This is a genomic window from Cryobacterium sp. TMB3-10, from assembly GCF_004402305.1.
In the GTDB taxonomy this organism is placed as follows: domain Bacteria; phylum Actinomycetota; class Actinomycetes; order Actinomycetales; family Microbacteriaceae; genus Cryobacterium; species Cryobacterium zongtaii.
Genome location: NZ_SOGH01000028.1, coordinates 1 through 178,670, shown reverse-complemented (window position 1 = coordinate 178,670; position 178,670 = coordinate 1). Strand labels below are relative to the sequence as shown.

160 protein-coding genes, 3 tRNA genes, 1 pseudogene and 1 riboswitch are annotated in these 178,670 nt (G+C 68.4%); of the genes and pseudogenes, 84 read left to right on the top strand and 80 right to left on the bottom strand.

From position 1 onward, the window contains the following. Window positions 1-852 (bottom strand): hypothetical protein (locus E3T22_RS15335; protein ID WP_198417807.1); only part of this gene is annotated, 852 nt, incomplete at its 3' end. Next, on the bottom strand, window positions 849-1,145 hold the full coding sequence (locus tag E3T22_RS15330; protein ID WP_134408820.1) for a hypothetical protein: 297 nt from the start codon (window positions 1,143-1,145) through the stop codon (window positions 849-851). The genes E3T22_RS15335 and E3T22_RS15330, both read right to left, overlap by 4 nt. A gap of 135 nt (window positions 1,146-1,280) precedes the next feature. On the opposite strand from E3T22_RS15330, the gene E3T22_RS15325 reads away from it, so the two are divergent. Together E3T22_RS15325 and purB are read left to right on the top strand one after the other, a co-directional pair. After that, window positions 1,281-1,808: a low molecular weight protein-tyrosine-phosphatase gene (locus tag E3T22_RS15325; RefSeq protein WP_088457753.1), complete on the top strand. Its 528-nt coding sequence runs from the start codon at window positions 1,281-1,283 to the stop codon at window positions 1,806-1,808. After that, window positions 1,805-3,187, top strand: coding sequence for an adenylosuccinate lyase (gene purB / locus E3T22_RS15320; protein ID WP_088457754.1), 1,383 nt, complete (start codon window positions 1,805-1,807; stop codon window positions 3,185-3,187). The genes E3T22_RS15325 and purB overlap by 4 nt, the downstream gene beginning before the upstream one ends. Here purB and E3T22_RS15315 read toward each other — a convergent pair. The 3 genes from E3T22_RS15315 to E3T22_RS15305 form a co-directional block, all read right to left on the bottom strand. Then, a complete protein-coding gene (locus E3T22_RS15315) occupies window positions 3,175-5,958 on the bottom strand; it encodes an HAD-IC family P-type ATPase (RefSeq protein ID WP_134479635.1) in 2,784 nt (927 codons plus the stop codon). The two genes, purB and E3T22_RS15315, sit on opposite strands and share 13 nt — an antisense overlap. 80 nt (window positions 5,959-6,038) lie before the next feature. Beyond that, window positions 6,039-6,308 (bottom strand): hypothetical protein, encoded by a 270-nt coding sequence (locus E3T22_RS15310; RefSeq protein WP_088457756.1) that lies wholly within the window; start codon window positions 6,306-6,308, stop codon window positions 6,039-6,041. Then, the gene (locus tag E3T22_RS15305) at window positions 6,305-6,904 is read right to left on the bottom strand and encodes a DUF308 domain-containing protein (protein WP_134479633.1); all 600 of its coding nucleotides are present in this window, start codon (window positions 6,902-6,904) and stop codon (window positions 6,305-6,307) included. Before E3T22_RS15305 ends, E3T22_RS15310 begins: the two co-directional genes overlap by 4 nt. A gap of 125 nt (window positions 6,905-7,029) precedes the next feature. Here E3T22_RS15305 and E3T22_RS15300 point away from each other — a divergent pair, with 125 nt between their 5' ends. Continuing rightward, a complete protein-coding gene (locus tag E3T22_RS15300; protein ID WP_198415076.1) occupies window positions 7,030-7,815 on the top strand; it encodes a HEAT repeat domain-containing protein in 786 nt (261 codons plus the stop codon). A gap of 66 nt (window positions 7,816-7,881) precedes the next feature. Here the strand turns inward: E3T22_RS15300 and E3T22_RS15295 are convergent, their stop codons facing one another. Genes E3T22_RS15295 through E3T22_RS15285 form a run of 3 tightly spaced genes read right to left on the bottom strand, consistent with a single transcriptional unit; the run spans window position 7,882 to window position 10,705 of the window. Beyond that, complete coding sequence (locus tag E3T22_RS15295; RefSeq protein ID WP_088457758.1) at window positions 7,882-9,255, bottom strand: NAD(P)(+) transhydrogenase (Re/Si-specific) subunit beta; 1,374 nt, start codon at window positions 9,253-9,255, stop codon at window positions 7,882-7,884. Then, window positions 9,252-9,560: an NAD(P) transhydrogenase subunit alpha gene (locus E3T22_RS15290; RefSeq protein WP_103460053.1), complete on the bottom strand. Its 309-nt coding sequence runs from the start codon at window positions 9,558-9,560 to the stop codon at window positions 9,252-9,254. Before E3T22_RS15290 ends, E3T22_RS15295 begins: the two co-directional genes overlap by 4 nt. Continuing rightward, complete coding sequence (locus E3T22_RS15285) at window positions 9,560-10,705, bottom strand: NAD(P) transhydrogenase subunit alpha (protein ID WP_134479631.1); 1,146 nt, start codon at window positions 10,703-10,705, stop codon at window positions 9,560-9,562. Before E3T22_RS15285 ends, E3T22_RS15290 begins: the two co-directional genes overlap by 1 nt. Window positions 10,706-10,981: 276 nt before the next feature. On the opposite strand from E3T22_RS15285, the gene E3T22_RS15280 reads away from it, so the two are divergent. Beyond that, the gene (locus tag E3T22_RS15280; protein ID WP_134479629.1) at window positions 10,982-13,039 is read left to right on the top strand and encodes a BCCT family transporter; all 2,058 of its coding nucleotides are present in this window, start codon (window positions 10,982-10,984) and stop codon (window positions 13,037-13,039) included. A gap of 206 nt (window positions 13,040-13,245) precedes the next feature. Then, window positions 13,246-15,804, top strand: coding sequence for an ATP-dependent helicase HrpB (gene hrpB, locus E3T22_RS15275; protein ID WP_134479627.1), 2,559 nt, complete (start codon window positions 13,246-13,248; stop codon window positions 15,802-15,804). A 31-nt stretch (window positions 15,805-15,835) separates the two neighbouring features. Here the strand turns inward: hrpB and dnaB are convergent, their stop codons facing one another. The 7 genes and pseudogenes from dnaB to E3T22_RS15240 form a co-directional block, all read right to left on the bottom strand. Beyond that, window positions 15,836-17,242, bottom strand: coding sequence for a replicative DNA helicase (dnaB, locus tag E3T22_RS15270; protein ID WP_088457763.1), 1,407 nt, complete (start codon window positions 17,240-17,242; stop codon window positions 15,836-15,838). 445 nt (window positions 17,243-17,687) lie between these two features. Beyond that, on the bottom strand, window positions 17,688-18,137 hold the full coding sequence (rplI, locus tag E3T22_RS15265) for a 50S ribosomal protein L9 (protein ID WP_088457764.1): 450 nt from the start codon (window positions 18,135-18,137) through the stop codon (window positions 17,688-17,690). Between the two features lie 11 nt (window positions 18,138-18,148). Then, the gene (gene rpsR, locus E3T22_RS15260) at window positions 18,149-18,412 is read right to left on the bottom strand and encodes a 30S ribosomal protein S18 (protein ID WP_035835236.1); all 264 of its coding nucleotides are present in this window, start codon (window positions 18,410-18,412) and stop codon (window positions 18,149-18,151) included. 54 nt (window positions 18,413-18,466) lie between these two features. After that, a complete protein-coding gene (locus E3T22_RS15255) occupies window positions 18,467-18,976 on the bottom strand; it encodes a single-stranded DNA-binding protein (protein ID WP_088457765.1) in 510 nt (169 codons plus the stop codon). 141 nt (window positions 18,977-19,117) lie between these two features. Beyond that, a pseudogene (gene rpsF / locus E3T22_RS15250) lies at window positions 19,118-19,486 on the bottom strand (30S ribosomal protein S6); the annotation flags it as partial. A 267-nt stretch (window positions 19,487-19,753) separates the two neighbouring features. Beyond that, complete coding sequence (locus tag E3T22_RS15245; protein WP_134479625.1) at window positions 19,754-20,728, bottom strand: hypothetical protein; 975 nt, start codon at window positions 20,726-20,728, stop codon at window positions 19,754-19,756. 186 nt (window positions 20,729-20,914) lie between these two features. Beyond that, window positions 20,915-22,345: a CCA tRNA nucleotidyltransferase gene (locus E3T22_RS15240; protein WP_088457767.1), complete on the bottom strand. Its 1,431-nt coding sequence runs from the start codon at window positions 22,343-22,345 to the stop codon at window positions 20,915-20,917. 90 nt (window positions 22,346-22,435) lie between these two features. Between E3T22_RS15240 and E3T22_RS15235 the strand changes: the two genes are divergently transcribed. From E3T22_RS15235 to E3T22_RS15210, 6 genes are all read left to right on the top strand, one after another. Then, on the top strand, window positions 22,436-24,733 hold the full coding sequence (locus E3T22_RS15235; protein ID WP_134479623.1) for a DUF6049 family protein: 2,298 nt from the start codon (window positions 22,436-22,438) through the stop codon (window positions 24,731-24,733). Continuing rightward, window positions 24,726-26,345, top strand: coding sequence for a murein biosynthesis integral membrane protein MurJ (murJ, locus tag E3T22_RS15230; protein ID WP_241983701.1), 1,620 nt, complete (start codon window positions 24,726-24,728; stop codon window positions 26,343-26,345). The genes E3T22_RS15235 and murJ overlap by 8 nt, the downstream gene beginning before the upstream one ends. 164 nt (window positions 26,346-26,509) lie before the next feature. Further along, window positions 26,510-27,484: a thioredoxin-disulfide reductase gene (gene trxB, locus E3T22_RS15225; protein WP_103429920.1), complete on the top strand. Its 975-nt coding sequence runs from the start codon at window positions 26,510-26,512 to the stop codon at window positions 27,482-27,484. A gap of 10 nt (window positions 27,485-27,494) precedes the next feature. Beyond that, on the top strand, window positions 27,495-27,818 hold the full coding sequence (gene trxA / locus E3T22_RS15220; RefSeq protein ID WP_088457771.1) for a thioredoxin: 324 nt from the start codon (window positions 27,495-27,497) through the stop codon (window positions 27,816-27,818). 133 nt (window positions 27,819-27,951) lie between these two features. Further along, window positions 27,952-29,271 (top strand): PLP-dependent aminotransferase family protein, encoded by a 1,320-nt coding sequence (locus E3T22_RS15215; RefSeq protein ID WP_088457772.1) that lies wholly within the window; start codon window positions 27,952-27,954, stop codon window positions 29,269-29,271. A gap of 41 nt (window positions 29,272-29,312) precedes the next feature. After that, a complete protein-coding gene (locus tag E3T22_RS15210; protein WP_134479621.1) occupies window positions 29,313-30,272 on the top strand; it encodes a D-alanine--D-alanine ligase in 960 nt (319 codons plus the stop codon). 2,017 nt (window positions 30,273-32,289) lie between these two features. On the opposite strand, the gene E3T22_RS15205 is transcribed toward E3T22_RS15210, so the two are convergent. From E3T22_RS15205 to rpmH, 8 genes are all read right to left on the bottom strand, one after another. Continuing rightward, window positions 32,290-33,330, bottom strand: coding sequence for a ParB/RepB/Spo0J family partition protein (locus E3T22_RS15205; protein WP_088457774.1), 1,041 nt, complete (start codon window positions 33,328-33,330; stop codon window positions 32,290-32,292). Beyond that, on the bottom strand, window positions 33,330-34,268 hold the full coding sequence (locus E3T22_RS15200) for a ParA family protein (protein ID WP_088457775.1): 939 nt from the start codon (window positions 34,266-34,268) through the stop codon (window positions 33,330-33,332). The genes E3T22_RS15205 and E3T22_RS15200 overlap by 1 nt, the downstream gene beginning before the upstream one ends. 87 nt (window positions 34,269-34,355) lie before the next feature. Beyond that, entirely contained in the window at window positions 34,356-34,985 is a 630-nt protein-coding gene (rsmG, locus tag E3T22_RS15195) for a 16S rRNA (guanine(527)-N(7))-methyltransferase RsmG (protein WP_088457776.1), read from the bottom strand. A gap of 11 nt (window positions 34,986-34,996) precedes the next feature. Then, complete coding sequence (locus E3T22_RS15190) at window positions 34,997-35,521, bottom strand: R3H domain-containing nucleic acid-binding protein (protein ID WP_088457777.1); 525 nt, start codon at window positions 35,519-35,521, stop codon at window positions 34,997-34,999. 5 nt (window positions 35,522-35,526) lie between these two features. Then, window positions 35,527-36,501, bottom strand: coding sequence for a membrane protein insertase YidC (gene yidC, locus E3T22_RS15185; RefSeq protein WP_088457778.1), 975 nt, complete (start codon window positions 36,499-36,501; stop codon window positions 35,527-35,529). Continuing rightward, the gene (gene yidD / locus E3T22_RS15180) at window positions 36,489-36,821 is read right to left on the bottom strand and encodes a membrane protein insertion efficiency factor YidD (protein WP_088457779.1); all 333 of its coding nucleotides are present in this window, start codon (window positions 36,819-36,821) and stop codon (window positions 36,489-36,491) included. Before yidD ends, yidC begins: the two co-directional genes overlap by 13 nt. Beyond that, window positions 36,818-37,159, bottom strand: a complete 342-nt coding sequence (gene rnpA / locus E3T22_RS15175; protein ID WP_088457780.1) for a ribonuclease P protein component — start codon at window positions 37,157-37,159, stop codon at window positions 36,818-36,820. Before rnpA ends, yidD begins: the two co-directional genes overlap by 4 nt. A gap of 8 nt (window positions 37,160-37,167) precedes the next feature. Then, on the bottom strand, window positions 37,168-37,305 hold the full coding sequence (rpmH, locus tag E3T22_RS15170) for a 50S ribosomal protein L34 (RefSeq protein WP_010204566.1): 138 nt from the start codon (window positions 37,303-37,305) through the stop codon (window positions 37,168-37,170). Between the two features lie 393 nt (window positions 37,306-37,698). On the opposite strand from rpmH, the gene dnaA reads away from it, so the two are divergent. The 10 genes from dnaA to E3T22_RS15120 all read left to right on the top strand — a co-directional run bounded on the left by dnaA (window position 37,699) and on the right by E3T22_RS15120 (window position 48,640). After that, complete coding sequence (dnaA, locus tag E3T22_RS15165; RefSeq protein ID WP_088454781.1) at window positions 37,699-39,120, top strand: chromosomal replication initiator protein DnaA; 1,422 nt, start codon at window positions 37,699-37,701, stop codon at window positions 39,118-39,120. A 365-nt stretch (window positions 39,121-39,485) separates the two neighbouring features. Beyond that, window positions 39,486-40,634: a DNA polymerase III subunit beta gene (gene dnaN, locus E3T22_RS15160; RefSeq protein ID WP_088454782.1), complete on the top strand. Its 1,149-nt coding sequence runs from the start codon at window positions 39,486-39,488 to the stop codon at window positions 40,632-40,634. A 43-nt stretch (window positions 40,635-40,677) separates the two neighbouring features. Beyond that, window positions 40,678-41,565: a phosphogluconate dehydrogenase (NAD(+)-dependent, decarboxylating) gene (gnd, locus tag E3T22_RS15155; RefSeq protein ID WP_088454783.1), complete on the top strand. Its 888-nt coding sequence runs from the start codon at window positions 40,678-40,680 to the stop codon at window positions 41,563-41,565. A 6-nt stretch (window positions 41,566-41,571) separates the two neighbouring features. Beyond that, complete coding sequence (gene recF, locus E3T22_RS15150; protein ID WP_088454784.1) at window positions 41,572-42,765, top strand: DNA replication/repair protein RecF; 1,194 nt, start codon at window positions 41,572-41,574, stop codon at window positions 42,763-42,765. Continuing rightward, window positions 42,758-43,246: a DUF721 domain-containing protein gene (locus E3T22_RS15145; RefSeq protein WP_088454785.1), complete on the top strand. Its 489-nt coding sequence runs from the start codon at window positions 42,758-42,760 to the stop codon at window positions 43,244-43,246. The genes recF and E3T22_RS15145 overlap by 8 nt, the downstream gene beginning before the upstream one ends. Before the next feature lie 121 nt (window positions 43,247-43,367). Then, a complete protein-coding gene (gene gyrB / locus E3T22_RS15140) occupies window positions 43,368-45,347 on the top strand; it encodes a DNA topoisomerase (ATP-hydrolyzing) subunit B (protein ID WP_088454786.1) in 1,980 nt (659 codons plus the stop codon). 82 nt (window positions 45,348-45,429) lie between these two features. After that, window positions 45,430-47,922 (top strand): DNA gyrase subunit A, encoded by a 2,493-nt coding sequence (gyrA, locus tag E3T22_RS15135; RefSeq protein ID WP_241983703.1) that lies wholly within the window; start codon window positions 45,430-45,432, stop codon window positions 47,920-47,922. Further along, window positions 47,915-48,322: a DUF3566 domain-containing protein gene (locus tag E3T22_RS15130; protein WP_088454787.1), complete on the top strand. Its 408-nt coding sequence runs from the start codon at window positions 47,915-47,917 to the stop codon at window positions 48,320-48,322. Before gyrA ends, E3T22_RS15130 begins: the two co-directional genes overlap by 8 nt. Before the next feature lie 84 nt (window positions 48,323-48,406). Beyond that, window positions 48,407-48,480: transfer RNA gene (locus tag E3T22_RS15125), tRNA-Ile, on the top strand. Between the two features lie 87 nt (window positions 48,481-48,567). Beyond that, window positions 48,568-48,640 (top strand) — tRNA-Ala (locus E3T22_RS15120). Window positions 48,641-48,886: 246 nt separating this feature from the next. Here the strand turns inward: E3T22_RS15120 and E3T22_RS15115 are convergent. Beyond that, window positions 48,887-49,423: a hypothetical protein gene (locus tag E3T22_RS15115; protein ID WP_088454788.1), complete on the bottom strand. Its 537-nt coding sequence runs from the start codon at window positions 49,421-49,423 to the stop codon at window positions 48,887-48,889. Between the two features lie 123 nt (window positions 49,424-49,546). Between E3T22_RS15115 and E3T22_RS15110 the strand changes: the two genes are divergently transcribed. Together E3T22_RS15110 and E3T22_RS15105 are read left to right on the top strand one after the other, a co-directional pair. After that, on the top strand, window positions 49,547-50,086 hold the full coding sequence (locus E3T22_RS15110) for a peptidylprolyl isomerase (protein ID WP_088454789.1): 540 nt from the start codon (window positions 49,547-49,549) through the stop codon (window positions 50,084-50,086). 14 nt (window positions 50,087-50,100) lie between these two features. Next, window positions 50,101-50,946, top strand: coding sequence for a rhomboid family intramembrane serine protease (locus E3T22_RS15105; RefSeq protein ID WP_088454790.1), 846 nt, complete (start codon window positions 50,101-50,103; stop codon window positions 50,944-50,946). A 150-nt stretch (window positions 50,947-51,096) separates the two neighbouring features. Here the strand turns inward: E3T22_RS15105 and E3T22_RS15100 are convergent, their stop codons facing one another. Continuing rightward, window positions 51,097-51,339, bottom strand: coding sequence for a cell division protein CrgA (locus E3T22_RS15100; RefSeq protein ID WP_088454791.1), 243 nt, complete (start codon window positions 51,337-51,339; stop codon window positions 51,097-51,099). A gap of 85 nt (window positions 51,340-51,424) precedes the next feature. Here E3T22_RS15100 and E3T22_RS15095 point away from each other — a divergent pair, with 85 nt between their 5' ends. From E3T22_RS15095 to E3T22_RS15090, 3 genes are read left to right on the top strand one after another with little or no spacing between them, the layout of a single operon-like run. Then, on the top strand, window positions 51,425-52,225 hold the full coding sequence (locus E3T22_RS15095) for a class E sortase (protein WP_241983699.1): 801 nt from the start codon (window positions 51,425-51,427) through the stop codon (window positions 52,223-52,225). A gap of 46 nt (window positions 52,226-52,271) precedes the next feature. Beyond that, window positions 52,272-52,433, top strand: a complete 162-nt coding sequence (locus tag E3T22_RS19095; RefSeq protein WP_165787924.1) for a hypothetical protein — start codon at window positions 52,272-52,274, stop codon at window positions 52,431-52,433. Continuing rightward, window positions 52,430-53,068: an aminodeoxychorismate/anthranilate synthase component II gene (locus E3T22_RS15090; RefSeq protein ID WP_088454792.1), complete on the top strand. Its 639-nt coding sequence runs from the start codon at window positions 52,430-52,432 to the stop codon at window positions 53,066-53,068. Before E3T22_RS19095 ends, E3T22_RS15090 begins: the two co-directional genes overlap by 4 nt. A 104-nt stretch (window positions 53,069-53,172) precedes the next feature. Here the strand turns inward: E3T22_RS15090 and pknB are convergent, their stop codons facing one another. The 7 genes from pknB to E3T22_RS15055 all read right to left on the bottom strand — a co-directional run bounded on the left by pknB (window position 53,173) and on the right by E3T22_RS15055 (window position 62,093). Further along, the gene (gene pknB / locus E3T22_RS15085) at window positions 53,173-54,870 is read right to left on the bottom strand and encodes a Stk1 family PASTA domain-containing Ser/Thr kinase (protein ID WP_121678457.1); all 1,698 of its coding nucleotides are present in this window, start codon (window positions 54,868-54,870) and stop codon (window positions 53,173-53,175) included. A gap of 81 nt (window positions 54,871-54,951) precedes the next feature. Beyond that, on the bottom strand, window positions 54,952-56,691 hold the full coding sequence (locus tag E3T22_RS15080) for a protein kinase (RefSeq protein WP_088454794.1): 1,740 nt from the start codon (window positions 56,689-56,691) through the stop codon (window positions 54,952-54,954). Further along, entirely contained in the window at window positions 56,688-58,139 is a 1,452-nt protein-coding gene (locus E3T22_RS15075) for a penicillin-binding protein 2 (RefSeq protein ID WP_134479620.1), read from the bottom strand. The genes E3T22_RS15080 and E3T22_RS15075 overlap by 4 nt, the downstream gene beginning before the upstream one ends. Continuing rightward, a complete protein-coding gene (locus tag E3T22_RS15070; RefSeq protein ID WP_088454796.1) occupies window positions 58,140-59,540 on the bottom strand; it encodes an FtsW/RodA/SpoVE family cell cycle protein in 1,401 nt (466 codons plus the stop codon). Next, window positions 59,524-60,753, bottom strand: coding sequence for a PP2C family serine/threonine-protein phosphatase (locus tag E3T22_RS15065; protein WP_088454797.1), 1,230 nt, complete (start codon window positions 60,751-60,753; stop codon window positions 59,524-59,526). The genes E3T22_RS15070 and E3T22_RS15065 overlap by 17 nt, the downstream gene beginning before the upstream one ends. Window positions 60,754-60,756: 3 nt before the next feature. Next, window positions 60,757-61,350 (bottom strand): FHA domain-containing protein, encoded by a 594-nt coding sequence (locus E3T22_RS15060; protein WP_088454798.1) that lies wholly within the window; start codon window positions 61,348-61,350, stop codon window positions 60,757-60,759. Then, window positions 61,347-62,093, bottom strand: a complete 747-nt coding sequence (locus tag E3T22_RS15055; RefSeq protein ID WP_134479619.1) for a DUF3662 and FHA domain-containing protein — start codon at window positions 62,091-62,093, stop codon at window positions 61,347-61,349. Before E3T22_RS15055 ends, E3T22_RS15060 begins: the two co-directional genes overlap by 4 nt. 216 nt (window positions 62,094-62,309) lie before the next feature. Here E3T22_RS15055 and E3T22_RS15050 point away from each other — a divergent pair. Together E3T22_RS15050 and E3T22_RS15045 are read left to right on the top strand one after the other, a co-directional pair. Continuing rightward, window positions 62,310-62,393: transfer RNA gene (locus E3T22_RS15050), tRNA-Leu, on the top strand. 268 nt (window positions 62,394-62,661) lie between these two features. After that, window positions 62,662-63,597, top strand: a complete 936-nt coding sequence (locus tag E3T22_RS15045; RefSeq protein WP_134479618.1) for an aldo/keto reductase family oxidoreductase — start codon at window positions 62,662-62,664, stop codon at window positions 63,595-63,597. A 6-nt stretch (window positions 63,598-63,603) separates the two neighbouring features. On the opposite strand, the gene E3T22_RS15040 is transcribed toward E3T22_RS15045, so the two are convergent. After that, window positions 63,604-65,091 (bottom strand): PQQ-binding-like beta-propeller repeat protein, encoded by a 1,488-nt coding sequence (locus E3T22_RS15040; RefSeq protein WP_134479617.1) that lies wholly within the window; start codon window positions 65,089-65,091, stop codon window positions 63,604-63,606. Between the two features lie 71 nt (window positions 65,092-65,162). Next, window positions 65,163-66,575 carry a hypothetical protein gene (locus tag E3T22_RS15035; protein WP_134479616.1) on the bottom strand — a complete coding sequence of 471 codons (1,413 nt, stop codon included), beginning with the start codon at window positions 66,573-66,575 and terminating at the stop codon, window positions 65,163-65,165. A gap of 161 nt (window positions 66,576-66,736) precedes the next feature. Between E3T22_RS15035 and E3T22_RS15030 the strand changes: the two genes are divergently transcribed. From E3T22_RS15030 to E3T22_RS19090, 3 genes are read left to right on the top strand one after another with little or no spacing between them, the layout of a single operon-like run. Continuing rightward, window positions 66,737-67,189 (top strand): S-ribosylhomocysteine lyase, encoded by a 453-nt coding sequence (locus E3T22_RS15030; protein WP_088457783.1) that lies wholly within the window; start codon window positions 66,737-66,739, stop codon window positions 67,187-67,189. Next, the gene (gene mtnN, locus E3T22_RS15025; protein WP_134479615.1) at window positions 67,186-67,944 is read left to right on the top strand and encodes a 5'-methylthioadenosine/S-adenosylhomocysteine nucleosidase; all 759 of its coding nucleotides are present in this window, start codon (window positions 67,186-67,188) and stop codon (window positions 67,942-67,944) included. The genes E3T22_RS15030 and mtnN overlap by 4 nt, the downstream gene beginning before the upstream one ends. A 40-nt stretch (window positions 67,945-67,984) precedes the next feature. Next, window positions 67,985-68,146 carry a hypothetical protein gene (locus tag E3T22_RS19090; RefSeq protein ID WP_166789303.1) on the top strand — a complete coding sequence of 54 codons (162 nt, stop codon included), beginning with the start codon at window positions 67,985-67,987 and terminating at the stop codon, window positions 68,144-68,146. 10 nt (window positions 68,147-68,156) lie between these two features. On the opposite strand, the gene E3T22_RS15020 is transcribed toward E3T22_RS19090, so the two are convergent. The 3 genes from E3T22_RS15020 to E3T22_RS15010 form a co-directional block, all read right to left on the bottom strand. Next, window positions 68,157-68,711: a DUF4287 domain-containing protein gene (locus tag E3T22_RS15020; RefSeq protein ID WP_088454804.1), complete on the bottom strand. Its 555-nt coding sequence runs from the start codon at window positions 68,709-68,711 to the stop codon at window positions 68,157-68,159. Window positions 68,712-68,800: 89 nt separating this feature from the next. Beyond that, on the bottom strand, window positions 68,801-71,317 hold the full coding sequence (locus tag E3T22_RS15015; protein WP_088454805.1) for a glycoside hydrolase family 65 protein: 2,517 nt from the start codon (window positions 71,315-71,317) through the stop codon (window positions 68,801-68,803). Beyond that, window positions 71,314-72,042: an HAD family phosphatase gene (locus E3T22_RS15010; RefSeq protein WP_088454806.1), complete on the bottom strand. Its 729-nt coding sequence runs from the start codon at window positions 72,040-72,042 to the stop codon at window positions 71,314-71,316. Before E3T22_RS15010 ends, E3T22_RS15015 begins: the two co-directional genes overlap by 4 nt. A 193-nt stretch (window positions 72,043-72,235) precedes the next feature. Between E3T22_RS15010 and E3T22_RS19510 the strand changes: the two genes are divergently transcribed. Both E3T22_RS19510 and fmdA read left to right on the top strand, forming a co-directional pair. Further along, window positions 72,236-72,742 (top strand): zinc ribbon domain-containing protein, encoded by a 507-nt coding sequence (locus tag E3T22_RS19510; RefSeq protein WP_255416758.1) that lies wholly within the window; start codon window positions 72,236-72,238, stop codon window positions 72,740-72,742. A 37-nt stretch (window positions 72,743-72,779) separates the two neighbouring features. After that, complete coding sequence (fmdA, locus tag E3T22_RS15000; protein ID WP_088454808.1) at window positions 72,780-74,036, top strand: formamidase; 1,257 nt, start codon at window positions 72,780-72,782, stop codon at window positions 74,034-74,036. A gap of 22 nt (window positions 74,037-74,058) precedes the next feature. On the opposite strand, the gene E3T22_RS14995 is transcribed toward fmdA, so the two are convergent. Beyond that, window positions 74,059-75,549 carry an MDR family MFS transporter gene (locus E3T22_RS14995; RefSeq protein ID WP_088454809.1) on the bottom strand — a complete coding sequence of 497 codons (1,491 nt, stop codon included), beginning with the start codon at window positions 75,547-75,549 and terminating at the stop codon, window positions 74,059-74,061. A gap of 161 nt (window positions 75,550-75,710) precedes the next feature. On the opposite strand from E3T22_RS14995, the gene pnuC reads away from it, so the two are divergent. The 17 genes from pnuC (at window position 75,711) to E3T22_RS14910 (ending at window position 95,684) form a co-directional block, all read left to right on the top strand. Then, window positions 75,711-76,358, top strand: coding sequence for a nicotinamide riboside transporter PnuC (gene pnuC / locus E3T22_RS14990; RefSeq protein WP_088454810.1), 648 nt, complete (start codon window positions 75,711-75,713; stop codon window positions 76,356-76,358). A 4-nt stretch (window positions 76,359-76,362) separates the two neighbouring features. Continuing rightward, window positions 76,363-77,466 carry an AAA family ATPase gene (locus E3T22_RS14985; RefSeq protein ID WP_240632314.1) on the top strand — a complete coding sequence of 368 codons (1,104 nt, stop codon included), beginning with the start codon at window positions 76,363-76,365 and terminating at the stop codon, window positions 77,464-77,466. Window positions 77,467-77,476: 10 nt separating this feature from the next. Next, window positions 77,477-79,054, top strand: a complete 1,578-nt coding sequence (locus E3T22_RS14980; protein ID WP_241983698.1) for a MoxR family ATPase — start codon at window positions 77,477-77,479, stop codon at window positions 79,052-79,054. Further along, complete coding sequence (locus E3T22_RS14975; RefSeq protein ID WP_134408797.1) at window positions 79,051-79,791, top strand: hypothetical protein; 741 nt, start codon at window positions 79,051-79,053, stop codon at window positions 79,789-79,791. The genes E3T22_RS14980 and E3T22_RS14975 overlap by 4 nt, the downstream gene beginning before the upstream one ends. After that, on the top strand, window positions 79,788-81,773 hold the full coding sequence (locus tag E3T22_RS14970; protein ID WP_174776209.1) for a VWA domain-containing protein: 1,986 nt from the start codon (window positions 79,788-79,790) through the stop codon (window positions 81,771-81,773). The genes E3T22_RS14975 and E3T22_RS14970 overlap by 4 nt, the downstream gene beginning before the upstream one ends. Next, window positions 81,766-82,596, top strand: a complete 831-nt coding sequence (locus E3T22_RS14965) for a phosphohydrolase (protein ID WP_088454812.1) — start codon at window positions 81,766-81,768, stop codon at window positions 82,594-82,596. Before E3T22_RS14970 ends, E3T22_RS14965 begins: the two co-directional genes overlap by 8 nt. Further along, window positions 82,589-83,974, top strand: a complete 1,386-nt coding sequence (locus tag E3T22_RS14960; RefSeq protein WP_241983697.1) for an AMP-binding protein — start codon at window positions 82,589-82,591, stop codon at window positions 83,972-83,974. The genes E3T22_RS14965 and E3T22_RS14960 overlap by 8 nt, the downstream gene beginning before the upstream one ends. Before the next feature lie 95 nt (window positions 83,975-84,069). Then, on the top strand, window positions 84,070-84,588 hold the full coding sequence (locus E3T22_RS14955; protein ID WP_088457787.1) for a DinB family protein: 519 nt from the start codon (window positions 84,070-84,072) through the stop codon (window positions 84,586-84,588). A 52-nt stretch (window positions 84,589-84,640) separates the two neighbouring features. After that, window positions 84,641-85,528, top strand: coding sequence for a PRD domain-containing protein (locus tag E3T22_RS14950; protein WP_134408795.1), 888 nt, complete (start codon window positions 84,641-84,643; stop codon window positions 85,526-85,528). A 200-nt stretch (window positions 85,529-85,728) separates the two neighbouring features. Next, entirely contained in the window at window positions 85,729-87,582 is a 1,854-nt protein-coding gene (locus E3T22_RS14945) for a beta-glucoside-specific PTS transporter subunit IIABC (RefSeq protein WP_134479614.1), read from the top strand. Window positions 87,583-87,681: 99 nt separating this feature from the next. Continuing rightward, complete coding sequence (locus E3T22_RS14940; protein WP_134479613.1) at window positions 87,682-89,103, top strand: glycoside hydrolase family 1 protein; 1,422 nt, start codon at window positions 87,682-87,684, stop codon at window positions 89,101-89,103. Between the two features lie 80 nt (window positions 89,104-89,183). Continuing rightward, window positions 89,184-90,041, top strand: a complete 858-nt coding sequence (locus E3T22_RS14935; RefSeq protein WP_134479612.1) for a Cof-type HAD-IIB family hydrolase — start codon at window positions 89,184-89,186, stop codon at window positions 90,039-90,041. Window positions 90,042-90,079: 38 nt separating this feature from the next. Continuing rightward, on the top strand, window positions 90,080-90,937 hold the full coding sequence (locus tag E3T22_RS14930) for an aminoglycoside phosphotransferase family protein (protein ID WP_134408792.1): 858 nt from the start codon (window positions 90,080-90,082) through the stop codon (window positions 90,935-90,937). A gap of 54 nt (window positions 90,938-90,991) precedes the next feature. After that, window positions 90,992-92,044, top strand: coding sequence for a sigma-E factor regulatory protein RseB domain-containing protein (locus E3T22_RS14925; protein ID WP_174776208.1), 1,053 nt, complete (start codon window positions 90,992-90,994; stop codon window positions 92,042-92,044). Beyond that, window positions 92,041-93,066, top strand: a complete 1,026-nt coding sequence (locus E3T22_RS14920; protein WP_088454818.1) for an ABC transporter ATP-binding protein — start codon at window positions 92,041-92,043, stop codon at window positions 93,064-93,066. The genes E3T22_RS14925 and E3T22_RS14920 overlap by 4 nt, the downstream gene beginning before the upstream one ends. 109 nt (window positions 93,067-93,175) lie before the next feature. Then, complete coding sequence (locus E3T22_RS14915) at window positions 93,176-93,979, top strand: ABC transporter permease (RefSeq protein WP_241983702.1); 804 nt, start codon at window positions 93,176-93,178, stop codon at window positions 93,977-93,979. A 274-nt stretch (window positions 93,980-94,253) separates the two neighbouring features. Beyond that, a complete protein-coding gene (locus E3T22_RS14910) occupies window positions 94,254-95,684 on the top strand; it encodes a Mur ligase family protein (RefSeq protein ID WP_240632317.1) in 1,431 nt (476 codons plus the stop codon). Window positions 95,685-95,721: 37 nt separating this feature from the next. Here the strand turns inward: E3T22_RS14910 and hutI are convergent, their stop codons facing one another. The 5 genes from hutI to hutH form a co-directional block, all read right to left on the bottom strand. Further along, the gene (gene hutI, locus E3T22_RS14905) at window positions 95,722-96,930 is read right to left on the bottom strand and encodes an imidazolonepropionase (RefSeq protein WP_134479611.1); all 1,209 of its coding nucleotides are present in this window, start codon (window positions 96,928-96,930) and stop codon (window positions 95,722-95,724) included. A gap of 183 nt (window positions 96,931-97,113) precedes the next feature. Further along, the gene (locus E3T22_RS14900) at window positions 97,114-98,577 is read right to left on the bottom strand and encodes a formimidoylglutamate deiminase (RefSeq protein ID WP_241983696.1); all 1,464 of its coding nucleotides are present in this window, start codon (window positions 98,575-98,577) and stop codon (window positions 97,114-97,116) included. Then, a complete protein-coding gene (locus E3T22_RS14895) occupies window positions 98,574-99,782 on the bottom strand; it encodes an allantoate amidohydrolase (protein WP_134479610.1) in 1,209 nt (402 codons plus the stop codon). Before E3T22_RS14895 ends, E3T22_RS14900 begins: the two co-directional genes overlap by 4 nt. Continuing rightward, window positions 99,775-101,526 (bottom strand): urocanate hydratase, encoded by a 1,752-nt coding sequence (gene hutU, locus E3T22_RS14890; RefSeq protein ID WP_088454820.1) that lies wholly within the window; start codon window positions 101,524-101,526, stop codon window positions 99,775-99,777. Before hutU ends, E3T22_RS14895 begins: the two co-directional genes overlap by 8 nt. A 41-nt stretch (window positions 101,527-101,567) precedes the next feature. After that, a complete protein-coding gene (hutH, locus tag E3T22_RS14885) occupies window positions 101,568-103,148 on the bottom strand; it encodes a histidine ammonia-lyase (RefSeq protein WP_134479609.1) in 1,581 nt (526 codons plus the stop codon). 154 nt (window positions 103,149-103,302) lie between these two features. Between hutH and E3T22_RS14880 the strand changes: the two genes are divergently transcribed. Continuing rightward, a complete protein-coding gene (locus tag E3T22_RS14880; protein WP_088454822.1) occupies window positions 103,303-103,818 on the top strand; it encodes a DUF664 domain-containing protein in 516 nt (171 codons plus the stop codon). A gap of 145 nt (window positions 103,819-103,963) precedes the next feature. After that, window positions 103,964-104,593: a hypothetical protein gene (locus E3T22_RS14875; protein WP_088454823.1), complete on the top strand. Its 630-nt coding sequence runs from the start codon at window positions 103,964-103,966 to the stop codon at window positions 104,591-104,593. 84 nt (window positions 104,594-104,677) lie between these two features. Here the strand turns inward: E3T22_RS14875 and E3T22_RS14870 are convergent, their stop codons facing one another. Together E3T22_RS14870 and E3T22_RS14865 are read right to left on the bottom strand one after the other, a co-directional pair. After that, complete coding sequence (locus tag E3T22_RS14870; protein ID WP_088454825.1) at window positions 104,678-105,247, bottom strand: gluconokinase; 570 nt, start codon at window positions 105,245-105,247, stop codon at window positions 104,678-104,680. A 2-nt stretch (window positions 105,248-105,249) separates the two neighbouring features. After that, a complete protein-coding gene (locus E3T22_RS14865; protein ID WP_088454826.1) occupies window positions 105,250-106,644 on the bottom strand; it encodes a GntP family permease in 1,395 nt (464 codons plus the stop codon). A 254-nt stretch (window positions 106,645-106,898) separates the two neighbouring features. Here E3T22_RS14865 and E3T22_RS14860 point away from each other — a divergent pair, with 254 nt between their 5' ends. Continuing rightward, window positions 106,899-107,639, top strand: a complete 741-nt coding sequence (locus tag E3T22_RS14860; protein WP_134479608.1) for a FadR/GntR family transcriptional regulator — start codon at window positions 106,899-106,901, stop codon at window positions 107,637-107,639. Window positions 107,640-107,651: 12 nt separating this feature from the next. On the opposite strand, the gene E3T22_RS14855 is transcribed toward E3T22_RS14860, so the two are convergent. The 4 genes from E3T22_RS14855 to E3T22_RS14840 form a co-directional block, all read right to left on the bottom strand. Continuing rightward, a complete protein-coding gene (locus tag E3T22_RS14855) occupies window positions 107,652-108,938 on the bottom strand; it encodes an ATP-binding protein (RefSeq protein WP_134479607.1) in 1,287 nt (428 codons plus the stop codon). Between the two features lie 119 nt (window positions 108,939-109,057). Further along, a complete protein-coding gene (locus tag E3T22_RS14850) occupies window positions 109,058-110,116 on the bottom strand; it encodes a hypothetical protein (RefSeq protein ID WP_134479606.1) in 1,059 nt (352 codons plus the stop codon). Continuing rightward, a complete protein-coding gene (locus tag E3T22_RS14845; protein ID WP_134479605.1) occupies window positions 110,117-111,346 on the bottom strand; it encodes an aminotransferase class V-fold PLP-dependent enzyme in 1,230 nt (409 codons plus the stop codon). 85 nt (window positions 111,347-111,431) lie between these two features. Beyond that, entirely contained in the window at window positions 111,432-114,044 is a 2,613-nt protein-coding gene (locus tag E3T22_RS14840; protein WP_134479604.1) for an excinuclease ABC subunit UvrA, read from the bottom strand. A gap of 87 nt (window positions 114,045-114,131) precedes the next feature. Between E3T22_RS14840 and panD the strand changes: the two genes are divergently transcribed. Further along, entirely contained in the window at window positions 114,132-114,545 is a 414-nt protein-coding gene (gene panD / locus E3T22_RS14835) for an aspartate 1-decarboxylase (RefSeq protein ID WP_088454831.1), read from the top strand. Between the two features lie 129 nt (window positions 114,546-114,674). Next, window positions 114,675-116,327 (top strand): HNH endonuclease signature motif containing protein, encoded by a 1,653-nt coding sequence (locus tag E3T22_RS14830; protein ID WP_134479603.1) that lies wholly within the window; start codon window positions 114,675-114,677, stop codon window positions 116,325-116,327. A gap of 73 nt (window positions 116,328-116,400) precedes the next feature. On the opposite strand, the gene E3T22_RS14825 is transcribed toward E3T22_RS14830, so the two are convergent. Both E3T22_RS14825 and E3T22_RS14820 read right to left on the bottom strand, forming a co-directional pair. Next, window positions 116,401-116,724: a multidrug efflux SMR transporter gene (locus E3T22_RS14825; RefSeq protein WP_088454832.1), complete on the bottom strand. Its 324-nt coding sequence runs from the start codon at window positions 116,722-116,724 to the stop codon at window positions 116,401-116,403. A gap of 9 nt (window positions 116,725-116,733) precedes the next feature. Beyond that, window positions 116,734-116,795, bottom strand: a riboswitch (guanidine-III (ykkC-III) riboswitch). A 53-nt stretch (window positions 116,796-116,848) separates the two neighbouring features. Further along, window positions 116,849-117,820, bottom strand: a complete 972-nt coding sequence (locus tag E3T22_RS14820; RefSeq protein ID WP_103479232.1) for an FKBP-type peptidyl-prolyl cis-trans isomerase — start codon at window positions 117,818-117,820, stop codon at window positions 116,849-116,851. Between the two features lie 311 nt (window positions 117,821-118,131). On the opposite strand from E3T22_RS14820, the gene E3T22_RS19085 reads away from it, so the two are divergent. The 3 genes from E3T22_RS19085 (at window position 118,132) to E3T22_RS14810 (ending at window position 120,509) form a co-directional block, all read left to right on the top strand. Beyond that, a complete protein-coding gene (locus E3T22_RS19085; RefSeq protein WP_158253860.1) occupies window positions 118,132-118,275 on the top strand; it encodes a hypothetical protein in 144 nt (47 codons plus the stop codon). 81 nt (window positions 118,276-118,356) lie between these two features. Next, entirely contained in the window at window positions 118,357-118,794 is a 438-nt protein-coding gene (locus E3T22_RS14815; RefSeq protein ID WP_088454834.1) for a metalloregulator ArsR/SmtB family transcription factor, read from the top strand. Beyond that, window positions 118,791-120,509 carry a SulP family inorganic anion transporter gene (locus E3T22_RS14810; protein WP_240632319.1) on the top strand — a complete coding sequence of 573 codons (1,719 nt, stop codon included), beginning with the start codon at window positions 118,791-118,793 and terminating at the stop codon, window positions 120,507-120,509. Before E3T22_RS14815 ends, E3T22_RS14810 begins: the two co-directional genes overlap by 4 nt. Here E3T22_RS14810 and E3T22_RS14805 read toward each other — a convergent pair. The 6 genes from E3T22_RS14805 to E3T22_RS14780 form a co-directional block, all read right to left on the bottom strand. Further along, entirely contained in the window at window positions 120,506-121,789 is a 1,284-nt protein-coding gene (locus E3T22_RS14805) for a LuxR C-terminal-related transcriptional regulator (protein WP_240632320.1), read from the bottom strand. The genes E3T22_RS14810 and E3T22_RS14805 overlap by 4 nt on opposite strands. Window positions 121,790-122,038: 249 nt before the next feature. After that, a complete protein-coding gene (locus E3T22_RS14800) occupies window positions 122,039-122,707 on the bottom strand; it encodes an HAD hydrolase-like protein (RefSeq protein ID WP_241983695.1) in 669 nt (222 codons plus the stop codon). Between the two features lie 179 nt (window positions 122,708-122,886). Next, entirely contained in the window at window positions 122,887-123,636 is a 750-nt protein-coding gene (locus E3T22_RS14795) for a nucleoside/nucleotide kinase family protein (protein WP_241980157.1), read from the bottom strand. Window positions 123,637-123,642: 6 nt separating this feature from the next. Beyond that, window positions 123,643-124,338, bottom strand: coding sequence for an endonuclease NucS (gene nucS, locus E3T22_RS14790; protein ID WP_103429862.1), 696 nt, complete (start codon window positions 124,336-124,338; stop codon window positions 123,643-123,645). Window positions 124,339-124,347: 9 nt separating this feature from the next. Next, window positions 124,348-125,583, bottom strand: coding sequence for an MFS transporter (locus E3T22_RS14785; protein ID WP_134479601.1), 1,236 nt, complete (start codon window positions 125,581-125,583; stop codon window positions 124,348-124,350). A gap of 88 nt (window positions 125,584-125,671) precedes the next feature. Beyond that, a complete protein-coding gene (locus E3T22_RS14780) occupies window positions 125,672-127,000 on the bottom strand; it encodes an MATE family efflux transporter (RefSeq protein WP_255416813.1) in 1,329 nt (442 codons plus the stop codon). A 69-nt stretch (window positions 127,001-127,069) separates the two neighbouring features. On the opposite strand from E3T22_RS14780, the gene E3T22_RS14775 reads away from it, so the two are divergent. Then, window positions 127,070-128,062 (top strand): ABC transporter ATP-binding protein, encoded by a 993-nt coding sequence (locus E3T22_RS14775; RefSeq protein ID WP_134479600.1) that lies wholly within the window; start codon window positions 127,070-127,072, stop codon window positions 128,060-128,062. Then, a complete protein-coding gene (locus E3T22_RS14770) occupies window positions 128,059-129,732 on the top strand; it encodes an ABC transporter permease (RefSeq protein WP_134479599.1) in 1,674 nt (557 codons plus the stop codon). Before E3T22_RS14775 ends, E3T22_RS14770 begins: the two co-directional genes overlap by 4 nt. 19 nt (window positions 129,733-129,751) lie before the next feature. On the opposite strand, the gene E3T22_RS14765 is transcribed toward E3T22_RS14770, so the two are convergent. From E3T22_RS14765 to E3T22_RS14755, 3 genes are all read right to left on the bottom strand, one after another. Then, window positions 129,752-130,036, bottom strand: a complete 285-nt coding sequence (locus E3T22_RS14765; protein ID WP_088454843.1) for a hypothetical protein — start codon at window positions 130,034-130,036, stop codon at window positions 129,752-129,754. Beyond that, the gene (locus E3T22_RS14760; RefSeq protein WP_088454844.1) at window positions 130,036-131,472 is read right to left on the bottom strand and encodes a glycosyltransferase; all 1,437 of its coding nucleotides are present in this window, start codon (window positions 131,470-131,472) and stop codon (window positions 130,036-130,038) included. Before E3T22_RS14760 ends, E3T22_RS14765 begins: the two co-directional genes overlap by 1 nt. Window positions 131,473-131,534: 62 nt before the next feature. Beyond that, window positions 131,535-132,464 (bottom strand): NADP-dependent oxidoreductase, encoded by a 930-nt coding sequence (locus E3T22_RS14755; RefSeq protein ID WP_088454845.1) that lies wholly within the window; start codon window positions 132,462-132,464, stop codon window positions 131,535-131,537. A 140-nt stretch (window positions 132,465-132,604) separates the two neighbouring features. Between E3T22_RS14755 and E3T22_RS14750 the strand changes: the two genes are divergently transcribed. Together E3T22_RS14750 and E3T22_RS14745 are read left to right on the top strand one after the other, a co-directional pair. After that, complete coding sequence (locus tag E3T22_RS14750) at window positions 132,605-134,569, top strand: M13 family metallopeptidase (protein ID WP_088454846.1); 1,965 nt, start codon at window positions 132,605-132,607, stop codon at window positions 134,567-134,569. Between the two features lie 82 nt (window positions 134,570-134,651). Further along, window positions 134,652-135,560: a serine hydrolase gene (locus E3T22_RS14745; RefSeq protein WP_088454847.1), complete on the top strand. Its 909-nt coding sequence runs from the start codon at window positions 134,652-134,654 to the stop codon at window positions 135,558-135,560. A 56-nt stretch (window positions 135,561-135,616) separates the two neighbouring features. Here E3T22_RS14745 and E3T22_RS14740 read toward each other — a convergent pair whose 3' ends face one another. The 8 genes from E3T22_RS14740 to E3T22_RS14705 form a co-directional block, all read right to left on the bottom strand. Further along, window positions 135,617-136,219: a YdeI family protein gene (locus E3T22_RS14740; protein ID WP_088454848.1), complete on the bottom strand. Its 603-nt coding sequence runs from the start codon at window positions 136,217-136,219 to the stop codon at window positions 135,617-135,619. 56 nt (window positions 136,220-136,275) lie between these two features. Then, window positions 136,276-136,857: a DUF5655 domain-containing protein gene (locus E3T22_RS14735; RefSeq protein ID WP_088454849.1), complete on the bottom strand. Its 582-nt coding sequence runs from the start codon at window positions 136,855-136,857 to the stop codon at window positions 136,276-136,278. Window positions 136,858-136,932: 75 nt separating this feature from the next. Beyond that, a complete protein-coding gene (gdhA, locus tag E3T22_RS14730) occupies window positions 136,933-138,282 on the bottom strand; it encodes an NADP-specific glutamate dehydrogenase (protein ID WP_088454850.1) in 1,350 nt (449 codons plus the stop codon). A gap of 127 nt (window positions 138,283-138,409) precedes the next feature. Further along, complete coding sequence (locus tag E3T22_RS14725; protein WP_241983694.1) at window positions 138,410-138,841, bottom strand: NUDIX domain-containing protein; 432 nt, start codon at window positions 138,839-138,841, stop codon at window positions 138,410-138,412. After that, on the bottom strand, window positions 138,838-139,692 hold the full coding sequence (locus tag E3T22_RS14720) for a shikimate 5-dehydrogenase (protein WP_088454851.1): 855 nt from the start codon (window positions 139,690-139,692) through the stop codon (window positions 138,838-138,840). The genes E3T22_RS14725 and E3T22_RS14720 overlap by 4 nt, the downstream gene beginning before the upstream one ends. A gap of 72 nt (window positions 139,693-139,764) precedes the next feature. Then, window positions 139,765-139,974, bottom strand: a complete 210-nt coding sequence (locus tag E3T22_RS14715) for a YbdD/YjiX family protein (protein WP_088454852.1) — start codon at window positions 139,972-139,974, stop codon at window positions 139,765-139,767. 16 nt (window positions 139,975-139,990) lie between these two features. After that, window positions 139,991-142,273: a carbon starvation CstA family protein gene (locus E3T22_RS14710; protein WP_134479598.1), complete on the bottom strand. Its 2,283-nt coding sequence runs from the start codon at window positions 142,271-142,273 to the stop codon at window positions 139,991-139,993. 144 nt (window positions 142,274-142,417) lie between these two features. Beyond that, the gene (locus E3T22_RS14705; RefSeq protein ID WP_088454854.1) at window positions 142,418-143,263 is read right to left on the bottom strand and encodes a polysaccharide deacetylase family protein; all 846 of its coding nucleotides are present in this window, start codon (window positions 143,261-143,263) and stop codon (window positions 142,418-142,420) included. A 207-nt stretch (window positions 143,264-143,470) separates the two neighbouring features. Here E3T22_RS14705 and E3T22_RS14700 point away from each other — a divergent pair, with 207 nt between their 5' ends. Then, window positions 143,471-144,856 (top strand): glycine--tRNA ligase, encoded by a 1,386-nt coding sequence (locus tag E3T22_RS14700; RefSeq protein ID WP_088454855.1) that lies wholly within the window; start codon window positions 143,471-143,473, stop codon window positions 144,854-144,856. Between the two features lie 138 nt (window positions 144,857-144,994). On the opposite strand, the gene E3T22_RS14695 is transcribed toward E3T22_RS14700, so the two are convergent. After that, entirely contained in the window at window positions 144,995-146,392 is a 1,398-nt protein-coding gene (locus E3T22_RS14695) for a glutamyl-tRNA reductase (RefSeq protein ID WP_134479597.1), read from the bottom strand. A gap of 73 nt (window positions 146,393-146,465) precedes the next feature. Here E3T22_RS14695 and hemE point away from each other — a divergent pair, with 73 nt between their 5' ends. The 14 genes from hemE (at window position 146,466) to E3T22_RS19200 (ending at window position 160,773) form a co-directional block, all read left to right on the top strand. Beyond that, the gene (gene hemE / locus E3T22_RS14690) at window positions 146,466-147,611 is read left to right on the top strand and encodes a uroporphyrinogen decarboxylase (protein WP_134479596.1); all 1,146 of its coding nucleotides are present in this window, start codon (window positions 146,466-146,468) and stop codon (window positions 147,609-147,611) included. Window positions 147,612-147,665: 54 nt separating this feature from the next. Next, window positions 147,666-149,162 (top strand): protoporphyrinogen oxidase, encoded by a 1,497-nt coding sequence (gene hemG / locus E3T22_RS14685; RefSeq protein ID WP_088454858.1) that lies wholly within the window; start codon window positions 147,666-147,668, stop codon window positions 149,160-149,162. A gap of 89 nt (window positions 149,163-149,251) precedes the next feature. Then, on the top strand, window positions 149,252-149,650 hold the full coding sequence (locus tag E3T22_RS14680; RefSeq protein WP_088454859.1) for a hypothetical protein: 399 nt from the start codon (window positions 149,252-149,254) through the stop codon (window positions 149,648-149,650). 32 nt (window positions 149,651-149,682) lie between these two features. After that, window positions 149,683-150,099, top strand: coding sequence for a phage holin family protein (locus E3T22_RS14675; protein WP_165787928.1), 417 nt, complete (start codon window positions 149,683-149,685; stop codon window positions 150,097-150,099). After that, window positions 150,089-150,376, top strand: a complete 288-nt coding sequence (locus E3T22_RS14670; RefSeq protein WP_088454861.1) for a DUF3618 domain-containing protein — start codon at window positions 150,089-150,091, stop codon at window positions 150,374-150,376. Before E3T22_RS14675 ends, E3T22_RS14670 begins: the two co-directional genes overlap by 11 nt. A gap of 93 nt (window positions 150,377-150,469) precedes the next feature. Further along, the gene (hemQ, locus tag E3T22_RS14665; RefSeq protein WP_088454862.1) at window positions 150,470-151,201 is read left to right on the top strand and encodes a hydrogen peroxide-dependent heme synthase; all 732 of its coding nucleotides are present in this window, start codon (window positions 150,470-150,472) and stop codon (window positions 151,199-151,201) included. Next, window positions 151,201-152,295: a ferrochelatase gene (locus E3T22_RS14660; protein WP_088454863.1), complete on the top strand. Its 1,095-nt coding sequence runs from the start codon at window positions 151,201-151,203 to the stop codon at window positions 152,293-152,295. The genes hemQ and E3T22_RS14660 overlap by 1 nt, the downstream gene beginning before the upstream one ends. Beyond that, window positions 152,292-153,245 carry a hydroxymethylbilane synthase gene (gene hemC, locus E3T22_RS14655; protein WP_134479595.1) on the top strand — a complete coding sequence of 318 codons (954 nt, stop codon included), beginning with the start codon at window positions 152,292-152,294 and terminating at the stop codon, window positions 153,243-153,245. The genes E3T22_RS14660 and hemC overlap by 4 nt, the downstream gene beginning before the upstream one ends. A gap of 5 nt (window positions 153,246-153,250) precedes the next feature. Next, window positions 153,251-154,027, top strand: coding sequence for a uroporphyrinogen-III synthase (locus E3T22_RS14650; RefSeq protein WP_240632325.1), 777 nt, complete (start codon window positions 153,251-153,253; stop codon window positions 154,025-154,027). A 52-nt stretch (window positions 154,028-154,079) separates the two neighbouring features. After that, entirely contained in the window at window positions 154,080-154,724 is a 645-nt protein-coding gene (locus E3T22_RS14645; protein ID WP_088454866.1) for a TetR/AcrR family transcriptional regulator, read from the top strand. A 98-nt stretch (window positions 154,725-154,822) separates the two neighbouring features. Further along, a complete protein-coding gene (locus E3T22_RS14640) occupies window positions 154,823-157,351 on the top strand; it encodes an MMPL family transporter (protein WP_088454867.1) in 2,529 nt (842 codons plus the stop codon). Between the two features lie 154 nt (window positions 157,352-157,505). Continuing rightward, on the top strand, window positions 157,506-158,489 hold the full coding sequence (gene hemB / locus E3T22_RS14635; protein WP_370028290.1) for a porphobilinogen synthase: 984 nt from the start codon (window positions 157,506-157,508) through the stop codon (window positions 158,487-158,489). Continuing rightward, window positions 158,486-159,817: a glutamate-1-semialdehyde 2,1-aminomutase gene (hemL, locus tag E3T22_RS14630; protein WP_088454869.1), complete on the top strand. Its 1,332-nt coding sequence runs from the start codon at window positions 158,486-158,488 to the stop codon at window positions 159,815-159,817. Before hemB ends, hemL begins: the two co-directional genes overlap by 4 nt. Before the next feature lie 176 nt (window positions 159,818-159,993). Further along, window positions 159,994-160,773 (top strand): hypothetical protein, encoded by a 780-nt coding sequence (locus tag E3T22_RS19200; RefSeq protein WP_174776207.1) that lies wholly within the window; start codon window positions 159,994-159,996, stop codon window positions 160,771-160,773. A 20-nt stretch (window positions 160,774-160,793) separates the two neighbouring features. On the opposite strand, the gene E3T22_RS14620 is transcribed toward E3T22_RS19200, so the two are convergent. The 7 genes from E3T22_RS14620 to E3T22_RS14590 form a co-directional block, all read right to left on the bottom strand. Next, complete coding sequence (locus E3T22_RS14620) at window positions 160,794-161,375, bottom strand: helix-turn-helix domain-containing protein (protein ID WP_088454870.1); 582 nt, start codon at window positions 161,373-161,375, stop codon at window positions 160,794-160,796. Between the two features lie 87 nt (window positions 161,376-161,462). Continuing rightward, window positions 161,463-162,029: a dienelactone hydrolase family protein gene (locus tag E3T22_RS14615; RefSeq protein WP_103479250.1), complete on the bottom strand. Its 567-nt coding sequence runs from the start codon at window positions 162,027-162,029 to the stop codon at window positions 161,463-161,465. A 37-nt stretch (window positions 162,030-162,066) separates the two neighbouring features. After that, the gene (locus tag E3T22_RS14610; RefSeq protein ID WP_088454872.1) at window positions 162,067-162,447 is read right to left on the bottom strand and encodes a DUF1304 domain-containing protein; all 381 of its coding nucleotides are present in this window, start codon (window positions 162,445-162,447) and stop codon (window positions 162,067-162,069) included. Between the two features lie 49 nt (window positions 162,448-162,496). Further along, on the bottom strand, window positions 162,497-163,510 hold the full coding sequence (locus E3T22_RS14605) for an MDR family oxidoreductase (RefSeq protein WP_134479594.1): 1,014 nt from the start codon (window positions 163,508-163,510) through the stop codon (window positions 162,497-162,499). A 69-nt stretch (window positions 163,511-163,579) separates the two neighbouring features. Beyond that, window positions 163,580-164,419: an ABC transporter permease gene (locus tag E3T22_RS14600; RefSeq protein WP_240632326.1), complete on the bottom strand. Its 840-nt coding sequence runs from the start codon at window positions 164,417-164,419 to the stop codon at window positions 163,580-163,582. Next, the gene (locus E3T22_RS14595) at window positions 164,416-165,318 is read right to left on the bottom strand and encodes an ATP-binding cassette domain-containing protein (protein WP_103460127.1); all 903 of its coding nucleotides are present in this window, start codon (window positions 165,316-165,318) and stop codon (window positions 164,416-164,418) included. Before E3T22_RS14595 ends, E3T22_RS14600 begins: the two co-directional genes overlap by 4 nt. A gap of 99 nt (window positions 165,319-165,417) precedes the next feature. After that, a complete protein-coding gene (locus E3T22_RS14590; RefSeq protein ID WP_088454875.1) occupies window positions 165,418-166,644 on the bottom strand; it encodes a cysteine desulfurase-like protein in 1,227 nt (408 codons plus the stop codon). Window positions 166,645-166,837: 193 nt separating this feature from the next. Here E3T22_RS14590 and E3T22_RS14585 point away from each other — a divergent pair, with 193 nt between their 5' ends. After that, window positions 166,838-167,137, top strand: a complete 300-nt coding sequence (locus E3T22_RS14585) for a hypothetical protein (RefSeq protein ID WP_134479593.1) — start codon at window positions 166,838-166,840, stop codon at window positions 167,135-167,137. Here the strand turns inward: E3T22_RS14585 and E3T22_RS14580 are convergent. Further along, window positions 167,112-168,323, bottom strand: coding sequence for an MFS transporter (locus tag E3T22_RS14580; protein ID WP_088454877.1), 1,212 nt, complete (start codon window positions 168,321-168,323; stop codon window positions 167,112-167,114). The two genes, E3T22_RS14585 and E3T22_RS14580, sit on opposite strands and share 26 nt — an antisense overlap. A gap of 164 nt (window positions 168,324-168,487) precedes the next feature. After that, window positions 168,488-169,387 (bottom strand): rhodanese-related sulfurtransferase, encoded by a 900-nt coding sequence (locus E3T22_RS14575; protein ID WP_134408191.1) that lies wholly within the window; start codon window positions 169,385-169,387, stop codon window positions 168,488-168,490. Window positions 169,388-169,473: 86 nt separating this feature from the next. Between E3T22_RS14575 and E3T22_RS14570 the strand changes: the two genes are divergently transcribed. The 6 genes from E3T22_RS14570 (at window position 169,474) to E3T22_RS14540 (ending at window position 176,064) form a co-directional block, all read left to right on the top strand. Beyond that, window positions 169,474-170,010, top strand: coding sequence for a YbhB/YbcL family Raf kinase inhibitor-like protein (locus E3T22_RS14570; protein ID WP_088454879.1), 537 nt, complete (start codon window positions 169,474-169,476; stop codon window positions 170,008-170,010). A 1,196-nt stretch (window positions 170,011-171,206) separates the two neighbouring features. Beyond that, window positions 171,207-172,067, top strand: coding sequence for an HNH endonuclease signature motif containing protein (locus E3T22_RS14560; protein ID WP_134493538.1), 861 nt, complete (start codon window positions 171,207-171,209; stop codon window positions 172,065-172,067). Window positions 172,068-172,237: 170 nt separating this feature from the next. Continuing rightward, window positions 172,238-173,332, top strand: coding sequence for an alpha/beta hydrolase (locus E3T22_RS14555; RefSeq protein ID WP_241980006.1), 1,095 nt, complete (start codon window positions 172,238-172,240; stop codon window positions 173,330-173,332). 90 nt (window positions 173,333-173,422) lie between these two features. Then, a complete protein-coding gene (locus E3T22_RS14550; RefSeq protein WP_134479591.1) occupies window positions 173,423-174,169 on the top strand; it encodes a nucleoside phosphorylase in 747 nt (248 codons plus the stop codon). Then, window positions 174,169-175,476, top strand: a complete 1,308-nt coding sequence (locus E3T22_RS14545) for an amidohydrolase family protein (RefSeq protein WP_134479590.1) — start codon at window positions 174,169-174,171, stop codon at window positions 175,474-175,476. The genes E3T22_RS14550 and E3T22_RS14545 overlap by 1 nt, the downstream gene beginning before the upstream one ends. Window positions 175,477-175,485: 9 nt before the next feature. Further along, entirely contained in the window at window positions 175,486-176,064 is a 579-nt protein-coding gene (locus E3T22_RS14540) for a thioesterase family protein (protein ID WP_240632328.1), read from the top strand. A 3-nt stretch (window positions 176,065-176,067) separates the two neighbouring features. Here E3T22_RS14540 and E3T22_RS14535 read toward each other — a convergent pair whose 3' ends face one another. Further along, window positions 176,068-176,628, bottom strand: coding sequence for an SRPBCC domain-containing protein (locus E3T22_RS14535; RefSeq protein WP_088454885.1), 561 nt, complete (start codon window positions 176,626-176,628; stop codon window positions 176,068-176,070). Window positions 176,629-176,703: 75 nt separating this feature from the next. Beyond that, on the bottom strand, window positions 176,704-178,263 hold the full coding sequence (locus E3T22_RS14530) for an NAD(P)/FAD-dependent oxidoreductase (protein WP_134479589.1): 1,560 nt from the start codon (window positions 178,261-178,263) through the stop codon (window positions 176,704-176,706). Window positions 178,264-178,670 lie beyond the last annotated feature (407 nt).

Here is a 178,670-nt window from a genome sequence, read left to right as displayed (position 1 = left end):
CGCGTGCCCGGCGGCGGGGCCCCGCAGGGGCAGGGCCAGCGGGCCGGCCCCGACACCGCCGGCCGGGCCTGGTCGTTCGGCCCCGGCCCCGCCCGCCGGGGTGGCCGAGGATCCCACCTGTGCCACCCGCACGGGCGACTCGCGCAACATCCCCGCCGCCCGCGCCGCGACGAGTAGCCCGATTGCCGAAAACGGTGCCCCGAGCAGGCCGGCACCCGCATCACCAAGTGCCGCGGCCACCGGGTACGGCACGCCCAGCCGGCCCAGCACCGCATCATCGGCCGAGCCCACGAGCACCCGGACCACTGCGACCGTCCCCGGGTCGGTGAGCCGCCGCGGATTCTCCCGCAGCCAGTCGGTGAGCGACGGCGGCAGCACCGACGGTGTGCGTCCCAGCGCCGCAGTGGACAGCAGCGAGCCGGCGGCCAGGTAGGCCAGCGGCGACGCCAAGGACAGCACCAGCACCGGCGCCAGCACCCCCAGGGTGTGCGCCATCCAGGCGCCCGTACCCTGCAGCACCAGGTCAAGACCGGACTCCAGGCGACCGTACTCCTCGGCGGCCTGCTCAAGGGCCTCGGCCAGCTCGTGGCTCCGTGCGGCAATCGCGTCTATCGCCACGGACGCGCCGAACACGCAGGCGCCGAGGTCGTCCGGTTGCCAGCTCGGCGCCGAACCGACACCCAACGCCCGCACCCGGCCGATTTGCCACTGCCACTGCTCCGCCTCCTGCTGCACCAGGCGCAGCGCCGCCATCTCGGCGAACACGGTGTCGGTGGCGACCTGGATGCTGCCGCCGCCGGACACCGTCAGGGTCCCGTCGTGTCCCCCGGGCGCAGCGCCCGAGCCGGTCACAGCGCTGCCTTCAGCCGGTCGATGGCCTCATCCACGGCCCACAGCGCATCGTCCAGGGCTCGCCAGACCCCGGCCAGGTCAAGGCCCAGCTCACCCAGGCGGGTGCCGTACGCCCGTTGGGCCGGCGACCGCCAGGCCCCGCCGGACGCCTGGCCCGCCAGCCGACGCCCCGATTCCTCCACACCGTCCCGCACCCCTCTCAACAGCCGCCGTTGCTCGCGCAGCCGCGCGAGGGTCTCGGCATCCGGCCCCGTGCCTGCATCCGGCAGGATGCTGCCACCCAGTGATTCCACCGCGCCTCCTCGGTCCAGACTGTGCGGCCCGCCCTGGGCCGGCCCGGTCGTGGCCGCGTGGTCCGCGCTCAATCCGGGGAAAATTTGCCCAGGACCGCGGATGTGGAGGAGGGGAATGTGGAACACAATGGACACATGAATTTCGCGGCGCTCAGTCCAGATGAGTCGACGCCATTCCGGATCATTTTCGTCTGCACCGGCAATATCTGCCGGTCGCCCATGGCCGAGGTGATGCTGCGCGACCTCGTCACGCGCTCCGGACTGGGTCGGCTCATCACGACGAGCTCCGCGGGCACCGGCGACTGGCACGTCGGCGAGCAGGCCGACACCCGCACGATCTCGGCGTTGGCCAAGCGCGGCTACGACGGCAGTCACCACCGGGCCCGCCAATTCGACGCGGGCTGGTTCGACGACCTCGACCTCGTCGTGGTGCTCGACAGGTCGCAGGAACGCATCCTGCGCAATTGGGCGCCGACCGAACGGGACCGCAACAAGGTGCGCCTGCTGCTCAGCTTCGACCGGGATCAGGCCACTCTGCGGGACGTGCCCGACCCCTACTATTCCGACGATGCGCTGTTTGACTCCGTATTAGGCATGATTGAGAGAGCCAATTTTGCGCTCTTCGCGCAGCTCGCACCCGCAATCAGACAGGGAGTCCGATGAGTCCTCTACCCCCGCAGGTCCTCAGTCCACTCGACGGCCGGTATCAAGCCGCCGTCACCGAACTGGGCGAGTACCTGTCTGAGGCCGGACTGAACCGGGCCAGGGTCAAGGTCGAGGTGGAGTGGTTGATCACCCTCACCGACCGCAGCCTGTTCGGATCCACGCCGCTCACCGTCGACCAGAAGTCAGGCCTCCGCGCCCTCGTCACCGACTTCGGTCAGGCCGAGATCGACGAACTGGCCGCCCTCGAGGCCGTCACCCGGCACGACGTCAAGGCCGTGGAGTACCTCGTGCGCCGCCGCCTGGTGCCGCTGGGCCTCGAATCGATCAGCGAACTGACCCACTTCGCCGCCACCAGTGAGGACATCAACAACCTCGCCTACGCCCTCACGGTCTCCGACGCCGTGCGTGAGGTCTGGCTGCCCAAGTTCCGCGCCCTGATCGGCGCCCTCCGCGCCCTGGCCGGCGACTACCGTGCCGACGCCATGCTGGCCCGCACCCACGGCCAGCCCGCCACGCCCACCACCATGGGCAAGGAGCTGGCGGTCTTCGTGTACAGGCTCGAGCGGATCCAGAAGCAGATCGAGGCCAACGAGTACCTCGGCAAGTTCAGCGGCGCCACCGGCACCTTCGCCGCGCACGTCGCCGCGGATCCCGCCGTGGACTGGCCGTCGGTGTCCCGCGAGTTCGTCGAGGGCCTGGGCCTGGGCTGGAACCCGCTGACCACCCAGATCGAGTCGCACGACTGGCAGGCCGAGCTGTACGGCAAGGTGTCGCACGCCAACCGGGTGCTGCACAACCTCGCCACGGATGTCTGGACCTACATCTCGATCGGCTACTTCCGTCAGGTGCCGCAGGCCGGCGCCACCGGATCGTCGACCATGCCGCACAAGATCAACCCGATCCGGTTCGAGAACGCCGAGGCCAACCTCGAACTCTCCAGCGCCCTGCTGGATTCGCTGGCCGCCACCCTGGTCACCTCCAGGCTGCAGCGCGACCTGACCGATTCCACCACCCAGCGCAACATCGGCGTCGGTTTCGGGCACTCGTTGCTCGCACTGGACAACCTGGTGCGGGGCTTGGGCGAGATCGACCTGGACCGCGAGCTGCTCGCCCACGACCTGGACACCAACTGGGAGATCCTCGGCGAGGCCATCCAGACGGTCATCCGCGCCGAGGTCAGCTCCGGGCGCTCCACCATCGCCGACCCGTATGCGCTGCTCAAGGAACTCACCCGCGGCAAGCGGATCAACCGCGCCGACCTGGTCGCGTTCGTGCAGGAACTCGAGATCGGCGACGCCGCCAAGGCCCGCCTGCTCGAGCTGACGCCGGCCGGCTACGTGGGCCTGGCTGACCCGCTGGTGGATTACCTGGGCTGACCGTCCGACGGCCGGGCATCCCGGGGTGCTGCGCCCCGGGATCCCGCCGCACTGTCCGCGCGGCGGCGCGCCCCGCGCCGGCCGATCAGCTTGTTGACTTCGACGAGCAGGAAGATCACCAGGGCAAGGCCCAGCGTGTACACCCACTCGCGTAGGCCGATTGGTGTGGAGCTGAACCATACGTTCATCACCGGCGTGTAGATGAAGACCAGCTGCAGCACGAGCATCGTGCCTACCGAGATCCACACCGACCGATTCCCGCGCAGCACGGCCGGGGTGAGGCTCGACGCGCGCAGGAACCGGCAGTTGAACAGGAACACGAGCTGGCTGAGCACCAGCATCGTCACGGCGGTGGTCTGCGCTACCGCGCGCGGCGACCCGATCGACAGCTCGTAGAAGAACACCCCGATGGTCGCGGCCGTGATCAGCACCGAGACCCAGAGCAGCCTGCCCAGGTATTCGGAGTCGAGCACCGCGCCGCCGGCCGGCCGGGGCCGGCGCAGCATGATGCCGGGTTCGGCGGGTTCGGTGGCCAGGGCGAGCGACAGGGTGACGGCGGTGATCAGGTTCACCCAGAGGATCTGGGTGGGCTGCAGTGGCAGCGCAAAACCGAACAGCACCGCCAGCAGCACCACCAGCGACTGGGCCGCGGTGGTGGGCAGGATGAAGATGATCGATTTCTGCAGGTTGTCCCTGATCCGCCGGCCCTCTTCGACGGCCTTCTGGATGGTGGCGAAGTTGTCGTCGGCCAGCACGATGTCGGCGGCCTCCTTGGTGGCTTCCGTGCCCTTGATGCCCATCGCCACGCCCACATCCGCCCGGCGCAGTGCCGGGGCGTCGTTGACGCCGTCACCGGTCATCGCGACGACCTCACCGTACGATTGCAGCGCCTTCACGATGCGCAACTTGTGCTCAGGGCTGGTGCGGGCGAACACGTCGACGTCGCGCACCACCCGTGCCAGCCGGTCCTGGGAGAGTCTCTGCAGCTCGCCACCGGTGAGCACCCGGGGTTCACCGGTCACGATGCCCATTTCCCTGGCGATCGCGACGGCCGTGCCGTGGTGGTCGCCGGTGATCATCTTCACCCGGATGCCGGCGGCGTGCATGATCCCGATCGCCGCGATGGCCTCCGGCCGGGGCGGATCCACGATGCCGACCACGCCGAGGAACAGCAGGCCGTCCGCGACATCGCCCAGGTGCAGGGCGCTCAGGTCGGCCGGGGCGTCGCCGACTGCCGCGCCGAGGACTCGCAGCCCGGTGGAGCTGAGCTCGTCGACCTGCTGCTCCCAGAAGGCCTCGTCGAGGGGTTCCGGCAGCCCCGCGGCATCCAGCTGCCTGCTGCACCGCTCGAGCAGCCGGGCCGGTGCGCCCTTGACCAGGATGCGTGCGGGCTCGTCGTCCCACCGGTTGAGGGTGGCCATGAACTTGTTGGCCGACTCGAACGGGATCACGGCCAGCCGATCGAAGCCCGCCGGGTCGAAACCGGCCTTGTGCCCGAGGGTGCAGAGCGCCCCCTCGGTCGGTTCGCCGACCACCCGCCAGACGCCGTCGTCGGCGCTGACCCTGGCGTCGTTGCAGACGGCCATGACCTCCACCAGCCGGGCCAGGTCGTCCTGGTCGGCCACGGTCACGGGCCGGCCGTCCCTGAGGACCGCGCCGTCGGGCTCGTAGCCGATCCCCAGTACCTCGTACCGGGCCGCACCGGTGATCACGGTGCGTACCGTCATCTCGTTACGGGTGAGGGTGCCGGTCTTGTCGGTGCACACCGTGGTCACCGACCCGAGGGTCTCCACGGCGGTGAGCTTCCGCACGATGGCGTTGTGGGTGGCCATCTGCCGCACGCCGAGGGCCAGCGTGATGGTGACGAGTGCCGGCAGCCCCTCCGGCACCGCCGCCACCGCGAAGCCGATGGTGGCGGCGAAGAGGTCGGCAAAACCGCGGTCGTGCACCAGCCGGCCGATCACGAGCATCAGCCCGGACACGGCGAGGATGCCCAGCGAGATACGGGTGCTGAAGACATCCAGTTGCCGGGTCAACGGGGTGGCCAGGGCCTCGGTGTCGGTGACCAGGGTCTGGATGCGGCCGATCTCGGTGTCCGATCCGGTGCCGGTCACCACGCCCCGGCCGCTGCCCGCCGCCACGATGGTGCCGGAGAAGAGCATGCAGTGCCGGTCCCCGACACCGGCATCCGCCGCGACGGCGGCGACGTCCTTGCCGGCCGGCACGGATTCGCCGGTCAGCGCGGACTCCTCGACCCTGAGATTGGTGCCCTCGATCAGACGCAGGTCGGCGGGCACCTTGTCGCCGGACTTCACCCGCACGATGTCGCCGGGCACGAGGGTCGCGGCGTCGGTGTTCACCCAGTGTCCGCCGCGGCGGGCCTTCGCGTTCAGCGACAGCATCCGGCGGATCCCGTCGAGCGCCTTCTCCGCCCGGCCCTCCTGCAGGAACCCGATCACCGCGTTGATCACGGCCACCGCCAGGATCACCGACGCGTCCACCCAGTCGCCGAACACCATCGTGAGCACTGCGGAGCCGAGCAGCACGTAGATGAGCACGTCGTTGAAGTGGCCGAGGAAGCGAAGCGCCGGGTTCTTCTTCGCGACGACGGGCAGGGCGTTGGGGCCGAACCGGACCAGCCGTGCGGCGGCCTCGGCCTCGTCGAGACCGTGCCGGCTGGTGTGCAGGTCGGCGCACACGGCCTCGACGGTGCGGGCATAGGGCCGGTCTGGACTCGCCGGGGCGGGGCCGGCCAAGCCGTCTGTGGTCATGGCTGCCCCGTCAGGGGAGGAAACGCCGGGAAGCGGACCACAATGGGCCCATTAAAGCACCCTGCGGGCGGCGGAGGAGGCTAGTGACCCGGGGTCTCGCCGGTCTTGTTCTGCTCGTCGAGGTCGCTTTTCTCGGCCGCGTCGGGCTTCATGCCCAGCGCGAGCATCGCGATGACGACCAGGGCCACGATGAAGGTGATGCCCAAAGCGATCGACGACAGCGCCCAGTTGCGGGTGGCCAGCAGGATGGTGAGCCCGACGAAGAGCCCCATTCCGGCGGAGATGGCGACCAGCTCGACGGGCTTGAGGATCTCGGACCGGCTGGGCTTGTGTGGGCTGTTCTGGGTCACGGGGTGTCCGAATCTGTGGAGGAGGAGGCCCGGTCGCGCGGCGCATCCGCGTGCGCAGAAGAAAGGGAGACGCCGGCGATGACCAGGAAGACGCCGATGATCACCAGGTAGGCGCCGAGCAGCCCGACCGCGACGACGGCGTGCGGCGGCAGCAACAGGAACACCAGCGCGAGCACCGCGGTGAGAGAACCGACGACCAGCCAGTCGCGGGCGACCTGGCCACGTCCGCGGACGCGGATGCCCGTGTACAGCTCGAGAGCGCCGGTGACCGCAGCCCACACCGAGACGATGTAGAGGAAGAAGCCCAGCCCGCCGGCGAACATCGCCAGCGCGAGCACGCCGGCGAGCACACCGACCGCGCCCTGAACAGCGAAAATGCTGCGGTCGCGGGGGTCGGTGACGGTCTTCCAGCTGAGCAGCCCGGTGATCAGGCCGCTGACCAGCGCGAACGCGCCGAACACGACGAGCCCGAAACCGGCGGAGTGGTCGGCGTTGAACGTGATCACGGCCGCCGGCACGAAGGCCACGATGGCGCGCGTTATGGGCACGGTCCAGTACCGGGTACCGATGACGGCTGCTGCCGGGGCATGCGCCACGCGGGCACCTCTTTCGTCGCAGGGAGTCCTGCCAGTCTACGCGGCGCATTCGGCCGGGTTCGGTGCCCGGGCGTAGCGGGCGCCGGCATCCGCGACTACCGTCGGGCGGGACAGGGGGTCCAACGGTGGTCACTTCGAACGTACCGGCCGGCAGCGTGCGGGTCAGCCCCGGGCAAGACGCGGCCGCGTTGGCGGGCCTGCTGGCCCGGGCGCCGGCCGAGGTGCCCGGTTTCCTCACCGGTCGCTCCGGCCTGCCGGGCCCGCGGGCCAACCTCCCGCTCGCCGATGCGTTCGCCGGTACGGCGCCGGCCGAACTGATCTGGAGCCTGGTCGATTCGGCCGACGAGTATCTGGCATTCTGCGGCACCGAGGGGCTCGGACGGCTCGCGCTCTCCCCCGACGAGCGGCCCGCTGCCCTCACGGCACTTCGTCGCGCCGCCGCCGACGAGCGTTGGCGGGTACGGGAGGGCGCCGCGCGGGCGCTGCAGCTGATCGGGGACGCCGACCCGGCCCTGATGCACGCCGTCGTGGAGGACTGGTCGGAGTCCATGGACGCCTGGCTGGCGCGCGCCGCCGTGGCCGCGATCTGTGAGCCACGGCTGTTGGCCGATGACGACGCCCAGGCGCTGGCAGTGCGGGTCTGCGACCGGGCCACGGCCCTGCTGCTTCGCGGCGAACCGAACCCGAACGACCCTGTGCGCGCCCGCGAGGCGCACCGGGTGCTGCGCCAGGCCCTGGGCTACGGCTGGAGCGTGGCGATCGCCGCGAGCCCGGCGGCGGGCCTCACCGCTTTCCGCGCGCTGACCGCCAGCGACGACCCGGATGCCCGCTGGATCGTGCGGTCGAACCACGCCAAGGCGCGGCTGCGGTCGGTGCTCGCCGATCGCAACCTTTGGGGAACCCTCGGCTGAGCCGCGCTCTGTACTCCGAGGCGCTGAGTCGCCCCGCCTTGCAGTGTCGAAGGGGCGCAGCCCGGGTCAGAGGGCGTTGACGGCGCCGAGCACCTTGGTGAGCGAGTCCTTGGCGTCACCGAACAGCAGCGTGGTCTTCGGGTCGAAGAGCAGCTCGTTCTCGATGCCGGCGAAGCCCGGGCGCATCGACCGCTTGAGGAAGACGATCTGGCGGCCCTCTTCGACCTCGAGGATCGGCATCCCGTAGATCGGCGCGCCCGGCGAGGTCTTCGCGGCCGGGTTGACGACGTCGTTCGCGCCGACCACGAGCACCACATCGGTGTTCTTGAACTCGGGGTTGACCTCGGCCATCTCCTTGAGCGACTCGTAGGGCACGTTGGCCTCGGCGAGCAGCACGTTCATGTGTCCGGGCATCCGCCCGGCGACGGGATGGATCGCGAAGGCCACGTCGACGCCGCGCGCCTCGAGGGTCGTGGCGAGCTCGGCGATGGTGTGCTGACCCTGGGCCACGGCCAGGCCGTAGCCGGGCACGATCACCACACGCTGCGCGTAAGCGAGCATCACGGCGACGTCCTCGGGGTTCGAGGAGCGCACCGGGCGGTCGCTCTGCGTTGTGGAGCCGGCGGTCGAGCCGCCGCGGAAAGCGCCGAACATGATGCCGCTGACGCCACGCCCCATGGCGGAGGCCATGGCTCGGGTGAGGATGGTACCGCTGGCACCGACCAGGGTGCCGGCGACCACGAGCAGCACGTTGTCCAACACCACACCGGATGCCGCGACCGCGAGTCCGGTGAAGGCGTTGAGCAGCGAGATGACGATGGGCACATCGGCGCCGCCGACGGGCAACACGAGCAGCAGGCCGACGACCAGGCCGAGTACCAGGAGCAGCAGCGCCCAGCCGGTGGACCCCGTTGCCACGACGAGCCCGCCGATGACGAGGGCTGCCACGACCGCGAGGGTCATGACCCACTTCATGCCGGGGAACACCACCGGGCGGGTGGTGATCAGTTCCTGCAGCTTGGCCACGGTGATCGCGGAACCGGCGAACGAGACCGCGCCGACGAGCATGGTGAAGACCACCGCCACGAGCACCCAGGGGCCTTCACTGTGCCCGAGTTCGAGCATCGCGACCAGCGCAGCGGCGCCGCCGCCGACGCCGTTGAACAGTGCCACCAGTTGGGGCATCTGAGTCATCTGCACCCGACGGGAGATGGGTGCCGCGATCGCGGATCCCACCGCGATCGCCAGCAGGATCAGCGGGATGTTGTCGAGCTTGGCCGACAGGAACACCGTGATCACGGCGAGGGTGGCGCCGGCGGCGCCGATCAGATTGCCGCGGCGGGCGGTGCGGGGCGAGCTCAGGCCCTTGAGGGCGAGGATGAAGCAGACGGCCGCGGCCAGGTAGAGCAGTGCGGTCCACTCGGCGGACAGGAGGCTCATTTGGTGGTGTCCTTCGGGGTGGCGGCGGGCTTCCGGCCGCGGAACATGCCCAGCATCCGGTCGGTGACGACGAAACCGCCGACGAGGTTGGCGGTGGCGAGGGCGACGGCGAGTAGGGCCACGAATATCAGCCACGGGTCGTCCAGCTGGCCGGCGACGATGATCGCGCCGATCAGGATGATGCCGTGGATGGCGTTGGCGCCGCTCATCAGGGGGGTGTGCAGGGTGCTGGACACCTTGGAGACCACCTCGAAGCCGACGAAGACGGTCAACACGATGACCGTGAGCAGAGTGATCGGATCCATCAGTTCTTTCCTTCCAGCGCGGCAGCTGTCGGTGCGTGCCGCACCTCGCCGCCGGTGGTGAGACAGGCTCCGGCGATGACCTCGTCGGTGAAGTCGGGTACGACCTGGCCGTCATGAATCATCAGCGCGAGCAGGTTGGCGACGTTCTTGGCGTACAGCCGCGATGCGTCGGAGGCCATCGCGGAGGCGGCGTCCTGCATGCCGACGAGGGTGACGAAGCCGTCACCGGCCGCGGTGGGCACCAGCTGGTCGACGCCGGGGAGTACGCCCTCGACGTTGCCGCCGGTTTCGGCGGCGAGGTCGATGACCACGGAACCGGCGGGCATGGCCGCGACCATCTCCCGGGTCACCAACAGCGGGGCCGGCCGGCCGGGGATCGCGGCGGTGGTGATGAGCACATCCGCCTTGGCCACGTGTGGGGCCAGCAGTTCGCGCTGGCGCACGGCGCGGTCCTCGGCCAGTTCGCTGGCGTAACCGCCGGTGCCTTCGACGGCGGCCAGGTCGAGGGTGATGAAGGTGCCGCCCATCGAGGTGACCTCGTCGGCCGACGCCGGCCGCACGTCATAGGCGGAGACCCTGGCGCCGAGGCGCTTGGCGGTGCCGATGGCCTGCAGTCCGGCGACTCCGGCGCCGAGCACGAGCGCCCGGGCCGGCGGGATGGTGCCGGCCGCGGTCATGTAGAGCGGGAAGAACCGGGGGAACCGGATGGTGGCTTCGAGCACGGCCCGGTAGCCGGCGACCAGGGCCTGCGAGGTGAGCGCGTCCATCGACTGGGCCCGGGAGATACGTGGCACCAGTTCGAGCGCGAACGATGTGACCTGTGCGGCGGCCAGGGCTGCCACCGTGGGCAGTTCGGACGCCGGCGACGCCAGACCCACCGTGATGATTCCGGCCGGTAGCGTGGCGGCCAGCTGGGGACTCAGCGGACGCACGTGGCAGAGCACATCGAACGCGGTGGCGTCGAAGTCCGCGACCAGCTGCGCGCCGGCCTTCTCATAGGCGGCGTCGGAGTAGCCCGATGCCAGTCCGGCGCCGGCTTCGACGGTGACGTCGACACCCAGCGCGGTGAGTTGGGTCACCGTTTCCGGTGTTGCTGCGACGCGTTTTTCGCCCTCTCGGCGTTCACGCCCTATGCCAACCTTCACGAGTAACCACTCCTTTGACGCATCTGCCACCTGACGAGCGAAACGGGGTCGTTCGCGCGTCCCAGGGCGATCTCACTCCGTAGCGTACCGTCGGGTTTTGCCGGCCCGGGGCGTTTTTCAGGGCCGAAAGACCCTGCCCGGGTGGCCAAGAGCACCCTCGACCTCGTAGGCTGAAGGATTGCCCGGGCCGCCGTAGTGGCGCCCACCCCGTACGAATTGCCTGATCTTCCCGCACTGCCGCCGGCATCCACACCCGAGCAGCGCCCGGCTAAACGGATGCCCCAACCCGATTGGTTGTCCGTTATCAGCTCCACTGAACCCGCCGACGTGGCGGGCGCTCCCAGCGCCGCCCCGTCCCCGTCAGCCCCGCCAACAGCAGCCGCCTCGACCAGCCGGCCCCGACGTTTCGGGGTGCACGTGCCGGCCCCGCGGATCTTCTATCCGGCGTTGGGCATCATCGTGGCCGTCGTCCTGGTCAGCATCTTCTTCCCGGTGCGCACCGGCGCCGTCCTCGCGCAATTGCAGACCCTGGTGGTGGCCGGCCTCGGGCCGTACTACCTCGTGCTGGTGGCCTTCTTCGTGATCTTCGCACTGTGGATGGGGCTGAGCCGGTTCGGTGACATCAAGCTCGGCCAGGACGACGACAAGCCGGAATTCGGGCTGATGTCCTGGTTCTCGATGCTCTTCGCCGCGGGCATGGGCATCGGCCTGGTGTTCTGGGGCGCCGCCGAGCCGCTCACCTACTTCCTGGAGCCCAAGCCGGGCGTGCACGGCAGCCGCCCGGAACTTGCGGCCGCAGCCATGTCCCAGACTTTCCTGCACTGGGGCTTCCACGCCTGGGCGGTGTACGCCGTGGTCGGCCTGTCCCTCGCCTATGCCATTCACCGCAAGGGGCGGCCGGTCTCGATCCGTTGGGCCCTGGAACCGCTGCTCGGCGACAAGGTGAAGGGTCGCCTCGGCGATGCCATCGACGTCACCGCGATCGTGGGCACCCTGTTCGGTGTGGCCACGTCGCTCGGGCTCGGTGTCAAGCAGATCGCCGCGGGGCTGCGCCACCTGGGCGTCGTCGATTCCGTGAGCAACACCCTGCTGGTGGTCCTGATCGTGATCATCACCCTCATCGCCATCGCCAGCGTCGTCAGCGGCGTCGGCAAGGGCATCAAGTGGCTGTCGAACATCAACCTCGGCGCGGCCGCGCTCTTCCTGGTCGCCGTCCTGCTGCTCGGCCCCACGATGTACCTGCTGCGGGTCTTCGTGGAGTCCCTCGGCGGCTACTTGCAGAACATCGTCGGACTCACCTTCGACGCCAGCGCCTTCACCGGCCAGGCGGGTCTGGACTGGCAAGGCAGCTGGACGGTCTTCTACTGGGGCTGGTGGATTTCCTGGGCGCCGTTCGTCGGTGTCTTCATCGCCCGGATCTCCCGTGGCCGCACCGTGCGCGAGTTCGTCGCCGGCGTTCTCCTGGTGCCGACCCTTGTCACGTTCCTCTGGTTCGCCGTGATGGGTGGCAGCGTTATCAAGCAGGTGTGGGAGGACCCCGCGGCCCTGGTCGACCCCGAGGTGGGGATCGTGCCGGAGAACGTGCTCTTCGACTTCCTCGCCGCGCTTCCGTTCGGGCCCGTGCTGGCGGTGTTGGCTGTCGCGATCGTCGCGATCTTCTTCATCACCTCGGCCGATTCCGGCTCCCTCGTGATCGATATGCTCGCCTCCGGTGGCGAGACCGATCCGCCCAAGTGGAGCCGTATCCTGTGGGCCAGCCTGGTCGGCGTCGTCGCGATCGCTCTCCTGCTCGCCGGTGGCCTGTCCGCGCTGCAGACCGGCGCCATCCTCACCGCCATCCCGGTGAGTGTGGTGATGATCGGCATGTGTATCGCCACCTATCGGGCCTTCAGGGCCGAACACCAGGTGCTCGTGCAGGTCGAACGCCGGGTCCGCCGGGAGGAGATGGCGCGCCGGATCAGCCAGAGCGTCACCAACCATCTGGAGAACAACTTCGACGACCACTTCGGCGACCAGATGGACGGCCGCATCAGCGCCGCGATCACGGATGCCGCCGGCAACGTCTCCATCCAGACGCGAGAACGACGTGCCTTCTGGCCACGCCGACCGCGCGGCCAGACCCCCCTGGTCGACCGCCCCGACCTGGGCGAACTCACCCCGGAGGAGATCGGAGAGATGCAGGACCTGGGCGATCTGATGCCTCAGGACCCGCAGCCCACTGCGGACACGTCGTCGGCGCACCCGTCGGCGGCAGACCACGCCGAACCCGACGCCGTGACGCCGGATACCGCTCTCGCGCCGGACGCCGACCCGGAGGACCCGCGCACGTCGTGAGCGGTCTGGCGAACCGGGCCGGCCGGGCCTGACGCGCCGCACACCGAAAGGGCCTGACAGGCGAGGCCATCCCCGCTGTCAGGCCTTTATCGGCGCTTGCCGAAGCGGGCCAGTGGCTCGCTGAGGCAAGTCACGTGGGCCCAGAGCCGAGGCTCGGTACCTACGACACGTGAGCACACACCCCCCAAACGCGACAGACTGAGGACGTGACCCGTCTCTCGTTCGATCCGTCCAGGCTCGGTCGCGGGCTCGCATTCGCCTCGGCGATCGATGATCTGAGTGCTGCGCTTGATCGGAGCCGCACCGTGGTCGTCAGCGCGCCGCCGGGCACGGGAAAGACCACACTCGTGCCGCCCATCCTCGCCGATCGGGTTCCGGGTCGTGTGATCGTCACTCAGCCACGCCGGGTCGCTGCCCGCGCCGCCGCCCGACGACTCGCGCAGTTGGACGGATCCTCTCTCGGCTCTCGCGTCGGATACACCGTCCGTGGCGAACGCCAGGTGAGTCCATCCACCCTGATCGAGTTCGTTACCGCCGGCGTGCTCCTGCGCCGACTGCTCGATGACCCTGGTCTCGACGGGATCGATGCGGTCATCATCGACGAAGTGCACGAACGGGCTTTGGAGACGGACCTGCTGATCGGGCTACTCGGCGAGGTCCGCGAGCTGCGCGACGACCTCGTCCTCATCGCGATGTCCGCGACCCTCGACGCCGAGAGGTTCGCGTCAATTCTCGGTACGGATGCGGGCCCGGCCCCGATCGTGACCCAGAGCGCACCGGCCCATCCGCTCGAGGTGCGCTGGGCGCCCTCTCCCACACCTCGACTGGATGAGCGGGGGGTCACCTGGGCTTTCCTCGACCACGTCGCGAGCACCGCGGTTGCCGCACACCGCACCCTCGTGCGCACCGATCCGGCCGCCGATGCTCTCGTCTTCGCGCCGGGTGCGCGTGAGGTCTCCGAGATCGCCGGACGCATCCGTGGTCTCGCCGCGGAGCTCGACGTGCGGGAACTGCACGGCCAGATCCCCGCCGCAGAGCAGGATACGGTGGTCAGTGGGCGGAGCCCCGATGCTGCGGCACGGATCATCGTCACGACGTCACTGGCCGAATCCTCTCTGACCGTGCCCGGCGTACGCCTGGTCGTCGACACCTGCCTGTCTCGTTCTCCGCAGCGGGATGCTGCACGCGGCATGAGCGGTCTCGTCACCGGCCCGACGCCCAAGGCCTCCGCCATCCAGCGCTCGGGGCGCGCCACCCGGCAGGGGCCTGGCGTCGTGGTCCGCTGCGTCGACGAGCGCACCTTCGCCACGGCGCCGTCGCACGCCGCCCCTGAGATCCAGGCGGCAGATCTCACCGATGCAGCCCTGCTCCTCGCCTGCTGGGGCGCCCCAAGTGGCGTGGGCCTGCGGCTGGTCGATCCGCTCCCGTCTGGCAGCCTGGACGAGGCCCTCACCGCGCTGCGTGGGCTCGGCGCGATCGATGCCGATGGCCGCGCCACCGACGAGGGCCGAGCGCTCGCCCGCGTCCCGACAGCTCCGCGCCTCGCCCGCGCACTGCGCGCCGGGAGTGACCTGGTCGGCGGGCGCACAGCGGCCGAGGTCATCGCGCTGCTCACAGGTGACCTCCGCGTTCACGACGGAGACGCCCAGGCCACTCTCAACGCGCTGCGCACTGGACGAAGCCCGGATGCCCGCCGATGGGAGCAGGATGTCCGCCGTCTCGAGCGCTTCGCCGGGGCGATTGACACGGCGCGAGGAGGCGCTGATCAGACCGGACTGATCATCGCGCTCGCCTTTCCCGAGTGGATCGCCCGCCGCGTCGATCAATCGCCCAACGGTGCAACCTTTCTTCTCGCCTCCGGCACCCGTGCCGGGATCACCGGTCAGCTCGCGAGTGCCGACTGGTTGGCGGTGGCGGACGTCACTCGGGCAGAGGGACGAGCGGCCGCAGGAACCGGAGCACTCATCCGCTCTGCCGCCGTCATCTCCGAGAACCAGGCGGAGCAGGTGGCGCCCCATCTCTGCACAGACCGGGTCGAAGCACGGTTCGTGGACGGGCGCGTCGTGGCCCGCCGCGAACGTCGGATCGGTGCGATCATTCGCTCGTCCGTGCCGGTGCGCGTACCGGCGGACGATGGCGGACGGGATGCCGTCCGCCGTGCCGTCACAGCGCACGGCCTCGGAGTGTTCATCTGGTCAGACGCCGCGGACGCTCTGCGGCGGCGCCTCGCGCTGCTGTATCGCGAGCTCGGATCGCCCTGGCCGGATGTCTCAGACACCGTTCTGCTCGCTACGCTCGATGCCTGGCTCGGCCCCGAGCTCTCAGACCTGGCCGCCGGCACTCCGGCCGCGCGCATCGACCTTGCCCCTGCACTCCGCCGTACCCTGCCCTGGCCCGCGGCGGTCGACCTTGACGCTCTGGTTCCGGAGCACTTCCGGGTTCCCAGCGGTTCGCATGTCCGTCTCAGCTACCCACCCGCCGATGATTCGTCGGCTCGTCCCGTTGTGGCTGTGAAACTCCAGGAGTGCTTCGGATGGGCAGAGACCCCACGAATCGTCGGAGGACGAGTGCCGGTGTTGTTCCACTTGCTTTCCCCCGCCGGGCATCCCCTTGCCGTGACCGACGACCTCGCATCCTTCTGGGCAGGCCCGTACTCGCAGGTGCGAGCGGAGATGCGCGGACGCTACCCGAAGCACCCTTGGCCGGAGGACCCCTGGTCCGCCGTACCCACCCGCCACACCACGCGCCGCGCTGCCCTGGGCTAGGGCCGCGACACACCCTGCGGTCAGCTGAGCGCTATGCGCCGGGCACCATGTCTGCGAAGCGGGAGTAGTGGCCGTGGAAGGCCACGGTGACGGTGCGGGTGGGGCCGTTACGGTGCTTGGCCACGATCAGGTCGGCCTCGCCCGCGCGCGGGTTGTCCTTCTCGTACGCGCTCTCGCGGTGCAGCAGGATCACCATGTCGGCATCCTGCTCGAGCGAACCGGACTCGCGGAGGTCGGAGATCGCGGGCATCTTGTCGGCTCGCTGCTCCGGGCCACGGTTCAGCTGGGACAGGGCGATGACCGGGACCTGCAACTCCTTAGCCAGCAGCTTGAGCGCCCGGGAGAACTCGCTGACCTCTTGCTGGCGGGATTCGACCTTCTTGCCCGACGTCATCAGCTGCAGGTAGTCGATCACGACGAGCTTGAGGCCCACACGCTGCTTCAGTCGTCGGCACTTGGCCCGGATCTCGACCAGGGTCATGTTGGGGCTGTCGTCGATGTAGAGCGGCGCATCATTGATGCGGCCGCGGGTGGCGGCGATGGTGGTCCAGTCGCGCGCTTCGACGTTGCCCTTACGCATGCTCTGCAGGGGCACGGAGGCCTCGGCGGCGAGCAGACGCATGGCGATCTCACTGCGGCCCATTTCGAGCGAGAAGAAGATGCTCGGCATGTCGTGGTGGATCGAGGCGGCCCGCGCGAAGTCCAGCGCGAGGGTGGACTTACCCAGGGCCGGTCGGGCGGCGACGATGATGAGCTGGCCGCCGTGGAAGCCGTTGGTGAGCTCGTCGAGGTCGGCGAAGCCGGTGGGGACACCGGTGAATTGGCCGTCCTTGAGCTTGGCGGCCTCGATGTCCTCGATGGCGGCCGTGACGGCGTCGGTGAGGGGGACATAGTCTTCGACCTCGGTGCTGCCGGTGATCGAGTAGATCTCGGCCTGCGCGGTGTTCACCAGGTCGAGGACCTCGCCCTCCCCCGCGTAACCCATCTGCGCGATCCGGGTTCCGGCGTCGACGAGCTTACGGAGCATGGACCGTTCGGCCACGATGGTGGCATAGAAGCCGGCGTTGGCGGCTGTGGGCACCAGGCTGGTGAGGGTGTGCAGGTAGTCGGCGCCGCCGGCGCGGGAGATCTCGCCGAGCTTGGTCAGCTCGTCGGTGACGGTGATGACGTCGGTGGGTTCACCCTGCGCGTAGAGCGAGAGGATCGCGTCGAAGATGATCTCGTGCTTGGGAACGTAGAAATCGGCCGCGCGGACGGTCTCGACGACATCGGCGACGGCATCCTTGCTCAACATCATGCCGCCCAGGGCGCTCTGCTCGGCCAGCAGGTCGTGTGGCGGCGTGCGTTCGGCGTGGCGCGGTTCGGAGCTGCCACGGTACTCGGAGCCGCGTTGATCTGAGCCGCGTTGATCGGCGTAACCCAGGTGAGCTATCGACACGCCGAGCCTCCTCGTGTTGGTGTGGTTCTGGTGTATCAGGAGCCGCTGACAGCGATCATCCGGTAGGCAGGCGCACAAGAGCGAATACCTGCTTGCCCACCATAGAGAGACTCGTCTGCCCAGCCAAACCACCCTGTGGATAACTCTGTGAGTAATCTGCGCGAAACGCCGCACGACTTGTGCACAACCTGTGCACTCGGCTGTGGACAACTCACGGATATTTAACTTGAAGTTGCGTTTGATCAGGTATTAAAACTATTCACATGTGTGTGGAAAAACTAGTTTCAATGCTCGATTGAATGTTGATGAAATAGGTGGACACCTGTGCACAAAGCGGTGTAAAACACGGGACAAATGTGCCAAGAACGGGGGCTACGCGCTTGGGCGTTAAATAGGAGTAGCGGCGACTTCTTTCGAAACCGCCGCTACTCCTGATGAAACGAGACTACTTTGCGGCTACCACCTGAAGGGTGATGGTCGCGCTGACCTCGTCGCGCAGACGAACTGTCGCGGTGTGCTCACCGGTCAGCTTGATCGGGCTGAGCTCGATCTTGCGCTTGTCGATGGCACCGAGGCCGGCCGCGGCAACCGCGTCGGCTACGTCGGTGGTCTTGACGGAGCCGAACAGGCGTCCGCCGGCGCCGGCCTTGACGACCAGCTTGACCTTGGTGTTCTCAAGGGTTGCCTTGAGAGCCTGGGCCTCTTCGAGGGTGGCGTGCTCGCGGGCTACGCGGGCGGCCTTGATCTGCTCGATCTGCTTTTCGCCACCGCGGGTCCACGCAACAGCGAAGCCCTGGGGGAGAAGGTAGTTACGAGCGAACCCGTTCTTGACATCAACGATGTCACCGGGGGTACCGAGGCCGGAGACCTCGTGCGTCAGAATCAATTTCGACATGTGAGGGCTCCTTACCGGCCTGAGCCGGCGTAGGGCAGCAAGGCCATTTCGCGGGCGTTCTTGACGGCACGCGCGATCAGGCGCTGCTCCTGGACGGAGACGCCGGTGATGCGGCGGGCGCGGATCTTTCCACGCTCTGAGATGAACTTCCGAAGAGTGGGGACATCTTTGTAATCGATGACACCAACCCGGATCGACTTCGCGGGAGCGGCGTTCTTGCCACCCTTAGCACCGCGGAGCGGCTTGCGGCGGTCGCCGCTCGACTTTCCAGCCATGATTTCCTAACTTTCTAAAACGTGTGAGTGCAGCCGTCAACCGTGAGGTTCGGCTTAGAAGGGGGTCTCGTCGCTGAAGTTGCCCGGGGTGTTCCAGACGTCGCCGCCGCCAGTGTTGGCTGCGGGGGCGCTGGGTGCCCAGGGCTCGTCGTTACCCTGCTGCTGCGCGACGGGCGCGCCGCCGCGGGGAGCAGAGGATGACTGCGCGCGCGTGAGGGAGGCGGTGGCGTAGCGCAGCGAAGGACCAATTTCGTCGATCTCGAGCTCCATGCTCGTGCGCTTTTCACCTTCCTTGGTCTCATACGAACGCTGCTTGAGACGCCCGGAAGCGATGACACGGGAACCCTTGGTCAATGAACCGGCCACGTGCTCGGCGAATTCACGCCAAACGCTCGCGCGCAGGAACAGTGCCTCGCCATCTTTCCACTCACTCGTTGCGCGATCGAAATTGCGCGGAGTGGAAGCGATGGTGAAGTTGGCTACCGCCAGCCCGTTCTGCGTGTAACGCAGTTCCGGATCGCTGGTGAGGTTGCCCACCACGGTGATTACGGTCTCGCCGGCCATGGGCTACTTGTCGCTTGCCTTGTCGGCGTCTGCCTCGGCAGGAGCGTCCACGGCGACCGGAGCTGCCGGGGCAGCTGCAGGCTTTGCGGATGCGGCGACCTTGGCAGCGGGAGCTGCGGCAGGAGCGTCGGCCTTGACCGGAGCAGCAGCAGCCTTCGGGTTAGCTGCCTTGCGGGCGGCCTTCTCGGCGGCAAGCTTGCTTGCGACGGCAACCTGGGCGATGCCCTCTTCTGCGCGAAGCACCTTGGTGCGCATGACGGCTTCCGACAGCTTCAGCTGACGGTCGAGCTCGGCAGTTGCTGAGGCGTTTGCGGTGAAGTCGACGACGGCATAGATGCCCTCGGCCTTCTTGTTGATCTCGTATGCGAGACGGCGGCGACCCCAAACGTCAACCTTGTCAATGGTTCCACCATCGTTGCGAACAACGTTGAGGAACTTGTCAAGGCTGGGAGCTACGGTGCGCTCATCGATCTCGGGATCGAGGATTACCATCAATTCGTACTGATGCATGACTAACCCACCTCCTTCGGACTAAACGGCTGCAGTATTTCTGCAACAGGAGGGTTGTGCATGTGTTGAACGTGGAGGCCGGGAATCCGGCACACAGACAACCTGCCAAGACTACTGGAACCGCGGCGATTGCGCCACCATCCCCTCCGATGCCCTCCGCATCGGAAATCTTCCGCGAGTTGCCCACCTGCGGACGAGCTGCCCCCGCGCTCCGGGGCAACTGGTCCGCGGCAGAGCAACTCGCGGCGCGCACACCTGCGGTGGCGCTCATTGGGTGGGGCGCAGACCGGCGTTGAGGAGCAGTGCGCGGAGGCGCTCAGGTCGGAGGGCATCCGCCCAGAGCCAGCGGACCATCGCCCGGCCAGGAGCACGCAACCGGTCCTCCCGGCGCTTTTCGGCCCAGACGACCTCGTCGATTGTGCGCCCGCCCATGAAGTCGCCCCTGGTGTACTTGACCTCCCCGTCGAATTCGCCGAGCAGAGGCATCCGTTTCAGTTGAAACCGGCGCTTCCAGCGGAAGTCGACCCGGTCTTCACCGAAGGGGTGCGGGTAGACCACCTGCAGCTCCGGCATCGGCATGCCGGCGAGGAAGATGCCCGTGCGGCTCAGGGACTCCCCTGGCGAGCCCGACTTCGCGTCTGCGAAGCCGACGGACCGGCGGGCACGTCGGGTGCCCCGCGCACTTCCGAGCCGCAGCACCCGGGCCATCACCTCGTCGCGCGTGATGGCCGGGATCACCGCACCGCCGGGGAGGAGGAACTGTTCCTGCAGTCCGGCATCCAGGCTGATCACCGCGGAGCGGAAGGGTTGGCTCCGGGCCAGGTCGACCAGGGTTCGGAGTCTCGTCGTCACCAGTAGACCGTCGATCTCGGTGACGTCCTCGTCCGGCAGCGGGTCGTGATGCCAGGCGATCCAGTTCTTCGACGTCCGCGTCTGTCCGCTTCCGCCCTGCAGGTGAACCTCGGTAGGCCATTGCCCGAGCACCGGCAACCCCCAGACCCGGGCCGCCGACAGGTGACTCACCACCGGGCGCGACTGCCTGGACAGCACCGCGGCCTGGATGCGCATCAGATAGCGGGCATCCGCGTCGGCGCTGGTCCAGATGGTCCGCGACACGTAGATGCCACGCCGCAAGCGCTCGGTGCCGCCGTATTCGTGCTCGCGGCGATGGGCGCGCGCGTCGTGGCCGGGCTGATCGCGGGTGAGCCGCAGCTGAGACAGCGCGGAAGCGTTGGGGTCCATGCCGAGAAGCGTCTCCCGGTGGCCTCGCCGGGCGGTGACCGGTACGCGAGCGGTGCAGAACTCGGCCGAGCTCGGCCTGTGGAGGACGGGCGCTCCCGCGCGAGTTGCCCTACTGCGGACGAGTTGCCCCGGTGTGCCGGGGCAACTCGTCCGCACGTGGGCAACTCGCCGAGGGGGGCGGGCGGGTCAGGCGCTGCGGGCCGCCCACCAGGACTGCAGACGGCGGGTGGCTTCCTCGGTGCCGAGAGGCCCGTCGTCCAGGCGCTGCTCCAGGAGATAGCGGTAGGCCTCGCCCACCTCACGGCCCGGCGTCAGGCCCAGGATCGCCATGATCTCTTCACCGTCGAGGTCGGGCCGAACCGAGTCCATCTCCTCCTGGGCCGCGAGCTCACGGATGCGCTGTTCGAGGTCGTCGTAGGCGAAGCCCAGCCGGTCGGCCTTGCGCCGGTTGCGGGTGGTGACGTCGGCTCGGGTGAGGATGTGCAGCCGCTCGAGCTGGTCGCCGGCGTCGCGCACGTACCGGCGCACGGCGGAGTCGGTCCAGGCCCCTTCGGTGTAACCGAAGAACCGCAGGTGCAGTTCCACGAGTTTGCCCACCGCAGCGATGGTGTCGTTGTCGAAGCGCAGCGCACGCAACCGCTTCTTGGCCAGCTTCGCACCGACCACGTCGTGGTGGTAAAAACTCACCACACCGCCGGACTCGAGCCGCCGGGTGGCCGGCTTGCCGATGTCGTGCATGAGCGCCGCCAACCGCACCACGAGGTCGGGTTCGGGAAGGTTCTTACGGGTTCGCTCGTAACCGATGGCCTGGTCGAGCACCGTCAGGGTGTGCTGGTAGACGTCTTTGTGATGATGGTGCTCGTCGACCTCCAGGCGCAGGTCCGGGATCTCCGGCAGCACGATCGCGGCCAGGCCGGATTCCACGAGCAGCTCGATGCCGGCACGCGGGTTCGCCGAGCGCAGCAGCTTGCCGAGCTCATCGCCGACCCGTTCGGCGGAGATGATGTTGATGCTCCCGGCCATGGCGGACATGGCGATCGCGGTGTCGATCTCGAGGGTGAAGCCCAGCTGAGCGGTGAAGCGGGCGGCCCGCATCATCCGCAGCGGGTCGTCGCCAAACGAGATCTCGGGTGCGGTGGGCGTCCGCAGTACCCCGTTGAGCAGGTCGTCGATCCCATTAGACGGGTCGACGAGAGTGAGCTGCGGCAGCCGCAGAGCGAGCGCGTTCACGGTGAAGTCCCGCCGCAGCAGGTCATCATCGAGGCTGCTGCCGAAGACCACGTCGGGGCGGCGGGTCTGACCGTCGTAGCTGTCGGCCCGATAGGTGGTGATCTCGACCTTCTCGCCCGCGATCTGGGCGCCGATGGTGCCGAACGCACGACCGATGTCCCAGTGCGCCTCGGCGATCGGCTTGACGATCGTCAAGATCTGGTCGGGAGTGGCGTTGGTGGTGAAGTCGAGGTCATTGGTGACTCGGTTCAGGAACGCGTCGCGGACGGGACCGCCGACCAGGGCCAGTTCAAAACCGGCCGCGGCGAATGCGTTCGCCAAACGGGACACCGTGGGGGACGCAGCCAGGTCGCCCAGTCTTGCGAGGGCTGCCGTGACGCTCTGCATGCCCCAATGGTAGTTGCTCGCCCGTCCCACCCGCGCGCCACCCAGCCGGCGCGGAGGGTTCTCACCCGGCTACGCCGTAGAATCCCGTACATGCTGGCCGATCCGAATCACGCGCGTCGGCCTGCGCTCCCCGGAATCCGGCGTCGCATCGTGGCCGCGCTGCTGTGCGCCCCCCTGCTGCTCTGCCCGGCGCTGGCCACCGCGACTCCGGCAACCGCCGCGACGGGCACGTTCGTGGGGTCGGTGGAAACGGCGACCAACGACGACACCGTCGCCCTGCACGTCACACCGGCCACCTCCTCGATCCTGCGCCTCAACGAGGACCTCAAGCTCTCCGTCACCATCACCAACGATTCCGCCACCGCCATCCCCACCGGAAACATCGATGTCTTCCTGGCGGAGCGGGCGCTGACCAGTTCAACGGACCTGGACGACTGGCTCGCCTCGGACGAGGACGACGACACCGGCAGCGACCTGATGACCAGCGTCCCGCTCACCGTCCCCGTGCAGCCCAACAGCACGGTCACGGTCGCGGTCTCGGTGCCCAACGCCGCGCTCGGCCTGTTCGAGTGGAGTCCCTGGGGACCGCGGGGCATCGCGGCCTCCCTCACCACTGATGAATCGGTGCGGGCGTCCGGTCGGTCCACCTTCGTCTGGTACCCGGATGCCTCCGTGCAGCAGCCCCCCGTCGTCACCCCGGTCAGCCTCGCCGTAGCGATGCCGATCACCACCCCCGCGAACAGCTCCGGCCTCATCAGCGCCGAGGATCTCGCCGCGTACACCTCCAGCTCCGGTATCCTCACCCGCCAGCTCGACGGGCTTCTCAACCGCCCCGTCGCGATCGCCGTCGACCCGATGATCATCGCCTCGATCCGGGTGCTCGGAACGAGCGCGCCTGAGTCCGCGATCACCTGGCTGAACCGCCTCGATCTGGCGGAAAACGATATATTCCCGCTCGGGTATGCAGACTCGGATCCTTCCCTGGCCGTTCAGGCCGGGTCAAGCAGCCCGCTCTCACCGACCTCGCTGACTTTCGCCACCGACCCGGCCCTGTTCGTTCCCATCGAACCCACTGCCGCGCCAGAGCCCGAGGGGAGCGCCGTCGATCCCGGCGCACCGACCTCGTCCGACGCGCCCGCGGTCCCGGACCAGCCCACCGGTGAAAACCCTGTGCCGACCCTCGACCAGCTGCTCGCCTGGGACTACACCTCCACGTCCATCGCCTGGCCCGCCGACGACGCCGTCGCTCAGGCAGACCTGTCCGCCTTCGCGACCGCGGAACTCACCACGACGCTCCTCTCATCGGGCAACGTGACCCTGGACGACCCTGAAGTCACCACCAGCACAACTGTCGACCTGGGCTCCAACGAACTCGGCCTGGTTGCCGACGCCGGGATCTCGGAGGCGATGCGCTCGGCCGTCATGGCCACGACCGATGACGACTGGCGCGGGTACATGGCCGAGTTGTCCTCCCAAATCGCCGTCGTGGCCGCCGCGAATCCCGACCAGGCGCACACGCTCCTCGCTACCCTCGATCGCGGCTGGCCGCCGACCGCGGCGCGGCTGGCGCAGACCATCGACGCACTGTCGGCCCTGCCCTGGTACTCCGCAACAACGCTGACGGCGGCAGCAGCAGCTCCGGTCTCCACCGACGTCACCTTCCGGCCGCAGGCCGAGCCCAGCAGCAGCGTCGACCTCGCGAGCCGACTGATCGCCCGGGAAGCCGAGATCGTCTCTTTCTCCACAGCCCTCGCCGATCCGGCCGCCGTCACGGCACCGAACCGGCTCGCCGTGCTCGCCCTGCTGGCGACGTCCTGGCGGGCCGACCCGGACGACTGGCGCACCGCCGTTGACGACAATCTGGCGACGTCCAGCGAGGTGTTGCGGTCGGTCACGGTGAGCACCAAGGGACCGATCAATGTCGTCGGAAGCAAGGTCGACATCCCCGTCACGCTGAACAACGCCCTCGGCCAGGCCGTCACGGTGCGGGTACAGGTCGTCCCCTCCAACGGCCGCCTGGTGGTGGGCAACGATGTCGAGGCCGTGATCGACGCGAGTTCGGCCAAGACAGTGTCTATCCCCGTGACCGCAGCGGTCGGAAACGGCGCGGTCAGCCTGCGAGTGACGCTCTTCACCCCGTCCGGGGCGCAACTGGGTCAGCCCTCGTTGATCTCGGTCAATGTGCGCGCGGACTGGGAAGGCATCGGATCCCGCATCTTTGCCGCTCTGGTCGTGCTGTTCTTCGGCTTCGGCGTGTGGCGCAACATCGTGCACCGGCGACGCGACCGTTCACAGGGCGCCGAAGCTGACGCCGACCCGCTCGACAGCGACCCCGCCGTCACTCCCCCAGCTGTTGCCGACGATGTCCCCCCGGCTCCCCGTGGTTAGCCAGGGCGGCGTCGGCCGCGCCAGTGCGATCCTGGCCTCGGGAACTCTCGTCTCGCGTCTGCTCGGTTTTCTCAAGGTCATCGTCTTCGCCCACATCATCGGGCAGATCGGCAACGTCCCCGACGCCTTCACGGTCGCCAACCAGCTGCCGAACACCGTGTACACGATCGTGGCCGGCGGCGTCCTCACCGCGGTGCTGGTTCCCCAAATCGTGCGCGCGAGCCTGCACGACGATGGCGGGACCGCATACATCAACAAGCTCGTCACCCTGGCCTTGAGCATCCTGGCCATCACGACCCTGGCCGCCACGCTGCTCGCACCCCTGATCACCCGGTTCATCGGCCTGGGCTTCTCCCCCGAGCAACTGTCGTTGGCGATCGGATTCGCGTACTGGTGCCTGCCGCAGATCTTCTTCTACGGCTTGTACACGGTCCTGGGCGAGGTCCTCAACGCCCGCAAGTCCTTCGGCCCGTTCACCTGGGTGCCCGTGATCAACAACGTGATCTCCATCGGCGGTCTGCTGCTGTTCGGTCTCCTATTCGGTATCGACACGGATGGCCAACGGCCGCCGGCCGACTTCACCCCGGGGATGACCGCCCTGCTGGCCGGCAGCGCGACGCTCGGTGTCGTGTTGCAGGCCGTGGTGCTCTACTACTTCTGGCGCCGCATCGGATTGCGCTACCGCCCCGACTTCGCCTTCAGGGGTGTCGGCCTCGGCGCGGCCGGCAAGATGGCCAGCTGGACCTTCGGCATGCTGCTGCTGACCACGATCGCCGGCATCGTCGAAACGCAGGTCGTGACCCTAGCATCGGGAGAAGGCGCTTCCTCCACCGTCATGAGCACGGCGTGGCTGATCTTCATGCTGCCGCACTCGATCATCACGGTTTCCGTGGCCACCGCGTATTTCACCCGGATGAGCGAGCACGCCGCCCGCCATGACACCGAGAAGCTGCGCACGGATGCCTCCTCGGCCATCCGCGGGACCACCCTGCTGATCGTGCTCGCCAGTGCGGTCATCATGGTCTGCGCCTACCCGTTCGCCACGGTCTTCGGCGAAGCCGGGTTCGAACAGGTGCAAGCCATCGGCAACGTCATCATCGCCTTCCTCCTGGGCCTGGTGGCCTTCTGCGTGCTCTTCGTCGTGCAGCGCACCTTCTACGCCCTCGGCGACACGCGGACCCCGTTCTTCTTCACCCTGTTCCAGGTGGTCCTGGTCATCACTGGTGTGCTGGGCTGCGCCCTGCTTCCGCCGCAATGGATCGCGTTCGGCATCGCCCTCGTGGTGACGGTATCCGGGATCCTCCAGGCGATCCTGGCCGCGTGGCTGCTGCGCAAGCGGCTCGGCGGTATCGACGGGCGGCGGATCCTGCGCAGCCTGGTGAAGTACGTCGCCGCCGTCATCGTCCCGGTCGCCGCGGGAATCGGCATCCTGGTCGTGCTGGGCGGCACCACGGCGGGCGGTTTCGCCGTGTCGGGAATCGGACCGGCGATTCTCTCCATGATCCTGATCGGTTCGGTCATGGCCGTGCTGTACTTCGGCCTGTTGCTTCTCATGCGCAGCCCCGAACTACACGGCTTCCTGGCCCCGTTGAAGGCCCGCCTCGGGCGTTAGTCCGCCCGTGCTGCGGGTAATGGCCGGGTGACCGGTTGCTGAACAGCAGCTGTGCAGCGGGGCCCCGAGCCGGACGGGGCGGAATAGCTTCCGATTAGGATGTGTTGTACCCGAATGTGAGGCGCCGAAAGGCGTCTCTTCCACTGATTTCAAGGAGTCTACGCGTGCGTCAGATCATCATCATCGGTTCGGGTCCTGCCGGATTCACCGCCGCCATCTACGCTGCGCGTGCGAACATGAAGCCGCTGCTGATCGCCAGTTCGGTCGAGGCCGGCGGTGAACTGATGAACACCACCGACGTTGAGAACTTCCCGGGCTTCGCCGACGGCATCCAGGGCCCGGAGCTGATGGCGAAGATGCAGGAGCAGGCCGAGAAGTTCGGCACCGAGGTCGTCTACGACGACGTGACCAAGCTCGAATTCGGCGACACGGTCAAGTCGGTCACCCTCGGCAACGGCGAGAAGCACGAGGCCCTGTCGGTGATTTTCGCCACCGGGTCCGCCTACCGCAAGCTCGGCATCCACGACGAAGAGCGTCTGAGCGGCCGGGGCGTGTCCTGGTGTGCCACCTGCGATGGTTTCTTCTTCAAGGAGAAGGTCATCGCCGTCGTCGGCGGCGGCGACTCCGCCATGGAGGAGGCCACCTTCCTCACCCGCTTCGCGAAAAAGGTCTACATCATTCACCGCAAGGACACCCTCCGGGCGTCCAAGATCATGCAGGAGCGCGCTCTGTCGCACCCGAAGATCGAGTTCGTCTGGAACTCCGAGGTCGTCGGCATCGATGGTGAAGAGGCCGTTGAGGGTCTGCGTCTTCGTGACACCGTCACAGGCACCGAGAGCACCCTCGAGGTGGGCGGTTTGTTCGTCGCCATCGGCAACGACCCGCGCACCCACCTCGTGCACGATCTGCTCGACCTCACCAGTGAGGGCACCATCGCCGTCGCCGGACGCTCCTCCAAGACCAGCCAGGCCGGCGTCTTCGCCGCAGGAGACGTCATCGACCCCACCTACCGCCAGGCCGTCACCGCGGCCGCCAGCGGCACTGTGGCGGCCCTGGACGCCGAACACTACCTGGCCACCCTCCCCGAGGACTTGCTGGCTGCGGCCGGCGACCCCGAATTTGCAAGCGTCACCAACTAAGGAGCACTACATGTCAGCACGCGCCGTCACCGACGCCACCTTCGACCAGGAAGTCATCAACAACGAGAAGACCGTCCTGGTGGACTTCTGGGCCGAGTGGTGTGGCCCGTGTCGCGCCGTCAGCCCGATCCTCGACCAGATCGCCGCGGAGCACTCCGACAAGATCGACATCGTCAAGCTGAACGTGGACGACCACCCGGCCCTCGCCGCAAAGTACATGATCACCTCCATCCCCGCGATGAAGGTCTTCCAGAAGGGTGAGGTCGTCAAGACCGTCATCGGCGCCAAGCCGAAGCCCGCCCTCGAAGCCGACCTGGCCGCCTACCTCAAGTAGCCGCCGGCAGGTTCTTCCGCGAACCCGACACCCGCCCGGCAGCCGCCGGGCGGGTGTTTTTGTAAATTCAGGCGGATGCGGCCGCTGAGCGACGCACCCCATACGATTAAGGCCACACCAGAACGGATATGACGTGACAGCGATAGGCACCTCCCAGGCCGGCAACAACCTCGACCCGTGGTACCACCACTACGCCGAGCGAGCCGCCGCCCTGCGCGCCTCCGAGGTTCGCGCCCTGTTCGCCGTCGCCTCACGCCCCGAGGTCGTCTCCCTTGCCGGTGGCATGCCCTACGTCGCCGCCCTGCCCCAGGACCTCGTGATCAACGCGATGGACAGCGTCATGCGCAAACAGGGCCCCGTTGCGCTGCAATATGGCTCTGGCCAGGGAGTTCCCTTGTTCCGTGAGCAGATCCTCGAGGTCATGGCGCTGGAAGGCATCCGCGCCCACGCCGATGACGTCGTCGTCACCACGGGGTCGCAACACGCTCTCGAACTGGTCAGCAAGCTCTTCCTGGACCCCGGCGACGTTGTCATCGCCGAGGGGCCGAGCTATGTCACGGCCATGGTCATCTTCAAGTCGTACCAGGCCGATGTCGACCACGTACCCATGGACGAGCACGGCATGATCCCCGAGGCCCTCCGCGAACACATCGCACGCCTGAAGGCCGCCGGTCGCAAGATCAAGTTCCTTTACACGATTCCCAGTTTCCACAACCCGGCCGGGGTGACCCTCAGCTGGGCCCGCCGTCTGGAGATCCTGGAGATCGCGAAGGCCAACCAGATTCTGGTCCTCGAGGACAACCCGTATGGGCTGTTGTATTTCGACCAGAAGGCACCGGATGCCATGCGTTCCATCGAACGGGACGGTGTGGTGTACCTGGGGACCTTCTCCAAGACCCTCGCCCCCGGCTTCCGGGTGGGTTGGGCCCTGGCCCCGCACGCCATCCGCGAGAAGCTCGTGCTGGCCAACGAGGCGGCGGTACTCTCCCCCAGCTCGTTCAGCCAACTGGTGATCTCCGAGTACCTGTCCACCGCGGATTGGAAGGGTCAGATCAACACCTTCCGCGGCGTCTACCGCGAACGCAAGAACGCCATGCTTTCCGCGTTGACGGAATACCTTCCCGAGCTCACCTGGACCAACCCCAACGGCGGGTTCTACGTGTGGCTCAACCTGCCGGACACCCTGGACTCCAAGGCAATGCTGCCTCGCGCGGTCAAGGAGCTCGTGGCGTACACCCCCGGCACGGCGTTCTTCGCGGATGGTCAGGGTCGCCAGAACATCCGGCTTTCCTTCTGCTATCCCACGCCGGACCACATCCGCCTGGGTATCCGTCGCCTCGCCACCGTCATCCGTGACGAACTAGAGCTGCTCGACACCTTCGCCGGAACAGGCTCGCTGTTTCCCGCCCACGACGGTCGCCGCTTCGGCGCCCCGCCGCCCGACATCAACTAACCCCGCGTTTCTCCGGCTCGAGCTAAGGAAAACCCCAGATCATGAGCGAATCAGAGTTTCTTGACATTGTGGTGCTCGCGGGTGGAATCTCGCACGAGCGCGACGTCTCCATGCGCAGTGGCCGCCGGGTGGCAGACGAGCTGACCGGGCTCGGTCACACCGTGACCGTGCTCGACCCGCAGGCGGGACTCCTCACCGAGCTAGCCACCCGCAAGCCTGACGTGATCTGGCCCGTTCTGCACGGCGCGACCGGAGAAGACGGTGCCCTGCTCTCACTGCTCGAGACCACCGGGATCCCGCACGTCGGCCCGCGTGGCACCGCGGCGGGACTGGCCTGGTCCAAGCCCACCGCCAAGGAACTTGTACGTCGCGCCGGATACGCCACCCCGACCTGGATCGCCCTCTCACGTGAGACCTTCCGCGACCTCGGTGCAGCCAGTGTGCTTGAGCACCTCGTGACCGCCCTAGGCACACCCCTGGTCGTCAAACCCGCCCAGGGTGGCTCTGCCCAGGGTGTGACCATTGTCGACACAGCAGCGGGTCTCCCCCGCGCCATGGTCGATGCCTACACCTACGACGAGACGGCCCTCGTTGAGACGAAGATCGAAGGCACCGAGCTTGCCGTCACGGTCATCAACACCGGTGCCGGGCCCGTCGCACTCCCCGCCGTTGAAATCGCGCCCGTAAGTGGCGTCTTCAGCTTCGAAGCTCGGTACAACGCCGGCGAAACGCTCTTCTTCACGCCGGCCCGCATCGCGCCGGATGTGGCCCAGCGGGTGGCCGAGACCGCCGTGGCGATTCATAGCCTGCTCGGGTTGGCCCAGCTTTCCCGCATCGACCTGATGGTCGACGCCGAGGGGGTCGCGTGGTTCCTCGAGGCGAACGTCCTGCCCGGACTCACCGAAACCTCACTCGCCCCGCAGTCCATTGAAGCCTCCGGAGAGTCACTCGGAACTGTCTATGCGGCCCTCGCTCGAGCGGCCTCCACCAGCCTGCAGTAGCCACGCGTTGCCGTCATGTTTCACGTGAAACACCCCCCTCCGAGGGTGGGTGTTTCACGTAAAACATTGTCATCGACGGCTCCCAGTGGCCGCTCGTCACCATTTCGCCGGTCCGGCCAGAAAGCGAGACGCGCCCTTCGGTGGTCGAGCTGGTCGAGACCCTGCTGGAGGCACCGTGGCTGCCACCCGCTCCTGGCGACAGATCTGAACTTCGTCCCCAGGTCATTTGATTTGGCGGCTCCGAGCGCCACCGCGCGTCCACTCCACCGCGCGTCCACTCCCCCGCGCATCAATGCCGCCGAAGTAGCTCGGGAGCGCCACAAATCGCCCTCGACTGGCCCAAAACCGGCCCAAATTGCGCTGTAGAGGCCGTTGTATGCGCTCACGTGCAGCCTATTGACACCGGAATCCCGCTTTCGACAACCAGAATCAACCGTGGGTGCGCATTCCAGACCCTGACGCGCAGGCCGCAACCGCCTCGCCGGTCGAGCCTACTGAGACCCTAGGCGAGAAATGTTTCACGTGAAACACCGGGCCGGAGACGCGGCAGCTTCCGACGGCGCATCCGCCCCGACCACCGAATTCGCCTTCATTTTCGCTGAAACAGCCCTCTCAAGTCCCCCATTTGCGGCCGCTCCCCTCGCGGGATCGTTCCTACTCATGAGTGCCAAAAACTTAACGTCGACAAGTTCAATCAACCAGACATGGAGCCCACTGGGCCTATCCAGAAGCGGGAGCGGAATCTCGACGGGCTGAAGCAAGCGAGTCAGGGCCCGTTACGTCGCCCGCGTCAATCCCCGACACCCTCACTGAGCGGTCGGGACGATCCGAACGCCAGGGCTTGCGCTCCGCACGTACGTCGGCCGAGCTTGACGACACGGCCAGAAGTCTCGAGCCGCGGGCACGGCCAGACCCACCCGACGTGCTCCGGCCAGAACACGCAGGTTGCATGCCATTTCGGGGGTCGTGCCTATCGAGTCCCGACACGGCCAGTGTTTCACGTGAAACAACGCTCGGAGCAGGTCCAGCCGGCGCAATTCCGGGCCGTTTGACGTAAACCCGACACGTGAGCCATCGAACGGCCACTCCGCCGCTTTCGGAGGGCCAAAGACAGCCCGGCGACGCCACGATCGTCTTACGAGCGTCCGGAATCGGGCCAGGGGTCGGTCACGGTCAGCGCTGAGCAGAGCGCGTCATGCTAGTCGGCCCAGTGAATCTGATGTCAGAAATCTCAAGCGGTTAGGTGAGACCTGAAGAGTCGCTTCCTCGAACGGGGCACCGTGATTTCGGAACGCCCCAGTCAACCCGACTCGAAGGAGCAGTCATGGCCTGAGCGTCGCACCCTCGTGGTTGGTCAAGCCCGTCGCTACCACGCGCGGCAGCTGTTTCACGTGAAACATCACACTCGACGGGATGCCCGTCGTGAGCCAGGGTTCGTCAACCACCGGCCACCCGATTTCTCGCCGCAAAGGGGCTACAGTAGGCAATTTTCCCGCCAGATTGGCGCGAATTGACGGCCCTGAGAGCCATCGTAAGGCTGCTGCTCCGCTCGTCAGCGTCGCAAATGCCGGCTCGTCGCGCCACAGTCGCCCTCTCAACGCCCCAAATGAGCTCAAAATCGCGTAAACCGATGACTGCCGGCCGCGCGGTTCGGGCTCAGGAGCATCGAGGATCCGACTTCGACAGGCTCAATCCCGGGGACCCCCGTTGGATCGGACTCGTCGACAGGCCCAGGCCTGATTTCGACAAGCGCAATCAGCGAGGCCCGGCTGTGGGTGAGCGTGCGAGACCCTCGGGTTCGAACATCGACCACGTCAGTCACCGAGGCCCGGAAGGGTGGCCAGGAGCCGAGCTGTCAGGACGCGGAAATCTGATGTCCACATGCTCAGCGAGGACCGCCGCGGGCGAGCGCGCCCAAAATCAGCATGGGAACCCCGCTCAGCTCAATCAGCGAGACCCGCCGTTTGGCAGGCCCGCCTAGTCCCACACCGAATGTTTCACGTGAAACAAAGCGCCGCTAGTTGGCTCCGAAGCCGGGTTCCCCGAGTACGCCGAGAATGCGGTTCAGGTCGCCGATCGTAGCGAAATCAACTGTGATCTGGCCTTTTCGTGCGCCCAGGTTGATTTTCACGCGGGTATCGAGGCGGTCTCCGAGGTGTTCGGCGATCTCGTTGAGATGTCCCTGTCGCTTTCCGGGTGCGGGTTTCACGACAACGGGTTTGGGTCCGGCAGCGGCGGCGGCCTCAGCCGCCCGCACCGACAGGTCCTCGTTGACGATCTTGTCTGCGAGGCGCAACATGCCCTCGGTGTCCCCCACTGACAGCACTGCTCGCGCATGACCAGCCGACAGTACGCCGGCCGCAACACGAAGCTGCACGGCCTCCGGCAGCTTCAACAGGCGCAGGGTGTTGGTGATCTGCGGGCGCGACCTACCGATGCGGCTGGCCAGCTCTTCCTGGGTGATGTCGAAGTCCGACAGCAGCTGCTGGTAAGCGGACGCTTCTTCGAGCGGGTTCAGCTGCGCGCGGTGCAGGTTCTCCAGCAGCGCGTCGCGGAGCATGTCGATGTCAGCGGTATCCCGCACGATCGCCGGGATGCTGTCGAGGCCGACTTCCTTGGTGGCGCGCAGGCGCCGCTCCCCCATGACGAGTTCGTACTTGCCCGGCTGTTCCAGGAGCGGACGCACGACGATGGGCTGCAGCACTCCGACTTCGCGAATGCTGTGCACGAGTTCGGCCAGGTCGTCCTCGTCGAAAACGCTGCGCGGCTGCACGGCATTGGGCACGATGTCGGCCGGATTCAAATGCGCAAGGCGCGCCCCGGGAACCGGAAGAAGCTCAACAGTGGTCTCGTCGGCCGCCTCGATCGTCGCCGTCGAAGCCGAACCTGCGGAAGACGTCGGCGCAGAGCCGGGCACCGGGGAGGCGCCGGCGGTGCCCTCGGCGTGCGGGACCTCGTTGTACGGGAAGAAGACGTCGACGGGCCGTGCCTGTGACGGGTTGTCCTGCACGGGAATGAGCGAACCGATACCGCGGCCGAGCCCTGTACGTTTCGCCATTACTGCGCATCTCCTGTTCGTGGAACGCCCCGACGGGCGATTTCTGCGGCTGCTTCGAGGTAGGAGAGCGATCCTGCCGAGTTGAGATCGTAGCTGATGACGCTCTGACCGTAGCTGGGCGCCTCAGAAACCCGCACCGAGCGCGGAATCAGCGTGTCCAGCACCTGTTTCGGGAAGTGATCGCGCACATCTTGCGCCACCTGGTTCGCGAGGTTCGTGCGGCTGTCGTACATGGTGAGCAGGATCGTCGAGACGATGAGTTGCGGGTTCAGGTGCTTCTCGATCAGCTCGATGTTCTTCAACAGCTGACTCAGTCCCTCCAGCGCGTAGTACTCGCACTGAATCGGGATGAGAACCTCCCGAGCGGCGACGAACGCATTGATCGTGAGGAGCCCGAGAGACGGCGGGCAGTCGATGAAGACGTAGTCGTAGGGGTCCGCCATCTCCTTGATGTGCAGGTCCAGGGCGCGACGCAGTCGCTGTTCCCGGGCAACGAGCGAAACGAGTTCGATCTCTGCGCCGGCCAGGTGGATGGTCGCCGGTACACAGTACAGCGCCCCGAACTCCGGGCTCTTCTGCACAACGTCCACCATCGGCAGGTCATTGATGATCACGTCGTAAACACTCGAGGTCTCGGCGCGGTGCTCCACACCGAGCGCGGTGGAGGCGTTGCCCTGCGGGTCCAGGTCAATCACGAGAACACGCGCACCCTGGCGGGCCAACGCGGCGGCCAGGTTGACGGCGGTGGTGGTCTTGCCCACCCCACCCTTCTGATTGGAGATGGTGATCACCCGGGTGCTCTCGGGCTTGGGTAGCCTCTCGGCGGCGATCACCTGACGGCGGCGGGTCAGATCCGAGATCTCCCGCGCCAGGGGGGTGCTGTTGTCGACGCCGGAACCGGGAGTGCCGGTCTGCTGGTCTTCGCCGGGATGTTTCACGTGAAACCTTTGCGTTCGACGGTTGATGAGCCACCCGAAAGGGTGCCCCGGAGTTCTCCGCCCATGTTGCGCGGATGTTGCCGGGGACTAGTCCACTGTAGCCTTAATGACCCGCGTGACGTCCTCCAGCACACCCTCGCCGAGGGTGAGGACCTCCACATCGCGCAGGCGGAACTTTTTGATCGGCTTGGCGGCGTTGGCGATCTCCCCCGCGGCACCCGCGCCCTTCATCAGCACGAGTTCACCGCCGGAACGCAACAGTGGGGCCGTGAGGGGAATCAGGGTCTTGAACGCGCTCACGGCGCGGGCGGTGACCTGATCCAGGGGCGTATCCAGACGGATGTCTTCGGCGCGGGCCCGCTGCACCCGTGCGTTGGTGAGGCCGAGTGCGGCGATCTGGCCGGTCAACCACGCCACTCGGCGTTCCATCGGCTCGATGAGCACGAACGAGACATCGGGCCGCGCGATCGCCAGCACCAGACCCGGCAGCCCGGCGCCCGATCCCACGTCGCCGACCAGGCCGGGCTTCAGGAGTGGTGCTACCACGACGCAATTCAGGATGTGCCGGCTCCACAACCGGGGAAGTTCGAGCGGACCGATCAGGCCGAGCTCCTCCCCCTGCTCGGCGAGGTGCCTGGTGAACTCTCGGGCGACCTCGATGCGGTCACCGAAGAGTCCAGCTGCAACGGCGGGCTCGGCCTCGAGGGTCTCAGTCATACTCGGTGTGGCTACGCTGCCGTGATGACGGTGTGACGGTCGCGACCTTCGCCCAGGGACTCGGAGACGTATCCGCGCTCCGAAACGATGTCGTGCACGAGCTTGCGCTCGTAGGACGACATCGGGGGGAGGGAAGCCTCCGTTGCGCCGCCTTCGATGCGCTCGATGGCGTGGCCGACGAGGTCGGTCAGCTCGGCCTCGCGGGCCTCGCGGGATCCGCCGATGTCGAGGATCAGCCTGGAGAACGACCCGGTCTTGTTCTGCACGGCCAGTCGGGTGAGCTCCTGCAGGGCGTTCACGGTGTCGGGCTTGGACAGCAGGCGCAGGTTCTGCGGGTCAACCGAATTCACCGACAGGTAGGCCCGTCCGTTCCGGGCATCGATGTCGATGTCACCGTCGAGGTCGCAGATATCCAGGAACTCTTCAATGTAGTCCGCTGCGATGTCGCCTTCCTGCTCCAGCTGGCCGATGGTGGGCGCGGCGTCGGACGCGGCATCCGCGTTGATCACGTCGGTGTTCTCAGTCACGATGTCCATCCCTCTTACTTCTTGGGGCCGGTCTGCTTCTTGGCACGGTTCTTGCCAACGGGCTGCTGGCGCTGGGCCGGCTTCTTGGGCTCGTCGACAATGATGACGTCTCCGTCGGTTGCGATGAGTTTGCCCTTGCGGGCGAGCCGCTCTTCGCGGGCCTTGGCGGCCTCACTGCCCGGTGTGGGCATGTTGCGAATGACGAGGAACTGCTGGGCCATGGTCCAGATGTTCGAGGTGAGCCAGTAGAACATCACGCCGAGCGGGAAGGCCACACCGGAGAAGGCGAAGACCAGGGGCAGCAGGTACAGCATGATCTTCTGCTGCTTGAACATCGGGCTGGCCTTGGTCTCCGGCGACATGTTCTTGGAGACGATCTGCAGCTGGGTGATGAACTGCGACGCGGTCATCAGGACGACCATGGTGGCCGCGATGATCATGACGGAGAGGTTGAAGTCCGCTCCGGAGGTCCACAGCGTCCACTGCTGGGCGAACGTGTCGTGCAGCGGGGCAACGCCGAACAGGTTGGCATTGCCGAAGCTGGTCGCCAGGGCCTGGTTGAGGGGGCCGACGCCGGCATTGGAGCGCTGAGCGTCGTTGAGCACCGAGAACAGGGCAAAGAAGATCGGCATCTGCAGGAGCAGGGGCAGGCACGAGGCGAGCGGGTTGGTCCCGGTGCGCTTGTACAGCTCCATGGTCTCGCGGGACATGGCCTCTCGGGAGAACTGGTCCTTCTTGCCCTTGTACTTGTCCTGGATCTTTTTCAGCTGCGGCGCGACCTCGAGCATCTTGCGCTGGCTCTTGATCTGCTTCACGAAGATGGGGATCAGCGCAGCTCGCACCACGAGGACCAGGCCAACGATGGACAGCACCCAGGTGATGCCGTCGTTGTAGCCCATGCCGAGGTTGGAGAACAACCAGTGGAAGGCGACGAGCAGAAGCTCAACGGCCCACTTCAGCGGCCAGAGGATAGTACCTATGAGGTCCATACGTGCGGGTCAGCCCTTTCCGTGGCTAAAGGAACTACAAATCCAAACGACGTCACGGTGTAGCGACGGTGTCGTTTCAGGGGAACATCATCGATTCCGCCCTCAGCCCAAGGATGACAACGCAAGACCCGACGTGCGGCGAAAAAAGAGCCGACGATCAGGCCATATTCTTGGACGGCGCCGAGGGCGTACGCCGAACACGAGGGGTAGTACCGGCAAACATCGCCGTACAACGGTGAGATTACTGCGCGATAGACCCGCAGGAGCGCTACCCCGAGATTTCGGGGCAGCAATACCAACGTGAGGATCACCCTGTTCATCTCGCGCGCTGCCCCTTGACCAGTGCAGTCGACAGCTCGGCCACAAGATCGGGCCAGCTGGCGTGTACAGATGTCGGCAGTGCGCGAAAAACGATCTCCGTCCCGGCGGGAACGCCAGGAAGGAGATCGAAGCTTGCCGCTTTCAAACGACGACGCACGCGGTTTCGAACCACCGCGCCGCCCACGTTCTTGGCGACGATGAACCCGAACCGCACCGGGGTGGGTTCTGGGTTGCGGCGGAGGTACGCCACAGTGTGCGGGCCGACGACCCGCACACCTCGTCGAACGACAGCCTTATAGTCGCTCCCGCTCGTGATGCGATTGGCGTGAGCGAGCACGGGAGGTCTTACGCGGAGAGTTCGGTGCGACCCTTGCGACGACGAGCACCGAGGATGGCGCGTCCGGCGCGGGTGCGCATACGAAGACGGAAACCGTGCACCTTCGCGCGACGACGGTTGTTCGGCTGGAACGTTCTCTTGCTCATTGTTCAATCTCCACGTATTGGATCTCCGCAGGCCAAAACGAGCGGCCGGGAAAGAGTGAGGTAGCCCACGGGCTGGGGTCAACTGATTAAAACTACGGCTTCGCTCGCCCGTGGTCAAACTGACGACGCCCAAACGTTCGATTCTGCCCATTGAATTCCCATTTCCGGTACAGACACGCTGGCAATCTTCAAGCTAATTTGGCCTGACCGCCGGTCATTGACTACCGTGAGGACAAGTTATCCACAGGTTGTGGGTAAACCCTGAGAATCCAGTTGTTATTTGCCCACAGGCGGTGGATAACGTTGTGGATGAATCGTCCGATGGGCATTCTGTGTCCACCCGCGAAGGCTCTCTCAGGGCGGCAAACGTACAGATGAAGATTGTGGGAAACCATGCCAGACGGGGAACAGCCCATCAGCGAGACATGGCGGTCAGTTCTGACCATTCTGGAGTCGGACGACACGGTCACTCCGATGCTGTACGGCTTCCTGAACCTGGTCGAGCCCAAAGGCATCGCGGCCGGCACCTTCTACCTGGAAGTCCCGAACGAGTTCACCGCGAGCATGCTCAACGTGCGCATGCGGGTTCCCCTTCTCACGGCCATGGGCCAGCTCAGCGAATCGGTCGCTGTCACCACGTTCTACGTCGTGGTCAATCCCGAGCTCGAGCAGGAGTCCCTGCGCCCGGTTCAGGAACCCATCGAACGCCAGCCTGACATCGAGACGCCGGCCACGCCGCAGTCGGTTTTCGAAAGCACTCCCCCTGAGCGCCCCCACGACACCCGGCTGAACTCCAAGTACAGTTTCGACAACTTCGTCATCGGACAGTCCAACCGGTTCGCACATGCCGCGGCCGTCGCCGTGGCCGAGGCTCCGGCCAAGGCGTACAACCCGCTCTTCATCTACGGTTCCTCCGGCCTGGGCAAGACCCACCTGCTGCACGCCATCGGCCACTACGCGATGAGTCTGTATCCGGGCATCCGTGTGCGCTACGTCAGTAGCGAGGAATTCACCAACGACTTCATCAACTCGATTGCCAACAACCGCGGCTCCGCCTTCCAGAACCGGTACCGCAACATCGACATCCTGATGATCGACGACATCCAGTTCCTGCAGGGCAAGGCGGAGACCCAGGAAGCGTTCTTCCACACCTTCAACACCCTGCACGATCACAACAAACAGGTCGTCATCACCAGCGACCTGCCGCCGAAGGCCCTCACCGGGTTTGAAGACCGCATGCGGTCGCGCTTCGAGTGGGGCCTGATCACGGATGTCCAGGCTCCTGACCTGGAGACCCGCATCGCGATCCTCCGCAAGAAGGCGCAGAGCGAGAAGCTGCAGGTTCCGCACGACATTCTCGAGTTCATGGCGTCGAAGGTGTCGTCGAACATCCGTGAACTCGAGGGCACCCTGATCCGGGTCACCGCGTTCGCGAGCCTGAACCGCACCCCGGTGGACATGAACCTCGTGCAGACGGTGTTGAAGGACGTGATCACCCTCGACGAGGACAACGTGATCGCTCCGGTGGACATCATCACGAACACCGCGGACTACTTCAAGCTCACCGTCGACGACCTGTACGGTTCGTCACGTTCGCAGGCTGTGGCCACCGCACGACAGATCGCAATGTACCTGTGCCGGGAACTGACGAATCTCTCGCTCCCCAAGATCGGCCAGCTGTTCGGCAACCGCGACCACACGACGGTGATGTACGCGAACAAGAAGATCAGCGAGCTCATGAAGGAACGCCGATCCATCTACAACCAGGTGACGGAACTGACAAACCGCATCAAGCAGGATCACCGTTACAAGTAAGAGAAAATTTTTTTGTGTTTCGTACCTGTGGATAACCCTGTGGAAACTGCCCGGACAACTTGGCACAATCTGTAGAAACGCACGGCTCGCTTGTGAAAACTCTGAATTACAGAAACAAGTTCGTGTCATTCATTGGGCTTACCGCTCACAGGGCGTCCACAAGTTACAAGTTTGTAGTTCCCAGTCGCTGAGCGCTATCCACCGAGTTATCCACAGTTTCCACAGCGGTTAAGAAGATTAACGATTAACTTCATTAGCTCCAGGTCCAACAACCTTTACTCGCCGAGGCTCACAAGAAATGGGCAGCGGATAAACCCGACTAGCATTGAGGCCGTATCCAGGTCTCCACCGACAGGAGTGACTTCGTGAGATTTCAGGCCAATCGGGATGTCTTCAGCGAAGCCGTATCTTTCGCTGTCAAGCTCCTTCCCCAACGCACCACCCTGCCCATTTTGAGCGGCGTCTTAATCGAAGCGACAGAGACCGGCCTGATCCTGTCCTCGTTCGACTACGAAGTGTCGGCCCAGACCGAGATCGCCGCCGATGTCGAAGAGACCGGCAAGGTGCTCGTCTCCGGACGCCTTCTGGCCGAGATCGCCAGCCGGATGCCGAACGCTCCGGTGCGGTTTTCCACCAACGAGTCCCGGATCACCGTGAGCTGCGGTACCGCGAACTTCACCCTCCTGTCTATGCCGGTAGAGGAATATCCAAGTATTCCCCAGGTCAGCGCCCAATCCGGCCTGGTACCCGCCGAGGAATTCGCCGCGGCAGTCTCGCAGGTCGCTGTCGCCGCATCCCGCGATGACGTCACCCCGGTGATCACCGGCGTACAGCTGCAGATCACCGAGAACAGCATCAGCCTCGTCGCCACCGACCGTTACCGTGTCGCCGTTCGCGAGATCGACTGGGACCCGGGAGCCAACCAGGCCCAGGAACCGATCACGGCCCTGGTGCCGGCACGGACCCTGCAGGAGGTCGGTAAGACCTTCGGCCACAGCGGCACGATCTCGGTGGCCATCACCAACACCGACGACCGCGAACTGATCGCCTTCACCGCGGATAAGAAAACCGTCACGTCGCTGCTGATCAAGGGCAACTACCCGCCGGTGCGTCGCCTGTTCCCGGACAACGTCGACAACTACGCCGTGATGAACACCGCCGAACTGATCGAGGCCACCCGCCGCGTGCAGCTGGTGCTGGAGCGGGAGGCGGCCCTGCGGTTCAGCTTCACGTCCGACGGTCTCACCCTCGAGGCCATCGGCTCGGAGCAGGCCCAGGCCTCTGAGACCATCGACGCGATCCTCGCCGGCGGCGACACCGTCGTCTCTCTCAAACCGCAGTTCCTGCTGGACGGCCTCGGCGCCGTGCACTCCGAGTTCGTGCGCATCTCTTTCACCAAGACCGAGAACCCCAACAAGCCGGGACCCGTGCTCATCACGAGCCAGACGTCGCGCGAGCAGCCGGGCGCCGACAGCTACCGGTACCTGCTGCAGCCGAATCTGCTCCTGCGCTAAGCCGCCGGCCTCACCAGCACGACACGAACCACGAAGGACTGCCATGCACATCGGAATCGTCGGCCTGGGCAAAATGGGCGCCAACATGCGCGACCGCCTGCGCGCCGCCGGTCTGACCGTCACCGGCTACGACCGCAATCCCGAGGTTTCCGACGTCGCCGGCACCGCCGAGCTGGTCGAGGCGATCCCGTCTCCCCGGCTGGTCTGGGTCATGGTTCCGGCCGGAGCCATCACCACCGCGGTGATCGCGGACCTGGCCACGAAGCTCTCCCCCGGCGACCTGGTCATCGACGGCGGCAACTCCAGGTTCACCGACGACTTCACCCATGAAGCGCTGCTCGCCGAAAACGGGATCCACTACGTCGACGCCGGTGTTTCCGGTGGGGTCTGGGGTCTCACCAACGGATTCGGCCTCATGGTCGGCGGTTCCGCCGCCGATGTGGAAACGGCCATGCCGGTCTTCGACGCGCTGCGTCCGGAGGGCCCGCGCGAGGAAGGCTTCGTGCACGCCGGCAAGGTCGGCGCCGGTCACTACGCCAAAATGGTGCACAACGGCATCGAATACGCGCTGATGCAGGCCTATGCCGAGGGCTACGAACTGCTGGAGAAGCGCGACGACCTCATCCAGGATGTGCCCGGCATTTTCACGGCCTGGCAGCGCGGCACCGTCGTGCGGTCCTGGCTGCTCGAACTCCTGGTGCGTGCCCTCAAGGACGACCCGCAGCTGGGCGACATCGAAGGCTACGTCGAAGACTCCGGCGAGGGACGCTGGACCATCGAAGAAGCCATCAACAATGCCGTTCCGGTGCCCGCGATCAGCGCGTCGATCTTCGCCCGGTTCGCCTCCCGCCAGGATGATTCCCCGGCCATGAAGGCGGTGGCCGCGCTGCGCAACCAGTTCGGTGGGCATGCCATAAAGAAGGCAGACTGATCCCGAGTGCGGGTCACACACCTCTCCCTCACTGACTTCCGCAACTATGCGCAAGCCGAAGTCCCGTTCGGCCCCGGACCCAACCTGATCGTCGGCCGAAACGGCCAGGGCAAGACAAATCTGGTCGAGGCGCTCGGATTCCTCAGCACCCTGAGTTCGCACCGGGTGTCCCAGACCGGGGCGATGGTGCGCTCCGGCGCAGAGTCCGCGATCATCCGCGCACGCCTTGAGTACAACGGCCGGGACATCCTCGCTGAGGTGCAGATCAACCGGTCCGGACTCAACCGGGCCCAGATCAACCGGTCGGTCATCAAGACCCGGGAACTTCCCCGCTATTTCTCCAGCGTGCTGTTCGCACCGGAAGACCTTGCCCTGGTGCGCGGCGACCCGTCCGGTCGTCGACGATTCCTCGACCAGTTGCTGGTGTTGCGGAGCCCCAGGCTCTCCGGGGTGCTTGCCGACTATGACCGGGTGCTGAAACAACGCAATACCCTGCTCAAGTCCGCCAGGGCCTCCGGTTTGAAGACCACCCAGCTGGGCACCCTCGATATCTGGGACGAACGGCTGGTGGCACTGGGCTCCGAAATCATCGATGCCCGCGCGGATCTGGTGGCTGAGCTGATGCCGCCGCTGCAAAAGGCGTACAAATCGGTTGCCGGCGCGGATCACGGGCCGAACCTGGTCGCGTCGCTGAGCATTCTCGGTGCCGATGAGGAAGCCGACGAGACCGCCTCCCCCGCCGCAGCTTCGCCGAGTGCGAGCTCCGGTTCCGCGACGGCCGACACCTTCCGCACCGCGCTGGCCGGTCTGCGGCGCAAGGAACTGGACCGCGGAATGACCCTGGCCGGACCGCACCGTGACGATCTGGTCTTCGAACTCAACAATCTGCCGGCCAAGGGCTATGCCAGCCACGGCGAATCCTGGTCCTTCGCGCTTGCACTCAAACTCGCGTCGGCGGAGCTGCTCCGACGAGATTCCTCCAGTGGTGACCCGGTGCTGATCCTCGACGATGTGTTCGCCGAGCTCGACCAATCTCGCCGCCGGCGCCTCGCCGAAGCCGTCACCGGCTACGAACAGGTTCTGATCACGGCCGCCGTCTTCCAAGACGTCCCTGCGGTGCTCGCTGCCCACGCCATCCACATCCACGCCGGCGCCGTGGTCGCTGCGCCCGAGGCCGAGAGCGGGACGGTCCGTGGCTGAACACAGTGAAGCCGCCAAGGTATACCTCCGGTTCAAGGATGTCTTCGGCGACCCGAACGCCAAGCGAACCCGCGCCAGGCGCAAGGCCAGCCCTCAAATCGGGTCCAGCGTGCCGTTCGGCGCCGGCCGGGACCCGCGGGGACTGGGCGAAACCATTAATTCGCTCACCGCGCAGCTGGGCTGGAATTCACCGATGGCCCAGTCGGACCTGCTCGGGTCCTGGATCGAACTCGCCGGTGAGGAAACCGCGAAACACTCCACCCCGGCCGGTATCGACGAGGGCATCCTGACCGTGCACTGCGAGTCGACGGCGTGGGCAACCCAGCTGCGCATGATGCGGGTGGAAATCATGACTCAGATCATGCAGAAGTTCCCGGATGCCGGCATCGCCGCAATTCGTTTTCAAGGACCCAACGCCCCCTCCTGGAAAAAGGGTCCCAGATCAATCCCAGGGCGTGGTCCACGCGATACCTATGGCTAGGTAGCCAAAACAGGTCACCCTTACGAATAAAACGCGTCAAACGGCGGTTTTGGCCGTTGGGGCTTGGGGTGTTTGGTAGGCTGAGGGGTCGCCTGTGCGACGGTCAGGAGCCCAATTTCACATGACAATTGAACCGAAAACTGAGCCGGAGCAGCACGCTTACGGCGCAGAAGACATCCAGGTTCTCGAAGGCCTCGAAGCTGTTCGCAAACGACCCGGAATGTACATCGGTTCAACCGGTCCACGCGGTCTGCACCACCTGGTCTACGAGATCGTCGACAACTCCGTCGACGAGGCCCTGGCCGGCTATTGCGACACCATTGACATCCGTATTCTTCCCGATGGCGCCGTGCGCGTGCAGGACAACGGTCGAGGTATCCCTGTCGATATCCACAAGGCGGAAGGCAAGTCCACCGTCGAGGTCGTCCTGACCGTGCTGCACGCCGGTGGAAAGTTCGGGGGCGGCGGTTACGCGGTCTCCGGAGGACTCCACGGCGTCGGCAGCTCGGTGGTCAACGCGCTCTCCAGCCGCCTCGAGGTCGAGGTGCGCCGGCAGGGCCATGTGTGGCGCCAGAGCTTCCACAACGGTGTGCCCAACGAGTCACTGCACCAGGACGAGGTCTCCGACGAGACCGGGACCACGATCACCTTCTGGCCGAGCTCGGAGACCTTCGAGACGACGGTCTTCGACTACGAAACCCTGCGCGCGCGCTTCCAGCAGATGGCGTTCCTCAACAAGGGTCTACGCCTCACGCTCACCGACGAGCGTGCGGACAGCCTGGACGCCGAGGACAAGCCGCTCAGCAACAGCTTCATGTACGAGCAGGGCCTGATGGACTACGTGGCCTACCTCAACCGGGCCAAGAAGGCCGAACTGGTCAACGAGGAGATCATCTCCTTCGAGTTCGAGGACACCGAGAAGAAGATCGCCCTAGAAGTGGCTATGCAGTGGACCACCGCGTACACCGAGAGCGTGCACACCTACGCGAACACCATCAACACCCACGAGGGCGGTACCCACGAAGAGGGCTTCCGTGCGGCGCTGACCACCCTGGTGAACAAGTACGCGCGGGAAAAAGGCATCCTGAAGGAAAAGGACGACAACCTCTCCGGCGACGACGTGCGCGAAGGCCTCACCGCCGTCGTCTCGATCAAGCTCGCCGAACCGCAGTTCGAGGGCCAGACCAAGACCAAGCTGGGCAACACCGAGGCCAAGGCATTCGTGCAGCGGGTCGTCGGCGACCAGCTTTCCGACTGGTTCAACCGCAACCCGGTTCAGGCCCGCGAGATCATCCGCAAGTCGCTGCAGGCCGCGACCGCCCGGATGGCCGCTCGCAAGGCCCGCGAGACCGCCCGACGCAAGGGCCTGCTCGAGGGTGGCGGCATGCCGGGCAAGCTCAAGGACTGCCAGAGCAAGGACCCCGCCGCCTCAGAGATCTTCATCGTGGAGGGCGACTCGGCCGGCGGCTCCGCCGTGCAGGGCCGCAACCCGGAGACCCAGGCGATCCTGCCCCTGCGCGGCAAGATCCTCAACGTGGAGAAGGCGCGCCTGGACCGTGCCCTCGGCAACGCCGAAGTGCAGGCGATGATCACGGCGTTCGGCGCCGGCATCGGTGAAGACTTCAACCAGGACAAGGTGCGCTACCACAAGATCGTGCTGATGGCCGATGCCGATGTCGACGGCCAGCACATCACCACCCTGCTGCTCACCCTGCTCTTCAGGTACATGCGTCCGCTGATCGACCTCGGCTACGTGTACCTCGCGCAGCCGCCGCTGTACCGACTCAAGTGGTCCAACTCCGCCCACGAGTACGTGTACTCGGATGCGGAGCGGGACGCCCTGCTCGCCGACGGCGCGGCCGCCGGCAAGCGGATCCCCAAGGACAACGGCATCCAGCGCTACAAGGGCCTGGGTGAGATGGACTACAAGGAGCTGTGGGAAACCACGATGGCTCCCGAGTCCCGCACCCTGCTCCAGGTGACCCTGGACGACGCGGCAGCCGCCGACGAGATTTTCTCCACCCTGATGGGCGAAGACGTCGAATCCCGACGCAACTTCATCCAGAAGAACGCGAAGGACGTGCGTTTCCTTGACATCTGACGACACCACAGGCACCACGCCGGAAGCCCCCGACGCGGCCAGCGTCGCGGCAGCTGCCGCGCACCTCACCCAGCACGGCAAGATCGACCAGGTCGACCTGCAGCTGGAAATGCAGCGTTCCTACCTCGACTACGCCATGAGCGTCATCGTCGGGCGCGCGTTGCCGGACGTGCGTGACGGCATGAAGCCCGTGCACCGCCGCGTGATCTACGCCATGTACGACGGCGGATACCGCCCCGACAAGGCGTTCTCCAAGTGCGCCCGCGTGGTCGGCGACGTGATGGGCCAGTTCCACCCGCACGGTGACTCCTCGATCTACGACGCACTCGTGCGCCTGGTGCAGCCGTGGAGCCTGCGGTACCCGCTGGCCCTCGGCCAGGGCAACTTCGGCTCCCCCGGCAACGACGGCGCCGCCGCCCCGCGGTACACCGAAACCAAGATGGCTCCGCTGGCCCTCGAAATGGTCCGCGACATCGACGAAGACACCGTCGACTTCCAGGACAACTACGACGGCCGGACCCTCGAGCCCACGGTGCTGCCCGCCCGCTTCCCCAACCTGCTGGTGAACGGCTCCGTCGGCATCGCCGTCGGTATGGCCACCAACATCCCGCCGCACAACCTGCGCGAGGTCGCCGCCGGCGCCCTGTGGTATCTCGAGAATCCCGACGCCAGCCGCGAAGAGCTGCTCGAAGCGCTGATCCAGCGCATCAAGGGCCCTGACTTCCCCACCGGCGCGCAGATCCTGGGCATCAAGGGCATCCAGGACGCCTACCGCACCGGACGTGGCTCGATCACGATGCGCGCCGTGGTGAGCATCGAGGAACTGCAGGGTCGCACCTGCCTGGTGATCACCGAACTGCCGTACCAGGTGAACCCGGACAACCTGGCGATCAAGATTGCCGACCTGGTCAAGGACGCCAAGATCACCGGCATCGCCGACATCCGCGACGAGACCAGCGGCCGTACCGGTCAGCGCCTCGTTATCGTGCTCAAGCGCGACGCTGTGGCCAAGGTCGTGCTGAACAACCTCTACAAGCACACCCCGCTGCAGGAGAACTTCGGCGCGAACATGCTCGCGATCGTCGACGGCATCCCGCGCACCCTGGCCCTGGACGGCTTCATCACCGCCTGGGTGTCGCACCAGATCGACGTCATCGTGCGCCGTACCCAGTTCCGGTTGAACAAGGCTGAGGCGGATGCCCACATCCTGCGCGGCTACCTCAAGGCGCTCGACGCGCTCGACGAGGTCATCGCCCTGATCCGCCGCTCCCCCACCGTTGACGACGCCCGTGAGGGTCTGATGGACCTGTTGACGGTCGACAGGCTCCAGGCCGACGCCATCCTGACGATGCAGCTGCGCCGCCTTGCCGCTCTCGAGCGACAGAAGATCATCGACCAGGCCGCCGAACTCGAACTGCAGATTGTCGAATTCAAGTCGATCCTGGCGAGCCCCGAGCGTCAGCGCACCATCGTGAGCACCGAGCTCGGTGAGATCACCGATAAGTTCGGTGACGACCGCCGCACCGAGATCATGTTCGGCTTCGACGGCGACATGTCGGTCGAGGACCTCATCCCCGAAGAGGAGATGGTGGTCACCGTCACCCGCGGCGGCTACATCAAGCGCACCCGCAGCGACAACTACCGCAACCAGCACCGCGGCGGCAAGGGCGTCAAGGGCGCCCAGCTGCGCGCCGACGACGTGGTCGAGCACTTCTTCGTCACCACGACCCACCACTGGCTGTTGTTCTTCACGAACACCGGCCGGGTCTACCGGGCCAAGGCCTATGAAGCTCAGGAATCCGGTCGGGACGCCAAGGGCCAGCACGTGGCCAACCTACTCGCGCTGCAGCCGGGCGAGGAGATCGCCCAGATCCTGGATATCCGGGACTACGGCGTGGCCCAGTACCTCACCCTGGCCACCCGTGACGGCCTGATCAAGAAGACCGCGCTCAGCGAGTACGACACCAACCGCACCGGCGGCATCATCGCGATCAAGCTGCGCGAGGGCGACGAACTCGTCTCCGCGCTGCTCGTCGACGAGGATTCCGATCTGTTGCTGGTGTCGAAAAAGGGCATGTCCATCCGGTTCACCGCCTCCGACGAGGCGCTGCGCCCGATGGGCCGCAGCACCTCCGGCGTGATCGGTATGCACTTCCGTGGCCAGGACACCCTGTTGGACGCGTCCGTGGTCTCCGACGACGGGTTTGTGTTCGTCGTCACGGAGGGCGGCTACGCCAAGCGCACCGCCGCCGACCAGTACCGCCTGCAAAACCGCGGCGGACTGGGCATCAAGGTGGCCAAGTTGAACGATGACCGCGGCGATCTGGTCGGTTCTCTCATCGTCGACGAGGAGGACGAGGTTCTTGTGGTCCTTGCCAGTGGCAAGGTGGTACGCTCTGACGTCGCCGAAGTGCCGGCCAAAGGCCGGGATACCATGGGCGTCGTTTTTGCAAAGTTCGCGACCGAAGATCGAATCATCGCCATCGCGAAGAACACCGAACGCAATCTGGTCGCCCTCGAAATCGAGGCGGCCACCGAGATTGATTCGGGGAAAGTAGAATCAGCAGATGAGTAGTGTTGCCGAGAAACTGGCCAAAAAGTCGAGTCGGGGTGCAATGTCGTCCAAGCAGGTACGTCTGAAGCTCGTGTACATCGACTTCTGGTCGGCCGTCAAGCTGTCCTTCCTGATCGCCGTGTGCCTGGCCGTGGTGACCATCGTCGCCACGTTCCTCACCTTCACGGTCCTCAATGGAACCGGCATCTTCACCCAGATCGACGCCCTGTACACGGATATCGCCGGGAGCGCGTCCGAGCTCACGACGATCCTGTCGATCGGCAACGTGATGGGCTTCGCCGTGGTCGTCGCCGTCATCAACACCGTCGTCGTCACCGCGCTGGGCGCAATCTTCGCCGTACTGTACAACCTGAGCGTCAAGGTCACCGGAGGCCTGCTCGTCGGATTCACCAACAACTGACGGATGTGTGCCCAATCGATGGTCGCTTGCGGCCTCGATTGGGACTTTTCGCCAGTTTCCGTTAGTCTGAAACCTGCCCAATGGGGGGATATAGCTCAGTTGGTTAGAGCGCTTCGCTGATAACGAAGAGGTCCCAGGTTCAAATCCCGGTATCCCCACGCAGTACCTCAACACCGTGTCCGTAAACACCGTGTACTTCATAGCCTTACATCTCCGCCAGATTCTCACCCGTGAAGATCCGGTTCGGGGCCATAGCTCAATTGGTAGAGCGCCTGCTTTGCAAGCAGGAGGTCCGGGGTTCGATTCCCCGTGGCTCCACAGAAGAAAACCCCCAGTCGGCACTGCCGGCCGGGGGTTTTTTTGATTGTCCCCTCTTCGAGCCCCGCCAGTGGGCTTCAGTGGGCCTCTGTACACCGCAGGATGCGCTCGGGCTACCCGCATCCATGCCGGCATGCGCGTCCGCTCACACCAGCACCCAGCGCCGTTGAAGGTATGGTCGGGCGAAGGAGCACAAAAGAGGGCCCCCGTCGTATGACGGGGGCCCTCTTCGGTAAAGTGCCGGAGCTAGATGTCCGAGGACTTCTCGATCGGCGAGTCAAGCAGCGACTCGTCTTCGGAGACCCACAACTCATCGTCGGCACGGAAGGTCTGCCAAATGGCGTAGGCGACCCCGGCGGCGGCAGCGATGCCGACTCCGATGGCGATGTACGTGCCCGCGCCCAGACCCTGCTTCTCAATCACGACGGGCTTCTGGAAGCGAACCCGGTTGAGAGCGGCGATGCGCGCGTCCTTGGCGATATCCCCCACTGACATGACAGTGCCCAGTGCGGTTCCGATCCCCGGCAGAACCTTGTCAGTGACCTGGTGGCGAACTCCACCGGCAAAATCTTGGGTAGCGTGCACGCCGGGGAGCAGGTAGTGCTCATATCCCTGGCGAACGCGGGGTACAACTTCTTCACGAGTGAGCACACCAGCCTGACGGCCGGCTTCACGTGCAATCTCGTTGGCGCGGTCGAGAACTTCCTGCTGATTACTCCACAGTTCGTCCGCGCTCTTGCGCAGACGAGTGAGTTCCTTTCGGCGCTTGCGTGACAGGCTCATCTGGACCCTCCATCGTTTCTTGTGGTGAACACTGCCCATCTTGCCACTGAATACCCTGTGAGCGCTCTGAATGCCTGACCGGCATACGGATTCGGATAAAGCTGCTGTGCAAGAATTGTCCCTATGTCTAAGCACACTGCCGTCGCCACGCTCAATACCACCCTCGGACCCATCAAGGTCAACCTCTTCGGGAACCACGCTCCGAAGACCGTCAAGAACTTCGTCGGCCTCGCCACCGGCGAAATCGAGTGGAAGCACCCGGCCACGGGAAAGACCTCCAACGACCCGCTGTACAACGGCACCGTCTTCCACCGCATCATCAAGGACTTCATGATCCAGGCCGGCGACCCGCTGGGCCAGGGCACCGGCGGACCCGGCTTCCAGTTCGACGACGAGATCAACCCCGAACTCGACTTCACCCAGCCGTACGTCCTCGCCATGGCCAACGCCGGCATCCAGGGCGGCCGCGGCACCAACGGTTCGCAGTTCTTCATCACCGTCGTGCCCACCACCTGGTTGCAGGGCAAGCACAGCATCTTCGGCGCCGTCGAGGACGAGGCGTCCCGTGCGATCGTCGAGCAGCTTGCTGCCGTGCCGACCGATGGCCGCGACCGTCCGCTCACCGACGTCGTCATCGAGAGCATCACCGTCGAGCAGGTCTAGGACCACCCCCGCTCATGAGCCTGCCCGGAACCGCCGCCAACTTCTGTTACCGGCATCCGGGCAGGCAGAGTTTTATCCTCTGTCAGCGCTGTGGACGCACCATCTGCCCCGAGTGCCAGACCCAGGCCGCCGTCGGTGTCATCTGCCCCGAGTGCATGCGCGAGCAACGCCAGAGCGCGCCCCGCACCAAATCGGCCGCCCGCACCCGGCTCGGCCGCATGACCGCTGCCGGCGAGCCGGTGGTCACCTATTCGATCATCGCCCTGACTGTCGTGGTTTTCCTGCTGCAGCTCGTTCCCGGGCTCGATGTCACCAACCGGCTGCTCTACGCCGGCCTGTACTCCTACCCGGTCGCCTTCGAACCGTGGCGAATGCTGACCAGCATTGTTGTGCACTCCACGGGGTTCTTCTTCCACGTGCTCCTGAACATGTACACCCTGTGGATCTTCGGCCAGATCCTCGAGCGGATGCTCGGACGCGGCCGATTCCTCACGCTCTACCTGCTCAGCGGCCTGGCCGGTTCACTGGGCGTGCTGTTCCTGGCCGACCCGCGCGTGGCCGTGGTGGGCGCCTCCGGGGCGATCTTCGGCCTGATGGGCGCGTTCCTGGTCATCCAGCGAAAGCTCGGCGGCAACGCCACCCAACTGTTGATCCTGGTGGGGATCAACCTGGTGATCGGCTTCCTGCCCGGGCTCAACGTCGCCTGGCAGGCCCACGTGGGTGGTCTCATCGGCGGTGCCGTCATCGGCCTGATCTACGTGCAGACCCGCCAGCGCAGTAAGCGGACCCTGCAGTTGGCCCTGATCGGCGGTTTCGCTGCCCTGCTTGTCGCCTTGAGCCTGACCAAGCTGTTCGTCTAGGCGGCCCGGCGACTGAGTTTCCCCAGGGTTATCCACACCCCGGGAGAAAGTTATCCACAGGAGTTTCCACATTGGGGATAATTACACTGCTGTAATTGACTACCCGAACGGGTGGTTAATTCACGCGGAACGGGTGGTGAACAACCGGGCTCAGCGCCAGCGGGTGGTCATCAGGAAGCCGATGAAGGCGATCCCGAAACCGACGAGGATGTTCCACGATCCGAACGCTGCGACGGGTAGGGCGCCCTGGCTCACGTAGAAGACGATGATCCAGGCCAGCCCGATGAGCATGAAACCGAACATCACGGGCTTGAACCAGACGGCGTTCGGGGCTTCCTCGCCCGCGCGGGCCTCGGGGCGGGCGGGCTTGGTTCGGGGATTTGTGCGTGCCATGCCTGCGATTCTAGCGTCACTGCCTGCGCGGGCCTGCCGGAACTGTCGGCAGATCACCATGTGCGCCCCGATTAGAATCGACTGCATGACCGAGTCGGCCAAGACCGAAGTTGCGGCCCTGCGCGGGCGGAGAGCCCTTCGCGGGCCGAAGGCGCGGGTGCGCCCCCGGGTGAGCGTGTTCGGCGTCCTCGGTGAACTGCTGATCACGGGCGGCGTGCTCGTGCTGCTCTTCCTGGGTTGGCAGCTCTGGTGGAACGACGCCGTGATGGCTGCCTCCCAGTCGCGTGCGGCGGAGTCGATCAGCCAGGGCTGGGTCGAAGACGTCAAGCCAGACCCGGCACCGGCTCCGGCTGCCGAGACGGGATTCGGCAATCCCGTGGTTGCGACGGCCCCCGGTGATCAGACGGCCTTCGCCGTGCTGTACGTGCCGCGCTTCGGCGACACCTACAAGCGCACCATCGCCGAGGGCATCGGCACCAATGTACTGAACAGCCCCGACCTCGGCATCGGCCACTACCCGGGCACCCAAATGCCCGGGGAGGTGGGTAACTTCGCGATCGCCTCCCACCGCAGCGCCAATGGCGGCGGGATGCACCTGATCAACGAGCTGCAGCTGGGCGATGCGATCTACGTGCAGACCGCCGACGGCTACTACACCTACAGGTTCCGCGACATGGAGTACGTGCCGCCGAGCGCCGTCGAGGCCATCGCACCGGTCCCGCACAACCCTGACGGCACACCGGTGGATCGGCTGATCGCCCTCACCACCTGCAACCCGCTGTTGTCCACCGCTGAACGGATCATCGCTTACGGTGTGTTCGAGTCCTGGCAGCCAACCTCGGCAGGGCCGCCGGCCGAGCTGGCGGCTCTGCTCCCGGCCGCTTAGCGGCCCCTCCCTCCACCCGCGACACAGAAGACCGAAGGAACATCCGATGTACGCAGCAATCTGGCGCCTGATGCCCGGACCGGTCTGGGTGCGCATCCTGCTCGTTCTGGTGCTCCTGGCCGCGGTGCTCTATTCCCTCGCCACCTGGGTATTTCCCTGGGTCGACACGATGGTCAACAACCAGGAAGTGACGGTGGGCGTCCCATGACCCGCATCCTTGTAATCGACAACTACGACAGCTTCGTCTACACCCTCAACGGATACCTGCGGGAGCTGGGCGCCGAGACCGAGGTCGTGCGTAACGACGCCTTCCCGGCCGCGGATGTGGCCGCCCGCCTCGCCGAGTTCGACGGGGTGCTCGTCTCCCCCGGCCCCGGCAAGCCGTCCGACGCCGGGGTATCGATCGCGGCGGTGGAAGCGGCCCTCGCGACCAATCAGCCGTTGTTCGGGGTGTGCCTGGGCCACCAGGCCATCGCCGAGGCCTTCGGTGCGACAGTCACCAACGCCGAAGAGCTCATGCACGGCAAGACCTCGCAGATCACTCACGACGGCAGCGAGTTCTACGACGGGGTGCCCCAGCCCTTCACGGCCACCCGGTACCACTCCCTGGCCGTGGTGGACGGAACCGTCCCCAGCGATCTGGTAGTGACCTCGCGCACCCAGGGCGGAGTGATCATGGGACTGCGGCACGTCTCGGCGCCGATCCTCGGGGTGCAGTTCCATCCGGAGTCGGTGCTGACGGAGGGGGGCTACCTGATGGTGGCCAACTGGCTGGCGCTGGCCGGCCTGCCCGATGCGCGCGAGACGGCCAAGCACCTCACCCCGATGCTCAAGCTCAACTGACTGCTCCGCGGCCTCAGGTGGTCCGGACAGGATCGAGGGCGTGCCCAGTGCACGTCGAGCCTGTCGAGACCCGGTGAGACGGCCTGCGCGGCGTTGGCGGCTGGTTAGCCGGCGCAGTAGATCAGGACGACCTCAGACTTCTGCGGCACATCGCCGGGTGGCAGCGACTGCTTGGTGACCGGTGAGCCGTCGGCGCTGTCACAGGTGTAGTCGGGCTCGAGCTCCAACTCCAGTTGCGTGTTGTCGGATTGCAGGAGCGCGGTGGCCGCGGTGAGGGCCTGGCCGACGACGTTGGGCATGGTCACCAGGCCGCTGGACACCGTGAAGTCCACCGTGGAGCCGACCGGCGTCTTCTCTTCCGGAGCCGGGATGGTCTTCAGCACGATGCCCTCCGGAACGTCCGGAGAGTTCTCGGTGGTCACCGAGCCAGACACGAAGCCGCGTTCGGTGAGGAACGGTTCGGCCGCAGCGAACGGCTGCGTGGTGGTATCCGGCATATCGACAAGCTCAGCGCCAGACGACACGTAGACCTTGACGACGGTGGCCGGCGGTGCGATGGTGCCGGACGGCGGATCGGTGCGGATGACCTCGTCCTTGGCCACGGTGGGACTGCTCTCTTCGGCCTTCGTGGCGGCGAGATCCAATTCCAGCAACGCATCCTGAGCGTCGTCGTAGCTGAAGCCGGTGAGGACCGGAACCCGGCGTGACGTGTCGGGCAGGTTGTTGCTGGGGGTGAGACTCAGCGCCCAGAACATCACGGCGATGACGATGACGATGACACTGACGATGCCGGCCCAGATCCAGATCACCGGGGGGCGACGCTGGGTACGGTCCATGGTCTGGTCTTCGGCAAGCTGTTTGAGGGCGAGCTCCGAACTCGATTCCACCTCTGGAGGCGCGCCGAACAGGCCGCCGGCGACATCGTCCGCCGGGCGTTTCACGGGAATGTGGCCGGCGCCGGCCGTTTCGACGTCGTTGCGGAACTCGACGGCGCTCTGGTAACGGCCGAAGCGGTCCTTGGCCAGGGCGTGTACCACTACGGTATCCAGCGCGGGGGACACCTTGGGGTTGATGGAGCTGGGCTTGACCGGGGCTTCGCTGACATGCTGGTACGCCACGGCGACGGGGGTGTCGCCCCGGAACGGTGGGCGGCCCGTAAGCATTTCGAAGAGCACCACACCGCTGGAGTACAGGTCGGTGCGGGCATCCACCGACTCGCCCTTGGCCTGCTCGGGGGAGAAGTACGAGGCGGTGCCGAGGATGGCGGTGGTCTGGGCGACCGTCGTGGCGGAGTCGGAGATGGCCCGGGCGATACCGAAGTCCATCACCTTGACCTGGCCGGCCTTGGTGATCATGATGTTGCCGGGCTTGATGTCCCGGTGCACCACACCGGCACGGTGCGAGTACTCCAGGGCGGTCAGGACCCCGTCGATGATGCGCACGGCCTCGACGGAGTCGATCGGACCCTCACGGATGATGTCCTTGAGCAGACGCCCGTCGACGAACTCCATGATGATGAACGGGATCTGCGATTCGTTGCCGTTGTCCTCGGTGATGGTTTCTTCGCCGGCGTCGAAGACCCGAACGATCGTCGGGTGCGCCATTCGCGCGGCGGCCTGGGCTTCTTGGCGGAACCGGGTGCGGAAGGCGGGGTCCGCGGCGAGGGAGGACTTGAGGAGCTTGATGGCCACCGTGCGGCCGAGCCTGGAGTCGGTGCCGATGTGCACGTCGGACATGCCTCCGCGGCCGATCGACGCCCCCACGCGGTATCGACCAGCAAGCAGACGGCCCTCATCACTCAATGCAAAACTCCCTGCTCGCGGACAATGTTGATCATTTTAGTCAAGATCCGGTGGGCACCGGCGGGCGCCCACCGGGTGCACCTACCCTGCAGGCGTGGTGGGGGTCGGGACGGGCACAACCGGCGCCGTCACGGTGACCGTGCTGGCGCCCGAGTAGTCGGAGGCCGTCTCGCCGCAGAAGTACCGGAACTTCACGGTGAAGTTTCCGGTGCCCGCCGTGACGGTGGTCGTGGTCGTGTCCGGCCCGGTGCGAGCGGGGGAAGAGACCCCGTTGCCCTCGGCGAGCAGCTCGTAACCGGAGAGCTCCTGGCCGGCCGGGCAGGACTGCCCCGGCCAGGTGACCGTGACGGTACCGGCGGGAGCGACGGTGGACGGCGTGGCCGACGGCGTGCCTGAGGGCGCGTCGGGGAGCGCGGGAATGAAGTCGGAATAGACCCGCACCTCGATCGGCGTGCCCTCGGCGACCCGACCCGTGGGGTTGATCCCGTAGACCCTGTCGACCTGGTCGGCGTCGGGCGCGGCCTTGTCCGCCACCACGTTGGCGCTGAGACCGAGCTCGCTGAGCCGGTCCCGTGCCTCAGAGCTGGTCATACCGAGGAACTCGTTCTGGTCGAGTTCCACCATGTTTGTGGACGGCGTTGGTGTCGGCGTGGGCGTGGTCTTCGGCGGAGTCGGCGTCTGGGAGGTTACCGTGGGTTCCGGTTCCGGCGTGGCGGCGGGCTGCATGAACAGCGTGACCAGGGTACCGACGAGAACCAGACCGAGGATGGAGATGAGCGCCACCAGCGGCCAGGTCCAGGGACTGCGCTTCTTCTTTTTCTTGGGATCCGCTGCGGCTGCCGCGGCGGCCGCCTCAGCGCGGGTGCCCGGCTGTGTCACACCGGACGCTGACGGCATCAACTGGGTGGTCTGGTCGTTGCCGGCACCGGGCATCAGCATGGTGGCCGCTGTGGGCGTGAGGCCCGTCATGACGGCCGGTACGGATGCGGCAGCGGCCGCGACGTCACCGCGGCGGAGCGCGATGGCGGCACGAGCCAGGTGCGCCGCCGAGGCGGGGCGCTCGGCTGGGTTCTTGGCCAGGCAGGAGATCACCAGGTTACGGACCGGCTCCGAGACCGTTTCGGGCAGGGGCGGTGGTTGCTCGTTGATCTGAGCCATCGCGATCGCCACCTGGGACTCGCCCGTGAACGGGCGCCGGCCGGCGAGGCTTTCGTAGGCGACGATGCCCAGGGAGTAGATATCGGTGGTCGGCGAGGCCGAGCGTCCGCTCGCCTGTTCGGGCGAGAGGTACTGCACCGTTCCCATGACCTGGCCGGTCGCGGTGAGGGGAACCTGGTCGGCGATACGTGCGATGCCGAAGTCGGTGATCTTGACGCGGCCCTCTGGGGTGATCAGCAGGTTGCCCGGCTTGATATCGCGGTGCACGAGCCCGGCCGCGTGCGCGGCATGCAGGGCGGCGGCGGTCTGCGCGACGATGTCGAGGACCTTGTCGGCGGGCAGCGTGTGCTCGCGTTCGAGGATCGTGGAGAGCGCCTCACCGGGCACCAGCTCCATGACGAGGAAGGCGCTGCCGTCTTCTTCGCCGTAGTCGAAGACGTTGGCGATGCCCTCGTGGTTCACCAGGGCGGCGTGCCGGGCCTCAGCGCGGAAGCGCTCGAGGAATCCAGGGTCGCCAAGGTACTCGTCCTTGAGGATCTTGATGGCGACTGTGCGCCCGATCACCAGGTCGACGGACTGCCAAACCTCGCCCATACCGCCGATGGCGATGCGGGATTGCAGCTCGTATCGTCCCCCGAAGGTGAGCCCTGCTGTGGGTCTCATTTATTCAGCACCGCCTCTAGTACCTGTTTCGCTATCGGTGCGGCAAGCAAGTTGCCGTACCCCGTCTGACCGAGTCCCCCGCCATCTTCGATGAGAACGGTGATCGCGTATTGCGGGTCTGCCGCGGGGGCGAATCCGGTGAACCACAGTGTGTATGGGTCATCGGCGCCGTTCTCCGCAGTCCCCGTTTTTCCCGCCACGTCGACTCCGTCTATTCTTGCATTGCTCGCGGCCCCGTCCTGGACCCCGTTGACCATCATCTGGGTCATGGTCGCCGCGGTTTCGGCGCTGAGCACCCGGTCGGCGGCGACGGGTTCGAAGGTCTGCAACGGGCTGAGGTCCGGTGCCAGGATTTCATCGACCAGGTTGGGCTGCATTTCGATACCTCCATTGGCGATCGTCGCTGAGACCAGCGCCATCTGCAGTGGTGTGGCGCGCACGCTGGTCTGGCCGAAAGCCGACAGGGCAGTCTGCGCGTCGTCGGGGTCTTCGGGATACTCACTGGCGGTGACCGACAGGGGGATGGTGAATTCGGAGTTGAAACCGAACTTCTCTGCCATGGCGCGGATGGCGTCATCGCCGAGCGCCAGGCCGAGCTCGGCCATGGGGATGTTGCAGGACAGTTTGAGCGCCGTGGCGATGGTGACGGTGTCGCCCGAACCGCAGGTGCCGCCGCCGGAGTTGATCACGACGGAGCTGGAATTGGGCAGCGTCCAGGTCGCCGGGTTCGGGAACGTGCTCTCCGGGGTGTACTGACCCGATTCCAGGGCCGCGGCCACCACCACGAGCTTGAACACCGAACCGGGCGGGTTGAGCGAATTGATGGCCCGGTTGATCAGCGGGTTGCCCGGAGCGTTGACGAGGGCGTCGTAGGTGTCGTTGACCGCGGCACTGTCGTGCACGGCGAGGGTGTTGGGGTCGTAGCTCGGCTTGGACACCATCGCGAGCACCCGGCCGGTTTTGGGCTCGGTGACGACGACGGAGCCGGTGTTGTCGCCCAGCGCATCCCAGGCGGCCTGCTGCGCGACCGGGTCGATGCTGGTCTCGACCGAGGCGCCCGTGGGGTCCTGGCCGGTGACCAGGCTGGAGACCTGGTCGAAGAACTGCGCATTCGAGGTGCCGCTGAGCTCGCCGTTGAGGGCCTGCTCCAGCCCGGTGGGCGCACCGTTGACCGGGATGAAGCCGGTGATCGGGGCGTAGAGCAAGCCGTTGCTGTAGGTGCGCTGGAACTTGTAGTTGTCATCGACCGGCATCGACTGGGCGATCGGCTCGCCGCCGGCGAGGATCGCGCCGCGCTCGACGGAGTAGCTGTCGAGAAGGGTGCGGGTGTTCCGGTCATCCGCCGCGAGGTTATCGGCCTGGAAGACCTGCACGACGGAGGTTGATCCGAGCAGGGCGGCGAACATGAGCATCACGACGATGCTCACGCGCTTGAGTTCACGATTCATCTAGACCACCAGCCGAGGTTGGTTGCGCACAGTGTCGGACAATCGCAGCAGCAGGGCCACGATGATCCAGTTGGCGACGAGGGAGGAGCCACCGGCGGCCAGGAACGGGGTGGTGAGGCCGGTGAGCGGGATGACACGGGTGACACCGCCGATGACGATGAAGCACTGCAGGGCGATGACGAAGGAGAGTCCGACGCCGAGAAGCTTGCCGAAGTCGTCTTGACCGGCGAAGCCGATACGGAAGCCGCGGGCGACCAGGAGCAGGTACAGGGCCAGGATCGCGAAGACGCCGGCCAGGCCGAGTTCTTCGCCGAGGCTGGCGATGATGTAGTCGCTCTGGGGGACCGGGGTGAGTTCCGGACGGCCCTGGCCGAGGCCGGTGCCGATCAACCCGCCCTTGGCGAGGCCGAAGAGACCCTGAACGAGCTGGTAACTGCCGCCGGCTGCGTCGTAGACGGCCGGGTTGAGCGCATCCAGCCAGTTGGTGAACCGGCCGTTGACGTACTCGAGGGTCTGGCTGGCGATGAGGGCCCCACCGAGGAACAGGCCCATGCCCAGCAGCACCCAGCTGAGCCGGCCGGTGGCGAGGTAAAGCATCACCAGGAACAGTCCGAAGTACAACAGGGCTGTGCCCAGGTCGCGCTGGAAGATGATGACCGACATGGACAGGGCCCAGACGACCAGGATCGGGCCGAGGTCGCGCAGACGCGGGAAACGCATTCCCAGGAACTTTTTGCCGACCATGGAGAGGCTGTCGCGGTTGCGCACGAGGTAGCCGGCGAAGAACACGGCCAGGGCGATCTTGGCGATCTCGCCGGGCTGGAAGGTGGCGAACGAGCCGAAGCCGATCCAGACCCTGGCACCGCTGACCTCGCGGCCGAGACCGGGAACCAGCGGCAGCAGCAACAACAGAACGCCGACAAAGCCGGCGACGTAGGTGTACCTGAACAGCACGCGGTGGTTGCGGATGATGAGGAGCACGGCGATGGCGAGGGCGATGGCCAACCCGCTCCACACGGTCTGCCGCACGGCGGCGCTGGCCCAGCCGGCCTCCTCGTTGGCGATATCGATGCGGTAGATCATCGCGATGCCGATGCCGTTGAGCAGGGTGGCGATGGGCAGGATGAACGGGTCGGCTTCCCGCGCGACAAAACGCAGCACGATGTGCATCGCGAACACCAGGCCGGACAAGCTCGCGCCCAGGAGCACCAGGGTGGTGTCGATCTGGCCGAGTGCGCCCAGCTGCACGAGCACGACGGCGCCCAGGTTGATGCCGCAGGCGAGGATCAGCAGAAACAGCTCGAGATTGCGCAGCTTCTGAGGCAGGTGCAACCGGCGGATTTTGCCGGTCTGCGGGGCCGCCTCGCGGGCATCCGAGGTCGTTTTACTCTGCCGGGGCATTGCTCAACCGTTCCACGATGAGTTTGGCGTCTTCCAGGGATGACGCGTTGATGGTGCGCTCCACCAGCTGGCGGTCGTAGACGCGCAGCTGGTTCAGCTCCAGGTTGGTGTCTTCGTAGACGCTGGAGAGTTTAAGCGGGCCCAGATCCTGCTGGATGCCCTGGTAGATCGCGACGGTGCTGCCTTCGACGCCGACGAAGTACCGGCTCTGCGTCCACTGGTAACCCAGCAACGCGGCACCGACGATGGTCACGATCAGCAGCACGATGGCAGCCAGCCAGGTGACCTTGCGGCGTGTGGCGCGTCGCGCGTCTTCCTCGATGAGTTCGGACAGGTAGTCCTGGGAGTCGGGTTCGAAGTGGGTTTCCCGCACGGGGTGCAGTCGCAGCGAAGGGATGCGGGGTGCGCGGGTGCGCACCGGCTCCTCACCGAACGCCAGCGGCGCCGCGGCGGAGCCGACCACGATCGGCTCACCCAGTCGTTCTCCGCCGGAACCGATGTCGACGACGACGATGGTGACGTTGTCTGGCGCGCCGCCGTCCAGGCTCTCCTTGACCAGGCGGTCGGCAACGGCCTGCGCATCGAGCGAGGATCGGAGGGCGTTGCCGATGCCCGTGTTCGACACCACGCCGCTCAGCCCGTCGGAACAGATCAGCCAGCGGTCGCCCGCCCGGGTGGCCAGGATCGAGGTGTCGATCTCCGGAGAGGACTCGACGTCGCCGAGCACCCGCATCAGCACCGACCGGCGCGGATGCACCATGGCTTCGGCCTCGGTGATGCGACCGCTGTCGACGAGGCGCTGCACGAAGGTGTGGTCGGTGGTGATCTGCGACAGCTCACCGTCCCGGAACAGATAGATCCGGGAATCACCGATGTGCGCGATGGCGACCTGGTCATCGAGCACCACGAGGGCGCTGACGGTGGTGCCCATGCCGGTGAGTTCGGCGTGCTCGAAAACAGTCTCGGCCAACTGCGAGTTCGCGGCGATCAGCGCAGCCTGGAGCGCGAACTCGGCGTCCTGAGCCGACAGGTAGGCCGTGTCGGCCTCCATGATGCGCTTGGTGGCGATGGCCGACGCCACGTCACCACCGGCGTGTCCGCCCATGCCGTCGGCCACGACGAACAGGGTGTGTCCCGCGTACCCGGAGTCCTGGTTGTTGGACCGAATCTTGCCAACGTTGGACGCGGCTGCGCTGTGACTAACCGATGCCATGCACTACCGCCGAAGCTCGAAGCTCGTCGCGCCGATTTTCACGGTGGCGTTCAGCGGCACCGACGTTGGCACGGCAACACGTTTGCCGTCGAGGAAGGTGCCGTTGGTGGAATCCAGGTCCTGCACCATCCAGTCGTCATGCCACAGCATCAGCCGTGCGTGGTGGGTGGAGGTGTAGTCGTCCCGGATGACCAGGCTCGAATCGCTGGACCGGCCGATGGTGACCGGCTCGGTGCCGAGCGGGAACTCGGTGCCGGCCTTGGGTCCGGAGGTGATGACCAGGCGGGTGGCGGTCTGCGCGGTGGCCTTCTCTGGCCCGGCTTGCGGAAGCGGAGCGGCCTGCTGGCGGGAGAACTGCTCGGTGGGAGCGGAGGCCGAGGCCGCCGGGGGCTGCGCGAACGCTCCGGCGGGTACCGGCGCGGGTGGCGGGGTGGCGAAGGGTACGGGTGCCGCTGCGGGCGCATCCGTGGACATCTTGCGCACTCGCTGGCCGAACAGGTCGCTGCGGAGGGCGTAGACGATGCCGAAGATGAACAGCCAGAGCACCAGCAGGAACGCCAGGCGCAGGACAAGAAGGGTCAGTTCACTGGGATTCATGTGTTCGGCCCCCAGAAACCGCCCATATCGTGCCGTTGGGTGGACTCGTCGACCCGGCGGGCCTCGGTTCTGTCGGTGCCGGCCTGGGCGACGACCCTGAAGACGATGCTGGTGCGCCCGATGGTGATGACCGAGTCGGGCTCGAGGATGGCCTGTTTGACGGGGGAGCCGTTCAGCTGGGAGCCGTTGGTGGAGCCGAGGTCGCGTACCTGGGCGCGGGCGCCGTCCCAGATGATCTCGACGTGGCGGCGGGAGGTGCCGGTGTCGTCGATGGTGATGTCGGCGTCCGAGCCGCGGCCGATCACCGTGCGGGACTTGACGAGCTGATGACGGTGCCCGTTGATGTCAACGACCGGGGTCCAGGCCACGCTGCCGTTGACGGAGGTGGAATCGATCTGCACCATGCCCTCGCTGAGGCCGGGGTCGTTGGCGAACGTGATCGAGACGACGCCGGTGAACTGATAACCCTGCGAGGACGCGTGCTGCTGCACGAGCTGGACGAGTTCGTCGATGAGGGCGGGGCCCAGATCTCTCATGCGGCCGAAGTCGGCCTGGGCCAGGCGCACGGTGAAGCGATTGGGCGCCAGGATACGATCCCGCGACACGACCGCGGCTTTGGTGTCGAGCTCACGACGCAGCGCTGAGGTGATCTCCAGCGGCTGCACGCCCGACTTGAAGGTCTTGGCGAAAGCGCCGTTTACGGCGCGCTCAAGACCTTTCTCAAAGTTATCCAGTATGCCCACAGGTCTCCCGATCCGGTCCGTTTGGCTATGAGCATGTTACTTGCCTCACGTGTTAACTCGCCCAATGGGCGGGTCAGGGCACGGGAAGTCATCCTACGGGGGTAGTGCGGTCAGACCACTAACGGGGGGCATTCCGCGGGTCTGGGGCAGGCTGAGTCGGGGCGGAAGCCCTCGAATGGCGTTCAGGCCCTGCGGAATGCTAGGATTTCAAAGTTCGCGCGAGTGGCGGAATTGGCAGACGCGCTGGCTTCAGGTGCCAGTGTTCGAAAGGACGTGGGGGTTCAAGTCCCCCCTCGCGCACAGTGAAAAAGTGCACGATGGATGAATAATCTGCGCGAACAGGAAAGGCCCCCGGGAAACCGGGGGCCTTTCGTCATTCTCGGTGGTGCATACGGAACTGCACTCGCTGTCACGCTCTCACCGGATTCACCAGTTCTGGTTCTCAATGGCATCGGTGAGTGTTGTTGTACTTCTGCACCGCGCGTCCCTACGGTGGAATTACACCGCAGCGGCGCGAGAGGCTCGAACGTGCAGCACCCGCCGCCGGTGCATCACCGAGAGGACCACCGTGAAGCGTTTCACCATGCCCGGAACCGAGATCGTCGCCCCGAACGTTGTGCTGGGCCTGATGCGGATCGCGGAGAAGACCGACGACGAGGTGCGCGAACTGGTGCGCACCGCCCGTGACGCCGGCATCGACTTCCTCGACCACGCCGATGTGTACGGCACCGACCTGCACGGGTGCGAGCGCCGGTTCGCCGAGGCGATGCAGCTCACCCCGTCGCAGCGTGACGAGCTGACCATCCAGACCAAGACCGGGATCGTGGGGGATGGGCCGTACTTCGACTTCTCTTATGAACACATCATGGATTCGGTGGACGGTTCCCTGGCCGCGCTCAAAACGGACCACATCGACATCCTGCTGCTGCACCGCCCCGACGCGCTTGTCGAACCCGAAGAGGTCGCCAGGGCCTTCGACGAGCTGGACGCCGCCGGCAAGGTGCGCGCCTTCGGTGTCTCCAACCACACCCCGCGCCAGATCGACCTGCTCAAGAAGTACGTACGACAGCCGCTCGTTGCCAATCAGCTGCAGCTCTCGATCACCCACGCTCCGATCGTCGCGCAGGGCGTGGCGGCGAACATGGCCGGAGAGCAGCAGTCGCTCACCCTCGACGGCGGCGGAATCCTGGACTACTGCCGGCTGAACGACATCACGGTTCAGGCCTGGTCGCCGTTCCAGGCCGGCTTCTTCACCGGGGTCTTCCTCGGCTCAGCGGAGTACCCCGAGCTGAACGCGGTCATCGACCGTCTCGCCGCTGCCTACGACGTTCCCGCGATCGCCATCGCCACGGCCTGGATCACCCGCCACCCCGCACAGATGCAGGTGGTGCTCGGCACCACCAGCCCTGAGCGGGTGGCCGCGGCCGCGCTCGGCTCGGAGATCTCGCTCACCCGCTCAGAGTGGTACGAGCTGTTCCGCGCCGCGGGCTACCGGGTGCCGTAACCCTGGCTAGTCCTCGACGGTGAAGCCGAGGAGGGCGCCGGGGGAGGCGACGATCAGTCGCCCGGCTCCGGCGTCGACCCCGACCATCCGCACCGACCCGATCGAGAACGTGTCACTGAGCTCTCCGGTCGCTTCGCAGGCTTGGTGGTCGTCGCCGCCACCGAACGACGTGCTCTCGCCGGTTCCGGGGTACATCGCGATCAGCGGCTCGCGCTGGATGGAGCAGGCGTAGACGGCCTCCTCCGAGGCGTCGGAGTGCTCCCCGGTGATGAGGTTCACGATCGTCGGTTCGCCGTCGATGAGCCTGACGCTGTCGGCAGAGAATGAGGCGAAGGTCGATTCCTTCTCGTCGCCGGTGCCGTTGTAGTCGTCGCCGCCCAGCGGGAGGGTCCAGTCGATCTCCCCTGTTGCCACGTCGACCCCGACGAGATCGACGTCGAAGTCGGTGCGGGTGACGTCGAAGCCCGACCCGTCTGCTTTCTTGACGACCGATGTTGTACCGGAGTTGATGACGCAGAAGGTGCGCTTGCCGTCGGCCCGCGCCTCTTCACGCACGTAATAGTCACAGAACTCGGCTCCGTCGAGGCTCCAGACGCTCTCACCGGACTCTGGATCCAGCGCCACGACGCGCTGCTGCGTTGCGTCGTCGGTGTATTCGGTGGCGTCCGCACGGGACGCGTCGAACAGGCCCCCGGCGCCGATCAACAGGCCGGTGGTTTTCTCTTTGGTCCAGAACCAACCGCCGTCGGACGAGGTGCCCTCACCGAAGACATCCTGATAGGGGCGCTCCCAGAGAAACTCGCCGTCGGCGCTGCTGCCGAGCATCTCGGTGCCTTCCGGGGGTCGGCTATTGGTGGAATAGACGCGGTTGCCGATCAGGCGGGCCGAGTCCGGCAGCACGACGTCGGTATCCGGGGTGATCTCGCCTCCGGCGGTGGTGAAGCGGTAACTCAGGCTGCCGGCGTCGTAGTCGGTCTGCTTCCAGCCCGTGAAACAGATATCGGTGCCGTCGGCGCAGGATGACGGTCGGCTGGTCGCCCAGACCCGGTTGTCGGTCAGCGGGACAGGCGTTCCCGTGCCGAGGTCCGCCAGCACCAGGTCCTGCCAGTCTTTGTCGTCGCCCGGGCGAAGGTAGGCGGCGTAGTGCTGGTCGCCGTCGCTGATGATGGTGGCCGACGCCTGCACGCCGACCGTTGCCGCCCCGGTCACTGCGCTGTCGGCCCAGAGCTGTTCACCGGTCGTGGCGTCCCAGGCCACGACCTGCAGGGAACCTGAGGACGCCTTCGCGTAGGCGAGAACCACGCCGTCTGCCGCGGCGGGATCGCCGACCAGGGACGCGTCGACGGACCAGTCCGGCGTGGCCACCTCGTCGAGCTCCCGAGCCGCGATATCGGCGGCGCTTTCCGGGATCAAGCTGGTCCCCGGTGTGCAGCCGGTGAGAGCCACCAGCAGCACCAGAGCCGCGATCGGCAGCGTGGACGTGGCTCTGAACATGGTTTCCCCCGAATCCCCCCTGGCGCGCTCGCCAAGACTGCAAGTATGGCGCATCCGCCCCGCTCGGGTGACTATCGAGAACGAACGCAGGGCGCGGTGGCGTTGATCGAGATGCCCGCGGCGGTGCCGCGGATCGACAGGGTCTCCAGGCTGCCGTCCGGCACGGAGTAGAAGTCTGTTCCCATGGCACGGTCGGATCGGCTGAAGCCGCTGATCTCCCAGGCCGTTGTGATCGCGTCGAAGGCCTCGTCGGCGCTGTCGGCGATCTCGAAGATCGGGATCACGACAGAGCCCGTCACCTGCTCGTCGGAGCCGCCGGTGCACGTCGTGGTGGTGACAGAGGCCGGCCCGCGGATGCCCGCTTCGTCGCCGGCGGCAGCCAGCAGCGCCGTCACCAGGGCGAGGTCGCCGGCAATCCGGGTGGTGGCATCCGCCGGATCGACGACGGCCGGGGGAGTGGCGCCGGGCAGCCCGGCCAACCTGTCGTCGGGCTCGGCCGAGCCGAGCGGGAGCCCCAGATAGCCCGTCAAGGTCTCTGGTGAGTCGGTGGCGGTGGCTGGTGCCAGGGATACGTCGAAAGATGCCAGAGGCAGGCCGTCGACCTGGGTCTGGGAGTCGTCGAGCTCGGTCAGCAGGCCGGCCACGTCCTCGACGTCTCCGAGAGCCGCGACCCGCACCCTCAGGTTCGGACGCCACGCTGCGGAGTCCTTGCGGTTGTCGACACCGTCGAAGTACACGGAAGTGACCGCCAAGTCTGTGCTGAGCTCGGCGAGAAACCGTACCAGGCCGGTTCCGGGCGAAGTGGGGTCGATTGTCAGGGAGGAGCCCTCGCTCGAGCCGTCCGCCGGCGAGGTGAGAGTGATCGCCGGCAGGGCTCCGCTGCCGAAACCGGGCAGTGCCCGGACTGTTGTTGTCAGGTCGGCCCAGACCGAGGCGGACTCGACCTCGATGCCGACAGGCTCACCGTGCTGGAACACCGACACCGACAGGGTTCCAGGCAGGTCGCGCAGGGCGACGGCCGCGTCGGCCATCTGCTCAGGATCGAGGCTGGTGATGACGCCGATGCCGGGCGGCGAGAAGCTCAGCGACACGTCGGCGCCGCCCTTCTCGCCAGGGATCCGCACGACGGAACTCATCGAGACCGTGCCGTTCTGGGCAGCCGAGTCGACCGACACCGCCAGAGCCGGCACGTCCACGTTCGAGTCGTCGGCCTGCACCGTGAAGTGGGCGTCCCACAGGTCCGGTGCGGTGGGCGACTTGTCGGACTGGGCGAAGCCGTCGCTGACCCGGATGTCCGCGGTCACACTGGCCACCCCGGGGGTGGCCCGGATCTCGGTCAGGGCCTCGTCGACCACCGTAGTGACCTCTGTCGGTGGCCCGTCGGCGGGCCCTGCCCAGGCCGCGCACCCCGTCAGCGTAAGCGCCAGCGCCAGCGCCCCGACCCCCGCGCCGGCCGTCATCCGTAAGAACCCCCGTGCTGTCATCGAGCCAGTATCCCGCACCGACCTGGACGGTGTGCCACGCGGAGCCAGGCGCCCGGCTGAACACTCACGGCCGACTCAAGGCCTGCCTGTTACTGTCGGTTGGTCACCTCGAACCGAGCTGACACCACAGTCGTCAGGGAGATCCCGTGAATCAGCCGCGCATGAACGTCGAGTCGTTCAACCTCGACCACCGCACCGTCGTCGCGCCGTACGTGCGCCTGGCCGACACCAAGGTGCTGCCGCTGGGCGATGTCATCGTGAAATATGACGTGCGCTTCACTCAGCCCAACGTCGCCCACCTGGAGATGCCGGCGGTGCACTCGATCGAGCACCTCTTCGCCGAGCACTCCCGCAACCACTCGGACCGGGTCATCGACTTCTCGCCGATGGGCTGCCAGACCGGTTTTTACCTGATCCTGCAGGGACGACCGGAGTTCACCGAGGTGCTCGAGCTGATCGAGGCCACCATGACCGACATCCTCGGCGCCTCCGAGGTGCCGGCGGCCAACGAGGTGCAGTGCGGCTGGGGCGCGAACCACTCGCTGAGCGCCGCCCAGGAGGCCGTGACGGTGTTCTTGGCCGGCCGCGACGGCTGGGCCAACGTCACCGCATGAGCAGCGTAGACACCCTCGGCGCGAGCACCCTCATCCCTGACAGCCCCGACGCGATCGTCCTGGTCGCCATGGCGGAGGAGGCCGCGCCGTTCCTGGCGGCGGCCACCGTCGCCGCCGAACCGGTCACCGTGGGCAAGGCCCTGCAGTACCGGCTGACGCTGGCCGGGCGCGATGTGCTGCTCGTGCAGGGCGGTATCGGGCTGGTCAATGCGGCCGGTGCGACGACATCCGCGATTCTCGCCGCCCGGGCGGGTGACCCTGTGGCCGCGCCGCTGGTGATCAGCGCCGGCTCGGCCGGCGGCGTGGGCGTAGAGGTGCGGGTCGGTGAGGTCGTGATCGGCAGCGACTGCCTGAACAGCGACGCGGATGCGCGCCCCTTCGGCTACGCCCTCGGCCAGGTGCCCGGCATGCCCGCCCGGTATGCCGGCGCGGCCGCTGCCCTCGACGCCGCCGAAACGCCCACCCGGATGCCCGACGGGTCGGCCCTGGTCGTGCAGCGCGGGCTGATGGTCTCCAACGACAAGTTCGTGGGCGCCGAGCTCGCCGAGACACTGCGCGAGCTGTTCCCGGGGGTGCTCTGCACCGACATGGAAACCGTGGGAATCGCGCAGACCTGCTTCGCCCACGGGGTGCCCTTTGTGGCCATCCGCGGCATCTCGGATCTGTGCGGACCCGTGGGCGATCACCTCACCCACGTTGACGATGCGGCCGAACGTTCGGCCGTGGTGGTGCTGGAAACCCTCCGCCGGCTCTAGAGCTCGTCCATCGCGGGCGGGGGAGACCGGACCGATCACGGTGCTGCTGGTCGTGCCGGCGTTGCGCGCATCCGCCGAGGAGGTGATGGCCAACCCCGCCGGTACCGCCAGGGTGGCCGGTTACCCGCGTATCGCCGCCGTATCCGGCATCGTCACCCTGTTGCTGGTCGGCGTGACCGTGCTGATGGTCTGGAAGCCGTAACCGGGGCGGGTCAGGCAGCCTCGTAGGCGCGCCGCAGCCAATCGAGCACCTCGGCGGTGAGATCGTCGGGCTCGGCCAGGCGCAGCCGGTGGGTGACCATGCTGTTCCAGCTGCCGGATGCCTCCAGCGCGTCGGCGCCATCGACGCCGGGCAGCTTGAGGCCCAGGTCGAGCCGGCCGGCGGTGACCTGCACGATGGCGAACTTCTTCGTCCCCTTGAGCAGACTGATGTAGCTGTTCGTGGGAGCGAGGTTCACCTCGCCGCTCTCACGGGCGTGGCTGACCAGGGCGTCGTAGGTACCCCGCCAGTGCGCCTTGCCGCCGCCGAACTGGGCGTTGATCTTCTCGTCGACCGGCAGGCGCTGCCCGGAAACCTGCCCCAGGGCCGAGACGAGGGCCATCGCATGGCCGGTGCCGAGGCCATAGTCGTCCTTCAGCCAGGCCACGATGCGGGCGGTCTTCACGTCGGGCCCGAGCAGGCCCTTGGCGGCCGCGGCGGCACGGAAGTCGTCCGGGTCGAGGCCGGTTTTGGCCTTGATGGTGTCGAAATACGCCTGGATCGTCATGGAGGTCCTCGCTGCGAGCCGGATCAGTGACGTTAACGTAGCAGGGCCGCGCATCCGGGTGGATGCGCGGCCCTGCAATGGTGCGAACGCTAGTCGAGCGTGGGCATCTGCTCGGTGATGTGCGCGATCGTGGGGATCGACGAGGTGATCACGGTGCCGTCGGCGCGACGGGTGTCCTCGATGAGCGCCGCCGTGGGAGCGCCGGGGTCGCGGGCGCCCTGGTGCGACAACGGAACGGTCTCCGGCTGGCCGGCAGTCACGATGACCTGCAGGCCGCGCACGGTGAGCCGCGCCTCGGTGCCCTCCTCGATGCTGAGGTGCACGCTGGTCTGCGTGACGGCCACGCGCAGGCGAGAGCCCTTCAGCGTGACCCTGAAGATCAGCTCATCCCAGTCCTCCGGCAGGCGCGGGTCGAGCGTGATGCGCCCGCTGTGGTCGCGCAGGCCACCGAACCCGTAGACCAGCGCGCTCCACACGCCACCGGCGGAGGCGACGTGCACGCCGTCCTGAGCGTTGTGGTGCAGGTCGGCGAGGTCCACGAACAGCCCGGAGGTGAAGTAGTTCAGCGCGAGCTCGTGGTAGCCCACCTCGGCGGCGATGATCGACTGCACGACATCCGACAGCGTGGAGTCGCCCGTGGTCAGCGGGTCGTAGTAGTCGAAGTCGGCACGTTTCTCTTCCGGCGTGAACTGGTCGCCCTGCAACAAGAGCGCCAGCACCACGTCGGCCTGCTTGAGCACCTGGAAACGGTAGATCACCAGCGGGTGGTAATGCAGCAGCAGCGGCCGGTTCTCCGGCGGCGTCGCGGTGAGGTCCCAGCGTTCCTTCTCGAGGAACTGGGCATCCTGCGGGTGGATGCCGAGGTTGCGGTCGAAGGGGATGTGCATCGCCTCGGCGGCGAAGGACCACTCCATCACCTCGGCCTCATCGAGCTTCAACCGTGCGGACATGGAGTCGAACGAGGCCCGGTCGACCGAGTACAGCCGGCGCACGCTCTTCACCGCGGCACGCAGGTTGGAGCGGGCCATGATGTTCGTGTACAGGTTGTCGTTGACGACGGTGGTGTACTCGTCCGGGCCGGTGACGCCGTGGATGTGGAAGACGTCGTTGCCGTTGCCGCGCCAGAAGCCCAGGTCGGCCCACATCCTGGCGGTCTCCACCAGGATGTCGATGGCTTCGCGGGCGAGGAAGTCCTCGTCGCCGGTGGCCGCGACGTACTGGCTGAGCGCATAGGAGATGTCGGCGTCGATGTGGTACTGCGCCGTGCCGGCCGCGTAATACGCGCTGGATTCGAGCCCGTTGATGGTGCGCCACGGGAACAGGGCGCCGAGCTGGTTCAGCTCGGTGGCGCGGGCGCGGGCGTGGTCGAGCATGCCGTGCCTGAAGCGCAGGGCGTTCCTGGCCGCGTTCGGCGACGTGTAGGTGAGGAACGGCAGCACGTAGACCTCGGTGTCCCAGAAGTAGTGCCCGCCGTAACCGGACCCGGACACCCCCTTGGCCGAGACGCCCTGGCCGTCGGCGCGCATGGACGCCTGGGCGAGCTGGAAGAAGTTCCACCGGGTGGCCTGCTGCAGGGCCGGCTGGCCGGGCAGCTCGACATCCGTGCGGGCCCAGAATGCGTCGAGCCAGTCGCGCTGCTCCTGGATGATCGCGGCGACCCCGGCTTCCTTGGCACGGTCGAGGGTGCGGTCGCACCGGTCGGCGAGCTCGTGCGTGGGCACCCCGGCCGAGGTGTGGTAGCTGAGCAGTTTGGTGATGCGGATGGGGTTGCCCATCTTGGCCTTCACCTTGTACACGTGCTTGGCCAGGTCGTCGCCCAGCTGCGACGACTCGTCGAAGTCGTTGATCGTGTCGATCGAGTGGTCGGACGCCGTGGCGATGGTCATGCCGGAGTTGGTGCACCGGAAGCCCAGGATGTAGCGGCCGTTGTTGGCCCGCTTCAACCGCGGCTGCAGCACCCGGTCGGTGAACGTCTCGGCGCGGCGGGGATCCCAGTCGTTCGCCGAACCGGACTTGGGCCGGTCGTACTCGCCGATGCCGTCCTGCCGGTTGAGGGTCTGGCTGGAGATGACGACCGACGCGTCGGCATCGAGCATGGTGACCTCGTACTCGATCACAGCGAGGTGGCGTTCGGTGAACGACACCAGGCGGCGCGAGCGGATCAGCACCTGCTTGCCCGACGGGGTGCGCCAGACCAGCGACCGCGACAGGATGCCGTCGGCGAAGTCGAGCCGGCGCTCGTAGCTGAGCAGCTCGGCGAGGGTGAGAACCAGGGGCTCGTCATCGACGTAGATGCGGATGATCTTCGCATCCGGTGCGTTGACGATGGTCTGGCCGACCCTGGCGAAACCGAAGGCCTCTTCGGCGTGCCGGATGGGCCAGGTCTCGTGGAACCCGTTGATGAAGGTGCCGTGCACGTGGCCGTCGCGGCCCTCGTCGACGTTGCCGCGGAGCCCCAGGTAACCGTTGCCGACGGCGAACAGGGTCTCGGTGCGGCCCATGTCCTCGCCGGAGAAGTCGGTCTCCACCAGCGCCCACTCATCGAGCGGGAACCGGCTGCGGTCCAGTGGGTCGGAGAGGTTCTGGATGGTCGCGTCAAGAGTCATGCGCGCACTCCACTCGGGGTCAGGACGGTGCTGCCGATCAGCGGCAGGAGTTCGTCGAGGTCGGTGACGACGGTGTCGGCCCCTGCCTCGAAGAGCACGTGGGCGCCGACGCCGCGGTCGACACCGAGCACCAGGCCGAAGTCGCCGGCGCGGCCGGACTGGATGCCGGACTCGGCGTCTTCGACGACGACACACTGGGCGGCGGTGAGGCCGAGCAGCTCGGCGGCGAACGCATAGGTATCGGGGGCGGGCTTGCCGGCGAGCTTCTCGGCGCGGGCGCGCACACCGTCGACGACGATCTCGAACCTGTTACGCAGGCCCGCGGCGGTGAGCACCATCTCACCGTTGAGGGAGCTGGTGACCACGGCGACCTGGATGCCGGCCGCGACGACCGCGTCGAGGAACCGGAGCGAACCGGGGTACGGGCTCACGCCGTCCTCGGCGAGGGTCTCGTTGAATGCCTTGTTCTTGCGGTTGCCGAGACCGCAGACGGTCTCGAGCTCCGGCGCATCCGTGGGCTCGCCGTCGGGCAGGGACAGGCCGCGGGAGGCCAGCAGTGACCGCACGCCGTCGTACCGGGGCTTGCCGTCGATGAAGCCGAAATAGTCGGCGTCGGTGTACGGCTTGACGCCCTTCGACTCGAGGAACGGGGTGAACAGTCGCGACCAAGCGCTCATGTGCACCTCGGCGGTGGGGGTGAGCACACCGTCAAGGTCGAAGAGCACGCCGCGCGCGCCAAGTACCCGGTCTCGGGTCTCAGCTGGCGTAAGGGGGGAGTGGGGGGAAGTCAATATGGAGCCCTGCTTGGTAGATGCGTGAAGAAATGGCTAAACCGGGTAGTCGAGCTTGTCACTTGCACTGTGGATCACGAAATTCTTGGGGGGGTGTCGTCGCGGGTCAGGGAGACGGAGCGCGTGCATGTCGATCCTAGGTCTCGGACCTGTCCAACGTGGTGCCGATGTGTTAACGTTCTGTTGCAAATCTCCCCTCGCCGACCGAATCAGCCGGTCCCGTGCCGTTGTTGACTTCGGGTGTCACCCCGAATATGTTCACACGACGGTCCAGAACCAGGTCAGGGAAGCGCACCAGCGATGCTGCGACACCGGGAGAAGACGACGATGCAGGGGACAACCCGTGCCGATATATGAGTTCAGGTGCGACGTCTGCGCCCGTTTCGAGCAGATGCACCCGATGGGTTCGGCCCCGGAGACCGTCGACTGTCCCACCTGCCGCGCGCCCGCGCGCCGGCTGATGAGTGCCCCCCACCTGTCTGCGGCGGGGTCCGCCGCGTTCGGCCTGATCGATTCGTCTGCGCGCAGTGCCTTCGAACCGGAGGTGGTCGAGTCCGCGCTCCCGGGACGACGGTCGGGCGCCGGTGCGCAATTCACCGCCAATCCGCTCCACAGGAAATTGCCGCGCCCGTAGTTCGCCTACGCGCGGCACCGAAAAAGAGGGGTTCCACATGCCAGAGCAACTGTTCCCGTTGGATTCGAGCAGGAAATTCGAAGACCAGGAGAAGGTGGGGCACAACCGGTGGCATCCGGAGGTCCCGCCGGTCGCAACCGTCAAGCCCGGCAGCTCCTTCAGGGTCGACTGCCGGGAGTGGTTTGACGGCGCGATCGTCAATGACGACTCGGCCGAAGACATCCTCAACGCTCCGCTGCTCACCGTGCACAAGCTCAGCGGACCGTTCGCGGTGGAGGGGGCGAAGCCGGGCGACCTCCTGATCGTGGACATCCTGGACGTTGGCCCCATCCCGCAGGAGGACTCCGGCCCCCTCGCCGGTCAGGGCTGGGGATACACCGGCATCTTTTCCCGGAACAACGGCGGTGGCTTCCTCACCGAGCAGTTCCCGGATGCCTACAAGGCCATCTGGGACTTCACCGGGCAGGTGGCCTCGTCGCGGCACATCCCGGGAGTCTCGTTCAGCGGACTGATCCATCCCGGCCTGATGGGCACGGCCCCCTCAGCGAAGCTGCTCGCCACCTGGAACAAGCGCGAGGGTGCCCTCATCGCCACGGACCCGCACCGGGTGCCGCCGCTGGCGTTGCCGCCGGAGGCGGAACATGCGGTGCTGGGCAGCCTGCCCGCGGCCGAGTTCGCGCGGGTGGCCGGTGAAGCGGCCCGCACGGCGCCGCCGAGGGAGAACGGCGGGAACCAGGACATCAAGAACCTGTCGAAGGGGAGCCGGATCTTCTACCCGGTGTTCGTCGACGGCGCGAACCTGTCCCTGGGCGACCTGCACTTCTCCCAGGGGGACGGCGAGATCACCTTCTGCGGTGCGATCGAGATGGGCGGCTTCATCGACCTGCGCGTCGATATCATCCGCGGCGGCATGGAGACCTACGGCGTGGGGGAGAACGCGATCTTCCTGCCGGGCACCGTCGACCCGCGGTTCAGCCAGTGGCTGGCCTTCTCCGGCACCTCGGTGACCCTGGACGGGGAGCAGAAGTACCTGGACTCGCACCTGTCGTACCAGCGGGCCTGCCTGCACGCCATCGACTACCTGACGAAGTTCGGCTACAGCCCGGAGCAGGCCTACCTGCTGCTCGGGGCCGCACCCATCGAAGGCCGCCTGTCGGGTGTGGTGGACATCCCCAACTCGTGTTCGACGGTGTATATCCCCACGGCCATCTTCGACTTCGACGTGCGGCCGTCGGCGGCCGGGCCGTTCCAGATCGAGCGGGGGATCGGAGCGCCCCGGGCTGCCAACCGGTGACCCGGGCTCGGCGCGCTTTTGGTCAGTGCGCCGTCATCGGCGCGTCGAGCGTGTCGGTGACCGACGGGGCCGGCCTGCGGATGAAGAACGCCAGCGGGATTGCGAAGAGCGAGATGATCGCCCCGTAGAGGAAGGCGCTCTGAATGCCCGCCGCGGTTGCGGCGACCTCGCCGGCGCCGTTGGCGAGCTGGGTTGCCGCGGTGGAGGACATCACCGTGACGAACAGGGCGGTGCCCGCGGCGCCGGCCAGCTGCTGGGCGGTGCCGACGACGGCGCTGCCGTGCGAGTACAGCGACGGCTTGAGGGAGGCGAGCGCCGACGTGAACAGCGGGGTGAACAGGAACGCCAGGCCGAAGCTCAGCGCCACGTGGGCCACCAGCACGTACCAGAACGGTGTCGTCGCGGTGAGCATGGTCAGGAACCAGAACGCGCCGCTGACGATGATCGACCCGGGCACGAGCAGCACGGTGGGGCCGAACCTGTCGTAGAACCGGCCGACGAACGGGGCGAGCAGGCCCATCGTGAGACCGCCGGGCAGCAGTAGCAGGCCGGTGGTCAGCGCATCCAGGCCCAGCACGGTCTGCATGTAGATCGGCAGCAGGATCAGGGTGCCGAACAGGGCCATCATGCTCACGGCGAGCATCACGATGGCGAAGCTGAACGTGCGCGAGACGAAGGTGCGCAGGTCGAGCAGGGCCCGGTCGGTGCGCTGCAGCGTGAGCTGGCGCCAGACGAACAGGGCGATCGCCAGCACGCCGATGGCCAGCGGCACCAGGCCGGCGGCGGCGTTGCCTGTGGCAGATTCGCCGAGGTTGCTCAGCCCGTAAACCAGGCCGCCGAAGCCGAAAGCCGAGAGGATCACCGAGACGACGTCGAGAGGCACCGCGGTGGGAGTGGTCACGTTCTTGATGCGTGCGGCGCCGAGGGCCAGGGAGCCGAGGGCGATCGGCAGCACGAGGATGAACATCCAGCGCCAGTCGAGCACGCTCAGGATGAGGCCGGAGATGGTGGGGCCGATCGCCGGGGCGACCGAGATCACGATGGAGATGTTGCCCATGGTCTTGCCGCGGGCGGCCGGTGCCACCAGGGTCATCACGGTGGTCATCAGCAGCGGCATCATGATGGCGGTGCCCATGGCCTGCACCACCCGGCCTACGATGAGCACCTCGAAGCCCGGTGCGATGGCAGCGATGAGGGTGCCCGTGCTGAACAGGGTCATCGCGGCGAGGAAGACCGGGCGAGTGTTGAACCGCTGCAGCAGGAAACCGGTGATCGGGATCACCACGGCCATGGTGAGCATGAACGCGGTCGTCAGCCACTGGGCGGCGCCGGCCGTGATGTTCAGGTCCTTCATCAGGTGCGGCAGCGCCACACCCATGATGGTCTCGTTGAGGATGACGACGAACGCGGACACCAGCAGCAGCGAGATGACGAGCTTGGTGCCGGCGGCATCCGGGGCATTGCCGGTCGGCGCGGCGGGCGCGGGGGCAGTGGTGACGGCGGAGTCGGTCATCGGGGTCCTAACGGAACGGGCTCAGGTGCGACCCCGGTATGAGGTACCCATGGTTCAACCAGAATGCGCCGGTTATGTTCCCGAATCGGACAATTGCGTCCGGCGCACCGGCACCATTTGTCCGCACGGGCAACAGTTGCCGGTCTTTTAGACTGGGGAGCATGGGGGAATGGCTGATCGACAACTGGACCGAAGTTTTGGGATTCGGAACGGGGGCCGCGTGCGTGTGGTTGGCCGCGCGCCGCAACATCTGGACCTTCCCGCTCGGCATCGCGAACAACCTGGTCTTCATCGTGCTGTTCTTCGGCGCCGCGCTCTACGCCGACCTCGGCCTGCAGATCGTCTACCTGGTGCTCGGGGTGATGGGCTGGCTCGGCTGGTCCCGGCACCGGGCCGCCGACGACCGCGCGCTGATCGGCCGGATGCCCAGGCAAGCCATCCTGCCGCTGGTCGCCGCCGCGCTGGCCGGCACCGCGATCATCGCCTACGCCCTGCACTCCTACACCGACTCCACCACCGAGATCGCGGATGCCGCCACCACCTCGGTGAGCCTGGTCGCGCAGTACATGCTCAACCGGCGCTGGCTGGAGAACTGGTTCGTCTGGATCGCCGTCGACGTGGCCTATGTGGGCCTGTTCCTCTATAAGGGGCTGAACATCACCGCCGCGCTCTACCTGCTCTTCATCGGCCTGTGCGTCTGGGGCCTTCGCGGCTGGATGCGGGCCCGCACAGATCAGACGGCGAGCGACTCCGGGGCGGCCGGCGCCTCGCCCCACCAACCGGTGCCAGCCGGCACGACGGGTGCCTGAGCCGGTGCCTGACCCGCTGCCGGCGGCTGACCCGGTGCCGGTGGCGGCGACCCGATTCGGGCACGGCCTGGTGCTCGGCAAGTTCTATCCTCTGCACGCCGGGCACTCGGCCCTGATCCGCGCGGCCCTCAGCCGCTGTGACAGGGTCACCGTGCAACTGTTCGGGGCCAGCGTGGAATCCATCCCGCTGAGCGTGCGTGAGGAATGGCTGCGCGAAGAGCACCCCACCGCGCACGTCGTGAGCGCCATCGACGACGCTCCGGTGGACTTCGACTCCGCCGACGCCTGGGACGAGCACATGGTGTTGATCCGGGCGCTGCTGGACTCCCCGGTCGACGCCGTGTTCTCCAGTGACCCCTACGGCGCCGAACTCGCCGCCCGCCTGGGCGCCGCGTGGGTGCAGGTCGACCCCGGCCGGCGGCACACCCCGGTCTCCGGCACCGCGATCCGAGCGGATGTGCCGGGTCACTGGTGGGCGCTGGCCCCCGCCGTGCGCGCCTGGCTGACCCCGCGCGTGGTGGTGCTCGGTGCCGAATCCACCGGCTCCACCACCCTCGCCGAAGCCCTCGCCGACCACTACGACACCGCGTGGGTGCCGGAATACGGCCGCGAGCACAGCGAAACCCGGGTGGGCGGCCTGGACACCCCGTGGCGTAGTGACGAGTTCGACGTCATCGTGGACCGTCAGATCGGCTGGGAGAACCAGGCCCTGCGCCGGGTGCCGCGGCCGCTGCTCATCTGCGACACCGACGTGCTGGCCACCACCCTCTGGCACGAGCGCTACGTGGGACCGACCCCGGCGGGGCTCGTGGCGCGCGCGGCCGCGCATCCGCCCGCGCTGTACCTGCTCACCGGGGACGAGATCCCGTTCGTGCAGGACGGCCTGCGCGACGGCGAGCACATCCGGCACGCCATGCAGCACCGGTTTCGCCAGACGCTGGCCGGGCAGGACGTGCCGTGGCTGGAGGTGACCGGGTCGGTGCCGGTGCGCCTGGCGCAGGCGGCCGTGGCCATCGACCGGATGCTCGCCGGAGTCTTCGACTTCGCGCTGCCCCTGGAACAGCAGGCCGCGCTCGAGGCCGCCGTCGCCGCCGGGCCCGCCCGATAGGCTAAAAACCATGGCGCTGGGGAATCGTTGGAACAAGGTATCCGAATCACCGACGCGCGCTAACGCCGCCACACTGGCCGAGGAGCTGACCGCGGAGGACCTCTTCACCGAGGCGCCGGCGGTGGTGGACACGGCGCTGGACGAGAAGCTGCGCCAGGCCTACTTCTGGTTGGTGAACCGGGCCGTGATCTCGCCGTTCTACGACGTCGAATTCTCCACCGGCTCCCCGGTCACCTTCGAACTCGGCGACGCCGGCGCCGAACTGCACCTGCCCACCGACCAGTCCTACTCCTCGAACGTGCTGCTGCCGCTACTCACCTTCGCGGTGGGCGGCAAGTGCCTGCTCGTGGGCGGTCCCGGGCGTGGCAAGACCACCCTGGCCATCCTGATGGGTGTGCTCGCCGGGTCGAGCGCCCGCGAGGTGCGCCGCAACGTGCAACAGGGCCAGCCTCAGGTCACGGTGAGCGACCTGGTCGGGATGCCGCTGCCGCGCGACCTCGTCACCGCCGGGAGCTTGGCCGAGATCGAGATCGCCTGGCGCGGCTGGCTCAGCCAGCCGGTGAAGATCATCGACGAGTACAACCGCATCCCCACCAAGACCCAGTCGGCGCTGCTCACGATGGTGGCCGAGGGCTACGTGGAAAGCCACGACCAGATGCACTCCACCGCGCCGGAATCCGGGGTGGAGAGCTGGTTCTTCACCGCCAACGACGACGCCGGCGGCGGCACCTTCCCGGTGATCCAGGCGCTCCGCGACCGGATGGACGTGACCGTCGCCGCGCAGGGTTTCAACAACCGGTTCTTCGACGAACTCGTCGCCCGCGTCGAGGCCGGCGAACGGCCGGAGGACCACCTGCCGCCCGAGCTCATCTTCGACGCCGACGAACAGCGCCTGCTCGAGGCGGCCATCCGGGCCGTGCCACTGCCCGGTGCGGTGCGTCGCCAGCTGGAGTTCTTCGCCAGCCACTTCGAATTCGTGCAGCAGGGCGGGCGCCGCTTCGAATACCGCACCAAGGACACCGTGCGCACCGGCGGCGGCGAGGTGGCCGAGGTGATCGAGGCCAACTCCGGTGCCGACCTGCAGGTCGACCTCGGCTCGCAGACCAGCAACAGCCTCTCGGTGCGGTCGCTGCAGACCCTCATCCGCTACGCCAAGGCGATGGCTTACTTTCGCGGCCGGCCCGTGGTGGGCCTGGACGACCTGGCCGCCGTGCTGCCCTTCGCCCTGCGCGGCAAACTACTGCCCAACGAACTGCACCCCCGCTTCGACGTGGGTGCCGACCGGGAGCTGGCCACCGACTCGATCAGCTGGCTCGCCGACCTCTTCACCGAGTCCCGCCGGCAGTTCACCGCCCTCGGCCTCGGCGGCAACGACCCGATCAGCGACGCCCTCGACCTGTTCAACCAGGGCCTGGATGCAGTCAGCTCCGCCGAGGCCGCGCAGCGCCTCACCGGTATTGAATCCTTGATCAGCGGCATCGCCAAGCAGGGCAAGCTCTACGGTCGGCACTTCGACGACCTGCTCGCCCTCAAGTACCTGCACCAGCGCTACACGAACTACGTCAGCTGGTTGGGGTTCAGCGGGTGACCCAGCGCCCCCGGCACCTCGTGAACGAGTCGCTGGAGCTCACCGACGAGGCCCTGCCGGAGACCACGGTCGACCTCGAGCTCTCGGCGACCCGCATTCAGGAGCGGCACGGCGAGGCGGCCGGCGCCCGCTACCGCCACTTCATCGGCCGGGCCGTGGCGGCAGCGCCCGCCGCCGACCGGGATGACCTGCTCACCCTCGCCGCCCTCGCCGCCTGGCGCTCGGGTGCGCCGGCGTTCCGAACGGATGCGCTGCGTCGCCTCGACCTGGCCCTGGCCGCCGGCCGCACCGGCCTGCCCGCCCTCGCCGCGGCGCTGGGCCTGGGTGAGGGCGAGGTGGCCCCGTTCGCGGCGTTGCAACTGAATTCCCGGTTCGGTTGGCCCGGCCTGCACGCTCCCGGAGAACTCCTCGCCGTGATCGGCGGTTTCCGCGGCCTCTACGGCCCGTGGCTGGCGCCCCCGGTGGCGGCGCTGCCCGGCGACCGGCCGGGCAGCTTCCTGATCCGCACGGGCAGTGCTGCCACGGCCGAGGACTGGCTGCTCACCGTGGATGTCTTCGGGCACACCCTCGTGCGGCTCGCGACCGACGAGCAGGGGAATGTCGACGCTGCGGCCGACGCACGGTGGTCTGCAGCGGGCGATACCGCGCAGGGGCTCGCCGAGACTGGTGCGGCCGGCGCCGTGCTGACCGTGCGCGCCTACACCGCACAGCTGTGGACCCCGGAGGAGAGCCCGTGACGGCTGCGCCGCTCACCCCCGAGCAGCGCAGCGCCTGGCAGAGCGCCCAGGCGCTCTGGGGCGTCGAACTCCACGACCCAGAGCTCGCGCCGGACGCGAAGGAGGCGTCCTTCGCCTGGTTCAGCTTCCCGCCCCAGGTGACCTTCGACCTTCCGCAGGCCGAGCGGCTGGGCGTCGGGGCGTTTCTGGAGAGCATCTTCGCGCACGAGATCGGCCACCACGCCCTTTCTCCCTCGACCCGGCTGACGAGCCTGAAAATCCGGCACCAGATCGCGCGGGCGCTCGCGGCCACCGATGCCGCGCGCATCCCGGATGTCGCCGACCAGGTTCACAAACTCTCGAACCTGTGGTCGGACATGCTCATCAACGTGCGGGTGGCCGAGCTGCAACGGCGGCGGGACGGCGAGGCGACGCCGCCGGAGATGGTGCGGATGTGGGCGGTGCTGGGCGGGAACGACAGCGCCGATCGGCTCTGGTGGGTGCTCCTGCGGGCCTACGAGATTCTGTGGGTGCTCGCGGCCGGGGCACTCTGCCCGGCCGAGCCACCGGCCGTCCCGATAGACCCTGACGAGGTGGTGCGGCAGCGGATATCGAAGATCACCGACGCGTGGCAGAAGAAGAACCGGCTCAATGAGGTCTTGGCCACCAAAGACCCGAAAAAGCTCGCCGAGTTGCAGCTGTCGGAGCGGACCCAGGAGCTGGCCGCCGAAGTGCAGCGCGAGTTCGACGCCCTGGCGCTCACCGACCCGCGGCTCGACGCGGTGCTGCTGGCCGAGACCGTGCGCACCTTCGGTGACGATCCGGTGAGCGGGGCGCTGCGCTTCGGGATGCTGCTGGCACCGTACCTGGTGGCCCAGGGGCCCACCAGGCACCGCCCCGGGTTGGTGGTGCACGGGGGAGGCTGCGACGGCGAGTCCGGAGCAACCCCGGCGACCGCGGGTGAGCTGGTCGCGGTGCTGGGGGATGCGCGCCTACGGGAAGACCCGGAGCATCCGGCGGTGGCCAAGGCCCGCGGCCTCACGACGGCCGGCCCCGGCGCCGGCACGGTGCCGGGCGTCCCGGACTCCCCGGGTGACGGCCCGCCCACCGCGCCCACCGGCCAGGGCTACGGCCTGGCCCGGACGCTGGAGCTCTACCGCGACAGCGGCGCCAACGCTGTCATCGCCGCCTGGTATCAGACCCGGGCGCGCAGCTACGTGAAGCCGCTGCTGCAGCGCACTCCGGATGCGCCCCCGGCCGACGCCGAGATCCCGGGTCCCCTGGCAGCGTGGGAGCTCGGCGACGACCTCGCCGACATCGACTGGGCCGCGTCCATGGCGAGAAGCCCCACGGTCGTGCCCGGGGTGACCACCCGGCAGCGGGAATACCTGCCCGACGCGCCGCCCGTGGCCACCGCGAGCCTCGATCTGGACCTGTACATCGACTCCTCGGGGTCGATGGTGAGTCCCGCCAACGAGTCGCCGGCCGTCCTGGCCGGCAGCATCCTCATCCTCTCGGTGCTGCGCGGCGGCGGCCGGGTGCGGGTGACCTCATTCTCGGCGGCCGGACAGGTCGCCGGTGGCGAGAGATTCACCCGTGACCGCCTCGAGGCGCTGCGTGACCTCACCACCTACTTCGGCTGGGGCACGGTCTTCCCGCTCGACCTGTACGGGAGCCGGTATCGCGGCCTGGGCCGCACCAGCGCGAGTGTGCGCCGGCACGTGGTGGTGCTTTCCGACGAGGGACTGCTCTCGATGTTCGGCGCGGGGCAGCCAGAGTACGCCGACGTCGCCGCCCGGGTGCGCCGCGGGCTCGACACGGCCACCCTGATCCTGCAGGATCCCCGCCGCTCCGTCGCCGAGCCTGCCGCTCTGGCCGGCTATGACGTCGAGTACATCCAGCGGATGGACGATGCCCCGGCCGCCTGCGCCCGGCTCGCCCGGCGACTGACGGAGAGCGATCCGCGCCGTGCCACCCGAACACCAGGAGGATTCCGTGGCTGAGAGACCCGCGCCGTTCTGGCGACGGCTGACCAACTCCGCCGGGCTCAGGGAGCCCGACCGGGGGGAGCTGGCGACGAACGCCACGCCGTTCTCTCCTCCCACCGCGCGGGTGCCGCGCCCGGCGGCCGACGCGGAGCCAGCCGGCGCCACGCCGGATGCAGTTGACTCGGAGGCGCTTCTCGCGGTGTGGTTCGCGCGTGAGCAGGACGACATGCTCGTCTGGCGCACCTGCCTGCCCGGGGCGAATACCGCCGAGATCGCCACCCGCCTGTCACTGGTTCCGGCGTCCTTCCTCGCCGACGACGTGGCTATCCTCCCGCTCGCCGAGAATATTCTTGAAATGGAATACGGCGGCGTCGGATCAACGCCGCCGGACCGGAGGGGGCAGGAGGTCCTCCGGATTGTGGACCAGGTGCGTGCCACCGGGTCGGCCGCCGCCCGCCGGGGCGCGGCCCTGGTGCTGTGGCTCTGGGCCAGCGAAGACCTGAACGGTCCGTTGTCGGTGCCCTTGAGCCCGGTTTGGTACGGCCGCGCCATGGCCGCGCTCTCGTTTCGGTTGGCGGCGGTGGTCGACCCGGCCGAGTGGGTGCGCACGGCCGACCGTCGCGACGAAGCAGCCCGCACCTTCCTGCTCTGGTCCGGCCACCTGCCGGCCGGCGAGGACGAGGCCACCGCCAGGTCGATCCTCGCCATGCGCGACTCCCTGCAGCAGAACGCGGCGCTGGCCCAGACCATGGCCGAACACGAACACCGGCTCCAGGTGACCAAACGGCTGCAGGAGGCCAGGGCCCGCGAGGCCGCCGCCCGGTACTCGAATGAGTAACCCGCCGGGGCCGGCCATGGCAGTGCCCGACCCGGACGACCCGCTGGCGCTGGCCGAATACGCCCCGGGCGGCACCGTCGCGCTCACCGACGCCGAACGGTGGCCCACCCTCGATGTGGCCGGCGCGGCGCGGCTGGATACCGTGCAGCGGCATCCGCTCGCCCCGGCCTGGGTACACCGGACCGGTGACAGGCTCACCGCCGACGGAGTCGCCAGGGCCCAGAGGGCGCTGCCCGTCACCGGTTGGCTGGCCGAGCACCTTGCCATCGCCCGCCGGCTGCCCGCCTACCGCAGGGTCGCCGATACCCTCGGCGAGCTGGGCACCTGGCCCACCGTGACCCGCGAGGACCTGCTCGAGAACGTGTCGGCGTTCGTGCCGCTGGATGCCGACCTCGATCGGATGATCGAGGGCTCCAGTTCCGGCACCACCGGGCGGGCGCTGCAGATCCCCGACGACATCGAGGAGGTCGCTCGCAGCTTCCACCTGCTGGTGTCCCTGGTGGCCGAGCAGGGCATCGACTGGCGGCCCGACCCGGCACGGATGGCCCTGGCCTACCTGGTGCACCAGCGCCAGGCGTTCACGTACACGTCCTCGATCAGCAGTTTCGGTCAGTCCACCATGGCCAGGCTCAACCTGCACCCTTCGCAGTGGCCGGCGCCCGGGCAGCGCGCAGGGTTCCTGCTGGACCAGCAGCCGCAGGTGATCACCGGCAACCCCACCAGCCTGGCGGAGCTGCTGCACCCCGACCTCGTGGCGGACCTGCGGCCGCTCGCGCTGTTCAGCGGCGCGATGGCGCTCAGTCTCGCCCTCCGCCGCGACCTGGAGGCGGCATTCGGCTGCCCGGTGATCGACGTCTACGGGTTGCACGAGACCCGGCCGATCGCCGCCAGCACTGACGGGGGACCCTTCGTGATCCTCGATCGGCGGGTGCACGTGGAGGTGCTCGACGGTTCCGGCCATCCGGTGGCACCCGGGGAGCGCGGCGAGATCGTGGTGACCGCGGGGGAGAACCCGCTGTTGCCGCTGGTGCGGTACCGTACCGGGGACTTCGGCCGGCTGGTCGACGTGGCCGGCCGGCCCGCACTGGCCGACCTGGAGGGCCGGGAGGCCACCCGGTTTCTGGCGCTGGACGGTTCCCTGGTGCCCTGCGTCGACCTCACCCAGCAGTTGCAGGCCGGCGGGGCGCGCGGCTGGGCTGTGCGGCAGGGCGTCGACGGCAGCGTGACCGCCACCGTGGTGGGCGGTGCAACCGGGCAGATCGGTACGGCGCTCCGACGGCTGCTGGCACAGCCGGTGACCGTGACCGCGGTGCCGACCCTGCTCGACCTCGGCGAGGGCAAACCGCGCCGCTACGAGTCGGAGGCGCCGGGCACCTAGCTCACCGTTGCGACACGGATGCGATTGGCAGTGTCTGCACCATTTGTGGCAGTCAGTTCCCGCAGCCGGCCGGCCGGTTTCCCTAGGCTGTGAAGATGCCGATCACCCCCGACACCAAAGACTGGACCTGGGTGCTCGAGCGCCCCTGCCCCGAGTGCGGATTCTCCGCCGCCGAGCTCCGCTACGACGACGTACCCGATCTTGTGCGCCAGAACGCGGCCGCCTGGGCACCCGTGCTCGACCGACCGGATGTTACGGCGCGGCCCGACGACACCACCTGGTCGGAGCTGGAATACGCGGCCCACGTGCGTGACGTGTTCCGCATCTTCGACCTTCGGCTGGGCCTGATCCGCGCCGAGGACGACCCGCTCTTCGCGAACTGGGACCAGGACGCCACCGCGGTGGCCGAACGCTACAACGAGCAGGATCCGCGGGTCGTGGCGGCGGAACTGGCCGCGGCCGCGGCATCCGTTGCCGACGCCTTTGCTGCCGTGCCGCCCGCCGACCGGCAGCGCACCGGCCGCCGCAGCGACGGCGCCCGCTTCACCGTGACCACGCTGGCCCAGTACTTCCTCCACGACCCGACGCACCACCTGCACGACGTGTCCCGCTGACCGGACGTCAGCGATCCGGTCACTTGAACGGCCGACGCTGTAAACTTCGGCCATGACGACGGACCGCAGCGTGGCGCGCAGCCCGGCCGTTGTGGCGCACAAGGTGCTCAACAACAACGTCGTCATCTCGGTCGACAGCGCCGGCCAGGAACGGGTACTGATGGGGCGGGGGCTGGGATTCCAGCTGCAGCCCACCGACACCATCGACCCGGCGAAGGTCGAGAAGACCTTCATCCTCGAGCAGGGTAGCGGAGCCGATCACGCCCGGCAGCTGCTCGCCTCGGTACCGTACCCGGTTATCGAGGCCGTCACGACCGCCGTCGATGAGGCCGAGCGGATCCTGGGGCGCAGCCTCGGTCGGCGGCTGCCGATGGCCATCATTGACCACGTGCAATACGTGCTCGAGCGTATGCAGAAAGGCATTCGGATCCCGAGCACGGCGATGCCCGAACTGCGCGTGCTGCACCCGCAGGAGTTCGACGCGGCGCTGGCGATGGCACGATCCGTCAGTGCCAGTCTCCAGACCGACCTCCCGGCGGAGGAGGCCGTATTCCTCACGATGCATATTCTCAATGCGACCCGAGACGAGCCCAACGGCACCGCGGCGCTGCTCTTCCGTCGGGTACAGCACGTGGTCACCACGGTCGAGGGCGGCCTCGGCGTGCAGCTGGACGTGGCGAGCCCGGACTACGCGCGGTTCATCCTGCACATCCAATTTCTCCTGCAGCGACTCGTGGCCAAGACGATGCTGCGAGGCTCCGACACGTCGTTCTTCGAGTTCGCCAAACACAGTTATCCGCGCTCGTACGCGATCGCCGCCGACGTCAAGCTGTACGTCAGTGAAGCCACCGGCTCCGAGCTCACCGATGAAGAACTCCTCTACGTGATCGTGCACGTGGAGCGCCTGGCCAACCAGGTTGTGGATGGCGCAGCGCCCTGACGGTGTGCTAGCGTAAGCGTCGCAGGGCGAAGACGACCTGTGGAAGCTCTTCGGATTGTTACTGCGCAAGCAGGCAAAACCTGGACTCTCATCGCATAGCGCGATGTCTGAGTTCAGGTCTTTTTTTTGCCCAAAATCCGAAGTCCCGCTTCCTTGGCACGAAGAAGCCGCGATGCCGCGGCGGAAGGTGAACCAGAACGATGGATTACTCCAAAACCGCTGCTGCGGTTCTCAAGGGCGTGGGCGGCGAAGACAATGTCTCGTCGCTGGTGCATTGCGCCACCCGGCTGCGGTTCGTGATCAAGGACGAATCGAAGATCGACAAGGCCGGCGTGAAGGCGGCCCCGGGCGTCATCGCCACGGCCGAGGCCGGCGGCCAGTACCAGGTCGTCATCGGCAACGAGGTCCCAGAGGTCTTCGCCGAGATCGCGAAGATCTCCAAGCTCGCCGGTCTGTCCGCGAACGAGACGTCCGCCCCGGACGGACCCAAGGGAAACCTTCTCAACCGCTTCATCGCGATGATCTCGGCGATCTTCACCCCGCTGGTATGGGCTCTGGCCGGAACGGGCCTGCTCAAGGCGTTCCTCGCCGCGGCGGTCACCTTCGGCTGGCTCGACAACACGACCACGACGTACGTGATCCTCAATGCGCTGTCGGATGCGTTCATCAATTTCCTGCCGCTCGCACTGGCGATCACGGCGGCAAAGTACTTCAAGGCCGAGCAGTTCACCTCACTCGCGATCGCGGGCGCCTTCGTCTATCCGTCGATCGTCGCCCTCAACGGGGTGCCCGACATAACCTTCTTCGGTATCCCCGTCACAATGGTCAGCTATGTGTCGAGTGTCATCCCGATCATCGTCATCGTCTGGCTGCAGAGCCACGCCGAGCGCTTTCTCTACGCCAAGCTTCCCGCCGCGATCCGCCGGTTCGTCACCCCGATGCTCCTGGTTGTTGTTCTCGTTCCGCTGACCTTCCTCGCCATCGGCCCACTCTCCAACCTGATCAGCGGCGGCCTCGCCGGCGGCATCGGCTGGATTTTCACCGTTCTGCCGTGGCTCGGCGGCGCAATCATGGGCGGTCTGTGGCAGGTTTTTGTAATCTTCGGTTTGCATTGGGGCTTTGTTCCCCTGATGACGGCCGAGTTGCAGAGCACAGGTTTGACCTACCTCCTGGCGCCCCTATTCGCTGCAGTTCTGGCGCAGGCCGCGGCCGTCACCGGTGTCTGGGTTCGCACCAAAGATGCGAACCTGAGGTCCCTCGCGGCCCCCGCCGCGCTGTCTGGCTTCCTGGCCGGTGTCACCGAGCCAGCCATCTACGGCGTGAATCTGCCGCTCAAGCGCCCGTTCCTGTATGGAATCATCGGCGGTGTCATCGGCGGCGGGCTGATTTCGGCGGGCGGTGTGGCCGGCAACGCCTTCGTGCTCCCCTCGGCACTGGGCCTTCCCGCGCTATTCAGCGAGGGAAGCATCGTGATGCTGGTCCTCGGCCTTGCCGTCGCCATCCTGGTGCCGTTCCTCCTCACCGTCATCGTCGGCTTCAAGGATCCGGTCGCTGAGAGCGCCGCCCCGGTGGATGGCACCGACCTTGTCGTCCTCAGCCCGCTGGACGGCACCGCCGTTCCGATCACCGAGGTTCCCGACGCCGTCTTCGCCGGTGGCGCACTCGGCAAGGGTGTTGCGATCATCCCCCGCGTCGGCGCTCTGTACGCCCCGTTCGACGCTCTCGTGGTCGCCGCGTTCCCGACCGGTCACGCGATTGGCCTGCAGCACGCCGACGGCGCTGAAGCGCTGATCCACATCGGCATCAACACGGTCAAGCTCGGCGGCAAGCACTTCTCCCTCAAGGTCGAAAAGGGACAGCAGGTCAAAGCCGGCGACCTCCTGGTGGAGTTCGACATCGCCGCGATCACCGCGGCCGGCTACGACGTGACCACGCCGGTCATCATCACCAACCCGAAGAAGTACCCGACTATCGGCTCGCCCGCATCGGGACCGGTGGCCCACGGTGACGCCCTCTTCCTCGCCATCGCCGAAGCAGAACTAGCCACCGCCTAACAAGCACACCCAGCACGTCTCGGCGGAGGATCGGCCCGGCCGCTCCTCCGCCCCGTGCACTGCACCACATCTGCACTGCGCAATAGAAGGAGCACACGAATGACTGATTCAACAACGTTTCCCGCTGATTTCCTCTGGGGCGGCGCCACTGCCGCGAACCAGATCGAAGGCGCATACAACGAGGGCGGCAAGGGCCTGTCGATCCAGGACGTCATGCCCCAGGGCATCACTACGCCGCGTACTGACGGCCCCACCGACGACAACCTCAAGCAGGTGGCCATCGACTTCTACCACCGCTACGCCGAAGACATCGCCCTGTTCGCCGAGATGGGCTTCAAGACCTTCCGCTTCTCCATCGCCTGGAGCCGGATCTTCCCGCTCGGCGACGAGGCCGAGCCCAACGAAGAGGGCCTCGCGTTCTACGAGCGGGTTCTCGACGAGTGCGAGAAGCACGGCATCGAGCCGCTGGTGACCATCTCGCACTACGAGACGCCGCTCCACCTCACCGACACCTACGACGGCTGGGTCAACCGCGAGCTGATCGGCTTTTACGAGCGCTACGCCCGCGTGCTCTTCGCCCGCTACGGTGCCCGGGTGAAGTACTGGCTCACGTTCAACGAGATCAACTCCGTGCTGCACGCCCCGCTTCTCTCTGGCGGTATCAACACACCCAAGGGCCAGCTCACCAAAACCGACCTGTACCAGGCCGTGCACAACGAGCTGGTTGCCAGCGCGCTGGCTACCAAGGCCGCCCGCGAGCTCGCCCCGAACGCCCAGGTCGGCTGCATGATCCTCGCAATGCCGGTGTACCCGCTGTCGCCGTCTCCCGATGACATGATGGCGTCACTCACCACCGAGCGCACCAACCTCGCGTTCGGCGACATCCACGTGCGCGGCGAATACCCGGGCTACTACCTGCGGAGCCTGCGCGACCAGGGCGTCGACCTTGTCATCACCGACGACGACCGCGCTGTCCTCAAAGAGAACACCGTCGACTTCGTCTCGTTCAGCTACTACGTGAGTGTGGCCGAGACGGCCGACGAATCGCAGCGGGTCGTGGGGGAGGGCAACATTTTCCCCGGCGTGCGCAACCCGACGCTGAAGGCATCCGAGTGGGGCTGGCAGATCGACCCCGTGGGCCTGCGCATCGTGCTCAACCAGTTCTGGGACCGCTGGCAGAAGCCGCTGTTCATCGTGGAGAACGGCCTGGGTGCCAAGGACGAACTCGTCGAGGTCGACGGCCGCAAGACCGTCATCGACGACTACCGCATCGCCTACCTGAACGACCACCTCGTGCAGGTCGGTGAGGCGCTCACCGATGGCGTGGAGGTGATGGGCTTCACACCCTGGGGCTGCATCGACCTCGTCAGCGCCAGCACGGCACAGATGAGCAAGCGCTACGGGTTCATCTACGTCGACCGCTACGACGACGGCAGCGGCACCCTGGATAGGTACAAGAAGAAGTCGTTCGACTGGTACGCCGAGGTCATCGAGTCGAACGGTGCCAGCCTCACCCGCTAGCGTCGATGTATAGGTATTAACCCTTGGGTGGTCTTCCGGACCCGGTTCGGCCCGGGAGACCGCCTCGTTTGGAGCTCCACATGATTTCCCCGCGCATCGCCTTTCTCGACGTGGACGGCACCCTCATCGACTCGGGCGAAGTGATCGCCCCGTCCACCATCGAGGCGGTGCGGACCGCCAGGGCCAACGGGCACCTGGTCTACCTGAGCACCGGGCGGGCGTCGGTGGAGATCTACGCGGCGATCCGCGACATCGGCTTCGACGGTGCCATCACCGCCGGTGGCGGTTTCGCCGAGATCGGCGACGAGCTCGTGATCTCCCGCACGATGCCCGAGGATGCGGTCGCCCGGATGGTCGGCTTCTATGAGGAGTCGGGGTACGACTTCTACCTGCAGTCCTACGACGAGCTCTTCCCGAGCCCCGGGGTCCGGGGGCGGTTCGCGGCGTACCTCGACGACGACAGCGAGCGAAAGGGTGAAACCCGTACTGACCTGGCCTCCGTGACCGACGCCGACGAGCACCCCGCGCTGAGGGCATTCGCCGACGTACGACCGCTTCGTTACACCGGCATCGCGAAGTCCGTGTTCCTCGCCGCCGACCTCACGGCCTTCGACAGGGTGTCGGAAGCGCTCAGCGGCGACTTCCACGTGATCACCGGCACCATCCCGCACATGGGTAGGGGCAGCGGCGAGGTCACCCTTGACGGGGTGAACAAGGGCACGACCCTCCTGCAGCTGCTCGACAGGCTCGGCATCGACGCGGCATCCGCCATCGGCATCGGCGACAGCACCAACGACATCGAGATGCTGCAGGTCTGCGGCGTCGGCATCGCCATGGGCAACGCCACCGACACGGTCAAGGCGCACGCCGACGAGGTCACCACCTCGGTCCTCGACGACGGCGTCTGGAACGCGTTCCGCCGCCACGGCCTGATCTGAGTGCTGCTCGCCCCGGGTTGCGCGGGTAGCCTGAGCGGATGAACGAGCCCTCGGCCGAGATGCGCGCGCGGCTGACCGCGTGGGGTGTGACGCCCGTGGGGACGGGGTTCTCGACACCGTCGAGCGAGCTCATGCCCGGTACCCGCGGGGGTGAAGCCGTGATGCTCAAGATCGCGCTGGTGGAGGAGGAAGCTCGGGGTGCCACCCTCCTCGAGTGGTGGGGCGGGCATGGAGCCGCGCGGGTGTTGGCGCGGACCGACCGGGCGACGCTGATGGTGCGAGCGACCGGTTCTCGCGATCTGACGGTCATGGCGGCGGCGGGTCAGGATGCGGCAGCGACAGCCGTCCTCGTGCAGACCGCGCTGACCTTGCACGAGCACACACCGCCCTCCTCCAGCGAGGTGCCTCTCGTCGCCCTCCGCGACTGGTTCCAGGTCCTGCTCACCACCCGGTCCGACGACCCGGTGCTGCAGCGGGCGGCCGAACGGGCCGAACGGCTGCTGGCCACGACCTCGCCGGCGGATGTTGCGGTGCTGCACGGCGACATCCACCACGGCAACGTGCTCGACTTCGGCGACCGCTGGGCGGTGATCGATCCGAAGGGCCTGATCGGGCATCGCGCCTTCGACTTCGCCAACATCCTCTGCAACCCGACAGAGACGGCCGCGCTCGACAATCTCGCGGCGCGGCTGAACACCATCAGCCGCCAGGCGAGCATCGACCCGGTGACGCTAGCGGAGTGGACCATCGCCTGGTGCGGTCTGTCCCTGGCCTGGGCGCTGGGCGACGCCATTCCCACCTGGCATGCCCGAACCGCCCGCGCCGTGGCGGAACTCCTGTTGGAAAGCCTGAACGACGGGTATAAGTCGAGTGGAACTTTCAGCATCGGAGCGTAGTGTCGGGGATACGCATTGCGCAGTTCTATGTGGTGACACTGGAGGTCTTCTGTCATGTCCCGAACCTGGTTGAAGTGGATGCCCGCCGTCGCGGTTCCCACCGTGATCGTCGCGGGGGTCCTCGCGGTTCCGTTGCAGGCCGGCGCGGCCGTTGACCTGCCGGACAAGACCCCGCAGGACGTGCTCGAACTGGCGGCCGGCAGCACCGTCGACACCTTCTCCGGCACCATCGAGCAGACCTCGGAACTCGGACTGCCCGAGATCCCCAGCACCGGGGACGCCGCCACCGCCGACTTCGCCGACGCCCTCGACCTGCTCACCGGCAGTCACACCGTGCGGGTCTACCAGAACGGCCCCGACCAGAGCCGGGTACAGGTGCAGGACACCATGTCCGAGCGCAACCTGATTCAGAACGGCGCCGACCTCTGGCTCTACGACTCCGCCGACAACACCGCCGCGCACACGACCCTGCCGGCCGACACGGGTGACCGGTCGGCGCCGGGTAACACGCCGAGCGAGATGGCCGACACGTTCCTCGCCGAGGTGGCGCCAAGCACCGAGATGACCCTGGGTGAGAACACCGAGGTGGCCGGTCGCACCGCGTACGAGCTGGTGCTCACCCCGAACACCGACGACACCCTGGTGGGATCCGTCTCGATCGCTGTCGACTCCGAGACCGGGCTGCCGCTGCGCGTGCAGGTCGAGGCGCAGGAGGCAGCGGAGCCCGTGATCAGCGTGGCCTTCACCTCGCTCAGCTTCGACGCCCCGCCCGCCGACCTGTTCGTCTTCACCGCGCCGGCCGGAGCCACGGTCACCGAGGAGACCCTGCCCGCCAAGGACGCGGCCGGCCACCCCGAGGGTGAGACCAGCGGCGTGACCGTCACGGGCTCCGGCTGGGACGCCGTCGTGTCTGTGCCGGCCGGCGCGGATGCCGCGGCCATGGCCGAACTCACCGCCTCACCCCTGTACAGCCAGCTCACCGACGCCGTTGACGGCGGCCGGGCCCTGAGCACCACCCTCATGAGCGTGCTGATCACGGACGACGGCCGGGTCTTCGCCGGTTCCGTCCCTGTGGAGCGGCTGCAGGCCGCCGCAGCCCAGGAGTGACCATCGCCGCCCGGGCCGGCGACCTGGCCATCGAGACCCGGGCTCTTACCAAGCGGTTCGGCCGCCAGATCGCCGTGGACGCCATCGACCTTGCCGTGCCGATGGGCTCGGTGTTCGGCTTCCTCGGCCCGAACGGGTCGGGCAAGACCACCAGTATCCGGGTGATGCTCGGTCTCGCCGCGGCCACCAGCGGCGAGGTCAGCCTGCTCGGTGAGTCGATGCCGGGCCGCCTGGCCAGGGTGCTGCCGCAGGTGGGCGCCCTGGTGGAGGGCCCCGCGTTCTACCCGTTCCTCTCCGGCGCCGCCAACCTGCGCCGGCTCGACTCCGCCGACCGCGCCGCGCCCGGCCGCAGCCGCCGGGCCCGGGTGGACCGCGCGCTGGACCGGGTGGGCTTGTCGAACGCGGCGGGCAAGAAGGTGTCGGCGTACTCGCTGGGTATGAAGCAGCGCCTGGGCATCGCCAACGCCCTGCTGATGCCGCGCCGACTGCTCGTGCTGGACGAACCGACCAACGGACTCGACCCGCAGGGCACCCGCGAGGTGCGCGCCCTGGTGCGATCCCTGGCCGGCGAGGGGACCACGGTCTTCGTGTCCAGCCATCTGCTCGCCGAGGTGGAGCACATGTGCACGCACGCGGCCATCATGAGCGCCGGACGCCTGGTGTCCCAGGGCACCCTCGACGAGCTGCGCGCCGGTGCAGCCAGGGTGCGGGTGCGAACCCCGGATGCCGCGGCGGCGATCCGGGTGCTGGCCGCCGCCGGACTGGTGGCCGAGCTGGAGTCCCCGCCGGACGAGCGCGGCGCCGAGAGTTTCTCCTCCGCCGGCGGTTCCTCGAACCGGCCCGCCGACCACTGGGTGAGCGCCCCCCTCGAGGTGCCCGCAGGCGGACACCTCGCAGAGGAAGACCTCGTCGCGGCGCTCGTCGCCGGCGGGGTGCGGGTGCGTGGCTTCCACCTGCAGGACACCAGCCTCGAGGACCGCTTCGTGGCTCTCACCGGAGAGGGGTTCGACGTTGTCCGATAAGACGGTGTCCCATAAGACGGTGTCCGATAGGTCGGTGTCCGACAGAACGTCGCCAGAGAGTGGGCCAGCGGCATCCTCGGCGACGGCTCGACCCGGCGGCGCCTGGGCGCTGCTGGTCTCCGAACTGACGGTGCTCTTCCGCCGCCGCCGCACCTGGGCGCTGCTGCTCGCGTTGGCCGCGGTGCCGGTGCTCATCGCCGTCGCCGTGCGGCTCTCCTCGCAGGAGCCGACCCCCGGCCGCGGTCCGCCGTTCCTCGACCAGGTCACCCAGAACGGCCTGTTCGTCGCCGTGACCGGACTCATCGTGTCGATCCCGCTGTTCCTGCCGCTCACCGTGGGCGTCGTCGCGGGCGACACCATCGCTGGCGAGGCCGGCCTGGGCACCCTGCGCTACCTGCTCGCGGCCCCGGCCGGACGGGTCTGGTTGCTCGTGGTGAAGTACATCGGCGCCGCGGTGTTCTGCCTCGCGGCAACGCTCACCGTCGTCACCGCCGGGGTGCTCGCCGGGCTGGCACTGTTCCCGGTCGGCCCGCTGACCCTGCTCTCCGGAGATACCATCAGCCTGGCCGAGTCATTCCTGCGGGCCCTACTCATCGCCGGCTACGTCACGGTCTCACTGCTCGGCCTCTCGGCCATCGGGCTGTTCCTCTCCACCCTCACCGTGGTGCCCGTCGGGGCGATGGCCGCCACCATCGTGCTCTCGGTCCTGGCGCAAGTGCTCGACTCTCTGCCGCAACTGGACTGGCTGCATCCGTGGCTGTTCAGCCACTACTGGCTCGACTTCGCCGACCTGCTGCGGCAACCGATCGATTTCACCTCGTTCGGCGCCAACGCGTTGCTGCAGGGCGGCTATCTGCTGGTCTTCGGGGCGCTCGCCTACGGCCGATTCGCCACCAAGGACATCCTGAGCTGAGGTCGCGGGGCAACCCGAGACGGGCCCGCGCTGCGCCGCTTTCTATGCAATTGACATGAGTGTGCCAGAACGGGCCGCTATCGCAGGTCCCTTGCAGAACGGGAGCCTACGGTAATATTCTGCCCTCATTCGGGGGGTGAATCCGGAGGCACCTGTTTTGGCAATCGAAAGTACCCCACCCGTCGTTAGACCGAGCAGCCCGCCGCGGGTTCGCTTGGCGGATGTTGCCGTTCGGGCCGACACCTCGTGCGCCCCGGCCGACGCGGGCACAATCGTGACGGGCATCGCCCTCTCCACCCAGTCGGTGCAGCCGGGCGACCTTTTTGTGGCCCTGCCCGGCAAGAACGGCCACGGCGCCGCGTACACCGACGGCGCGGTGCAGGCCGGCGCGGTCGCCGTGCTCACCGATGCAGACGGCGAGGCCGAGGCGCGTGCCGCCGGCGTGCCCGTTCTCGTGAGCGACAACCTGCGCGGTCGCCTGGGCGACCTCAGCGCCTTCATCTACGGCACCGCCGACAGCGCCCCCACGATCTTCGGCATCACCGGAACCAACGGCAAGACCACCACCGCCTACGTGCTCGAGGCCGTGCTGCGCCAGATGGGCCTGGTCACCGGCCTGTCCACCACGGCCGAACGCCACATCGCGGGCGAGGTCTTCGTCTCCAGGCTCACCACCCCAGAGGCCACCGACGTGCACGCTCTCCTCGCCCGCATGAAGGAAAAGCAGGTGGAGGCCGTGGTGCTCGAAGTCAGCGCCCAGGGCCTGACCCACGGCAGGGTCGACGGCATCGTCTTCGACGTCGCCGGCTTCACCAACCTCTCGATCGACCACCTCGACGACTACGGCACCATGGAGAACTACTTCGACGCCAAGGAGCTTCTGTTCCGGCCGGACCGCGCCCGCAGAGGCGTCGTGAGCATGGAGACCCCCTGGGGCCTCAAGCTGCTGTCCGAGCCGAAGATCCCGGTGACCTCGATCTCGGCGGATGCCAAGACCGACCCGGATTGGCGCCTGGAGATCCTCGAGGCCCTGCCGGAGGCCACCCGGTTCCGGGTGCAGAACCGGGCCGGCGAGTTCGTCGAAACGACGGTCGCGCTGCTGGGCGACCACCTCGTCGCGGACGCCGGGCTGGCCGTGGCGATGATCGTCGAGGCCGGCTACGACGCCGCCCGGGTACAGGCGGCGCTGCAGGACGGCATCGAGGTGTACATCCCCGGCCGCACCGAGAGCGTGTCCGGTCCGACCGGCCCGCGCGTCTACGTGGACTTCGGCCACAGCTCCGACGCGTTCGAGAAGACCCTGCGTGCGGTCAAGGCCGTCACCACGGGCCGGGTCATCATGCTCTTCGGCGCCGACGGCGACCGGGACCCGGTCAAGCGCCCCGAAATGGCGCGCGTCGCGGCGGCCGGCTCCGACATCGTGGTCATCACCGACCATCACCCCCGCTTCGAAGACCCGGCCAGCATCCGACGGATGCTCGTGGACGCCGCCAGGGAAGCCTTCCCCACCAAGCAGATCGTGGAGGTCTCACCGCCGGAGGCCGCGATCGACTACGCGGTCGACCTGGCCAGGGACGGCGATGCCATCCTCTGGGCCGGACCCGGCCACCAGGACTACCGCGATATTCGAGGAGTGCGCACACCGTACTCGGCGCGCGCGTTGGCCCGGGAGGCCCTCGCCCGGCACGGCTGGCCGGTCTCCTAACTCGCGAACTGTGACTTAATCACCAAGACTCCCGGTTTCAGGTGCTCAAGTCGCGGCTTACGCGGGGGTGGGCGCGCACACCCTCGGTCCAGGTGGCGACGCAGAGCGGTACCCCCGGCCGGTAGGCCAGATGTGCCACCGACGGGGCATCCAGCACCTGCAGATCGGCGCGGCCGCCGATGCGGAGCGAGCCCACGGCATCCGGCCCGTGCTCACGGCCGACCGCCCGCGCCGCGCCGCGGGTGGCCGCCCACACCGCCTCGCGCACGGTCAGGCCCATCTGCAGCACCGCCGTGGCCACGCAGAACGGCATCGACGTGGTGTACGAGGTGCCCGGGTTGCAGTTGCTGGCCAGTGCGATGTGCGCGCCCGCATCGAGCAGCCGTCGGGCGGGCGGGAACGGCTGCCGGGTGGACAGGTCGCAGGCCGGAAGCAGGGTGGCCACGGTGTCGGAGCCGGCCAGGGCGTCGATGTCGGCGTCGTCGAGGTGGTTGCAGTGGTCCACGCTGGCGCAGCCGAGCTCCACGGCGAGCCGCACGCCACCGCCGGCGCCGAGCTGGTTGCCGTGCAGGCGGAGGCCCAACCCGGCGGCCCGGCCGGCGAGCAGCACCTCGCGGCACTCGTCGACGTCGAACGCCCCGGTCTCGCAGAACGCGTCGATGAAGTCGACGTGCGGGGCCACCGCCTGAACCATCGGACCGGTCACCAGGTCGAGGTAGTCGCGCCGATCGATGCCCGGCGGCACGAGGTGGGCGCCGAGGAAGGTGACGACGTCGGCGACCTCGGCCGCCGCCCTGGCCCCGCGGAGTTCGCTGGCCAGGTCGAGGCCGTAGCCGGTCTTGGTCTCCAGGAAGGTGGTGCCCGAGGCAGCGGCCTCCCGGCGGAGGCGGCGGGCATTGGCGACCAGATCGGCCTCGCTCGCCGCCCGGGTGGCGGCCACCGTGGTGGCAATGCCGCCGGCTGCATATCTCTGCCCGGCCATGCGGGCCTCGAACTCGGCAGCCCGGTCACCGGCGAAAACCAGGTGGGTGTGGGTGTCGACCCAACCGGGGAGCACCGCCCGGCCGTGCACATTCACCTCGCTGTCGGCGGCGGGCGCGTCGGCGGCCGGCCCGATCCAGGCGATCCGGCCGTTCTCGATCACGAGCGCGGCATCCGCCAGCCTGTTGTCGTCATGACTGTCTTGGCTGGACTCGGCGGCTTGGGTGGTGAGCTCTGCGATCCCGGTGATCAGTTCGGCGGTCATCGTCGGGCCTTCCGGTCGGGTGTAGAACGGTGGGAGTCGGGTCGGGCTGAGCGAGGCGGGATTTCTCGGCGGACCGCGGCCCGGGCATCCGGCCCGATGCAACTGTTCCTGTTCCGGACAATTGTGGCCGGTGCGCCGGTAACAATTGTCCGCATGGGGCACAGAAGAGCCGGGCGCGGGTGGTCATGCGGGGCTCGGGGCGGCGGGGAAGCTGCCTGTGTCGGGGGAGCTGAGGGCGTCGAAGGGATCGAGGGCGTCGAGCACCTCGCCGAGGAGCGCCGCGGGCGACCCGTCGAGGGCGAGGGCGGCCGCGGCGGTGCCCACCAAGCGGCCACTGTCGGCGACGATGCGGCCGGCCACGATCACCCGCCGCACGTCGCTCGCCGTGGCGGCGAGCACGAGCTGGTCGAGCCGGGCACCGACGGTGCGGATGCTGCGCGCATCGACCTCGACCAGGTCGGCCGGGTCACCCGGGACCAGGCGCGCGCGACCGAGGCCGAGGGCGGCGTAACCGTCGGTGCCGGCGGCCTGCAGCAGCTCCGCCGGGGTGAACCGGCCGCGACAACCGGAGGCCAGGCGTTCGCCCATCTCCAGGCCGCGCAGCTCCAGGAACGGGTCGATCACGGCGTTCTGGTCGGAGCCCAGGGCGACCGGTGAGCCCGCGTCGGCCAGGGCCCGGGCCGAACCGATGCCGTCGCCGAGGTCGGCCTCGGTGCTCGGGCACATCGATACGGTGACACCGTTGGTGCCGAGTAGGCGCACGTCGTCGTCGCTGAGGTGGGTGGCGTGCACCACGCTCAACCGTGGTGTGAGCGCGCCGAGGCCGTCGAGCAGTCCGGTCGGCGTGACCCCGTAGGCGGCCAGGCAGTCAGCGTTCTCTTGCACCTGCTCGGAGAGGTGGATGTGCAGCGGAACGTCGGCCGGCAACCCGGCGAGGATCTCGCGCATGGCCTCCGTCGGGACCGCCCGCACGGAGTGCAGCGCGGCACCGAGGCTGACCAGGGCCGGTTCGGCCGGCCGGGCGGCGGCATCCGCGTCGAGAGTCTCGCGCAGACGCGCCCAGCGGGCCAGCCAACCGGCGGCCGAACCGTCGCCGAAGGCGCGTTGCTCGGGCCGCAACGGGGTATGGATACCGCCGGCCAGGTAGCTGGTGTCCAGCAGCACCAAGCGGATGCCCACCTCGCGGGCCGCGGTCGCCAGCGCGAGCTCCATGGCGTGGGCCTGCGGGTACGGCGCGCCGCCCGACTGGTGGTGCAGGTAGTGGAATTCGCCGACGGCGGTGTAGCCGCTGACCAGCATCTCGGCGAAAACGGCCCGCGCCAGCCGCAGATAGCGCTCGGGGGTGAGTGCCTGCGCCATGGCGTACATGGACTCACGCCAGTGCCAGAAATTGCCGCCCTGGTCGTGGGTGCGGCCGCGGAGTGCCCGGTGGAAGGCGTGCGAGTGCGCGTTGGCCAGGCCGGGCAGAACAGTGCCGAGGCGGATGTCGCCGGGCTCGACCGGAACACCATCGGCGCGGTCGGTCAGGCGCCCGTCGATGCCGGCGGACAGGCGCACGCCGGCGACCGCGACGCCGTCGGCCAGCAGCGCCTCGCACCAGTAGGTGGCGACTCTCGGCAGCGGGCTGCTCGCCGGGGGCGGGGTCACAGCAGCTCCCGCAGCAGGGTGTCGAGGGCTTCGACGCCGGCGAGGCAATCCGCCAGGGTGGCGAATTCCTCGGGGGAGTGCGAGATGCCGGTGGGGTTGCGCACGAACAGCATCGCGGTGGGCAGCCGGGCGGCGAGCACTCCGGCGTCGTGGCCGGCTCCCGTGGCCAGCGCGGGCACGCCGCCGAGCGCGAGGGCCAGGCGGGCGGCCAGCTCCGGGTCGAAGGTGACGGTGCCGGTCCAGGACTCCTCGACCACGGTCGCGGCGCAGCCGGAGTGCGGGGCCTGCAGCCGGGCGGTGATGTCGGCGACCACGGCGCGGGCCTGGTCGTCGGTGTCCGCGCGGGCGTCCAGCCAGGCGGTGACGGCGGAGGGGATCACGTTGGTGCCGCCGGGTATCGCCTCGATGCGGCCGACGGTGGCTCGGGCCCCCGGGTTGGCCAGGGCGGCCTTCTGCACCGCGACGATGGCGTGTGCCGCGGCCACCATGGGGTCGCGGCGGCCGGTCATCGGGGTGGCGCCGGCATGGTTGCCCTGGCCGGTGAAACTCAGCCGCCAGCGCCCGTGGGCGAGGATGGAGGAGGCCACCGCGACGGGTTCACCGAGGTCGATCAGGCGCCGGCCCTGCTCTACATGCAGTTCCAGGAATATACCGATGCGGTCGAGGGCGGCCTGGTCTCGGCCCATGTGTGCAGGGTTGAGCCCGGCCGTTTTCGCCGCCTCGGCGAGGGTGATTCCCGCCCGATCGGTCAGGGCACGGGCCGTATCGGCGTCGATCGCGCCGGAGAGCAGCCGGGAACCGAGGCAGGCCACCCCGAATCTCGAGCCCTCCTCCTCGGCGAACACCAGCACGGCGCAGGGCCGGCTCGGCACGAAACCGGCGGCCTGCAGTCGGGCGACGGCGTCGAGGGCGGAGACCACGCCGAGCGGGCCGTCGTAGGCGCCGCCGCCGGGCACCGAGTCGAGGTGGCTGCCGACCACCACGGCATCCGCGCCAGGTTCGCCCCACCACGCCCAGGTGTTGCCGTTGCGGTCTGTCTCCACAGCCAGCCCGAGCCGCTCGGCACGTTCGGTGAACCAGGCCCGCAGCTCGTGTTCGGCCGGCTCCCAGAGGTGCCGGGAGTAGCCGGCGGCACGCCGGTCCCTGCCGGTGTCGGCGATCTCGTCGAGGCCGGCCAGCAGGCCGTGCGCGATGAGGTCAGGCATGCGGCGCATCCGCGACCGAGCCGGCGGGCGCATCCGTCTCCCACATCGGCACCCGCAGGCCGCGTTCGCGGGCCACCTCTTCGGCGCGTTCGTAGCCGGCGTCGACGTGGCGCATGACGCCGGTGCCCGGGTCGTTGGTGAGTACCCGTTCGATCTTCTCGGCGGCCAGCGGGGTGCCGTCGGCCACGATCACCTGGCCGGCGTGGATGCTGCGGCCGATGCCGACCCCGCCGCCGTGGTGGATCGAGACCCAGGTGGCGCCGGACGCGGTGTTCAGCAGGGCGTTCAGCAGCGGCCAGTCGGCGATGGCGTCTGAGCCGTCTTTCATGGCCTCGGTCTCCCGGTAGGGCGAGGCGACCGAGCCGGAATCGAGGTGATCACGGCCGATCACGATCGGGGCGGAGAGTTCGCCGGAGGCGACCATCTGATTGAACTTGAGGCCGGCCAGGTGGCGTTCCTGGTAGCCGAGCCAACAGATGCGGGCGGGCAGGCCCTCGAAGCGCACCTTCTCGCCGGCGGCGGTGATCCAGCGACGCAGGTGCTCGTCGTGCGGAAACAGGTCCACGATCGCCTTGTCGGTGGCCGCGATGTCGGCCGGGTCGCCGGAGAGCGCCGCCCAGCGAAACGGGCCCTTGCCCTCGGCGAAGAGCGGCCGGATGTAGGCGGGCACGAAGCCGGGGAACTCGAACGCCCGCTCGCAGCCACCGAGCAGCGCCTCGGCGCGGATGGAGTTGCCATAGTCGAAGACCTCGGCTCCGGCATCCTGAAAATCGACCATCGCCTGCACCTGCTTGGCCATCGCGGCGCGGGCCCGGTCGGTGAACTCTTCGGGTTTGTCGGCGGCGTAGGCGTGCCAGTCGGCGACGCTGACGCCCTCGGGCAGGTACGCGAGCGGGTCGTGTGCGCTGGTCTGGTCGGTGACGATATCGATGGCTACCTCGCGGGCGCGGAGCTCGGCGAACACCGTGGCGGCGTTGCCGACCAGGCCCACCGACAGTGGCCGGCGATCGGCCTTCGCCGCCAGCACCCGGGCGATGGCGTCGTCGATGTCGTCGGTCATCTCGTCGAGGTAGCCGCGCTCGACCCGGCGCTCGAGCCGGGACGGGTCGACGTCGACGATGAGCACGACGCCCTCGTTGAGGGTGACCGCCATCGGCTGGGCGCCGCCCATGCCGCCGGCGCCGCCGGTGAGGGTGAGGGTGCCGGCCAGGGTGCCGTTGAACCTCTTGGCGGCCACGGCGGCGAAGGTCTCGTAAGTGCCCTGCAGGATGCCCTGGGTGCCGATGTAGATCCAGGATCCGGCGGTCATCTGGCCGTACATGGTGAGGCCCAGGGCCTCGAGCCTGCGGAACTCCGGCCAGGTGGCCCAATCGCCGACGAGGTTGGAGTTGGCGATCAGCACCCGGGGCGCCCACTCGTGGGTACGGAACACGCCCACCGGCTTGCCCGACTGCACGAGCAGGGTCTCATCCTTCTCCAGCGTGGTGAGGGTGCGCACGATGGCGTCATACGCCGCCCAGTTGCGGGCAGCCTTGCCGGTGCCGCCGTAGACCACCAGCTTCTCCGGGTGCTCGGCGACCTCGGGGTCGAGGTTGTTCATCAGCATCCGCAGCGGGCCCTCGGTCTGCCAGCTCTTGGCGGTGAGGGTGTTGCCGCGGGCGGCGCGCACGACGCGCGGGGCGTGCGGGTCGGTGGGCGGCGCATCCGCGGCTGCTGGCGCCGTGCTGTCGGTCAGGTCGGTCATGAGCGGGTCTGCTTTCTCGAGAGCTGAGCGTGCGGATGCGGTTAGTACAGCGAGCCGGTCATGGTCTGGGCGGCGTCGAGTAGGGCGCCGCTGCGTGCGGATGCGGCGACCGACTCGATTTCGGGGGAGAGGAACCGGTCGGGGCCGGGGCCGGCAACGCCCCGGCGCACCTCGGCCAGCACGGCACCGGTCGCGGGCCCGGGCTTCAGCGGCGCGCGCAGGTCGAGGGCGCGGCTCGCGGTCATGATCTCGATGCCGAGCACCCGGGCGAGGCCGTCGATGCCGGTGCGGAGCTTGCGGGCGGCGTGCCAGCCCATGGATACGTGGTCCTCCTGCATGGCCGAGGAGGGGATCGAGTCGACCGAGGCCGGCACGGCGAGGCGCTTGAGCTCGGAGACGATGCCGGCGGCGGTGTACTGGGCGATCATCAGGCCGGAGTCGACCCCCACGTCGTGGGCGAGGAAGGCCGGGAGACCGTTGTTGCGGGCCGGATCGAGCATCCGGTCGGTGCGGCGCTCGGACATGCTCGCCACGTCCGCGACGGCGATGGCGAGGAAGTCGAGCACGTAGGCGACCGGGGCGCCGTGGAAGTTGCCGTTGGACTCGACCCGGCCGTCGAGAGTGACGACGGGGTTGTCGATCGCTGAGGCCAGTTCGCGGTCGGCGATGCGGCCCGCGTGCTCAACGGTGTCCCGGGCGGCGCCGTGCACCTGCGGGGCGCAGCGCAGCGAGTACGCGTCCTGCACCCGGGTGCACTCCGGAGTCTGGTGGCTGGCCACGATCGGCGAGCCGGCGAGCAGGTGGCGGAGGTTCTCGGCGGAGGCCTGCTGGCCCAGCTGTGGGCGGAGGCCGGCGAGGTCGGCGGCGAAGACGGCGTCGGAGCCGAGCAGGGCCTCGATGCTCATCGCGGCGGCCACGTCGGCGGTGGAGAACAGGGTCTGCAGGTCGTGCAGGGCCAGGCTGAGCTGGCCGAGCATGCCATCCGTGCCGTTGATCAGGGCCAGGCCCTCCTTCTCGGCCAGGAGCACCGGCTCGAGGCCGGCGGCGGCCAGGGCGTCGGCGGCGGGCAGCTCAGTACCGGCGCGGTCGCGCACGGTGCCCTCGCCCATCAGCGTCAGGGCGCAGTGCGCCAGCGGGGCCAGGTCGCCCGAGCAGCCGAGCGAGCCGTATTCGCGCACGATCGGGGTGATGCCGGCGTTGAGCAGGCCGGCATACGCCTCCGCGGTCGACAGACGGATGCCGGTGCGCCCGGTGAGCAGGGTGGACAGGCGCAACAACATCAGGGCGCGCACGGTCTCCCGTTCCACCTCGGGGCCGGAGCCGGCCGCGTGTGAGCGCACCAGGCTCTGCTGCAGCCGGGTGCGATCGGCGGCGTCGATGAAGGTGGTGGCCAGGGCGCCGAAGCCCGTGGAGATGCCGTAGTGCGGCGCCGTGTCGGTGGCGAGCACCTCGATGGTGGCCCGGCTGGCGGCCACGGCGGCGCGGGCGTCATCGCCGAGCAGCACCGGGGCGTCGTGGCGGGCGACGGCCACGACATCCGCCACGGAGACCGGGCCGGTGCCCACTGTGACGGGGGCCGGGGTGATGTTGGTGGCGGGCAGGACGGTGTCGACGGTGTGCATGTGTCCATCTGACTCCTGCCCGGTCCTCGGCGCACGGGGTTCAGCCGACTTGGTGTCTCGGATACGAGACACTTGCCGGATCACCACAGCGGGCTAGGGTGGCGCGTGAACGGGTCCTCGGGTGGGCCGGTCGTCGACCCACAGGAGGTACCGGATGCTGTCGACCGACCTGATCACGGATGCGTTCGGCCGTGTGCAGGGAGCTGTGCACGCCGCCCTCGTCGGAGCCGGCCCCGAGCTGCTGGGGTACCGGGCCGACCACGAGGCGAACACCATCGCGTGGCTGGTCTGGCACCTCACCCGGGTGCAAGACAACCACGTGGCCGATCTCATGGGCGAGCCCCAACTGTGGACGTCGGCGGGCTGGCAGAAACGGTTCAACCTTCCCTTCGCGCCGACGGCGACCGGCTACGGCCAGGGTTCGACCGAGGTGGCCGCGGTGCGGGCCGGTGCTGACCTGCTGCAGGGTTACTTCGACGCGGTGCACGAACGCACCCTCGGCTACCTGGCCACCCTGCACGAGGACGATTTCAGTCGTATCGTCGACACCCGCTGGACCCCGCCGGTGACCCTGGCGGTGCGGCTGGTCAGCGTGATCGCCGACGATCTGCAGCACGCCGGCCAGGCCGCGTACGTGCGCGGGTTGGCGCAGCGGGCGGGCCTGCTCTGAGCCGGGCCTGCCGTGCCTGGCTGCCTTGCCTGCCGCGAGAGCGGCCGCGTGGCTGCGTGTGGCCGCGGAGGTGACCGTTCGACCGCTCTCGCGAGAGGGATCGCCCGGCTAGGCTCGGTGTCAGCACCTCGACACTGGAGAGCCCGTGGCCCACTCGTATCCGCTGTATGTGAACGTGCTGGCGCAGTGCTTCTGCTGCCAGTCGCTGCAGCCGTTCCACTTCACCTCGGCGACCGACCAGGTCGTGTGCGGCCATTGCCTGCGCCACCTCGGGCCCGAAAAGGCCGAGCAGCGCGACGCCGACCACATCAAACTGTGGCTGGGGCAGTTCGCCGCGCAGCAAGAGACCCTTCAGGAGCTTGACGCGACGACCACCGCGACGATCGCCGAGCGGGACGCCGAGATTGCGGCGTTGGCCGCCCAGGTCGCCGACCTCACCGGCATCGTGGCCGGCCGCTTCGACCGCGGGCCCGACGCGGGCCTGCGCGGCCTGCTCGAGACCGAGGTGCTCAAGCGCGCCGAGCGCAAGGCCGAGCTCGGCCAGCGCCGAACGGATGCGGCCATGGCCGTGCTCTGGGAGATCGACAGCCTGCATCGGGTGACGCCCGCCGACCCACGGCACTGCGGATGCGGCAGGTCGGCCGCCGCCTGCCCCGAGACCCGGGCGCTGGGATCGATTCGCCAGGCGCTGGGCGACTGGGAGAGCAAGAACCGCAAGCTGCACGCCGCCGGCCAGCGGCACGCGCTGCCCGCGGGGCATCCCGACCTGACCTGACGCGCTGCGCATCCACCCTGACCGCACCCGCACCAGCAGACAACTGTTCCCGGTGTCCGAATCGGGCACTGATGTGGCGCTGGACTAGCGGGCGACCGAGGACTGGCCGGGGTCGGGGGCGCCCAGGGCCGACGAACCGGGGCTCGGCGTGAGGCCCAGGCGGCGCACGATCTCGGCGGCCTCCTCGGCGGGCTTCCGGCCGGCATCGATGGTGATCGCGTTCTCGTCGGGCTCCGGCGGCTCGAGCGCGTCCACCTGCGAGTCGAGCAGCGAGGTGGGCATGTAGTGGTCGTGCCGGGTGGCCAGGCGGCGCCCGATCAGGTCTTTCGACCCGCTCAGGTGCACAAAGATCACGTTGTGCTCGCGCAGCACGTCGCGGTAGCGGCGCTTGAGCGCCGAACAGGTGATGATGCCGGGCACGCCCGCCATGGAGTGCTCGATGATCCACGAGGAGATCGTGTCGAGCCACGGCGCGCGGTCTTCATCGTTGAGAGGCTCGCCAGAGGACATCTTGTCGATGTTCTCCTGCGGGTGCAGGTCGTCGCCCTCTTCGAGGTCCCAGCCGAGCTGGCCGGCGAGGATTCCCGCCACGGTGGACTTGCCGGATCCGGAGATTCCCATGATCACGAGCACGGGTTGCTGATTCTCGAACATGGCTAGATCACGACGTTCAGGAGGAGGACGCCGGCCAGGCCGGTGACGGAGATAAGGCACTCCATGACCGTCCAGGTCTTCAGGGTCTGCGGAACGCTGGTACCGAGGTACTCCTTGACCAGCCAGAAGCCCGCGTCGTTGACGTGCGAGAGGAACAGCGAACCGGCGCCGATGGCGAGCACCATGAGCGACACATCGGTGGAACTCAGGCTCGCGGCGACCGGGGCGAGGATGCCGGCGGCCGTGACCGTGGCGACGGTGGCCGAGCCGGTGGCAACGCGCACCAGCGCGGCGACGACCCAGGCCAGCAGCAGCACCGAAACGCTCGACCCGTTCACCGCGTCGGCGATGACGGTTCCGATGCCGGTGTCGATGAGTACCTGCTTGAACCCACCGCCGGCGCCGACGATGAGCAGGATGCCGGCGATCGGGGGAAGCGAGTCAGCGAGCGACTTCGAGACCGCAGCGCGGTCCATGCCGCCGCCGCGACCGAACACGATCATGGCGTAGATCACGGCGATGCCGAGCGCGATCATCGGGGTGCCGAGGAAGTCCAGGGCGGCGTTGAGCGGGTCAGTGGAGTTGGGGTTGATGGCGTCGGCGATCGAGCGGGCGAGCATCAGCACTACCGGCAGCAGGATGCCCGAGACGGTGGCGATGAAGCTCGGGCGCTTGACGTTCTCCTCGAGGCCCTGGTCGGCGGCGGTGATGAACATCTCGGGAACGGGTACCTTGACCCAGCGGGCAGCGAACTTGCTGAATAGCGGGCCGGAGATGATCACCGTGGGAATGGCGATGAGCACGCCGATGGCCAGGGTGAGGCCGAGATTGGCGTTCAGGGTGGTGACGGCCACGAGCGGTCCGGGGTGCGGCGGCACCAGGCCGTGCATGACCGACAGGCCGGCCAGCGCCGGGATGGCGATGCGGATGAGCGACTGGCCACTGCGCCGGGCGACCAGGATGATCACGGGGATCAGCAGCACGAGGCCGACCTCGAAGAACATCGGCAGGCCGATGAGGCCACCGATCAGGGCCATGGTCCACGGCAGGGTGCGCACGCTCGAGCGGCTGACCAGCGCGTCGACGATGCGGTCCGCTCCGCCGGAGTCGGCCAGCAGCTTGCCGAACATGGCGCCGAAGCCCACGAGCACGCCCACGCCGGCCATGGTGGAGCCGAAGCCCGCACCGAAGCTGGTGACCGCGGCGTTGGGGGCCATGCCGGCGCCTACGCCCACGCCGACGGCGCCGATGGAGAGGGCCAGGAACGGGTGCACCTTGAGCCAGGTGATCAAGACGATGATCACGGCGACGCCGATGATCGCCGCGAGAATGAGTTGCAGGGTGCTGCCGGCGGGAACCACTGGTTCCACCGCCTGAATCGCGCGGGTCACATTCATCTCGAGAATCCGTTCCGAGGCCGCGTCCCTGCGACCCCTTCGTCATGTGGTGAACACGCACGTCTCCCTCATGTCGCCGGATGCGGCATAGTGAAGGAGGAAGTACGTAATCTGATTAATCTGATTAATCGGATTTATGAAGTGTTACACAACGACGGTGATCTGGTCAACAACACCGTACGGGCAGAGTGCGATGACGCAGGCTGGAACAGATCGGTGCGACGAGGTCGCGTCGGGGGAGTGAGGGTGTGACAGTGACTGCAATAGCCGAAGAAACGTGGCGGGACCGGGGATTGCACGCCCGGGTGGTGAACGCGCTCGGTCAGGAGATCGTCGACGGCACCTACCAGACGGGCGACATCCTCAATCTTGACACGCTGAGCGAACGCTTCGCCGTGTCGCGCTCCGTGCTGCGGGAGGCCCTGCGGGTCTTGCAGTCGGTGGGCATGGTGGAGCCCCGCCAGCGGGTGGGCACCCAGGTGCTCGCCCGTCGGTCGTGGGACCTGTTCAGCCCGCAGATCATCCAGTGGCGCGGCCAGGGCGACTACTTCGCCCAGATGCGCGAGATGCTCGAGGTACGCCTGGGCATCGAACCCGTGGCCGCACGGCTGAGCGCCCGACGGATGGCGCCCGAGGAACGGGAGGCCGTCGCCCGGGCCGCGGCCGTCATGGTGCAGGCCGACCAGGCGCAAGACGGCCGGCGTTTCCTCGAGGCCGACGTCGAGTTCCACACCCTGATCCTGCAGGGCTCGGGTAACGCGGTGATGGGTCACTTCGCGAGCACCGTGGCGGCCCTCTTGCGCACCCGGGAGCAGGAGAAGCGCTTCACGATCACCGAGTACACCCCGGCATCCGCCCATCGGCACAACGACCTGGCCGCGGCCATTGCGGCGGGCGACGAGGATGCCGCATACGCCTCCGCCTATGCCACCCTCGAGGCCACCCTCACCGAGTTCGTGCAGGAGTCGGCCGACGCCAACAGCACCGCCGGTTAGAAGCCGGCCGGCTCAGAGCCGGGCGAGTCGGTCGATGTCCTCGAGAAACTCGGCGGCGACCTGCGCCGAGACCGTGGTGCGGGTGCCGCGGATGCCGGCCAGATAGTCCTGGGTGCCCGGCCCGCCGGGCACGGACTCGTCGGCGCCCGCGGAGAGGGCATCCTCCAGGGCCTGCTGGGAAGCCCGCCGGGCGGCGTATTCGATGTCGGCTGGGGAGAAGCCGTCGCTGGCCGCGACGAGGGCCGCGAGGTCGACGGTGCCGGCCACCGCCGGGGGAATGTAGCGCTCCCAGATGGCCTGCCGGGCGGCGGAATCCGGCAACCCGATCGGCACCACGTAGTCGAATCGGCCGTGCCGCAGGAACGCCGAGTCGAGGGTGCGGATGAAGTTGGTGGCGCAGACGAGCAGCCGCCCGGGCCGCTCGCGAAACGCCGGGATGAGCTTGAGCAGCTCGTTGGTCACGCCCTGCAGCGGCGAGGGCGGTTCGCCACCACGCTGGGCGGCGATCTCCTCGACCTCGTCGATGAAGACCACCACGTGGTCGAGGTCGTCGATCTTGTGGAACGTCTCCCGCAGCGCCCCGGCCAGTCCGTGCGGGTCGCTGGCCAGCCGGGAGGGGAACACCTCCACGAACGGCCAGTCCAGCCTGGACGCGATGGCCTTGGCGAAGGTGGTCTTGCCGGTGCCGGGCGGGCCGAAGAGCACCACGGCCTTGGGCGGCACAACGCCGTATTGTTCGGCCATCTCCGGCCGGGCCAGGGGCATCACCAGGCGCCGCTCGAGCAGTTCCTTCTCGCGCACCATGCCACCCACGCTCGCCCACAGGTCCCTCGGCAGGATGCGCCCGCCGAGGTCGGCCAGGGCCCTGATCGACTGGCCCTGCACCGGGATGCGGCGCTCGAAGTAGCTGAGGTGGTTCTTGATTTCGAACCCGCGGTTGAGGAACGCGTCGACCCTGGTGGCGGTCTCCGGCATCAGCGCGGAGAGCTTGGTCAGGCCGTGCGGCGCCATCCGTCGTTCGAGGGCGGCGAGCAGGGCCGAACCGATGCCGTGGCTCTGCCACGGTTTGGTGGTGGCGAGGAACACGATCCAGCCCTGCGCGTGGGCGGCCCGGCCGACCGCGGCGCCGACCACCTCGTCGCCGTGCACGGCCACGACGGCATCGTCCTTCTGGCAGGAGGCGAGCACCTCAGACAGGGCGTAGACAGGGTCGGTGCTGGAGGCGGTGATCTCCTCCCACAGGCGCAGGATGCCGTCGAGATCGTCGGTATGAAAGTCGCGGATACGCCACTCGGTCATCGGGCTCCCTCGGTGTGTGAGGTCACTATGCCACCCTCCCTACCGCGACCCGTGACTCAATCCCCACAAGTTTGCGATTCTTGGGGCTTTCCTCACGGTTCGCGGATGGGCGGGCCCGGCTACTGCAGGCCGTCGACCGAGACCAGGCCGTCGTGGCGGCGGCCGTCGAAGATGATCGTGGGGATCTTCACGGTGGCGATCTTCTCCTCCACGAGGGTCTTGTTGGCGGCGATGATGTCGGTAACCGTGTCCGAAGCGGCCTCGGTCACGACCGCGTCGATCTGGTCGGCGGAGAGGCCGAACTCGCCGAGCCAGTCGACCAGGGTCGCGGTGGCCTCGTCGGAATCCATCGAGTTGATGGTTTCCTGCCACGGCCGGCCGGTTTCGGCCTTTTCGGTGAAGATGCGCTCGAGCACCTGCCAGTCGACGGGGGTCTCGGCGCCGTCCAGCGGGTGCAGCCGCAGGGCCTCGAGGTACTGGGTCACCAGCAGCGAATTGGGGAACTTGTAGCCCTCGGTGCCCGCGATCGGGTAGGCGATGTAGGTGAGGTTGTAGGCCGATTCGAAGCCTGCCTCCTCGATGTTCTGGAACAGTGCCTTGCAGAAGGTGCAGCCGGGGTCGATGACCTCGACGGCGACGGGGTTGGCGGTGTCCTCGGTGAGGTAACTGGCGTTGGCGGGCAGGTAGTCCTCGGCGGTCCAGGTCTGCAGGCGGGCCGGGATGGCCGCGAAGGTCTCGCCGAGGCTGCCGAATTCGTTGCCGAATGCGCCGAGCACGTCGAACTCACCCAGCGACTCCATGAAGCCCGGCGTCTCATCCGGGATCGAGCAGGCCTCGGCGCCCAGGGTGCAGGATGCCGAATCCTGCTTGTTGCAGGTGCCGTAGACGTAGAGGTTGACGGCGCTTTTGACCACGGTGTAACCCGACCAGAGGGTGGTGACCAGAACGAGCACGGCAAGGATCTCGAGGCCGATGCTGGCTGGACGCACGAGCCCCGGCCGGCGCACGGCGATCGGCGCGAGCAGGTGGTCCTTGATGTCCTGCTTGAAGGTGGTGTCGCAGGGCCGGAAGGTGACCCGGCGCCAGGTGCAGTTCCAGGCCTTGCCGACGTAGCGGCGGTACTTGGCCGAGAAGGCGGCCATGACGACCAGGACGATGAATGCGGCGATGCAGAACACTTAGGAGAGGCCTTTCATCAGCCGGGTGAGGGCCTGCGTGGCCGAGTCGATGTCCGACTCGGTCGAGTGCAGGCCGAGGGAGAGGCGCAGCAGCGGGGGTAGCCCGAGCTGTTCCTTCAGGTAGTGGTGGGCGCAGAAGTAGCCGCTGCGCACGGAAATCCGCGAGTGCGAGAGGAACACCGCGAGCCGGTGCGAGTCCTGCGCGGGCGCGTAGAGGCTGATCACCGGGCTGGGCTCGGTGTTCAGCAGTGTGAGTCCGGGGATCTCGGCGAGGCCGTCGTGGAGCCGCCTGGACAGGCCGGTGATGTGCTCGGCGGGGGTGAGCCCGCCGGGGCGGACGTCGCCGAGCCACTCGATCGCCCGGCCGAGCGCGATGATCTCGCCCCAGGCCTGCAGGCCCGGTTCGAGCAGCGCCGCCGGGTCACCCTGAACGAGGTCGAAGTCGTTCTCGCGCACGTCGGAGACCATGCCGCCGCCCACGAAGCCGAGCTCGAGGGAGGTGAGCAGCTCGTGCCGCGCCACGACGACGCCGAGGCTTGCGGCGTACATCTTGTGGCCGGAGAAGCAGACCGCATCCGCCTCGGTCTTCTGCAGCAGCGCCCGGCTGTGGCCCATGGCCTGGGCGGCGTCGACGATGACGATGCCGCCGCGGGCGTGGGTGTCCCGCACGAGGTCGGCGAGGTTGCTGAGCTGGCGGCCGTCGATGTTGGACGTGGTGTTGACGACGACGACGGCCTTCTCCAGCTGCGCGGGCTCGTAGAGCAGGGCGCCGTCGGCGGCGCGACCCAGCACCAGGCGGTCGACGCCCAGCCGGCGGGCGGCGGTGATGGTGGGCAGGAACACCGAGTTGTGTTCGACGTGGCTGGTCACGACCCTGGTGAAGCGGCCCAGCGGCAGCTGCTGCAGGAGCAGGTTGAGGCCGTAGGTGGTGTTGAGGGTGAACGACACGGCGTGGCTCTTATTCGAGAGCCCGAGCAGGCCGAGCACGGCCTTGCGGGTGTCGGCCACCGCGGCATCGACCTTCAGGCCCCAGGCGTATTTCACCCGTCCGCCGCAGGCGTTATAGGTCGTGTAGTAGTCGGTGAGGGCGTCGATCACGGGCTGCGGGCGGAGGCTCTGGCAGGCGGCGTCGAGGTAGACCTCACCGGCTTGCAGGTAGCCGAAATCGCCCGATTGACCCGTGTCGAGTCGCTCGGCGGCGGGCCTGCGGAACAGCGTGCTGCGCTTCATAAGGTCTCAACTCCAGGCTCAGCTTAGATTCGCGGCTGTTCCGGGAATGGGGACCAAAGTCCCGTTTGACCGGGTGTAGCACCGTTTACACAGCCAGCTCCAAGCGTTGGGCGAGGTAGGGCGCCGTGCGGCTGTGCGGATGCGCCGCGACAGTCGCCGGAGTGCCCTCCGCCACGATGCGGCCGCCCGCGCTGCCGCCGGCCGGGCCCAGGTCGATGACCCAGTCGGCCGCGGCCACGACGCCCATGTCGTGCTCCACCACGACAACGGTGTTGCCCGCGTCGACGAGCCGGCCCAGCTGCGTCATCAGCAGCTCCACATCGGCCGGGTGCAACCCGGTGGTGGGCTCGTCGAGCAGATACAGGGTGTGGCCGCGACGGGCGCGCTGCAGCTCGGTGGCCAGCTTGATGCGCTGAGCCTCACCGCCGGAGAGCTCGGTGGCCGGCTGGCCGAGCCGCAGGTAGCCCAGGCCCACCTCGCGGAGGGTCGCCAGGCTGCGGGCGGCGCTGGGCACCTCGGCCAGGAAGTCGGCGGCCGCGTCGACGGTGAGTCCCAGCACGTCGGCGACGGACTTGCCGTTGTAGAGCACCGCAAGGGTCTCGGCGTTGTAGCGGGAGCCGCCGCAGGTCGGGCAGGGTGCGTAGCTGCCGGGCAGGAAGAGCAGCTCCACGGCCACGAAGCCCTCGCCCTGGCAGGTGTCGCAGCGGCCGCCGGCCACGTTGAAGGAGAACCGGCCGGCGCCGAAGCCGGCGGCCTTCGCCGCATCCGTCGCCGCGAAGGTGGATCGCACGGCGTCGAACAGGCCCGTGTAGGTGGCCAGGTTGGAGCGCGGGGTGCGGCCGATGGGCTTCTGGTCCACGCGCACCAGACGGTCGATGGCCCCGGCACCGGTCACCGTGTCGACGACGGTGCTGGCACGGTCCGCACCGGTCTCGTCGTCATCGGCGTCCTGGGCGGCCTGCTGGTCGGCCGCGCCGTCTCCGGCAACGCTGGCGGCGGGCCCGGCGTCGACCGGGCCCTGGCGCAGTTCCCGGCCTACGGCATCCGCCAGCACCCGGCTGACCAGGGTGGACTTGCCCGACCCCGAGACACCGGTGACGGCGGTCAGCACGCCGAGCGGCACCTTCACGTCGAGGTCGACAAGGTTGTGCCGGGTGACGCCGGTCAGGCCCAGCCAGGCGGCCGGCTCACGGTGCGCCGGCGCCGCCGAGTCGCCCATGGAGGGGAACAGGTATCGGCGGGTGACGGAGGTCTCGACCTCGGCCAGCCCCGGCACCGGGCCGCTGTAGAGCACCTCGCCGCCACCGTCGCCCGCGCGCGGGCCCACGTCGACGAGCCAGTCGGCGCGGCGCACGACGTCCATATTGTGTTCGACCACGAAGACCGAGTTGCCGGATGCCTTGAGCTGTTCGAGCACCACCAGCAGCGGTTCCGCGTCGGCCGGGTGCAGCCCCGCGGAGGGTTCGTCGAGCACGTAGATCACACCGAACAGGCCGCTGCGGAGCTGGGTGGCGATGCGCAGCCGCTGCATCTCGCCGGGGGAGAGGGTGGGGGTGGCCCGGTTCAGGCTGAGGTAGCCCAGGCCCAGGTCGATGAGCACCTCGAGGCGGCGCACCAGGTCGCCGGCCACGGTGACGGCCACCTCGGTGACCTCGCCGGACTGCGCGGAGCGGTGCGACCCGGTGGCCCCGGTGAGCTCGGCGGTGGGCCGCAGCACCTCGGCGAGGTCGCTGAGGGTGAGGGCGTTGAGTTCGTTGATCGGCCGGCCGGCAAAATGAACCGCGAGGGCCTCGGCGCGCAGGCCGCTGCCGCCGCAGAGCCGGCACGGGCCGGTCTCCACGAACGCGAGCACCCGCTGGCGCATCTGGGCGCTCTTCGAATCGGCCAGCGTGTGCATCACGTAGCTCTTCGCGCTCCAGAACCGGCCCTTGTACGGCTTGGCCACCCTGTCTCGCTGCGGGGTGACCTCCACGACGGGCTGCTCCTCGGTATAGAGGAGCCAATCGCGCGACTCGCGGCTGAGCTGTGACCACGGCACGTCGATGTCGTGGCCCAGCACCCCGGTGATGTCGCGCAGGTTCTTGCCCTGCCACGCGCCGGGCCAGGCTGCGATGGCGCCGTCGCGGATGCTCAGGCTCGCGTCGGGCACCAGGAGGGGTTCGGCGACGGTGTGCGAGATGCCCAGGCCGTGGCACTCCGGGCAGGCGCCGGTGGCCGTGTTGGGCGAGAAGGCGTCGGAGTCCAAGCGCAGGTCCGACCCGGCAGGGTAGGTGCCGGCGCGGGAGTAGAGCATCCGCATCGAGTTGGACAGGGTGGTGACGGTGCCCACGCTGGAGCGGGAGCTGGGCGAGCCGCGGCGCTGCTGGAGGGCCACGGCCGGCGGCAGCCCGGTGATGAGGTCAACGTGCGGGGTGTGACCCTGCTGGATCAGGCGGCGTGCGTACGGCGCGACGGACTCGAAGAACCGGCGCTGGGCCTCGGCAAAGATGGTGCCGAAGGCCAGGGACGACTTGCCCGAGCCGGAGACTCCGGTGAAGGCGACGATGGCGTCGCGGGGGATGTCGACGTTGACGTCTTGCAGGTTGTTCTCTCTGGCACCACGCACACGCACGAAGCCGTCAGCGCCTGGGTGGGCGGCGAGGTCCGCCGGAAGGGGCGGAGAAATGGGTGCCGAAGAAGTCAAGGGAGAGTGAGGCATTCGATCGACTCTAGTTCGGCCCCCTGACACTCGACCCTGCTCGGCACGCGTATCGTGGAGAAGTTGATCCCCGAAAGGCTCTTTCCGATGCGCCGCACCATGTTCAAGTCCAAGATCCACCGTGCCACCGTGACGCACTCCGCCCTGCACTACGTGGGGTCGCTGACCGTCGACCTCGACCTGCTCGACGCGGCCGACCTGCTGCCCGGCGAGCTGGTGAGCATCGTGAACGTCAACAACGGCGCCCGCTTCGAGACCTACCTGATCGCCGGGGAGCGCGGCAGCGGTGTGATCGGCGTCAATGGCGCGGCAGCACGGATGGCGCACGAGGGCGACCTGGTCATCATCATCTCCTACGCCCAGATGGGCACGAAGAAGGCCAGGGTCTACCAGCCCACCGTCGTGCACGTGGATGCGCAGAACGCGATCATCTCGGTCGGCACCGACCCGGCCGCTGCCGACGGCGATGACGACCTGGAGCGCCCGCCCCACGCTCTCTGAGCTTCGCTGCCTGTCGGGCGCCGAGGAGAATCATGGCACCCGGATCGGATGGCTGAGAACGTGTGAAAAAGTTCTCCACAGCCGTGGGTTCCACCACACAAACGTTCGATATTGAGCTATTCTCATCGCATGGTCACCATCGTAGCTGTCTCCGAACCCGGTTCCGCGCCGGATGGCACGGCGCCGACGGCTCCGCTGCCGGGGTCGTTGATCGCCGCGCTAGAAGCGGTGGAGCACCTCGGGGCGTGCAGCGCCGACTACGACGCGCTCTCCGACGCGGAGCTGATCGCCGGCCAGAGAGACCTGGCCAAGTTGCGTGGCTTGGTGGAGACCCGATCGGTATGGCTGGCGAAGACCCTCGCGCACCGTTCCCGCCGGGAGCTGGGCCAGCAGGGCCTGGCAGCACGGCAGGGGTTTCTGTCGCCGGCGGACCTGATCCAGACCCTCACCGGCTCTACCCGGGCCGACGCCCGCAAACTCGTTGACGTGGGCACGATGCTCAGCGAGACAGAGACGGCCCAGGCGGTGCGGGACGCCGAGGCCAACGACCGGGGGCAACAGGACGGCCGCGACGACGTCGACGGCGGTGATGTGGCCGCCGTTCCCGGCGCTGAGCCTGTCCCGCTGCCCTGGTACAGCGCCATTTCCGATGCCGTGGCTGCCGGAACCCTCTCGGTCGCCGCGGCGCACGCGATCCGCGCGGGCCTGGGCACGATCGACGTCGTCATCACCGCCGAAGTCCTCGGTGATGCGGTGCAGAAGCTCCTCACAGAAGCGAAGACAACCACCGTCGACGACCTCCTCAAACGCTCCCGCAGGATGCGGGACACCCTCGATGAGGCCGGCATCGCGAAACGCGAACAGAAGGCATGGGACGACCGGTACCTGCGGATCTGGACCGGTGACTCCGGCCAGGTCCACCTCAACGGCCAATTCCCGCCTGAGCAGGGCGCGTTCATTCTCTCCGTCTGCGACAGTGCCGCCGGTCCCCGCCGCGGCGGCGTGAGATTCGTCGACCCGGACCGGGCCGCCTGGGCCAAGGCGATACAGGATGACCCGCGCAGCACCGACCAGTTAACCGCCGACACCTTCGTCGAGCTCCTCAGGGCCGGTAGCACCGTCAACCCGCACCGAATGCTCGGCGGTCGCAGCCCGGCGGTTCGGATCCTCACTCCCGCGCCCACCCCGGCGCCCACCCCGGTGCCAGCCGGGGACGGGGAGGCCGAAGCAGCGACTCCCTCACCCGCACCAGCAGGCGAACTCGCGCCGGCAGTCGACCCCGCCGAGGTTCTCGTTGCGATTCCCGACGGCAGCGGCCACGGCTTCATCGAGGGTAATCCCGCACCCGTGTGCCAGCAGAGCGTCGACAGGATCATCTGCACCAGTGGCACCGTCGAGATCACCTTCGACGACGACGGCCAACCCCTCAACCTCGGCCGCGAAGAACGCATCTTCACCGCAGCGCAACGCATCGCCCTGGCTGCCCGCGATGGCGGCTGCCGATGGGGCGACTGCGACAGGCCACCCTCGCGAACCGAGGCGCATCATCTCGAGGAATGGGTCCGCGATCACGGCGCCACAGACATCCGCGTCGGCATCCTGCTCTGCCCCCCACACCACCGGCTGCTCCACGCCCAGGGCTGGCAAATCTTCGAGAACCGGGGCGTCTATTGGCTGCGGCCCCCGGCCATTGTTGATCCCGGGCAGTCGCTCATCAGGCTGAACCGTAAGAGCCCCATCGCTCCGGAAGGCCTACACCCGGACCGGGCCGACAGGCACTGATATGGCAGCGACGATCACGGTGACGGCAGCATCCGCCGATCGTGAGAGACGTCGCGAGCCGGAGGCGGGAGGGCTAGTGGCCGCCGTCGACGAGCTTCAGGCCGATGACGCAGCCGACGAGGCCCAGGATGAGCAGGATTTTGATGAGCGACGCCGGTTCGCCGCCGAAGATCATCGCGTAGAGCACGGTCAGCGCCGCGCCGATCCCCACCCAGACGGCGTAAGCGGTGCCTATCGGGATGGTGCGCATCGCGAACGCGAGGCCGGCCATGCTCAAAACCAGGCCGGCACCGAAGATCACGGTGGGCCAGAGCTTGGTGAAGCCGACGGACTTGCCGAGGGCCGTCGCCCAGACGGCTTCGAGAACACCGGACACGATCAAAATGATCCACGACATGAGAACTCCTATGGCCAGTCTTGTCGCGTGCCGGGTACTGATCCGTCGTCCGGAACCGCGGAGCGGTCTCCCAGAAGACTAGCCCGGCGGCCTGTGCAGACACTGGGCAGGCCGCCGGGGACACTTAGGCTGCGGCGATGATGTCCACGACGAAGACGAGAGTGTCTGTTTCGCTGATGCCGGCCGTCTCGTTACCGCCCTCATAACCCAGCTCGCCCGGCGGGATGACAATGACCACCTGGGAGCCGACGGTCTGTCCGACCAGGCCCTGGGTGAAGCCGGTGATCAACCCGGAGACCGGGAACGACGTGGGGCCGACACCCCAGCTCTGGTCGAACACCTTGCCGGTGTCCCAGATGGCGCCGGTGTACTGCACGGTCACCGTGGAGGTCTCCGTGACGGCCGCGCCGTCACCCTTCTTGAGCACCTCGACCGCGAGGTCGGTGGGCGGGTCGCTCTTGGGCATGGTCACGGTGGGCGCGCCGTCATCGGCGAGCTTCACGGTGGGGAAGCCGTCCGTGGGCTCCTGGTCTTCCCCGGTGGCGCGGGTGGGCAGCTTTTCCTTGATGTCGATCACGAAGAGCAGCTGGTCGGTGGCGGCCACACCCAGGTCGGTGTTGCCGGTCTCGCCGAAGCCGTCGGCCGGCGGGAAGACCACGGCCACCCTGTCGCCCACGTTGGAGCAGGCCACACCCTTGAGGATGCCCGGGATGACGCCCTGGCCGTTGACGACGTTCACGGTGAGGCCGGCGGCGTCGCCGAAGCCGCCGGCGGTGAGCTTGGCGCCGGTGGTGGCGTTGTACGCGGCGTAGGAGATCGCCACGGAATCACCCTCCTCGATGGCGTCTCCGGTGCCCTCCGTGATGACGGTGCGTTCGGTCGCTTTCGTGGCCAGAGGGGCCTCGAAGGTCACGGTCGGTTCGGCTGCGGCATCACCGGCGACGGTGACGGCATCCGACGTCGCACCCGGATCGGTGCATGCGACCGGGGCCGTCGTGGCCGACGGTGTCGGCGACGACGCGGGTGACGCCGCGCAGCCGGTCAGGGCGACGGCGGCGACCGCCGTCAGGGTGAGGAAAGTGGGAAGTGTACGCACGCAGGTGTCTCCAGTCAGATTCGGGCCTCGACCAGTCTGGTCCCCGCACCTATGTATGTGCTGAATCGGTGTGCTCCCAGCCGGCTCACAGACCCGCCGATTCGGGACCTTCGTCCCCTGACGGGGGGAAGTGCGGAGATCTAAACTGATTATTCGGCCCCGGGAATTCGTCAGGCCGAGCAGGTCGATGGTGACCGAAACCCACCGACAGTGGCGCCACGCTCATCACGGCAACCTCCTGATTGACGCCCTGCCCCACCCATCGAACGCCGCTCGATGTGGTGACAGCACGTCAAGAGAAAGAGCAATTCGTGTCCGACCAAAAGTCGACCTCAGTAAACGCCGTCAGCATGGACCGCTGGGAGAGCCTCAAGCGCGAGTACTTCTGGCGCACCCACCGCAACGTGCCCGCCGCCGCCCCGGCCGCCACGGTAGCCGACCCCAACGCGGAGTAGCCCGAAGCCCGGCCGTTTGCCGGCACCGGCGACGGGACCTTGGTCCGGGGTTATCCGCTGGTAGCGCGATATGATGAATTCATGGAACCGCTGAATGACGACCCGACCGGCACCTTCACGGATGCGAACCGTCCGCTGTATGAGGTGAAGGCCAACCTGTTCAAGGGGTTGGCGCATCCGGTTCGGGTGCGGGTGCTCGAGGTGCTCGCCCACGCCGACACCGACCTGTCGGTCTCCGACCTGCTCGCCGACACCGGCCTGGAGGCCTCGCACCTCTCCCAGCACCTGTCGGTGCTGCGCCGGCACAACCTGGTGGTGGCTGAGCGCCGCGGCAGCCTGGTCTTCTACGGCCTGGCCTACCCGCAGGTCGCCGATCTGCTCGCGGTGGCCCGGCAGCTGCTCGTCGAGATTCTCGAGACCACCCAGCAGCGCCTGATCAGCACGGTCGGCCGGCCCCGGCTCGGGTCGACGGATGCGGCGTCCAACGCCGCCGTGTCCAGTGACGCGGTGTCCCGGTGAGTGTGATCACCGTCGCCGCCGGCAGGACCGGCCGTTACCTGCGCGCGCTGTTGCCCAGCTGGCAGGATTACCGCGATGTGAAGCGCACCTGGCGCGGCGACATCGTGGCCGGCCTCACCGTGGGCATCATTGCGCTGCCGCTGGCCCTGGCCTTCGGGGTCAGCTCCGGCGCCGGCGCCGAGAGCGGCCTGATCACCGCCATCGTGGCCGGTGTCATCGCCGCGGTGTTCGGCGGCTCCAACATCCAGGTCTCCGGCCCCACCGGCGCCATGGTCGTGGTGCTCGGTCCGGTCGTGGCCGCCCACGGCGTCGGCGTTGTCGCGGTGCTCAGCCTCATGGCGGGCCTCATCGTGATCATTGCCGGCGCCCTCAAGCTCGGCCGAGCGGTGACCTTCATCCCGTGGCCGGTGATCGAGGGGTTCACCCTGGGCATCGCCGTCATCATCTTCCTGCAACAGGTGCCCGCCGCGATCGGTTCCAAGGCCGGGCCGAGCAGCAATGCCTTCGTGGCCGCCGTACAGTCCTTCCAGACCGTCGACTGGTCCACTGTGCTCGTCCCTGTGGCCATGGTGCTCATGGTGGCCGCGATCATGCTGCTGGCTCCCCTGGTGCACAAGAAGCTGCCGGGGTCGATCGTGGCCATCATCGTGGTGACCGTTGTCGCCAACCTCGCCAACCTGCCGCTGGCCCGCATCGGCGAGCTGCCCAGCTCGCTGCCGGCGCCCGCGCTGCCGCAGCTTGATGCCGGCCTGCTGAGCTCCCTGGTCGGCCCCGCCCTCACCATCGCGGCGCTCGCCGCGATCGAGTCCCTGCTCTCTGCGCGGGTGGCCGTCACGCTGTCCGACACCGGCCCGTACGACGCCGACCGCGAGCTCGTGGGCCAGGGCCTGGCCTCGATCGCCTCCGGCTTCTTCGGCGGCATGCCGGCCACCGGCGCGATCGCCCGCACGGCGGTCAACATCCGCTCGGGCGGCCGCACCCGGCTGGCGGCGATCGTGCACTCGATCGTGCTCGTCGGCGTGGTCTACCTCGCCACCGGGGTGGTCTCGCAGATCCCGCTCGCCGCGCTCTCCGGGGTGCTCATGGTGACCGCGGCCCGGATGATCTCGATCGCCACCGTGCGAAGCATCATCGGCTCCACGGGGTCGGATGCCACGGTGTTCGTCATCACCGCCCTGGTGACGGTATCGGTCGACCTCATCGTGGCCGTGGGCATCGGCATCGCCGTTGCCGCGTTCTTCGCGCTGCGGGCGGTGTCGGCCTCCAGCGGCGTGCACCGGGAGGAACTGCCCGGCACCCCTGTTCCCGGCGACGAGCGCATCGCGCTGTTCAGGCTCGATGGCGCCCTGTTCTTCGGTGCGGCCGAGCGGATGCTCGAACGGGTCAACCAGACCAGCCACATCACCGTGGTGATCATCCGGATGTCGCAACTGCAGATCCTAGACGCCACCGGCGCCCGGGTGATCACTGAGATGATCCAGGCGCTCGAGCGGCGCGGCATCACGGTGCTCGTCAAGGGCATCCAGCCGCGGCACCTCAAACTCGTCACCCGGGTGGGCGTGATCACGTCGCTGCGGCACCGCAACCACCTCTTCATCGACCTTGACGCCGCGATCGAACACGCCCGCAGCCACGTCACCCGGGCCGCCACGGCCGGCGGCGCGGATGCCGGCGACTACGGCTGGACCAGCGCGATCCGGTTGCCCAAGGACTAGCGGGCCAGCGAAGCCAGCTCGGCGCGGGTGGAGGCGCCCACCTTGCGCAGCAGGTTGGCCACGTGGAACTTCACGGTGTTCTCGCTGATCAGCAGCTCGCCGGCGATGGCCTTATTGCGCGCGCCGGAGGCGACCAGCGCCAGCACCCCCTGCTCCCGCGGGCTCAACCCCCACTCGGTGGCGGGGGCCAGCGGGGCCGACGGTGGGTCCAACGGCAGCGACACCGTGAGCTCGGAGCCCCAGCCGGCGGTGGCCTGCACGCCGAAGGTGCCGCCGAGCGCGGCGACCCTGGCCGTGAGAGGGACGACGCCGGGGGAGTCCGTGCTGAGAACGCCCGCGCCGTCGTCGCGGATCTGGATCAGCAGGTTGCTGCCGTCGCAGTCCCACTGCACGCGTACCCGGCTTACCCCCGCCTGCTCCACCAGGGCCAGCACGGCGCCGCGCACGATGGCGCGGCCCGCGTGCGCGACCTCACCGGGCAGGGCTGGGCCGTTCGCCGGCGGCTCGACGAACTGCACGTCGAGGTCACCGAACCGCACCAAGGGCCTCAGATCGTCCCGCAGCCTGGCAAAGGCCGCCGCCACCGGTTCCTGGGCGAGTGAGCGGTCCCGGTCCGACACCGCGCGCAGGTTCACCATGGCGCTCGCGGCGAGATCGGTGGCGGTCTGACGGGCGGCCTCGGCGCTGACCGTGGGCGAGCGCAGCACCCCGAGCAGGGATTCGAGAGTGGTCGAATGGGCATCCGTGAGATCGGCGATGAGCTTGGCACGCTCGGCCGACGCGGGCCGCGAGTCGAGTAGGTGGGCGGGACTGGCCGCGGCCACCTGTTGGCGGATGCTCGTGGCCACGAGCTGCCACAACCGGCCGACGAGCGCGAGGGTCGCCTCGGGGTCGGCCGCGCCGGCCGGCGTGAGTTCGGGGTCGGCGAGCACCAGCAGGGCGCCGGTGGAAGCAGTCCAGGCCGTGATCGGGCGATCGGTGCCACCGAGCACGGCACGGCGGCCCCACGGGTCGGACGGTTCGCTGGTGAGCGAGCGGCGCACGGCGTCGAGCTCGACGAGGGTGACTTCGTCGATGATCGACGCCTCGCCGGCCGTCTTCCGCGGTCGGCCGGTGCAGTCATCTGTGCAGTCGTCGGTGAGAATCAGCAGCGCGCTGTGCCCGATGAACGGCTCGAGAAGGGCCGAGAAGCCGCCGGCGACGTCGGGCGGGGAGCTCTTCACGACGCCGTGCAGGGCGTCGAGCAGTTCCATTGAGCGGGGGTTGGCGAGCGACTTCACCGCGTCAGCCTACCCGGATCTGGCCGTCCGGCCTGACTGCCCCTACCCATCCGGGTGGGCTCGTCATCTCCGCCCGGCCACGGATGGCCCCGCCGCGACTTGCACCGAATCGCCGCTCCGCCGCCCGCAGAGGGACCATTTGCGGCAAGTCAGCAACCCGCACTGTCACGACTTGCCGAAAAGTGCCCCATCACGACGCGTGAAGGGGCACTATTCGGCAACTCGGAGCCGTGGGAAGGCGGCGACGGGTCAGCCGAGGAGGAGCTTGCCGAGCTGGTCGGTGGAGTGCACCACGGCGGTGGCCAGGGCGGCCTCCGCGGGGGAGCCGTAGCCCCACTCGACGAGGATGGTGGGAACGCCGTTCGCGTTGGCGCCCTCGGCGTCATAGATGCGGTCGCCGACCATGACGACGGCGGAGGTGTCGACACCGACGGCGGCGAAGCGCACCAGGGCCTCTTCGACGATGTCGGCCTTGTTGCTGCGGGTCTCGTTCTCGGTGGCGCCCACCATGACGGTGAAGTACTGGGCCAGCTCGAAGTGCTCGAGGATCGCGATCGCGGTGTGCTCGGGCTTGCTGGTGGCCAAGCCGAGCGGGATGCCGGACTCGTGGATGCGCTCGAGCAGGCCGGCGACGCCCGGGTACACGGCGGTGTCCAGCGACGCGGGGCCCTGGTAGTCGGCGCGGTACACGGCCAGGGCCTCCTGGGCCTCGTCGGGCGTCATGCCGGCGTACTCGCCGAACGCGGCCAGCAGCGGCGGGCCGACGTACTTCATCAGCTCGGTGTCGGAGGGAACCGGGCGGCCGAGCAGAGCGAAGGTGCGCGCCAACGAGTTCGTGATTGCCGGGGCGGAATCCGTGATGGTTCCGTCGAGGTCGAAGAGGATGGCGCTCCAGGTGCGCGTCAGAGTGGGGTTCACTCGCAATATCCTAGGGCCGGAGGGGGCAAACCCTTGCATGGGAGGTGGATACAAGGTAGGCGCGCGACCCCGCGGTCGGCCGCATCGCTGCCGGCGAACGGATGCCGCCGGGTCGTGCCTCTCTCCGAGAACCCGGCCAACTCTGCCCGCGCGGGGAACAGTTGCGGCGGCGGGGCCGGTCAGGCCGAGGGGATGACCGAAGCGTCGAGGCCGGAGACCCGCAACGTGGCGCGCGGCGCTGACCGCTCGATGAGCACGGCGTTGGCTCCGTCGACGTTCTCGGCCCAGTCCCGGGCGGCCCCGGGGCTGCGTCCGTGCCGCTGGTGCCGCGCCACCAGGCGCTGCAGACGCTCAACGCCAGGGGTCTCGCAGAACCACACCTCAGCGGCCAGACCGGGCACCAGGTTCCAGGGTTCCCGGTCCACGAGCAGGTAGTTGCCCTCGACGATCACGATGCGGGTGCCCGGTTCCACAACCAGGGCGCCCGCCACCCCCTCGTCGACCGCACGGTCGAAGCTCGGGGCGTAGACCGGGTGGTCGGTCTCGGCCCTGAGCCGTCGCAGCAGCGCCACGAAGCCCCAGCCGTCGAAGGTGTCGATGGCGCCCTTGCGGTCGTGCCGGCCGAGCCTGTCGAGGGTGGCATTGGCCAGGTGGAAGCCGTCCATCGGCAGGTGCACGGCAAAGGGAACGGCGGCAGTCGCCCCGGTCGCCGGGCCGGCCGCCGCAGCCGCATCCACCCCGGCAAGCTCGGTGAGGCGCCGCGCCAGCCGCTCGGCCAGGGTGGTCTTGCCCGCGCCGGGGCTGCCGGCGATGCCCACAACGATGCGGCCATCGATGGGCAGCAGGCCGAGCACCCGCCGGGCGAGCAGGTCGAGCGGGGCGGTGTCGCCGGCCGCCTCGGAGGACAAGGCAGCGGACCGGTCAGGCACGGGAGCCTAGAAGAGCTTGGACGCGGTGTCGTCGAGCCCGCGCATGGCGTCGTAGTCGAGCACCAGGCAGCGGATGCCGCGGTCCTCGGCCAGCGTGCGCGCCTGCGGCTTGATCTGCTGCGCGGCGAACACGCCCACCACGGGCGCCAGGTGCGGGTCGCGGTTCATCAGCTCGAGGTAGCGGGTGAGCTGCTCGACGCCGTCGATGTCGCCGCGGCGCTTGAGTTCCACGGCCACCGAGGCGCCCTGGGCATCCCTGGCCAGGATGTCGACGGGGCCGATCGCCGTCATGTACTCGCGGCGCACGAGGGTGTGGCCGTCGCCGAGCAGGTGGATGTGCTCGGCGAGGAGCTTCTGCAGGTGCGCCTCGACGCCGTCCTTGATCAGGCCCGGGTCGATGCCGAGCTCGTGGGCGGAGTCGTGCTCCACTTCGTAGAGGCTCACGATGAGCTGGTCGGCGGTCTTGGCGTGCGTCACGGTCCACAGCTCGGTGATCCCGGCCTCGGCCTGCAGCTCGTCGGGCGCCGAGACGGCCAGGCTGCACGGCGGGCTCATCCAGTTGAGCGGCTTGTACGAGCCGCCGTCCGAGTGCACGAGCAGGCTGCCGTCGGACTTGAGCATGAGCAGGCGGGTGGCCAGCGGCAAATGCGCGCTGAGCCGTCCGGCGTAGTCAACTGAACATCTTGCTATTACGAGGCGCACTGAACGAGCTTAACCGGCGGCGGCGGTCTGCGCGCGCTCGCGGGCCGCCGGGGCGGCCAGCCCGGCGAGGGCCATGAGCACGACGATCACGAACAGGGCGTTCAGGATGCCCCACTGCTCGCCGATCAGGCCCAACACCGGTGGCCCGACCAGAAAGGCGAAATAGCCGATCATGGCTACGGCGCTCACCCGGGCGGCCGCGTTGGCGGTGTCATCCGCGGCGGCCGACATGCCCACCGGGAAGCCGAGCGAGGCGCCGAGGCCCCACAGCACGGTGCCGACGATGAGCAGCCAGATGGCCGGCGCCAGGATCACCAGCAGCAGGCCGGCCACGCCGAGAACCGAGCAGGCCCGCAGCACCGGAACCCGGCCGAACCTGTCCAGCACCGGGCCGCCGAGCACCCGGCCGACCGTCATCGCCGAGACGAACACCCCGAAGACCAGCGCCCCGATGGCGTCGCTCTGGCCGTGCCCGTCGACCACGGCCAGGGCCAGCCAGTCGCTGGCCGATCCCTCGGCGAAGGTCATGCCCAGCACGATCACCCCGATCAGCAGGATGCTCGGGTCGCGCCACACCGCGAGGCTGGTGCGCATCCGTTCGACCCAGTTCGGCCGCACGACGGTGTGCGCGGCGGACTGGTCTGCGGGGTCGCCGAGGGCCGGGCGGAGCGGCACGAACCGGACCGCGATCGCGGCGGCGGCCAGCGCGAGGGCGGCGACGAGGCTGAGGTGCCAGACCACCGACACGGCGAGGGCGGCGGCCCCGGCGCCGAGCAGCGCCCCGGCCACGGTGCCCAGGCTGAAGCAGGCGTGCAGCAACGGCATCAGGGTGATGCCGAGTTCGCGTTCGACCGCTGCCCCCTCGACGTTCATCATGACGTCGGTGGAACCCATGCCGAAGCCCACCAGGGCGAGGGCGGTGAACGCGATCGGCGACGACCCCCACGCCGTGGCCGCGCTGCCCACCAGGACCAGACCTGCCGAGGAGGTGGCGATGCTGATCACCAGGGCCCGGCGGGCGCCGAACGCCGACAGCAGCCAGACGGCCGCGACAAGTCCGAGAATGGATCCGGCGGAGAGCCCGAAGATCAGCAGGCCCACCTGGTCGGTGCGGAGCGCCAGGTCGTCGCGCACGGTGGGGATCCGGGACACCCACGACGCCAGCCCGAGCCCGCTCACAAAAAACAGCATGAAGATGGCGTTCCGCCAGCGGGTGAGTTCGCGCCGTCCGCGAGTCTTCGTCATTCCACCCACGCTACCGCCCCCGCGAACTGTGAGCTGAGCCCCGGAAATCGAGAGATCCCGGGGCTTTTCTCAACAGTTCGCGGACCGGTCAGGCGCCCAGGCGCACCCAGCGGGTGCCTCGGGCGCGAACGGACAGGGTCACCGCTCTGGCGCCGAGGAAACCGAAGACGAACGCGGCCATCAGCCAAGCCAGCCCCGCGGCACCGGCGGGAGCGAAGAGCAGCACCAGGCCGGCCAGCGGGACGAAGGCGGCCAGGTTGACCAGGCCCGTGATCGCGAGATAGCGGGCGTCGCCGGCACCGATCAGCACCCCGTCGAGTACAAAGACCAGGCCGCCCAGCGGCACGGACAGGCCGAGCACCACGAGGGTCGGCGGCAGCAGCGCGGTGACCTCAGCGGCGTTGGTGAATACCCCGCCGAGCACCCCGCTTGTGGCCACCACGACCAGACCGAGCAGCACGCCGCCGCCGATGCCCCACTCCAGGCAGCGCCGCAGCACCTGGCGCACCTGCTGCAGGTCGCCGGCGCCGAGACCCCGGCCCACCAGGGCCTGCGCGGCGATGGCGAGGGCGTCGAGGGCGAAGGCCAGCGTGGCGAACAGGGTCATCGCGATCTGGAACGCCGCGAGCTCGGGGGAGCCGAGGCTGGTGGCCACAAACACCGCCAACAGCATGGCGGCGCGGAGGCTCGCGGTGCGCAGGAACAACCAGCCGCCGCTGGTGGCCCCGCGGAGCAGCCCCGCACGGTGCGGTCGGAGCGGCGCACGCTCGCGGCGGGCGTGCCGCACGACGATGACCAGATACACGGCCACCATGCCCCACTGGGCGAGCACCGTGCCCAGCGCCGACCCGATCAGGCCCAGGCCCAGGCCGTAGATGAACCACAGATTGAGCAGGATGTTGGTCAGGAAGCCGAGCCCGGCGACCCAGAGCGGGGTGCGGGTGTCCTGCAGGCCGCGCAGCAGTCCGGTCGCGGCGAAGACCAGCAGCATCGCGGGCACACCCAGCATCGACAGGGCCAGATAGTCGGCGGCGGCGCGGGTCACCTCGGGGTCGGCACCGAACGCGGCCACCAGCGCGGGGGCCGCGAACCAGCCGGCCACGGCGAGCACGGCGCCGAGGCCGAGCGCAAGCCACAGGCCATCCACCCCTACCGACACCGCACGGCGCCGGTCGCCGACACCGAGCCAGCGGGCCACGGCGGGGGTGGTGCTGTACGCGAGGAACACCATCAGCCCGATGATGGTCTGCAGCACCGCGCTGGCCAGGCCGAGACCGGCCAGTGGCACCGCGCCGAGGTGGCCGACCATGGCCGAGTCGGACAGCAGGAACAGGGGCTCGGCGATGAGGGCGCCGAGGGCAGGCAGGGCCAGCCGGCGGATCTCACGGTCGATGGGTTGCGGGCGTAGAAGTTCGATGCTTCGACTCTAGTTATCCGCACCGACGGGGGAGGACGCCGACCAAGGTTCGGGCGTAGTCTCACGGCTATGAGCCCCGTTGTTCTGACGCGCGACCTCACCAAGCGGTTCGGCCGGGTGCAGGCCCTCGCCGGCCTCGACCTGTCGGTGGCCGAGGGGGAGGTGCACGGTTTCGTCGGCCCGAACGGCGCGGGCAAATCCACCACCATCCGCATCCTGCTCGGCCTGATGCGCGCCGGCGGCGGCTCGGCCAGCGTGCTCGGCGGTGATCCCTGGGTGGATGCCTCCGCGCTGCATCGCCGCATCGCCTACGTCCCCGGTGACGTGAGCCTGTGGCCCAACCTCTCCGGCGGCGAGGCCATCGACCTGCTCGCCCGGCTGCGCGGGGCCCGCACCGCCGATCCGACTTACCAGGCGCGGCGCCGGCAGTTGCTCGAGCGCTTCCAGCTCGACCCGACCAAGAAGGGCCGCACCTACTCGACGGGCAACCGGCAGAAGGTGGCCCTCGTCGCGGCGCTCGCCGTGCCCGCCGACCTGCTCATCCTCGACGAACCCACCTCGGGCCTTGACCCGCTGATGGATGCCGTTTTCAGGGCCGAGATCGTCGCCGCGGCCGCCGACGGCGCCACGGTGTTGCTCTCCAGCCACATCCTCAGCGAGGTCGAGCGCCTCTGCGACCGGGTGAGCATCATCCGCTCCGGCCGGATCATCGAGACCGGCACCCTGGCCGAGCTGCGCCACCTCACCCGCACCGAGGTGGCCTTCGCCGCCGCCGCGCTCACGGATGCCCAACTTGCCGGCCTCGCCGCACGGCTGCCGGGCGCGCGTGACCTCTCGGTCGGTGACGACAGGGTGAGCTTCACAGTGGACGCCCAGGCGCTGCCCGGGATGTTACCGGTACTCGCCGAGCTGCGGGTGCAGGCGCTCACCGTGGCGCCGCCCACCCTGGAGAGCCTGTTCCTACGCCACTACGATGACGCGTCGGCGGCCCCGAACGGGCCGGAGAACGTCGATTCAGACCCGGCCGGCGCCCACTCTCCGCAGCACCGGCACCGGCGATGACGGCCTCGGCAGCCCCGGCACGCCAGGCCGCCCCGACGTACGTGCGAGCAGCGGTGCCCACCCTGTGGCCGATGCTGCGGCTGCGGCTGCGACGGGACCGCGTGCAACTGCCGATCTGGCTCCTCTCGCTCGCGGCTATCGCGTTGCTCGCCGGTATCGCCGTGCCCGCCAGTTTCGGCACCCTCGCCGACCGGGAAGCTCTCGTGCAGATCGCCGTGGGCACGCCGAGCATCCTGATGCTCCGCGGCGAACCGAGGGGCCCCACCACCGACGCGTTGCTGTTCTTCAGCATGTTCGCCAACCTCGCCGCCGCCGTGGCGTTCATGAGCACGTTCCTCGCGGTGCGGCACAGCCGCGCAGAGGAGGAGGCCGGCCGCAGCGAGCTGATCGGCGCCACCGTCGCCGGCCGGGTGGTGCCGCTGTTGGCCACGGTCCTGTTCGGCGTCGTCGCGAGTCTGGCCGCGGGCGCCGCGGTGGCGCTGGCCCTGGTCATCGCCGGGCTCGACCCGCTCGGCTCGCTCGTCACGGGCGCCGCTCTGGCCGGTACCGGCGTCGCGTTTCTCGGTGTGGGGGTGGTGGCCGCGCAGCTGATGCGCACCTCCCGGGGTGCGAACGGACTGGCGGCCGCGGTGGTCGGTCTGGCCTATGTGCTGCGCGCCGCCGGCGACGCGGGCGGCACCCCGTCCGCCGACGGCCTGAGCCTGACGAGCGCCTGGCCGAGCTGGCTGTCCCCGATCGGCTGGGGCCAGCGCACCCGTGCGTTCACCGAGAACAACCCGGCACCGCTGCTGCTGTCGGTCGCCCTCGCCGGCCTGCTCGTGGCCGTTGCCGTACTGCTGCAGTCCCGCCGCGACACCGGCTCGAGCGTCTTCGCCGAGCGGGCCGGCCGACCGGCGGCCGGTTGGCTGCTGCACGGCTCGCTGGGACTGGCCTGGCGGCTGCACTGGCCGGCTATTCTCGGCTGGGCCATCACCGGGCTGCTGTTCGGGATGCTGGCGGGCAGCCTCGGCGAGACCGTGGTCGAGCTGATGGAGGGGAACCCGGTCTTCCAGAATGTGCTGGTGGGCCTGGCCGGTGGCCGGGGCGCGATCATCGACCTGTTCACCGCGACCCTGTTCAGCCTGGTCGGGGTGCTGGCCACGGCCGCCGCGATCCAGGCGATGCTCCGGGCGCGTCAGGAGGAGGCCGCCGGGGTGGCCGAGGCCATGCTCAGCACGAGCCTCGGCCGCATCCGCTGGCTGTTCGACTACCTCATCGTCGGCCTGGCCGGGATCGTGCTGGTGCTCGCGGCCGCCGTGGCCGGTGCGGCGGCCGGGCTCCTCCGCTCCGCGAACGCCGGCGACCGCATCGACAGCGTGCTGGCGGCCGGTGCCGCCCAGCTACCGGCGGCGCTGCTGCTGCTCAGCGTCGCCGCGGTGCTCGTGGCGCTGCTGCCGCGCCTGAGTATCGGCCTGAGCTGGGGCCTGTTGCTCGCCGCGGTGGTCGTGGGTCAGTTCGGCGACCTGCTCGACCTGCCCCAGTGGCTGCGCGACCTCTCACCGTTCAGCCACACGCCTATCGTGGCGGCCGCGGAGGTGGACTGGAGCGGGGCCTGGTGGATGCCGGCGCTGGCCGTGCCGCTGGCGGCCGTGGCGGCCGTGGGCATCCGTCGCCGCGACCTCGCGCTGTGAGGCGGTGCTGGCCAGCGCGCTACTGGGGGTGCGGAGGAGCGGTGTCGCGCACGCGCTCTGCCGACTGCCCGGGCGCCGGATCCGCGCCGTAGATGCTGCGGTCCGCAGACCGACGGTTCCGGCCCCCGAGCCAATCCGTGAGGTAGATCTTCGGCAGGATCTTCGCCACAGCGAGCACAACATAGATGACTGTGTTGATTCCGACGAATGCTGAAAAGATCGCGAAGAAGTGCGTGGTCACGGCCGAATCGGGCAATAGGATGCCGGTGGGCGAGAGCAACGGGAGCAGCGCTGGCACCGGCATCAGACGGCCCTCACCGTGAGGGTCGGGGTGTTCGCGTGTTCCCAGTTGGCCTGCCGGCCGAGGGTGATGTCGATGATGCCCTTGACGTAGACCACGTTCAGGAACAAGTCGAAGCAGAGTTCGGGGAGCACGGTGAGCGCGAGCAACCGGGCCCGCCAGCCGCCCTCCCACACGGTGACCACGCGTTCGGCAACGAAAATCGTGCCGAGGCCGAGCCAGAACGGGAACCACACCCAGGTGCTGACGGCGAGCAGGGTGACCAGAATCAGGGTCAGGAACGAGGTCAGGGCGATGACGCTGTAGCCGATGCCGAGCTGTTGCGCCCAGTAGCGAAGCGTGGCCGGGGTTAGCCCGTACGCGCCGATGTTCTCCAGGGCGCCGCGTTGCCAGCGCAGGCGCTGCTGCCAGAGGGCGGGCAGGGTCGGCATCAGCTCTGTGACCACTGTGCATTGTGCCGGGGAGGTGATCAGTGCGCCGAGCGATTTCAGTGCGATGGTGAGTTCGTTGTCCTCGGTGAGCGCGTGGGTGTCGTAGACATCGCCGTGCACGCCCGGCAGGGTGACGCCGCGGTTCTGGGCGACGGAACGCAACGCGAGGGGTCGAAACATCGAAGCCGTGCCGGTGAGCACGAAGACACGGCCGCGCCGTCGGGCGAGTTCCCGGGAGTAACGCACGTACTCATTTCGCTGGAGCAGTCCGATCAGGCCGAACCCGGGCTCACCGTAGAAGAGGCCCCCGACCGCCATCAGGGCGCGATCGCTCGTGAAACGGGCGACGGCCTCGGCGAGGAACCCGTCGTCGAGCGCGGTGTCCGCGTCCATGACCATGACCACGTCGTTGTCGAGTAGTCCGGGGAGCACCCGGCTGAGGGCCTGGTTCAGGGCGCCGGCCTTCTTCTTCCTGTTGTCCACGGATTCGAAGACCTCTACGCCGTGCGCGCGGGCGATGGCGACGGTGTCGTCCGTGCAGTTGTCGGCGACGACGATCACCCGCTCCGGCCTGTGCGACTGGGCGAAGAGCGAGGCCAGGGTCGCCGGCAGCGAGAGCTCCTCGTTGTGCGCGGGGATCAGCACGGTCACCGTCACGGGTTTCGCGAAAACGCCGCCACTTTTGGCCATCACGATTTTCGGCGCCAGCGGGTTACGGCTCGAGTTCGAGGACCGGCGGGATCTGTTCGTCGCCCGGCGTTCGAGCAGGGCGATGCCGGCGGCGAAGAGCACAGCGAGGGCGATGGCCCCCAGGATCGCCCAGAGCGCCGGCCGGCTCGGATCGTACAAGACCGGGAGCACGCCGAAGATCAGGTACCGGAAGGGGGCTGCATCGGGCGTCGGACTCCCCGCTGCGACGGCGAGCCACAGCAGCGCCGCCGCACTCATGGCCAGACCCGCGATGACGAGGCCGACCGATCGTCCCAGTGTCCGTGTCCGTGCCCGCATGTACCAGATCGTATCGGGTCGGCCCGTCGGCGGCCCGGTCGTCCGGGCGCCGGCGAGACGACTTACGGCAGGATGACGAGCTTGCCGCGCGCGCCGGCCTCGAAGTCGTCGAATGCCTCGGCAACATCGGCGAGGGCGTAGCTGCCCTGAACGGTCACGGAGGTGCGGCCGGCGGCGAGGCTCTCGGCCAGGCGGGTCAGCACCTCGGGGGTGGGGTCGGCGAGGATCGGGACCACGGTGACGGTGTCGGTGCCGAGCTGGTCGGGCGAGCCGATCAGGGTGGAGACCAGGCGACCGCCGGCTCGCAGCGCCGGCAGCACGGTGGCCGCGTCACCGGCGAAGTGCAGTACTACGTCGACACCGTCGGGGTGGGCGGCGAGCACGGCCTCGCTGAGGTTCTGGGTGTGGTCAACAACCTCGCTGGCGCCGAGCAGGCGCACCTGGGCGATGCCGAGGGCGGTGCGGGCGGTGGCGATCACGGTGGCGCCGGCCGCGGCGGCGAGCTGCAGCGCCTGGTTGCCGACACCGCCGGTGGCGCCGACGACCAGTACGGTGCTGCCGGCGCTGAGCTCGGCGGCATCCACGGCGGCCTGCGCTGCCGTACCGGCCAGCCCGAGGGCGGCGCCGCGGGCGAAGTCGACCTGCTCGGGCAGCTTCGCCAGGCCCGTCGCGACGGGGACAACCACGAACTCGCCGAACGAACCGTCGCCCAGGTGGGCCTTGGTGACGACGCCGAAGACCCGGTCGCCCACGGCGTATGCGGTGACGTCGTCGCCGACGGCATCCACGATCCCCGCGAAGTCCTTGCCCAGCACCACCGGGAACCGGTGCTCCATCAGGCCATTGAGGTAGCCGGCGGCCACGGCCAGGTCGAACCCGTTGACGGATGCCGCGTGCACGCGCACGCGGACCTCTCCCGCAGACGGCTGAGGGGTGTCGATCTCGGTCAGTTCGAGGGCGGAGCCGAACTCGGGCAGGGTGATGACGCGCATGGGGATCTCCTGGGTCGAGGGCGACCCGTGTGGAGCGCCGTTGTCCTTATGCTCCCATGCCGCCGCATCGCCCACCACGGCCCATGGTCCCACGCCCGCTACATCCCCCACCATTTCACGGTGAGGTTTAGGCTGGTGCGATGACTGATCAGGCGACGGCATCCGGAATCGACACCGACGAACTCGACCCGGGCGTGCGCCCGCAGGACGACCTCTTCCGCCACGTGAACGGCAAGTGGATCGCCCGCACCGAGATCCCGAACGACAAGGCCCGCTGGGGTTCGTTCTACCTGCTCGCGGAGGAGGCCGAGAAGGCCGTGCGGGCCATCATCCTCGAGGCGCAGACCGCCGCCGAGGGCACCGAGGAGCGCAAGTTCGGTGACCTCTACGCCAGCTTCATGGACGAGGAACGCATCGAGCAGCTCGGCGCCACCCCGCTCGCGGCCGACCTGGCCACCGTGGACGGCATCAGCAGCGTGCCGGTGTTCCTCGCCACCCTCGGCCGCCTCGAGCGGTCCGGCGTCGCGGGCACCTTCCAGCTCTTCGTCGACAACGACCCGGGCAACCCCGAGCGCTACCTGGTCTTCGTCGAGCAGGCCGGCCTGGGCCTGCCCGACGAGTCCTACTACCGTGACGAGAAGTTCGCCGGCGTGCGCGAGGCCTACCTTGCCTTCGTCGAACGGATGCTCACCCTCGCCGGCGTCGACGCCGCCGCGGAGCGCGCCGGTCGCATCTTCGCCCTGGAAACCGAGCTCGCCAGCCACCACTGGGACAATGTGCGCACCCGCGACAGCGAGAAGACCTACAACCTCAAGACCTGGGACCAGCTGTCCGCGCTCGCCGCGGGCGCCGACCTCGACCTGTGGCTGGAGGGTCTGGACGCCCCGGCCGTGTCCTTCGCCGAGGTCGTCGTGCGCCAGCCGAGCTTCGTGGTCGGCCTGGCCGAGATGCTCACCGAAGACCGGCTCGATGCCTGGCGGGACTGGCTGCGCTGGCAGGTCATCCGCTCGAGCGCGTCGTACCTGTCGAACGACTTCGTCGAGGCGAACTTCGACTTCTACGGCCGCACCCTCACCGGCACCCCGCAGATCCGTGCCCGCTGGAAGCGCGGCGTCTCTCTCGTGGAGGGCGCCCTCGGCGAGGCCGTCGGCCGCATCTACGTTGACCGGCACTTCTCGCCCGACGCCAAGACGAGCATGGACGTGCTCGTCGGCTACCTCGTCGAGGCCTACCGGGCCAGCATCTCGGGTCTGGACTGGATGACCGAGGAGACCCGGGTTCGCGCCCTGGAGAAGCTGGACAAGTTCACCCCCAAGATCGGTTACCCGGTGAAATGGCGTGACTACTCCAGCTTGGCCATCGAGCCCGGCGACCTGATCAAGAACGTGCGCGCCACCGGCGAGTTCGAGTTCCACCGTGAGCTGGGCAAGATCGGCAACCCGCTGGACCGCGACGAGTGGTTCATGACCCCGCAGACCATCAACGCCTATTACAACCCGGGCTTCAACGAGATCGTCTTCCCCGCGGCCATCCTGCAGGTGCCGTTCTTCGACGTGAACCGGGATGCCGCAGCGAACTACGGTGCGATCGGCGCGGTCATCGGCCACGAGATCGGCCACGGCTTCGACGACCAGGGCTCCAAGTACGACGGCGACGGCCGGCTCACCGACTGGTGGACCGAGGCCGACAAGGCCGCGTTCGAGCAGCGCACGGCGTCGCTGATCGAGCAGTACGACGCGCTCCACCCGGCCCAGGTGCCCGATCACCACGTGAACGGTGCCCTCACCATCGGCGAGAACATCGGCGACCTCGGCGGCCTTTCCATCGCCTGGGAGGCGTACCTGCTGTCGCTCGAGGGCGCCGAGCCGCCCGTCATCGACGGGTTCACCGGGGCCCAGCGGTTCTTCCTCTCCTGGGCGCAGGCGTGGCAGATGAAGATGCGCGACGAGGAGGCCATCCGGCTGCTCGCGATCGACCCGCACTCGCCGAACGAGTTCCGGTGCAACCAGATTGTGCGCAACATCGACGAGTACTACACGGCGTTCGGCGTGACCGAGACGGATGCCGCGTGGCTCGCTCCCGAGAAGCGCGTCACGATCTGGTAGCGGTCTCCTCCGGCCCCGCGACCCGTGGGTTAGGGTGTTCGCGGGGATGTCGCAGTACCGATAGTCAGAGGACAACGCAGTAGTGGTCGCGCCAGCACAGGAATCCGAACGCCGGTCCAGGCACGCGATCGAACGCGGCGGCAGACACCGGGAATCCTCGGTGCCGGCCAGCTTCGAGCGTGGCTTCCACTCGCTCGGCGAGCTCGCCATGGGCGGTGCGCAGGTGTCGGCTCGGGCGACCGACCTGGCCACCGGCCGGGTGCTGTTCTCCGTCGATGACCACGTCGTCATGCCCACCGCCGGCGTCGGCACGGTGTTGCTGCTCATCGAGGTGGCCTCGCGGCTGCGCGACGCCGATTTCGGCGCGTACACGATCCTCGACCGCACGGTGCGCGACTCGGTCGACGGCTCCGGACTCTGGCAGCACCTGCAGGCGCCGTCGCTGCCCGTCGCCGACCTCGCCGCACTGGTGGGAGCCACCAACGACAACCTGGCCACCAACGTGCTGCTGCGCGCGGTGGGCCTGGAGGCCGTGCGCCGTCGCACCGAGGAACTCGGCCTGAGCGGCACCGGCCTGCTCGACCTCGTCCGCGACGCCCGTGGCCCCGACGACGCCCCCAACCTGTCGGTGGGCAGCGCCCGCGAACTCACCTGGCTGTTCACGGCCCTGGCGCGCGGGGAGATCCTCGACGACGAGGGCAGCGAACGGGTTCTCGGCTGGCTGTCGCTGAACTCCGACCTGTCCATGGTGGCCAGCGCGTTCGGCTTCGAGCCGCACGCTCACCGGTCGGCGTCGCACGGCGTGCTGCTGGTCAACTCCACAGGCTCCGACAACGGGGTGCGCAGCGAGGTGGGCGTGTTGCGCGGACCGCGTGCCGGCGTCGCCTACGCCGTGTCGATTTTCTTCGATGACCACAACCTGTCCTCCCGCCTCTCGGTGCTGGACGGCATGCGCTCGGTCGGCCTGGACCTGCTCGAATACGTGCACTGACCCCCCCCCACCGAACTGTGAGTTAAGCCCCGGAATCATCGGGTGTGGGGCCTTTCTCACAGTTCGCGGCGCTGGGCCGGGGGGACCCACTGGTGGGCGCGCTCGTTGCGCGCGGCCGCCTCGGCCGTCTCCCGGATGCGGGCGGCGCGGGTGGCCGGCCGCTTGGCCTGCACGATCCACTCCAGGATGCCGCGGCGGGGCGAGCGGGGAAAGGCATCCCAGTTCGCCCGGGCACCGTCGAGAGCGGCGAGGGCCGCGGCCAGGTCGGGCGGCACGATCAGGTCCTCGACCTCGTCGAGCCGGGTCCAGGAGCCGTCGGCCTCGGCGGAGCGCACCGCAGCCTCCCCGGCGTCCCGCATCAGTCCCTCGGCGCGGAGCCGTTCGATGCGCTGCTTATTGGGCCTGGACCACGCGCTGCCGCGGCGGCGCGGCGCGAAGTAGAGCATGGTGCGCCGCTCGTCGACCTTGCCGCCCTTGCTGTCGACCCAGCCCACCGCGAGGGCCTCGAGCACGGCCTCCTCGTAGCCGAGCACCGGCATCCCGGAGCCTTGCCGCCAGGTGACCAGCCACACGCCGGTCTTCGTCGTGTGGTTCTTCGCCAGCCAGGCCCGCCACGCGGCCCGGTCGTCCGGGTGCACCCGTTCGGAGTCGTCACTCACGGCGCCACCATAGCCCGCGAACGGTGCGCTGAACCCCGCGAGCCGGGCGCACGCGGCTAGAGCGTCGCATCGTAGGCGTGCTTCAGCCAGGCGGCCACCTCGGAGTCGACCTGGCTGGCCGAGGTGAGCGGGATCCGGGCGGGGAAGTCGGCGCCGAGCTCGGTGGCCGGCCGCAGCCGGGTGCTCGGTGCCACGTCAGGCATCGGTATGCGCAGACCCAGGTCCACACGGTGCCGGGTGGTCGGCTGCACCACGGCGAAGGTGCGCTGCGGTCCGGACAACGCGACGTGCGTGGTGCGCGTCTGGATGCCCACCTCGTCGAGGTCGCCGGCGTACAGCAGCACGGCGTCCAGAATCGGCCGCAGCAACGGGCGGTCGGCATACTGGGCGTCGATCAACTCGTCGGCGGCCCGCACCGTGGAGTCCGGGTAGCCGAACGTCTCGTGCACGAGAAGCGCGCGCGGGTAGCCGCTGAGCCCCTCGGTCCCCAACCACTCGCGCAGGGCGTGTTCGTCGGGTGGGTCCAACTCCTGGATGCGGGCCAGCCAGTGCTCGAGGCCGCTGCCGGTGGACTGCTGCAACATGCCGATCTCCCAGAGCCGGATCGCGGCCCAGGGCAGTGGCTGCTCGTCGGTCATGCAGGCAGGGTACGCCCGCGGCGCCGCCCGCGCACCGATTCTGCGCCGGCAGCGCCGTGGGTTTCGGCTCGTCGCCTAGATGACGCCCAGCGCGAGCATCGCGTCGGCGACCCTGGTGAAGCCGGCGATGTTCGCCCCGGCCACGTAACTTCCCGGTGTCCCGTACTCGTCAGCGGTTTCCAGGCACCGATCGTGGATGCCGCGCATGATCTCGGCGAGACGGTCCTCGGTGTGCTCGAAGGTCCACGAGTCGCGCGACGCGTTCTGCTGCATCTCCAGCGCGCTGGTGGCCACCCCGCCCGCGTTGACGGCCTTCGCGGGAGCGAACAACACGTTGGCCTCCGCCAACAACCGGGCGGCGTTCGGGGTGGTCGGCATGTTCGCGCCCTCGGCGACGATCTGGCAGCCGTTGCGGATCAGCGCCGCGGCGCCGTCGGCGTCGAGTTCGTTCTGGGTCGCGCACGGCAGCGCGATGTCGCACGGAACATCCCAAATCGACCCGCCGGCGACGTGCGTGACGCTTCCCGGGCGCAGGGTCGCGTACTCGGCGATCCGTCCCCGGCGCTCACCCTTGACCTCCTTGAGCAGGGCGAGGTCGATCCCGGACGGGTCGACGACGTAACCGCCGGAGTCCGAGCAGGCGATCACGGTGCCGCCGAGCTGGTGCACCTTCTCGATCGCGTAGATCGCGACGTTGCCCGAGCCGGACACGACGACGCGCTTGCCGTCGAAGCCCTGGCCGGCGGCTGTGAGCATTTCGTCGACGAAGAACACGGTGCCGTAGCCGGTCGCTTCGGTGCGCACCTGGGAGCCGCCCCAGCTCAGTCCCTTGCCGGTCATCGTGCCTGACTCGTAGCGGTTGGTGATGCGCTTGTACTGGCCGAACATGTAGCCGATCTCACGCCCGCCGACGCCGATGTCACCGGCCGGGACATCCGTGTACTCGCCCAGGTGCCGATACAGCTCGGTCATGAACGACTGGCAGAAACGCATCACTTCGGCGTCTGAGCGGCCCTTCGGATCAAAGTCTGACCCGCCTTTTCCGCCGCCGATGGGCAGCCCGGTGAGGGAGTTCTTGAAGATCTGCTCGAAGCCCAGGAATTTCACGATGCCGAGGTTGACGCTCGGGTGGAAGCGCAGGCCGCCCTTGTACGGCCCGAGGGCGGAGTTGAACTCCACCCGGAACCCGCGATTCACCTCGATCTTGCCCGAATCCGTCACCCACGGCACCCGGAAGATGATCTGGCGTTCGGGTTCGCACAGGCGTCGGATCACGGCCGAGTCGGCGTATTGCGGATGCTTGGTCACCACCGGTCCGAGACTCTCCAGAACCTCCCGCACCGCCTGGTGGAATTCGGCTTCGCCCGGGTTCCGGTCGAGGACCTCCTCGAAAATTGGAACCAACTGCCTGTCGAGCACCGACATAGATCTCCTTAGTGCATGGGGGAGCCGAAGGCAGCTCGGCGGCTGCGTGATGGGTTCGGCCTTTCCACCGTACCGGCTCCACCCGGCAGGGGCATTCGGGGTGCCCGTTGCCCGCGCAGCGCGACGCTCAGTCGATCAGGTCGGCGGCGTGCAAGCGGCGCAGCACCTCGACACCGGCCGGCGGGCACCGCTGTTGGTCGGCCGAGGTGGCCCAGTGCACGGCGCTGACCTCGGCGCTGGCCGCGGGTTCATCGGTGGTCTGAGCCCCGAAGACGCTCATCCGCACCAGCCGGCCGTCGGGTTCGCCGTGTGCCTGGATCAGCACGGTGAACAGGAGGTCGAGTTCGGCAGGGTCCAGGCGCACGGTGACCTCTTCCCAGGCTTCCCTGGCGGCCGCATCCGCCTCGCCCTCGCCGGGGTCGATCTTGCCGCCGGGCATGAACCAGACGTCCCGCCCGCGGGCGGTGACCATGAGCACCCGGCGGTCACGGATGAGTGCGACGGCGGCGACCAGGATGTCGGGGTGCGCGCCGGCGGGCGCGGCCGGAGCGTCGCTCACGCGCGGGCGAAGGCCGAGGCGTCCCGCACCTGCTCGGGGGTCGGCCGCACGCCGGTGTAGCGCTCGAACTGTTCGGCGGCCTGCAGGGCGATGACCTCCGCGCCGGTGATGACGGACTTGCCGGCCGCCCGCGCCGCGAGGATCAGCGGCGTCTCAGCGGGCAGCGCCACGACGTCGAAGACGGTGTCGGCTGCGGCGACGGCCGCGGCAGTGAAGGCGGACTCGGTGGCCTGCGCGCCGCCGGCCATGCCGATCGGGGTGACGTTCACCAGCAGCGGCGCTGTCGCGGTGCCGGGCTCGGCCAGCCAGCTGTAGCCGAGCTCGTCGGCCAGGGCCCGGCCGCGGCTCTCGTTGCGGGCCACGATGGTGCCCGCGGCGAAGCCGGTGTCGCGGAGGGCCGCACCGACGGCCTTGGCCATGCCGCCGGAGCCGCGCAGCAGGAACGGGGTGGCCGGGTCGAGGTTGTTGGCTCTGAGCAGGTCGGCCGCGGCGATGTAGTCGGTGTTGTACGCCCGCAGGTAGCCGTCGTCGTTGACGATGGTGTTCACCGACTGGATGGCCGTGGCCGAGGCGTCGAGTTCGTCCACGAGAGCGATGACATCCTCCTTGAACGGCATCGACACCGAGCAGCCGCGGATGCCGAGCGCCCGCACCCCGGCGATGGCGCCGGCCAGGTCGGTCGAGGTGAACGCCTTGTAGACGAAGTCCAGCCCGAACTGCTCGTAAAGGTAGTTGTGGAACCGGGTGCCGAAGTTGCTCGGCCGCGCGGCCAGCGAGATGCAGAGCCGGGTGTCCTTGTTGAGCGGGGGCTTGGTCGGAGTCGTCAGTGGGGGCTTCGTTGTGTCAGTCATCGCCTCCAATGCTACGGCCCGCCCGGATTTCCACCCGGGCGGGACGCAGTACTGACGAGGAAGGGACGCTGCTCAGCAGCACCGGCCCTGGGGGTTGGTGTCCTGACGGTCGGTCTGGTCGCGCCAGAACTCCCGTTCGGTCAGCACCGGTGCCGAGGCATCCGTGCCGTGCACCGACTCGTGGTGCGCGCGGTACTTGTCGTAGGCATCCTCACCCATGACCCCTCTGACGTACCAGGCGAGCCCGGCCGCGGCCGAGCGCACCGCGGTGGCGACGCGCATCAGTGCTGGCCTGACATCAGTGCTCGCGCGCCTTGCGCTTGCCGGTCTTCGGGAGGGCGTCCCAGAGGGCCTGGTTGGCCTTCTCGGCCGGCGTGGCCATGATGCCCGCCGGCGCGAAGATCCGCGACGGCACGGCCGGGTCCTCGCTGGTCGAACTGGAGTGGGTCTTCCACGCGTTCCAGGTGGCCTGCAGCGCGGTGAAGATCACGACCACGGCGAGGGTGACGAAGACTATCGAGAGGATGCCCTGCACCATGGTGTTGCGCACCACGGCCTCCATCGCCTCAACCGAGGTGGCCGTGCCGAAGCTCGTCTCCCCGGCGGCCAGGGCATTGGAGAACGCGGCGTTCTGGGCGAAGTAGCCCACCGACGGCACGGTCGAGAAGATCTTCAGGATCGAGGCAGTGATGGTCACGACGGCCGCGAAGCCGAGTGGCAGCGCCACGATCCAGATGTACTTGAACAGTCCGCGCTTGGCCACGATGGCCATACACACGGCGAGGGCGATCGCAGCCAGCAGCTGGTTGGCGATACCGAACAGCGGGAACAGCGTGTTGATGCCGCCGAGCGGGTCGGTGACGCCCATCACGAGCACCGCGCCCCAGGCTGCGACCATGATGCCGGTGCAGATCCAGGCGCCGGTGCGCCAGCTGGTGTCCTTGAACTTCGGGAAGATGTTGCCCAGGCTGTCCTGCAGCATGAACCGCGCGACGCGGGTGCCGGCATCCACTGCCGTGAGGATGAACAGCGCCTCGAACATGATCGCGAAGTGATACCAGAACGCCATCATGCCGCTGCCGCCGGCGACCTGCTGCATGATGTTGGCCAGCCCCACCGACAGGGTCGGGGCGCCACCGGTGCGGGACACGATCGATTCCTCGCCGACGTTGATCGCGGTCTGGGTGAGGAGCTCAGGGGTGACGCTCACGCCGGTCAGGCCCAGGCCGTTCACGAACGCGGCCGCGCCCTGCACGGTGCCGCCGGTGAGGGCGGGTGACGCGTTCATGGCGTAGTAGATGCCCTGGTCGATCGACAGCGCGGCCACGAGGGCCATGATCGCCACGAAGGACTCCATCAGCATGCCGCCGTACCCGATGAACCGGCTCTGGCGTTCCTTCTCGATCAGCTTGGGCGTGGTGCCGGAGGCGATCAGCGCGTGGAATCCGCTCAACGCACCGCAGGCGATGGTGACGAAGAGGAACGGGAAGAGGGTGCCGCTGACGACAGGGCCGGCGCCGCTGGAGGCGAACTCGGTGACCGCGGGAACCAGGATCTCGGGCCGCACGATGATGATCGCGATGGCGAGCATGCCGATGGTGCCGATCTTCATGAAGGTGGAGAGGTAGTCGCGCGGGGCCAGCAGCAGCCAGACCGGCAGGATGGCGGCGATGAAACCGTAGACGATGATGCCGATCGCCAGCGGCACCTTGTCGATGGTGAAGAGGGCCGCGCCCCACGTGGTTTCGCTGATCGCGCCACCGCCGACGATCGCGGCGATGAGCAGCACGAAGCCGATGATCGAGATCTCGGTGACCTTGCCCGGGCGCAGGAAGCGCAGGTAGCAGCCCATGAACAGGGCGATCGGGATGGTCATGCCTACCGAGAAGACGCCCCAGGCGCTCTCGGCGAGGGCGTTGACCACGACGAGGGCGAGGATGGCCACGATGATGACCATGATCGTGAGCGTGGCGAGCAGGGCGGCGGTGCCACCGACCCGGCCGAGCTCGTCGCGGGCCATCTGGCCCAGCGACCGGCCGCCACGGCGCATCGAGAAGAACAGCACCAGGTAGTCCTGCACCGCACCGGCGAACACCACCCCGACGATGATCCAGATCGTGCCGGGCAGGTAACCCATCTGCGCGGCGAGAACCGGGCCCACCAGGGGGCCGGCGCCTGCGATGGCGGCGAAGTGGTGGCCGAAGAGCACCCGGCGGTCGGTGGCGGCGTAGTCCTTGCCGTCGGCCTTGTACTCGGCGGGGGTCGCCCGCCGGTCATCCGGGTGAAGCAGGTGCTTCTGGATGTAGTTGGAGTAGAACCGGTACCCGATCAGGTACGTGCAGATGGCGGCGAAGACGAACCAGATGGCGTTCACGGTCTCGCCGCGGACGACCGCCAGCATCACCCAGCTCAGCCCGCCGAGCAGCGCGATGGCCAGCCAGATCGCGATCTTCACCGGGGTCCAGTGGGCCTCCTCGGCCTCGTGGATTCTGGGATCCAGGGCCACCGGCGGAAGGGCCGGGTCCTGGGTCAGGTCTGGATCGTCGGTTGCGCCTTGCGGAATGCTGGACGTCGCGCCCATCGGTACTCCTCTTTGAGGTACACGGTCTATGAAAACACAGAGAAACTCACAGCATTTTGCCGGGTAACTCGGTAACGGTAACACTCGTCGCGCTCGGCAACGGTGCCATTGGTCCCCCTGGTGACGTGTCGTGAGGTGCGAATGTCACGGATGAGCCGCGCTGGTGAACACATCGTTGAGGGTGACGGTGGTCAGCCCGCGGTCGTGCAGCAGCGCGCGTAACTGCGGGAAAACGTTGGTGACCGGTTCGAAGTTGAGGTGCCCGATCACGATGTGTTGAGGCAGGAACCAGGTGGTCGCGAAATCCACCACCTGTTGTTCGGTGAGGAGCCCCGAGTCCGCCAGCGACCCGTACCAGGTGGTCGGGACCGTGTAACCCAGCGCGGCGGCCAGGGCATCCACCCGATCGTCGTGCACGCCGTACGGCGGCCGGAAATAGGGCCGGGCGTCGACGCCGTAGGTGTCGCTGAGGAAGTCGTGGTTGCGCTGGAGTTCGGTGGTGACGTCGGCGTCACTGAGGGTGCTGAGGTCGGGGTGTGACCAGGTGTGGTTGCCCAGCTGGATCTGGCCGGTCTGCACGAGCGGCCGGAGCCGGTCGGCGTTGTCGGTCCAGGCGTCGTAACAGCCGGTGACGAAGAAGGTGAGCCTGGTGCCCGTCTCGGCGGCGAAGCGGATGTACCGGGCCAGCACCTCGCTGCTGGAGCCGTCGTCGACGGTCCAGGCCAGCAGGGTGCCCTCGCCGGGCAGGTCGGACAGGGTGCCGGGCGGCACCGGAACCCGCACCAGACCGGGCGCGGGCTGGGCGACGGGCACGGGCGGCGGTACCGCGCCGGGCAACGGCCGGGGGAGCGGGCTGGGAGTCGGTGGCGTCGTCGTTGCCGGGACGCTCGGGCGCGGGGCGGCTGCGAGGGTCGCGCAGCCGGCAAGGGTGAGGGAAAGGCCAAGCGAGGCCAGCACGGTGCGCCGGGTGAGGGCGGGGTCCTGCCGCACGGCGGTCCTCCCCCCGGAGCCGGTCGTTGGAGCCGATGGAAAGCCAGAACAAGCCGGGCGTGAGTCGAACGAGTCGAAGATATCGCCGCTGCCGGCCGCTGACAACGCCCGTAATCGGGGGCCGTGCCCGCATCGCTAAAATGGACGAATCCGTACCCGGGCCTCTGCCCGGTATTTTGACCATCCTTTTGGACCATTGGAGCCACCGTGGCCGCACTTTCCCGTCTTGATTCCGTCATCGCCCTCGCCCGCCACCGCGGCTTCGTCTTCCAGGCCGGTGAGATCTACGGCGGCAGCCGGTCGGCCTGGGACTACGGGCCCCTCGGTGTGGAGCTGAAGGAGAACATCAAGAAGCAGTGGTGGCGGTTCATGGTCACCAGCCGCGACGACGTCGTGGGCCTGGACTCCTCGGTCATCCTGCCGCGCAAGGTCTGGGAGGCCTCCGGCCACGTCGAGGTCTTCTCCGACCCGCTGGTGGAGTGCACCAGCTGCCACAAGCGCTTCCGCGAGGACCACCTGGTGGAGGAGTTCGAGGAGAAGAAGGGCCGCGCCCCCGAGGGCGGCATCGACGGCATCGCCTGCCCCAACTGCGGCAACCGGCACACCTGGACCGAGCCGCGCGCATTCTCGGGCCTGCTCAAGACCTTCCTCGGCCCGGTCGACGACGAGGCCGGCATGCACTATCTGCGCCCGGAGACCGCGCAGGGCATCTTCGTGAACTTCGCCAACGTGCTCCAGGCGGCGCGCATGAAGCCCCCGTTCGGCATCGGCCAGATCGGCAAGAGCTTCCGCAACGAGATCACCCCCGGAAACTTCATCTTCCGCACCCGCGAGTTCGAGCAGATGGAGATGGAGTTCTTCGTCGAGCCCGGCAGTGACGAGGAATGGCACCAGTACTGGATCGACCAGCGGATGAGCTGGTACACGGGTCTGGGCATCAACATCGAGAACCTCCGCCTGTTCGAGCACCCCGCGGAGAAGCTCTCGCACTACTCCAAGCGCACCGTCGACATCGAGTACCGCTTCGGCTTCTCCGGCAGCGAGTTCGGTGAACTCGAGGGTGTCGCCAACCGCACCGACTTCGACCTCAAGACGCACTCGGAGGCGTCGGGCAAGGACCTCTCCTACTTCGACCAGACCAAGAACGAACGCTGGGTCCCCTATGTGATCGAGCCCGCTGCCGGCCTGACCCGCTCGCTGATGGCGTTCCTGGTGGATGCGTACCACGAGGAAGAAGTGCCCAACGCGAAGGGCGGCGTCGACAAGCGCACCGTGCTCAAGCTCGACCCGCGCCTGGCCCCGATCAAGGCCGCCGTGCTGCCGTTGAGTCGCAACGAGGCCCTCTCACCGATGGCCCGCTCGCTGGCCGCGCGCCTGCGCGAATCGTGGAACGTGGACTTCGACGACGCCGGCGCCATCGGCCGTCGTTACCGCCGCCAGGACGAGATCGGCACGCCGTACTGCATCACGGTGGACTTCGACTCGCTCGAGGACCAGGCCGTCACCGTGCGTGACCGCGACACCATGGCGCAGGAGCGGGTGCCCCTGGCCGAGCTCGACGCCTACCTGGCCGTGCGCCTGCGCGGAGCGTAACCCGCCCCATCCGGCGCCTGACCCGCTTGAGCGTTTCGCGGGTCGGGCGCCGCTGTGCGCGTGGCACGCCACCCGCAGAGCGGCGCCGCACCCGCATAACTCCGGATGCTGCGCCTCCGGGCTACCGTGACGGCCGGGTCAGGACGCGGCGTCGGAGACGCCGGCCGCGCCGGGCAGCCCGACGGGCGCCGCCGCGGTCTCCGGCAGGGTCACCTCGATGCCGAACAGGGCGTCGAGCCCGCCGAGGAACGCTTCCTGATCGCCGGCGCGGGCCAGCTCGCGGGAACGCACCATGGGCGTGTGCAACAACACCCCGGCGAGGTGCCGCAGGGCGGATTCGGTCTGCTCGCTGGTGTCACCGCGCCGCCTGGCCCGCTCGATCTCCCCGTCGAGGATGTCGAAGACGTGCGAACGCAGCGCCACGACGGCGGGCGCCAGGCTCTGCTCCTCGGCCACGGCCGAGAACTTCCTGGCGGCGCGGCCCACCAGCTCTCGCGCCTCGCTGGTGGCGTTGAGCTGTTCGAGCGGGGCGTGGATGCGGATGGTCTCGAGGTCGAGCAGCTCCACCCCGGGCACGTCGCTGACGTCGGGGTCGACGTTTCGCGGCAGGCCGAGGTCGATGACCAGCTGGCGGGCCGCCTCGGCCTCGGAACCGACGGGACAGGAGCGCACGGGACCGGCCTCGGCAACCGGCGCACCGACACCGGCGTGCGTCGCGGCGAGGAGCGCCCGGCCGGCGGTGAGGATGCCCGCATCGATGACGTGGTGATCGACGGTGGTGCAGGTGAGGATCAGGTCGGCCAGGGCGGTCTCGGCGGCCAGGGAATCGGCATCCGTCGACACGGCCGAGATGTCGTGTGCCACGGCGAACTTCTCGGCCCGGCCCGACGACGAGTAGACCCGCACGTCGCTGACGCCGAGTTCACGGAGGGCCGCCAGCGAGGCGCCGGCGTACCGGCCGGTGCCCACGAGCAGCACCCGGGTGTGTGCCCAGTCGGTGACCCGGCTCTCGGCCAGTTCAAGCGCCAGACGCACCAGGGAGCGGCCGGCGGCGCCGATGCCGGTGTGGTTCTTCACGCCGCGGGAGGTCTGCGAGGCGCGCTGGAACAGGCGCTCCAGCTCGGGGCTGGTGGTGCCGGCGGCGCGGGCCTCCTCGAGGGAGCGCCGCACCTGGCCGGCGATCTCGCCCTCGCCGACGACCACGGACTCGAGTCCGCTGGTCACGGCGAAGAGATGCTCGGCTACGCCGTTTCCGTGCACAAGGTCAAGGGTGTCGCGCAGCAGCGCGGCGCTCACGCCGGTGCTCTCGCTCACGGCGTCGATCGCGGCGTAGACCGCGGGAAGCGGGGAGACCCCGAACGGTTCGTCGAGGTCGAGGTAGGCCTCGAAGCGGTTGCAGGTGGCCACGACCACGGCCCCGCTGAGGGCATCGTGCCCCGTGAGCATCCCGCCCGCTGCCGAGTCGGCGCCCACAGACAGCTTTTCGAGCACGTCAAAGCTGGAGTTCTTGTGGTTCGCGGACAAACAAATCAACACCGCTTGATTCTACGGTGTGTGCAACAACACCTCGAATCGTTCCCCCGGCCGATGTAGAGGACAATCGAGAGTGATGAACCTCGCGACGACACACCCACTTTCTTCCGGCCTCACCGCAGACTCCCGGCTCGTGCGGGCATACCAGGGCACCCGTCCGGACGTGACTCCGGTCTGGTTCATGCGCCAGGCCGGCCGCTCGCTGCCCGAGTACCGCGAGCTGCGGGTGGGCACCCGGATGCTCGACGCCTGCCTGGACCCCGCCATGGCCAGCGAGATCACCCTGCAGCCGATCCGCCGGCACGGTGTCGACGCGGGCATCCTGTTCAGCGACATCGTGGTGCCCCTCAAGCTCGTGGGCGTGGACGTGGAGATCGTGGCCGGTAAGGGCCCGGTGCTCGCCAAGGCCGTGCGCACCGCGGCGGATGTCGACAGTCTCACCGCGCTCGACCCCGCCGTGCTCGACACGGCATTGGCCCCGATCAGGGAGGCCGTCGCGCTCACTGTCGCTGCGCTGGGCTCGACCCCGCTGATCGGTTTCGCCGGGGCGCCGTTCACCCTCGCCGCGTACATCGTCGAGGGTGGACCGTCCAAGGACCACATCCACGCCCGCACGCTCATGCACTCGGATCCGGACGCGTGGGCCCGGCTGATGGCCTGGACCGCCGAGGTCACCGGCCGGTTCCTCCGCGCCCAGGTGCTCGCCGGCGCCAGCGCTGCGCAGCTGTTCGACTCCTGGGCCGGCGCCCTCTCGCTCAACGACTACACCCGCTTCGTCGCCCCGGCGTCCACCGCCGCGATCGCGCACGTGCGCGACCTCACCTACACGGAACCCGCCGCCGACGCGGCCGCCGATCCGGAGTCGATCCGGCGCAACGTACCCGTCGTGCACTTCGGCGTCGGCACCGGCGAATTGCTCAAGGCCATGCACGGCATCGGCGCCGACGTCGTCGGGGTGGACTACAGGGTGCCGCTGGATGAGGCCAGCCGGCGCCTCGGCGGTGTCGTGCCGGTGCAGGGCAACATCGACCCCGCCCTGCTGAACGCGCCCTGGCCGGTGCTGGAAGCACACGTTCTCGACGTGCTCGAGCGCGGCCGCACGGCGCCGTCCCACGTGCTCAACCTGGGCCACGGTGTGCCGCCGGAGACGAACCCCGACGTGCTCACCCGGCTCGTGGAGTTCGTGCACAGCACGTCGTCGAGTACCTCCAGCGCGTCCTAGAACACCGCTCACTCGAGCACGTGCCGGCGGTAGCCGCCGGCGGAAAGCAAGGTCATGAAGGACGTTCTGGTCATCGGCGGAGGTGTCGCCGGTCTGGTGGCCGCCCGCGAGTGCGCCCACCTCGGGCTCAGCGTTGTCGTGCTGGAGACCGCAGACGCGCCGGGCGGAGCCGTGGCCGGCCACGAGGTCGCCGGCCTCCGGCTCGATGCCGGTGCGGAGAGCTTCGCCGTGCGCGGCAACACCGTGGCGGCCTTCATCGCCGACCTCGGCCTCACCGCCGAGATCATCGAACCGAACCCGGCCGGGGCCTGGCTGCACCTGCCGCCGCACCGGCCCGGCGGAGCCCCGATGTCGGTGCCGCTGCCCAAGGCCGGCGTGCTCGGCATTCCGGGCTCACCGCTGGCCGAGGACGTGCGCCGCGCGATCGGCTGGTCCGGCGCCCTGCGCGCCTACGCCGACAGGCTGATGCCGGTGCTCAAGATCGGCCGTGAGCAGAGCCTCGGTGAGCTCGTCGGCAAACGGATGGGCACCAAGGTGCTCGAACGCCTGGTCAACCCGGTCGCCGGCGGCGTCTACGCCACCGCGGCCGCCGACCTCGAGGTCGACGTCGTGGCCCCTGGCCTCAACCGCGCCCTCACCACGGCCGGGTCGCTCTCCGGCGCCGTCACGGCTCTCCGCACCGCCGCACCGGCCGGTTCCGCCGTCCGCGGGCTGAACGGCGGCATGCACCGCCTCGTCGCCGCCCTCGTCACCGATCTCGACACCTACGACGTCGAGATCCGCACGAGCACCGCCGCGACCGGCCTCACGCCCGTTGACACCGAAGAAACCGGCGCCGACGGCACCGTGACGACCACCCGCACGTGGGCCGTCCGGCTTGCCCCGACGGCGGATGCCGAGGCCGCGGCCGACGCCGAGCCGGGCACCCTCGAAGCCCGGCAGGTCATCCTCGCCGTGCCGGCGGCAGCCGCCCTGGCCCTGCTGGCCCCGCTTGGCGCCGAATTCGCTGCTCTCGCCGCCCTGGACTGGCCGGAACCGGCCGCCGTGGAGCTCGCCACACTGGTGCTCGACGCCCCGGTGCTGGACGCGCATCCGCGCGGCACCGGCGCGCTCGTGGCGGAGGGGACCCCTGGCGTCACCGCCAAGGCGATCACCCACGTCACCGCCAAGTGGGCCTGGGTGGATGCCCTCACGCCGCCCGGCCGGCACATTGTGCGGCTCTCCTACGGACGCGCCGGCGCCCCGGTGCCGACCCTCGGCCTCAGCGACGACCAGCTGCAGCAGCTCGCCGTGCAGGACGCCGCCGCGATCCTCGGGGTGGACCTCGCCAACAGTCAGGTGGCCGGTTTCGCCCGCACGCTGTGGGCCGACGGCCTCTCGCCGGCCACGATCGGCGCGCCCGAACGCATCCGCCGGGTGCGGGAGGTCGTCGAGACCACGCCCGGCCTCGACGTGACCGGTGGCTGGCTCTCCGGCACCGGCCTGGCCTCGGTGATACCCGACGCCCTCGCGGCGGGTATCCGGGTCAGGCGGGCAGTGCTAGACCTCTGATCAGGAGTCTTTTAGGTGCCGTACACATGTGCCTCCCCGGGCTGGGGGGCTACGCTGGCAACTCATGAACGTATAGGAATGGAGTCACAATGCGGGGAAAGCTTCTTTTCATCACGGGTGGCCTCGTGGGCTATGTGCTGGGTGCACGCGCCGGACGTCAGCGCTACGACCAGATCGCGTCGGCCGCCTCGGACCTGTGGAACCGGCCGCCCGTGCAGAGGCGCGTGAACGAGGTCAAGGACTTCGCCCTCGAGCGTGTCGGCGACGTTCCCGGCGCACTCTACGAAGCGGGCAAGAAGGTCGCTTCTGCAGTGTCGAACAAGACCGACAAGACCAAGGGCGCCCCGGCCACCGGCACGTCCGGCGCCGCCACCGCGGCCACGAAGGCCGCCGCATCCGCCACGAAATCGGCCAAGGCGGCGGCGGATTCTGCCACCTCCGCGGCTGATTCCGCGAAGGCCGCCGACGACACCTCGGCCGCGCAGTAATCTCACAGACGACAGTCCAAGGAAGGATGCCAGTGAGCAACAGCGGGTACAACCCCAAGAGCAAGCAGTCACTGTTCACGCTCCTCAGCGAGCTTCCCGGTCAGATCGTTGATCTGGTCAAGGCCGAGATCGACGCCTTCAAGGCCGACATCTCCGGCAAGGCCAAGAACGTCGGCATCGGCCTGGGCCTGTTCATCGGTGCCGCGGTGTTCGGCTTCTTCGCGATCATCGTGTTCATCGCCCTGGCCGTGATCGCTCTCGACCTCGTGCTGCCGCTTTGGCTGGCCGCCCTCATCGTGGCCGTCGCGCTGCTCCTGATCGCGGTGATCCTGGCCCTGATCGGGCTCAACCGGGTCAAAAAGGGCACCCGCCACGACCCGGATGGCGTGACCGCGAGCATCCAGAAGGACGTCGACGCATTCAAGGGAGTTGGCGAGTATGAGCACTGACAAGAGCCCGGAGACCACGCCGGAACACCGAAGCACCGCCGAGTTGCGCTCCGAAGCCGACCGGGCGCGTGCCGCGCTCGCCGGCACGCTGGACGCCATCGAGTACAAGCTCAATGTGCCCAAGCAGATCAAGATCAATACCCGGCGCTTCACCCTCGGGTTGCACAGGCTCGGCGATGACAACCCTCTCGCCCTGGCCGGCGTCGCCCTGGGTGCTGCCGCGGCAGCGGGAACAATCGTGTGGTGGGGCGTGAAAACGGTCCTCGACCGCCGCTGAGCGCGCGGGTGGGCGGGTCTACTTTTGGCTCTCCGGGCAAAGCGGTGGAGACTAGTACACATGACTCACCCGGCTGCCGGAGAGGCAGTAGACATGACCACGCCCACCCCCGCTACACACACCTCATCAGAGGCTGAACCCACCGAGGCCTCGCCCTCCGGATTCACCCTCTTCACGGTGCTGCGCAAGGACCCGGCCAACCCCGACGACCTCGACGGTCGCGACGTGCCGCGGTTCGTCGACGAACTCGACGACATCATCGCCCTGGTCGAGGCCGAGGGCGTGACCCTGCGCGGGATCTACGACGTCTCCGGCCTCCGCGCCGATGCCGACGCGATGCTCTGGACCCATGCTGATGAGGCTCAGACCTTGCAGTGGGCCAACCGGGAGCTGCGCCGCAGCCGCCTGCTCAAGAGCCTGCTGCCCACCTGGAACGCCATGGGTGTGCACCGCGACGCCGAGTTCAACAAGAGCCACGTGCCCGGCTTCCTGCGCGGCGTCGAGCCCAAGGCCTGGCTCACCGTCTACCCCTTCGTGCGCAGCTTCGAGTGGTATCTGCTGCCCGAGGCCGAGCGCAGCAAGATGCTCGCTGACCACGGCCGCAAGGGTGCCGCGTTCCGCGGCGCCATCGCCAACACAGTGTCGTCGTTCGCGCTGGGCGACTACGAGTGGCTGCTGCCGATCGAGTCCGACGAGCTCACCGAGCTTGTCGACCTGATGCGGGAGCTCCGCGCCACGGAGGCCCGTCGTCATGTGCGCGAGGAGGTGCCGTTCTACACCGGACGGCGCATCTCGACCGCCGAGCTTGTGGAGGTCCTGCAGTAATGACGAACTACGACGCCATCCTGCTCGCCGGCTTCGGCGGACCAGAGGGCCAGGACGACGTGATCCCGTTCCTGCGCAACGTCACCCGTGGCCGCGGCATCCCGGAGGAACGCCTCGAAGAGGTCGCGGTGCACTACCGCCACTTCGGCGGCATCAGCCCGATCAACCAGCAGAACCGCGTGCTGCGCGCCGCCCTGCAGGCCGAACTGGACCGTCGCGGCATCAACCTGCCGGTGATCTGGGGCAACCGCAACTGGGCGCCCTACCTGCCGGACACCATCGCCGAGGCGCACGCCAACGGCCAGGACCGCCTGCTCGCCATCGCCACCAGCGCGTACAGCTCCTACTCCGGCTGCCGCCAGTACCGGGAGGACTTCGCCCAGGCGCTGGACACCACCGGACTGACCGGCACCGTGCAGATCGACAAGATCCGCCAGTTCTTCGACCACCCCGGCTTCGTCACCCCGTTCATCACCGGTGTGCGCCAGGGCCTGGCTGACGTCGAAGCCGCGAACCCCGGCATCAACCTCAGCACCGAGGTCGAGGTGCTGTTCAGCACCCACTCGATCCCGTCCACGGATGCCGCCAAGAGCGGGCCCGCCGAGCGCGGCTTCGGGGAGGGTGGCGCATACGCCGCCCAGCACCTGGCCGTCGCCGACGTGGTCATGCAGGGCCTCGAGTCCCCGTGGCAGCTGGTCTACCAGTCCCGCAGCGGCCCGCCCAGCATGCCGTGGCTCGAGCCCGACATCAACGACGCCATCGCGCTGCTGCCGGCGCGCGGCATCCGCGCCGTCGTCATCGTGCCACTCGGCTTCGTCAGCGACCACATGGAGGTCATGTGGGACCTCGACAACGAGGCCACCGAAACGGCGAAGGAACACGGCCTGTTCTCGGTGCGGGTGCCCACCCCCGGCGCTGACCCGGTCTACGTGAGCGGCTTGATCGACCTCGTCGAGGAACGTCTCAACGACGTGCCCGTTGAGGGCCGTCCAGCCCTGACCGACCTCGGCCCCTGGTACGACATCTGCCGGCCGGGCTGCTGCGAGAACGTGCGCCTCGGTTTCAAGCCGGCCGTCGCCGGTGTAGCGCCGTGAGCACCATCCGCGTCGGCACCCGGGGCAGCGCCCTGGCCATGGCCCAGACCACGGCCGTCGCCAACCGCATCCAGGCCGCGACCGGTGGCGAGGTGGAGATCATCCCGATCACCACGCACGGCGACGTGTCCCGTGAATCGCTCTCCAGCCTGGGCGGCACCGGCGTCTTCGCCAGCGCCCTTCGCGAGGCCCTGCTGAACGACGAGTGCGACGTTGTCGTGCACTCGTTCAAGGACCTGCCCACCGAGGAGTACCCGGGCCTCGTCATCGGCGCCACGCCCAAGCGCGCTGATGCCAGGGACGTACTCTGCGCCAGGGACGGCTACACCCTGGCCACCCTGCCCGAGGGTGCCACGGTCGGTACCGGGTCTCCGCGCCGAGCCGCGCAGCTGCGCGCCCAGCGTCCAGACCTGGAGGTCGTCGACATCCGCGGCAACGTCGGCACCCGGCTCGCGCTCGTCGCCGACGAGAAGCTGCACGCCGTGGTGCTCGCCGCGGCGGGGCTGGGCCGCCTGGGCCTGCTGGAGAACATGGCCACCGACTACCTGGAACTCTCCGACTGGCCCACCGCGCCGGGGCAGGGCGCCCTCGCCATCGAGGTGCGCCAGGGTAAGCCGGACCGCCTGCTCACCAAGGCTCTCGCCGTGCTCAACCACGCCACCACCCAGGCCACAGTGACGGCCGAGCGCCACGTGCTCGCCCGGCTCGAGGCCGGCTGCGCGGCCCCGATCGGGGCCACCGCTGTGCTCGACGACGGCCTGCTGTTCCTCACCGCCACCGTGTACAGCCCGGATGGCACCCGCCGGATCACCGCATCGCACGCGGCGACCCCCGAGTCGCACTCCGCTGTCGACCTGCAGGATGCCGCCCTCGACGTCGCCGAGCGCGCCGCCCGAGAGCTCCTCGCCGGCGGGGCCGCCGAGATCGCCCCGCTGTCGGTGACCCTGTGAGCGCCGTGCGGCACAATCCGGACAAGCCGTTGGCCGGCTGGCGGGTCCTCGTGCCCCGCGGCGGGCCCTGGGGTGACCAGGTGGCCGCGAACCTGCGCTCGCGCGGCGCCATGCCGATCGTCGCTCCGATGATCAACTTCGCGCCCACCGACGACGCCGCGTCCCTCGACACGGCCCTGGCCAAACTCGCCGCCGGCGACTTCGACTGGATGACCGTCACCAGCGCCACCACCGTCGATGTGCTCTCCTCCCACCGGGCCGTCGTGGCGCCGGGCACCCGCATCGCCGCGGTCGGCGAGACCACCGCCGCCGCGCTCGTGGCCGCGGGCTATCACGTCGACATCGTCCCGTCCGAGGACAACTCGGCCAAGGGCCTGCTCGCCGACTGGGAAGCCGCCACCCACGGCGTCATCCCGCTTCGCATCCTCACCCTGCGGTCCGAGATCGCCAAACCGCTGCTCACCGAGGGCCTGCGCCGCATCGGTCACGAGGTCGAGTCCGTCGTGGCCTACCGCACCGTCGGGGTGCCGGTCTCCGACCGGGTCGTCGCCGACATCAAGGCAGGACGGGTGCACGCGGTCCTGGTCACCAGCGGGAGCGTCGCGCAGCAGGTGCAGGATCAGCTCGGCCCGATTCCCCGGACCACCCTGGTCGCTTGTATCGGCCCGCGCACGGCGAAGGATGCGGCGGCCATCGGTCTGCGCGTGGACGTGATCGCCGACGAGCGCAGCGCCGAGTCCCTCATCGAGGCTCTCGTGGGTCTCGCTCCCCGGGACCTGTAGAACAGCTGGGAGTGCATTGCACTTTGTGCGTCGTTGCACTTAGTGTAAGTATGTGATTCCGCCCCTCATCGCCCCCGATCGGCGTGCCGACATCAAGGCACGGCATCGTCGGGCGATCCTGGATGCCGCCGACGCGCTGATCCGCGAACGGGGCAAGCCTCAATTCAGTGTCAACGAACTCGCCGACCGTGCCGACGTCTCCCGGCGCACGGTATTCAATCACTTCACCTCGCTCGACGACGTGATCATGACGACCTGCACCCGGTTGCTCGGCGTCACCGTCGACGACTTCCGGGCGGCAACGCGGGCGACGCCCGCGGGCGATGGCAGTCGAGTGGCTCTCTTCGACGAGATCACCACGGCCCTTCGTGCCGTCGACCTGCCCACCGTGGTCGCCTACCTCTGGGGCGTCCTCGCCGCGGATGGCGAGAACGGCCGCTCCCAGCACGCTCTCACCGACGTCTTCACCCGCGCCACCGAGCAGCTCTCCGCCGAGATCGCCGATCGCAGCACCGCCATCGACGCGTTCGAGGTGGCGATCCTGGTCAGCACGGTGATGAACGGCGTCGCGGTCGTGTCGGTGCACTGGATCGCCACGACGGGCGCCACGCTCGACGAGTCCTCCCGGACGGTGTGGGACGACCTGCTCAACCGCCTCATCGCCACCATCCGAATGGGCTACTCGGCGTCCAGCTGACCCACACCCTCCTCGAACTTCTGTACCCACTCTCTTCCCGATGACGCGATGCGAGTTCCCCTCCCGTCACTAGGCAAACACGAAAGAACCTGAGGATTATGGCATCCCTTCTCTACCGACTCGGTCGGTTCTCCGCCCATCGGGCCTGGCTGGTCATCGTCGCGTGGGTGGTCATTCTCGGCCTCGCCGGCGGCGCCTTCGCCCTCTTCGGTGGCACTCTCACCTCGGCGGTGAGCATCCCCGGCACCGCCACCCAGAAGGTGAGCGACGAGCTCGCCGAGAAGTTCCCCGCCGCCAGCGGTGGTCGGGGCTCCGTCGTCTTCACCACCACCGACGACACGGCGTTCACGGCCGAGCAGAAAACGGCGATCGGCGAGCTGCTCGCCGACACCGTCGAGCTCGACAACGTGACGTCGAGTACCAACCCCTTCGACACGCAGGCGCAGATCGACGGCCAGGCGCAGCAGATCATCGACGGCCGCCAGCAGATCGTCGACGGAACGACCCAGATCGATGCCGGGCAGGCGCAGATCGACGCGGCCACCGCCCAGCTCGCTGCCGGTCAGGCACAGCTCGACGTCGCCCGCAGCCAGGCGGAGGCGGCCGGACAACTCGCCGCCGCCCAGCCGGCGCTGGATGAGCAGCAGGGCCAGCTTGACGCCGGCGCGGCGGCCATCGCCGAGCAGCAGGCCACTCTCGACGCGGGCCGCACCGCCCTGGAGACGCAGAGCACCACCCTGGAACAGGGCTCCGACCTGCTCGACCTGGCCGCGGGCATCCGCCAGGTATCGGACGATGAGACGACCGCGGTCGCGAGTCTGCAGTTCGACACGTCGCTCAACCAGGTTCCCGCCGAGTCGAAGGAGGCGGTTGTCGAAGAGATGGAGAACGCCCAGATCGACGGCGTCGTCGCCGAGGTGTCCAACGAGATCGCCGCCAGCATTCCCGAGATCCTCGGCCCGGGCGAGATCGGCGGCGTGATCATCGCGGCCGTCGTGCTGTTCGTCATGCTCGGCACACTGATCGGTGCGGGTCTTCCGCTGGTGAACGCGCTCATCGGCGTCGGTGTCGGCGTGCTCGCGTCGCTCGCCCTGTCCGGCAGCGTCGAGATGCTCTCCGTCACCCCGGTCCTGGGCGTCATGCTCGGGCTCGCGGTCGGCATCGACTACTCGCTCTTCATCCTCAACCGGCATCGCACCCAGTTGCGCAGAGGGGTAGAGCTGCAGGAGTCGATCGGACTGGCGAACGGCACCTCCGGCAACGCCGTGGTGTTCGCCGGCGCCACCGTGCTCATCGCCCTGCTCGCCCTCAACCTCACCGGCATCCCGTTCCTGGGCCTGATGGGCACCGTCGGCGCCGTCTGTGTCTTCGTGGCGATCCTCGTCGCGATCACCCTGACGCCGGCGCTGCTGGGCCTGGTCGGCGAGAAGATCCTCACCAAGAAGGCACGCGCGCACATCGGCACCCCCTCCGCCAAGGTCTCGGCGCCGATCAAGCCGATGAACACCCTGCGCGCCGTCGTGACCGTGATCGCGGGCATCGCCGTGCTGCTGATCGTGGCAATCCCCGCGCTGTCCATGCGCCTGGGGCTCCCCGCCGGCTCGTCCGAGCCGCTGGACTCGAGTGCGTACCGGGCCTACAAGCTCGTCGACGACAAGTTCGGCGCCGGCGTCAACGGCCCGCTGCTCGTGGTCGCCGACCTCGAGACGGCCATCACCGACGACGAGCTCATCGCCGAACAGGTGCGCATCGGAACCGCGCTGAAGGCGGAGAACGACGTCGTCGCGGTCGCACCGATCGGTGCGTCGGACGACGACCTGCTGCTCGCCTTCCAGGTCATCCCCGCGGATGGGCCGAACAGCGAGTCCACCGAGCAGCTGGTGCGCGACCTGCGAGGCCTCGACATCGACGGGGTCAGTTCCCTCGGCGTCGCCGGCAACGCATCCGGCAACATCGACGTCAGCGAGAAACTCGCCGACGCTCTGCCGCTGTACCTGCTCGTGGTCGTCGGACTCTCGTTGATCATCCTGATCTTCGTGTTCCGCTCGATCCTGGTGCCGATCACCGCGACCCTCGGCTTCGTATTGTCGTTGTTCGCCTCGTTCGGCGCGATCACGGCGGTCTTCCAGTGGGGCTGGCTCGGAGCGCTGTTCGGCATCCATGACCCGGGGCCCATCCTGAGCTTCCTGCCCATCCTGGTTGTCGGCGTGCTGTTCGGCCTGGCGATGGACTACCAGCTGTTCCTGGTCAGCGGCATGCGCGAAGCGTACGCCCACGGCGCACCGGCCCGGATGGCCGTGCAGCGCGGTTTCCACGCCGGCCGCACGGTGGTCATCGCCGCGGCGCTGATCATGGCCTCGGTCTTCTCCGGTTTCGTGTTCTCGAACTCGGTGATGATCCAGTCGATCGGCTTCGGGCTCGCCATCGGCGTGCTCCTGGACGCCTTCGTGGTGCGGTTGCTCATCATCCCGGCCGTGATGCACCTGCTGGGTGACGCGGCCTGGTGGCTGCCGAAGTGGCTGGACCGCATCCTGCCCAACGTCGACGTGGAAGGCGCATCGCTCGAGCGCACGCACCCGGTGCACCCGGCGGATGAGCCCGAGCTCGTCACCACCCCGCGCGTCTAAGCACGCACCCCGCTCGGCCCACGGCGCGGCTCGATCCCTCACGGATCGGGCCGCGCCGTTTCCGCACCCTGCTGGCCACGCCCCTTGGCCACACTCCCTGGCCCGCCCTCCCCAGGCCCGCGCACTCAGGCTGGAGGCCTAGGCTGGTCGGGTGATAAACCCCGTCATCCGCCCGCGACGACTGCGCAGCACCCCCGCACTCCGCCGCCTGGCCAGCGAAACCCGTGTCCACCCCGCCGAGCTCGTTCTGCCGCTCTTCGTGCGTGAGGGCAACGAGTCCACCCCGATCTCGTCGATGCCGGGCATCGTGCAGCACAGCGTCGACGGCGCCCGCCGCGCCGTGGCCGAGGCCGCCGCGGCCGGCATCGGGGGAGTGATGCTCTTCGGAGTCCCCGCCGTGCGCGATGCCACCGGCACCGGCGCCACCGATCCAGACGGCATCCTCAACGTCGCCACCCGCGCCGTGGTCGCCGAGGTGGGCGATGCCCTGGTGGTGCAGACCGACCTGTGCCTGGACGAATTCACCGACCACGGCCACTGCGGTGTGCTCGCCGCCGACGGTTCCGTCGACAACGACGCCACGCTGCTGCGCTACAACGACATGGCGCTGGCGCAGGCCGAGGCCGGCTCGGCGCTGCTGGGCCTGTCCGGCATGATGGACGGCCAGGTTGCCTCCGTGCGCGCCACCCTCGACACCGCCGGCTACGCCGACACCGCCGTGCTGGCCTACTCGGCCAAGTACGCCTCCGCCTACTACGGCCCGTTCCGCGAGGCCGTGCAGTCCACCCTCGTCGGCGACCGCCGGACCTATCAGCTCGACCCCGCCAACCGCCGCGAGGGCGTGCGCGAGGCCCGCATCGACATCGATGAGGGCGCCGACGTCGTCATGGTCAAGCCAGCAGGCAGCTACCTCGACGTGCTCGCCGAGGTCGCCGCGATGAGCGAGGTCCCGGTCTGGGCGTACCAGGTCTCCGGCGAATACGCCATGATCGAGGCCGCCGCCGCGCAGGGTTGGATCGACCGCCGCCGTGCCATCGAGGAGTCGGTGCTCAGCATCCGCCGGGCCGGCGCCGACGCCATTCTCACCTACTGGGCAGTCGAACTCGCCGCCTGGCTCACCGAAACGGATGCCCGATGACGCACACCACCCACAACGACGAACTCTTCGCCCGCGCCCAGCTCTCCATCCCGGGCGGTGTCAACTCGCCGGTGCGCGCCTTCCGCTCGGTCGGCGGCACCCCGCTGTTCCTGGTGAAGGCGGCCGGCGCCTACGTCACCGACTCCGACGGCCGGGAGTATGTCGACCTGGTCAGCTCCTGGGGTCCGGCGATCCTCGGACACGCGCATCCCGCCGTCGTCGGCGCCGTGCAGGAGGCCGCCGCACTCGGGCTCTCCTTCGGGGCCTCCACCCCTGGCGAGACCGTGCTGGCCGAGCTGATCAAGAGCCGGGTCGGCGCGATCGAGAAGCTGCGCCTGGTCTCCACCGGAACCGAGGCCACCATGACGGCCATCCGCCTGGCCCGCGGCTTCACCCAGCGTGACCTGCTGATCAAGTTCGCCGGCCACTACCACGGCCACTCCGACGGTCTGCTGGCCGAGGCCGGCTCCGGCCTGGCCACCCTCGCGCTGCCCGGCTCGGCCGGCGTCACCGCGGCCACCGCGGCGCAGACCCTGGTGCTGCCGTACAACGACCTGGGCGCCGTGCGCGCCGCGTTCGAGGCGTACCCCGGTCAGATCGCCGCGGTGATCACCGAGGCCGCCGCCGCGAACATGGGCGTCGTCGCCCCGGATGCCGGCTTCAACGCGGCCCTCTGCGACCTCGCCCACGAATACGGCGCGCTGCTCATCGTCGACGAGGTCCTCACCGGCTTCAGGGTGCACCCGGGCGGCTACTGGGCGTTGCAGGCCGAGGACGGCGAGAGCTACACGCCGGACCTGTTCACCTACGGCAAGGTCATCGGCGGCGGCCTGCCGGTCGCCGCGCTCGGTGGCCGGGCCGACGTGATGGATTTCCTCGCCCCGGCCGGGCCGGTTTACCAGGCCGGAACGCTCTCGGGCAACCCGGTGGCCGTGGCCGCCGGCATCGCCACCCTCACCGCGGCCGACGGCCACGTGTACGAGCGACTGAACGAGACCGCCCAGCTGCTCTCCGAGGCCGTCTCCGGTGCGCTCTTCGCCGAGGGAGTCGCGCACAGCGTTCAGCACGCGGGTAACCTGTTCAGCTTCGTCTTCGGTCAGGAAGCCGCGATCACGCCGCCGCGCAGCTACGCCGAGGTGCAGCGCCAAGAAACCTACCGGTACGGGCCGTTCTTCCACTCCATGCTCGAAAGCGGCATCTCCCTGCCGCCGTCGGTGTTCGAGGCCTGGTTCGTCTCCGCCGCGCACGACGGCGACTCGATCGGCAAGATTCTCGAGGCACTGCCGGCCGCGGCCAAGGCGGCCGCCGAGGCGCGTCCGGCAGCCTGAATCGGGAGCCACCCGCTGACTGTTGCCGAATCGGACAATTGCGCCCGGCGCACCGGGCGCAATTGTCCGCACGGGCAACAGATGCGGCTCGTCTAGGGGCACTCCAGCGCGGCGGCGTTACGTCTTTGTGAGGTAGCGACAGGAGGTTTTCCAACCGGACCCGGCAGACTGGGGGAATGGCTTCCTTGCGCGTACATCCCGATCGGCTGGAGATTCACCTGACGGCCGCGGAAAAGACGCTGGCGTTCCGCCGAGAAGACGTGGTGATCCAGCGTGAGAACATCCGATCGGTGACGATCACGGATGATCCGTGGATTTGGGTGCGCGGCATCCGCGCCCCTGGCGCCCTCGTGCCGCTGGTCCTGGCCGTCGGTGTGTGGAAGTTCCACGGCGGCAAGGACTTCCTGGCCATCAAGCGCCGGCGCCAGGCCGTCGTGATCGACCTGATCGGCGACGACTTCGCCCGGGTGATCCTGTCGACCAACCACGCACCCGACCTCATCGCCTCGCTCAAGCTCGAGGCCACCGACGCGCGGGACGTGCCGGAGCTCGACGAGCCGGCCAAGCCGGTCAAGCCGGTCAAACGGGTGCGAACCCCCAAGGCCGTCAAGCCCGTCGAGACGAGTCATCCCGTGGACGCTGCTGCGCCGGTGAAGCCGGCCCGGCGGGCCAGGCCCGGCAAGGCCGTCGGAACCGTCGAACCGGCCGAGACCGCCGAGACGATTGAGCCGGCCGCTCCGGTCAAGCCCGCCCGACGGGTCGGGACAGCCAAGCCCGTCACGGTCGTCGAACCGGCCGAAGTGGTCGAGGCCGCCGAACCCGCCGTTGCGGTCAAGCCCAAGCGCACGTCTCGCGCCAAGGTGGCCCCTGTCGCCGAGAGCGACGTTGAGGTGACCGCTGAGCCGGCCGCCGAGCCGGTAGATGAGCCGGTCGAGTCGCCGGAGGCCACCGCCTAGGTCGCCCGGGTCGAGAGGGGTCAGCGAATGGTGCTGGCCCGCACGTGGATCCGTTCGCCCGTCTGGCCGAACAGGCTCAGGATCTCCGTAGGCTCCGGCCCCGCGCTGCCGAAGGCGTGCGGCACCCGAGTGTCGAACTCCGCGACCTCGCCCACGCCGAGGATCATGTCGTGGTCGCCCAGCATCAGGCGCAGGCGACCGCTCAGCACGTAGAACCAGTCGAATCCCTCGTGGCGGCGCTGCTCGAGTTGCTCGTCGCCGGTGCGCCCGGGGATGGTCACCTTGAACGCCTGCAGGCCGCCGGCGGTGCGGCTCAGCGGCACGAAGGTGCGGCCGTGGCGGGTGAACGGGCGTTGATCCAGCCGCGGGTCGTCGGTGGCGGGAGTGTGCACCAGGTCGTCGATGGTCACGTCATGGGCGCTCGAGAGAGCGAGCAGCAGTTCCAGGGTGGGCTTGCGCTGCCCTGACTCCAGGCGGGAGAGGGTGCTCTCGGAGATTCCGGTGGTCGCGGAGAGCTGGGCCTGGGTGCGGCCGCTCTGCAGGCGCAGCTCACGCAGCCGGGCACCCACGGTTTGGGCCACGGATGGCGGGTCAGAGGTCATCCCCCCATCGTGCCACTACTCGCGAAAGCGGTCTTGTGGCTGCCACAGCCGGCGGAAGCAACCGAGTGCCCGCTCTCGCGGCCATACTCAGGCGAGGCGGTCGAGGAACTCGAGCGTGCGCGCCAGGATGAGCTCGGCGATTTCCTCGTCATATTCGTTCAGGCTGGGGTCGGCGACCAGGTGGGCGGAGCCTGGGTAGATGTACAACTCGGCCGCACCGGCATCCTCGGCGAGTTCCTCGACTTCGAGCAACTCGACCCAGTCGTCCTCCGCGGTCACGTGCAGTTGCAGCGCTGCCGTGGCGGGCCAGTCCGAACCGAACATGGCGGCCGGAACCCCGCCGTGGTACAGGATCGCGCCGAGAGCACCTGGGCGGGTCTGGGCGAGCTTCTGGGCCGGCAGAGAGCCGAGCGAGAAGCCGGCGTAGACAGTGTCCGCGGGCATCGCATCCGCTGCCCGTTCGCCACGCTCGATGATGGTGTACACGCCGGTCTTCTCGGCGTGCGCGACACCGGCGTCGAGGGTGTCGAAGGTGAGCCCGTCGTAGAGGTCGGGCACGACCACGTCGTGGCCGGCGTCCCGCAGGCGCTGGGCGAAATCTGCCACTCCGTCGGTGAGGCCCTGCGCGTGGTGAAAGAGGATGACGTGGGTCACAACGGTCCTTTCGGCACGGTCCGGCCCGGTCGGGAACCTAGGCGGACAGGAAGAGGATGAATCCGATCAGCGGCAGCGTACCCTGCGTGAGGGCAGACCTGACCCTGCCCGGCCCCGAGGTGGTGAGAACGATGGCGGCGACGAACATCGACGCCGAGCTGAACAGGATCAGGGCCGCGCCGGCCTGCTCGGGGCCGCCGAAGTACAGGAACAGCCCGAGGACGGCGCCCACCGCCAGAAAGAGATTGTAGAAACCCTGGTTGTAGGCCAGGACTCGGGTGGTCTCCGCCTCGGTCTGGCTGGCCAGGCCGAAGCGCCGCCAGATCTTCGGCCGGGTCCACCAGGCACTCTCCATCAGAAAGATGTAGACGTGCAGCACCGCTGCGAGAGCGATGAAAACGGATGCGATGATGGCCATTCCGTCAGCCTAGCCGGGCGTTTACCGTCGCGGCAGGTGTCAGCAGGCGTCAGCGCAACACGTCGACGACGGTGCGGCCGTGCACCCGGCCGGCCAGGATGTCTTCGGCGGCCGCGAACGACTGCTCGAGGGTGATGACCGAGGTCAGGCTGTCAAGCAGCTCGAGGTCGAGGTCGGTCGAGAGGTGCGCCCAGGCCTCCTCGCGAAGGGGCAGGGGAGCCTCAACCGAATTGATGCCGGCCAGGGTGACGGCGCGCAGGATGAACGGCATCACGGTGGTCGGCAGGTCGGCACCCTGGGCCAGCCCGCAGGCGGCCACCACCCCGCCCTGGTTGGTCTGGGCGAGGATGTTGGCGAGGGTGAAGCTGCCGACGGAGTCGATCGCGCCGGCCCAGCGCTGGGTCTGCAAGGGCTTGCCGGCCTCGTCGAGGGTGTGCCGGTCGAGGATCTCGGCGGCGCCGAGACCGCGCAGGTAGTCCCCGAGCTCGTCCCCGCGGCCGGTGGAGGCGACCACGTGGTAGCCGCGCGCCGCGAGCAGCGCGATGGCGATCGACCCGACGCCGCCGGCGGCGCCGGTCACGAGGACATCTCCGGAGTCGGGGGTCACGCCACCGCGTTCGAGGGCGAGCACCGCGAGCATGGCCGTGAAGCCGGCCGTGCCGATGGCTGCGGCGCGCTGGGCACTCACGGCCTTCGGCAGGCGCACCAGGGAGCCGCCGGAGACGCGGGCGCGTTCGGCGAGGCCGCCGTGGTGGCTTTCGCCGATCCCGGCGCCGTTGAGGATGACGTGGTCGCCGGCCGCCCAGCGTGGGTCGTTACTGGACTCGACGGTGCCGACCAGGTCGATGCCCGCGATCAGCGGCCAGACCCTGGCCACGCCGGGCTTGCCCATCAGGGCCAGGCCGTCCTTGTAGTTGATGCTGGAGAATTCCACCGCCACGGTGACATCGCCGTCCATCAGCGCAGCGTCACCGAGCGTGGTCAGGGCCGAGGACTGGGTGCGGGTGCCCGACTCATCCTCGGTGCGGGTGACGACGATCGCGCGGAATTCGGTAGCAGGCATGCCTTCACCCTAGACCCGCCGGATGTGCCGGATCCGGTCCGGCACCGGGCCTTTCTGCCCGAAGCGCCCTTAGGTGACGTCGCGCTTCCAGCTGATGAAGTAGCCGCCTACGGTGGCGGCCAGCCCGTAGGCCAACAGCACCAGGCCGCCCTGCCAGCTGGTGAGCACGGCCATGCCCGGGCTGGTCAAGGCGTAGAAGCTCTCCCCCACCAGGGCGTCAGAGGCGGCGCCCGGCAGGAACTTGCCGATGTCGGCGGTCACCTCAGTGAACGTCGCGGCGAAGCGCAGCAGTGGCTCGACGAACTGGGTGAACGCGAGCACGATCACGATCGACGCGACCTGGCTCGGCACGAGCACGCCCAGGCCAACACCGATCACGGCCCAGAGCGCCATGGCGAGCACTGTACGGCCGATCAGGGCCCAGGTTTCGCCGTCGGCGAGCAGCGGGTCCACGCCGAAGCCACCGAGAACCAGCGCGCCGACACCGACGGATGCGGCCAGGCCGACCACGCCCAGCGCCGCACCCACCACGAACAGGGCGATGGTCTTGGCGCCAAGCACCCGGCCGCGCTTCGGGGTGGCGAGGAAGGTGGGGGTGAGGGTCTGGTGCCGGAACTCGCCCGTGGTGGCCAGGGCGCCCAGCAGCACCGGGAAGACGTACCCCACCGAGGAGGCGAAGCTGTAAATCAACAGGGGCACGCTGCCCAGGCTGGTCAGGTCGGCACCGCCGCCGCCGGCGTTCATGGCGTCGGGGGTGATGGCGCCGCTGTCCAGGCCGCCGAACAGGGCGGCGAGGCCGCCGGCCAGCAGGGTGATATAGCCGAAGAGCACCAGCGCAAGGATCCACCACATCCGGGTGGTCAGGATCTTGCTGAATTCGGCGGCCACGGGGCGCAGGATCAGGTTCACAGTGAGTCGCCTCCTTCGACGAGGGCGAGGAAGGATTCTTCCAGGCCCGCCTTCTGCCGGTGCAGTGCGTTCAGTTCCACGCCCGCGGCGAAAGCTATGTGCCCCACCCGGCCGGGGTCCGGCACCGCGACGATCAGGCCGGTGCGGCCGGAGGTAAAGGGCAGGCCGGCCTCGGTGAGGGCCGCGATGAGGGCGTCCCGGTCCGGGGAGTCCACGATGACCTGCGGCGCGATGTTGGTGTCGAGGCTGGACAGCGGGCCCGAGTGCACCAGTTCACCCTTGGCGATGATGATCACGTCGTCGACACTCTGCTGCACCTCGCTGAGCAGGTGGGAGCTGACCAGCACGGTGCGTCCCTCTGCGGCCATGCTGCTGAGGAAGCCGCGGATCCATTTGATGCCTTCTGGATCAAGGCCGTTGATCGGTTCGTCGAGCACCAGCACGCCGGGGTCTCCCAGCAGCGAGTAAGCCAGGCCCAGTCGCTGGCGCATACCCAGCGAGTACCCGCCGACCCGCTGACTGGCGTGTTCGGCCAGGCCCACCGTGTGCAGCACCTCGGCGACCCTGGTGCGGGGGATCCCGGCGGCGATGGTGTACACGCCCAGGTGATGGGCTGCGGTACGACCCGGGTGGAAGCTGGCGGCTTCCAGCGCCGCCCCGACGGTGTGCAGCGGTCGGGGCAGGTCACGGTAGCGCAGGCCCCCGAAGGTGGCGGTGCCCGATGTGGGGGCGACGAGGCCCAGCAGCATCCGCAGCGTGGTGGTCTTACCGGCGCCATTCGGGCCGAGGAAACCGGTGACCCGGCCGGGCTCGACGGTGAAGGACAGGTCATTGACCGCCGTGACCTGGCCGAACTTCTTGGTGATGCTGGTGAATTCGATGACAGCGCCGATTGGCATCCGAGTCCCCTCTATCGCTCGATGCCCAGCCTATGGGGAAAACGAGCCGGTCCGCCTGGGTTTTCCGGGCGCGGGTGAGTCAACTTTGGCCGAATGCGGTCAGCGGAGCACAAAATCCGTGATCGCCGCCAGCAGCACATCGATCTCGCCGGGGGTGCTGTACGGGGCCAGGCCGATGCGCAGCGCGCCGGCCTCGCCCAGGCCCAAGTGCCTGGAGGCCTCCAACGCGTAGAACGAGCCGGAGGGCGCGAGGATCCCACGCTCGAACAGGAACTCGGTGGCGTCGGCGGCACTCCGGCCCGCGAAGCCCACCAACACCGTGGGGGTGCGCTCGACGGCCCGGGAATACACCGTCACGCCGGGCAGGGCGGCCAGCCCGGACTCCAGCCGGTCGCGGAGGGAATCCTCGTGGGCCTCGGCCAGTTTCAGCGAGGAGCGCAGCAGCGCCCGGCGGCTGATGCTCGGCCGCGCCGCCACCCCGGTGGCCAGCTCGCCGAGCCCCGCGAGGAAGTCGACGGCGGCGCTCACCCCGGCCAGGGTCTCGTACGGCAGGGTGCCGAGTTCGAAACGCTCCGGCACCACATCCGTCGATGGCAGCAGCTTGTCGGGGTGGATACCGGCCAGCAGCGCCGGGTCCGCCGCGAGCACTCCGCAGTGCGGGCCGAAGAACTTGTATGGCGAGCAGACGAAGAAGTCCGCGCCGAGCACGGCGAGGTCCACGAAAGTGTGCGGCACGTAGTGCACGCCGTCGACGAAGAGCAGCGCCCCGGCCTCGTGCACCACCGCGGCGATCTCGGCGATCGGCGGCCGCGTGCCGATCAGGTTGGAGGCGGCGGTCACCGCCACGAGGCGGGTGCGGGCGGTGAGCACCGCGGCCACCGCGGACGCGGGCAGTTCACCGGTCTCCGGGTCGAAGTCCACCCAGACCACGGTGGCGCCGGCGCGGTCGGCGGCCTGCAGCCAGGGGCGGATGTTGGCGTCGTGGTCGAGCCTGGACACCACGATCTCGTCGCCGGGCGCCCAGTCGCGCGAGAGGTGGCGGGAGAAGTCGTAGGTGAGCTGGGTGGCGCTGCGTCCGTAGACGATGCCGTGCGGGTCGGCGCCGAGCAGGTCGGCCATTGCCGAACGGAATCCCGTGACGGCGTCGTCGGCGTTCCGCTCCGAGAGGCTGCGGCGGCCGCGGATCGACAGCGGGCCGGTGAGGGTGTCGAGGATGGCCTGTCCGACGCCGAGCGGGGTCTGCGTGCCGCCAGGGCTGTCGAAGTGCACGGTTCCGGCCGAGAGGGCGGGGAAATGGGCGCGGATCGATTCGACGTCGTAGGTCACCCTGCCATCCAAGCATTGATCCGGTGACCGCCGCCGCCGCCGCCGCCGCTGACGCCGACGCCGACACCGAACTACCATGGCGCCATGCCAGAGACCCCGGCGGTGCCCTCCGGACGCCGGCGCGTCTCGCCCGGGGTGCGCTTCTGGCGCTGCCCGGACGGCTGGACGCTGCCCGGCGGGCACCGGGTGGGCTGTGCTGGGCTGGCTGCTCGCGGCCTACGGGCTCTACCTCCTGCTCTACCTGGGCCTGGCCGTGCTGGTGTTCACCGGTCACAACCGGGCCCGGGTGGTGGCGATGTCATTCGCCTCGGTGAGCATCCTGCTCTCCTTCGCCGACTACGCGCTCAACGGTGCCCAGATCACCCTGCGCACCTCGCTGGTTAGCGTTACCATCGACATCCTGATTCTGCTGGCGCTCTCCAGCACCCAAGCGCGTCACTATGCCGGTGCCCGGGGTGCGAGCCGGATCAGGCGACGGGAACGTCGGCCGTGACGAGCGGACGGGCGCTCGCCGGGGCATCCGCCGGCACCAGGACGTTGCGGCGGGTGGCGGCGACGATCATCACGATCGCGGCGGCCGCGGTGATCGCGGCGCCGGCCCAGAGCGGTGAGGTGTAGCCCAGGCCCACGCTGATGGTGATGCCGCCGATCCAGGCGCCGATGGCGTTGCCCACGTTGAACGCGGCGATGTTGGCGCTGGAGGCCAGGGTCGGAGCGGTGTCGGCGTAGAGCATGATGCGGGTCTGCAGCCCGGGAACCGTTCCGAAGCCGAAGCCGCCCATCAGCACGAGGGCAATCACGGTGGCGACGGGGTTCGCTGCGGTGAGGGCGAAGAGCGCCATCACCACCGTGAGTCCGATCAACAGCACCACCAGGGTGGGATCGAGCCGCCGGTCGGCGGCCTTGCCGCCGAGGATGTTGCCCACGAACAGGCCGGCGCCGAAGACCACGAGCAGCCACGGAACGGCCGCGCTGGAGAAGCCGCTCACCTCGGTGAGCGTGTAGGCGATGTAGGTGAAGGCGCCGAACATGCCGCCGAAGCCGAGCACCGTCACCACCAGGGAGAGCCATACCTGGCTAGACCGAAAGGCGCGGAGTTCGCCGCGCAGGTTGCTGACGTGCGCGGTGTCGTCGGTGGCGCGGGGCACGAGGGCCACGATGCCAGCCAGGGCGAGCACGCCGATCACGGTGATCGCCCAGAAGGTGGCCCGCCAGCCGAAGCTCTGGCCGATGAAGGTGCCGAACGGCACGCCGAGAACGTTGGCGAGGGTGAGGCCGGTGAACATGATGGCGATGGCGCCGGACTTCTTGCTCGGCGGCACCAGGCTGGCGGCGACGACGGCGCCGATGCCGAAGAAGGCGCCGTGGCAGAGAGCGGCGATGATGCGGCCGAGCAGCATGATCGAGTAGCTCGGGGCGAGTGCCGAGATCAGGTTGCCGATGATGAAGAGCACCATCAGTCCCACCAGAACGTGTTTGCGGGGCAGCCGGGTCACCGCGGCGGTGAGCAGGATGGCGCCGACGGCGACGCTGAGGGCGTAGCCGGAGATGAGCCAGCCGGCGGCGGCCTCGGTCACGGCGAAGTCGGCGGCAACCTCGGGCAGCAGGCCGGCGATGACGAACTCGGTCAGGCCGATCCCGAAGCCGCCGAGGGCGAGTGCGATCAATCCAATGGGCATGCGGAAATTCCTTCAAGGGTGCGGAGGTGCGCGGGCCGTTGGTCGAGCCTGTCGAGGCCACGCGCTGGTAGTTGCAGGCGCGTCATAAATAATTGCACACGCTAGGTAAGTGCGCAAGCAACTACTTTTTGCGAGCAAGCGGATGCGTGGCCGGGCTGATCTGCTCAGGCCGCGTGCGCCGCGCAGGCCGGGGCGGCCACGGCCACGCAGTCCGGGCAGGCCACCAGCTGCTCCCGGCAGGACAGGTCCCGGCAGTTGAGCATGTTCTTGGTGCCCGCGCCGCAGACCTGGCAGTGGCCGAGAACGGTGGCGTGGCCACTGAAATCCACCGACATTCGCTGGTCGAACACGTAGAGCGAGCCGTCCCAGAGCCCGTCGTCGCCGTAGGCCTCGCCGTAGCGCACGATGCCGCCCTCGAGTTGGTAGACCTCGCCGAAGCCACGGTCCTTCATCAGTGACGACAGCACCTCGCAGCGGATGCCGCCGGTGCAATACGTCACCACAGGCTGGCCCTTGAGGTGGTCGTACTTGCCGCTGTCGAGCTCGGCCGCGAACTCGCGGGTGTTCGCCACATCCGGCACCACGGCACCCCGGAACCTGCCGATCTCGGCTTCGAAGGCGTTGCGGCCGTCGAAGAACACCACGTCGTCGCCGCGTTCGGCCACGAGGGCGTGCAGTTCGGCCGGGGCCAGGCGGGTGCCGCCGCCCACGACGCCGCCGGCATCCACGGTGAGGGCCTCTGGCGAGCCGAAGCTCACGATCTCGTCGCGCACCTTCACCACCAGCCGAGGGAAGTCGAGGCTCGCCCCGGACTCGTCGAGGCCGGTTCCCTCACTCCACTTGAAGTCGATCTCCGCGAACGGTGCGTACTGACGGGTCTTGCGTACGTAGCGCTTGAGGGCGGGCAGGTCGCCGCCCACGGTGCCGTTCAGGCCGTCCTTCGAGATCAGGATGCGGCCGCGCAGGCCCAACGACTCGCAGAGGTCGCGCTGCCACAGGCGGATGGCTTCGGGGTCGCTGAGCGGAGTGAAGACGTAGTAGAGCAGGATCTTCGGAATGGCCACCCCCACATTTTAGGCGGCGGCGAGGGGCGCGAGGCGGCCCACGTAGGCTGAGCCAACCAGACCGCCACCAGATCCTTGGAGTGTGCATGACCACGATCGATCCCTTCGCCCGTTTCGGCGAGGTGCCCCAGTTCAACCTGACCAGCTCGGTGATGACCGACGGTGGCCCGCTGGCCGCCGCCCAGTACGGCGTCGGCGCCGGCGGTCAGGATGTCTCGCCCGACCTGCACTGGAGCGGCTTCCCGGCCGAGACCCAGAGCTTCGCACTCACGGTGTTCGACCCGGATGCCCCGACCGGTTCCGGGTATTGGCACTGGGCGGTTTTCAACATCCCCGCCGACGTCGACAGCCTGCCCACCGGTGCCGGAGTCGCGAACTCGGTGCTGCTGCCCGCCGGTGCCGTCGTCATGCCCAACGAGATCCGCCAGCCCACCTTCATCGGCGCCGCGCCGCCGCGCGGAACGGGCACGCACCGCTACCAGTTCGTGCTGCACGCCCTCGACGTTGCAGACCTCGGCGTCGACCCGCAGGCCACCCCGGCCGTGCTCGGCTTCAACGTGCACTTCCACACCCTGGCCCGCGCCGTGCTCGAGGCCACCGGAGTCGCCGGAGGCGCCGCCTAGCCGATCCCGACAACCCTCTATCTCCTCGGGCGGCAGTACGCTCGTCCGTTGGCCATCCTCGACAACGTGCCCATTCCGTCGGTCGAGCCTGTCGGGACCCTCGCTGCCTGTCCGCTTTGGCTCAGAACTGTGTTCGATGTTTGCTCAATTTCTTGTTGACATTTCCTCGCATATAAGTGCGATTCGTGAGAGAATGGGGGTATGGACGACGAGCTGGATAGTGGCTCCACCGCACCGACGGGAATGACTCCCACCGGGTCGAACCTGCACGACTGGAACACCGGTCTGGCCGGTCCGGATCCCTTCACCGGCGTGGATGCCGACAGTCTGAGCGGTACTTCCGACACGAAGACCGCCGCTGCCGCCGGCCCTGCGGCCGGCCCCGCGACGGGCTCGTCCCGTCCCGGTCGGGCCGGTCGGGGTCCGTCTAAGCCGCGGCCTGAGTGGCGGGATCCGGCCGAGTTGCTGGGGGTGCAGCGCGCGCATACTGGTGCGTTCGGTCAGAAGCTCCAGGCGTTGGATGATGCGGCGCGGATGGTGATGGCGGTGATGGATTCCATTGACGTGAACGCGTTGAGTGACCCGGAGGTGGTCGCGTTGACGCAGATGGTCGAGCGCACCGGCCGGCCGGTGGACGCGGCCCGGGTGGCCACGGCGACCGTGGTGGGTTACCGGGCTCGTACGGGGTTGGGTTCCGAGTCGTTGGCGTGGCGGTTGGGCACCTCGCACCCCACGGATTTGCTGATTCGGTTGACGGGCATGTCGGGTCCGGAGATGAAACGACGCGTATCCCTGGGTGAGAAGGTCGCCCCGCGGATGCTGGGCGGCACGGTCCTCGAGCCCGAGTTCCCGTTCGTGGCCGCAGCCTTGGCGGCCGGGGAGATCGGTATTGATGCGGCGGAGAACATCGTGAAGGGCCTGGCCGACTACAAGGTGCACGGCCGCTTCGATGCCGACCAGTCGCTGGTGGACGGTGGTGAGGCGGAGCTGGTGGAGTCCGCGACCGGGTCCGTGTTCGCCCGCACCCCCGGACCCGGCGACATCGCCACCGCCACCGATGCCGATGACGCCGACACCGACACCGGCGCCGGCGCCGGCGCCGGACAAGTCTGCACCGGCCCGGTCCGGNCACGGGACCGATCGCTCGTCTGGGTGCGTCGGCGGGGTTCACGTTCCCGGCGGACCGGATCCGGGAGATGGCGGCGACGTGGCAGGCGGTGTTGAACCCGGACGGGGCCGCGCCCACCGCGGAGATCCTCGAGGCCAAATCCACGTTCTCGTTCGGCAAACTCAGCCAAGGCCTGCACCCGCTGCGCGGCGGGGTGACGCCGGAGCTCAAGGGCATCATGCAGAACCTGTTCAACACCTTCCAGTCCGCGCGCAGCGCTCCCGCGTTCCCGTCCGCGGAGGAGCAGCAGCGTATCGAGGCCGGCGAACTCGTGCCCGGCGAGATCCTCGACGAACGCGACGGTGGCCAGAAACGTGCCGACATCCTCCGTGGCATCCTGGTCCAGGTCGCCCAAGACCCCCGCACCCCGACCATGGGCGGAATGCCGCCGACGGTGATGGTGCACGTGAACGCAACCGACCTCGTCAACGGGGTCGGGGTCGGTTGGATCGACGGCGTCGAGGGCCCCGTCTCGATGAAGACGATCAACCAGATGGTCGACAACGCCGGCTTCCGGCCGATCTTCTTCGGCGGCACCGGCGCCGTCCTCGCCCTCGGCGACAAAGTCCGATGCTTCACCCCCCTGCAACGCAAAGCGATCACCGCCCGAGACGGCGGCTGCATCATCCCCGGCTGCACCTGCCCACCGCAATGGACCGAAGTCCACCACGTGCAGCCGTGGCAAAACGGCGGCCCCACCAACGTGAGCAACGGGGTTTTGCTGTGCTGGCGCCACCACCACAACATCGACACCTCGGGGTGGCACATCCGCATGGTCCTGGGCATGCCCGAAGTCAAAGCCCCACACTGGATCGACCCCACCGGAACCTGGCGAAAACCACCCCAACACCGCGCCCACGACCCCAAATACCGCCGGCAAGACGAGTAGCCGCGGCTGATGCAAGGGGACGGTCGATTCGAGCCACGTGAGAGATTCTCAGGTCATCTCATGGTTGCGCGCCTATCTTCTACACGCGGCAAAAAACGATGCAAGCGCTACCAACGCCAGTCGGCACTTCGAAGCCGCTTCCGGTAGCGCCACGTCGGCAGTAAGGCACCATGTTTCACTCGTCCCCCCACTCCAGCACCAGCTTCGACCCCGCTGCCGGCCCCTCCGCGGACTCGCACCTCACGCACCGGGAAACCGGCCTGTCCAGGGTGCCGGTGTGGCTCTGGAAAGCGATCATGACGCGCATCGCGCCGGGCGAACTGCACAAGTTCAACGCCGACCCGATCGACGACGTCGACTACCACTTCGACCTTGACTACGTGGGCGACGGCATCCGTGATCACCGCCTCGACGTTCTCGTGCCGCACGAGCACCACGACGGTCACCCCGACAGCCACGACGTGACCACGCCACCGAGCCCGCTGCCCGTCTACATCTACTTCCACGGCGGCGGCTGGACCTCCGGCGACAAGGCGCCGCTCACCAAGTACGCCGCCAGCCAGGCGGTCGAGGGCATGGTGGTCGTCAACGCCAACTACCGCATGGCCACTCGATTCAAGATCGGCCACATGCTCGACGACGCCAACGCTGTGCTCACCTGGGTCCAGCGCAACATCGTCGAATACGGCGGAGACCCCACCCGCATCGTTCTCGGCGGCGACTCGGCGGGCGGGCACATCGCGGCCCTGCTCACCGCCGCGGCCAACGACGACACCCTCGCCGCGCACTACAACCTCGACCTGCCGATCGAGGCCGGCCACCTGCGCGGACTCGTGCAGCACTGCAGTATCGCCGACTTCTCGGTCATGTTCGAGCGCGGCTTCGTGCTCAGCCTCAACTTCCTGCGGATGCTGCTCCCCGAACGCAGCCCCGGAATGTCGCTGCGCGACGCCGCCCGATTCCTCTCGCCCATCGAGTGGCTCGACAAGGGCTTCCCGCCGGTCTTCATCACGACCTCCGAGCGCGACTACTTCTACCGGGCCAACCTCAACTTCATCGAGGCCCTGCGCCGACGGTCCATTCTGGCCGACACGGTGATCTACGGCCGGCACCGCACCAACACCCGGCACACCTGGCAGCAGGACGCCCGGCACCCCGAATCGCAGGAGGTCTACCGCCGTCTGGGTTCATTCGTGCGCAAGGTGGCGGCGCTGCCCGCCCAGGCTCGGTCCACGCCTGCTCAAGCCGAGCCCGCCCTGGCCTAGCTCCCCGGCCTGCGCGGGTCTGCCCGGGCATGGTAGACAAGTTCGACACTTGCCAGGCCATTCGGGCCGCGCCAGCCACGAGGAGCACACATGAGCCAGGCCGACACGTTCCCGGTGACCGGGCTCCCCAAGACCGGGCTACCCACCCGCGCCCTCGTCGTCGGTGACCCGTTCCGGGCCGAGCAGATCTCCCACCTGCTCGACAACGTGCGCGAGGTCGCCCACCAGCGTGAGTATCGCTCGTTCGTCGGTGACTGGAACGGCAGCACCGTCGTCGTCTCCTCGCACGGTGTGGGCGCCCCCGGCGCCATCTGTCTGTTCCAGGAGCTGATGGATGCCGGCGTGGACACCATCATCAGGCTTGGCACCGCCGGAGCCCTGCTGCGTGGCATCGGCGACGGCGACCTGATCATCGCCGAGTCCTGCGTGCGCGACGACGGCGTCACCCACCAGCTGGTGCCGGAGAGCTACCCGGCGGCCGCGAATCCCGAGGTCGTGATCGCACTGGCCGAGGCAGCCCGGCGGCACGACGCCCCCCACCACCGCGGAATCGTCTGGACCCGGGCGGCCTTCTACCCGGGAATCATCGATCTCAACCAGGCCGGTTACGTCAAGCTCGGCGTGCTCGCCATCGAAATGGAACTCTCGGCCCTGCTCGTGCTCGCCTCCACCCGCGGCGTGCGCGCGGGCGGCGGCCTCGTGATCGACGGCGCCACCGCCGACGACCTCGTCGACACCACCGGATACGACCCGCATCGCACCGTCGTGGCGGATGGCGTCAGTCGCGGCATCTCCGTCACCCTCGACGCCCTCGTCGCCCTGCCGGAGCTCGTCTGATGGCCACCGACCACGTCGACCTGATCCTCACCGCGGATGCCGTGCTCACCGTCGACGCCGCTGGCACGATCATCGAGGCCGGCGCCGTCGCCATCCGTGCCGGGATCATCGTCGGCGTCGGGCCGGCTGCCGACCTGCTCGCCCGGTACGACGCGGCGGAGGTGCTCGAGAGCCCGGGCTGCGTGATCGCCCCCGGCTGGGTGAACACCCACAGCCACTTGGCCATGAACCTGTTCAGGGGCGCGGCCGACGACGTCACCCTCGAGGTGTTCCTCGAGCGGATGGTCGGCGCCGAACTGGCCACCCTCAGCGCCGAGACTGTCGCCATCGGCACCAGGGCCGGGATCGCCGAGTGCCTCTTGGGCGGCACCACCACGGCGCTGGACATGTACTGGTTCCCGCGGGCCAGCCGCGCTGTCGCGGCGGAGGCCGGATTCCGGCTGCTGAACGGCCCCACCTTCCTCGGCAACGCGGACCCCGAGGGCCGCGACTTCGCGGGCATGCTCGAGGAAGCCAGATCGATCCTCACCGACAACCGCACCGAGTCGCCCGACGACGACCTCTGGGTGATGCCCCACTCGGCCTACACCCTCAGTAGCGACCAGCTGGAGAGCATTCGGGAGCTGGCCGCCTCGCGCGGCGCCCGCATCCACACGCACGCCTCTGAGAGCCTCGGCGAACTGGCGCTGACGGTGCAGGTCAACGGTGACCGGCCGGTCGCCGTGCTCGATGCGGCCGGGCTGCTGACCAACCACACCGTCCTGGCCCATGCCGTGCACCTCACCGACGACGAGGTCACCCGCATCGCCGCCAGCGGCGCCGCCGTGGCGCACTGCCCGATGTCGAACCTCAAGCTCGGCTGCGGCATCGCCCGGCTGCCCGAGCTGTTGCAGCACGGCGCCGCCGTGGGCTTGGGCACCGATGGGGCCGCCTCCGCCGGTTCCCTCGACATGTACGCCGCCGTGCGGATGGCCGCGCTGCTGCACAAGGGCACCAGCAACGACCCCACCATGATCAGCGCCGAACGCGCCGTGCGGCTCGGCACCGTCGACGGCGCCCGCGCCCTCGGTCTGGCCGACGTGGGCACGATCGAGCCCGGCATGCAGGCCGACCTCCAGGTCGTGCGCATCGACACACTGAACAGCAGGCCCGGCCGTGACCCATGGTCTGCGCTGGCCTACACGGCCACCGCCACCGACGTGCGACACGCCGTGGCCCGCGGCCGGATTGTGCTGCGCGACAGGGTGCTGCAGACCATCGACGAGACGTCGGCCCTGCGCGAGCTGTCGGAGGCCGCCGCCCGCTAGCATCATCGGGTGCACATGTTCTTTCGAACCCTGCTCCACAGCCTGCTGTCGCGCTTCGGCCCACGCCTCGGGCACTACGACGTCGCCCGCACGCGGTTCATCACCCTGCCCACCGACCAGGACATCCTGCGGCACATGAACAACGGCGTGTACCTGTCGATCATGGACATCGCCAGGTTCGACATGCTGCACCGCACCGGAATCTGGGCGATCTTCCAGGCCAAGGGCTGGTATCCGGTGGTGGTGGCCGAGACCATCAGTTTTCGCAAGTCACTGACGCTCGGCCAGCGGTTCACCGTCGAGTCGCGCATCCTGGGCTTCGACGACAAGGCCGTTTACGTCGAGCAACGCTTCGTGCGGCCCGTTGAGGGCCCGGATGCGAGACCGGGCGACGTCGAGGTCTACGCCCGCGGCTTCATCCGCGGCCGGTTCCTCAAACGCACGGGAGGCGTGGTCACCATCGACGAACTCACCGACGCCGTCGGTGCCGTGCCCGCCGACGTGAGCGTGCCCGACTGGCTGCTCGAGTGGAGCGCCGACGTGGCCATGCCCGCTACCCGGGCGCCGGCCCCCAGCATCTGGGAGTAGTGGCTAGGCGCGGTCCTCGCTCGCTGGCGCAGGGGTGGGCTTGGGCACCAGGAGCTCTTGATAGTGACTCTGCAGCGCGGGGTAGTACTTGCTGAACGACGGCAGCGGGTGGTGGGTGCGGGAGGCGACGAGCCTATCGAGGTAATAGTCCCAGACCGGCCCGAACGTGGCGGCCTCGGCGGGGGAGTGCAGCCGCAGCCCGAAGGTCAGCACGGTCTTGCCGGATCCGCCCGACAGATGCGCCATCACCCGCCAGGCATCCTCGCCCTCGCCGATGTCCAGCGCCAGCTTCTTGAACTCGACACATTCCAGAATGCTCACGTACTCCCACTGCGAGTCGTTCTTCGATTCCATCCGGAACCGCACGGCCCCGGTGCGAGGGGACCCTGTGTAGGTGCCGATCCAGCCGTGCAGGCCCTCGGGTTTGGTCACGGCCTCCCACACCGACTCCGGGGCCGCAGGGAAGATGCGGTCGAAGAGCAGGTAGAGCCCGTCCTCCCGGTGGGCGAACCGCCCTGTGGCGTGGGCGACGTCCGGCGGACCGGGCAGGGGCTGGGTGGGCATGGTGACCTCCACGTTGAGTGAAACACGAGCCTTCCCTCTGAGGCTATGCCTAGTTCGAGGCCGCCGCCAGAGTCCTCAGTCGCTCTCGAGCACGGCCATGGCAGCGTTGTGCCCGCCGAGTCCGCTGACCCCGCCGCCGCGTCGAGCGCCGGCTCCGCAGAGCAGAATCCGCGGATGCCGGGTAGCCACGCCCCAGCGCTGGGCGGCGGTGTCCCTGGGTGCGTCGTCTTCCAGGAACGGCCAGGACAGGAGCCCGTGGAAAATGTCCCCGCCGGGCAGGTTGAGCGCCGACTCGAGGTCCGCGGTGGTCTTGGTCTCGATGCACGGCCTGCCGTCGGCATCCCGGAGCAGCAGGTCCTCGACGGGTTCGGCCAGCACCGAGTTGAGGGAGGCCAGGACGGCGGCCTGCAACTGGGCCCTGACGGCGGTGTTGTCCAGGCGGGTGAGCCGGTCGGGGGTGTGCAGGCCGAACACCGTGAGGGTCTGCGCGCCGGCCGCCACCAGTTCCGGCGAGAGGATGCTCGGATCGGTGAGGGAGTGGCAATAGATCTCACAGGAGACCAGATCGGGGACCCGGCCCGCACCGGCCTGCCGATACGCGTCCTCGAGCTGGCTGAGCGTCTCATTGATGTGAAAGGTTCCGCCGAACGCGGCCTCGGCCGACACCGACGCATCCAGCAGGCGGGGGAGGCGACTCAGCAGCAGGTTCACCTTCACCTGGGCGCCCTCGGGCTTCACGGTGTCCGGTGTGCGTTCACCCAGCAGGCCGTCCAGCACCCACGGCGCCACGTTCGCCAGCACGTGGCTTCCCACGGTGCTCTCGTCCCGGTGTTCATGCCGGTAGCGCACGGTGCCGTCCGGATCGATGCCGGTGACCTTTGCGCTCGTCAGGATGCGCACACCGGCCTGGCGGGCCACCCGCTCCAGCTCCCCGGTCACCGCACCCATGCCGCCGACGGGTACGTCCCAGTCCCCGGTGCCGTTTCCGATCGAGTGGTAGAGAAAGCAGCGGTTCGCATCCAGTGACGCGTCATGCACCGAGGTGAACGTGCCGATCAGGCCGTCGGTGGCCACCACCCCGCGCACGAGGTCGGAGCCGAATCGCCGGTTGAGCAGGTCGCCGAGCGGATGCTCGATGAACTCGTCCCACAGGGCGTCGTCACCGACCAGCCGGCGGGCCTCTGACCGGGTGGGCAACGGCTCGCATACCGTGGGGAACAGCGCACGGGCCAGATGCCCCAGGTCGCCACCGAGTTGCTGCCACCCCGCGATGTCCGCCCCGGCTCCAATCCTCTCGAAGGAGGCCCGCGTCGCCTCGGCATCGCCCGCATCCACCAGCAGGCCGGTCGCCGGGTTGGCCGGATCCGGGGTGTACGACGAGTACCGCCGCCGTGCCAGCTCGATCGACAGGCCGAGCTCGTCGATGATGCGGGCAGGCAGCAGGCTCACCAGGTACGAGTACCGGGACAGACGGGCATCCACCCCCGTGAAGGCGGCGGCCGATACCGCTGCTCCGCCCACGTGGTCGTCCCGTTCGAGCACCAGCACACTCCGCCCGGCTTTGGCCAGATAGGCCGCGGCGGTGAGGCCGTTATGGCCGCCTCCGACGATCACGATGTCGTGTGTGGAGTCCATGTAAGAGCCCTTCTCAAGCGCCGATGCTGGTCTGTCGACCCTATCCTCGCCGGGGCGACACGCCCGGGATGCGGATGGGATTTGCGACCCCCCCAGAATCCCCGTAATGTCATCTCTCGTCACCCCACAGGTTCGGAAAGCCGAAGAGCTACCGGCCTCAAGCGGGACCAAATCCAAGCAGAAAAGAAAGCGATTCTTCGCTTTGTACAGCTTGATGAAGTTTGCTTCGAATTTCCTAACCGAAATCCAAGCAGACAACAAGAACAAACGTCGAAGTGCCCCGGAGCGACAGCCATTAGGCCTGAAGTCGGGTGCGTCCGATCCTTGAGAACTCAACAGCGTGCACAATGTCAAATGCCAAAAACCTCGGTCGTAGGGTCCCTTTCTAGGGGATACCGCGAAAGAGA

Bases quoted from the DNA above. Each gene is read 5' to 3' on its own strand.
- E3T22_RS15325 (WP_088457753.1), top strand. From the start codon at position 1,281: ATGAATTTCGCGGCGCTCAGTCCAGATGAGTCGACGCCATTCCGGATC.
- purB (WP_088457754.1), top strand. From the start codon at position 1,805: ATGAGTCCTCTACCCCCGCAGGTCCTCAGTCCACTCGACGGCCGGTAT.
- E3T22_RS15315 (WP_134479635.1), bottom strand. From the start codon at position 5,958: ATGACCACAGACGGCTTGGCCGGCCCCGCCCCGGCGAGTCCAGACCGG.
- E3T22_RS15295 (WP_088457758.1), bottom strand. From the start codon at position 9,255: ATGAGCCTCCTGTCCGCCGAGTGGACCGCACTGCTCTACCTGGCCGCG.
- E3T22_RS15290 (WP_103460053.1), bottom strand. From the start codon at position 9,560: ATGGATCCGATCACTCTGCTCACGGTCATCGTGTTGACCGTCTTCGTC.
- E3T22_RS15280 (WP_134479629.1), top strand. From the start codon at position 10,982: ATGCCCCAACCCGATTGGTTGTCCGTTATCAGCTCCACTGAACCCGCC.
- rplI (WP_088457764.1), bottom strand. From the start codon at position 18,137: ATGTCGAAATTGATTCTGACGCACGAGGTCTCCGGCCTCGGTACCCCC.
- rpsR (WP_035835236.1), bottom strand. From the start codon at position 18,412: ATGGCTGGAAAGTCGAGCGGCGACCGCCGCAAGCCGCTCCGCGGTGCT.
- E3T22_RS15255 (WP_088457765.1), bottom strand. From the start codon at position 18,976: ATGGCCGGCGAGACCGTAATCACCGTGGTGGGCAACCTCACCAGCGAT.
- E3T22_RS15245 (WP_134479625.1), bottom strand. From the start codon at position 20,728: ATGGACCCCAACGCTTCCGCGCTGTCTCAGCTGCGGCTCACCCGCGAT.
- E3T22_RS15240 (WP_088457767.1), bottom strand. From the start codon at position 22,345: ATGCAGAGCGTCACGGCAGCCCTCGCAAGACTGGGCGACCTGGCTGCG.
- E3T22_RS15235 (WP_134479623.1), top strand. From the start codon at position 22,436: ATGCTGGCCGATCCGAATCACGCGCGTCGGCCTGCGCTCCCCGGAATC.
- trxA (WP_088457771.1), top strand. From the start codon at position 27,495: ATGTCAGCACGCGCCGTCACCGACGCCACCTTCGACCAGGAAGTCATC.
- E3T22_RS15210 (WP_134479621.1), top strand. From the start codon at position 29,313: ATGAGCGAATCAGAGTTTCTTGACATTGTGGTGCTCGCGGGTGGAATC.
- E3T22_RS15205 (WP_088457774.1), bottom strand. From the start codon at position 33,330: ATGGCGAAACGTACAGGGCTCGGCCGCGGTATCGGTTCGCTCATTCCC.
- rsmG (WP_088457776.1), bottom strand. From the start codon at position 34,985: ATGACTGAGACCCTCGAGGCCGAGCCCGCCGTTGCAGCTGGACTCTTC.
- E3T22_RS15190 (WP_088457777.1), bottom strand. From the start codon at position 35,521: ATGGACATCGTGACTGAGAACACCGACGTGATCAACGCGGATGCCGCG.
- yidC (WP_088457778.1), bottom strand. From the start codon at position 36,501: ATGGACCTCATAGGTACTATCCTCTGGCCGCTGAAGTGGGCCGTTGAG.
- yidD (WP_088457779.1), bottom strand. From the start codon at position 36,821: ATGAACAGGGTGATCCTCACGTTGGTATTGCTGCCCCGAAATCTCGGG.
- rpmH (WP_010204566.1), bottom strand. From the start codon at position 37,305: ATGAGCAAGAGAACGTTCCAGCCGAACAACCGTCGTCGCGCGAAGGTG.
- dnaA (WP_088454781.1), top strand. From the start codon at position 37,699: ATGCCAGACGGGGAACAGCCCATCAGCGAGACATGGCGGTCAGTTCTG.
- gnd (WP_088454783.1), top strand. From the start codon at position 40,678: ATGCACATCGGAATCGTCGGCCTGGGCAAAATGGGCGCCAACATGCGC.
- gyrB (WP_088454786.1), top strand. From the start codon at position 43,368: ATGACAATTGAACCGAAAACTGAGCCGGAGCAGCACGCTTACGGCGCA.
- E3T22_RS15130 (WP_088454787.1), top strand. From the start codon at position 47,915: ATGAGTAGTGTTGCCGAGAAACTGGCCAAAAAGTCGAGTCGGGGTGCA.
- E3T22_RS15115 (WP_088454788.1), bottom strand. From the start codon at position 49,423: ATGAGCCTGTCACGCAAGCGCCGAAAGGAACTCACTCGTCTGCGCAAG.
- E3T22_RS15110 (WP_088454789.1), top strand. From the start codon at position 49,547: ATGTCTAAGCACACTGCCGTCGCCACGCTCAATACCACCCTCGGACCC.
- E3T22_RS15105 (WP_088454790.1), top strand. From the start codon at position 50,101: ATGAGCCTGCCCGGAACCGCCGCCAACTTCTGTTACCGGCATCCGGGC.
- E3T22_RS15100 (WP_088454791.1), bottom strand. From the start codon at position 51,339: ATGGCACGCACAAATCCCCGAACCAAGCCCGCCCGCCCCGAGGCCCGC.
- E3T22_RS15095 (WP_241983699.1), top strand. From the start codon at position 51,425: ATGACCGAGTCGGCCAAGACCGAAGTTGCGGCCCTGCGCGGGCGGAGA.
- E3T22_RS19095 (WP_165787924.1), top strand. From the start codon at position 52,272: ATGTACGCAGCAATCTGGCGCCTGATGCCCGGACCGGTCTGGGTGCGC.
- E3T22_RS15090 (WP_088454792.1), top strand. From the start codon at position 52,430: ATGACCCGCATCCTTGTAATCGACAACTACGACAGCTTCGTCTACACC.
- E3T22_RS15080 (WP_088454794.1), bottom strand. From the start codon at position 56,691: ATGAGACCCACAGCAGGGCTCACCTTCGGGGGACGATACGAGCTGCAA.
- E3T22_RS15075 (WP_134479620.1), bottom strand. From the start codon at position 58,139: ATGAATCGTGAACTCAAGCGCGTGAGCATCGTCGTGATGCTCATGTTC.
- E3T22_RS15070 (WP_088454796.1), bottom strand. From the start codon at position 59,540: ATGCCCCGGCAGAGTAAAACGACCTCGGATGCCCGCGAGGCGGCCCCG.
- E3T22_RS15065 (WP_088454797.1), bottom strand. From the start codon at position 60,753: ATGGCATCGGTTAGTCACAGCGCAGCCGCGTCCAACGTTGGCAAGATT.
- E3T22_RS15060 (WP_088454798.1), bottom strand. From the start codon at position 61,350: ATGAATCCCAGTGAACTGACCCTTCTTGTCCTGCGCCTGGCGTTCCTG.
- E3T22_RS15040 (WP_134479617.1), bottom strand. From the start codon at position 65,091: ATGTTCAGAGCCACGTCCACGCTGCCGATCGCGGCTCTGGTGCTGCTG.
- E3T22_RS15035 (WP_134479616.1), bottom strand. From the start codon at position 66,575: ATGACAGCACGGGGGTTCTTACGGATGACGGCCGGCGCGGGGGTCGGG.
- E3T22_RS15030 (WP_088457783.1), top strand. From the start codon at position 66,737: ATGAACGTCGAGTCGTTCAACCTCGACCACCGCACCGTCGTCGCGCCG.
- mtnN (WP_134479615.1), top strand. From the start codon at position 67,186: ATGAGCAGCGTAGACACCCTCGGCGCGAGCACCCTCATCCCTGACAGC.
- E3T22_RS15020 (WP_088454804.1), bottom strand. From the start codon at position 68,711: ATGACGATCCAGGCGTATTTCGACACCATCAAGGCCAAAACCGGCCTC.
- E3T22_RS15015 (WP_088454805.1), bottom strand. From the start codon at position 71,317: ATGACTCTTGACGCGACCATCCAGAACCTCTCCGACCCACTGGACCGC.
- E3T22_RS19510 (WP_255416758.1), top strand. From the start codon at position 72,236: ATGTCGATCCTAGGTCTCGGACCTGTCCAACGTGGTGCCGATGTGTTA.
- fmdA (WP_088454808.1), top strand. From the start codon at position 72,780: ATGCCAGAGCAACTGTTCCCGTTGGATTCGAGCAGGAAATTCGAAGAC.
- E3T22_RS14995 (WP_088454809.1), bottom strand. From the start codon at position 75,549: ATGACCGACTCCGCCGTCACCACTGCCCCCGCGCCCGCCGCGCCGACC.
- pnuC (WP_088454810.1), top strand. From the start codon at position 75,711: ATGGGGGAATGGCTGATCGACAACTGGACCGAAGTTTTGGGATTCGGA.
- E3T22_RS14980 (WP_241983698.1), top strand. From the start codon at position 77,477: ATGGCGCTGGGGAATCGTTGGAACAAGGTATCCGAATCACCGACGCGC.
- E3T22_RS14960 (WP_241983697.1), top strand. From the start codon at position 82,589: ATGAGTAACCCGCCGGGGCCGGCCATGGCAGTGCCCGACCCGGACGAC.
- E3T22_RS14955 (WP_088457787.1), top strand. From the start codon at position 84,070: ATGCCGATCACCCCCGACACCAAAGACTGGACCTGGGTGCTCGAGCGC.
- E3T22_RS14950 (WP_134408795.1), top strand. From the start codon at position 84,641: ATGACGACGGACCGCAGCGTGGCGCGCAGCCCGGCCGTTGTGGCGCAC.
- E3T22_RS14945 (WP_134479614.1), top strand. From the start codon at position 85,729: ATGGATTACTCCAAAACCGCTGCTGCGGTTCTCAAGGGCGTGGGCGGC.
- E3T22_RS14940 (WP_134479613.1), top strand. From the start codon at position 87,682: ATGACTGATTCAACAACGTTTCCCGCTGATTTCCTCTGGGGCGGCGCC.
- E3T22_RS14935 (WP_134479612.1), top strand. From the start codon at position 89,184: ATGATTTCCCCGCGCATCGCCTTTCTCGACGTGGACGGCACCCTCATC.
- E3T22_RS14930 (WP_134408792.1), top strand. From the start codon at position 90,080: ATGAACGAGCCCTCGGCCGAGATGCGCGCGCGGCTGACCGCGTGGGGT.
- E3T22_RS14925 (WP_174776208.1), top strand. From the start codon at position 90,992: ATGTCCCGAACCTGGTTGAAGTGGATGCCCGCCGTCGCGGTTCCCACC.
- hutI (WP_134479611.1), bottom strand. From the start codon at position 96,930: ATGACCGCCGAACTGATCACCGGGATCGCAGAGCTCACCACCCAAGCC.
- E3T22_RS14895 (WP_134479610.1), bottom strand. From the start codon at position 99,782: ATGCCTGACCTCATCGCGCACGGCCTGCTGGCCGGCCTCGACGAGATC.
- hutU (WP_088454820.1), bottom strand. From the start codon at position 101,526: ATGACCGACCTGACCGACAGCACGGCGCCAGCAGCCGCGGATGCGCCG.
- hutH (WP_134479609.1), bottom strand. From the start codon at position 103,148: ATGCACACCGTCGACACCGTCCTGCCCGCCACCAACATCACCCCGGCC.
- E3T22_RS14880 (WP_088454822.1), top strand. From the start codon at position 103,303: ATGCTGTCGACCGACCTGATCACGGATGCGTTCGGCCGTGTGCAGGGA.
- E3T22_RS14870 (WP_088454825.1), bottom strand. From the start codon at position 105,247: ATGTTCGAGAATCAGCAACCCGTGCTCGTGATCATGGGAATCTCCGGA.
- E3T22_RS14865 (WP_088454826.1), bottom strand. From the start codon at position 106,644: ATGAATGTGACCCGCGCGATTCAGGCGGTGGAACCAGTGGTTCCCGCC.
- E3T22_RS14855 (WP_134479607.1), bottom strand. From the start codon at position 108,938: ATGACCGAGTGGCGTATCCGCGACTTTCATACCGACGATCTCGACGGC.
- E3T22_RS14845 (WP_134479605.1), bottom strand. From the start codon at position 111,346: ATGAAGCGCAGCACGCTGTTCCGCAGGCCCGCCGCCGAGCGACTCGAC.
- E3T22_RS14840 (WP_134479604.1), bottom strand. From the start codon at position 114,044: ATGCCTCACTCTCCCTTGACTTCTTCGGCACCCATTTCTCCGCCCCTT.
- panD (WP_088454831.1), top strand. From the start codon at position 114,132: ATGCGCCGCACCATGTTCAAGTCCAAGATCCACCGTGCCACCGTGACG.
- E3T22_RS14830 (WP_134479603.1), top strand. From the start codon at position 114,675: ATGGTCACCATCGTAGCTGTCTCCGAACCCGGTTCCGCGCCGGATGGC.
- E3T22_RS14825 (WP_088454832.1), bottom strand. From the start codon at position 116,724: ATGTCGTGGATCATTTTGATCGTGTCCGGTGTTCTCGAAGCCGTCTGG.
- E3T22_RS14815 (WP_088454834.1), top strand. From the start codon at position 118,357: ATGGAACCGCTGAATGACGACCCGACCGGCACCTTCACGGATGCGAAC.
- E3T22_RS14785 (WP_134479601.1), bottom strand. From the start codon at position 125,583: ATGACGAAGACTCGCGGACGGCGCGAACTCACCCGCTGGCGGAACGCC.
- E3T22_RS14775 (WP_134479600.1), top strand. From the start codon at position 127,070: ATGAGCCCCGTTGTTCTGACGCGCGACCTCACCAAGCGGTTCGGCCGG.
- E3T22_RS14770 (WP_134479599.1), top strand. From the start codon at position 128,059: ATGACGGCCTCGGCAGCCCCGGCACGCCAGGCCGCCCCGACGTACGTG.
- E3T22_RS14765 (WP_088454843.1), bottom strand. From the start codon at position 130,036: ATGCCGGTGCCAGCGCTGCTCCCGTTGCTCTCGCCCACCGGCATCCTA.
- E3T22_RS14760 (WP_088454844.1), bottom strand. From the start codon at position 131,472: ATGCGGGCACGGACACGGACACTGGGACGATCGGTCGGCCTCGTCATC.
- E3T22_RS14755 (WP_088454845.1), bottom strand. From the start codon at position 132,464: ATGCGCGTCATCACCCTGCCCGAGTTCGGCTCCGCCCTCGAACTGACC.
- E3T22_RS14750 (WP_088454846.1), top strand. From the start codon at position 132,605: ATGACTGATCAGGCGACGGCATCCGGAATCGACACCGACGAACTCGAC.
- E3T22_RS14735 (WP_088454849.1), bottom strand. From the start codon at position 136,857: ATGACCGACGAGCAGCCACTGCCCTGGGCCGCGATCCGGCTCTGGGAG.
- gdhA (WP_088454850.1), bottom strand. From the start codon at position 138,282: ATGTCGGTGCTCGACAGGCAGTTGGTTCCAATTTTCGAGGAGGTCCTC.
- E3T22_RS14720 (WP_088454851.1), bottom strand. From the start codon at position 139,692: ATGACTGACACAACGAAGCCCCCACTGACGACTCCGACCAAGCCCCCG.
- E3T22_RS14715 (WP_088454852.1), bottom strand. From the start codon at position 139,974: ATGCGCGTCGCCACCGCGGTGCGCTCGGCCGCGGCCGGGCTCGCCTGG.
- E3T22_RS14710 (WP_134479598.1), bottom strand. From the start codon at position 142,273: ATGGGCGCGACGTCCAGCATTCCGCAAGGCGCAACCGACGATCCAGAC.
- hemE (WP_134479596.1), top strand. From the start codon at position 146,466: ATGAACCTCGCGACGACACACCCACTTTCTTCCGGCCTCACCGCAGAC.
- hemG (WP_088454858.1), top strand. From the start codon at position 147,666: ATGAAGGACGTTCTGGTCATCGGCGGAGGTGTCGCCGGTCTGGTGGCC.
- E3T22_RS14680 (WP_088454859.1), top strand. From the start codon at position 149,252: ATGCGGGGAAAGCTTCTTTTCATCACGGGTGGCCTCGTGGGCTATGTG.
- E3T22_RS14670 (WP_088454861.1), top strand. From the start codon at position 150,089: ATGAGCACTGACAAGAGCCCGGAGACCACGCCGGAACACCGAAGCACC.
- hemQ (WP_088454862.1), top strand. From the start codon at position 150,470: ATGACCACGCCCACCCCCGCTACACACACCTCATCAGAGGCTGAACCC.
- E3T22_RS14660 (WP_088454863.1), top strand. From the start codon at position 151,201: ATGACGAACTACGACGCCATCCTGCTCGCCGGCTTCGGCGGACCAGAG.
- E3T22_RS14640 (WP_088454867.1), top strand. From the start codon at position 154,823: ATGGCATCCCTTCTCTACCGACTCGGTCGGTTCTCCGCCCATCGGGCC.
- hemL (WP_088454869.1), top strand. From the start codon at position 158,486: ATGACGCACACCACCCACAACGACGAACTCTTCGCCCGCGCCCAGCTC.
- E3T22_RS19200 (WP_174776207.1), top strand. From the start codon at position 159,994: ATGGCTTCCTTGCGCGTACATCCCGATCGGCTGGAGATTCACCTGACG.
- E3T22_RS14620 (WP_088454870.1), bottom strand. From the start codon at position 161,375: ATGACCTCTGACCCGCCATCCGTGGCCCAAACCGTGGGTGCCCGGCTG.
- E3T22_RS14610 (WP_088454872.1), bottom strand. From the start codon at position 162,447: ATGGCCATCATCGCATCCGTTTTCATCGCTCTCGCAGCGGTGCTGCAC.
- E3T22_RS14605 (WP_134479594.1), bottom strand. From the start codon at position 163,510: ATGCCTGCTACCGAATTCCGCGCGATCGTCGTCACCCGCACCGAGGAT.
- E3T22_RS14595 (WP_103460127.1), bottom strand. From the start codon at position 165,318: ATGCCAATCGGCGCTGTCATCGAATTCACCAGCATCACCAAGAAGTTC.
- E3T22_RS14580 (WP_088454877.1), bottom strand. From the start codon at position 168,323: ATGCCCATTGGATTGATCGCACTCGCCCTCGGCGGCTTCGGGATCGGC.
- E3T22_RS14570 (WP_088454879.1), top strand. From the start codon at position 169,474: ATGACCACGATCGATCCCTTCGCCCGTTTCGGCGAGGTGCCCCAGTTC.
- E3T22_RS14560 (WP_134493538.1), top strand. From the start codon at position 171,207: ATGGCGGCGACGTGGCAGGCGGTGTTGAACCCGGACGGGGCCGCGCCC.
- E3T22_RS14555 (WP_241980006.1), top strand. From the start codon at position 172,238: ATGTTTCACTCGTCCCCCCACTCCAGCACCAGCTTCGACCCCGCTGCC.
- E3T22_RS14550 (WP_134479591.1), top strand. From the start codon at position 173,423: ATGAGCCAGGCCGACACGTTCCCGGTGACCGGGCTCCCCAAGACCGGG.
- E3T22_RS14545 (WP_134479590.1), top strand. From the start codon at position 174,169: ATGGCCACCGACCACGTCGACCTGATCCTCACCGCGGATGCCGTGCTC.
- E3T22_RS14535 (WP_088454885.1), bottom strand. From the start codon at position 176,628: ATGCCCACCCAGCCCCTGCCCGGTCCGCCGGACGTCGCCCACGCCACA.
- E3T22_RS14530 (WP_134479589.1), bottom strand. From the start codon at position 178,263: ATGGACTCCACACACGACATCGTGATCGTCGGAGGCGGCCATAACGGC.